The sequence below is a fragment of the Paenibacillus sp. CB74 genome (assembly GCF_055687625.1).
The window spans coordinates 1,267,515-1,498,200 of record NZ_CM146009.1; the positions used below are offsets into that span (position 1 = coordinate 1,267,515).

Sequence of the window (230,686 nt, forward strand, 5' to 3'; positions counted from 1 at the left end):
AAGGATACGAGTGGCATGGGAGGGGCGCAGGAAACGCTGTTGGAGCGTGAAACGAGTTCAACCTTGTTTAAGCGCATAGAACGACTTGCGATCAAAACGCTGTACACACTGGGACTGGATCATGGAGCCGTTCGAATGGAATCCTCAGGGAATGGTGGTTGTGCAGTCATTTCGATCGATCCGAGTCCGTGGAAAGGGGTGACGAACCTCGCGGCTACCTACAGAGAAAGCTGGAAGCAGCATCAGGAACTGCTGGATGAGGAGCAGCGTCGCAGACCTATTCCCATACTTGGCATGGACCCTGAGTTTCTTCTGGTACAGATGCCAGAATCCAAAATCGTCCCCGCCTCCAGATTTCTGGAACGTACCGGAATGGCAGGCTGTGATTCCGTGACAATGGGTGGGCGGCGCATCTACCCGGTTGCCGAATTACGGCCCGCTCCCAGCTCCGAACCAAGAGAGCTACTGGCTCATCTGATGAGGGCATTTGCAGCAGCTTCCCGCAGCATTAGCGATCACTCGCTCATCTGGCAGGCAGGGGGGATGCCACAGCGGGGGTTACCTCTTGGTGGTCATATTCATTTTAGCGGCGTGAACCTTACCGGGGAACTGCTCCGCACACTGGACAATTATCTGGCATTGCCACTGGCGTTTCTTCAGGACCCGCGTGGATCGGGAAGACGTCCACGTTATGGAGCGCTTGGTGATTTTCGCCTGAAATCCTACGGTGGGTTTGAGTATCGAACGTTACCCAGCTTTCTTGTGTCACCCCTTGTTGCAAAGGGCGTTGTGGCATTGGCAGGTTTAATCGCTAGCGGGTATACTCAATTACTGCGGCGTCCGTTGGAGAAAGCGGAGGTTCACACCGCTTTTTATGAAGGAAAGCGTGAAGTGATCAAGGAACACATTCCAGCTCTGGCAGATGATCTGAAGAGATTGGAGGGATATGCACGTTATGAACGGTATGCGTCTCCATTACTCCTTCAATTAAAATTGGGAAGAACCTGGGATGAGAGCCGGGATATCCGTAAACTCTGGAATATTCGGGCAGGTTCATGAAGAACGGACGTTTTTTTGATATAATAAGAAACAAGTCTTTTATAAGTAGTAATTACGGAAGATATGGAGCAGCAACCTTTGAAGGAAGTGGCGAATAGCCAAAACATAAGGCGGAGGCGCAAACACGGTGCCTGACCGTCTTATTGTCCTTCCAAGACGCGTTTCTTCCTGACATTATAGGAACGGGATGGAGGATATTCATCATGGCTCAGTATACGCCAATGATTCAACAATATTTGCAAGTGAAGGCCGAAGCACAAGATGCTTTTCTATTTTTTAGACTGGGTGACTTCTATGAAATGTTCTTCGAGGATGCGATTAATGCTGCTCGTGAACTTGAGATCACGCTGACTGCACGTAACGGAGGCACGGATGACAAAATTCCGATGTGCGGTGTACCTTATCATTCGGCTGACAATTACATACAGCGTCTGATTGAAAAAGGCTATAAAGTTGCGATATGTGAACAGATGGAAGATGCGAGTGTAACCAAAGGCATGGTACGACGTGAAATTGTTCGTGTGGTTACACCCGGAACGGTAATGGAAGGCAAAACACTAGGGGACAAATCCAACAACTACATGGTGTGTCTTACTGGTAATCAAAATACGCTCGCGCTCGCAGCCTGTGATCTGTCAACGGGTGAGTTGTATGTGACATCCGTACCCTATTCCAAAGAATGGCTTAAAGATGAAATCGGCATCTACGAACCATCGGAGCTGGTGGGGGATGCAGCGCTGCTTGAAACGGTAGAAGCCGAGGCATCTCCAATCGGTCGCCCTGTGGTCTACACGTCATGGACAAAGAATAAGGAAGATTTGGTCCGGCAGCAGTTTGGTGAGGCTGTGTGGGCAAGATTAGAACCTGAACGTCAAGCGTGCATTGCACGTCTTTTCTCCTATCTGAGTGAGACACAGAAACGCTCTCTGGGACAATTAACCCAAATCTCAACGTATGAGCCAGATCATTATATGATCTTGGACCCGTTTACCCGCCGGAACCTGGAATTGGTTGAAACCGTGCGTGAACGCTCCAAAAAAGGTTCATTACTCTGGTTGCTTGATCGGACCGAGACGTCCATGGGTGCAAGAATGCTGCGTCGCTGGGTCGATAAGCCATTATTGCAAAAAGGGAAGATTAATGAGCGTCTTGAAGCAGTGGATACGTTGTACAACCAGTTTATATTGCGTGAGGACCTGCGGGCAGAACTCAAAGATATCTATGATCTGGAGCGCTTGGTTGGCCGGATTGCGTTTGGTAATGCCAATGGTCGTGACCTGAATGCGCTCAAATCATCACTGGAGAAAATTCCAGGACTTCGTCAGCATTGCGCAGGATCATCTTCCGCAACACTTCAGCATATTGCCGAAACGATGGATGATTGCAATGATCTGCTTGAAGCGATCGGGCAAGCCATTGTGGACGAGCCGCCTGTATCCGTAAGGGATGGAGGCCTGATTCGTGAAGGGTACCATGAACGTCTGGATGAATTGCGTGAGGCTTCGGTTAACGGGAAACAGTGGATTGCGGAGCTTGAAGCGCGAGAACGCGAGGCGACAGGCATTCGATCGCTGAAGATTGGATATAACAAAGTGTTTGGTTATTATATCGAGATCACCAAGTCCAATCTGTCATCACTGCCGGAGGGACGTTATGAACGTAAACAGACACTTGCCAATGCAGAACGTTACATTACGCCGGAGTTGAAGGAAAAAGAGACGCTTATTCTCGAAGCTCAGGACAAAATGGTTGATATTGAGTATGGACTGTTCGCAGAACTGCGCGAGCGGCTGAACAAAGAGATTGCAAGATTGCAAAAGCTGGCTGAACAGGTAGCCGAAATTGATGTGTATCAATCTTTTGCGGTGATTAGTGCTGAGCGAAACTTTGTACGGCCTACATTGACCGACGGTTATGATCTGGTTGTGGAAGAAGGACGCCATCCGGTGGTCGAGGCGGTCATGCGAGATGGTGCATTTATTGCCAATCACACGGCAATGACCAAGGAAGAGGCCCGTATTCTGCTGATTACTGGACCGAATATGGCTGGTAAGAGCACATATATGCGACAAGTCGCTTTAATTTCCATTTTGGCGCAAGTGGGTTGTTTTGTGCCTGCGGGTCAAGCGGAGGTGCCGATCATGGATCGCATTTTCACACGAATTGGTGCAGCGGATGATCTCATTGGTGGACAAAGCACATTCATGGTGGAGATGGCTGACATTCAGGTCATGACGGATAAAGCAACACCACGCAGTCTGATTATAATCGATGAATTGGGACGGGGAACATCAACCAGTGAAGGCATGGCTATTGCTCAGTCTGTTATTGAATATGTACATGATATCATCGGCTGTAAAGCCCTCGTATCCACACATTTCCATGAGCTTGCTCATCTGGAGGAGAGTCTGGACAAGCTGGCAAACTACTCGATGGCGGTACAGGAGAGCGGTGACAAGGTTAATTTCCTGCGCAAACTGATTGCCGGAGCAGCCAGCAGCAGTTATGGTATCTATTGTGCACGCCTTGCAGGTCTGCCTGATAGCATTATTGAGCGGGCGAATGGACTGTTGCATGGATTCGAACATGCGGCTGCGCAAGTAGCGGTGGGTAGTGAATACATCGGAAACGAGAAGCAGGAAGCAGGCTTGAGATTAAAAGATGGAGAGCTCCAACACACGGATTCAGCGTCTATACTCCGGGAGCATGATACTGCGGAAAGTGCAGATTACACATTTCCTATTGAAGATTCAACCGGAGCTGGGAAGCAGAATACCAAGAAATCTAACAGCAAAGCACAGTCCAGAGCAAGCCATTCGGATGTGGTTCAACTGTCCATCTTTGGGGATGATGAGCCGAACGTGGCAACGAAAACGGATGTAGTTGTGGTGGAAGATAAGCCAGCACGAGAATTCATACGGACGATGAAAGATATCGATGTCATGAACATGACGCCTCTTCAGGCGATGCAGATATTAAATGATCTCAAATTGAAGGCACAGCAATTATCCTGAATATAAGGGAGGGGAAAACCTGTGGCGAAAATACATGTGCTAGATGAACATATTGCCAACCAGATTGCGGCTGGTGAGGTGGTCGAACGACCTGCTTCAGTCGTCAAGGAGTTGCTTGAAAACTCGGTGGATGCAGGCGCCACCAAGATTGAGGTGACTGTGGAAGAGGGCGGACTCCTCAGTATTCGTGTCAAAGACAATGGGTCAGGTATCGAGCCAGAGGATATGGAAACTGCCTTTTATCGTCATGCAACCAGCAAAATAGCCCATGGACGAGATCTGTTCCAGATCACAAGTCTTGGATTTCGCGGGGAAGCCCTGGCGAGTATTGCCGCAGTCTCCAAGGTAGAGGTGTTATCGGCAAGTAACAATGACGGGCGGGGGCGCCGCATTGTAATTGAAGGCGGGAACCTTGTCTCTCATGAAGATGCGACCTCGCCCCAAGGTACAGATTTTGCAGTGAAAGAACTTTTTTACAATACACCAGCCAGACTCAAATATATGAAAACGATCCAGACGGAACTCGGACATATATCTGATGTTCTATACCGAATGGCGATGTCACATCCAAACATTTCGTTCAGATTGCGCCATAATGAGAATGTTTTGCTACAGACGTTGGGCAACGGCGATCTGCTGCAAGTGGTAGCAGCGATCTATGGGACAAGTGCTGCCAAAGCGATGCTTCCTATTCAGGGAGAAAGTCTGGATTACCGGGTGAGCGGGCTGATCAGCCTGCCAGAATGGACACGAGCGAATCGTGGTGGTATGTCGACGATCGTTAATGGACGATTTGTTCGCAATTACGGTCTCAATCAGGCGATTCTCAAAGCCTACCATACCTTGCTGCCCATCAATCGCTTCCCGCTTGTCGTGGTGCAGTTGGAGATGCATCCCTCTCTTGTGGATGTGAACGTGCATCCGGCCAAGTTGGAGGTACGTTTTAGCAAGGAACCAGAACTCTATGAATTTGTGGAGACGACGTTGAGGGGAATCCTCCGGCAGGAAGTATTGATTCCGCAGGTCAAAAAGCAGCAGATTCGACGCGGAGATGATAGTTCCTTTATTCAGGAACAATTCCTCTTTCCGCGTGGTCCGCAGAAAGACCAGTCTGATGCAGAAGGGTATGGGCAACAAGGTCCACTTGGGAAACCTTCTAATGCATTGTTAAAGTTGACTACGGAAGATGATGATCTGGATTTGGATGCTCCGGCGGATCTGTCCGCTGTACAGCCGTTATCTGAACAGGGACAAACCGTGCCGCTGCCCGAAGCTCCACCTGAGGTTACACACCCCCCTGAGCAGTTAGAAAGTTGGAACGGGCATATTTTGCAGAAGGGGTCGAGTCATGATGGAGGGCAGACAAATGCTAACGTGCAGGAAGCTACTAAAGAGGTAAGTGCAAGTTCTTCCGAAGCTTCTCCAAAGTCTGACCTGTCTTCTCAAGATCGTGTAGCAGCAGAGAAACCGCTGACTGATGGCAAACCGACTACCTACCAGTCCGATTCCGTAACTTTGCCGGTTAGGGAAGCACGCTCACCCTTCAATCCGTCTTCGAGTGTGAGAACTGAACGGACGTGGAAAACTTCAGGTTTGCCTGATGCCACGAAACTTGCTGCGGCCATTAAATCGGATGCATCCATGCCGGCATTTCCGGAGCTGAGCCTCATTGGACAGCATCATGGTACGTATTTAATCGCGCAAAATGACCAAGGTTTATATTTGATTGACCAGCACGCCGCTCATGAACGTGTGAATTATGAATATTATTACGAGAAATTCGGCAACCCTGCTCAAGCCTCACAAGAGTTACTGCTGCCGATTACTTTGGAATTCACACCTTCGGAGACGGAAAAACTGAAAACAAGGCTGGCCTGGTTCGAGCAGGCCGGTGTATATTTGGAGCATTTTGGTGGACAGACGTTCCGTGTTCGTTCCCATCCGTTCTGGTTCCCCAAAGGGGATGAGAAAGACATTATCGAAGAGATGTCCGAATGGGTTCTAAGCGAACGCAGCATAGATGTGGCCAAGATGCGAGAAGCTGCATCCATCATGTGTTCCTGCAAAGCGTCCATCAAAGCCAATCAGAAGCTGACGGATCAGGAAGCAGAAGTACTGATTCAGCGTCTGGGTTCATGTCGTCAGCCCTACACCTGTCCACATGGGCGGCCGATTGTGGTTTCATTTTCAACGTATGATCTGGAAAAATTATTTAAACGAGTGATGTAGCTATTTAGGGGGACATTATGTATATTACAACCGGTGACAAGGAGATTACCTCTCAGGTGGAGCGTGCGCGTAAGCTTGCCGAAACGACAGGAGGTACCTACGTACCGCGCAATAGAACGTCTTTACCCAGACTGATTGAACATTATGGTATCAATGAAATATTAGTGGTACTCAATGGCAGAGCCCGTCTGTTTCGCAAAGATGCAACGGAGCTTGAGTTTCACCCCAGTATGGGATTTGTTCGCGCTAAACGTGTTCTAAGAGGCGAAGCTGATCCCATGCTGGAAGCTGGTGCGGTACTTGAAGGGGACACCATTGTTGATTGTACCGCTGGACTTGGTTCTGATGCGCTGGTATTTTCGGTTGCGGCTGGGTTGAGTGGACGGGTCATCGCCTGCGAAAGTTCTCAACCACTCTATACACTGTTGCTGGAGGGCATGTCGCATTATAAGAGCAATCAACCCTTGGTGGATGAGGCTTTTCGGCGGATAGATCTGCGGCATGTGGATCATCTTGATTTACTGCGTTCCATGCCAGATCGAAGCTGTGACACTGTATATTTTGACCCCATGTTCCGTGAACCGATGATGGATTCTAGTGCGATACAGCCCTTGCGAGATTATGCGAATGCTCATGCGCTGGATGAAGAGAGCATTATGGAAGCGAGACGGGTCGCCCGTAAAAGGGTAGTGATGAAAGAAAAGCGCGGCAGCGCGGAGTTTGACAGGCTCGGATTTGAAATACTTGATCGAGCGAATGCAAAAACCCTGTACGGAGTGATTAATGTTGAACGTGGAAGTTAAACCAAAACCCAAACTGCTTGTGCTGGTTGGACCAACAGCAGTAGGCAAAACAAGAATGAGCATCGAGCTTGCCCAAGCTTTCGATTGTGAGATTATCTCAGGGGATTCGATGCAGGTATATCGTGAAATGGATATCGGAACTGCTAAAATTACCTCTGAAGAAATGAAGGGTGTACCTCATCATCTCATTGATATTCATGAACCGGAGTACCCTTACTCCGTGGCCGAGTTCCAAGAGAGCTGCACCCGATTGATTTGTGAAATCCATGAACGTGGTAAAATGCCTTTTATTGTAGGTGGCACCGGTCTGTATGTGGAATCGGTATGTTACGGCTTCCAATTTTCCGATAGTGGTTCGGATGAAGCGTTCAGGGAGCAACAATTCAGCTATGCGGAGCAATATGGCGCACAGGCCCTTCATGATCGTCTAAGGAGAGTTGATCCGGTCAGTGCAGATCGTCTGCATCCGAATGACCAAAGGCGAATTGTGCGTGCGCTTGAGATTCATCACCTCACAGGCGAGAAGTGGTCTGATCAGCTGGCAGTACAGAAGAAAGAGTCGCCTTATGACCTTCTTATTGTTGGTTTGACAATGGATCGGCAGAAGTTATACGCCCGGGTAGAAGAGCGGATTGATCTGATGATCGAACAAGGTCTGGTAGATGAGGTGAAATCCTTGTTGGAACGGGGCGTGGCGAGAGGTCATATTTCCATGCAAGGGCTGGGATATAAGGAAATTGCAGCGTTCTTGCAAGGGGAAGTGAGTTGGGAAGCTGCGGTTGAGTGGTTAAAGAGGGATACGCGCCGGTTTGCCAAAAGACAGCTGTCCTGGTTCCGCCATATGAAGGATATTGAATGGGTAGACATGACGGATACCCAGGATTTTGAAGGGAAATACAAGCAAATAAGTGAATTGATTACACAAAAATTTGATTGATTTGAGCGATGATTAGTATTCTTCTGACAGGCATCGATTAGATCAAGATATGTAAACCTCTACCTTTTGGTCATCAGAAGGATAGAGGTTTTTATGTATCACTAGAATAGGTGTAAGAGATTAAAAATTCGCCAAACAATGAATAAATGAGCTTTAAAATGAAGAGTTTGTCCCTCTTTTGCAAAACTGGCAAGCGGTGTATAATGGATAAGTCTTCTATTTGTTTGCCTTGCCAAGAATGGGTGTAAAATAGCAGACAAGGGGTTTTTGTGGATTATATGAAACTGTTCATGATATAATAGCACGAAAGCTACTCAGCGATATTGAATATTACTTGAACACGAATTCAAATGAACCAATGGGGGTACGGCTAATGAACAAGTCCATCAACATCCAAGATACGTTCTTGAACCAACTGCGGAAAGAAAATATTCCTGCTACGGTCTATCTGACCAACGGCTTCCAAATCCGCGGGACGATCAAGGCATTTGACAATTTTACGATCGTCATCGACAGCGACGGACGCCAGCAAATGGTCTACAAGCATGCCATCTCCACGTTCACGCCGCAACGCAGCGTATCGCTGATGCAGCAAGATAATAGCGGCGAAGCTTAAAAAAATTACGAAACCTTTTCACCAACCATTTCGTCTACAAGTATAGGTATTGAAACAGAGCAACCTGAATAAAGGGTTGTTCTTTTCATTCCGGGCAAAATATGTTTAATATATGCTTGAGCCAACAGACGAATAGAAATTATGCAACTGAAAGGGAGTCAGGAGGTAACATGCCAAACGATCCGTTGTCGAGGTCTAATAATCGCAACAACAATAACAAGTCACCCAAAAAAGCGAAGCCAAAGACCTCTAAAAAGAAAAAAATTACGGGTAAACGCGTTGGATGGACACTGTTTTTCACAATGGCAATCGCCATATTCTGTGCACTAGGCGGATATTTATTTATTATGGTGAGTGGTGAAAATCTGCTCAAAGCCAACAAGGACAAAACTACAATTAATGAAACTTCAAAAGTATATGATCGCAATGGCCAATTAATGGGGGAGCTATCCATTCAGAAGCTGGAACCCGTCAAAGAAGATGATATTCCTGAGCTGGTGAAGCAAGCCTTTGTTGCAACAGAGGATAAGCGATTCTACGATCATCAGGGCGTGGACATCTGGTCCATTGGGCGTGCGGCGGTTAAGGATGTCATGGCTCGTTCCATGGTGGAAGGTGGTAGTACACTAACCCAGCAGCTTGCCAAGAACATGTTCTTGTCCCGTGACAAAACGTTCTTCCGTAAAGCAACGGAAGTATCCATTGCCATGGCATTGGAGCGCAAGTACACCAAAGACGAAATCCTGACGATGTATCTGAACCGGATTTTCTTCGGTCATCAGCGTTACGGGATTAAAGCGGCATCTGAATTTTATTTTGGAGTTACCGATCTCAAGAAGTTGAAGTTGTGGCAAATTGCTACATTGGCAGCCATGCCGAAAGGCCCTTCTGCCTATAACCCGGTAAGCAATCCAAACGACTCCAAAGCACGCCGTGGTGTGGTATTACAGCTGATGTATGAACAAGGCTACATTACCAAGGCGGAGATGGATGAAGCAAAAGAGATTAACTATAACTACAAGCGACCAGAGAAAGACATGAAGTATCAAGCCTTTATAGATTATGTGCTCCGTGAAGCTGAACGCGTAACAGGTAAAACGGAAGATGATCTGAATATTGGCGGATACAAAATCTATACAACCATGGATGCACAGGCTCAAACAGCCATGGAAACTGCCTTTACAGACGATAGTCTGTTCGAGGCAAGTAAAGACGATCAACAGGTTCAAGGTTCCATGGTCATCATGAACCACGAGAATGGCAGTCTCGTTGCCCTCCTGGGTGGACGTGATTATCAGACTAAAGGTTATAGCCGTGTAACGCAGAGTCGAAGACAGCCGGGTTCTGCTTTTAAACCAATTGTGTCTTATGCACCGGCGCTTGAAACAGGAAACTACAGTGCCAACTCGGCGCTGAGCAATGCGAAGCAATGTTTTGGTAACTACTGTCCCGGTAATTTGCATGGATATTCTTCGACGATCAGTATGACAGATGCCATTACGAAATCGGAAAATATTCCTGCGGTTTGGTTACTTGATAAAATCGGCGTTAACACAGGTATTAATTTTGCCAAGAGTGTAGGTATACAGCTGACAGATGAAGACAAAAACTTGGCAATTGCCCTCGGTGGTCTGAGTAAAGGGACAAATACACTGGAAATGGCGCAAGCCTATAGTGCATTTGCCAATCTCGGAGAATACCGTCAAGCCTATTCGATTAAGGAAATAAAGGATAGCGCAGGCAAAACCACGTATAAACACGATAACTCGGACACCACGCGTGTCATGAGCGAGCAAAATGCGTATCAGCTTACACAGATGCTGCAGAATGTTGTTAATGATGGTACGGGACGTTCGGCACGTCTGGATCGTCCGGTAGCGGGTAAAACAGGAACGGTTCAAAGTGGTATCTCTGGGAACAGTGCCAACCGTGATGTATGGTTCGTTGGATACACACCGGAATGGACTGCCGCAGTCTGGATGGGCTATGACAATCCGGATGCCAATCATATGCTTAAGAACAGCAGTAAGCTGTCAGCAGCTTTCTTTGCCAAAGTCATGGGGGATGCGTTAAAAGGCGTTCCAGTGAAGCAATTCAAAACACCGGCTGGAGGGCAGGCACCTCCGCCAGTAGAAGAACCAGAACAACCAGCCCTATCCGTTAGTGGTCTGAGTGGATCATACGATCCAAATGCTCAAACAGTCTCACTGAGTTGGACTGGAACAGGTGACACGAGCACTCCATATCGGGTGTATCGTAAAGAAACCTCCGAAGGCCAGTTTACGCATCTCATTGATTCAGTGGGATCGACCAGTGCACAAGATTTAAGTGCATTGCCTGGCCTGACCTATGAGTACTATGTGACAGCTTACGACTTGGCATCAGGACAGGAGACGGATCCTTCGAACACCATTTCCCTGATGATTGAAGCGCAGGAAATGCCACCAGAGGAACCTGATCCTGGTATAGACCCTGATACAGAAATAAATCCTGAGCAGCCAGGTACGGAGAATCAGGACAATGGTTCGCCGGATAATGGCAACTCGAACGGTAATAACGGAAATGGGAATGAAAATGGCAACAACGGAAATGGGAATGGTAATAACGGCAATAATGGAAACAATGGTAATAACAGCGGAGCCGGCCAAGGTAACGGTCAACCTGGTGGAGGAAACACGACCCCACCTGGTCAGGGGACAACAGAGCCAGGCGGTACAGGTGAAGGCTCTGATGATGGGGCCGTAACAACACCGGGCGAGGTTGTAACTCCAGACAGCGGAACGAGTGGTGACACTGGAGGAACAGACGAACCTGCAGATTCTCAAGCTGGAACTGGCGGCTAAACCAGTAAATAACTAAATAGCTGCATGAATTAAACTGCTTCCCGGAATTTCGGTGAAGCAGTTTTTTTGGTTATACGAACCTTCTTTAATAGAAGATCATTTAATGAATAGGTGGGACAAAGCTTGATTTTGAGTGTATACCTTAAATATGGTAAGCTGTAACTATTCGTAATACGTTGTGCAAGGTGGGCCAGAGCGCTGGAATTTATCATGCGGACGTTATTACATTGTTCACCAATAACATCAGAGCAGGTCACGGACCTGTAGTCGGCAAAGAGGGGTTCGTATGAAACGGAAATTCGGGGACCGCGCGAACTGGCGCCGGATTACGAACCGACAATTCACATGCCGGTTCGTTCAATCCAAAATTTTCACAGGTTATATTACGTTGTACACCATACAGGATTTGAAAGAACCTCTGTGGAAAACATATGGAGGCAGTACCTTCTGTATTGCAGATAAAGGGTATTCTTGGCTGCAATACTACCCGAAGGGAGAGCATTTCGTTGTTACAGCGATGTTTGATGATCAGGAGCGGATTGTGGAATGGTATATTGATACATGTCGCAGTCAGGGTATAACCGATCAGGGGGTACCTTGGTTTGATGACCTGTATCTGGATGTCGTTGTGCTGAAAGATGGAGAGGTCTTTTTGCTGGATGAAGATGAGCTTGAAGATGCATTGTCGCGGAAGCATATTACGACAGGTGATTATGACTTGGCTAACAAGACGGCAAAAGAATTGCTGCATGCCATTGATGCGCATGTATTCCCATACTTTCAGTTATCACTGAAGCATAGGCAGAGTTTGTTTGAGAACGGAGAGTTTCGAAAAAACATTCAGATCTAAGACATGTACCTAACCGTAGAATTCTTCATGATCCTTCTAATATTGGAGCGCCTGATAGAATACATTAATAATCAGGAGAGTTCAGCCCGATAAAATAGAGGTGATGGCGAATGAACGGACGGGTCATGGCTGCAGGAGAGCAACCAGGAGGCAGACCATCCAGACAAATTAATATTGTGTTGCGTAACCAGGAACCTCAGATGTTGGTCAAAGATGAGGCAGCGGCAGTACAGGCGGCCAAGAGCATAACCAAACATGCGCACTTCCAGGAGATACAGGGTGAATTGGAGCAATTGGTTGGACTTGAAAATATCAAAGACCTGGTATTTGAGATCTATGCTTTCTTACAGATTGCTCAGATGCGTACCGAAGCAGGCTTACTTAGTGGTGCGCACGTGTATCATATGATCTTCAAAGGTAATCCGGGGACTGGTAAAACAACCGTGGCGAGGATTGTTGCCAAACTTTTTCAGAAGATGGGTGTGTTGAGTAAAGGTCATCTTATTGAAGTTGAGCGTGCGGATCTGGTTGGAGAATATATTGGTCACACGGCGCAGAAAACAAGAGATCTGGTCAAGAAGGCACTCGGTGGGATATTGTTCATTGATGAAGCCTACAGTTTGGCCCGCGGCGGAGAGAAGGATTTTGGCAAGGAAGCCATTGATACGCTTGTTAAGTCCATGGAAGATAACAAAAATCAGTTTATACTGATTCTTGCAGGGTACTCGGAAGAGATTGATTTTTTTCTTCAAACGAATCCCGGATTGCCTTCCCGCTTCCCCATTCAAGTGGAATTTCCAGACTATAGCATTGATCAGTTGATTCAAATATCTGAGATTATGGCCAAAGAGCGTGATTATATTCTAATGCCTCAGACCATACTCAAACTTAAGCAGCATTTGCTTCAGGAAAAAAATGATTCGCTACATGCGTTCAGTAACGCCAGATACGTTCGTAATGCCATTGAGCGTTCGATCAGGCATCAGGCGGTTCGTTTGTTGGAACAATACTCGGAAGGCAGTCCAGGGAAACTGGAGCTGATGACAATCCGTACAGAGGATTTGAACTTTGAGCGAAAGTAAGCGATAATATAGTTTTTACACTAGCCGGCCGGGCCAACCGGTTCGGCTTAAGGCATGCCATGGCATATCTGTGGTAATGAATATCAACGAATTAGTAATTAGAGGGAGTGAACATATACATGACAAATGGCACGCATGATACAGATATGGTCAAAAAAGATCGCGCCGTCTTGGTGAGTCTTGTTACGGATGATGTAAAACGCACAGGTATCAATCCTGAGTACTCTTTAGAGGAATTGGTAAAGCTTGCCGAGACAGCTGGAGTGGAAGTGCTAAGTGTACTTTCTCAGAACAGGGAAAAACGGGATACCAAATGGTTCATTGGTAAAGGTAAGGTAGAAGAGCTTCGTGCAATTGCAGAGGAACTCGGAGCAACTACAGCTATTTTTGATCAGGAATTGTCAGGAGCACAGGTTCGCAATCTGGAAGAGACTCTGGATCTCAAAATTATTGATCGTACCCAGTTGATTTTGGACATTTTTGCACAGCGTGCCAACACGAGAGAAGGTATCATTCAAGTGGAGTTGGCTCAACATAGCTACTTGTTGCCACGTTTGTCGGGTCATGGCAAGAATCTGTCCAGACTCGGTGGAGGCATCGGAACAAGAGGGCCGGGGGAAAGCAAACTAGAGACAGACCGTCGTCACATCCGTGGCCGCATTGACGATCTGAAGCGTCATCTGGAAGAATTGACACGTCATCGCAAGTTGCACCGTGAACGCCGGAAGAAGACAGGTATTGTTCAAGTGGCCCTTGTTGGTTATACCAACGCTGGCAAATCAACCTTGCTCAAGCAGTTGACTGCGGCAGATGTGTATATTCAAGATCAGCTATTTGCTACTCTGGACCCAACTTCACGCACGATGGAACTTCCAAGTGGTAAAGAAATCGTACTTACCGACACCGTTGGATTTATTCAAAATCTCCCGCATGATCTGATTGCGGCTTTCCGGGCAACACTGGAAGAAGTGAATGAAGCAGATCTCATCCTGCATGTTGTGGATGCCTCATCAGCTATGCGTGAAGATCAGATGAGAACGGTTAACACGATTCTGCAAGAACTTGGTGCAGGGGATAAGCCGCAGTTAGTCCTGTATAACAAAAAAGATGCGTGCACACCAGAGCAGCTTGAGATGCTTCCACTGGATAAAGATCATATTAAAGTAAGCGCATTAGATTCAGAGGATCTGCTTAAAATCCGTGAATTGATTCAGAACGAACTGACAGGTGACACGAAACGCTTCCGTATTCCGGCAGAACGTGGGGATCTTACGTCGGTACTCTACAAAATTGGTGATGTAGTGGATACCAGCTTTGAAGAGAATGATGTTATTTATGAAGTGGAATTGCAAAAAGGTGAATATGAGAAATTTGGTTATATGCTCGAAAATTTTATTGAATCGTAATACTCATGACATATTGATGTGATAAGTTACACGATAATGACTATTCAACGTCAGATTCGTGCTATGAAGGGGAATGAAGTAAGATGGTAAGCTTTGATTCAGAAATATCTGAACTTCAGCAACAAGTGGAGCGTCAGATTGAAGGACAACTTCAACAGATTGATCGGATCACAGATCACAATCAATGGAAAGTGATTAACGCTTTCCAACAGCGAAAAGTAAGTGATTTTCATTTTGCAGGTTCAACAGGTTATGCGTATAACGACCGTGGGCGTGAAGTACTTGATGAAGTATATGCTGATGTGTTCGGCGCGGAAGCCGCGTTGGTACGTCCTCATTTTGCTTCAGGTACACATACGATTAGTACAGCTCTCTTTGGCGTATTGCGCCCAGGTGACGAATTATTGTACATCACGGGTAAGCCTTATGACACATTGCATAAAGTGATTGGCAAACCCGGTGATGGTACAGGTTCGTTACGCGATTTTGGTATCGGCTACCGTGAGACGGCTTTAACTGCTGAAGGTGGCGTGGACTGGGCAGCAGTTGAGAAAAGCATTACGCCGGCTACAAAAGTCATTGGGATTCAACGTTCACGTGGTTATGATTGGCGCTCATCCTTCTGTGTTGCTGAGATTGCCGAGATGGTTACACGTGTTAAAGAGCTTAAGGAGGATGTCATCGTATTCGTGGATAATTGTTACGGTGAATTCACGGAGGAACGTGAACCGACAGAAGTTGGAGTTGATCTGATGGCCGGATCACTTATTAAGAATCCTGGTGGAGGTATTGCGGAAACCGGTGGATACATATGTGGGAAGGAACAGTACGTACAGTTGGCAGCTTATCGCCTGACAGCCCCGGGAATTGGGGGAGAGGTTGGAGCAATGCTGGGAACAACACGTGGCATCTACCAAGGACTTTACATGGCACCGACAATCGTAGGACAAGCTATTAAAGGTAGTACGTTTGCTGCTGCGATGTTTGCTGAATCGGGATTTGTAACCAAGCCCGCTTGGAATGAAGCTCGTACAGATCTGATTCAGGCTGTTCAGTTCAGTTCTGCTGAGCATTTAATTGCCTTCGTGCAGGGGATTCAGCGTGCAGCAGCTGTAGATAGTCATGTGGTTCCTGAACCGTGGGATATGCCTGGTTATGAACATCCTGTCATTATGGCGGCAGGTACGTTCATTCAGGGCGGAAGTCTGGAATTATCAGCCGACGCGCCTATTCGGGAGCCGTATATTGGGTATATGCAGGGCGGATTAACGTACTCTCATGTCAAATATGGCGTTTTGATGGCATTACAGACCATGAAAGATCGTAAATTATTGTGAGTTTATCTAACACGTCATTGACACTTGGTAACAACTAAATGTACAATAGGGTGAAGAATAGATGACTGGAAGGTTGATGAACATGGGTGATGAAATTCGCAGAAATATGGCCTTATTCCCAATTGGTATTGTAATGAAACTTACGGATCTGTCTGCACGTCAGATTCGTTATTATGAGCAGCACAGCTTGATCGTTCCTGCGAGAACGTCAGGTAATCAGCGGTTATTCTCTTTTAATGACGTAGAGAGATTGCTAGAGATCAAGGCTTTGATTGAAAAAGGAGTTAACATCGCAGGGATCAAACAAGTGATGAATCCTGTTTCGAAAGAATCCGAGGAAGCTACAGTTATCACGCCAGATACAGAAGTTAAACGCAGAGAACTGTCCGATACGCAGTTGCATCGCTTGCTGAAGCAGCAGCTTGTGTCAGGTAAGAGACCTGGACAAGTATCTCTCATTCAGGGAGAGCTTTCCCGATTCTTTAATAAAAAGTAAGTTCGCATAACTTGGCGAGTGAGAGGAAATCATGCACTTATGGTGTAAGAATCCTTGACCCGTGGAACTTTCTAATGTACAAATATAACAGGCAAGCCAAATACGCAGATAAGAAAGGGAGAGGTTATAGTGAGCTATACAAAAGAAGACATTCTCCGCATTTCGAAAGAAGAAAACGTACGATTCATTCGATTGCAATTTACCGATTTGCTTGGAGCTATCAAAAACGTTGAGATTCCTGTGAGCCAGTTGACTAAGGCTCTGGATAACAAAATGATGTTCGATGGATCTTCCATTGAAGGTTATGTACGTATTGAAGAGTCCGACATGTACCTCTATCCAGATCTAGATTCTTGGCTTATTTTCCCATGGGTAGCAGAGAACCGTGTTGCACGCCTGATCTGTGACGTATACCTTCCAGATGGTAACCCGTTCCCAGGAGACCCACGTGGTATCTTGAAACGAAACCTGAAGGAAGCCCAAGATATGGGATTCACTTCCTTCAACGTCGGTCCTGAACCTGAGTTCTTCTTGTTCAAAACAGACGAAAAAGGAAACCCGACCAACGAGCTGAATGACCAAGGTGGATATTTCGACTTGGCACCTACGGATCTTGGTGAAAACTGTCGCCGGGACATCGTTATCACCCTTGAAGAAATGGGCTTTGAGATCGAAGCTTCCCACCATGAGGTAGCTCCAGGTCAGCATGAGATCGACTTCAAATATGCTGATGCGCTGAAAGCGGCTGACCAGATCCAAACGTTCAAACTCGTTGTTAAAACGATTGCACGTCAGCATGGTTTACATGCTACATTCATGCCTAAACCGCTGTTTGGTATGAACGGTTCCGGTATGCACTGCAACCAATCCTTGTTCAAAGGCAATGAGAACGCATTCGTTGACGAGTCGGACGAGCTTGGTTTAAGCAAAACTGCACGTCACTTCATGGCCGGAACTTTGAAGCATGCACGTGCGTTTGCAGCAATTACCAATCCAACTGTGAACTCATACAAACGTCTTGTACCAGGTTATGAAGCACCTTGTTACGTAGCATGGTCTGCGAGTAACCGTAGCCCAATGATCCGTATTCCAGCTTCCCGTGGTTTGAGCACACGTGTTGAGGTTCGTAACCCGGATCCGGCTGCTAACCCTTATCTGGCTTTGGCTGTACTGTTGAAAGCAGGCCTGGACGGAATCAAACGTGAGCTTTCCTTACCAGCTCCAATTGACCGTAACATCTACATCATGTCAGAAGAAGAGCGTGTGGAAGAAGGCATTCCAAGCTTGCCAGCTGACCTGAAAGAAGCACTGAATGAATTGATCCGCAGCGAAGTTATCTGTGATGCTCTCGGCGACCACGCCTTGGCTCACTTCTATGAGCTGAAAGAAATTGAGTGGGATATGTATAGAACACAAGTCCACCAATGGGAACGCGATCAATATATCACTTTGTACTAATAGCTCAATCCCTTGGCGCTCTAGCGCTGAGGGGTTTTTCTTTTTGTGGGTAAATCCCTAAATATTTAAAGAAAAATCAAAGTGCCCCCAAAATGCCCCCAAAATATTTTTCTACTCAAAAATTTCTTCAGTAACGAACCTCAAAATATTCCATTGAATTTTGTTTCCTGACCATGAGTAAAAAAACTTCGTTCAAACTTTGAAAATGATAAAATATGATGCATAGCTATTTCGAGAATTTGATTTAATAAAGCTCTTTTCAATCTGAATAAGCAATAATGACTCAATGAAACATCCTCTTAAGCTATAATTCAACAATTAAAAGAGCATTATCTCTGGAAAACATAAAATAAATTTATCGCTGTACTCATCCTTGTCTACAAAGTATAAAAAATGGCCCCCCCATTAATATAGCGGGGAGCCATTGAATATCTACTAAAATATTATTTAGCTGGTTTTTGTGAATTGAATTGTATAAGGCTCGTTATAGTTGTTGATACCGTTGTCCATAATTCTGAAGTAAACCTTCTCACCAGGTTTAGCATTCCAACTAATCGCCTCAGGGTATCCCCGTCCATTCCAGTTATCCATTTGAATGGACAGGATCGCACCGCTTGCATTCATTTTAATAACACCCATAACAATGTCGAAGTTAGCTGGTGGAGTGGCTATAACAGAATATGTGATTTCGGATGTACCGTTTGTGTTGTCGACTACATAAAAATCATTGTCGCTCATGCTATCTAAATACTGTGTTGCGCTAAATCCAGAAGACTGGTTTACACTTGAGTACATCACTTCTGCTGTCTCAAATGAATCAGCCCAACCAGTTTTAGCGAATGCAGAGCTGGAACCGAATGCTAATAGACAAGCAGTTGCCATAACAGAAATAGAGAATTTTCTTAATCTTTTCATATTCAAACCTCCCAAATATACTAGAACCAATAGAGTAAGATTCTGTTTTAAGTTGTTATTTGAAATTAAAGATATCGAGTAGAGTTCAAATAATTAGGTTGGCCAACCATGGTTAAATATACCATATAAGATTACTATTTGTAAATAATTAGTTGTAAAATGTTGGATTTATGGATATTCTTTTGAAATGCTAATTTTGACTAATTGATAGAAATGATTTATTTAGCATGCCTTTTATCGAACTAATAGGTTTGGGTGATAATAAGATAAATATACATATAAGACATTAAGATATGAAAAATGATTTCCTCCCGGTAGTCTTATGTAGGTTCGGGTACCTATCTAGTATTTGATTATAGAGGAGTAGTAGAAGCGTAGCGCACACTATCCATTAAGAACATGGAAAAGAGAAAATTTCGTGATACATTCGAGTAAAAGATTCAAAAATAGGCCGGCTTCTTTGTTTACTATGCAAACAAAACCAACACAAAACCACAAGTCATTGAATTAGAGAAATTACTTCTCCACGTCCGCAGAGTTATCGGCAATTAGGACATATGATCTCTATGTTGACATTGCGTCAGATCTACAAGGCTACATCCATCTCTTTAGATCTCAGTACATATAATCTTCTGGAGAAATAAAGATGAATTCTAATAATACCCAATAATTCGCTATAGTCAATGGACACTTACATTAAAAAAAGGGTAGCTTTCTTAATATCTTGAAAAGGCCTGCCAAATTTCAGAAATTTTCAAATTAATGTTTCAATATTATGTTGATAGTTTCATATAGAAGAGGTATACTTTAATTGAATTTCGAGCAATTTAATTTTAAATAATTAATTGGAGATGTTAATATGGATCAGGCAAAACAATTGGTGACAGAACAACGTACATTTTTTTATACAGGACAAACTAAAAATATCGAGTATCGGATTAATGCACTTCAACAGCTTAGAAAAGGAATCGAAAAGTATCAGCAACGGATTCAAGATGCACTTCGGGCGGATCTGAACAAATCCGAGGCCGAAGCTTACGGTTCCGAGATTCGCATTGTTCTGGGTGAATTGGATTTTGCATTAGAACATCTGGAGGAATGGGCTGCGCCAAAACAAGTCCCAACCAATTCAGCTATGCCGGATGGGGTGAGCACCATTTACCCTGAACCATACGGAGTGGCTCTTATTATCGCACCTTGGAACTATCCTTTCCAACTGGCGTTTGGTCCACTGATTGGAGCAATTGCAGCCGGTAACTGTGCAGTTATCAAGCCTTCTGAATTAACACCAGCCGTATCTCGTCTGACGTATGATCTTATTCAGGAGATCTTCCCTCAGGAGTATATTGCCGTTATGGAAGGGGAAGTCGAAGCCAGCACAGCATTGTTGAAAGAGAAGTTTGATTATATTTTCTTCACAGGCAGTACGGGTGTTGGTCGCATTGTTATGAAGGCAGCTGCGGAGCACCTGACTCCTGTAACTCTTGAATTAGGTGGTAAGAGTCCTGCTATTGTCCATAGTGACGCAGATCTGAAGCTGGTGGCTCAGCGTATTGTTCGTGGTAAGTTCCTGAATGCAGGGCAAACATGTGTTGCTCCGGATTACTTGCTTGTGCATGAACAAGTTCATGACGAATTAATTAATCTGATTGGCGCAGAGGTCAAAGATAAATTTGGGGATGATGTGTTACAGAATGCTGATTTCCCACATATTGTCAACGCGCGTAACTTTGATCGGTTGTCGAAATTTCTTACAGATGGCAAAACGCTGATAGGTGGACGGTCTGTGCGTGAGCAGTTGCTGATTGAGCCGACTGTACTTGGAGATGTGAACTGGGATTCACCTGTCATGCAAGAAGAGATCTTTGGTCCGATTCTTCCCGTATTTAGGTACAGCGACCTGAATCCCGTGCTGGATGAGATTGTTCGCCGGCCAAAACCATTGGCACTATATCTCTTCACACAGGATGAGCAACTACAGGATCAGGTGCTGAATCAAGTTTCCTTCGGTGGGGGATGTATTAATGACACGCTTTCTCATATGACTTCGCATTATCTTCCGTTTGGTGGTGTAGGAGAGAGTGGTATGGGCTCATATCACGGACAACAGAGCTTTGATGTGTTCTCGCATCACAAGAGTGTTCTGAAACGCAGCGAATAATTATCCGATAAAACAATATAAACATAAAAAGAGGTTGGCCTGTTCATCAGGGCAACCTCTTTTTGTATTTCAGTGTATTGCATCTAGTTTTGTTACTCAGGTTAGATATTAATGAATATCTCGGAAAAGGCCAATGACTTTACCCAGAATACTAACGTGTTTCAAACGTAAAGGCTCGAAAGTCGCATTCTCCGGTTGAAGGCGAATATGATCTTTCTCTTTATAGAACGTTTTCACTGTAGCTTCATCGTCTTCAGTCATTGCCACTACGATATCACCGTTATCAGCAGTTTGCTGTTGACGGACAATAACGTAATCTCCGTTAACGATTCCTGCTTCCACCATACTATCTCCGACTACCGAAAGCATAAACACTTTCTGTTCACCTACATAATGTGTAGGAAGAGGGAAGTAGTCTTCAATGTTCTCGGTTGCAGTAATTGGAACCCCGGCTGTAACCTTACCAACGACAGGAATACGTGCAACGCTATGAGCAAATTGATGAGAATGCTCAGATTCTTCCTGGCTCAAAAGCTCAATGGCTCTTGGCTTGGTAGGGTCGCGTCGGATCAAACCTTTTTTCTCCAGGCGATCCAAATGTCCATGTACTGTTGAGCTGGAAGCCAGTCCAACAGCTTCACCAATTTCCCGTACGGAAGGAGGATACCCCTTCAACCGGACTTCATTTCGTATAAATTCCAGAATTGCCTGCTGCCTGCTGGATATCTTCGACATACCGTATCAACCCCATTTTAGTAACGTTTGGGAAAATTATAACATAGAACCTCCGTTCGTACAAACATAAGTTCTAAATAAAATGGCATATAATCAGTGTTTTTTAACTTATAGAACCGAATTTATCCAAAAGTCAGAGCAGAATACTGCAAATGCTTCGCAGAAGGGTTTGAATTAAGATATTTCTCCTTCAAAAAACAAGCGAACAATTGTTCTAAAAATCTATTGAACAAAACAAGTGTTCGTGTTATATTGATTTCAACAGATAGGAACAAACGTTTGGAGGCGGGTATTTAATGAGATATTCAACTTATCAAAGTATTTATGAACCGATGAATTCGGAACTGGTGAAGTCTAACATAGGGAACTACAAGAAGGTTTTAGCGCGTTTCAAGATTTCTTCATGGATATTAAAGGTAGCCATCACTTCTTTGATTATATTTATTGGATGTAGCACTGTATTAACGGTATTTGCTGGCAATGAGAATGATGTTCTGCCTGGAGGAAAGATAGCCGTTTCACAAGGGGAAACATTATGGAGTATTTCTTTGGAACATAAACCGACTAATATGGATACACGTATATATATAGAAGCAATTAAGAAAGTGAATCAACTTCAAGCGACTTCGATCCAAGTGGGACAAGTACTAACTCTACCGCAATTCGCAGAATAAATGCACATCAATGAGAGTTAACGCGTGTCAGCTTGACAAGCAGCCTTTATCATGGCAAAGTTAATATGACTTTGTATTTTTGGAGGGGACAAGCTTGGATATAGATAGTCTGGTAGCACGTATTAACGAATTGGCTCGTAAGCAAAAGTCCACTGGATTGTCGGAGGAAGAACTTGCTGAACGTGCCGAGCTAAGAGAGATTTATTTGAGTAATATTCGCAGCAATTTCAGACAACAACTGGATACCATTGAGATTGTTGATGATGAGAATGACAAAGGCCACCAAGGCAAACTCAAACACTAACGAAACCTAATGATATCATTATGATATTTAGGTTTCTTCCTGTTATTCTGAGTATGCAATTTATAGGGGGAAATGTTGGTTTACAGTTATGTAAGCCGATACAAAGACACATAAGGGGGATTCTCATGTCGCGTTCGTTCGAGAGAACGGTTAAGAAAAATTCCAAGCAGTTAAATCAGCAACGCAAAAAAAGTGGTCAGCCAATCACAGGTACACCAGGTGAAGAAGTCTTTAAGGGACGTAGCCTTTTGTTCCCTATATTTTTGATCGGTCTCGCCTTTTTGTATCTGTTTATGAGCACGTTCCTTGTGCAAGCTCCGATGACAACCTGGGACTGGGTGACGATGCTGCTTTACGTATTTTTGGCAGTCATCTTCATGCTTCGTCGTCCATACATCAAGATCAGCAGTAATCGGATTATAACAACAAAGGGTAATCGTGAACGTTCAATCGGGGTTGAAGATATTGTCAAATTCAGAATTGAACCAGGCACAGTTGTTATCGAACATAAAAGTCGCGGGAAAAGATGGGTGTTCACCAAGTTATTGAACCGTTACGATACAGATGCGATTGCAGAACGTTTGCTGAAGTTTGCAAAAGCACACCAGATCACCGTGGAAACGATCGATAAGTAATTATTGCATAAAGGGGTAGATGATCGGAATGGCGTTAAAAGCGATTTTGTTCGACCTGGATGATACTTTATTGTGGGATGAGCGCAGTGTTCGAGAAGCATTTCGTGAGACTTGTCTAATTGCAGCACAAGAGACTGGGGTCAAACCGGAGGAACTTGAAGAAGCTGTTCGTAACGAGGCACGTGCACTGTATGAATCTTATGAGACCTTTCCTTTTACCAAAATGATTGGAATCAATCCGTTTGAAGGCCTTTGGGCCAACTTTACTGGTGGGGATCAAGCTGAGTTCCGTCAGTTGGAACAACTTGCTCCAGCTTACCGTAAAGAATCCTGGCGTCGTGGCTTGTTGAAGTTGGGTATAGATCGGGAAGATCTTGCTGAACAACTGGCCGCGCAGTTTGGAGTAGAACGTAGATCCAGACCTCATGTGTACGAAGAAACGATGGATACTTTGCGTCAATTACAAGGGAAATACAAACTTTTGCTGTTAACGAACGGTTGTCCTGCTTTGCAACAAGAGAAGTTGGATGGTGTACCTGAATTGACTCCTTTCTTTGATGAGATTGTTATCTCGGGTAACTTTGGAAAAGGAAAACCAGATCCGTCCATATTCGAGCATGCTTTGAGTAAACTGGGTGTTAAACCCGAAGAGAGCATGATGGTTGGGGACAAGTTGACGACGGATATTCGTGGTGCTCTATCAGCAGGCATCCAAGCCGTATGGATTAACCGTGAGCATAAGAACAACAATGAAACGTATGCGCCTGACCATGAAATTACGCATTTATCCGAATTAGATCAACTTATTGCTAAGTTCTGAGCAAATCAGCCATAACATCTTTCCTCAGCACTCTGAAACATTGGAAGCTTCAATGAACGATGATATCGTTCTTGAAGTTACCAATGTTTTTTTAATTTGAGTAAATTAACTAAGTTACCTTGTTAAATGAGATTTCCATTTATTTTGCTAAAAGTTATTGAAATTAGGGGGGAGCTGGATTAAAATATAACTAACATACTAGTATGACTAGTATTTAGATTATTCTGAGCAATTTCTTTTGACTTAATTCATTTGAATTCATTTGAATGGAAGCGAGGGTTGTTGCTAATTATTTTTTATTTGTTGTAAGCGCTTTATACACTTCGAAGACCTTCTTTCGATTTGGAGATCACACCAATTATTAAGTGCTAATACATGATGTGAAGCACCTTGGATTGAGTGATTTTACATAAAACATCAAAATGATATCGCTTCCATTGGACTGTACTCTATTTCGTGGTGGGGGTGAAATTGAAGGATTGGTTGTTTTCTACCAAAGAAGCGATGGGAATTGCTCGTGAAATAGTTTATATCTATCAAGTCCTGGATTGGAGTGAAAACACATGGAGTCGGAAACCGCTAAAACAACGTTAACCATGACATCTTTACGTAAAGAAAGCAGATTACGAACGGCAGCAACTTTGTTCCGCAAAGACTGGCAGTTGTATTCACTATTAATCCTTCCCATCATCTATCTCCTTATTTTTAAATATGGGCCGATGATCGGAAATGTGATTGCGTTCAGACGCTTTGTTCCGGGAGGAAGTATATTTGGAGAAACGTGGGTTGGGTTAAGATACTTCAAAATGTTCATTGAGGACCCTACCTTTTGGAGAGTATTTGGTAACACGCTGATGTTGGGCGGACTCGCGTTGCTCTTTACATTCCCGGTTCCAATCATTTTTGCCTTGATGCTTAACGAAGTGAAGAGTAAACGATTCAAAAAGTTTGTTCAAACCGCGTCCTATCTGCCTCATTTTCTGTCCATCGTTATCGTGGCGGGTATGATCCTGCAGCTGACAGCAGTGAATGGTTCCATTAATGGACTGGTAGCTTTCTTCACTGGAGACAATATTCCTTTTATGCAGCGGGCGGAGTGGTTCCGAACAATCTATATCACTTCTGAGGTATGGCAGGGTATGGGTTGGGGAGCGATTCTGTATCTGGCTGCACTGACAACCATAGATGATTCTTTGTATGAAGCTGCGCGTATCGATGGTGCCAATCGGTGGAAGCAAACGATTCATGTAACGATACCAGGGATTTTGCCAACGATTGTGACATTATTGATTTTGAACATGGGTAATTTCCTTGCTGTTGGATTCGAAAAAATCTTACTCTTGTACAATCCGCTAATCTACGAGACATCTGATGTCATCTCGACTTACCTGTATCGGGTCGGACTGGAATCCAGTAACTTCAGTTATGCTACCGCAATTGGCTTGTTCGAATCGCTGATCGGTCTGATTCTGGTGTTCTCCGTAAATGCGATCTCACGCAGACTGACACAAAGAAGCTTATGGTAAAGGAGGAGCATCATGCAGGAATCCAGATCTTACAAGGTATTTAAAGTATTCAATGTTATCTTTCTGCTGTTCGTAGTATTTATAACGCTCTATCCATTCTTAAATGTCGTGGCACAATCCTTCAGTAGTGAGTCCTATATTAATTCGGGCAAGGTTAGTCTGTTCCCAAGAGGATTCAATGTGGAGACGTATAAGACCATCTCGCGTGACAGCATGTTCTGGACGAATTATAAAAATACGATTATCTACACCGTGGTAGGTACGCTAATCTCCATGTTCATGACAACTATTTTCGCATATGCCCTGTCCAAAAAGAGATTAATGGGTCGCAAATTTCTGACCATGTTCGCCGTATTCACCATGTTCTTCAGTGGTGGATTGATTCCAAACTATGTGTTGATTAATTCCCTTGGGTTCAACAACACCATGTGGGCACTTGTTGTTCCTGGCGCAATTAGCATATACAACATGCTGATCATGAAATCATTTTTTGAAAATATGCCTGAAGAACTGGAGGAAGCTGCCTCGATTGACGGTTTGAACACTTACGGAATCTTGTTACGCATTATTTTGCCACTAAGTAAAGCAGTTATGGCAACCATGGTGCTGTTCTACGCAGTGGGCCATTGGAATTCCTGGTTCCCAGCCTTTCTGTATTTGGACAAAAAAGAACTGTTCCCGGTCACCATTTATCTGCGCAATATGATTGCAGGAGCGACAAGCGGGGCGTCTGCCGGTGCAACCTCAGCGGATAACCTGACACAGATTGCTGCCAATATTAAATCAGTAACGATGGTATTAACCATTTTGCCGATACTCACCATCTATCCATTTGTCCAAAGATACTTTGTAACCGGAATCATGTTAGGGTCTGTCAAACAGTAAAAAGCAGCAGCTAGAGTAATTCACATGATTAATTTTTAGATGTTGTTTAAAGTTTAAGGCAAAGTCAACCTAAACCAAATTCAGGGGGATAACCTAAATGAATCAAAAGCCACGTAAGTTTGTTGGTAAAATGGTGTTGGCAACAATGATGACCTTCGTTCTGGCAGCATGTAGCAGCGGTACTGGAGCTGGAGGTGACGTCACGGAAGTTCAAACCAAGGCAGCGATGGAAACGTACAATGTAGGGGATACATTCAAGGCGACCGAGCCATTTAATCTATCCATACTATACAGTGATCATCCTATTTATCCTTATAAAAAAAACTGGTTACTTTTCGATAAAATTACCGAACTGACGGGTGTTACGCTTGAGCCAACGATTGTTCCCATGAGTGACTACTCTCAGAAGAGATCCCTTCTAATTAGTTCAGGCGATGCACCGCTGATTATTCCCAAAACCTATCCTGGTGAAGAATCTGCATTTGTATCTTCCGGTGCGGTCTTGCCCATTAGTGATTACATTGATTTGATGCCGAACTTCAAGGATAAAGTGGAAAAATGGGGTTTGGAGGATGAACTGGAAGGACTTCGGCAAGAAGATGGAAAGTACTATGTGCTCCCGGGTCTGCATGAAGAAGTATGGCCGGATTATACATTACTGGTAAGAACGGATGTTTTTGAAGAAAATAACATCGCCATCCCGACGACATGGGACGAATTGTATGATGCAGCCAAAAAGCTGAAAGAAATCTACCCCGATTCCATTCCATTTTCGGATGGATTTAAATTCAATAGTACATTGAACATCGCTGCTACCGGTTTTGGTACCAAGGCTGGATGGGGTTTTGGTAATGGATTGACGTATAAAGAAGATCAGGATGAATTCGTATACACGGCTACAACACCAGAATACAAAGAGCTGTTGACCTACTTTAACAAGTTGGTATCTGAAGGATTGCTGGACAAAGAAAGTTTTACACAGGATGACGATCAGGCAATACAGAAATTTGTATCCGGCAAATCTTTTATGATTAACGGCAATTCCCAAACGCTGGTAATGCACCGAACTGATATGAACAAAACGCTGGGAGAGGGCAAATTCTCAGTTGAGAAGATTACAGTTCCTGGTGGACCAAAAGGCCAATTAATGTCAGGCTCCAGACTTGAAAACGGTGTCATGGTCTCTGGGAAAATTCAAAAAAGCGAAAATTTCAAAGCCATTATGCAATTTATTGATTGGTTATACTACAGTGATGAGGGTCAAGAGTTTGCCAAATGGGGTGTTGAAGGCGAAACATTTACCAAAGAGGGCGGAAAACGTAAATTGGTTGAAGACGTTAACTATAATGGTTTGAATCCAAAAGGAACGAAGGATCTGCGTATTGACTTTGGCTTCTCGGGTGGTGTATTTGCCTACGGAGGTACAACAGATCTGCTGCAATCGATGTTTAGTGAAGAAGAGTTGAAATTCCAGCAAGACATGAAGGATACCAAAGAAGTGATCCCGGCTGAACCACCGATTCCATACTCTTCTGAGGACCGTGAAAGGGTGACACTTCTGAGTACTCCACTGAAAGATTACTCAGACCAAAATACACTTAAATTTATCTTGGGTGAGCGAAACTTGTCTGAATTCGACACTTTTGTTAAAGAACTTGACAGTCAGGGTCTATCCAATTATCTGAAGCTGGCAAATGACACGTACAAAGCCTACAAAGAAAATAAGCAATAACATAGTTGATGTTGGCCAAATTACCGTTTCACACCGATATTTAAGTGGAACGGTAATTTGTGCTAATATGAATGAATACGGCTGAGAGAAAGAGGTCAAGGCATGTCAATTAATCAAAAAATTAGAGGCTCGACCCGGGCATATTCATATAATTTGTTAAAGGAACGAATTCTGCATCTGGAACTTAAGCCTGGTACTAAAATTTCAGAGAAAGAGATTGCAGATGAATTGCAAGTGAGCAGAACCCCCGTGCGAGAAGCATTCATGAAGCTTGCAGAAGAAGAACTGCTGGACATTATTCCCCAGAGTGGAACGATCGTCTCTCATATTAATCTAGAGCATGTGGAAGAAGGCAGGTTTACGAGGGAAAAGTTGGAGAAGGAAATCGTGACTTTGGCATGTGTTTCTTTTCCTGAAGAATTCCGATTTCGACTTGAAACCAACATTGCGATGCAGGAAGTTTGTATAGGAAAAAACAATTTCTATCGTCTTTTTGAGCTGGATGAAGAGTTTCATCAGATTTTGTTCCAGGGCACGGGTAAGCTAAGAACATGGAAAATGTTGCAACAACTGAATATTCCGTTTAATCGGTTGCGTTTGTTACGTCTAGCGGAGGACTCCAACCTGGAGGTCATTATCTCCCAACACAAAGATATATATCGACTTATCACAGAGCGTAAAACAGAACAGGCTGTTCAAGTAATGGAAGCTCATCTCAGACTGGTTGTGATTGAACAGGAATCGATAAAAGCGAAATACCCGCATTATTTTATATAATGCACGGATGATGTATAATACTCTCCATATGCATATGCGAAAACCCCTGTTCAATTGAACAGGGGTTTTGGTTAAGCAAGTTATAACACGAGAGTGTCAGGCGTTCTTGATAAATGTAGGATCAGGGTATGGATCTGCAATCCAGCCATCTTTTTCGATGAACAGACGTACAGCGATAATTTGTTTGTTCTCCATTAAGGTGAAGAAGTGCGGTGTATTCTCGGGTACAGAAATGACGTCTCCAGGAGACAGTTCTACATTAAAGTAACCTACATCATCTGTGGCTTTGATAACAAAGATTCCTTTACCAGCGACAATCGCACGGATCTCATCTTCAGCGTGGGTGTGGATCTCTTCGAACTTGGCCAGCTTTTCTTCGATATCTGGTGTTTGCTCGGACAGTGTGATCACATCCCAGATTTGGTACCCGCGACGTGCAGCCAAATCTCTGATCTCATAGTCGTAAGTTTCTAAAACCTCGGTTTTCTGTTCATCCGTTAATCCAAAGTTATTTTGCAGATCAGTGTTCAGTTTGGATGCGTCCCACTTCTCATATAATACTTCGTATTTGTTCAAGAAATTTCGAACATTTTCGTCACCAGTGATGCGTTCGTTCGTATTTCGGATAACAATTTCAGCCATGTTCTTTCCCTCTTTTCCACTTGGTTTAATTGAATTATATCGGATACCTCTGTTTTTGTCGATTCTCAAATTCCGTTCATAATTCGTGTAAACCCGCCATCTTTCGCGAGAAAACCCGATCTTTCACATTAAGTTAGTTTCTGTTAAACTAAGATTTAACGTTTTGCGGGGGTGAAGATATTGGATAAGATTAGTCTACACGATGCATTAAAACAACGAATATTAATCCTCGACGGTGCGATGGGGACCATGATTCAACAAGTTGATCTGACTGGCGAAGATTTTGGCGGCGAAGATCTGGATGGATGTAATGAAATGTTAGTGCTTACTCGTCCAGAGCTGATCCAGCGCATTCATGAAGAATATCTGGAGGCTGGCGCCGATTTAATTGAAACCAATACATTTGGTGCGACATCGGTCGTGCTTGCTGAATACGATATTCAGGATCGGGCACGCGAAATCAATCTGGAAGCAGCCAGAATTGCGAAAGCTGCGGTTGATCGTTTCTCTACACCGGAATCTCCACGTTATGTGGTGGGTGCGATGGGACCAACAACCAAAACACTGTCTGTAACCGGGGGAGTAACGTTCCAGGAACTTATCGACAGTTATTTGGAGCAAGCGCTTGCTTTAATAGAGGGAGGCGTTGATGCGCTACTGCTTGAAACCTCACAGGATACCCTCAATGTAAAAGCAGGCAGCATCGGAATTCAGCAGGCCTTCGAACAGAGCGGTGTTACACTGCCCCTGATGATCTCAGGAACGATCGAACCGATGGGAACGACCCTTGCGGGCCAGAACATCGAATCCTTTTATATATCCTTAGAACACCTTAACCCAATTTCGGTAGGACTAAACTGCGCTACGGGTCCGGAATTCATGCGTGATCACATTCGTTCGCTTTCCGGAATGGCATCGGTTGCGGTTAGTTGTTACCCGAACGCGGGTCTCCCGGATGAGAACGGTAATTACCATGAGTCACCAGACTCACTCGCTCAGAAGATAGGTGCATTTGCGGAACAGGGCTGGTTGAATATCGCTGGTGGATGTTGCGGGACAACCCCTGCACATATTCGGGCTATGCGTGATACGCTTGCCCAGTACCCCCCAAGAGAAATGAACGGAACACATCCACCGGCATTGTCTGGTATAGAACCAATCTATATCGAACAGGACAATCGTCCCTACATGGTCGGTGAACGTACGAATGTGCTGGGATCACGGAAATTCAAACGACTCATTGTCGAAGGAAAATATGAAGAAGCTTCGGAAATTGCTCGTGCTCAAGTGAAAAATGGAGCGCACATTGTCGATGTGTGTGTACAAGATCCAGACCGTGAAGAGTCAGAAGACATGGTGAAGTTCCTTGAATTGGTTGTGAAAAAAGTAAAGGTTCCTCTCATGATCGATACGACAGATGCTTCAGTCATTGATTTGGCTCTTCAGTACTCGCAAGGTAAAGCGATAATTAACTCCATTAACCTTGAGGATGGCGAAGAGAAATTTGAGCTGATCACGCCGTTGCTTCATAAATATGGTGGTGCGGTTGTTGTCGGAACGATTGATGAGCGGGGGCAGGCGATTAGTCGGGAAGACAAGCTCGACGTAGCCAAGCGTTCTTATGATCTGCTGGTGAACAAATATGGACTCAAACCAGAAGACCTTATTTTCGATACATTGGTGTTCCCGGTAGGTACGGGAGATGAACAGTACATCGGTTCAGCCAAAGAAACCATTGAAGGTATAAGAGTGATCAAAGAAGCGATGCCTGAATGTCATACGATACTTGGGATCAGTAACATTTCATTCGGACTGCCTGAGGCAGGCCGTGAAGTGCTGAACTCTGTATTTTTGTATGAATGTACCAAAGCAGGGCTCGATTATGCCATCGTGAACACAGAGAAACTGGAGCGTTATGCATCCATTCCTGAAGAAGAACGCAGGCTCTCGGAAGAGCTTTTATATAACACGAATGATGATACACTGGCGGCATTCGTAGCGGCATTCCGTAACAAGAAGGTGGAGAAGAAGGAAAAAATCTCGAACCTTTCATTAGAAGAGCGTCTCGCTTCATATGTTGTCGAAGGAAGCAAAGAAGGATTACTGCCAGATCTCGAACAGGCACTTGCCAAATACACAGCACTTCAAGTGATTAATGGTCCACTTATGCGGGGGATGGAGGAAGTAGGTCGTCTCTTTAACAACAATGAGTTGATTGTAGCCGAGGTGTTGCAGAGTGCGGAGGTTATGAAGGCTTCTGTAGCATATCTGGAGCAATTCATGGAGAAGAACGAGACTTCGGTTAAAGGCAAGATCATTCTGGCCACGGTTAAGGGTGATGTGCATGACATCGGGAAGAACCTGGTAGAGATCATCCTGTCCAATAACGGTTACCAGATCATTAATTTGGGTATAAAAGTACCACCAGAACGTATTATTGAGGCTTACCGAGAAGAGAAAGTCGATGCAATCGGTCTCTCGGGGTTATTGGTAAAATCAGCCCAGCAGATGATTCTTACCGCTCAGGATTTGCGAACAGCAGGGATTGATGTACCTATTATGGTTGGCGGAGCGGCGCTAACTCGTAAATTCACCAAAAACCGTATCCGACCTGAGTATGATGGAATGGTTGTATATGCCAAAGACGCGATGGATGGTCTGGATCTGGCGAACAAATTGATGAATCCCGTTACACGTGAAGCCATGCAATTGGAGATGGATGCGGAGAAAGAAGCGGATGCTTCAGGTGCTGTAGCTGTTCAGGCCCTTCCAGAGCTTACACGAGTGGAGCGTTCGGATATTGCTGTAGATCATCCGGTTCTTGTACCGCCGGATCTGGAGCGACATACGATGCGCAACTATCCGTTATCACATATTCTGCCATACGTGAACATGCAGATGCTGCTTGGACACCATTTAGGGTTGCGCGGTTCAGTTGAACAACTGCTTGCTTCAGGTGACAAAAAGGCTACCGACCTGAAAGCAGTGGTGGATGATATCATGCAAGAGGCTGTTCGTGACGGGATTATACAGGCGCATGCCATGTATCGTTTCTTCCCGGCTCAGTCCAGTGGTAACAGCATCATTATCTATGATCCAAAGGACACGAGCAATATTTTGCATACATTTACATTCCCACGTCAAAAAGTCGAGCCGTTCCTGTGCCTGTCCGACTTCCTGAAACCTGTTGAATCCGGTCAAATGGATTACGTTGGCTTTATGGTTGTTACTGCCGGACACGGTGTGCGTGAACTATCCACGGCGTGGAAAGATCAAGGGGATTATCTTCGCTCGCATGCTCTTCAATCCGTAGCGCTCGAAGTAGCAGAGGGATTAGCTGAGCGTGTGCATCATATGATGAGAGATATCTGGGGATTCCCAGATTCTGCACAGATGACGATGAAGCAACGACACGGTGCGCGTTATCAGGGGATCAGGGTATCCTTTGGATATCCGGCTTGTCCGGATTTGGAAGACCAAGGACCGTTGTTCAAGTTGTTACAGCCTGAGGATATCGGTGTGGAATTGACGGAAGGTTTCATGATGGAACCTGAAGCATCCGTATCAGCGATGGTATTCAGCCATCCGCAAGCCAAGTATTTTAACGTAGAAAAGGCATAAAATTAGTTGAGTGTCAGGCAAAGCCCTCCGCATTGTCGGAGGTTTTTTGCTGGCAACAGAAAGAGGTGCGATCCAGAATGGAACTATATTTCCTGGGAACTAATGCTGGTGTACCTACGCTTCAACGGAATGTAACTTCCATTGGGCTACGCATGTTGGATGAGCGCAGAGCTTTGTGGTTGTTTGACTGCGGGGAAGGAACGCAGCATCAGATTTTAAGTTCTCCGCTTAAACTAAGCAAATTGGAGAAAATATTCATTACTCACCTGCATGGTGATCATGTATTTGGACTTCCAGGACTGCTTTCGAGCAGAGCCTATCAAGGTGGCACTACACCTTTAACGGTATATGGTCCGCCAGGTACGGAACGAATGATCAGTACAACCATGGAGCTTAGCCAATCACGGGTCAACTACGATTTGAATATCGTGGAACATACGGGAGGCGTCCTGTTCGAGGATGACAGTTTTATCGTGGAAGCCGCTTTACTTGAGCATCGGATTGATAGCTACGGATACCGAATTACAGAAAAAGATCGTCCAGGAAGCCTCGACCCGGTCAAACTGGCGGAATACGGTTTGAAACCAGGCCCATTGTTCGGCCGTCTGAAACGTGGAGAAACCATTACGCTGGATAACGGTGATTCGCTTCGTCCAGAAGATGTATTGGGCGCGCCAAAACGCGGCATGGTAATCACCATATTGGGTGATACACGTCCATGTGACAATGTACAGCCTCTATCCGTAAATGCAGATGTGCTTGTCCATGAAGCTACATTTATGCATGATCTGGCCGATACAGCGCATGAGTACTATCATAGTACTTCAAAACAAGCGGCGGAAGCGGCTAGAGCAGCCAATGTAGGCCAATTGATCATGACTCACTTTAGCTCACGTTATAAGGATGAGGATCAACTGCAGCCACTTTTGGAAGAAGCACAGTCCGTATTTCCGAATACCAGACTTGCAAACGAACACCAGCTTATTCCTGTCGTGCATCGCAAGCAAGAATCTTAACCAGGATTGCGATCCATTGCACGGCTAAACACGTCATATAATGAACCGGGTAATTGCACGGGACTGAGGGAGAGGAACTCCCGCGGTCCCTTTTGCAATCTGGTCAGAAAGCGTGTAGGATGGGCAATATGAAGAGGGAAATGATTCAAATTATTTTCCGGGAAAGCGCAGGAAATGACAAGCTTGTACAGAAGACGCGCGAGTTAAACCGTCTGTGTTCGATTCGGTTCGACTTGTTACATGCACATGTCAGCAAGCCATTATTTTTTGCCTGAATACATAGGTTCGCGGTCAAGTTCAAGGTAAATGATTAAGGACATGAAACGTTAATGGAATAAAGAAAGGAAGTGCTGTGTGTGATTAAGGCCTATCTGATTGACTTGGATGGTACGCTCTATCATGGCAGACATCGTATCGAAGGAGCCGATCAGCTTATTCGAACACTGCAAGAGCTAGGCAAGCCGTATTTATTCGTAACCAATAATTCTTCTCGCACACCACAAGGTGTGGCAGATCATCTGAACGGGATGGGCATACCTGCCGATGCGTCTCAAGTATGTACTTCTGCTGTGGCAGCTGCTGAATACGTTGCTGAAGAGTCTCCGGGTGCAAAAGTGGCATGTATTGGTGAAGCAGGACTGCTGCAAGCCATAGAAGAAGCAGGACTTCAGTTGACAGAAGATGCACCTGATTACGTGATACAGGGGATTGATCGTGAATTTTCCTATTCTAAACTGACCAAGGCGCTAAGGTGGATTAATGCGGGATCAAAATTCATCATGACCAACCCGGATCTGCAGCTTCCTTCCGATGATGGACTGACGCCTGGTGCTGGAACGATTGGAGCAGCAATTGAAGCCGCAACCGGAGTTCGTCCTACAGTCATAGGCAAGCCATCCAGTGTTATAATGAAGTCAGCCATTAGCCGGCTGAACCTGGCATCTCATGAAGTGGCAGTGATCGGAGACAATATGCGAACCGATATCGCAGCTGGAGTCGCAGCAGGATGTGAGACGCTGCTGGTACTTACCGGTGTGACAACACGGGAAAATATGGATGGACACATTCAAGCAGCCAAGGCTCGACCTGATCATGTGTTTGAAGATTTGCATAAATTGATGGAGTGGCTGTCGCAAGGGACAGACCAAACTTCCAAAAAGGGGTAATGTACGATGCCGGAACTGCCGGAAATGGAAAATTACCGGACCTTGTTGTCCGAGAAAATACTTGATCTACCGATTACAGGTGTTGTAATTAACCGGGATAAAACGATAAATACGGAGCCTGATCTGTTCATCAATGAACTTACAGGCAATCGCATCATATTTGTTGAGCGCCGAGCGAAGCATTTGATTTTCCACCTGGCTAATGGCAAACGTCTGGTGCTGCACCTCATGTTGGGCGGTATGATTTTCTGGGGCACGGAAGAGGAACGCCCTGATCGTTCTACACAAGTGGAAATCCAGTTTGGAGATCACATTTTATTCTTTATTGGCCTGCGCTTGGGGTATTTACATCTACTTACTTCAAAAGAGACAGAAGCGGCAATGTCCGATCTTGGACCGGAACCTTTGGATCGACGGATGAACGTGGAACGTTTTGCTTCTCTGTTGAAAGGTCGTCGGGGGACACTCAAGACAACGTTGGTTAACCAGCATATCATTGCAGGGATTGGCAACTGTTATTCGGATGAAATTGCGTTCGCTGCAGGTCTGAGACCAAGCTCCAAAACGCAGAACATCGCGACTTCACCTGAGCTGACGGAGCGTTTGTTCCATTCGATGCAGTCCGTGTTGCGCGAAGCAGCATCTGAAGGTGGATATATGGAAATGCCACTGATGCAAGGGGATACGAAGACAGGAAGCTTTGACGAGCAGTGTCGGGTGTACGATCGGGAAGGCGAGACTTGTCCGCGCTGCGGGGGAACGATTGAACGAGTGGAAATTACGGGCAAGAAGGCATTCTTCTGTCCGAAATGCCAGCATGAAGCCTAACAACGGAATCGGGGCACATGTCAGCACGAGAGGTGGATTTCTACAGGCAGCCAAGAGAGCACATGCGATGGGAGCAACGGCGTTTCAGTATTTTCCGAAGAACCCGCGTAGTCTTGGTCTGAAAAGTCTGGATCTCAAGGATGCTGAGCAGTGCAGGGATTGGTGTGAACAGCATGGACTGGCTTCGATTGCCCATTCACCCTATCCTACGAATCCGGCGTTGGGCATGACCCGTGGAGAGGCGGGGTATCATGCTACAATAGCTTCTATTCGCAATGATCTTGAAATTTCGAACGCTTGCGGTTCCGTTGGGACGGTGGTCCATTTTGGACATATCAAAACAAATGATCCGCTGGAGGGTTATCAGAACCTCATTCATTGTCTGGATACCGCCTTGGAGAATTGGAATGGTCATTCGAAGGTGCTGCTTGAGAATCAGGCAGGTGATCATGGCCCCATGGGCACGACAATGGAAGAAATGATACAGATTCGCAAATTGTCTCGATATCCAGAGCATATTGCATTTTGTTTTGACACATGCCATGCTTTTGCTTCTGGTATGTGGTCGTCAGGCAACGAATCAGAGATGCTTGATCAAGGCAGGGTGCTCGGATACTGGGATGATGTTGCTGCTGTACATTTTAATGATTCCAAATATGCGTCTGGTTCGTGTAAGGATAGACATGCGAGGATCGGACAGGGATATATCGGAAATGAATCACTGAAAACATTGATCAATGCGCCTGAGTTCCAAAAGGCGGTTGTTGTGCTCGAGACAGAAACGGGCGAAGATGGAACGCACCGTGATGATATAGCGCTCATGCGTTCCTGGTTATAATGGGGAGAGGAGCGATTGTATGCATGTTTTTTTGGACGACTATCGGGCATGTCCAAAAGGATTTGTTCTGGCAACGAATGCAGAAGAGTGCCTGATGCTGCTAAGAGAAGGTGACGTGGACATTTTGTCTCTGGATTATGAGCTTGGGCCGGATTCGCCGAATGGCGGTGAGGTTGCGGCATCCATTGTACGAGAAGGTTTATTTCCACGCGAAATTTATTTGCATACGTCCAGTATGTTTGGCAAACGCCAGATGTACGAGATGTTATATAGCAATAAACCCGATACGGTTACCATTCATAATGGTCCTATGACGGGTGAGGTTATGCTGCGTGTTGCTGCGGGAGAAGAAAGTTCATGAAGCCAATTACATCCAAAATGTTAATGCGCGGCGTATGGGAAGGCATGCCACAGGCTGTGTTTATATACACCCCTTTATGTGGGACATGTGCGGCTGCACGGCGTATGTTAGAGGTTGTTGAGCACATGCTGCCAGAAGGTATTTTATCCGAAATGAACATCCATGACATTCCTGAACTTGTACAACAATTTCAAATTTCAAGCGTACCAGCCGTGATGCTGTTTGACGGCCAGCAAGATGTTCCAAAAATGGTTTATCGGATGAGCTCTGTGGAGCATTTACTCTCGGAGATTCGGAAGGCGGTGCTGAAATGAGTATAATCTCAATGGAACATGTCTCACTCAAACGAGAAGAGAATCAGATTCTGGATAACGTGCATCTACGCATTGAACAAAACGAACATTGGGTTATTCTGGGTCGGAATGGTTCTGGCAAAACAACGTTGCTGGAAATGATGAACGGATATATGTTTCCAAGCCAGGGACGCATTGAAGTACTCGGTAACCTGTATGGGCAATGTGACGTCAGGGAAGTGCGTAAGGAAATCGGTTATATCAGCCAAACGTTAATTGAGAAACTCACACCGAGAGATCCGGTATGGGAGGTTGTCGCTACAGGAGCTTATGCTTTTTTGCGTTTTTATCAGACCATTCCTGATGAAGTCAAAGCCAAGGCACTGAGTTTGCTAGATGACATGGGCTTTGCCAACCTCGCCAATAATTCGCTTGGAACGTTGTCTCAAGGGGAGCGCAAAAAAGTCATGCTTGCACGGTCATTAATGGCTGAGCCAAAAATACTGATTATGGACGAGCCTTGTGCCGGGCTGGACTTATATGAACGTGAGAAAATGCTGGCTGAGATTGATCGTTTGCGCCAGCGTAACATTACAGTGGTGTATGTAACACACCATGTTGAAGAGATCGTACCTTTATTTACGCACGTGGCCTTGATCGGCGATGGACGCATTGCGGCGGCTGGCCCCAAGCATGAAGTTTTGACACAAGATACAATTAAGCATACGTACGATGTTCCGGTCGATATCCAGTGGGATGACGGTCGTCCGTGGATACGCGTACGTTCTGGAGGGTAACACAATTTGAGTACACAATCGTCTTGGGAAGAAGGCAACTTCTCCCGTTTTATCTGCACAGCCAATCATGGCTTTGCCCCTTATGCACAGGAAGAATTACGCCGTACGTTTGGTGCGGTGAAGAGCACAGTACTCGTACCGGGAGAAATTTTGCTTGCGGGTCTGCCTGTAGCGGAGGAAGAAGTTGCAGGTAAACTGCTGGAAGATTATCCAACGTTCCTACGTCATATCCAGCCTGTTCAGTTTCAGGAGAATACAGAAGATTCGGAGCAGTCTATTGAGAAATTGATTGCATTTGTAATGAATCATAAGGAACTGACGGGTACCCCTGTCGTACTACAGGTACGGAAGACAGACGGGGCCTTTTGGCAAGAAAATGCAGCTTCATTGAAACAATTGCTAACAGAAAAACTGGATGAGCTAGGCTGTGAATGGGTTGTACGTGATGCTGAATATGTCATTTCCGTATTTGCTGCGAATGACATGTTGTATGCAGGCGTATCCAGACCTGAACAGAACCTGTCAGACTGGAACGGGGGCGCCGTACGTTTTCAAAAAGAAGATGGACAGATCTCGCGTGCCAAGTTCAAATTGCTTGAAGCCGAGCAAACGTTTGGCATTGACTTTACTTCATTTCGTAAAGCACTTGATATCGGTGCAGCGCCAGGTGGATGGACCTCGTTCCTGCTTGAACGCGGGCTTGAAGTTACTGCGGTAGATCCCGCGAAGATGGATGCGACGCTGTTGGCATCACCAAAACTGACTTTCTTAAAGAAAAATGCAGGCGATGTACGCTTTCGCGAAGGAGAATTTGATCTGCTCGTATGTGATATGAGTTGGAGTCCCAAGCTGATGAGCCGACTTGTATCAGACCTTCTATATAGTCTTCAACCTGGGGGAACAGCGATTGTTACCGTGAAGTTATTGCATAAAAAACCGCTCGCACTCATTAAGGATGTTATTGATACGTTTGAGCGTTCGCGAATGCAGATTCAACGTTCCAAGCAGTTGTTCCATAACCGGGAAGAGATTACACTCTATATGGTCAAATATTAAGAGATCTAGCCTTGATTAAAGCAGCTAAATGTATTATGAAATTGATTCGATTAAGCACATTAAATTTTGTGCTTTACAATCTATTCCGGCCTGTACTATAATGATACCAATATTAACCATAACAAACCTAAGGGAAAGCATCCCGAAGCGAACGAAACCGGATATCCGGTCTGTTCTTCTTCGGTGAAGTTTTCCCTTTTTTGTTGTGTATTGAAGGAGGAATTGGTATGAGACATCCGGCCAGGCTGGAACGCGGAAGCCTGCTGGGAGGTAGATATCGTATCGTATCCATTCTGGGAACAGGCGGAATGAGCCATGTATACGAGGCGGAGGATCTGAAGCTGCCGGGCAAGATATGGGCAATTAAAGAAAGCGTAACGGCTATGCCGTATGAAGGCAGCATGGAGACAGAGGCCGCTCTCCTGACATCACTCCGCCATCCAAGATTACCGCAAATTGTTGATTTTTTTGTCCCGGATGAAGATGGGTACACGTACTTGGTGATGGAATACATCGAAGGGTTAACGCTCAGTGAGTATTTCAAGCAGTGCCGCGGGAAAATTCCGATGGAGCAGTTAACGGAGCTAGTGCTTCAATTGCTGGATGTGTTGAGTTATCTGCATAGTCTGAATCCACCTGTCATCTATAGGGATCTGAAACCATCCAATATCATGATCACCCCGGAACATGAAGTAAGATTAATCGATTTTGGCATCGCCAGAAGTTACAAGCCGCAAAGTGCAGAAGATACCGTCAAGTTGGGAACAGCTGGTTTCGCCGCTCCAGAACAATATGGCTCGGGTCAGACCGATGCCCGTTCGGATCTATATGGACTCGGAGCTTTGCTGCTATATCTTATGACTGGTGGGGCGTATACGGAATGGATTCAAGGTGTAGAAAGCTCTATTCGGAGTGATGTTCCACGGACGTACATCCCTGTGGCGAGAAGACTGTTAAGGTATAATGCCGAGGAGCGATTCCAATCTGCGGATGAGGTGAGGAAGGAACTGCTCCGCATACCTGGTGGAATAACGCCTGGTGGAGATGCGACCATGACCCTGAATGGTGGAACAAGAGTTATTGCCTTAACTGGTGCTTCATCTGGTGTAGGGGTTACCCACACCGCTATAGCTATCAGTCATTATCTCGAAAGGCAAAACTTTAAAGTGGCTGTGATTGAAATGTCACCTCGCTCTCAATCCTTTGCAAGAATCCAACAAATCGCTCAAGCAGGTAAACCGGTGCCGGCAGGTAGACAATTTGCAGTGGATGGTGTGCATTATTGGAAACAATCCGGGCGAGCAGATATTTTGTCTTTGCTTGGGGGGAGTTATCAATTCATCGTGATGGACCTCGGTAGTGGTCAGGACCAGAACCGGCTGGAAGAATTTCTGCGTGCAGATCTGCCGATTGTTATAGGCTCAGGTGCGGAATGGAGACAGGCGGAAATTGGTGCCTTTGTTCGATCACATCATCGGTATCCACGAGAGAAATGGATATATTGTCTGCCCCTCGCAGCAACTGAAGCTGTTCAGCGCATTCGTAAAACGCTGGATACATCGAGTGTATATGGTCTGCCGTTACATATTGACCCTTTTGACAAGGACGCACAGATGGATAAAGTGTTTTCTCATATTTTAACGCATATGATGGGACAGCAACCCAAGAAACGTTCGTTCTTTTCAAGAAGGAAAGTTCATGATTAGACGAGATTACGAAAGGAGAGCCTCTTTTGTCTAAATTAAGAAAACAAAGCCGTAAACTGATCTATGCCGGGCTTATCGGAGCAGGCGCTGTAGGGTTGGTGTTCGGAGGATATGTTATTTATAATGTCAAAACGATGGGGGATGTCAGGTCAGCTGTAGAAGCCCGTTATTTATCGGCATATGAGGAAAAGGAAGCTGAATTAAAGCAACAATGGGATTCGGGAGCACAAGGATGGGTCACGGTTCGGGATATTGAAGCAGGTGAACCGATATTACCGGAGGATCTGAAGCTCATTGCTGTTCCAGATGCACAAGCTCCACGAAATCTCTGGTCCAGTACCAAGCAAATGGAAGGCCAAGTGGCCAAAATAGAGTTGAAAAAAGGAACAGCCATTACTACCGAGATGGTGTATGAGGATACACCGGCTCCGCCTGATTTAAGAAATCGAGAGCTGCAAGTTGTATTATTGCCATCCTCACTCGTTAAGGGAGATATTATTGATGTTCGTATTCAGTTCCCGACAGGGCAGGATTATGTTCTCTTATCGAAGAAAAAAGTGGAACGACTCAATTCAGCTACCTTATGGATTACGATGACGGAGGAAGAGATTCTGTCACTCTCCAGTGCAATTGTAGATGCTTATTTACATAAAGCTTCAATCTATGCCTTAACCTATGTAGAACCACAGTTTCAGACACCTGCAATCGCGACGTATCCTGCCAATTCAGAAGTATTAAAACTGCTGGAGAGTGATCCGAATATTGTTCGACGAGCGGAACAGGAGTTATCCAGACAGGTACGAAGTTCGCTTGAAAGTTCACTGGCCGCCTCCGTGACAGCCCCATCAAAAGGCGTTGAACAGGATGTGGCACAATCCTCAGTTACCTATAACAGTCGTCCATCAGCAAATAATTCGGCAACATCGGATGCAGTGATGTGGAATGATGGTTCAGGTAACGGAGCAGAAACTAATACTGGAAGTGTCAATGATCCCGTTGAAGTTTTACAGACAGAACAGCAGAGTTTGTTAACAGGCGGAGAGTAGAGACCGATAGCAATGTTCACGTGTTCAGTTGAATAAAATTCAGATAACAAGGTTTTTGAGAAATGGGAGGGAGTGATAACATCTATGCGATCATGGATCTTTGCGGGTTTGTGTGAGAAGAATGATTTGATGTTATATCTTTGCAAGATATTGGCTTCGACAGGTAACAAGGTCTTACTCGTAGATGGAACCTTACTACAAAAGTATGGGTACGGTGTAGGTGACAGTCAGCAGTCTTTGCGAATTACGGAATTTGAAGGATTTGATATCGCTTGTCATTTTGTTACATCAGCAGCTGTAGAGAATCATCTAGAAGTAAACGGAGAACGATTGGACAGTTATGACTATGTGTTATATGACATGGAGACCTCACATTTTGCTTCACGTAATCTCTGGCTAAGCGCTGATGTAAGAGTCTGGGTGAGTGATTATGAGCGTTATAATCTGGAACGTGGCAAGGGTTGGTTGAAGCGGTTGCTTGAAGAACAGTCATTGCCTGGTGAGCTGTTATTTCAACGGCTCTTAATTAACGGGGTTGATTGCAAACTTGAAGCTCGTTATCTGTGGGCATATCTGGAGGGCAGTCCATTTGTGTGGACAGGAGAATCCTTAGTGCTTCCGTGGGATGAGATAACAGCGGCGGTTAAGCTTGAGAATGAGCATCATCGCCGAGTTCATCTTGGACCTTTATCACGAAATTACAAAAAATCGTTGTGCCGTGTGGTCGAGCAGCTAACAGGTTGGGAAAGTGTTCGTAGTCGCCGTGCGATGAAAGAAGCAGAGAGGATGAGAGCATGAGCACGATTACCTTTTGGAGCCCTTTTGCAGGAACAGGCTGCACTTCAAGCACATTAATTAGTGCCTATGCGATGGCACTTCACTACAGGACAAGAGTGTTACTTGTTAACGCAGGCATTGCTGGAACTGGCACAGAAGCTGCTCTACCATCCAAAGATTCGGATTCAGCGGATTTTATGTTCTCCTTCGAAGAGGGGGGCTGGGATGCGATTGAACGGCTGCATTCGAGCGGAAGTCTGAATAAGCACAATCTCAGGGATTATACTAAGCCACTTTTGAAAGAAAGACTTGATTTCCTGACCGGGAGAATTGATGAGATGGAACGTTCCCCGCAGGAACATGGTGAGACTGTGAAAAAGCTGCTGAAAGTAGCTAACGAGTATTATGATCTGGTTCTTCTGGATGCGGATCATGCTGGTGTCGATTTGCAGCTCAAGCTGCAACAAGCGGACTATGTTGTCATTAATCTCGATCAAAATATGCGAAATCTGGAGTTGTTCTTTGAAGAGATTCTGCCAACACGAATGAACAATAAGAATATGCATGTTGTCATTAACAAATACGATTCTCACTCCCGTGCAACGCTTTCCAATATTCGGCGCCAGTTTAGATACAAAGGTACGATATCTGCGATACCGTACACAACTGGTTACCTGGATGCAATGAATCGGCGAGATGTCGCCAGGTACTTGCAGTTGGAAAGTTTGTCTGAGGATAAGGATATTCGTAAAGGGAGCTTTGCTGCAAGCATGAGCGAACTCGCTCGCCTGATTATGGACGGTGCAGGTATGCGCACAGTTCTGAAGAGGCTGGAAAGGGGAGCCTGAACCTCCAATGCTCTGGAATACCATATGGATAAGTTTAATTTTGATTCTGTGCCTGACTTATGTCTGGTTCAAGTATAGTGCGTTTCTTCGTGAAAAGAATGCTCGTGTTCCTGAACAGCAATCCTTCACGATTGACATGTTGATTGAGAAGGTGAAGAACTCGCTTCATGAGCTTAGTCATAGTCAGCTCGCGGATGCAGGTCTGCATGAAGAAGAATATCGTCGAAAAATCAATCAACGTGCAGAGATGAGAAAAGCGCTGAAGGGCTGTGTCTCAGGCAGTATCAGTGACAAAACGTATGTCAAAAATCTGATAGGGGATCTTCTGATCCGAAGCATAGGACTGAACAAATCAAATGTAGATGAAGTCATTTTGTTTGCAGAACCGGATTTATTGACGATCCAGGACCGATTCGAAATTGTGTTTTATCTGTACCGACAGCAATTCGGTGTGGATGCCCTCTCCCGAATGATTGATACCTACGATCTGGGAAGGCTGAGAACGGAGGAAGGAACGGAGGACGGAGGGAGTTATTATATTTCCGAGGAAGACATTCACTATGTTTTTGAGTGCGAATATCGAGAGCTTGGGTTCAGAGAAAAGACAGATATCATCGTGCAGCGTATCTACCAACACTACAAAGGGTTCTCCGTTGTTGATGAGATAAGGGACCAACGTATTGACGGCGTTAGTGGTGGTGTCAGCGGTATGTTGGATACTGCTCATAATATTGGATTTCAGAAACCGGCATCATGGAATGATCTGTTGGAGCAAGGACTGGAGGATGATACTCATGAAGAACCGCTTAGCGGCATGGAGAGTGTCTGGATTTTCTATAAAGGGAAATCCATTCATCTACCTTTTTTGTCCTTCGGCAGCATCCGTGAACTGAAAAGGGTATGCCAGAATATATATAAATACAATTATCCGGGACAGTTGTCAGAAGCAAGTGGATACAAAGTGAACGAGATGAAAGACGGTTCCCGTGTGGTTGTTGTCAGACCTCCTTTTGCAGAATCGTGGGCGTTCTTCGTCCGGAAGTTCGATATCCCAAATGCTTCACTTGAGCAATTGATTACGGGTAACAACGCAGATCTGCCAATTACATTGCTTCAATATTTGATGAAAGGAAGCCGGATCACAGCGGTAACCGGAGCACAGGGTTCTGGTAAAACGACATTACTTATGGCTATGGTCAAGCACATCTATGCATCGTACACCCTTCGGGTGCAGGAGATGGCGTTCGAACTTCAATTAAGACGGATCTATAGCCGACGTAATATTTTGAGTTTCCGAGAAACTGAGCACATTTCAGGTCAACAAGGGCTAGATTTGCAGAAAAAAACGGATGGTACCGTCAATATTCTTGGTGAGGTTGCGAGTGATGAAGTGGCCGCATGGATGATTCAAATGTCTCAGGTTGCCAGTCTGTTCACCCTGTTTACCCACCATGCCAAAACGTTTCGTGATCTGGTCTTCTCTCTTCGTAATTCCTTACTCAAGACTGGCATGTTTCAACATGAGCATATTGCTGAGGAGCAGGTTGTGAGTGTCATCAATTTCGATGTTCATATGAAGAAAGATGCTGAGGGACGAAGATATATCGAACGTATTACGGAATGTCTTCCTCGCGCGAATCAAGGTGACAGCGTGGAAGAGAGGGCAGGTTTTACATTTCGTAATGTAGTGGAGTACAGAGATGGAGAGTATGTAGCAACAGCTCCAATCTCCTCGGAATGCATGTTGGATATGCGAGAACAGATGACATTGCAGGATGCCGAGAAATTTGGACATTTTATGAAGCAACACTGGGGTGATCCGCATGACAATTAAATGGATTCTGCTCCTCGTATTAGGTATTTGTGCGGGCGGGTTGCTGATCACACTTCTGGTTTTAAATGTATTACGTCGCAGAGGAGGTGGTCCAACAAGTCCATCCGGGGTTATTCTAACTCCCGGAACGAAGGGTTTCAAGGGACTGGGGTCACTCTTGTTGCAGTTCTACCGCCTGGGAATGAAAGTCCCACTGTTATCCGCCTATATTCTACAAGTGCAGAAGCGTATTTCATTTCGGCATGTGGGAGATGAGCCTTCACTTCGGAGACTGACAATGACAGTGGTTCTCATTATTTTCGGAGGTTATGGCTGCATAAGTGTCATTCTGTTCCTTCTGCAGCCGGGTATCGCTTTTGTAATATTGTCCGTGCTCTGTGCTGTGGTGCTAAACAGCTTGGTGCTGGATATGTGCCTCAGTCGTATGGAGAAACGGTTGCTGGTTCAGATGCTGGATCTCTTTGCAGATGTAAGACATCGGTATCACCAGCATGGCATGGTTGAGGAAGCACTTTATGAAGCGGCTGAAGCCGGTACAGGAGAAGCAGCAGAACAGGTAAGACTGATCTATGAAGCTCTAACTTCTCCAGATCCGAATGAAGCACTTGAGCGTTACTATGAAGTGGCACCCAACCGTTTTCTCAAAGGCTTCGCCGGCGTTTCCTATATGGTCATGGAGTTCGGGGATAAGGACCGAGAACAAGGGTCTATCTATCTTAAGGGACTGGGGAACCTGACACAGGAGATTCATCTGGAGATTTTGCGGCGTGACAAATTGGATTACCTGCTTAAAGGACTTAATATCATCGCGCTTGCCCCGGTATTATTCACCGCTCCAATTGAACGCTGGGCCAGAGTCAGTTTTCCAACGATGGATGAGTTTTATCGCAGCAAGATTGGTTTTGTTACCAAAATATCAATTTATGTCATCATCATTCTTGCTTATTTGCTTCTGCAGAGGCTCCAGCAATACGATGAAACTCGTTACCGCTCAGGACATAAGCATTCATGGTTGGATCAGTTTCTATACAGGCAGACCTTCATCCGGAAATTGGCGATGTTGTTTGCGGCGAAACCTGGCAGTGTACAGTACAGCCAAACGATACGGCTTATGAGGGAGAGTAGCTCGGAGTTGAAATACGAATGGCTCGCCATTCGCCGAGTGATGTTATTCGCAGGTTGTTTGGTCCTTACACTGGGTTGCATCTTGCTGTTGCACCAGGTTGAACGTAACCACATCTTGCATGATCCAATCCGGGATGATCGAATGTTTGGTGCAATGGCTGAAGCGGATCTCAGGAAAGCCGAGGAAAAAACAGCATTGGATCAATCCGTGCTGGAAAGTGTAGAGATGAACCGAGGAGCTACATACGAAGAAGTCTCCAACGCGTTACAGCAGTTATCTCCCGTTCAGTTGGACCATGATACCCAGAGTGAGACCATCATGCGCATCATGCAGAAACTTGAGGTGTATAACAAGCAATATGTACGCTGGTGGGAAATGATTATAGCAATTCTCATCGGTGTAGCAGGGTATTACATGCCCATATGGCTCATGTTATTTCAGCGGAAAATGCGAAAGTTGGATATGCGGCATGAAATCTATCAATTTCAGACAGTGATATCCATTCTGCGTGAGATGGATCGGATGTCAGTCGAGGAGATATTGGAATGGCTTAATCGATTTGCCGTCATTTTCAAGCGTCCGCTGCAAAAGTGTTTGTTGCATTTTGAACATGGGCCAGAGCTTGCACTTGATCAATTAAAGGAAGAGGCGGGCTTGCCCGAATTCCAGCGACTGATTGATAAATTGCAGCTTGCCCTTGGCAAAATCTCAATACGTGAAGCCTTTGATGATCTTGAGAGCATGATGGCATTTTATTTTGAACAACGCAAGCAGGAGTACAGCAAAATGATTGATGTTAAAGCATCCTGGGGGAGAACCATCGGATTTGCTCCCATGTATGCCCTAATCTTTTTGTACCTGGTCATACCATTGGTCGGTATGAGCTTCCTGCAGATGAACATCTATTATGAACAAATTCAGAAACTGTAGCACAATTCTTCTGTGTGACAGTCTGAAATATATTAATAATTTATAACTTGGGAGGATTTATCATGAACAATGCATCAAGCGCTTTAAAGGTAGCAGCAGGGATATTTTTGACAATCGCTCTGATCACAATTGTAGTTCTGTTATTTATTTCGGCTCAGGAAGCAACCAAGACAGCGCAGAACAATTTTGCTGATATTCAAACCGAGCTGTCTCAGGCTGCATTCACGGTGTATGACGGAACAACGATCAGTGGCTCACAGGTAACTAATGCGCTGCGTAAATACGCGGACAAGGATCAGTTCGGTATTCAAGTCATTACAGGTAAAAATAAAGCGGGTCAATGGTATGGCAACCAATTGAACATTTCACAGGATCTTAATAACGCGGACTACGGCTCGGTTATTGCTCCTGACGATAAAGTAGGGATTATTAACCAGACGATGAGTGAAAAGGACAATCAATATGTCAATCCAAGTGGTAAATTCAAAGCCATTATTGTAAAAGACCGCTCCAACGTGGTAAGAGGGCTAATCTTCCAGCAATCCTGACAGGAGTTGGTTTAACATGTCCCAGAATACCCAGCATCTTATGTTGTTTTGTACGGCGGTTGTCCTGTTTGTGACAGCCTGCCTGTACGGGCAACAGAATGTTAAGATTTTATCAGCTTCATTGAACGACAGAGTACGAACAACAGCAGGCATGGAAGGTCGTCTGACAACAACATTGCATACCACCAAACCATCTCAGTATAGTGGTGCGGAAGTGTTACATACCGTGAGACAGATGACAGGCACAGGCATACCTGTAGAGGTAGACGGGACTTCATATGTGATTGATACACTAGTCAGCAAAACAGCGACTATTCCTGTCCAGCTCGATGCTACCTACAGACCAGAGTTGATACGAAATGAAACTGGAGAACTGCTCAAGATTGTTTTTTGGAAGGAGGCCAGTGTGAATTGATTAATGCCGCATCCAAGTTGCTTGCCGTATTGCTCGCAGTTCTTCTGCTCTATGTGTATCCAGCTGCTGAAACAGCCGATCGGCAGGATGATATAGCACGTATGACGGCTATACAGAATGTAACACGTTTTGTCGATGCTGTTCGCACGAAAGGGTATATTTCCCCTCGTATGTTGGCTGAGTTCGAGGAGCAACTGGCACAGACGGGCAATGTGTATGAGTTGTCAGTGGAACATTTACATAAGAAATATGTACCTCACTATACAGACCCGACGAACAATCAAAGTTTTACCGGGACTTATGAGGTAGTACAGGATGGATATTACTCAGCTCAGATTCGAGAAAGATTATTTCCGTCCGAAGGAGTGCTGCCTGCGGATGATCCTGGCCGAAGATATACGTTGACAACAGGGGATTTTTTCACCGTGACGCTCCAAAATACAAATCGTACGCCTTCGATGCTCATTCGTGAATGGCTCAGTGGTACGGCTCAGGCTTCAGCGGTATTTGTAACATACGGAGGTATGGTCCTCAATGAAGATTACTGAGCTATCTATTGTATTCGTGCTGATCTTCTTCCCGCTCTTCTGGATCATCTCACTTCATACCCAAGATGCCGAAGAGGCTAATTATCTTGGACAACGATACAGATCTGCACTTCAAACCGCAGTCATGGATGCAGGTGCAGTCATGCATCAGAACGAGAAACAAAATGATGAAGCAGGTTATGATTCAACCAAGTTTGTAAAAGCGGACAAGGAGCTTGCCCTGTTAACATTTACCCAGACAATGGCTCTGAATATGGGGATTCAGGATGATCCTGCAGCTATTCGAAACATGTTTAATTACATTCCTGCCGTGGTTATTTTGGATTACGATGGCTATTATATGTTGTCTACAGAAACAGAGTTGACAGGTATTCGTGAAGATTCTTTCAGACAAGTATGGAGCCCTAAGAAACCTTATACATATTCAGATTCATACGGTAACAGTATTAACTTTACACTGGACGATTACGTCTATGCCTACGACGCAAGCGCAGGGAGATGGGTGGAGGGCTTTCAAAAAGAACTGGCTTCAACCACACAGATTCCTTTACTTCAGGATAGCAGCGTATATGAACAAGTTCGACGAAGCCGGGTTGTGACTTCTGTGCAGGATGATCTGGCTGGTGTGATTAACCGTCATAATGAGTTTGCCAGAAAGAACGGTATTTCTTATACATTTACGATGCCCCTTATTGCACAGGAAGATTGGTACAACTCCATTAACGATACAGGGATTATGGCCTTTATCCAAGGTATAGGTGTGGGTGACCAGAAGATCAACAATTATGCGATTGGTGGAGGCAGACTTGTGAAGAAAACGGCCATCGTAGGTGGGATAGATCCTTTAACGGGTATCAAGTACTATTATCCCTCCACATGTGGTAATGGTTACCGTGCCGAAGAGGTGTTCACAGACGCAAGACAAGCAGCTGCACAAGGCTATTTTGAATATAACTGCTCTAATCGTTAGCTTGCGTACATGACAAAATCATGGAAGGAGTTCCTGAACTGTTTACATTACTTTCAGAAAAGACGAGACCTGTGCTAGAATAGGGGTTCGGAACCATAATAAAAGTAATGTCTAATAGATAGGAGCAACCTCATCTTATGAGTTTATTGTCAGTAGAGAACGTGAGTCACAATTTTGGAGATCGCACGTTATTTAAAAATGTATCGTTTCGTTTACTCGCCGGAGAGCGCGTAGGACTTGTTGGTGCCAATGGTGTAGGTAAATCTACATTAATGAACATCCTTACCGGTAAATTGCTTAAAGACAGTGGAAAAGTGGAATGGACACCTAAGGTCCGTTATGGATATCTGGATCAGCACACAAAGCTTACGCCAGGCAAAACGATTCGTGATGTGCTTAAGGATGCTTTCCTTCCGTTGCTTGAATTGGAAAAAGAAATGATGAATATTACGGACCAGATGGCAGATGCAGATCCAGATAAGCTGGAGCAGTTGCTGGAAGAGATGGGCGATATTCAGGAACAACTGGAGCAGGGCGACTTTTATCTGATTGACGTCAAAGTCGAAGAGATGGCCAATGGTCTTGGTTTGTCTGCAATTGGTCTTGATCGAGATGTTGCAGCTCTAAGTGGTGGACAGCGCACCAAGGTGCTTCTTGCCAAGCTTCTACTCGAAAAACCTACAGCTCTGTTACTGGATGAGCCAACCAACTATCTGGATGTAGAGCACATTGAATGGCTGTCACGTTACCTAAAGGACTACCCGCATGCGTTCCTCTTAATTTCCCATGACACGGAATTCATGAATGAAGTCGTGAATGTCATTTATCATTTGGAATTTGCCAAATTAACGAGATATGCAGCGAACTATAACAAGTTCCTGGAGATGGCTGATATGAATAAAGCCCAGCATATTGATGCGTACGAGAAGCAGCAAGAGTACATCAAGAAACAGGAAGATTTCATTCAGCGTAACAAGGCGCGGGCTTCAACTTCAGGTCGAGCGAAGAGCCGGGAGAAACAGCTGGATAAGATTGAACGTATTGATCGCCCAGATGAAGCGGCTAAACCAACGTTTAAATTCAAGGATGCCCGCGCGAGTAGCAAAACGGTCTTTGAGGGCATTGATTTTGAAATTGGATATACCTATCCTTTGCTGCCCAAAATGACGATGACGATTGAACGTGGTGAGAAAATTGCCATTGTAGGCTGTAATGGTGTGGGTAAATCGACACTGCTGAAAACCATCCTCGGGAAAATATCTCCACTGAGTGGAAAGACCTTTTTGGGAGATTATCTCGAAACGGCCTATTTTGAGCAGGAGGTTCGTGCTGGAAATATCACGCCGATCGAGGATGTCTGGAATGAGTTTTCACATTTGACTCAGAATGAGGTCCGGGGTCATCTCGCTCGCTGCGGATTAAAGAATGAGCACATTACTCGTCCGCTCAACATGCTGAGTGGTGGAGAACAAGCCAAGGTTCGTTTATGCAAACTCTTGATGCGCGAAAGCAACTGGATTTTATTTGATGAGCCGACAAACCATCTGGATGTCACAGCCAAAGCGGAGTTGCAGCGTGCCTTGCAAGAATTTAAGGGAACGGTGCTACTGGTATCTCATGAACCTGATTTTTACGAGGGTTGGGTCACCAAAACATGGAATGTCGAAGAATGGTCTGAGAAAAACTAGATGATTTGAGACCATGTTTAACAGATATGACGGTGACAAAAAAATCTGTCTATGGTAACATAGGCTACAACTTCATATGAACACTAGGGGGGCCGCACGATGCGGCTGAGATGGAAGAATGCGATTCCGGACCCTTTGCACCTGATCTGGATCATACCAGCGTAGGGAAGTGGCGAGCGCGTTTCAGTGAACGACGTGAGCAAACGGCAACTCGAAAAGATTTCAACCGTCTGCTTAGCGAATTGAAACATGCAGTTGCGTGTATAACGTTATGGCTATAGATCTATAGCTGTACTGCACGAAATGAACTGTATGCATCAGTCAGTGATCTGATCCTATAATTCATACGCAGCCACTCCCCTACGGGAGTGGCTTTTTTTGTGTTTTCATAGCATTCACGCCTGGAAGGAGAGGGAGGGTACCGCAATTTTTCATGAGCATGTTCACGAATCATTTGAATTGCATGTTGTATCTGCGGGTGCAGGAGATCGAGCATCTTTTGTAAAAGCAGCCAAGGACGTTTGGCCATGGGTGGACTATATTCACATACGAGAGAAACAACTTACATGGCAAGACAAGATCGGCTGGACTGAAAGTCTGCGTAATGTTAATATTCCATCTTGTCGCATCGTTATCAATGGTTCAGAACTGCCTTCACAGAATGATCTTTATGGCGGTGTTCATTGGGGGCAAGATGCGATACGTAAATACAACCCTGCTGTCATAAGCAAAATGCAGCGACTTCGTCTGGGTGTATCTGTTCATTCCATCGATGAGGCAAAAATCGCTGAAGAACAGGGAGCTGATTACCTTTTCTTTGGGCATGTCTTCGCGACCAACAGCAAGCCAGATCTAGAACCAAGAGGATTATATGCTCTTGATGAAGTATGCAGAGGTGTCTCCATTCCTGTCATCGCGATCGGAGGCATAGAGCCGGGAAATATTCAAGCGATTCGCGCTACAGGGGCACAGGGAGTTGCCGTGATCTCAAATGTATGGTCGAGCGATTCCCCGGATCGGGCAGCTGCATCACTAAGGCAGGCTATCGTTGCTACAGGAAGTCTAAGCCGGTGAAAGGAGATGAGAGGATGAATGAGATCGTAACGGGTCAGAACAGGAATCATTTCAGTCATCAACTGAACTCTGAAACGGAATCAAGAAGCAAAAGTGTAACTGATAATCCGGATAAGATTCATGCAGAAATCATTATTGTAGGCGGAGGTGTTGTTGGTTGTGCCATTGCGTATGAGCTTGCTTCCCGGGGACAGGATGTTTTGTTGCTGGAGCGTTCCGCAATTGCGGGAGGCACTTCTTGCGCAGCGGCTGGAATGCTGGCGCCAGATAGTGAGGATTTTGCTCATCCTTTGATGGCTAAGCTTGGCAGGCAGAGTAGACAGTTACTTATTGAGCAACAAGTGCTAATGGATACCCTTAGTGGGGTAGAGGTTGGGCTGCAACGCCATGGATTCTTGACCCCTTTTCGATCATACAGTGAATTAAACCGCTATAAGAACAATCGAAATTCCGGTTTGTCTGCTGATGAGGTGTGGTGGGATCGTTCGGTTGTGCAACAGGAGGCATCGTGGCTTAACAGAGATACATACGGAGCCTACTACAGACCATACGAGAGTGAAATCCTTCCTGTCCATCTAACTAGGGCATATGCGGAATCTGCTCAAGCCATGGGAGCTCGGTTTATAGAGGACATACAGGGTATACGTGTACAAGTAAACGAACACGGCGTGCAGGGGATCACCACATCGATCGGTGAGATAACGTGCAAACATGTCGTTATAGCGGCTGGATTACAGAGTGAAGCATTGATGAGACATGTGAATCTGAGCTTACCTGTGTGGTCGGTAAAAGGAGAAATAGCTGCCGTTCAGTTCTCAGATGAACATGCAGGGTACAGACCTGACAGAACGGTTTATGCAGAGGATGTCTATATTGTTCCCAAAGCCAATGGCGAAGTTTGGCTCGGGGCAACCAGTCTGCCGGGCAGAACGGATTTGAATGTTTCTGTACAGGGTGTTCAGAAGCTGCTAACAGCGGCTACCCACTGGGTACCCGGGATGAAAGAAGCGCAATTTAAGCGAGCGTGGGCAGGTGTAAGACCGGCAACGCCAGATGGGCTGCCTTATATAGGTGCATGCAAGAGTATACCTGGACTGTTCGCTGCCTTTGGGCATTACCGTAATGGTATTTTGCTAAGTGCGATAACAGGCAGGCTTATCGCGGAGTTAATCACTGGCAAAAGCTCAGAAGAACTCGGAATTGAAGCGCTGAATCCAGAGCGTTTGAACAGAAAGGGAGTGGTGCAGTGAATATCATTGTTAATGGACAACGGATGGAGATTGAAAACAGATTAAATCGTGTGGATAAACTGCTCCAATCGTTTGACCTGCAAGTCAAGACTGTAGTTGTTGAGCTGAACAGGCATATCTTAACGCGTGAGTATCACAAGTCAACGGCATTAAGAGAAGGCGATCGAATCGAGATTGTACATTTTGTAGGAGGCGGTTGATGATGTTGAACATTGGTAAATATACGTTTGAGTCCAGATTATTGCTCGGAACAGGCAGGTTTTCGGATTTTGAAGTGCAGAGTCAGGCTGTGGATGCTTCTGGAACGGAAGTTTTAACCTTTGCTGTTCGTCGTCTGAATCTGGAGCAACGTAACCAGAAGCATTTCCTGGATACATTGGATCTGGATCAATACACGCTTCTTCCGAATACGGCCGGGGCTTCCACTGCGGAAGAGGCAGTGCGGATCGCCGAGCTTGCGCGGGCTTCGGGACTTTGTGATATGATAAAAGTCGAAGTCATCGGAGATGGAAAGACATTGCTCCCAGATCCGATTGAAACGTACAAGGCTTGCGAAATTTTGCTTGAAAAGGGCTTCACCGTATTGCCTTATATTTCAGATGATGTCATTTTGGCCAAAAGGCTGCAATTGCTTGGCGTACATGCCGTAATGCCTGGAGCTTCTCCCATCGGAGCAGGTAGAGGCATCATTAATCCCTATAATCTTGAGATCATCATTGAGCAGGCCGTTGTGCCTGTGATTGTGGATGCAGGGTTGCGCTCTCCAAAAGATGCTGCTTATGCGATGGAACTTGGTGCAGATGGTGTATTGTTGAATACAGCGGTATCCGGATCAGGAAATCCGGTGAATATGGCTAAAGCGATGCGAATGGGTGTAGAGGCAGGTAGACTGGCATATGAGGCAGGCATGATTCCTGTGAAGCGTTATGCAGCGGCCAGTAGTCCGGTGGAAGGAATGGTTCATACATGATAGATCAACAACAATCAATTTCCTCCGAGCAGGCCGACCGGTATTCCAGACAGGAAAGGTATGCGCCACTTGGCAAGGAAGGTCAGGACAAATTAAAGGGCAGCAGAGTCTTAATTGTAGGCGCTGGCGCACTCGGAACAGGAATTGCCGAAACATTAGTACGTTCAGGCGTCGGGCACATAACGATCGTGGATCGTGATTATGTGGAGTGGAGTAATTTGCAGCGGCAACAATTATATGTAGAGCAGGACGCAATTGAACGGATGCCGAAAGCGATGGCTGCGGAAAAACGTTTATCTGCCATTAATTCCACGGTTCATGTGGAAGGAAAGGTATTGGATGTCAGAGTAGATGAACTGGAAGAACTCATTCAGCATGCAGACTTGATCATGGATGCAACGGATAATTTTGATACCCGACTACTCATGAATGATATGGCACAAAAGCATCGTATTCCCTGGATTTATGGTGGATGCGTGGGGAGTTACGGCATCACCTATACGTTTATGCCTGGAGAGACGCCATGTTTAAATTGTTTGCTGGGTGAAGTCCCCCTGGGTGGAGATACCTGTGATACGTCTGGCATCATTCCACAAGCGGTACAAATGGTAACGGCGAATCAGACAGCAGAAGCGATGAAGCTGCTTAGTGGCAATGAGAATGCATTGAGACGCAAGTTGTTGTCATTTGACGTGTGGAGGAACGAATACATATCCATCAATGTGGATGGTGCGAAAAAGCAAGACTGTCCTTCATGCGGTGCTTCGGCAACGTATCCATATCTTTCTGCGTCCAATCTGGAAAAAACCGATGTGTTGTGTGGAAGGGATACCGTTCAGATCCGCCCTGCACGGCGCATGAATTTGAATCTTCAACAAACGGCGGATCGCTTGAACAGACTTGAAGAAGGAAAAGTGGAATCCAATCCGTTTCTGGTTTCTTTTACAACAGGAGCTCATAGAATGGTCGTATTCCAGGATGGGCGTGTTCTCGTACACGGAACAAAAGATACAGCTGAAGCGCGTACTCTCGTTCATCGTTACTTTGGTTAAAGCAAGAAAGAAACAAAGTCTGTTCCCTTGAGGGAATGGACTTTTTCATTTTACGGCATGCTAACTGTACCAACCACTGCTACGAGCAGCGGGGATAGAGACAGGCCGGGTGAAAAACAATGAAAACAGCCATTTTGCTGATTGGAGCAGGAGAGCAGGCTAGCCTTATTTACGACGTTTTATGTGCTGAAGGGTATGAGGTGCAACGAATGGAGTGTTCTGAACTAAACCAATCCGTCAAGCCTTCGTTGCAGCATATTAACCTGATCATCCTGGTAGACCGGGAAGAGGAGCATGCACACCTTAACCAGGATCAGAAATCAGAGTTGAAACGTTGGATAGAGAGCGGACAGGTGATCCCTCTGCTGGTTATTACTTCAAATGCATCTCCTCAGGTCATCGTGGAATGGCTGGATTACGGAGCTAATGACGTGATGGAGGAGCCCATTCACTTGACCGTGATGCTAGCCAGAATACGAAATCTATTGCGTGTTTTTGCGAATGCAACGCAAGAGAGTGAAGAAGTGATTGTAGTTCATGATCTTAAAGTGAATTTACGTTCAAGGCGGGTAAATCGTGCGGGTGAGTACCTAACATTAACGCCAAAAGAGTACGAATTGCTGGAATTTCTGGCGTTGCATGTGAATGAAGCATGTACCCGGAGTGATATTTTAAGGGAAGTGTGGGGGTATGAGTATGCCATGGATACGAACGTTGTGGACGTGTACATCAAACATCTGAGGGTTAAGGTAGATAAGGGAAGAAGTGTGAAGCTGATTCATACTGTGCGTGGGATCGGCTATATGCTTCATGATAAAATTTAGAAATTTCAACCATTCCATGAATCTCCAGTTTAAAGTGTGGTGAAAAAAGGGTAAAAGAAAAGACCGGATCATATTATCCGGCCCTTACTGATTAAATATGAACTATAAACGGTTCTAAAGTACACGACGAGCTTTAATGTACGTTCTCTTCCAAGTACCGGAGTTCAGATCCGAGATCGTTACACCTGGAGATCCGTACGTATGCAGAATCTTTCCGTCCCCTGCATATACGCCTACATGGGTAATGTTAGAACCAGTAGAACGGCTACCGCTAGAGAAGAATACAAGATCCCCGACTTGAAGATTAGCTTTGGATACAGCTTTACCTTCTTTGGATTGTTGAACGGAAGTGCGTGGCAAGTCTACACCATACTTTTTGAAAATATATTTCATAAAGGAAGAGCAATCAAAAACTCTGGTTGTTGTTGTTGAAGCACCAAATTCATATGGAGTTCCAGTGAATTTTTTACCATAGTTAACAATTTGTTGACCTGTGGACACAGATGCAGTTGCTGCCTGTGCGACAGGGGCGTTAGTCATTAATACAGCTCCAAAACCTAGTGTAGCGCACAACCCGACGGTTACGGCCTTTTGGACAAAGATGTTTGTTTTCATATTAGTTAGTACCTCCAAAATTCGTTTTCGTTAAGTTGCTAGAGCGAGTATAACAGCTTTGTAACAGCCTAGAAATTGGATGGGCATGTGTAATCCCTTGCGCCACAATGGTTTGGGTATGTTTATTAAAATATAATTAAAAATGTCAAAAAATTAATCATTGACGAATAATAAATAAAGATGAAATAGAAAAGACCCTTGAATCTCAAGGGTCTTTGTTGTGTATGAATCTATTTTATGATCGAAATCACTGGTTACAAAAACGTAATAATTAAAATGCCATGCGGATACATTTAATCTTTGCTTTGAATGATTAGTAGTAGGCCGCTATCGATAGTGACGGTACCTGAAGCGCCTAGGAGTTGGTTGCTTATGCCAAGGGATTGGCCCATGCGAATAGTGGCTTGATTCAGCGGATACATGAAACCTTCCAGTGTTATTCCTGTAACTTCATGAGTTAAGGGGAGTAAAGAAACATATTTATAGTCACGGTGTTCAACTACAGCTTTGGAAGTTGTCAGAGTCATATAGTTATGCTTGTCCTGAATTACACATGAGATATGATGCTGCATTGCACGAACCATAATATGTACATTAGCGAGTGTATGATCCATCCGAGTACCTGTAGCGCCTAACATCAGAATGTGAGAAGGTTCGTGATCTAACGCTGTTTCAAAAGCCATTTCCGTATCGGTAAGATCTTTATGAACAGGGTCGCATGTAATGAACTTTGTGCTGTTGTTACTAACAATTATACGTTGCTCTTCGGAGATAGAGTCGAAATCACCAACTGCAATATGAGGCTGAACGCCGTGCTCAATTAAAAATAATGCGCCGCGATCAGCCGCAATGATCATGTCATCATCACGTATTTCCTGAAGTAATTCCGGAGATAGATTTCCGCCTGTAAATATAACAATCCGTTTCACCGTCATTTTATTTCATCCTTCCTAGTTCAAAGAAAAATAGTTCGTTGTTCAGATATGTTGTATGAAACTGTACAAATATATTCACCAAACCAGTATAATCCACAAAATGTGGTTGCACAATTTCAGTGCTCGCGGATACAATGGGTAGAGCGACATGGAGATGACTTGAAAAGTGAGGTTTGAACAGGTTGGACTTACACATTTTTGAAGTATTCAGTATTATAGGCACCATCGCATTTGCAATGTCCGGTGCTTTCGTGGCAATGGAAGAGGAGTATGACATTTTGGGTGTACTTGTGCTGGGACTTGTCACGGCATTCGGAGGCGGAATTATTCGGAATGTACTTATAGGTATACCTGTAACTACACTCTGGAGCCAGGGATCACTAATTATGTTGGCCTTAGTATCTGTAGCGATTGCGTTTATATTACCTCTTAAGTGGATTAGTCACTGGAAGCGAACAGAGGCGTTGTTTGATGCAATCGGACTTGCAGCATTTGCAATCCAAGGTGCACTGTACGCTGCAAACATGGGACATCCTATTAGCGCAGTTATTGTAGCGGCTGTAATGACAGGGATTGGCGGGGGCGTTATTCGTGATGTGCTTGCAGGGCGCAAGCCGCTTGTATTGCGAGATGAAATCTATGCTGTATGGGCAATGACAGCCGGTTTTGTCATAGGTATGGGCTGGTTAACAACGAATGCCGGATTATTGTTATGTTTCGCGGCTGTTGTGTTTTTCCGAATGTGTTCTGTACATTATAAATGGAAACTGCCACGCCGTTCGCTGGTGCCATCCGAGACGGGAAACATCGGTCCTCAGCCGGAAAGCATTGTAACACAGCCAACATCGTCGGTACTTCAAGGTACGTTAAGCAAGGGGGATTAATATGATTCACGTTTTATTTGTATGTCTGGGCAATATATGTAGATCACCTATGGCTGAAGCAGTTCTTCGCCACAAAGTCCTGGAGAATGGGCTTGAACAACAGATTCGTGTGGACTCAGCGGGTACGGGGAACTGGCACGTTGGTAAACCTCCGCATGAAGGGACTCGAAAATTGCTGGATTCATACCAGATTTCTTATGCCAACATGGCAGCGAGACAATTCGCCAGCGAAGACTTTGATCAATTTGATTATATTGTGTGTATGGATAATTCGAATGCAGATAATGTACGCAACGTTCCAGGCGGAGCTGAGGCGGAAATCATCAAGTTTATGGACATGCTTTCGGAGGAAAAACTCAGGGAAGTACCTGACCCGTACTACACTGGCAATTTTGAAGAGGTGTACGAGTTGGTTAACGCAGGCTGCGACGTTCTGTTGAGTAATATTAAAAAGGAACATTCCATAGCCTAGTAACTAAACGTGAACTGATATTTCACTTGTAATCGGACAAAGAAGCAGGAGTGGGCATTTAACCAGGCAGGGAATCCTGCTTCTTTTTTAGATTACAATTGTAAGCGGTATCATTATGGTGCAAAACAAAAGCGGCATTTCAGCCGCCTGTTGAAGTGATCCAATTTATTTTTATCTTTCCTGAAGAAAATATAACAATGCATCTGGCAATTCATTCTGCCAAAAACCCCATTGGTGGTTCCCGTCTTTCTCCTGATAGGAGACGAGAGCGCCACGTTTTTCCAGCAAATCACGCGTATCCCGGTTTAATTGAACGAAATTATATGTACCGGTGTCTGCCTTGAATGCAGTTTCCTGCAAACCAACGATCATCCAGATCGAGAGCCAGGACAGATCTTCGGCTGCAGCATAGATTTCTTGAGAAGCAGAATAGAAGGCACCAGACATGCTGATTACACGTGTGAACAGATCCGGATATAACAGAGCAAGATGAAGCGAAACACTGCCACCTAGTGAGTCTCCGGCAAGAATACGTTCCTGCGGAGAACGGCGCACAGGATATTTCTCTTCTATATAGGGAATAATCTCTTCAGCGAAGCAAGCGGTATATGCCTTGAACCGATCTCCGAATGGAGCATATTCCTGCGTTCTCACAGACACATCGACCTGAACACCTACAATAATGAAAGGTTCAGCTCCTTCGTCCAAAATAATTCGGTTAGCTGTTGTGGCAATTCGACCGAAATTGAAAAACTCTTCACCATCCTGACAATATACGACAGGGTAGCTAAGTAATTCGTTATAGCCCGGAGGAAGATAAATACGGAGCGTTCGCTTCTCTCCGAGATAGCGACTTTCAATCTCTTCCTTCACAATCGTGCGTTTCAAATAGCGGGAATCCGTCATAAAACGTCACCTTTCTCGGTTAATTTTTTGCATTCGACCGCGCAATACGGTAAGATTACCCTTGTGCGGGGTTAGGTCAAACACGCAATCATGTATTATGCTGTTATACCAATATTAAGCCCCTGTTATACATACAATCCGACAGGAAACATAAAAAAATTACGGATTTCTTTGACGTATGGAGTGAAACAGGTGTATAATAATATTATAACAGCGGAACTTGATATTCAAATTTTTTGTTGAGGTGAAGAAAAAAATGAGCAAGGTTCCTTATGAAGTGTATACAGAGGATGTAGAAGCTCTGTCCGTGCTGTCTCCTGACGGCGAAATTGTTAACAAAGACATGATGCCTACACTTTCCGATGATCAATTAAAAGAAATTATGTACCGCATGGTATTTACCCGTACTTGGGATGACCGTGCAGTAAACCTGGGCCGTCAAGGTCGTCTTGGTTTCTATGCTCCAGTATCTGGTCAAGAAGCTACAATGGTTGGTAGTGAATTTGCAATTGAAAAAGAAGACTTTGTATGTCCTGGCTATCGTGACATTCCGCAACTCGTATGGCATGGACTTCCTCTTTATCAAGCATTCTTGTACTCCCGTGGACACCAACATGGTGGACAAATTCCAGATGGCGTTAATGTATTGATGCCACAAATTATCATTGGTGCACAAATTCTGCATGCAATGGGTATCGCTATGGGTTACAAATTGAAGAAACAAAAACAAGTTGTTATCACGTACACAGGTGATGGCGGTTCTTCTGAAGGTGACTTCTATGAAGGTCTGAACTACGCTGGTGTATACAAACTGCCTGTGATTTTCTTCGTACAAAACAATGGTTATGCCATCACAACTCCTTTTGCTAAACAAACAGCAGCTCTGTCCATCGCTCACAAAGCGGTAGCAGCAGGGATCAAAGGTGTTAAAGTTGACGGTATGGACATCTTCGCTGTTATCAAAGCTGTTCAGGAAGCTGCTGAACGCGGACGTAACGGAGAAGGCGCAACATTGATCGAAGCAGTAACATACCGTTTCCGTCCTCACTCCCTTTCGGATGATGCTTCCAAGTATCGTACAAAAGAAGAAGAGGCTGAATGGTCTGCTAAAGATCCTATCGCACGTTTCGCTAAATATCTGGAGAAAAAAGGTCTTTGGACTGAAGAAGATACAGCACGTGTGAAAGAAGAAGCAAAAGCTAAAGTAAATGAAGAAATCAAAAAAGCGGAAAAAACCGAGAAAATGACGATTTCGGGCTTGATCGACAGCATGTTCGAACAAACGCCTAAGCACTTGGAAGAGCAAAAAGCTGATTTCCAATAAGTTTTTTCCGATAAAGCATAAACATCCGCGACTTTAATGTCCCGGTATACATGTACGAATTCAAATGTGAACTGTCAATGTTTAAGGAGGAAATGAAGCAAATGGCACAAATGAACATGAAAGAAGCAATCCGTGATGCGCTTCGCGTGGAGTTGAAACGTGATCCTAACGTTCTGCTTTTCGGTGAAGACGTAGGTAATGTAGGCGGCGTTTTCCGTGTAACGGAAGGTCTGCAAAAAGAGTTTGGCGAAGAGCGTGTATTTGATACACCACTGGCGGAATCCGCTATTGGTGGTTTGGCTGTAGGTCTGGGTGTGCAAGGCTTCCGTCCGGTTGCTGAGATCCAATTCGTTGGTTTTATCTTCGAAGCCCTTGACCAAATGGTAGTGCAAGCTGCTCGTATGCGTTTCCGCTCCGGTGGAAAATACAATTCTCCAATCGTATTCCGTACACCATTCGGTGGCGGTGTAAAAGCGGCAGAATTGCATACAGATTCCCTGGAAGGTCTGCTCACGCAAACACCAGGTATCAAAGTAGTTGTTCCTTCTAACCCATACGATGCAAAAGGTCTGATGATCGCTTCTATTCGCGATAATGACCCTGTATTCTTCATGGAGCACTTGAACCTGTACCATGCTTTCCGTGCAGAAGTTTCTGAAGAAGATTACGTTGTTGAATTGGGTAAAGCGAACGTTGTTCGTGAAGGTTCTGATGTAACGATCATCACTTACGGTATGATGGTTCATACTTCTGTGAAAGCAGCAGAGGAACTCGAAAAACAAGGTATCAACGTTGAAGTTATCGACCTTCGTACGGTTAGCCCGATCGACATCGATACCATTGTTGCTTCTATTAAGAAAACAAACCGTGCAATTGTTGTACAGGAAGCTCAAAAGAGCGCAGGTGTTGCAGCTGAAGTCATTGCCCAAATCAATGAAAAAGCAATCCTGCACTTGGAAGCACCGGTTCTGCGTGTAGCTGGTCCGGATACTGTATATCCTTTTGCACAAATCGAAGATACATGGCTGCCTAACCCGGCACGTATCGTTGCTGCGGTTAACAAAGTCGTGAATTTCTAATCTAATCATCTGACATGCCGCAAGGCGCAGTATGGTGATTCACACCGCAGCGCAGGCTGCACTGTAAACAGCCATTAGCCCCTTGAGTAACAGTTATTTGCATTAGCAGTAACAGTTGGTTCTTGGAGTTAAGGGTTGTTTTCAGGATTGAGCACATAATCAAGGAGGTTTTTCAGTTGGCTAAATTTGAATATAAATTCCCTGAACTAGGCGAAGGCCTTCACGAAGGCGAAATCATCAAGATGCACATCAAAGTCGGGGACAAAGTAACTGACGATGATATCATCATGGAAGTACAGAACGACAAAGCGGTAGTTGAAGTACCTTGTCCGGTTAACGGAACAGTGACTGAAGTATTCGCTAAAGACGGTCAAGTCTGCCACGTTGGTGAAGTTGTTGCCATCATTGATGCAGAAGGTGAAATTCCTGAGCAAGAAGACGCTCCTGCTGGCGATCAAGGCGAGCAAGAGAAAGATGCAGCTCAAGGCGGAGCTGATACTAGCGGTTCTTCTGCAGCAGCTTCCAGCTCGGATTCAGCTAAAGAAGGCGGAAACAACAGCGTTCCGGCAGTACCTGCCAAAGACGTTCTGGCAACGCCAAGCGTGCGCAAATTTGCTCGCGAACAAGGTGTAGACATCGCTCAGGTTAACGGTACTGGCAACAACGGTAAAGTAACCAAAGAAGATGTTGAATCCTTCAAAAACGGTGGCGGTTCTTCCGCAGCGGCATCTTCCGAAGCTCCGGCTCAAGAAGAGAAAAAATCCGCAGCACCAGCAGCGGCTGCAGGTGAACAATACCTTGAAGAAGAGCGCGTACCATTCAAAGGTATCCGTAAAGCGATCTCTAACGCAATGGTTAAATCGGCTTACACAGCACCTCACGTTACAATCATGGACGAAGTGGACGTAACTGAACTGGTTGCTTTCCGTACTCGTATGAAACCTATTGCAGAGAAAAAAGGAACAAAAGTTACTTATCTGCCATTCATCGTTAAAGCACTGGTTGCGGCTTCCCGCCAATTCCCTGCTCTGAACGCTATGATTGATGAAGAAGCTAACGAAATTGTCTACAAAAAATACTACAACATCGGTATCGCAACAGATACAGACAACGGCTTGATCGTTCCTGTTATCAAAGATGCTGATCGCAAATCCATCTGGATGATCGCTGATTCAATCCGTGATCTGGCAGCTCGTGGACGTGACGGCAAATTGAGCGCGAATGAAATGAGAGGAAGCACAATCTCCATCAGTAACATCGGTTCTGCTGGCGGTATGTTCTTCACTCCAATCATCAACTTCCCTGAAGTTGCTATTCTAGGAACAGGACGCATCAGCGAAAAAGCAGTGATCAAAAACGGCGAAGTAGTTGCAGCACCTGTAATGGCTCTTTCCCTGAGCTTTGACCACCGTATCATCGATGGCGCAACAGCACAAAACTTTATGAATTACATTAAACAGCTGCTCGCTAACCCTGAGCTGCTTGTTATGGAGGTGTAAGATATGGTAGTAGGCGACGCTTCTCTCAATATCGACACATTAGTAATTGGTGCGGGTCCTGGCGGCTATGTAGCTGCCATCCGCGCTGCTCAACTGGGCCAAAGCGTATTGATCGTAGACAAATCCGAACTGGGCGGTGTTTGTTTGAACCGTGGATGTATTCCATCCAAAGCCCTGATCTCTGCTGCACACCAATATGAGTCTGCACTTCACGGTGAAGCTTTTGGTATCTCTGCTGAGAACGTGAAAGTGGACTTCAGCAAAACTCAAGAATTCAAAAACGGCGTTGTTAAGAAAATGACTGGCGGCGTAGCTGGTTTGCTCAAAGGCAACAAAGTTGAAGTTTTCAACGGTGAGTGCATGTTCATCAATGAAAACGAAGCTCGTGTATTCAACGACCACGAGTCTCCGCGTTACAAATTTAAAAATGCAATTATCGCAACAGGTTCCCGTCCAATTGAACTGAAACCTTTCCCATTTGGCGGACGCATTCTGTCTTCAACAGAAGCTCTGAACTTGCCTGAAGTACCAAAAAGCATGATCGTTATCGGTGGCGGTTATATCGGTGCTGAGCTTGGTCAAATGTATTCCAAATTTGGTGCGAAAGTAACAATCATCGAAGGATTGGATACAGTACTGCCAGGTTTCGATAAAGACATGACTAGCCTCGTGGCTAAAAACATGAAGAAAACAGGCATCGAAATCGTAACGGGTGCAAAAGCTGAAAGTGCTGAGCAAACGGATAAAGATGTAACTGTTAAATATTCTGTAAATGGTGAGTCCAAAGAAGTAACTGCAGATTACCTGCTGGTAACTGTTGGACGTCGTCCAAACACAGATGGTGAGCTTGGTTTGGACCTGATCGGTGTAGACGTTGACGAGCGTGGATTCGTTAAAGTTGACCACCAAGGTCGTACTAGCATTCCTCATATCTTCGCTATCGGTGACATCGTATCTGGTTTGGCTCTGGCACACAAAGCTTCTTATGAAGGTAAAGTGGCTGCTGAAGCAATCGCAGGACAACCATCTGTAGTTGACTACAAATGTATGCCGGCTGTTGTGTTCACAGATCCAGAGTGTTCCAGCGTAGGTTACACGGAGAAAGAAGCTAAAGAGAAAGGTTACAAAGTTAAAGCAGGCAAATTCCCTTATGCGGGTAACGGTCGTGCTGTATCTTTGAACCACGCTGAAGGCTTCGTGAAAATCGTAGCTGACGAGGAAAGCGGCCTTGTATTGGGTTGCCAAATCGTAGGTCTGGAAGCTTCTAACTTGATTGCTGAGCTTGGATTGGCAATTGAAATGGGCGCTACTTTGGAAGATCTGGCTCTCACAATTCACGCTCACCCAACTTTGGGCGAAATCGTGATGGAAGCTGCGGAATTGGTTATGGGTCACCCGATCCACATCATCTCCCGTTAAGATCATCTAAGCTTCGGATCCGTCCGGCATTATACGTATATCAAGAGGTGAATAGCGCTAACGCGTTATTCACCTCTTTTTTGTGAGTGTAGAACCTTCCGTAGAGTTATATCATGTACTTTGTGTTGTAAAACATAGGTCCGATTGAATGTGTTTTCAACTCTTTTTCCATCGTGCACAGTGTGATAAACTGTTAAGATGATCAGACATGATGTAACTCAGACCAAACTGGAACTGAGTGGCAACATATATAGAGATGCGAGGGGAAATCAACTTGAAAAACTATCTCGATTTATTACAGGATATTCTGAACAATGGCGTTCATAAAGGAGATCGTACGGGAACAGGAACACAATCCGTATTCGGCAGACAACTCCGTTATGATCTCTCCGAAGGATTTCCGCTGGTAACAACCAAACGAATTCATCTCAAATCGGTTATTCATGAACTGTTGTGGTTTTTGAGTGGCGATACCAATATATCTTATCTGAAAGAAAATGGTGTGAAGATCTGGGACGACTGGGCGGACGAAAATGGAGATCTTGGACCGGTGTATGGTTCACAATGGCGTACTTGGGAAGCACCTAATGGGGAGAAGATCGATCAGATCTCTGCAGTCATTGATTCAATTAAAAATAATCCAGATTCACGACGTCATCTTGTCAGCGCATGGAATGTGGCAGAGATCAATAATATGAAGCTTCCACCTTGTCACTTTGCGTTTCAGTTTTACGTTGCAGAGGGTAAATTATCATGTATGCTAACGATGCGTTCAGTGGATACCTTCCTCGGGCTGCCTTTTAACATCGCGAGTTATGCGCTCTTAACTCATATGATCGCGCAGCAATGTGACCTTGAGGTGGGTGATTTCATCTGGTCTGGTGGGGATGTTCACATCTATTCCAACCATGTTGATCAGGTCAAAACTCAGCTGGAGCGTGAACCTTATGCGTTACCTAAGCTAGTAATCAAGCGTAAGCCCGATTCGATTTTTGATTATAAGTTTGAAGATTTCGAGTTTGAGAACTATCAGCATCATCCGGGCATTAAAGCTCCAATTGCAGTCTAATTATGTGTTCAATCTCGATAAGTGCGTGTTCAAAAAGTCTGGTTTTCAGTACCAAGAAGATGGAATGAAGCTAGAAATGGAGTAGCGGAGCGTAGGCAAACTACGTGAGCAACGGACATTTCGGTTGAATTTCAACTTCGACGCTGATGATGCCGCTAGGCATGATTCGTAATCAAAAGTGGATTTTTTGAACAACCTCTAGAAGAGACTTGGATTGAAGGAGTGTATTACCCTTGAGTATTGAATTGGTATGGGCAATGGGGGAGAACGGTGTGATCGGATTGAATAATACGATTCCATGGCGGTTACCCAAAGATATGGCCTTTTTCAAACAACGTACGTTAAACAAAACGATTATTATGGGACGTAACACGTGGGAATCTTTTGGCGGTAAGCCGCTTCCTCAGCGCCGTAATATCGTAGTGACAAGAGATCTGAACTACAAGGTGGACCAGGCTGAGATCGTACATACGATTGAAGAAGGGCTGAGCGTAACCAAAGGTGAGGAACTGTGCGTAATTGGAGGTTCCCAAGTGTATCGCGAGTTCTTGCCCTTTGCAGATCGTCTTGTGGTGACCAAAATTCATGAGAATTTTGAGGGAGATACGTTTTTCCCCGACGTGGATTGGTCTGAATGGGAACTGATTGACCAGATTGAAGGCGAACAGGATGAAAAAAATGTTCACGCATATACGTTTGAATTTTATGAGCGTAAACAGTAAATATGGCATATAAAAATCCTGACTTCGGTCGTGGTTGTATGATGGGAGGCGCTGATTGCGAAATATTCGTGAACAGCGTCTTTTCTTTATAAAAACATAGCCATTTGTTTAGAATGGAATCCATATTACATTAATATAACATGAATGATTGAAATGTATGTATATTATACATACGATTCAGCATTAAATAGTAAAAAAGTGTAAAAGATTTGGGGATTTAACGTTGTGAAGCCCTAAAAGAGGTCTGGAATTCGGAAATACGAACGATTCCTAGCAGAATATGTTGAATTTCATGACAAATTATCTAACATTTATATGACGTTTCGACTTATTAACTCTTTATCAAACACCAGATTTCGGAGTTCAAGACCACATTTAACGCCAAAATAAGGGTATTGACCATAGGTAGACTTCAAAGATATGATGTATAAAATACAAATAATTATGCGGATAATCCATTTAATATTCACCACAGTAAATGCTACTATAATTGAAATATCTTCGAGAAGATTTTGTGATACAATAGACAAAAACTCAAGTAATGAGTAATCCATTTCATATAGAACCATGCACATGAAGGGATTAAGACAAGAACGGATGGGGGAAAACGTAAGATGTCTACACCTACTGGATTTATGGAATACAAACGTCAACTGCCAGCGGATCGTGAGCCAGCGGAGCGGATCAAGGATTGGGAAGAGTTTCATAAACACATGGCTGAAGAAGAACTCAGAACACAAGGTGCACGATGCATGGATTGTGGTACCCCGTATTGCCATACAGGTATAGATATGACTGGCGGCACGTCAGGTTGCCCCGTGCATAACCTGATTCCGGAATGGAATAATCTTGTATATCGCGGACTGTGGAGAGAAGCACTTGAGCGCCTTCACAAAACCAATAATTTCCCGGAATTTACAGGTCGCATCTGTCCAGCTCCTTGTGAAGGATCTTGTACAGTTGGCTTAATCGGTCAGCCTGTAACCATCAAAACGATTGAAGAAGCAATTATTGAAAAAGGTTTCGAAGAAGGATGGGTCGTTCCGCAGCCTCCTGAAAAACGTACGGGTAAACGTGTAGCTGTGGTAGGTTCAGGTCCAGCGGGACTAGCTACTGCGGCTCAGTTGAATAAAGCAGGGCACTCGGTAACCGTATATGAGCGTTCGGACCGTGTCGGCGGATTGCTGATGTACGGTATCCCAACGATGAAATTGGATAAAAAGGTCGTTCAACGTCGTGTCGATCTGCTTGAAGCAGAAGGGATCCAATTCATTACAAACACCGAGATCGGTAAAGATATTGCAGCACAACAACTGGTGGATGAATATGACGCTGTTGTATTGTGCGGTGGTGCAACGAAGCCGCGTGAATTCAATATTGAAGGCAGCGACTTGAAAGGCGTTCATTACGCCATGGATTTCCTGAATGGCAGCATTAAGAGCTATCTCGACTCCAATCTGGAAGATGGTCAATATCTGTCCGCTAAGGACAAAGATATTATCGTCATTGGTGGCGGTGATACAGGATCTGACTGTGTAGCTACATCGCTGCGTCATGGTTGTCGTACGATCACTCAATTCGGTACGCATACCCAAGCACCTATGGAACGTGATCGCATTAACAACCCTTGGCCACAATTCCCGAACGTATACACACTTGATTATGCACAAGAGGAAGCCAAAGCATTGTTTGGTCAAGATCCGCGTGAATTCTCCATCATGACAACGAAATTTGTTGGAGACGATGAGGGGAACCTCAAAGAATTGCATACAGTACAGATCGAGCGTATTGTGGATGAAACTGGTCGCAAGATTTATCAGCCGATTCCTGGTACAGAGCGTGTATTCCCGGCTCAGATGGCCATGATTGCCATTGGTTTTGATGGGCCGGAACAAACGTTGGTAGAGCAACTGGGTCTTGCAACAGATCGTCGTACTAACGTTAAGGCACGTTACGGCAAATACAACACCAATGTAGATAAAGTATTCGCAGCAGGTGACATGCGTCGTGGCCAAAGCTTGGTTGTATGGGCAATTAATGAAGGCCGTGAGGCTGCTCGTGAAGTGGACAAATACTTGATGGGTGCTTCGGTTCTGGTGTAAAAAGTATAGAACGAGATATTAATGACAACCTTCGCGATCAGCGAGGGTTGTTTGCTGTTATTTTAACCAATTTGACTACATATTTCATATAAGTGTGAGCAATAGCATTGCTTTTTACGTGATAAAGATTTATTATTATATTATAATAATTATAAATAAGGATTGAATGAAACCACGAATCCGTACGATAAAAGTAAATTTCAATGAATATAAACCGGAGGTGCGACCTGCTATGGCAAGTAACCGGGACAAGTCCATTTCAGAACAGATATTTCACATTAAAAATCAATTGGTTGAAAAAGGATATAAGTTAACACAACAACGGGAAGTTACTGTACGTGTGTTGCTTGAACATGAAAAGGATCATTTTAGTGCAGAGGAAGTTTTCCTCTTGGTTAAAGAGCAGTTCCCTGAGATCGGATTGGCTACGGTATACCGAACTCTCGAACTGCTGAGTGATCTTCAAGTCGTTGAAAAGATTAACTTTGGCGATGGTGCTGCGCGCTTCGATCTGCGAAGTACAGATGGTTCTCATCATCACCATCACTTGATTTGTACCGAATGTGGGAAAGTAGAAGAGATCATGGAAGATGGTCTGCTTCGTTTGGAACAACAGATAGAGCGTCAGTATGGCTTTGCTGTCACGGATCATCGTCTGGATTTCCAAGGTGTATGCAAAGAGTGCAGACAAAAACATGTACTGAAAGAACAGGCTGCAGTTTAATTCATTCTGGGAGGGTGCTCCCGAATCCAAAATCTGATATAATATGTATCAGAAGCAAGGGGCTTCCGTCGGCGGAAGGCCCCTTTTTGCCGTCATGCGGACGGTGAAGGAGGAGAGATGGACGGATGAAGACACTGGTTATAGCGGAAAAACCCGACATGGGTCGAACCATTGCCGCCGTCATAGAACCAAAAGCCAAGAACAATCGCACCTATCTGGAGGGTGAGCATTACATCATCACATGGGCGATAGGGCATTTGCTTGGACTGGCTGAACCGGATGCCTATGATACGAAGTACAAGCGTTGGAATATAGCGGATCTGCCGATCATACCCGATCAGTTCAAGATTGTACCCAATCCGAGAACGAAAGATCAGCTCAAAATGATTGGAGAACTGGCGAAACGGGCTTCAGCGATCGTTAATGCTTGCGATGCAGGGAGAGAAGGGCAGTACATCTTCGCTCTTATACAACAGCAATTGAAGCTGCGTCAGCCTGTAAAGCGTTTATGGATATCGGATTTGACAGCAGAGAGCATTAGGCGTGGTTTTGATGGGCTGAAGGATGCCTCTGAATTTGAAAATTTGACCCATGCTGCTCGCGCCAGAAGTGAGGCCGATTGGCTGATTGGTATGAATGCCTCACGGGCATTTACAACCCGTCATAATGCATTGTTGTCTGTAGGCCGTGTGCAGACGCCGGTACTTGCGCTAATCTACGATCGGGAAATAGAGATTGAAGCGTTCCAGTCGCAGACCTTTTATGAAGTGGCCGCCTGGTTTCGGCAGGAAGGTGTCGAGTACCGGGGACTGCGTCAAGGAGATAAGTTGACAGATGCGGAGGCAGCAGAGGCCATTGCAGCGAGTGTGAAGGGCAATAAAGGGCAGATTACCAAATATGAAGCGAAGCAGACGAAGGAGTATCCGTATCGTTTGTATGACCTGACCCTTTTACAGCGTGAAGCCAATGCCAAATTCGGATATGGTGCCAAAAAAACACTGGATATCGCACAGGCCTTGTATGAAAAACACAAGGTAATTTCGTATCCGCGGACGAACTCCAACTATGTTACGGAACAGAATATTGAAGGTATGCATAAAACGCTAAACCTGCTTAAAAATGGTACCTATAGTGAGCTTGCGCAAGGGGCTAAACCAGAGCTTGTTCATAAGAATAATAAAGGGGTATGTAATCCGAGCAGGGTTGAAGATCACCATGCAATCTTACCTACTTTGAAGCGACCAGGTACCTTATCCAAGGATGAGCAGAACATCTATGATTTGATAGTAAGACGTTTCTTGTCTCACTTTTATCCTCCGGCGGAGTATAAGCAACATACCGTGCTCACCGAAGTGGAGAAACATCAGTTTAAGACATCTGTCAAAGAGCTGCTGTCCCTCGGATGGAAAGTGGTTCTCGGTTCCGGAGATCAGGAACAGGGTGGGGCAGGCAAGAAGAAGACCAAGAAAAACGGCAATGAAGAAGAGGAAGCTGAAGAGTGGACGGACAAGGCATTTAGCGTACAACCTGAATTGCCTGTTCAATGTACAAAGAGTGAGTTCAAAGAGAAGGCGACCCAGCCTCCCAAAAGTTATACCGAGGGAACATTGCTAAAAGCGATGGAAAGTGCAGGCAAACAGATCGAGAATGAAGAGCTGCGAGATGCGATGAAAGACAGTGGTTTGGGTACTCCGGCTACACGTGCTGCTACAATTGAGCGCCTCAAAAACGTAGGTTACATTACGATGCAGGGGAAAAAAATGCAGTTAACGCTCAAAGGCAGAACGGCTATCGAATTGATTCGCCGAGCAGGCGTAGATCTGTTAACCTCACCCGAGATGACAGGCCAATGGGAAAGAAGGTTATATCAGATTTCCAAAGGTGAGGCGGGGCAGGATAAGTTCATGGAGAACGTTAAGAAATTTACGTTGTCCATCATTGAGAAAGTGCGTGTGCAAGCTCCGGCGCCAGCAGATGCTTTTGGAGAAGGTTCGCGTGCAGGCAGGGGAAAAGGCAAGGGAGCCAGAACCCAGGCCGGCAACACGAGGACATCTGCCAAGCCGGCTAGTGGCGGTTCGGCTGTAAAAACGTCCCGTCAGACTTCGGCATCTTCATCGAGAGTCGGCAGTGCGAAAAGCACCACCAACAAGGCGCCATCTTCCACTGCGAGCCCAACCGGAGTGAGAGAGTTACTGGCACCTTGTCCTTCTCCCGGCTGTACAGGTCAGATTATAGAGGGCAAGAAGGGTTATGGATGCTCACGTTTCAAGGAAGGCTGTTCGTTTGTGGTATGGAAAGAGTATGCGGGCAAGAAAATCACCAGTACGATGTTAAAATCGCTGATTGAGAAGGGGAGTACCCAGGTCCTATCGTTCAAACGAAAAGACGGGAGTACCGTGAAGGCACGTATTATTTTGCAAGACGTGGTAACAGGCAAGTTATCTGGTGAGAAACAGGATGCTTGATGTTAGTCATGATAAAGTAAAAGGACCCTTATCCAAGGGTCCTTTTTTGTTGCTGCTGTTGTATATTTTCGTGTATGACTTTGGGTACCTCTTCCAGTGCAGTGATGGTATACATCGATGTTTCCGGATTGGGTTGAAGTTCTACGATGTTGTATTGCCATTCATTTGGTTGTTTGATATATATGCTGTGTATTCCGGCTTTTACCGCGGGCATAATATCTGTCCGCAGTGAGTTGCCAATCATCCATGTCGCACGACGATCAAACGGACCGTTAGACAGAATGCCTTCCAGTGCCTCTATGTTTTTGTGTTGTCGGATATAGATCCGATCATCAAAATACGCCGAGAGTTTCATCTGATCAATCTTACGCTGCTGAATCACAGTTTCGCCGCCCGTATATAAGTAGAGGGAATGTCCTGCGCCTTTGAGGTTCTCAAGCGTTTCAACCATATGAGGATAGGGTTCAACTTCCTGTTCGTACACGCTCATACCCAACTTGCTCAGATAAGATTCTTCTCTGGGAGAAGTTGATCTGGCAAACTTCCCAGAAAAGTAACGATAGGTATCAATCAGGGATTGCGGGAAATGGTGACTTGCAAAGCCAAGCTTGTCCACTCCGGTTACATCGATCTCCAGCTGTTTCTCACGGATCTCTTGCGTTGTCAAAGAATGTCCATCAAACCACTCCTGCATATTCTCAAAGAATTCTCCCAAAATCAGGTTGAAATATTTATTGCAGTATACGAGTGTATCATCAAGGTCAAACAAAATATGTTGTTTCATTAATTTCATGATCTAACTCACTCCTTGTAGCCAGCAACTCCACATTGGGTCAAATGAATTATATGCGAATGTAAGATTCCAGAAACACATTCAATTCAGATACGCCATCTGGGCGAATACTGTATTTCTCTTTACGGTTGCTTCCGAGCAGATGAGTTCGCAGCAGACCTGCGATGCGCAGCGCCATCACCTGATCTTTGACCGTATCTTCGTCTTTGCCCAATTCTTCACATATCTCAGCAAGAGACTTGGGTTCATCCGATACGTAACGAAGCAGGCGAAGTCTTTCGGGATCAGCCAGTGCATGGGTGAATCGTAAAAGGCATGTTGGCGGCTGATCTTCATTTTCTTCAGGTGCATCTACCGGATACTGCATAATCATCATTCCCTCATAGAAGCAGTACATATTAATAGGGCGATTGTGCACCGTTGGAAACAGGATAACTTCGTTCAGTCCAGGCATCGGTTCAACAAGAACGCCCGCTGTAGCATATTCAATAAGCAGTTCAGAGCCCATTTTATCAAGCAAAATGCGTTTTTCCTCGGCATCTTCTTCCAGCCATACACGCTGATCTTCGCTCATATTCTGGCAGTAGTGTTCATCCCATAGTCGCAATAATGGGACATAACTGTTCCGAATGCGTGTAGATTCTTCTATTGAAAGTGCGGGCAGAAGAGGAGACACACGTGCATATAGGTCTTCCGCTGTCATTCCGGCAAGCATGTCCAGGAAATCACGATTCTCTGATGTATCATTTTGATATGCTGCCCATGCAAACAAAACATCAAAATCATCAAAAGGCCAAGTGGCAGCAGGTGCGAGCGCAGCTCGTACATTGGAACTTAGTTTGCCTTCCACTTCCAGAATCCATTCAGGACCAATATCCAGATGCTGAATCCATTTTTTCGTGACATAAACCAGAAAGCTGTTAAGCATTTCATATATCGGTGAAACATCAATTTTCACATGATAAGCCATAATGTTGCAGAATCCTCCCGTCACATCTAAATGTACGCAGCGACTTAACTACTATTATGGCTTGTTTTGCAGGGCGTTGTCCACTATAATGTTCAAGTCCGGGGCAAAGCCCTGGTCCATGAATAGCAGTTTAAAACCATATGTATAACATACGAAAGTCGTCAGCGATGGCGATTTTTCTTTGTGTGCTTGCAGGAGGAATGAATTCGTGTCATCGATTACTCGTCCCAAACGATCACATTCGACAGCCAATTATCTGATTCTGATTACGGTTATTGTGGTGGCGGGCATAAGTCAGGGGCTTTTGCTTCCTGTGCTTTCGATTTTTTTGGAGCAAAAAGGGGTTTCACCAGGTTTAAACGGATTAAACGCTGCCGCCTTGTACGTTGGTTCATTTGCCATGACGTTAGTTGCGGAGCGACTACTGGGTGCATTGGGGTTCAAAAAGCTGATTGTAGGCGGCCTGTTATTGGTCATGGTTCCTTTGATCCTGTTTCCTTATTTACCGGATATTAAAATATGGTTCATTTTACGTCTGGTCGTTGGAATAGGAGATAGCGCACTACATTATGCGGCCCAGCTCTGGGTGCTGCTTGTTACTGCACCTGAAAAGCGTGGACGTTACATATCGTTATATGGCATGTCCTACGGTCTCGGATTCAGTATTGGTCCTCTCGGAATAAAGCTGCTTGGCTTCGGTGATGCTGTCCCTTTCTGGGTCTTGTTCATCTGTATTGCAGCAGTACTTATCCTAGTATTAATGAAGCTTCCGGATACGAAACCGGAAAAAGCAGAGCATGGCCAACTGCCGGAACGTCGCTTCCGTCGCAGTCTGGCATGGGCCTGGTATGCACTTTTACCAGCACTCTTATACGGATATATGGAGGCCGGTATGAATAGCAACTTCCCCGTGTACGGCCTTCGGATTGGATTCGATACCAATCAGATTTCATCGTTGCTTCCATTTATCGGTATTGGAGGTTTGTTCCTTCAATTGCCCCTCGGAATGTTGAGTGACCGATATGGGCGTAAGAAGATATTGATGTTTGCGGGCATCAGTGGGGGGATTGTATTCATGCTGGTTCCTGTTGCAGGTACGCACTTCTGGTGGACACTTGTATTGTTAACGATCGCAGGTGGTCTGGTCGGTTCCTTTTTCTCATTGGGCTTGGCCTATGCCGCAGACATTTTGCCTAAAGTGTTGCTGCCCGCAGCCAACGTGGTGGCATCCTTTCATTTCACAATTGGAAGCATTATCGGACCGAATCTGGGTGGTCAGATGATCAACTGGATCTCACCCGGAAGTATGTTCACACTGCTTGGAATCATGTACCTTCTTTTTGGTGTGGCAGGTATATTATTTCGTCGTAAACCTGAGTTCGAATCTGTGTTAAAATAGAAGCTGGTGTTCGCATGGAAATTGATGTCCATTTCCGAGTACACTAGTGGTAGGGAAAAACATGGACAAGAGGAGACATCGCGATGATCAGAGTAGAGAACTTGAGTAAATCCGTTGGCGTGGACCGCGTTCCCGTTCTGCGGGATATTCGATTTGATATGCAACAAGGTGAGATGATTGCTGTCGTTGGTTCAAGCGGCAGCGGTAAGAGCATGTTGCTTAAATGTTTGGCCATGATGGAAAAATGGGATTCTGGCCGATTCACGGTGGATGGTGCCGAGATCTTGAAAGAAGGCTGGTCTGGAAAACGGAAAATCAAACGGGAATGGGCATACTTGGAGCAGAATCCTGAGTTATTCCCCAGACGTACAGCTCTTAAAAATGTATTAATCGGGCGATCGGGTCAGACTCCCGTATGGAGAATGGTAACCGGTATGGTACGTTCCGATGATTATATGGGTGCTATGGATTATCTCGAAGGATTGGGATTACTCGATAAGGCACATCAAATCGCGGAAAAGCTTAGTGGTGGCGAGAAGCAGCGTGTTGCCATTGCAAGAGCACTTGCTCATGGTGCCAAAGTGGTTCTGGCCGACGAACCTGTGATTGGTCTTGACCCTCACACGGCAGATTCGGTGCTAGAAACGTTGCGCAAATTATGTGAAGAAGAACGTGCTACAGTCATTGCAGTACTGCCTATTGAGCTTGCTGAGAAACATGCCACGCGGATATGGGGATTGGCAGAAGGCAAGATTGCTTTTGATATTCGTGGACGGAGACTGACGCAGCAAGAAAAAAACCAGATTTAAACTATTGAAAAGAGTGATGAGATTGTTTAATTCACGGTGGGGACGCTTCATTGCAGCAGGAACTATGGCAATTATGCTTGGTTCTGTTCTGAGCGGATGCACAGTCATAAGTGACCCCAAGGGTTTGATGAGAAAACCAATGATGTCCACAGATAAGGAAAAACTATATAACGTGGTTCAGCTTAAATTACCACCAGAGAGCACCTTGATCCGTCCCAAGGATATGAATAACACCAGTATGATTCGGGTAGAAGACCTGAATGGGGATGGAACTCGAGAAGCGATTGTCTTTTATGAGACACCAAACGAGAATGTGCGAATCCATGGCATGATTTTGGAAGAGCAGGGAGGCGCATGGGTTAAAAAGCTTACATTTGATGTGCCGGGAAATGAGCTGCAATCCTTTAAAGTATTGGATATTACGAATGATGGGAATCCGGATATTATTCTTGGTGTTAGTTTACAGGAGCAGAAAGCTTTGACTGCCTACTCTTATAAAGGCGGGGCGCTGGAGCAGGTTCTGGGCGGAGTACCATATAACCAGTATATTATTGATGATGCGCAGGGAAACACGCTGGATTTGAGTGGGGACGGCAAGAGCGATTTTGTTATCATTTCGCTCAACAACAGCGGCTTTGCAACCACTGCTTTATATCAGTATGAAGATGGCAGCTTCAAGGAAGTTGATCGGGTGCAGACCGACTATACAGTTAAAGAAGTTTATAGTGCTCTTGGTGGAGAGATCTCCAAAGGACAAATGGGGATTGTACTGGATATTGAGTTGGATGATCGGAGTTCCTTCTCGCAAATCATGTATGTTAAGGATAACAAGTTAATTAATGCTTTTAAATCACCGGATCAAACGTATAGAGATGACAAAATTTTAAGCGGTGATGTCGATAATGATGGTATTATTGAGTTTGGACTTAAAGAGACTCCAAAAGGTTGGGAGCATTACGTTTTTGATTCCAGGTTGTGGTTCTATACCTATTACCAATGGGATGGCAAAGAAGGCAAGAAATTTGTCTCGTTCCAATTCCGGGATGATGCTGATTTATTTCATCTAAATCTCAAGCCAGAGTGGTACGGTAAGATCACTATAGACACCAAATCGGAAAAGGAAAAATATATTCGATTTAAAATGATTGATACGGATGAAACCGTGGCAGAGATCAAATATTTCACCCTTTCCAAGTGGGAACAGGAGAAGGGTAAAAGCTGGAAGGAAATTACGCGTACCAAAGATCGGGTTATTGCTTCACGAGTAGCACAATCAGAGGCGGGTAAAGATGCACTGAGCAATATTTCTCAGCTGAATAGAAAGGGAGAACTTAATGAGTAAAGTACTTATTCTTGAGGATGAAGAATCCATCCGCAGTTTTATAGTGATTAATTTAAAGAGAAACGGATTCGAAGTGCTTGAAGCGGGTGATGGTCATGAAGCGCTTCGCATACTGCAAACAGTACCGGATATTGATCTGGCTCTGCTCGATGTCATGGTACCAGGTATTGATGGATTCGAGGTGTGTCGACGGATCCGTGAAACGAATGAACGTCTGGGCATCATCTTTTTGACCGCGAAAGTTCAGGAACAGGATAAAGTGTACGCACTCTCCGTTGGTGCAGATGATCACGTAAGCAAGCCTTTCAGCCCAACAGAGTTGATTGCACGTATTCAGTCGTTATTACGCCGTGTGAACGTGCATCGGGAAACTGCGGCGAAGGTTACGTTCCAGTCCGGACCATTTTCGCTGGACCTCATTTCGAAGCAATTTAAGAAACAGAATGAAGCCATTGAGCTGACTCCAACGGAGTTTTCCCTGATTCAGTTTTTCCTGGAAAAAGAGAATACACCGCTCAGCCGCGATGTATTGTTAGATCATGTATGGGGAAAAGAGTACATGGGTGATCCCAAAATTGTGGATGTTAACATTCGTCGTTTGCGTCAAAAAATTGAGAACAATCCTTCCGAGCCCGAATACCTGCAGACTGTATGGGGTCACGGGTACAAATGGAAGGGCCGGGAGCAATGATTAAAAAAGGCATTACACGGCAGATCGTACTACATTATTTCTTTGTAGTTTTTCTTGCTCTGCTGTTGGTCGAATTCGTATTTATGTTGGCAGTGCAAAGGTATTATTATGAAAGTATCTACAATACGATTAGTACCCACATTTCCAATTCAAAGGACTTTTTCGAGCCGATCGCACGTGAGAATAACACGGAAGATGGCAATAATCTGTCCAGATTAATTGTAAATTTGGCACTTTCCAATACTGAGTTGGAAATTTTGGATCTGAACGGGCGTGTATTGGCAAGTTCAACTGCTTTTGAATCCGACCGTGCGGTGCTGCAAACCAGTGATATTATGCAGGCTTTGAACGGGGATATGGGGCGCTGGATTGGAAGACAACCAGGTACTGGAGAATCTGTCATGGCCGTTTCACACAAGTTTGATCTTGGCGGCGAAAATACTTATGTTATTCGATACCTTACATCGCTTGAAAATGTGAACTCCAAACTACTGAATATGGGAATGCTTGCAATTGCGGTCGGTATTGGCGTGCTTGCTATAGTTTTGATCATTAGTATTGGGATGGCGAATTCCATTGTACGTCCAATCAACAACATCACCGCAGTCTCTGCCCAAATGGCCAGAGGACGGCTGGATGTCAGGGTAAAGGGGAATTACAAGCACGAACTGGGCGAATTGGCATCAACACTTAATTTCATGGCACATGAGATTGTGCGCAGCAATCAGATCAAGGATGATTTTATCTCGTCGATCTCCCATGAATTAAGAACACCGCTGACCAGTATCAAGGGCTGGAGCGAGACACTGGACTCAGGCGGTTATGATCCGGAAGAAACCCGTATCGGCATGGGTATCATTTCCAAAGAAACCGAACGATTGATTGGACTGGTCGAAGAGATGCTGGATTTCTCCAAATTGCAGCAGAATCAGATGAAGCTGGTTAAAGGAACGGTCAACATACGTGAAATTGTGCAGGAAACGATGTTGAATGTCTGGGCCAAAGCGGAACAAAAACAGGTTCATCTGAAGCTGGAAACAGACGAGACTCGAGCTTATAATGTCCATGGAGACGGGAATCGACTGAAACAAGTCTTTTTAAACATTGTAGATAATGCGATCAAATTTTCACATGAGAATTCCTGGATTTTCTTGTCCGTCAAAGAGGAGAATGGTCAGATTATTGCAGCGGTTCAAGACACCGGTATCGGAATTAGTGAAGAACACCTGATTAAAGTACGGGATCGCTTCTTCCAGGTCAATCATCAAAATGGGGGAACGGGACTGGGACTTGCGATTACGCAAGAACTGGTTGAACTGCATGAGGGAACAATTACGATGCAGAGTGAACTTGGATCGGGTACAATCGTTACGGTGACGTTACCGGCTGTGGCTGATGAGACGGGTACAGAAGAATCTGTAACGCAGTCTGGTGATCATGCATTGCCTGAAGAACGAACAGCAAGTGATGTAAAATTGGATCAGGAAAAGTCTTAAGCTTGAATCCATTTGCGATCACCGACCAGGTCTGCTTCACAATATTCATATCAATATCAAAAAGGCGAGCCATCCAAGGCTCGCCTTTTTTGTATAACGTTTATTTCATTATGAAGAAAGTTCACCAGCGCGCAAGCGCCCACTTTTTTCATATACTTCTTTCAACATACGAACGGGTTGCGTACGGACAGCCGGTTTGGCAGAGACGACCTCGTTAGGTCCAACGACAACAATTTCATCCGCTGTACCCTTCACAATTGCACCGTCTTTGATAATTGCACCTTCACCGATGATGGCGCGTTCGATGTGAACCCCACGGCCTATACGTGCGTTAGGCATAACGACACTGTCTTTAACCTCAGAGCCTTTACCTACTTCAGCGCCGCAGAAGATAACGGAACGTTCTGCACGACCTTCGATGGCACAAGAGTCATGAATCATGGAAGCTAACTGTTCGATCTTCGCATTTCTGGCTTTGTAAGCACTTGGCTTGGAACGCCAGCCGCGAGTAAACATCGGCCAGTTTTCTTTTTGCAGACTCCAGTTCTCATCGTTGTAGAGCAGGTCCATATGGGCATCCCACAGACTCTTAACTGTACCGACATCTTTCCAATACCCATTAAAGTTATAGACAAAAAGGGGATTGTTTTCGTTCAACATCTGTGGAATAACATCTTTACCGAAGTCATGGCTGGACTCAGGGTTAGCAGCATCTTCCAATAGATGGCGCTTCAAGTACTCCCATTTGAACATGTAAATGCCCATTGAAGCCAGATTACTTTTTGGTTCAGCCGGCTTCTCGGCAAATTCTGTTACACGCAGATCAGCATCGGCAGCCATAATGCCAAAGCGATGTGCTTCGTCCCAAGGAACTTCCATAACTGAAATCGTTGCTGCGGCATTATTGGCCTGATGAGCCTCCAACATATCACGATAATTCATATGATAAATATGGTCACCCGACAAAATTAGAACATTTTCGGGGTTTTGTTGATCAATATAGTCAATATTTTTATAAATAGCATCCGCCGTTCCCAAGTATTCGTCATTTCCTGTATGATAAGATGGAAGTAAGGAAATTCCCGCCTCATTTGAGTTGCCATGTCCCCATGGTTCTCCTCCACCAATATGATCATGTAACGATTCCGCTTGGTACTGCGTCAATACTCCTACAGTATCGATCCCTGAGTTTACGCAGTTACTGAGAGGAAAATCGATGATCCGGTAGTGCCCGCCAAACGGTACAGCGGGTTTTGCGATACTTGAGGTTAAAGGGGCTAATCGCTTCCCTTCTCCTCCCGCCAACAGCATAGCGATGCAATCTTTATTAAACATAATCGTTTCCCTCCCAAAATATTGTGCATTGTAGTACATCATTAACGCAAAGTAGAGCAATTGAAACTATTGTTGCTGTAAAAATTCAGAAAAAATACAACATTTTCTAAAGCACCGCATTTTTCTTTTCAACTTGGCTAGAATGGGGTAATGGTAACTGTTATATCTATTTTCTTGAGAAGAAGGTGATCTCTTGGCCATTCAACCGTTAGCACATCCGGATATTTTGCCGGAGCATATTTATTTATTTCATGAAGGAAACCTTCATCACAGTTATCGAATGTTGGGCGCGCAGCCTGAGACTTGCGATGGCCTTCAAGGGTATCGCTTTACCGTATGGGCACCAAATGCCGCAGAAGTAGGACTGGCTCTGGACCGCAATGAATGGAAAGGCGAAAAGGAACCTTTATATAAGATACCCGAATCAGGATTTTGGAGTCGTTTTTTTCCGGAAATCAGTGAAGGAACTTTATACAAGTTCCGAATACTAACGGAAGATGGCACAGAATTGCTCAAAGCGGACCCATACGCGTTTCAAGCAGAGGTTCGACCTCAGACAGCTTCTGTCACCAGTTCAATCGAAGGGTATAAATGGAATGATGGAGCCTGGAGACGCAAACAACGTACCATGTATAACAAACCTCTACATATTTACGAAATGCATATGGGAACCTGGAGGCGAAAAGAAGACGGAAGCCTCTATAATTATCGCGAGATGGCTGATTTACTTGTTCCTTACTTATTAGAAATGAAATATACACATGTTGAAATGATGCCCCTCAGTGAACATCCATACGACCTTTCGTGGGGATACCAAAACACAGGATTTTACGCGCCAACCAGTCGTTATGGGCATCCGAAAGATCTGATGTACCTGGTGGATACATTACATCAGGCTGGGATTGGCGTATTGCTGGATTGGGTTCCTGCACATTTTGCCAAAGACGCTCATGGGCTGCGTATGTTTGATGGTACGCCTTTGTATGAGTATGCAGATCCGATGTTAGCGGAGAAGCCGGGTTGGGGTACACTCAGCTTTGACTACTCGAAACCTGAAATTCGTTCATTTCTGATCTCCAATGCATTATATTGGATGGAGATGTATCATTTTGACGGACTCCGTGTTGATGCAGTTACGAGTATGCTTCGGCTTGATTTTGAGAAGCAGCCAGGACAATATCGTACCAATGATGAAGGTGGTCTTGAAAACAAAGAGGCTGTAGCTTTCTTACAGCAGCTAAATGAGACGGTGTTTAAGTATTTCCCTTATGCATTGATGATGGCTGAAGAATCAAGTGCATGGCCAATGGTGACTTTACCAGTACATGAAGGTGGTCTGGGCTTTAACTACAAATGGAACATGGGCTGGATGAATGACACGCTTGATTACATGGAATCTGATTTTCATGAACGTCCTTCCAAACATCATTTGCTGACTTTCCCGGTCGTATACTCCTTTGCTGAAAATTATGTGCTTCCTCTGTCTCATGACGAGGTTGTTCATGGCAAAAAGTCGCTCCTCGACAAGATGCCAGGAACCTATGAGCAGAAATTTGCTGGCATGCGTGCTTTTCTGGGCTATTTTATGACTTTCCCAGGGAAAAAGCTGTTGTTTATGGGTGGAGAATTTGGCCAGTTCATCGAATGGAAAGATGAGGATCAACTGGACTGGTTCTTGCTGGATTATGACAGTCACCGCAATTTACATCAGTTTGAGCGTGAGCTGTCTAACCTGTACTTGAGCGAAAAAGCTTTGTGGGAGCTTGATCATTCCTTGGACGGTTATGAATGGATCACTCCGGATGATCAGGACCAGAGTGTCATTTCATATGTACGCAAAGGAAAAAAACCTGCGGATACACTCCTTGTGCTCATAAACTTTCAGCCGGTCAAGCGGGAGCGTTACCGGATTGGTGTCATGCGTCCCGGTATGTATACCGAAGTTCTGAACAGTGACCATTCCGTCTACGGCGGTTCAGGCATTACTAATGATATGCAACTGCCTACCGAAAAGATTCCTTTTCATGGGCATCCGCATAGTCTTGAATTAGTTTTGCCTCCGCTGAGCATTGTGATTCTAAAAAAGAACACGCGTCGGAAAACGGATGAATCGCCTGCGAGTATTACTTCCGTCAGTTCAACAACGAAAAATAAGAAAGAAAACAACACGCTAAAGCCGAAGAGGAGGACAAAGGCATGAATATTCTATTTGCTGCTGCTGAAGTACATCCATTTATCAAAACAGGTGGCCTTGCTGACGTAATCGGTGCTCTCCCTTTCGCATTAAAGAAGAACGGGGCAGACGTGCGGGTGATTATGCCTAAATACAAAGGGATTCCTGATGAATATAAAGAGGCATTGCAACCAGTCATCACAACTGATGTGCCTCTTGGTTGGCGCAGACCTTATTGTGGAATAGAAATGCTGGTTTATGATGGAATTCCAGTTTATTTTGTGGATAATGAGTATTATTTTGGTCGTGATGGAGTGTACGGGTATATGGATGACGGCGAGCGTTTCGCCTTCTTCAACCGTGCAGTTCTCGAAGTGTTGCCACAGATTGAGTTCAAACCTGACGTGCTGCACAGTCATGACTGGCATGCAGGAATGATTCCTTTGGTACTTGAAGCCCATTACAGACATGATTCATTCTACAGTGATATTCGTACGGTATTCACCATACATAACTTGTTGTACCAAGGGGTATTCCCGCATGAGTTATTCAGTGAAATCCTTGAGTTGGACGATCGATATTTCACCGTAGATGGAGCCGAATATTATGGTAATGTCAATTTCCTGAAAGCAGGAATTGTGTATGCTGACCATGTGACAACTGTGAGCCCAACATATGCTCAGGAGGTGCAAACCTCTTATTATGGATACGGATTGGACGGACTGCTAAGCTCACTTGGAGATCGTTTCAGCGGGATTGTGAACGGGATTGATACCAAGAGCTACAACCCGGCAACGGACACCAAAATTCCAGTGAAATACAGAACGAGTCTGGCCAAGAAAACGGAGAACAAAATTGAGCTGCAAAAGGAACTTGGACTTCCAGTTCGTCCCGATGTACCTCTCATGGTGATGGTGACAAGGCTCGTGGACTCAAAGGGGCTTGATCTGGTCTGCCGTATCCTGGATGAATTGTTGTACTATGACGACATTCAATTCGCTGTACTGGGAACAGGAGAGCCAACGTATGAACACTGGTTCCGTGAAGCCGCTAATCGTTATCCGCTCAAAATGTCTGCCCAGATCACGTTTAACGATGGGTTATCCCGCCGCTTCTATGCAGGGAGTGATATCTTCCTGATGCCATCGAGGTTCGAACCATGTGGTATTAGTCAGTTACTGGCTCTGCGGTATGGGAGTGTGCCTCTGGTAAGGGAAACAGGGGGGCTGAATGATACTGTGCAGGCATACAATGAGTATACTGGAGAAGGGAATGGATTCTCATTCACTAGCTTTAATGCACATGACATGATGAATACCATTCGACGTGCCGAGGAAATCTACAAACAGCCAGAACATTGGAAGAAGATTGTGAAAAATGCAATGAGCGGGGAATACAGCTGGAACGTCTCAGCTGAAGAATATATGGACATATATCGCCGGATCACACATGAGCCTGTAAACTGATGTAATCCTGAATGAGTCGCAGCATATCATGCTGTGGCTTTTTTTAAACTAATAAACAAAAACACTTCCAAAGTTCAGAATGAAAGTCAACATCTGAGACAGTGGAAGTGTTTTCTCTTTTTTTATATGACTGTTTGAATATAAACTTCAATAGTGTTGGATGTTTGTCTGATCAAGCTGTCTATACAAAATGCGGTACCCATACGGGTCAAGTTTAATATTCATCATTCCATCGGTTGGAAATACAGGCTCTTCGGTTAATGCATCCTTCCAGTCTTTCGTTTCCATGGGATGAGAAAGCGTTCGATCTTGAGGTGTATTATTCATCCATACGGTAAAGTGAAGGTTGTCATCCACACGCTCGTACACAATACAGGGATCATGGTGATCCGCCTTAAGGAAACGGAAGCGTCCTTTACGCAGGGCTTCATTGCTTTTACGTAAATCAATCATCAGACGATAGAAATCATACAGTTCTCTGTCTTGCTTGGCGGGGTCCCATTCCATACATTTTCGACAATCTGGATCAGCATCACCACTAATTCCCACCTCATCGCCGTAGAAAATACAGGGTGTACCGATATAGGTGAAAAGAAATACAACCGACAACTTTAAACGGCGTTTGTCTTCTCCTAACCGGGTCAGCAGTCGTGGGGTATCATGGCTGCACAGCATATTGAAGATGACTTCGTTGGTTTGTTGTGGATAGCGCATAATCAGTGAACCCATCTCATTGGCAAAGTTATAACCATCCATTGAACCACAGAAGAACTGAAGCACTTTGTCGGCAAATGGGTAATTCATGACGGAATCGAATTGATCACCCATAAGCCAGGTCAACGAGTCGCTCCATACTTCACCAACAATATAGGCTTCCGGATTCGCTGCCTTAACAACCTTGCGAAAATCACGCCAGAAATGGTTGTCCACTTCATTGGCTACATCCAGACGCCAGCCATCCAGCTTGATTTCCTTAATCCAGTACTCTGCTACATCAAGTAGATATGCTTTAACCTCTGGGTTGGCTGTATTGAACTTGGGCATGTTGCCATAGAAACCAAATGTATCGTAGGTAGGGATACCGTCTTTGATCTGAATCGGATATTCATTGATGTGGAACCAGCCGGCATACTTTGAGTTTTTTCCATTCTGGAGAACGTCTTGAAAAGGAGGGAAGTCTTCACTGCAATGGTTAAACACAGCGTCAAGCATCACTCGGATACCCAGACGATGGCATTCTTCTGTCAATTGTTTGAGCAGGGCATTGTCACCAAAATGAGGGTCGACTTTTTTATAGTCTATTGTGTCGTATTTGTGATAGGAATTGGCTTGGAATAGCGGGGTAAAGTAAATGGCGTTCACGCCAAGTTCGGTCAAGTCATGCAAATGATCCAGCACACCTTGCAGATCTCCACCAAAAAAATTGTCCAACTCCGGTTTGCCACCCCATTCATGCGTTTCTGGAGGATTCAGCTTGGGATCACCATTAGCAAACCGTTCAGTCATGATCTGATAAAAGACGGCTTCTTTGGCCCATTCAGGTACCTTAAACACATCGATTTCATGTATATACGAAAACTCATAATATCCTCCGGTTGGATAGGGGAGCTCATAATGAATTCCGTTATCGGCAAGAAAAACATCTTCCGAACCGGCGGTTATTCGAAATATATAGGTGAGACGTTTGAATTGTGGCTTGACGGCAGCCTCCCAATAATCAAACATGCTATCCGCAGCAGCCTTCTCCAGTTGTATTTCCTTATACGTTCCGTTCCAATTGTACTTATCTCCGGTCAGTGCAGTCACGTATTGCACATCATTTCGTTTGGTTCGTACACGCAGATGTATGGTTGACGAATTATAGGCATAAGCCCACTTGTCACGAGGAACATGATACATGGCTTCTAGCAGCATGACAGCACCTCCTCAATATAGGATAAGTTATGAAAACCGGTCTTTTTGAACACGTACTTATATCAATAAATAACCAAGTTAGCCAGCAAATGAACCACATTTACTGTAATAAAATGAATTATTTTCATCGTTTTCAAAGGTTTCTTTCACAGCATCTCCAGCTTCTTGCTGAATATACGTACAGCTAATTAAGAAAAAGGCACCCTGAAACAGCTTGGAATTCAAGTCTGTTTAGGGTGCCTATATCACATGTTGATTAGATTCTTAGCGAATAGCTTGCTCGAATTCCGTTCGGATGGTTTGAAGCAGTTCTGGCTGACTGAGTACGTCGTAGGCTGTTGTAGCAAGTGCTTTTGCTCCCAGAATCATGCCATCCAGCGCGCGGTCCTGAAGTGCAAGATCACGGAAGGCAATGGAGTGCAGGGTATGAACTTCATCCACTACACGGATGTAGGGGTGGATTGCGGGACATTTCAGGGAAACGTTACCGATGTCCATGGAGCCATGATCGTTACCACTCACAATCTCTTCTTGCGGGATACCGAGTTCCATCAGATTTTGACTAAATGCCGCTGAGAATGCCTCATTGGTGACCATCTCGTCATAGGACGTTTCATAGTTGGATGTCACGAGCTTGCAACCTGTCTGCAGCGCAGAACCTTCAGCGATCTGAATCACACGTTCAGTGAGGATATTCAGTTCTTTACGGGTTGCAGCACGCACATAAAATTGTGCAGAAGCGTAGTCAGGAATGATGTTTGCTGCCTGACCTCCGTTATTGATCACACCGTGAATCCGAACGGTACTTTTCACTTGTTGCCGGAATGCATTGATTCCGTTGAACGTTTGAATGACGGCATCCAGAGCATTAATGCCTTCATGCGGACTTGCGGCAGCATGTGAAGATCGACCATGAAATTCAAATTGAACAGCATCAATCGCCAGCGAGCTGCCTGACTTTTCGTAGGCATAGTATGGATGCGCCATAAGGGCAACATCGCAGTCATCGAACAAGCCTGCTTCCGCCATCGGAACTTTGGCACCACGAGTCTCTTCAGCAGGTGTGCCAAACACTTTAATTGTTCCACCTACTTCATCCAGAATGGCCTTAAGCCCAACAGCAGCTCCAAGACTCATCATGCAGATCAGATGGTGACCACAAGCGTGACCGATCTCCGGCAGCGCGTCATATTCGCACAATAATGCAATGGTAGGGCCGGGTTTGGCGGCGGAATACGTTCCGATAAAGGCTGTCTCCAGTCCAAGAATGGGAGCCTCTACTGTGAAACCATGATAGAGAAGTTCTTCTTTCAAACGGGCAGAAGCGAGATACTCTTCATTTCCCAGTTCGGGATTCGCACCGATATATGATGAAATGGCTTTAAAACGGGAAGCATATTGATCAATAACCGTAAGAATTTGTGATTTTTTAGATGTCATTGGTAAACTCCTTATACGTAATGAAAATAATTCATTGATTATATCATGTTTGCTTTATTTTTTCAGAAACAAGTCAAGATTTGTAATTTCAAAATGCATTGCATAATCATGCATTGTACTTTATAATGACTCAGTCATCAACATGAGAAGCATACAATGTACTGTAAGGGGAGAAAAAGGTTGAAATTGATAAGTCGTTACACCATGATGCTGTTGACCTTTGTTATTCTGCTGACGACTGCCGTTCCTTTGGCATTGGCAAGTGGAACTACAGATAATTCAAGCAGTAAAAAGCTGGTGCTCGGTACAAGTGCCGATTTTGCACCATATGAATTCCATAAAGTGATTAATGGTAAAGATGAAATCGTTGGTTTTGATATTGAGATCGCCAAAGAGATTGCCAAAGATCTTGGCGCTGAGCTTGTGATTGAGGATATGGGCTTCGACGGTCTTCTGCCTTCATTGCAGAGCGGGCGTGTTGATCTGGTGATTTCAGGTATGACGCCGACGGATGAGCGGAAGAAAAGTATCGATTTTTCCGACACCTACTATAAATCAAAACAAGTGATCATGGTTCGCAATGTGGATAAAGACAAATATCCAACCATGACCGAACTTGAAAATGCGAAGATTGGCGTTCAGAAAGGCTCCATTCAGGAAACGATCGGACAGAGTATTCCAGGAGCGAAGCTTACTGCGCTTGATAAAATCTCGGATATCGTGCTTCAACTGCAAACCAAACGTATTGACGCGGCAATCGTAGAAGATACCGTGGCTGCAGGTTATCTGGACGATATCATTGGACTTGCTGCTGCTGTTCCGGACGAAGAGCAAGCAGAAGCGGCAATCGGGATTCGTAAAGGCAATACCGAGCTGCTAGCAGCCGTAAATGGAACACTGGAGCGATTGAAAAGCGAAGATAAAATCAATCAGATGGTGACGGACGCCAGCCTCTTGATGGCGGACAAAGCAAACAAATCACAAAATATTTTCCAAGTATTCTGGCAGTACAAAAGTTTCTATGCTACAGGTATAGGCTACACACTTCTGTTGTCTGCACTTGGGGTTATCTTCGGGGTAATTATTGGATTGATCATCTGTTTGTTCCGTTTGCATGACGCTGCAATTTTGCGGTGGATCGGTACTGCTTACGTTGAAGTGATCCGTGGTACACCAATGCTGGTACAATTAATGATCATTTACTATGGTTTTTCCCTAAGCTTTGGCATTAACTTCACTGCACTTCAGGCAGGTATCATTACACTTTCAATTAATAGTGGTGCTTATCTGGCAGAGATTTTCCGTGCAGGTATTCAAGGTGTGGATCGGGGTCAGTTGGAAGCAGCTCGTTCCCTGGGAATGGGTAGAGGGGCAGCAATGCGTTATATTATTTTACCGCAAGCCTTCAAAGCTGTATTACCGGCGATCGGTAATGAATTCATAACCATCATCAAAGAATCCTCCATTATCTCCGTTATCGGTATGGTGGACATTATGTATCAGGCAAGTGTGGTCAAAAACATTACGTACCAAGGCTTGAGTCCATTTTTGATTGCAGCAGCCATCTACTTTGTAATGACGTTCATTTTGTCCAAGCTGCTGGGACGACTGGAAAGGAAGTTGAGTGCAAGTGATAGACGTTAGACAATTACACAAATCTTATGGAAATAACGATGTGCTTAAGGGCATTAACGTGACGATTGGCAAAGGTGAGGTTGTCGTGGTCATCGGTCCTTCCGGTTCGGGGAAAAGTACATTCTTGCGTTGTCTGAACCTGCTGGAACAACCTACCTCGGGAGAGATTGATTTTGAAGGCGTGTCAATCACAGACCCCAAGCACAACATTAACGCAACTCGTGAGAAAATGGGAATGGTGTTTCAGCATTTCAACCTGTTCCCACACAAAACGGTAGAACAAAACATCACAATCGCTCCGATCAAAGTAAAGAAACAATCCACGCTGGAAGCGGAAAAAATTGCTGCTGATCTGCTTAACACCGTGGGCTTGTACGATAAAAAAGATGTATTCCCGAATCAGCTGTCCGGTGGACAGAAGCAGCGGATCGCCATTGCCAGAGCATTGGCCATGCAGCCGCATGTCATGCTGTTTGACGAGCCTACATCGGCACTGGACCCCGAGATGGTCGGCGAAGTTCTGGATGTCATGAAACGTCTTGCAGAAGGCGGGATGACGATGGTCATCGTCACGCATGAGATGGGGTTTGCACGTGAAGTTGGAGACCGTATCCTGTTCATGGATGGCGGGGTTATTGTGGAAGAGGGAACACCTGATGAGGTGTTTGGAGCACCGAAAAATTCACGTACACGTGACTTCCTTGCGAAAGTACTCTAAATGAATTGATTAAATAGCGTTACTGACTTCGAGTCGGTAACGCTATTTTTTTGTTGAAAATAATTACATATGGGATTCGAAAAGTAACTATTCTGTTACCAAATGTATAGCGGATATCTGGCCCAAACACTTTTAGATTATTCAATATTCTTACACGTGCTTATACATGTTGAATCCATTTGGTAAGAATTACTACAAGTTCAGGTTACAAAATTGTGATATATTGAACTCTGCCGAAACTTCCGGACAGGGAGTGCGGGGGATGTAACGATGCAGATAGTGCAGGGGGAAGATCTACAGCACACTGCTTGGGGTGAATTAGGGGTACATATCGTTTCAAATGTAATGATGGACCTATAGGGTGGGCTCCTCATCCGAATCCGACAACTAACTTCGCAGGCACAATGAGGGAGGAAGACCATGATTAACAAGAAACGTATAGCCAAAACAGCAGTAGCATTAATGACAACAGCAATGCTCATACAAGCCGTTCCGGCTCACGCCGATTCAGTTCATGTGGCCAAAGAGGGGGATACCTTCTACACCTTATCGAAACAATACGGAGTATCAATGAACACGTTAGTTAAAGCAAACAATGACATTTCGCCTTACAACATTTATGGTGGTTTGAAAATTACGATTCCCGGTAAGGCAAACAATGTAGCTGCCGCGGCGACGGAGAGCAAGACCCAAGCCAAAACGGTTACGACAGCAAGCTTGGACGTTAACACAGATAACAAAGTGGTTCAAGCGTGGGGTAAAACATTTGATTACAGTAAAACTGTGAACGTGAAAGCAACAGCGTACTCTGCAGATCCGTCTGAAAATGGAGGATGGGGTGCCGTCGATTATTTCGGAAATGACCTTGAACTGGGTACGATTGCAGTAGATCCTAGTGTCATTCCTCTTGGAACCAAAGTACTGGTAACGGGTCACAGCCATCCAGGCTTGCCAAAACAGGCTTTTGTGGCTACAGCACGTGATGTGGGCGGTGCAATCAAGGGTCACCGGATTGATATCTTTATCCCTGGTAGCAAACAGTCGGTAAGCACATTTGGTTTTCAGGATATTGAGTTGTACATTCTGAAGTAGAGCGTAAATTTCATTTAAACTGAATTCAAACAGGGTGTCTGCCAGTCGCTAACTTGCGATTGAACAGCACCCTTTTAATATTTCCATGATTACCTAACACGGTTATTCTATTCTTTCGCCTTCGGTAATCCCAGCATTTCGTCCAAGGTGACCAGTTCATATCCCCGGTTACGCAGTTCCTCAATAATTTCAGGCAAAGCCTCAATCGTGCCATTCAGATTCGATCCAACACCGCCTCCTGCATGTTGTAGAACGATGGAGCCAGGTTTTACAGCAGACAGGATGTTATCTTTCACCTTTTCCTTGGAAAGACCTTTCCAGTCCAGAGAGTCAACGTTCCAGTTCACAATACTATAATGTTGTCTGGCAGCCCATTGCAGCTGTTCTTCATTAATGTCTCCATACGGAGGTCGAATCATCTTGGGCGTATATCCCGCCAAATGGCGAATGATATCCCCGGTATGTAAAATTTGTTTGCGGAAGGCATTCATCGACAGCTTACTGAACTCCGGATGATTGTAGCTGTGATTGCCAACGATGTGCCCTTCCTTAACAATCCTTTTTACCAAATCGGGGTGCTTCTCAGCACGACTACCAACGATGAAAAACGTAGCTCTGACTTTATACTTTTTCAACAGATCCAACACCTGCGGAGTAAACCGTGGATCGGGCACATCATCAAATGTCAACGCAACCTGTTTGGTTGAAGGACCATTAGTTTTGAACGTATCGGCATATTTCTGACGTAACTGTCCCAATGTTAATTGTTCTTCTTCCACGGAATCAGTATTGGATACCGATTCACTTGGCGGGTCTGAAGCATCCCGTGATGAAGCTGGTGGTGCTTGATATCCTCCGAGAAAAACAACGATAACCATCAGCATAATGAGGCGTACGCGCATAATAACAGCCTCCTTTTCCAAAATGACGTTCTCTATGGTATGCCCGTGGACTTGAGAAAATATGCGCAGTGTGAGAAGTTTCATTGCTGATTTAACTCATGACAGCCATAATTCCTCCATATATAACATATAGAAAAGGAGCGGTGGAATAGCCATGAGTACATATGATTTGAAATCGATACGTTTACAGGTGATTGAAGCAGGAGAGGATAAGGTTTTTCTCGTTACGGGAGGAAAAGCTCATATTGGCGCTGTAGCCACGTTCTATGTGGAAGATGAGCGGGTCAGCGGCACGACAGTCCATATTCCGGGACATAAGGAACAAGAACTGTGTGAGCGGCTTGCCCGAAAGGCTGCCCAACAATTAAAAATGACCGTTACGGTAATTATGGGTATCCATTTTGATTCCATTACACGGATGCAGATCGATGAAATCGTGCAGACTGCAGAGAGGCTAATGGAGGATCATCTGAGCAAGGATAAACGATCTTCCTAATATAAAGAGCAATCGCATGTTTTAATTTTATTTGCTAAAATTGAAACGAGTTGTAGATTGTTACGTATGTATGTTTATATACGATGTAATATCGACTAGGAGGAATAACATAATGTCCATTTTCAAACGTTTACGTGATCTAACCATGTCTAACATCAACGCTATTATTGACAAGGCAGAAGACCCAATCAAGATGACGGACCAATATATCCGTGACATGCAAGAGGATCTGGAAGATGCGGAGAAAGCAGTAGCGCAACAGATCGCCATTGAGAAGAAATTCAAGCAGCTATTCGAAGAGCAGGAAGCTCTAGTGAAAAAACGTGAAGAGCAGGCGCATACGGCGGCACGTGCTCAAAACTTGGATCTGGCCCGCAGGGCTTTGGAAGAGAAAAAAGCAGCCGAAGAGAAGATGACTGAGTACAAAACCAGTTATGATCAAAACAAGGCTTCAGCAGATAACCTGCGTGGCAAGCTGGACGAGATGCGTAAGCAACTGACTCAAATGAAGAACAAACGGGAAACACTGGTAGCGCGCTATAATGCAGCAAAAGCCCAAACGGAAATTAACAAAGCGTTGAATGGGTTTGGCTCCGATACTGCAAGTGCGGGTATGAAACGCATGGAAGAAAAAATGATGCAGATGGAAGCACAGGCAGAAGCAAGCAACGAGATGTCTTCCAAAGGCAAATCGCTTGATGAAGAGTTCGAGAAGTGGGGTAAAGATCAGGCTGTTGAAGATGAACTCGCAGCATTGATGAAACAGTACGATAACAAGAATTAATACCTTGGTTGTCAGCAGGGTTAACCAGCGGAGGAGAAGAATGTTTCTCCTTCGCTTTTAAATGCGGTTCATGTTGAGATGTGGGGGCTGTGTAAATGGATTTGAACATTTTGGCGATGCTGGTCTGGACGGTATCTGGTTCGGTTTTGCTGTTTGTCTTGATGTATGTCGATTCACTGTTCACGAAATATAAGGATTTTGCTGAAGTTAAGGCTGGCAACATGGCGGTTACCACTCGTATGGTGATGAAATTATTTGCACAAGGTTATGTACTTGCTACGTCCATTTCTACGGCTGGTCATCTTGGAGAAGCGTTGTTGGTGTCCGTGGTATCCTTTATCATCTTATTGATTCTGGAGAGTGTCGTTCACTTTATGATTCGCAGATGGGCCAATCTCGATCTGGATACAGGAATTCAGCAAGGTAAGACAGGATACGGGTTGTTCTCTGGCGCTTTACATATCGTGGGCGCACTGATCATTGCAGCTTGTTTATAAGATAAGGAACAGGAGTAATTCTCATGAGTGTATGGAAACGAATTAAAGGAATACTAACGAAACCTGAACCACCGCAGGCAGAGAAAACCATGCTTCAGCTTGCACCTGGTGATATCTGTGAGGTTTCTCTCGTCACTTATGAAGTCGTTGGTCGGGTACAAAATCGCGCTCGAAATGCAGTTGTGCTCACGCTGCAGGATGGTACCGCATTTCGATATTTGCATATCGAAGAACGGGAACTCACACGTTACGCCCTATATACACCCATTGATGGCAGGCTTGATGCACCTGATGAAGTACCTACATTGTTGGATCTGGATGGACGCGCATATCATCTGGAGGAAGAGTATGGAGGAATGGTGTCAACAGCAGGCAGAACACCGTATGGCCAGGCTGGGGAACAATTGGTATGGCAGTATCAGTCCGATGATAATATGCTTCTTCGCGTGGAGTGGCAAGACAGAAGATTTACACTGTATGAGGGTGAGTCCATTCTTCCTGCGGATATCAAAGTGATTCGTTCGAGCTAGGAGAGGTTCCAATGAAAAAACGCTTGGCACATGGATTAAAATTAATGCTGGTCCTCAGCCTTGTGATGTCTCTGTTGTCCGCGTGCGGAGCACCTTCTGTTCAGGACACATACCCGCTTGAATCGGTTAACGGCAGTGGTAACTCAACGTCTTATGTGTACCGGGCTTCGGACCGCACCGTTCCGGAAGTGGCTCAGGAATTGTCTGACCAAAGGCAACCGGATCAGATCTCGGCAGAGAACACAGAGCGTATGTTCCTCGTGTATCAGGACGAGTATTATCACCTGCAACAAGACCCGAACAAGCCCGAGGATACCTTGGTTGAGGTGGACTCCAAAGAATATGTTCGACAGAACTACGATTCATCTTTTCTACAAGGCTACCTGACCGCTACATTAATTGGTAATCTTTTTGATTCGTTTGGCGGGCGAGGTTATGGCAACTATCGGGGATATACCAATAAAGATACGTATAAACCGAGTGCAGGATCTTACCGTGCGCCGACAAGCAATGACAAGAAGCTTGCACCACCTATTACTGTCGATCGGAAAGGTACGATTACAAGGCGCGGAAGTGATAAAGATTCAAGTGTGGGATCTGGCGGAGGATTATTCAACCGCAACAAGGATCAGAGCAAGGGAACCATTGATCGCAACAAAAGCAGTGGTGGTCTGGGCGGGTTGTTTGATTCACCCAAAAAATCCTACAAAAAACCGAAAACTAGAGTGGGCGGCGGCCGCATTATGAGGCGTAGATAATAATCTAATCCTAAGCGTGGTAACCAACCCTCAAATAGTCCAATTCATAAGAACAGTGAAAAGGTAAGGCGGATTTATCTCTGCCGGCACATTTACCTTGGAGCTGTTCTTTTTGGTTTACGATTTGCGAACATGGTTGGATTTACGTACACGGGGAATGGTTGAAGCAGGTTGTTTGCGAATCCAGCGGATAAATGGAACCATTCGTTCATCTTGTCTCAAGGACTGCAGATCCGTAAGACCAAGCGTTACAATATCACGATTGGTATATAGCGAATGGATCTGTTTGTGACAAGGGATGCACAAGTTGGCCGTAGGAAGAAAGGTTCCTCCCATTTCTTTGGGTGTCAGATGATGAACGGTCGTGTCCACAGGTTCTCTTCCGCACAATTCACATTGGTCATCCATGATGATTACCTCCTTTTGTAAATTATATTATGGGCAGACAAGAGTCCTTTCATGTTAAATATAAGGTCGACGAATGTTACATCTATATGATAATAAGATTTTGTCGCAGGATTCAATTAAGTGATGTGCTTGTTATCTTACAGTATTCGGGCTACACTTTCTTAAAAGATGATATGTCTCTAGGAGGTAAGAATACTTTTGAAACTGAACTCACATTCACATGATATGACAACTGCCAAGTTCAACCGTACAGCTGTGCAGGTCCCGGATGCTCAAGCCAAAGTAGCAGCACACGTAAATTCAGGCTCTATAGAGAAAGTTCACCTTGAGTCTGCTCATGGACGTACTCTTGCAGAGAGCATTCAGGCACCTCATCCGTATCCATTCTTCCGGAGATCAGGCATGGATGGATTCGCAATTATAAGTACAGATACCATAGAAGCATCGAGTGATCATCAAGTTTGGTTTCGTGTAATTGATGAAATTCCTTGCGGCTACACCTCGGACCAGACCATTGTGTCAGGTACGACCGCTCGCATTATGACGGGTGCACAGGTTCCGGAAGGTGCAGATGCGGTAGTTATGATGGAGATGACGGAGAGCAAGATTGAGAACGGGGAACAGTGGATTGCATTGAAACGGCACATATTGTCGGGTGCTAACATCACACCAATCGGTCTGGAAGTCCAAGAGGGACAGCAACTGCTGGAAGCAGGAACAATCATCAGAGCAGGAGAACAGTCCGTGTTAGCTACTTTTGGCATAGCAGAAGTTCCCGTCTTCCAACGTCCAAAGGTGGCTATATTCGCAACAGGTACGGAGTTGCTTGATGTGGATGAGCCATTACAACCAGGTCGGATTCGCAACAGTAACAGTTACATGCTGCGCTCTCTGGTCGTTGAAGCCGGTGGAGAGCCTGTGATGTATGGTTCAATTGCGGACGATGTGAATACGGCAAGAGCCAAACTGGAAGAAGCCATTCAAGATAATGATATCGTAGTAACCACAGGTGGTGTATCTGTCGGGGACTATGATATTATGGGCGAACTTGTGCTGGAAGAACATGTGGAGATGTTGTTTAACAAAGTGACGATGCGACCTGGAAGTGTAACCACAGCTGCTGTATATAAAGATAAATTACTTTTTGCACTTTCGGGTAACCCGGGGGCTTGCTTTGTGGGTTTTGGTCTCTTTGTTCGCCCAACCATTCGTTCCATGCAGGCGGATGCTCATCCTTATTTGGAAGAATGGACTGCAATTTTGGAAGAAGAATATACGAAAGTGAACAATTTTACACGGTTCGTACGTGGACGTACAGAGATCCGCAACGGAATGGTGTACGCGATACCGGCTGCTTCCCGTGTAGATGAGTCCAGTGTGATGATCACCATTAAGGACAGTGATTGCCTGATTGTTGTTCCACCTGAGAAAAAAGGTATTCCTGCGGGTGAGCAGGTACGTATTCTCAAACTGCCCACAGGTCATGTGAGGTAATTGATCGATGACGACAATGAGTAATACACAACCACATATTATACAGATTGTCGGATACAAAAATACGGGCAAGACAACCCTGGTAGCCGCATTGATCGGGCACTTTTCTTCCATGGGACTTAAGGTAGCGGCGATTAAGCATGATGGACACGATCATTTTGAGATGGATCAACAAGGAACGGATTCATATCAATTTGGGGAGGCAGGGGCCGCGGCTGTGGTTGTCATGTCAGAGAAACGTACTGCAATTATGGAAAGAAAAGCAACCAGGTTGGAGGATATGTTAAGTCATCTGTCCGGGTATGATTGGATTGTGATCGAAGGATTCAAGGATACTTCTTATCCCAAATTCGTGATGGTTCGAGAAGACAAGCATCTGACCTTGGTTGATCAGCTTGAAGGGGTAGTGGGTATAATCTCATGGTTATCTTCAGAGAAGTTTATGGAGCTGAGCATCGTAAGCAGAGATATGACTTGGTACTCCGTTCATGAAACGCAGGAGATAGCCCAATCGTTGTTAGAGAGGGTCAAGAGCGAATGAGTAGTTACGTGGGTAAGGCAGGAGAAATGTTATAACGTAATATTTATTATGTAAACTAAAATTGTTTAGAAGATCACTTTGGAACAAGATACATCTATATTAGCAAAAGAATTCATCAAAAAAGCAGCAGGCCTTTCTCGGATCCTCATCCTTGAAGCGCTTTGCTGCTTTATGTTGTTTAAGATGTTACATCCCATCGTCCGTACGACGTTCGATGGCTTCGGACATCGTTTTGTCAGTAAGGTGAGCATAGATCTCGGTTGTTTCCGTAGAAGCATGTCCAAGCTGCTCCTTGGTTTTGTAGATATCATTTTGCAAATAATAGTCGGTTGCGAATGAGTGTCGCAATTTGTGCACGGTCAAGTAGGGTTTGCCAAAACGTTTGGCATATTTCATGATCATGGCCTGAATCGCTCTTTTGGTCATTCGGCTTCCTTCTGAATCTCCGTTACGCAAAGCAATGAACAGACCTTTCTCCCGCTTGGGCGTACGGTAACGTGATTGCCGCAAGTTCATATAGTTCGCGAGTTCGTCCTTGGCCTGTTCCCTGAAATAAACGGGTGTTTTGTACGTCTCATCATTATTACCTTTACGATATACATACAGGAGTTTGTTATTCAGATCGAGGTCATCGACGTTCAGGTTCACAACTTCCGATACCCGTAAACCTGAATTGAGAATCAGGCTGGCGATGCAGGCATCCCGTTCTTTGTTGAGCTCATGGGAATATAATGCCTGCTTGTTCTTCTCCATATCGACAGCATAACCTTCAAGGATATATCCGATAAATTCCAGCAGTTCCTCTTCCTCCAGAATTTTACCTTTGAGTTTGGCAGCGGTGTCTTTGGGTTTATGGGTTCGTTTGATCTCGATTTTGGCCATAATGTTCCGCTTCAGCAAAGGGTAGAAGTCTTCATCCTCCGCAATCTGGCTCAGGTAATGAAAAAGAGAGCGAAGGGAAGAGAGTTTGCGAGAGACGGTGATTCTAGAATTGGTTCCTTCCCGTTTGGTTGTGAGAAATAACCGATAGGCGGTAACCGAATCCATGCGCAGGACTTCCAGTTCATTCAACGTTACATCTTTATTAGAGCTTGCCTCGGACAGCCCTTCTGCTCGCAACCAACCGAAGAAAGCTTCATAATCTCTCAGATATTCGAGCAGGGTAGAGGGGGACAGGTCAGGTAGCTTGTAGTCCATGAATTGCTGAACGAACCAAGGCATGGAAGGTAGTTTATCATCCAGCTTGCGTCGATCAATCTCTTTTTGCACGTTGGTCAAGTTCGACACCTCCATGTGAAAAAACATATAAATTAATATTCAATCTAATCGTATTCTATTCTCTAGTGTACCATAATTTACATGCTCACAGCTTGTTCACCAAAGTAGCGTAAGTATGGGATGCTTCCTTGCCCTTCGGCGCGTAAACCTTTAAAGTAATCAGTATACGTAGAGCAGAGGAGGTGAACCGGATGAATATGAAAATAGAGCTGGTTCCCCGTGAACGCAGTCAGGTGATTCGGCATTTAATGCAATTTTATCTCTATGATTTTACCAAATATCTGAATATTGATGTGGACAGTAACGGCATTTTTCCTGAATATCCCGGTCTAGAGGCATTCTGGACAGAAGAAGACCGCAAATTTCCTTTTTTGATTACAAGTGATGGGGCACCTGCAGGGTTTGCTCTGGTGGAGAAATTGGAACCTGGAAGCAAGGATAATGACTACTATTTGACTGAGTTTTTTGTGATGCAAAAATATCGGCGCAGTGGCGTGGGCACTCGGGCAGCCTATGAGTTGTTTAAACGTTTTCCAGGAAGGTGGAAAGTGACTCAGGTTCGTAACAATGTCATTGCACAGGCGTTTTGGCGAAAAATTATAGGAGATTATACGGGAGGCCGTTTTCGAGAGAAATTCCATCCGGAACTGGGTAATCCAAGCCAGTATTTTGTAACCTGATCCCAATTGGGATTTACTTACATATAAAGCATTCTGCTTAAATGAAGAATTTAATGAAGGAGTGAGTGACATGAACGTACCCACATTCCATCTCGATGGACAGACAGCACTGGTGACAGGTGCAGGGAGAGGGATCGGAAAAGCAATTGCGATTGGACTTGCCCAGTCAGGCAGTGACGTTGTACTTGTATCCCGAACAATGAAAGAAATTGAGGAGACAGCCGCTTACATTTATGAACAGACAGGGCGTAAAGCGCTTGCTCTAACTGCAGACGTGACTTCAAGAGAACAAATGGAAGAGACGTTTCAAGAGGCGATCTCGGAGATGGGGAGTCTTGACATTCTGGTGAATAACGCAGGTATGAACATACGGACACCAGCACTTGAAGTTACGGACGAGCAGTGGGAAACCATCATGCAGACAAACTTAAAATCCGCTTTTTTTGCTTCGCAATTGGCGGGTCAGCATATGAAGGAGCGCGAGGGTGGGAAGATCATCAATATCTCTTCGGTAGGCGGCCACACAGCTCTACGAACAGGTGTCGTATATGGTGCGACCAAAGCTGCATTGATTCATATGACCAAAGTTCTCGCATTGGAATGGGGGAAATATGGCATCCGTGTCAATTCAGTGGGACCATGGTATTTCCGAACACCGCTGACCGAAAAACTGCTGGATGATCCCCAGTATTTGCAGGAAATTGTGAGCCGCACACCGCTACAGCGAGTGGGTGAACTGGAGGAAGTGGTAGGACCGGTTGTGTTCCTAGCATCAGATGCAGCGGGATATATCACAGGTCAGACGTTATTGGTTGACGGTGGCATGTCCATCTACGGATTTTAGATGAGTTAAGTTGGTAAAAGTCCAAAAAAGTGGGTGGCATCTCCAACACATGGGTAATAACATAAGGGATGTTAAGCTATATTTCTATTTATCTGGTACCCAATTCATTGAACTTGGAGGAAGATAACCATGGAAACGCGTAATTACGGAAACACAGGTATGCAAGTAAGCACACTAGGATTCGGTGGGTCGGAGATCCGGAATTCATCCAGAGGCGATGTTGAAAAATTGCTGAATAGTGCCTTGGATGCGGGATTAAATGTGATTGATACGGCTGAATGTTATGGTGACAGCGAGGAATTAATCGGTGAGGTCCTGTCACATCGGCGTGATGACTACTATTTGTTCACCAAATGTGGACATGCTGCCGGGATTGATGGTCCGGATTGGGATGCTAAAGTACTGACGCAGACAATTGATCGTAGTCTGAAGCGGTTGAAAACGGACTATGTGGATGTTATCCATTTGCATAGCTGTTCTGAAGAAGTTCTTCGACAAGGAGCAGTAATTGAAGTACTGCAACGTGCCAAGGAAGCAGGAAAGACCCGATTTATTGGATATAGTGGGGATACAACAGATGCGCTGTATGCGATTCAGACCGGAGTATTTGATAGCCTGGAGACTTCATTAAATATAGCAGATCAGGAAGCGATTGAACTGACATTGCCCGAGGCGAGAAAGAGAAATATGGGGGTAATCGCCAAAAGGCCCATAGCTAATGTGGCCTGGACGTTTGAAACGCTCTCCGAAGAAGCATATCCTTATGTATATTGGAAGCGTTTAAGCGAGCTTAAATATGGTTTTCTGGGTGAAGATGCCCGGGCAGCGGTAGAAACTGCACTGCGTTTTACACTAAGTACGGAAGGCGTAGATACAGCGATTGTAGGAACAGCCAAGCCCAATCGCTGGCAGCAAAATGCTGACCTTGTGGCCAAAGGGCCACTACCACAGGAATTATATGATGAGATAAGAGCACGATGGAAAGAAATCGCCCGAGCAGATTGGACTGGCCGGACTTAATAAAATGCATATATTTTAGGGAGTCGCCATTTTGGCGGCTTTTTTTATACCCTACATAAAATATTTTCAACATATGAAAAATTCACAATAGATTCGGAACAGAGGCTGCGAAAACTTCAGGCAATCATGTTTAGATAAATCTAACAGGTGAAAAAGGATAAAAGAAAAGAGATCAGTCCAAGAACGGGATGGGAACCTTTGGTTTGATAAACGACTAAATTTTTCAAAAAAGCTGGAGTTGTTGAGATCAAACGAAAAATATCAAGTCTGCGTTCGATACGAATGAAACAACAAATTCATTATAATATTTCAACATATGAAAAATTCACAATAAAAAGATCGTTTTTTCACCTTAGTTACCATATCACATAAAGTTTCGTTAACGCTCCAACATGTTTAAAAGGAGAACCGCTCCAAGCGTTAGAAGTCAATGATTATTTTTAAGTGAATATACAAGGTGCGATGAAAGACAGGAATAATCTTATCTTACTCTAATAACGACCTCTTTAAAGGCCGATATAAATATGAGTAGATTAATCTAGATAAGACAGGGGAGTGAACATTAATGTTAAAAAAGAAGTGGCTAATAATGCCATTGATTGTTGTGCCATTGTTTTTTGCCCAATCCTCATATGCAGCAAATACATTTATTGATTTGCAGGGCAAAAAATATGAATGGGCTGCTGAATCTATTGATTTGATGGCCAAAAAAGGCGTTATTAGCGGTTATAAGGATGGAAGTTTCAAGCCAGGAAAGACGATAACCAAAGCAGAGTTTGTACATATGTTTCATAAGCTTTTCCCAGAAATTAATTATTCAGATGGAAAATCTTCAGAGTTTGTAGATGCACGTAAACATTGGGCAAACAAAGATTTTGCAGCTATAATTAATGGGGATTACGTGTGGAGTTTTTTTGAAAGTTTAGATGGGCAATACCCAGACTATAAATTTTCTATTAAACCTGATAAACCTTTAACTCGCTGGGACATTATGATGATCTCTTCTATTAGAACTAATTTCACTGATCAGACCCTTCACCCTGAAATTGAAGATGTAGTTTCTGCAGCTTCAAACTATAAGGATATTAAAGTACGTCCTGCAAGTTACTATGATAATTTCTCGGTTAACTATCCGGTGATTTACATTGATCAGGATGAAGGAGAATACTATTATGATGGTGATTCTCAAGATTTTAAGGCAGAAGCGTTTTACACAATGACTAATATGGACATTATTACTGCGAATAACGGATACCTTCGTCCGAAAGATTTTGTGACACGTGCTGAAGCAGCAACCATTTTACATCGCTTGTACGAAGCAACACAAAAATAAGGATTGATGCGGGTTTGATTAGATATACCCAATGGAAAACCTCTCACAATATTTACACGTGGAAGGTTTTTCTTTTTTTGAGTTGATAAATAACAAGTTTTTCATTTAACGTAGACAACAAATAATTACAAGTCAATACATCTTTAAATACATATTAAATATTATGTAAACTAATAATGAATCTTTTGGCAATACGGACATAAAACCTCCATGACCTGTAAATCGTAAGGGGAACAGGTTGAAGGAGGAGCTTCATGAAAAGTCAGCAACACCGTAAAAACGACGAAGAAAAACTAAGTTGGGTAAGCCTGTCTTTATTTGGCGCGGGTTGCACACTGGGAACGGGATTTTTTCTAGGAACCAGTCTCGCGATTCATTGGGCTGGCATATCCGTGCTTATATTGTTGGTGCTGGCGGCGGCAGGGACTTACTTTGTATTTGGTGCGCTGGCACAGATGACCGCAGATGACCCAAAGGAAGGTGCTTTTCGAACCTATGCGGGCGAAGCATTCGGACGTTGGGCTGGTTTTGGTAGTGGATGGATGTATTGGTTTTCTGAAATGCTCATCATGGGCAGCTCATTGACTGCACTTGGGCTATTCTCTCAATTCTGGTTTCCCAAGATTCCGCTGTGGGCATTTGTTGCGATCTATGCCGCTATAGGTCTGTTCATTGCAGCACTGGGAGCGAAGGGATTAACCAAAACGGAGAATATCCTTGCTGTAATTAAAATTGCTGCAACGGTTGCATTTATAGCTATAGCAGGAGCAGCTTGTCTGGGGTGGTTACCTGTAAAAGTGACGCCCGAACAATTAAAGAATGAATGGTTCCCTCATGGAGGTAAAGGGGTATGGACTGGTTTCATCTATGCATTCTTTGCTTTTGCCGGGATCGAGGTCATGGGCTTGATGGCAGCCAACCTGAAAGAACCAAAAGATGCAGTGAAATCAGGCCGAGTAATGCTATTATCGGTGAGTACACTCTATGTGATTGCCATTGCATTGATCCTATTTATTGTGCCTTCTGCTCAATTGACCCCGGATGAAAGTCCTCTGGTCAAAGCCATGTCAACCATTGGGTTAACCGTAGTGGTTCACATTCTCAACGGAATTCTGATTATTGCCGGATTCTCGACAATGGTGGCTTCGCTATATGCCATTACGTCCATGTTGGTGAAACTCGCAGAAGATGGAGATGCACCTAAGCTGTTCACGAAGACCTGGGGGAAAAAGGACATGCCACTTCAGGCATTGTGTTGCACAGCGGCCGGATTGCTTTTGTCTACGTTGATGGCATTATGGATGCCCAAGAGTCTTTTTGAATATGTGACGACAGCAGGTAGTCTGGTCTTGATGTATACATGGCTACTTATCTGCATCACATACATTAAGAAATTGAAGCCTGTGAAATGGAATCGCATCAAAGTATGGATTGCCATGGTATTCATTGTGGCTGCTGTGGCCGGAACAGCGATGGAAAAAGCCAGCAGAACGGGTCTGCTGGCAAGTGTGGGACTTGTCGTATTTCTTGGGATCATCACATATATTGTTCACAAAGTACGTGGCTCCAAATCGGCACAATCTTCACCATCCAGACCTTAGGATTATTTCGTGAACTTACCTAAAGCTTGCTTCATCCGCATGAAAGGACATTTGGAAGGTGTCTGCTCATCATCAGGCAAGAAATACTGTTTCCATTCCAGATTATCCTGCTGACCATACCACATCAGTGAAGGGTGAGCAGGTACAGCATCATACGCAGCGAGACGTTTGCGAATCAAAGTTTTCATTTTACGGCCTAGTGGCGTGTTGTCGTTAATGGATTCGAATACCCATCGTGGTTGAAAGGCAAACATGAGATAAGGAAAGTGCCGACTAGCTCGGAGTTCATGTGCTGGAGTCGCACAGAAACAAAAATATGGCTCTCCGCCAAAGCAAAACTCCCATGATGAATCATGAGGATCAGTTGAAATATGTTCAGGCCACGGCTCGGTATCGTGTGAACTTACCCGATTAAGCATTTGCCAGAATAACGTCTGATATTGCTCTACCGTTGTATGCTCTTTCAGATCATTTGGCGTATCACAGATCACAACCATCGAAGCGTATTGACCGGTATCTCTGGAAATAGGACCATACTGTCTGAGCAGATCGGCCATATCTACAGCAGCCTGTTCTGAACGAGGGTCACACGTAAAGCCGTATCTCAAATGTCCTGACAGAAATCCCATTCGTCCAGGTACACACGGATACGTGTTATTTTCATCGGCGATCATCTTGGCAAATTGCGAATAAGCGTCCTGCTGCCAAGATGGAAGACGCTCATATAAATTATTTATTTCGTCGGCACTATACAGCTCCGCCATGAATACCCAACTCCATTCCACATGATACCGTTACAGTATTAATGTGAGGGAAGTTGGGTGACTGTCCAGCCTGATTTTATTGTCAGAAAAAAATGGAACGCACGGCTTCGTACCCGAAATATAAACCAAATCCGATCAGGCAGATTCCCGAAATGATGGAGATCCAGCGCAATACATTCTCACTACTATGTTTGTGGAATCGGCTGGCCATGCCAGCCATAATGACATCCCACACCAGGATACCAATGAATATGCCTGAACTGTAGAGCAGCAAATGGGCCGTGTCGGTATGCTTCACAGTCGTCGCAAGAATGGAGCCGTAGATCCCGAGCCAAAACAAAATATTAAGTGGATTGGACAGGGCCATCAAAAAGCCGGATATAAAAGATTTCTGAACAGTGGCCTCCGCAGTAGATGTACCTTGAATCCCCTGTTTCAGCTTCGAGAGCGTTTCCACTCCCGTGTAAATCAGAATAAAACTGCCAAATGACCAGAGAAAAGAGCGCATGAACGGCGTGTCCAGAAAATGGGCAACCCCAAAGTAAATCAGCAGCATATACACCAGATCCGCAAACATGGCACCGAGCCCCAAAATCCATGCATGCATGAATCCATGTCGGGCTCCACGGTCGAGTTGGGCGGCGTTAATCGGACCGATTGGAGCGGACAATGATATTCCCAGAATAATATAACTGAACAGTACAGACATAAACACGTTCACTCCTTAACGGGTTCGATGAATTGTACCAGTCGTCACAGAACATGGGTACAAGTCATCGTATTCCCGCAAGGAGTGAATTAGAACAAGCTGCTTTTTATCGTATTGCGTCAAGGCCTAGTTATTCTGTTAAAGTTCCACATCCAATTGGATTGGGGTGCAGTTGTAGCCGTTGCAAGAGCTTTCTTCACAAGGACAAGCGGAGAGCCCAATCGTGAGATCCATTAATGCCTCCATCTCGATATAATCCCCCGCACGAGAATCGGGAGCTACAACATCAATCTTGCCTTCACTGTCTACAACGGACTTCATAAACAAATTAAAGGGATAGTGTTGATCCGGTGGTAAGATCCCAAAAGGTTCCAGTGCCGTGTTCAGATTGTGGTAACAACTGGCGTGGTCCTTTTTATCGTATAACACCTCATACATCTCTGGACGACAAGCGGAGTTGAAGAAATCATGTACCCCAACGGTGTCACGAACAATCTTAAGTATTGGTTGATATTGATTGGAATACACATACTGTCCCGGTTTAATTCGGTAAGTACGCAATACGTCCATGGTCACACCGGGGTCCAAGCGATGGTTGGCATCTGTAGCATCGTACGCCACAAAATCAATAACTTGTTGTCCCTCAAGATCCGTTATGCGTAGTAAGGAACCTTTGCTTACTTTCAGAGCATATCCCGTTTTGGCAGGGATACGATAAGACTGTTTATGGCGCTGATTCGTATTCATCCGTCACATTCCTCCGCTACTTTTTGTTTTCAGTATGCGGAGCAGATGAAGTTTTCATGCTGGAAAAAGTGGATTACCTTTCATCCCGATCCAGAGATCCGACTGTTCAAGCTGTGCAGCCAGATGTAATAACCAATCTTCACGTCCCTTGGTTGCCATCACTTGAACACCCATGGGCAAACCCTCAGGTGTGAGATGCAGAGGTACACTTATCGCAGGCTGGCCGGTCAGATTCGCAAGCTGGGTGAAAGGTGTATACGTAAGACTGGGCTCGAACATTTCATAGATGAGTTGTTGTTGCTGAGTCTTGTCCAACTCACTAATCCGCATCAAGTTACGGATCTGTTCGTCATGAGGTGTTAATTCTCCAATCTTAGGCGCAGAAAAAGCATTAACAGGTGTGACGTAGAAGTCATAACGCTCAAACAAGATAGACATCTGAGCTGCGGCTACATCCCATTCAGCTAAACTATGTACAAATTCTGCTGCGGACACCTTTTTGCCAGCTTCAGCCAGAACCCAGGATTCAATCTCCATATCATCGGAGGTCAGAGCCCGGCCCATGGAGCGTTCCATGGAAGAGATCATCGCGGCCATCTCTCCACTGTTCATCATGTAATAGTTCTCCATTAATCTGACGCCGTTGACTGGACTCAGCTTTTCTTCAACATGATGACCTTGGCCTTCCAACCAGCGAACGAGCTTGAATACAGACTCCTTGGCTTCTGGACTGACAGGTGTACCTACAGGCGAATCCGTTGTGTATGCAATTTTCAGTTTGCGTTGATGTGGATAGCTCATATCTGCCAAGTAACTGCCTGGAAAGAGTGGCGCATGAAACGCAGCTTCAGGCTGTATGATTTGTAAAGTATCCAGCAATGCAGCACTGTCCCGAACCGAGCGAGAGAGGGCAAAATCAATCGATGCGCCTTGCCATTGACGACCAACTCCCGGTCCTACAGGAGTGCGCCCGCGGGTTGGCTTCAATCCAAACAATCCGCTAAAGGAAGCTGGGATACGAATCGAACCGCCTCCGTCACTGGCTCCAGCCAGGGGAACAATACCCGAAGCTACAGCGGCAGCGGCACCACCGCTTGATCCACCTGGCGAGTGGTTGATATTCCAGGGATTGCGACTTGGACCATGGAGGCGGGGCTCTGTAATATTTTTCAAGCCAAACTCGGGCGTGTTCGTATGTCCTATGATGATAAAACCCGCATCACGGAGTCGAGTGACAAAATTGGAATTGCGTAATGCCCGATGCTCGCTGAACAGACGGGAGCCTGAAGTCAGAAGTTCACCTTCCAAGGATTGCGAGATATCTTTCAGGAGCAGGGGCACACCGCTAAAAGGTTGTTCTCCAGGGCGAACCAAGCTTGCTTCCTCCCGTGCGCGAGTTTCGTATGTACGAATAACCGCATTGAGTTGCGGATTCACTTCTTCAAGGCGTGCAAACGCCGCTTCCAGCAATTCAACCGGGGATACTTCCCGGGATCGGATCAGTTCAGCCAAACCTACGGCGTCGTAGGAGGTATATGAGAATGAAGACATGATGATCGTTCCTCTCTGAATATAATTCATCTGTTTATTCCATATGTCATCGTACCACCGGATTGGACAAAAGACAAAACATAGAAGAGACGTAGTGCAATGATTTGCATATTCAATATGTGGTTGAAGGGAAAAGAGGGGAGGAGTTTCGATATAAGTTGCGATATCGAAATAAAACAGGGGGTTAGTAGCTCGTCTTACTCATTGAAAAAATGATTTAGTCATATCAATGGAATGGAAATGAAAAAGCCATTGCTCATCTAATCCGATGTACAATGGCTTTCTTTTAAAATTTGATAATTATTGATCTATATGTGATGCGGATATTACCTTACTCTGTTCGCAGCTTTGGTGCGGCATCGGCCACAGTGGATGATCTTTCTTGCTGTTTGGAAATGGCAAAGAGGGCAACCCAGATCAAGATGAAACCAAGCAACTGCTCCCATGTAATCAGTGTACGGAAAGCGATCCAGTTCACCAACACACCTGCCATCGGGAAGCTAAGCTCTGCGAGTGTTGCAACAGAAGCTTTGGTTGACGACAGACCTTTGTAATACAGCAGAAGACTTAGCAAACCTGGTAACAATGCCTGACCAAGAATATTGAGGATAACAGCAGTCTGTTCACCCGTTCCGGATGGAAACGTCCATGCCGCACCTTCGTTCCACGTCATAAAAATCAGGAGTGGGAGGGCAACGACAAAGCGAAGGGAGGTGACGGTTTCGTAACGCGCCTGTCCCAGCATCAATCGTCCCATAACGGTTGAACCTCCCCATAAGGCAGCAGCCCCAAGGGATAACAAGCTTCCAGCATGAATCCAGTTGTCCCAGTTACCTAATGGCAATGTGAAGCCGAATGTGAGCAGATACGTTCCTGCTAATGCGATGAAGAACAATCCACCGAAGCGACGTGGTAACGTCTCTTTCAATAACAGCTTAGCCAGCACGATAGCGAAGAGTGGTTGCATTTTTTGCAATAAAAGAACCGTGTTCGGATCATTATGCGTAAGTGCCATGGTGAACAACACCGTTGCGAGAGCTGAACCTCCCCATGAGATAAAGATCACAGCAATCCAGTGGCGAGCACGCAGGTTTTTCAGATCAGCCCGAAATTTCCACAGCACAGGAATGGCGATCAGACTGACGATGATATGTTCCACCAGTACAATCTGCGTGGATGTCATCGTATTTAGCAAAATAATGCGGAAGAGTGGGTCGACACCCCATAAAGCGGCGCCGAGAACTACAAGCCAGAATCCGGTATTACTTCGTTCCTTGCGGTAAACAGGTGATGCTGCTGATGTCTTTTCCATATTCAGGACTCCTTCGTCAGAACACGGAATCTTCAGTTGGCAAAATCGACAAAAGCCCCCGTTTCGGTATATACCAAATAAACGGGGGCTCATCCAAGGACATGCGTCAGGAAAGAAGCCTTCCCGTGAACGGCATGTCAATGTGTTGATCTTCTCTCATCCGGACTGTACCGTCGGCCTTGGATTCACACCAAGTCAGTCGCTAAATGTCCTTTGTTAAGAACAAATAGCGAGTCGCGGGCTGGTTCCGAAGAACATCACCGCCGGTTGGGAATTGCACCCTACCCCGAAGATCCTATTCAATTATATAGTGTGTTGAACAAGCTGTAACATTATTAAGTTCATCTTATTCCTGTAAGCGCTAGCAGTTCAAGCATTTTTTTTAGAAAACGATTTTCCAGCTTCCTTGCTGTCTGCGAAGCAGCACAATCTGTCCTGCGTGATAGGCATCGTGAAGTATCCAGCGGGCAAGTTCGTGTGCCCATTTCTCTTCAGAGTCCATATAAGCAGCTTCAAGGTCTGATTCTTCAAGTGCAGCCAATTGATCTCGCAACTGTTGGGCTAATCGAGTTGTACTCTTCATCAGTGTATTCCATCCGGCTGTGTCCGTTGCATCCCCAGGATTGCCAAACGTGTATTCATTGGAGTCTACCGCTGGAAGGGTAGGTTCTTTACCTTGCATGCGACATAATAAGCGATGATTGTAATAATACATATGGTTAACCAACTGCCAGATGCTTAATCCACCTGAGGGTGGAATCCAGGCTGCTTGCTCTGCTGTAAGACCTTCCAAAGACTTCGACAAAGGTACAATCCAATTGCATTGATCCCATGTATCATCCTTTTGAATCAGTAACACATCTAATGCTGTTGTTTTCGTCATTGCCGTTCCTCCTTGAGTATTATTGTGATGTATGACGTAACTAGCTAAAACTGATTAATGAGGTTACACTTAATATAACACATCAAAGACAGAGTGTAACCACCTTTATTGAATTAAGATGGTTACACTAAACGGAGGTAGACATGGACAGACTTTGGACTGATTTTGTAAACAGCGATTATCACGATTGGCGTGGGGGAGATCGATCGGAGGACAGGCTCGGGAAGGCGAACTGGCAGCAAGAATTTCTGGATCGATGGCAACTTCAGGCTTCTATCCCTGCTTCTCCAGAAGATGAGTTATTGATGAGAGACTTCAGGAATGAATTGATGGCTCTTGGAGCCCGCTTGTCTTCTGGAGCATCATTAACGGATGAAGAACAACAATGGCTGAATGATGTTATGGAAGCAGGGTATGTAAAAAGAACATTGACTACAATTGATCAGGGACTGAAACTCCAACTAATAGCTGTAGAAGCTCATTGGCAACAGGTTATGGCTGAGGTAGCTGCTGACTTTGCAACAACGTTGGTGGAGGGAGAAGGGGGCAGAATTCGGATCTGTGATAATTCGGATTGCCGCTGGATGTTCTATGATGATACCCGAAGCAGAACTCAGAAGTACTGTGATGATAAGATGTGCGGCAACCTGATGAAGGTCAGAAGATTTCGAGCCAAACGCAAAACCCAAAATTGAAAAATATTAACAACCGCTATATAATGTATATATACTAGCGAAATAATAGTCAGAAGCAGTACGGGTTCGTATGCAGGATGTAATCGTCTTTCAAACCAAAATAGATGGGAGATGTGTCTTGTGAAGACTAGTTATCTGTTGAAAAATGGCTGCGTGTTGTCGATGGATGCACGGATTGGACAGTATAAAAGGGCGGACGTTCTAATTCAGGATTCATTAATCATGGCGATTCAACCCGACCTAGATATTCCGGATGTGGAGGTCATCGATGCTTCATCCATGATTATTATGCCTGGGCTGGTGGATACACATCGGCATATGTGGGAATCACTGGTCAAAACAGCGGGAACCAATTGGTCATTGCCTGTTTATTTGCAGAATCTCTATTATGGTGCGATGGGAAGCAAGCTCCGCCCACAGGATAGTTATATTGCTAACCTGCTCGGTTCCTTGGAAGCGCTTAATGCAGGTGTTACGACAGTGTTGGATTGGAGCATGCCGTATTCCTCAGACCATACGGATGAACTGATTCGTGGTCTTCAGGATGCGGGGATTCGGGCAGTATTTGCTCACGGAGTACCTGGTGAGACGAACTACTGGAACCGGGATAGTCAACTGACATATTCAAACGATGTGCGAAGAGTCAAAGAACGTTATTTTTCATCACGGGATCAATTGCTTACTTATGGGCTTGCTATTCGTGGTCCAGAGTTCAGTCATTGGGATACAACGGTAAAAGAGATCGAACTGGCCCAAGAACTGGATGCCATCTGTTCCATGCACGCCGGATTTGGCAGCTGGGGATCGCTAGATCGCTCGATTAGTCACATGTATGAAGCGGGGTTGTTAAGTCCTCGAGTAAATATTGTTCATGGTAACACCATGGGTATGGATGAATATAAAATGTTGGCGGATAGCGGTGCTTCCCTGTCGGTCACACCTGAGGTTGAAATGATGATGGGTCATGGATACCCGGCCACCGGCTATTTTCTTGAACATGGGGGAACCCCTACACTTGGTGTAGATGTTGTCACGTCCACAGGCGGAGATATGTTCTCACAGATGAAGTTTGCACTTCAGGCAGAACGATCCAGAGCCAACGAACAACTTCTGCAGCAGGGTGAGATGCCTGGTGAATTGAACTTGCAGTCCAGCCAAGTACTGCGATTTGCAACTTCGGCTGGTGCACAAGCATTGGGATTAGAGCAGAAGGTCGGTACGTTAACCCCAGGAAAGGAAGCAGATCTGATCATGATTCGTACTACGGATCTGAATCTGTTCCCCGTCCATGATCCAATCGGCGCTGTCGTTCAGTTCGCCAATCCTTCCAATGTGGATACGGTCTTTGTAGCAGGTAAACTCGTGAAGCGAGAGGATAAGCTGCTCCATGTTGATTTGGACGCCATTCGTCATACCGCGATGCAGAGCCAAGAATATTTGTTATCCCAGTACCGGATGTCAGACGCGGAGAGAATTGCTTTTTCCTGATTCGCTTTTTCATAAAAGCCAAGAAATAGTTACTTCGTATTTTCATATACACCTCTAGCTGTATAAAGAGGAAAGGAAGAGCCATATCATGCGATGTGGCTCTTTTACATGCTTGCATATCGTCGAATTAGACAGGATAACGGAGGAAGGGACAGCGGAAAAAGACGAAAAAAGCTCTCATTCTCTTAGCTTCATATAACAGAGGGTTATAGATTATTTACTTAGAAAATAAGGCTCATAAAAACTGCGCATAATATAAATTATACGCAGTTTTGTTTTAAATCGATTTTCATATTCAATCCCGTGCAACAGTTCATGATAATTTTCGCGAAAAAAGAACAAAATAAGAGATCCTTAAAAATAAATTTAACCAAGCAACGCGATAACGTGTAGAATTACATAGGTTTTTATAGGTGATCGATAAGATAGAACAAATGACTTTTTCATAGAACAGATGGGAAACCATTTAATCTCTGCTGCATCCATAGCACATTCAAGATTCATGACGAGAGGAACATGACTATGCGTGAGAACGAACATCGATCTTCATTATTTCGTAAAAAACCAATTGCCTCGGAGGGAGATAACAGCAGTGCATTAAAACGGGCGCTTGGCCCCTTGGACTTAACCACACTTGGGGTGGGTGCAATTATTGGTACCGGGATTTTTGTGCTGACAGGTGTAGCTGCCGCAACGTATGCTGGCCCGGGTCTTGTACTGTCCTTCTTGCTGGCAGGTATCATATGTGCCTTCGCTGCATTGTGTTACTCGGAGTTTGCCTCAAGCATACCGGCATCGGGTAGTGCGTACACGTATAGTTATACGGCTTTTGGTGAAGTGATTGCCTGGATTCTGGGATGGGATCTGATATTGGAGTATGGATTCGCGAGTGCGGCGGTAGCCAGCGGATGGTCGGGATATTTCCAAACGTTATTGTCCGGATTTGGATTGGAGTTACCACATGCACTGACGAGTGCGTTCAGCCCGGAGAAGGGAACTTATTTTGATATCACGGCTGCGGTCATTACGTTAATTATTACCTTCCTGCTAACCCGAGGGGTGAAGGAGGCGGCTCGTGCGAATGGCATCATGGTTGCGATTAAAATTATCGTGGTGTTGATCTTTATTGGTGTGGGTGTCTTCTATGTAGAGCCAACCAACTGGCAGCCATTCTTGCCCTTTGGTATCTCAGGCGTAACTGCGGGAGCAGCAACCGTATTCTTTGCTTATATCGGATTTGATGCGGTCTCCACAGCTGCAGAAGAGGTTAAGCGGCCACAACGGGATTTGCCGATTGGAATTATTGCGTCACTGGCGATCTGTACCGTTCTCTACATCGTTGTATCATTGATTCTCACAGGGATCGTGCCGTATAACATGTTGAATGTAAGTGATCCAGTGGCGTTTGCATTTGAATTTGTTCAACTGAAGGGATTGTCCTGGATTGTATCACTTGGAGCGATTGCGGGCATTACGACGGTATTGCTGGTCATGATGTATGGCCAGACACGACTGCTCTATTCCATGTCTCGTGATGGACTGCTGTCTCCCGTTTTCTCCAAAGTTAGTGGCAAGAGTCAGACACCAGCTGTTGGGACATGGGTTGCGGGCATTATCGTGGCTCTGTTCTCCGGGTTCATCTCGCTGGGACACTTGGCAGAACTTACGAACATCGGAACGTTGTTTGCTTTTGCAGTGGTAAGTCTGGGTATTATCGTGTTGCGTAAAAATAACCCGAATCTCAAACGAGGCTTCCGCGTTCCACTTGTGCCGCTGATTCCGATTCTGAGTGCCTTGGGCTGTGTATACTTGATGACACGCCTTGCGGCTCTGACATGGATTACGTTTTTTGCGTGGTTGATCATCGGGTTGATTATCTACTTTGCGTATGGACGCCATTATAGTCATCTGAATCCGGCACGCCGAATCTCCAGTGCTATGAGAGCGAAGGATAAGTAAAGTAAAGTCGAGAACAGATTAAATCGAGAAATATCTTCTAGTTTCCTCATTTTGTATCGCTTAGGCGAAACGGGATGGGGATTTTTTATATAGAAGGACAAAGGGAGATAACAGCCGGAGAAGGTTGGTATTTCCTTCATATATGGGTAAGTATTAAGGGGCATGATTAACATAATTAGGGAGCCGGGGTTGCGGCTAAGCCAAATATGAAATATATTTGGGGTTGTGACATGCCATCAGACAGAAGAGAGGGGATGTATCATGAACACACCATTACATACGAATTCAGAGCATCAAAATGCAGCGTTTGGATTTGCCTTGGCTGACTCAACCGTACTGGCGGAGGCTCAGTTGCTTGTTTCAGATTCAGAGGCTTCACAAACCTTACAGTTGGATATAGATCCACAGCGCCTTTTGAGGGATGGACGTAAAGTATCTGTCATTGCACAACCGTTGGAATCACCCGTCAATCGACAAGACGCCCATATCATCTATGGTCAGGAGCTGGCATACGTACAATATGCAGTTAACCTGAAACCAGATAGCACGATCTCGATTGCTTCAATTGAAGGTGTTGAACAGCCTGTTCATCTGGGTTGGTCAGCATTTACAGAAGGGGAATACGAACTTCGAATCTCCCTGCATATGAAAACACCCCGTATTGCTGAAGGCACGCTCGAACCTGAGCAGATTGCCATGGTTAAGTACGCGCAGGTGATTACCGTATATATATCGCTTTTCCCGGCAGAAGCAGCGTCGTTGAATTCACCATCTCAAGCTGTATGGAGCAGAAACCATCATGTATTTGACTCCTACGGTAGAGCAGGATTTATTCTTGCTGACCTGCCTCGGCTCGCTAAGCGTGTAGAAGAACTGATTGGACCGGGTAACCATAATCTGATTGAACAATTTGCGGAAGGGGATCTGTCAGATACTTTATTGGAAGAAGGTCTGATGGCGATGGCTTGGGGCGTGACTCCCTGGTGTTATTCACTCTATTCTGCACCAGACAAGCAGTCCGCTCGAATGATAGCTGTAGACAAGCTGGGTGATGAACCTGAACGGCAAGGGATCTACTGTATGGACCCGTCCATTCAGCAATTAAGTATCGTGCCGGCGAATGAACTGGCTTACTGGCCTGCATGTGTTCAGAACGATTGGCCTGTTATCGATGTGGCAGGTGAAGGTGAGACTTTGCATATGGATCTGTATACTCAGATCTGTGAATCCGTGAATGGGCTGCATGAGAATCCATTGCCATCGTTTGTACTTACGCGCAGTCAAGGCAAACCCGAAGTGATCCTTCCGCTGATTGACATTGTTATTGTGGAAGAAACATAGGGTTTGTGTTCAGCAGAGCCAATTTTAACCGAATCGAGGTGACGTAGACAGATGATGACTGAGGAGATCCAGGAGAAATATGCGGACGAGCTAGAAGCTTTTCACATATGGATGAAGGACGCCGGTTATACAGGCCATACGGTAAAATCATACACGGGTGACGTGGTGGAATTCCTGGTCTCCATTCAAGGAAAGTCACTGGAGCAGGTCAAAAAGCTGCATGTGTTGTCTTTTCTGTCCCGTGCGCGGGAGCGTGGGGTTAGTGATGCCACGAGAAATCGCAAACATGCGGCGGTGAACTGCTTTTACAAGTCCCTCATTGAACTCGAATTGTTAACGAATAATCCGGCTTTTGGGATCAAAAAATCCAAAACTGAGAAAAACCGTGCGCCCGTTTTCCTGGATGAAAGTGGGCTGACACGTTTTCTGGAGTCGGTAGAAGGCAAGTATCGCACACGCAATCTGGCTGTTTTTCTGCTGATGGGGTATATGGGATTACGGGTTGGAGAAGTGCATGCTTTGGATTGCAAAGACTATAATGCGGAGCGGCGTACATTGGATGTATTTGGTAAAGGTCGTAAATGGCGCTCGCTACCTGTACCGGAGACCGTGGCAAACGTCTTGTCTCAAGCTATGGCAGAGCGTTTGGAACCTTGGCGACCGAAAGAGGAAGCATTGTTTGTCTCGCAAAAAGGAAAGAGACTGTCGATTCGCAGCATTCAGCTCATATCTACGGAAACCTTTGAACGCTTCCAGCAGGAATCACCAGCCAATCAGCGTCAAAACTACTCCAGTCATAAGCTGCGTCACTCCTTCGCGACCATGATGTTACGGCGCGGAGCCGACTTGCGAACGGTGCAGGAGCTGCTCGGTCACGCATCGATTCAAACGACAACTGTCTATACACATGTCACCAGTAGGGAGAAAGAAGAGGCTATGGCTCTGCTTGACGTTAAACTTCCGACATATTAAGAAATAAATAACGCTTATTTAATCTGAAGAGAAGTCTGTCCTATGGACAGGCTTTTATTTGTTTTCATGTGGAGAGGAGAATAAATAACATAATATATATTATGTTAACTTATGATTTAAATAATCATAATTATAATCACATTCACAATCATAGTTATAATCAAAATCAAACCAAAGGGGACCATCTGAAGCTTCTCTCTGGAAGACTCCAATGGTCCCTTTGGGTATGACAGATATGTTAAATCACAACGGTTAACGTGCTTGATCGTTCACGACATGAATGATAAGCAGTCGGATTATTCCAAGCCAGCGATCTGTTCTTTTAATTTGTTAGCAGAAGCCTGGAAAGCCACTTTTTCGGTTTCATTCAACGGAAGAGGAAGGATCTCACGCACACCGTTGCGATCAACAACACATGGAACGCCCAGATATACATCCGATACGCCATTGTAATCTTCAAGCAACGTGGACACGTTCAGAACGGAGCCTTCGTTGCCGAGAATTGCAGCTACAATGCGGTCCAGAGCAAGGGCGATTGCATAGGAAGTGGCCCCTTTGGCATTAATAATCTCATACGCTGCATTTTTGGTACGGTCGAAGATATCCTGCTGTGTTTCTTCATCCAATTCCAGATCTGTTCCTGCAACGTTAGCCAGGCTCCATACCGGTACTTCGGAATCACCATGCTCACCAATAATGTGGGCGTGAATACTACGTGGGTCGATCCCTTTATTCTTACCAATGAGGTAACGGAAACGTGCGCTATCGAGCAATGTGCCTGAACCGATGACACGGGAAGCAGGCCATCCGCTTTGTTTCCAAGAAGTATAGGACAAAATATCTACAGGATTCGTTGCAATTAACAAAATACCATGAGAATTCACTTCAGTAATACGCTCAATAATTTCTTTGAAAATGCTTGCATTTTTCTTCAGCAGATCAATCCGGGTTTCGCCTGGTTTCTGGGAGGCACCTGCTGTAATAATAATGATATCTGCATCTTTGCAGTCGGAATAATCGCCAGCCCATACTTTCACGCCTCCCGTAAACGGAAGACCGTGGTTCATATCCAGCATTTCACCGGTTGCCTTATCATGATTCACATCCACAAATACCAACTCGGACGAACGCTGTCTCAACATTAGCGTGTATCCCGTTGTTGTTCCCACCGCACCCATGCCTACAATCACGACACGACTTGGTTTCAATGCTGCACTATTTGTCATGTTCATATCCACTCCTTTTGGGTTATACTCCCATCCATATTAAGGGATTACAGAATAGAAAGCGAGTGTTGTCTATAAAATAGTTCACATTACATGTCTTTTTACCAATTATTCCGTCGAAAAACAATTTAGGATGAAATTAATGATAATAAATGTGCAACACCTAGCCCAGAGCTTCAGTTAAAAAGAGGGAGTAGGGCAGCCCTAGAGGGGGCAATGAGCCTTTTACGCAAGGTTTGTGGTAGAATAGGAGCAGTGGATTCTGATGAATCGTAAATATAACGCCATAGGACAGGCATGCGCGCCTGTATATTGGATGAGAGAGGTGGAACCCACTTGCGTTTGCAATGGATCAAAATCGCGCAGACAGCATTGCTGTCTATAGGTATAGCAGCCTTACTAGCTGCATGCACCGACTCAGATCAACCTCCGGAAGCAGAACCTCCGCAGCAGCAGGAGGATTCCGGGAATACAGGGCAGACATTAACTGTCGTTCCCCCTGTCAACAGTACAGAATCTGCGGATATGGCCAAGTATCAAATACAGACCCGTTTGACCGATTTCCAGTTGCTTAATGACAATGGAGGGTTGGCATGGGGGGTGACGCGTAATGCGCTGCGTCTGTACTATACACAGGATCAAGGAAAGACCTGGACCAATATTTCACCTTCGGAAAATGTACAGTTTCCGGCTAACCCTCAATATGGACAAAGCATTTATTTTGTAGATCGTACGCACGGTTGGATTGTTCGCGAAGGCATGGGTGGAACAGACACCATGGTGCTTCGTACCAACAATGGAGGGGTAAGTTGGAGTCTGTCATCGCTGTCCAAGACGGATAAAGTGACTGCGATCTCCTTTGTATCTCCTGAAAAAGGATGGATTCTCACCACGGTGGATACCGCTATTGGTAAGCAGGACAAGAAACTGTACTTTACCGAAGATGGTGGAATCACTTGGAACCGGATGTCTTCCAGTGATGAAGATGGCAAACAGGAAGCAGAAGAGATTTCTCAACGTGGATACACAACAGGTATGACCTTCTCCGATCCGAAGCATGGTTTCCTAACGGCGATTGAGTTCGGCACACCGAAGTTGTATGTAACATCAGACGGTGGTGAGAACTGGGATAAAGGGCCATCTTTCTTTGATCGGAATAAATTCAACGGGTGTGGTAATTTTAGTGTCAGTTCACCCCAATTTTTTGGACGTGAAGCACAGTCAGCCTGGATGTCAATGTCCTGTTCTCAAGGGGAGAGCACGACATTTAATGGTTTTTTCACTTCAGATGGTGGAAAGAGCTGGAAGTTATCCAATTTTACTTTGAATAAACAAACGGGTCCGAATCGTAACCTTTCACCGGTATTTCTGAACGCTGTAGAAGGTTGGGCGATGCAAAAGGGCATAACCTACCACACCAAGGATGCGGGCAAAACATGGAGCGCTCTTCCTGCGAGCAGTGTACTGGAGAAAATTCTTGAAGACTATCCGGAGATCGTGAAGATTCAGATGATTACCTCCAAACTTGGCTGGATATTGGTTGAGAATACAGATGCCAAAAGATCGTTGTTATTGCAAACGATGGACGGCGGTGTACATTGGAAAGTGCTTTAAAAGTAGAGTGTTATCGATGTGATTAAATATAGGGAAAGTGAGGAGCCGAAAGGTTCCTTTTCTTTTTTTGTTTAGTTTGTGAAATAAATCACAAATAAAGCTGTTAGAAGGTGATATATTTAACTCAACAAGAGAAGGAGTGATGAAGATGAGAACCAACGGTCAGACTCAATTCACGCAGGCGGATGATTTAACCAGATATATGCTTCAATTATGCTACACATGTGATGATGCCAATCGTTGTACGACAGAAGAAGCAGTGAAGGCTTGCATGGCAGAACACGCAAAGGCAGACCAGCCCGAACCAGCCGAAGGTGGAGAAGTAACTCGCGGGTTTATGGATATGATGTACGCTTAGTCATCAAAACTGATCAAAAAAAAGCTGATATATCAACGTTTTGCCCCCTGCTGGGGGCTTTCTTTTTTTGAAAACAACTGAAAAAATCACATTTCCACAGCGCACTCATATCACTTCACAGTACTATGCTCGAAGGGAAAAATTAGTTTACGTACTTTCCATAATCCGGTATGGCAATACGGTCAAATTCATTAACCAGTTTTCTCAGACTTGTTGTTAGTAATTCACCAGACATCGGTAGTCCATGGCCAGTTACAGCAACCAATGGCTTTAAACTCTCAAGTTTAACAACAGATTGCTTTGCAGCTTCCCAATCTGTTGTTAAATAGCGAGGGGGTCCACTTATCTCCAATTCCTGATTTAATACTTTATACATATACTCTTGTTTTACAGTAGCAAAGGCGTCACCTGCGATTAATGCTCCGTCACTTTCCCTAAACAACGAAACATGACCGGGAGAATGTCCTGGGGTATGAATCCACCTAAATCCTGGCATATGGGGTACAGTTCCGTTCGGAGGTAACGTTTGTACATGACTTCCAAGGTTTATTGGTTCGTTAGGAAAAGCTGGGGACATCTTTGCTACCAAACCACCTTCAACCGTAGGGTCTGGTTCCGGGTAGCTTTTAACCCCTGTGAGGAAGGGGATCTCCAATGGATGTGCATAAACCGGAACTCCCCAGTGTTCTACGAGTTCGATCACCCCTCCGACATGATCAAAGTGTCCATGGGTCAAAATTACTGCTTTGGGCCGGCTGTTTGCACCGAAACGTTCCTCAATGACAGAAATTATTTCATTTGCTGACTTTGGCATTCCGGCATCTACTAAAACGAAATCGTCAGATTTCGGGTTACCTACTAAACAGATATTTACAATTTGAATCGTGTAGCAAAATAAATCAGGTCGTATTTCAGTCCCCACACCACTTCCCACTGAAGTTACAGGAATAAACTTGTAATCTGTACCGTAATTCAATTCTTCTTTCATTAGCTCATCCTCCTTATCGATGTTAAATTGACTTGCTGTAGTATACCCAGAAGTTTAGAATTATCCGATTTCGTACCCTTCCGCAGGCGGATTAGCAAACAATTAATGGACAAAACTAGCGCATCTTACATGCATGTCGCTGTGTAAAAAAATGAATCCATTATACCATCGGTATTTTTTAACTTATGAATATGTATCTCATGAACATGGAACTATACTTCTGGTGGTCATTAAAATTTGAAGGAGCTGTTTTGATGGGAATATTAAGTGGTAATCCAAAAAATGAACCTATGCATTACGGTGAAATCTTCAGCGTATGGCAATGTTCAACGGTTGCGAAGGGGGCACTTTCCTTTTACCAAGCATTTTCTAATCATGCAGGAGATAAAGATTTGAAAAAAATATTGGAGGCACTAATTGATCAAGCTAAACTTGAGATCAAGGAGTGTGATACTCTACTCATTGATAACGGAATTGCTACAACACCAGTTTTACCAGAAAGACCTCCAGTAAAACTGGAAGACATTCCTGTTGGTGCAAGGATTACAGATCCTGAGATAGCAGCAAGTATTGCTTCTGATACTTCAATGGGATTGGTTGCTTGTAGTCAAGTTATGGGCCAATCCATTAGAGAAGATATCGGAGCCTTATTTGCGAAATATCACGTTACTAAAACCGCGTTAGGCCTTCGTATTCTCCAAATGAGTAAAGAAAAAGGATGGCTTATTCCTCCGCCTCTTCAAGTGAAAAGACCGGAAGCTGTGGAAGTTTAAAAATGAAAAAGGATCCCTGCTGACATTAAAAGTTAGCAGGGATTTTTATATTTTAAAATAAATTATGTTGCTGGATTGATATGTAACCATATATTATTCCATAGGACACCTCTCTCTAACTGCTCGATGCTTTCTTTCCGCTGCCCAAAGCAGGGAGGATGCGTAATATGATTCAATATATAAATGATACTTTTTATAACTAAAACTCAGATGGGAAGTAATAAATCAACTTGTATAACTACAAACTTATGTCAGCGAAAAGATAGTAAGATGGGTCTGATATAACGCTTAGCTATATTCACGGAGAACGCTCCTGAGGTTCTTTTTGATTTGGAGTGAAATGTATGCGCTTTTAAATGTACTTCGCAAATATTGCAGCATGGGTTATTATAGAAATAATTAAGGTGATTTTCTCAAAATGTGGAATTGATTTAAGCCACTACTATCGGACCGTAAATTATCAACCTATGTGAATACGTTGGCCAAAGCTGGATTCGCTATTGAGCATTTGATTGAGGAATTTGATGATGAATTAATGCAACTACAAAATAAAGGCATGAAAACTATATTAGATAATAGGGGGGAGCGAATGAAGATTAATCAAAAATATTCCTATGTTAATAAAGCAATCACTTCTGTTCTTGTACTTGTATTCATCATAATGACATGTCCGGGATCTGTGCGCGCTGAGGTAGAGCAGGTGGAGACAACACCCTCCAGAATTGCGTTATCTTCACTAGAGGAAACGATTGATTCATATGTGGCCACGAATCAAAAGAAAACCGCTGCCGTATCGGTTGTAGCTATCAAGAACGGTGAGACGATTGTGAATAAGGCCTATGGTTACGCAGATTTTGAGCAAAAGAGACAGGCAGACACCTCTACTGTATTTGAATGGGGTTCAACCTCTAAACTGTTGGTCTGGACGAGTGTTATGCAACTTGTAGAGCAGGGGAAGCTTGATTTGGATACCGATATTCAGGAATATTTACCAGAAGGGTTTCTTAAGAAGCTTGAATACGATGCTCCCATCACCCTAAGGAACCTAATGCATCATAACGCAGGGTGGGAGGATAGATTGATCGATTTATGGTATTCATCCGAGAGTGATATTGTGGAGTTAGGTGAAGCTTTACAAAAATTTGAGCCAAGGCAGATTGATAAACCTGGGAGTGTCGTTGCTTATTCAAACTATGGTACGGCTATGGCTGCTTACATCGTTGAAGTGCAAAGCGGACAACTATTTTATAAATATGTAAATGAACATATATTTAAACCGCTGAATATGAAAGAAACTTCGATGCACCCGTCACAGCATGATAATCTAAACGTCTTGAAAAAGAGAAATGAGATTCAAGGGTACACTACGAGTCTGAAACTCATCCCTAAGAACAGAGCATACATAAGCTTATACCCTGCGGGGGCCGCCATTGGCACAGCAGAGGATGCAGCTAAATTTCTCGCAGCTTTAATGCCGGTGGATCATAGCAATTTATTATTCACGAATAAGGAAACGTTAGACGAGATGCTGTCACCAAGTCTATATTATGATGGAACTTCTAATCCTCGAATTGCACATGGCTTCTTTGAAGTGGAGTACTGGGTGCCTGCACTTGAACACGCTGGAAGTACGGCGGGATTTACAAGTAAATTTGTTATTGACCCGGAGTCTAAATTTGGGTTAGTGGTCATGACAAACCAGTCAAATGAAATGGCTTATAGCGTTGGTCTTGTTCAAAAAGTGTTTGGAAGTAGCTTCAGTACAAATTCGGTTACATCTGAGAGTGGAGGATATTATCTGCCTGCGCGACGGGTCGTTTCTGGTTTTACGAAGGCATATTCGATGTTAAGTCTGCAGAAGTATACAACATTTGACCTTAGTAACTTTGCAAATGTTGTTGAGCGTAACGGGACTATTGAGAAGGTCTCCATTCCTTATAATGACTTTTTGCCCGTATCCAACTTGACGATAAACTTGATCAAAGCATCTTTTATTGCGCTTGCAGTAGCCATCCTGCTCAGTTTGAGAGCGATAATTGGCTATTTTATTCGGTTATCCAAATACAAATTAAAAAACTGGGAAAGACCCGGTACAGGCTTTGATAAGTATCATATTGCTATTAATATTGCCAGTTTAGCATTGATTTTAAATACGACCCTATTGTTCATGCGAGCCTTAGGCTTTGCCCCCTATTCTTCATTACGCGTACATCTCATCTTAAACCTGGTTTATGTGATTCTAGCAGCAGCGTACCTTGTCTTGATGTTCTACAAACTCCTGAAGAGAAGTTACAGCAAAAAGCAAAAAGCAAAAGGCGGTATACATCATGTCTGGCATATCTGCTTTCCTATTTGCTACTTTTATTATGGGATGGGATTTGTACTTTTAGAGCGATATGCAACGTGCACTCAATCAGAAAGGGTACGAAATAACAGAAAGGACGAAACCATGAATATTCAGGATCTCCCCATTGAAATAAAAGAACATATAGGGAAAGTTCAGAAAATCACTTTTCCTAAGCAAGGTCATACTTCTACTGTGGCTATTCTACATACGTTCGACCAGAAGTACATCATCAAGAAGACAGAAAACGATCTCTATAATGAATGGTTATCCGATGAATATCAGGTGCTTCAATCCCTTTATCGCACGGGGCTCCCTGTTCCAAAGGTATATTCGTTTCATATGGAGGAGACATCGAGATGGCTTCTGATGGATTATATTGACGGAATAAGTTTAAGAGAATTTCTCTCTACAATGCCTGACCTTGAAAGTAAAGAAAAAGCGATTTTTAACTTTGGGCTTTGTTTAAAGAAAATACATGAATGTTCTTGTCCTGTTGAATTATTGAGCAATGACAGTCCTTGGTTAGATACAATGCTTAGCAAAGCAGAGTATAATCTAACTCATTTTGCGGTAGACGGCTCAGCAGAACGACTTCAACGGTTGAAAGAAGCACGGCCAAGACCAATAGATAATACTTTTATTCATGGAGATTTTACTATAGATAATGTGCTAGTTAATGATTGCAATATTGTTGGAGTTATTGACTGGGCAGGAGCGGCATATGGCGATCCAAGATATGATGTAGCATTAGCCATTAGACCGAAACCTAATGCGTTTGATAATGAAAGAGATAAAGAAATATTTTATAACGGTTATGGAAAGTTAAGAATAACGGATGAAGAATACAATTATTTTGAAGACGGGATATATAACTTCTTTTAGTTTGGTTTTATATTATTATATTCCAACGTATATCAATCTCTATAGAAGGAGTAAAACAAATGAGCCCTCCAAAACATATCGTATCTGCCGCTGCAATCGTGATCAACGACAAAAATGAACTATTACTTATTAGAGGCCCACGAAGAGGATGGGAAATGCCGGGTGGTCAAGTGGAGGAAGGAGAATCTCTTAGTCAAGCTGCAATTAGAGAGACGAAAGAAGAATCTGGCATCGACATTGAAATTATCAAATTCTGCGGCATCTTTCAGAATATCGAAAATTCAATATGTAACACATTATTTTTAGCCAAACCAATAGGTGGGGAATTAACGACATCATTGGAGAGTTTAGACTCTGGTTTCTTTCCAATGGAAGAAGCCATTTTAAAAGTCGAATGGAAAAACTTCAGAGAAAGAATAGAGTTTTGTTTAAACCCTGAGATGCAACCTTTTTGCATTGAGTTCAGTGATAAGAGTAATATTTAAAAGTTGTCCCAGAAGTGTGGTACATATTAAAGTGTATCCTCTATTATTACCTTTGATTGCAGATTCATCATAGATGTGGGTCTAGGAATGAAGCCGAATATGACCCTAGTTAAAAAAGGTAGGGAGGCCAAAGTTTGAGTTCGGGAAAGAAATATAAACGGCTGGGCACTGTTCGTAATCTCGTTCATGAAATACTTCTTAAGGAAAGTGTTAACAAAGAAGGTAGGTTGATTTATCTTAATGGGGTTTCTAATTTTGCTTCCATGCTTGCTATGAAAAGAGTACAGGATTCGGAAATTACTGCGATTGCAGGGTTACTTCATGGTTTTTATTTCAACAAAACAGGAATCGAAGACTTTCCTGGTCCTAATAGTGCAGATGCTGTTAGACCGATATTACGTAGTGCTGAGATCTTTACGACAGATGAACTGTCTATTATTCTTAAATCAATCTTTTATCAGGAAGATACACATCTAGTTCATGGTCCGTATGAAGAAATTATTAAAGATGCCATACTGTTTCAGATGTACTTCCAGAATCCAGGTAGAAGCTTATCAAAGATAGAGATAAGTAGATTAGAGAATGTATTTAATGAATTTGGGATATCGAAGGAAAAAATAAAAGCAGACGTTAATTTTAATGTGCAAAATGTTAACATATATACTGAAGATCGGCGTTCCAAGTTAGCTGATTTAGCAGAAACGCTGGCAAGGCAAAATATTATTGGTACTCCAAGGGATCAACGATATCAGGAAATTTGCAGATATTGGCCGGATTCCGATATCTATAAAGTACTTGAAGCCAACTGGTGTGCCGCATTTGTATATCATTGTTGTATGAAAGTTGGAATGAAACTCCCTATTCGATATCCTAATCGAATGTATCGATTAGCTGGAGTGGGTGCTTGGCTGGATTGGGCTCAGCTAGCTGAAACAGGATTCTTTTATCGGGATATGCAAGAAGGGTTTGAACCAGAGCGTGGTGATATAGTCATTTATGAGAAGCTTTTAACCGATAATTCTCACGATCACATTGGAATTGTTTTGGCCTGTGACGGTAATCAATTATTGGTTGCAGAGGGGAACACAGACAATAAAAACTACTCTAGCGTTTTGGACAGAGAAAGAGGATATTGTATTCTCGGATATATCCGTGTAAGTGACAGCTATCAATTTAATTTTCAAGGAGAGTATAGACCAACTTAGCTGATATACATGGGTGTGCTAGTTTATGTATCTTGAGGTTATGATTTTTATCAAAAACATAGGAAGATTAATATCAGAAAGGAAGTTCAATCAATGAAACGAGTCGATGTAGTATATACACTACTAACCAATCCATCCAAGACTAAAGTGCTTGCAGTAAGGAATGTAGGGCGTTCAAGCTGGTCACTGCCTGGCGGAGCTGTTGAAGCTGGTGAATCATGGGAACAAGCAGCAATCCGGGAAGCCCAAGAAGAAACGGGACTTGATGTTAGCGTGCACGGTATTGTAGCAATCAACGAGTGTAAATTTGAAGAAATACAGGAACATGCGATTTTTATAACATTCAGAGCAGAAATTGTCGGAGGGGGAGAAGGGATATCAAGACCAGATGAAATCTCTGAGATGGCATGGTTGGATATTACACAGGCAGATGAGCTCATGCCGTACTACAAGAGCGGCTTTAAAAGCTTACTTAATGGCCATGAGATTACATATTTCAACGAAGGTAACAAGTGATGTTCTGGGTGTAGTGTATAAAGGAGGCTAACAGATGAACAAGAACAGTGTTTATGAAACAAACAGCTTCTATTGGGATACGAGAGGGAATGACTATTTGAGAGCAATCGTGCTTCCGCATTATGGAGCATTCATATCAGAAGAAAAACACCAACTATTTGGGGATGTCTCAGGATTAAAAATGTTAGAGGTGGGCTGTGGAGATGGCCAATCCTTGCAGTATCATGGGGATCACAATGCTGGTGAACTGTGGGGTATGGATATATCAGAGAAACAGATAGAAAAGACACAACAACACTTGAGGACACACGGTATTTCGGCAACATTGATATGTTCACCCATGGAAGAGGAATGTGGAATTCCTACGAATTATTTTGACGCTGTGTATTCAATTTATGCCATCGGTTGGACCACTGATCTTCAAGGTACTTTCAGCAGAATCGCTTCTTATTTAAAGAAAGATGGCATTTTTATTTTCAGTTGGTCTCATCCAATTCATAGATGTGTCGTTGAAGAAAACGATAGATTTGTCTTCAATAAGCCATATTCTGATGAATCGTGGTATGCGGTATCTCCTGACTTTGTTCAGGGTGAACTAACTTTAGCGGATCGTCAAATATCAACCTATATCAATGCGTTGGCAAAAGCGGGATTTGTCATTGAACACATGATCGAGGAATCCGATGAGGATATCATGCAATTACATGATAATAGCGATAATCTCCTTAAAAGAGCGAAGGTGTTACCTGTAACTTTTGTGATCAAAGCGAGGAAACGATAATTAAATGAAATGAATCGGAGAGTGGACTATGTTTAAATATCAAATGGATACAGCTACCTATGTATCGCTTTTGGCAATGAAAGATGCACCCCAATTATATGATTTGATTGATCGTAACAGGGATCATATAGGAGCATGGTTGAAGTTCCCCAATATGACATTAACAGAAGATGATTCAAGATCCTTCATCAAGAGAACACGTATACGATATGCTGAAGATGATGGTTATTGGCTAGGAATCTGGTGTGAAGACGAGCTTGCTGGTTCTATTGGCTACTTATACATTGATCAAGAAAACAAGAAAACTGAAATAGGATATTGGCTAGGTAAGGAATATGAAGGTAGAGGACTTATTACAAAATCGATTAAAATGCTAATTGATTACGCTTTTAATGAACTTGAATTAAATAAGGTTGAAATTGGCGTAGCGACAGATAATTTCAAAAGCCGCGCAATTCCTGAAAAATTAGGCTTTCAACATGAGGGTGAATTAAGAGATTACGAATATATTAACGGTGTTTATCTAAACAGAATTATCTATGGCTTGAAAGCAGATCAATGGAGAACGTAATTAATTAAAATGTATGTGTTTAAAGGAGCTAGTTATGAGAAAATTACCTTTATTTATAGTGACAGGCGCAAGTGGAACAGGAAAAACAACGATCTCATCTCTTGTTCGCAAGCTGCTTCCCGAATTTGACGTCTTTAATATGGATATCATCAATAATGTGGATTGGCAGATTGCCAAAGAGAATTGGTTGAGGATTGCGTATAGCATATCCCTAAGTGGACGAGGAACCGTTTTATGCGGAACGATGGTGCCGGAAAACATTGCATCGTCCGACTACATCGATCGATTCGATCAGATTCTATATATGAATTTGCATTGTGACGACGTTACTCGCGAGACGCGTTTAAGAGCTCGTGGGTGGGATGAGAACTCGATCGAAGATCACAAGAATTTTGCAAATTGGCTACTCCAGAATTCGGAAACTGCATTTGACCCACCCATGCAAAAAATCGAAACGGCAGAACTTACAGCAGAGGAAGTAGCTGAACAGATCAAAGAATGGGTTCTAAAAAACTGGTGCGAGGAATGAACACCTAAAATAACCTTATAGTTAGATTGAGTGGGAGGAACAGATGTTACCTTTTCAAGTAAATGAATCTATTGTATTAAAGCTGATCGAATCTCAAGATCGAGATGTGTTGTATGCATTAATAGATGAGAATAGAAAGCACTTGAGAACGTGGTTACTCTGGGTTGATAAACGGCAATCGCCCCAAGATTTAGATTCTATAATAGAGTTATGGACACGTAATTATGAAGAGCGAAACGGTTTTGATTCCGGAATATGGTTTAATGGACAATTGGTCGGGATGATAGGGTTGCACTATATTGATTGGAACAATAGAGCAACGAGCATTGGATATTTTTTAGCTGAGTCAGCACAAGGTAAAGGAATTATTACCAAATCGATAGAACAATTGCTTCAATATCTCTTCAACGAGTTGAAGTTAAATCGTGGAATCATTCAATGTGCAGAAAACAATTTTAAAAGCAGAGCCATACCTGAGAAAATCGGATTTACTAATGAGGGTATATCGCGAGAAGCTCAATGGGTTTACGATCATTATGAGAATATATTGACTTATAGTCTGTTATCTGGTGAATGGGATACTTAAACGGTAGAGTATATCGTCTGCTAAGCGAAGGAGGGCACGGATTGTTTCTCAATGTATTACTTTGGTTGATCATCCTCTGGGTGATATCTATCTATTTCAGTTTTCCCAAGAAAGATCGCATGAACAGCGTCAACGTGCCAAGTACATATTACATTCAATCTTCCAATCAACTGGATATGCAAAAGAATAATGAATGTGCTGCATTTTCCAGTGCGTTCGTCTTGAGACATTTCGGTTTGGAGTCCAACGGAAATAAGCTTTATGAATCCTATCCTCGCAAATTACTGGATGGAACCGTATATCCGAAAGCGGTTGTTGTTTTTTTCAGAAAGCTAGGATACCAGGCAATGTACTTACGTGGTAATGTGAATACGTTGAAGCAACAGATCAGCCAAGGGGTGCCTGTTATTTTATTTATTAAAGTCCATGCCAAACAACGTTACTTGCATTTTGTTCCCGTTGTTGGTTATGATGAAACGCATTTTTACTTGGCAGAATCGTTAGATCACAAGGTTAATTGTGATGAAGAGTATTACAACCGAAAAATCAGCATCAATGAACTCAACACGGTATGGAGGTCATGGTTGCCCTTTTGTCAGAACTCATATATCGTCGTACATCCGAAGAAGACTTAAGAAGGCCCACTCGAGGGAAAGGAATTTACTTTGAACGAACGAATTGGCATTATTCGAAAAATCTGCAGGGTTAAAACATGAAACTCATGCCCAATTGGCATGAGTTTTTCTGTGAACAAATCTACTCACGTAAACAAGTTCGCTTTAATCGCTGGTTATGAAATATAGATAAAACGTATAGGCAATTGCTACGGAATTTATAGTTTTTCTTGTAAATCAGGCTTAGCTTTTTAATTAATTGGTTGTTCGTCCACGCATCTATTTATCTACATACGTACGTTAAACTATGTCCATAGGGAGGTGTCCACACGGTGAGTCATTCAGAAGTGAAGAAACGAATGAAGAGAAAAAAGGCAACATTATATCCGTGTAAACTTAAAAGAAAAGAACGCCGATTGAAAGTGGTTAAGAAGTTCGTTCACGTAAAATGTCCGCCTCCAGAAGTGAATATATCTACCCCTACTGTCGTTGGTCCAACAGGACCGCAAGGGATACAAGGCGTGCAGGGTGTACAGGGTATTCCAGGTAAACAAGGGGTAGAAGGGCCACCTGGAGCTCAAGGACCAGCGGGAGGGCCGCCTGGACCACAAGGACCTCAGGGACAGCCTGGTCCTGCTGGAGCCGTAGGCTCTCAAGGTCCGGTCGGACCTGCTGGCCCCATGGGAGCCCAGGGCATTCCGGGAGAAGCAGGGGCTGTAGGGCCACAGGGTCCGCAAGGTAATCCTGGGCCTGCCGGTGCAATTGGAGCTCAAGGTTTTCCTGGTCCCCCTGGAGCTGTTGGGCCGACGGGTGCGACAGGAGCAACGGGCCCGGCAGGCACAGCCGGTGCAGCAGGAGTGGCAGGCCCTGCTGGAGCAGTAGGCCCGGCAGGACCAGCCGGTGCAACAGGAGCAACAGGCCCTGCTGGAGCTGCAGGCACAGCTGGTGCAACAGGAGCGGTAGGCCCTGCTGGAGCAGTGGGCGCGACAGGAGTAGCTGGTCCCGCTGGGGCAACAGGATCTACAGGAGCGACCGGAGCAGCCGGAAGCGTGCTGGGATTCGCTGACTTTTTCGCACTGATGCCACCTGATAATGCTGCAACGGTTGCTCCCGGTACGGATGTAAGCTTTCCTCAGGATGGGCCAACAAGTGGAACAACTATCGCCCGCACGGGGCCTAGTTCATTCAATCTGGCAGCCATTGGTACGTATCAGATTTTGTTCCAAGTGAGCATCAATGAAGCGGGTCAATTAATCTTGACCCTCAATGGGGCAGATTTGGCCCCTACAGTAGTTGGGCGAGCTACGGGTACTTCTCAGATTGTGGGTATGGCCTTGGTACAGACAACCGTGATTAATTCTATTCTGACCGTTCGAAACCCGGCTGGTAATTCTACTGCGTTAACAATTACGCCACTTGCGGGCGGAACAAGACCTGTATCGGCACATCTTGTGATCACACAATTAGCATGAGTCCGTTATCAGCCCTGGCTAAGTGTACTTTGCTTTATTAAATAGGCATCCCCAATGTAACATTGGTGTGCTTGAACGGAGATCTCAGTGCTTTACTCAGGCTGTTATCTCCGTTGGGGCTGATGTTGTACATATTAATTAGATTTGAAGACCAAAAAATAATATTAGCCCTGTTTCGGTAGCAGGTAGCGGACAAGAGTTCTTCAATGAAGCATACCTATTCATTCACTCCTTCTTTGATTTAATTGTTCAAATATTTAATCGGGTTAACAAGTTCCGTGTCCGTCCGCATATACATTACAGGAGACGGGTCAAGACTCCGGCTGTCCTAAGTTGTATGAACGGAGGGAGAGACATGGGCATTGAATCATCCTGGATGTTTGATTTGTTTGGAACCGTCTTTCCGGTTGTATTTGTTCTGATTATAGGTATAGTCCTTCTGTCGATGGGAAAAGAGGTATGGAGGTGGGGACGCAACAACTCGGAGCCGCTGTTGACCGTGCCTTCACGAATCACCAGCAGACGGATGAAGTTGAGCCAGACGCAATCTGAACCAGGCAGTACAGCACGAACGTTATACTACGTCACCTTTGAAGTGGAGAGTGGAGATCGACTCGAATTCAAAGTTAATGGCGAAGAGTATGGTTTGTGTGCTGAGGGAGACGAAGGACGGCTCTCGTTCAAAGGAACGCGTTATGTAGGCTTCGACCGATATAATCGTGTGTATTCCGAACGCCTACGGGGTTAAACTAAGCAGCTTGCGCCAGGATGGCGTGAGCTTTTTTTGATTTTTTGCTGGACAAGCGTTTCTTAATGGCTTTAACGTGTATTTATATAAGAAGAGGCATACTGAGATTATGATCAAAGGATCATTACCATAGAGGAGGCAATGAACATGTCATTTACAGATCAGGTTGTTGTTGTAACCGGTGCGGCACAGGGAATTGGACGGAGTGTGGCTGAGGCTTACGCGGTCGCCGGTGCCAAAGTTGTACTTGCTGACTACCAGGAAGCGGAGGGTGCGGCAGCTGCGGCTTCCATTCGTAATGAAGGTGGAGAAGCCATTTTTGTCCAATGTGATGTTCGGAGTGAGCGGGACATTACGAACCTTTTTCGCACAACCGTGGAAGAGTTCAATCAAATTGATGTGTTGGTGAATAATGCAGGACTCGCCAAATGGAAGTCCCCCTATGAGCTAACGCTGGAAGAATGGGACGATGTACTCAATACGAATGTGAGAAGTTGCTTTTTGGCAAGTCGGGAAGCAGCCAAACATATGAAAAGCAATGAGCACGGGGGTGCCATTATCAACATGGCTTCTACACGTGCACTGATGTCTGAGCCGGATACCGAAGCTTATGCCGCATCCAAAGGAGCGATAGTAGCTCTCACGCATGCGCTGGCGGTCTCACTGGGTAAAGACCAAATTCGGGTCAATTGTATCAGTCCGGGATGGATTGAGACGGGTGACGTGGAGAAATTGAAGAAGGAGGATCATGAACAGCATCCATCCGGTCGAGTGGGTGTTCCTTCGGATATCTCCCGTGCTTGTCTATATTTATCTGATCCAAGCAATACCTTTGTCACAGGGACCAACCTCGTTATTGATGGAGGCATGACCCGAAAAATGATATATGAGGACTAGAACCGGGATCGATCAGGGCGAGCCCGCCACTATACCAACTTAAGAGTAATAAGCCCAAGTTAAGCACTTGGGCTTATTTGTTTTTGATAACTCGGTTGCTATAATAAATGTGATTTTACAACCGTAGAGGAATGGAGGGAGTATATGTTCGGGAAACAATCCCGGAAGGTATTTTGGCTGTTACTGCTGATCGGAGGGATGATAATGATAGGGAATGAGTCACCTGCTGAAGCTGACGGCGCGGATATACGGGCGGCCTGGGTATGGCAGGCACAGTCTGTTAGCAACGGAGATGAGCTGTTGGCCAATGCAGCTAGACATAAGATAAACAGGCTATACGTAAATGTAGACATGACGCTGTCCAAGGAGGTATACCAGACGTTTATAGCCAAAGCCAGCCGTGCAGGTATCGCGGTTGAAGCGCTAGGAGGCGATCCATCCTGGGCAGTCAGTGGCCGTGAAGGCCCCATGCTCAGATTAGCGTCCTGGGTAAGTGACTACAATCAGGCTGCTGAGCCCAACGAGCAATTTGATGCCATACATCTGGATATCAAGCCCTATGTGTTATCAGCTTGGCAAGAAGATGCCAAGCCACTGGTACAATCCTGGGTGGCCAATATGAATCTGTTATTTGAGCAAGTGAGACAGAATGGCGCGGTTGCCGTGAATATGGACCTGCCATTTTGGCTGGATTCCTATACTATCACAGGGAATAGAGTTTCGGAGGATGCAGATAACGAACCATTGTCACGTTGGTTCATCGAACAAGTGGATCATGTCACTTTACTCGCTTACCGTGATAACGCACAAGGAAACAACGGTATCATACGTTTAATTGAACAGGAAATGAACTGGGCCGACGCCAGCAATGTGAGTGTCACGGTTGGGTTGAACACCAAACCAATGCCTGGCGAGGAATTCACGACTTTTGCCGGTAAAGGTGCAGCGCAGCTGGAAAGCGTTATTGAAGAAGTTGCCTCCGCATTCAGTGAACATACTTCATACGCCGGTTCTGCTGTACATGACATCGTATACTGGGGACAACTGGAGCCGTCAGAACTGCCATTACCGGAGATTCCAGCCAATCAGCCCGAGATTCGGGGGACGTATATCTGGGAGGCCTCTCAGGTGACGAATGACGGGGGAGAGCACATACTAGAGTTTGCCAGAGCGCAAAATATTAACTGGTTGTATGTTCGTTTAGATCTGGATCAACCGTATTCGAGTTACCGCAGTTTTGTAAAACGGGCCAATGCACAGGGCATTGAAATCCATGCCATGGGCGGACATCCGATCTGGGGCAAAAAGGAAAACCGTCCACGCATTCAGCGCCTGATTGATTATGTGAAAAACTATAATGCGGAATCCGAGCCGGATGAACGATTTGAAGGTATCCATCTGGATATTGAACCTTACACTTTGCCGGAATGGGAGAATAATCGGGACACCCTGTTGACCGAATGGGCAGCCAACATTACATTTTTCCAGGAAGAAACGAAGAAGGACAGTGATCTCGAAACAAGTGCAGACCTTGCTGTATGGCTGGATACCTTCCCGTTGCCGGGAAAAGACATGTCTGTGACAGAGTTTATGATTGATACACTTGATCATGTGTCGATGATGGCATTCCGTAATCAGGCAGAAGGGTCCAATGGCATTGCTGCTGTTGTGAGTCAGGAGATGGAGATTGCAGATCGTCTGGGCAAAAGGTTAATGATTTCGGTAGAAATGAAGCAGAACCATGAAGGTCAGCATATTTCTTTTTATGAGAAAGGGGCGGCGGAAATGGAACTTCAGCTCGCCAAGCTTCCGGATCTGCTGGCTGAGCATCAGGCTTACCAAGGCAACATTGTACATGCCTATGATTATTGGATTGAAGCCAAGCCTTAAACCGGCGAGTATTATAAGAAACGAATTGCTTCGGGACTTCACCTTGGGTGGGGTTCCGGGCTTTTTTTTATGGAAAAAAGATGGAATCGTGTCACCGAATGGGCTCCTGCACAATACGATGTACGGTGATGAACAGCTGAAACAAAGGAGGAAACAGACTATGGCTGTTATTAAAGCCAACTCAGAGGACGTCAAGCTGCTGGCTAGGCTGCTGAGGGCGGAGGCTGAAGGTGACGGCGAACAAGGCATGCTGCTTGTAGGTAATGTAGGTGTGAACCGGGTGCTGGTGGATTGTCTGGACTTCAAAGATATTCGTGACATCAACCGCATGGTATTTCAGAACCCCGGAGGCTTCGAGTCAACACAGAAGGGTTACTTTTACCAACGGGCGAGACAATCCGAGATTCGTCTGGCACAACGTGTAATTAATGGAGAACGGTTTTGGCCAGCCAGCAATTCATTGTGGTTTTTCCGACCTGTGGGCGACTGTCCGGATACGTGGTATAACCAGCAAAATACAGGACGTTTCAAAGCACATTGTTTCTTCAGTCCGACAGGCGACGACTGTCCGGAAGTCTATTAAATTTGGGGAGGAATCACTATGATTAATCAACCGTATCAACCTACGACTCAAACTATGGGTCAGCAAGCGAATTCCGTATTGGGCCAGCAAGCGAATTCTGTGTTGGGTCAACAAGCCAACTCTCAGGTTCAAGGTACATCTTACAAAATTGGTAACGGCATGCCTAGCATGTCACCAACGCCAGGAATGGTATCCCCTAGCTCAACTAGTGTACCGCCACTCGTATCCAGCGGAAGTCCAATGACTCCCTCGGGTGCTGTGGTTACGACAACGGCTCCTCAATTTGAGCAATCGTACATTGAAAATATTCTGCGTCTGAATCTCGGGAAGTACGGCACGTTCTACATGACATATGAAGGCAACAAAGAATGGAATGCTCGCATATTCCAAGGTATTATTGAGGCAGCGGGCCGTGACCATATTATTATCAGCGACCCGAAGACTGGAAGACGGATCATGCTGTTGATGGTCAATTTCGACTATGCTACATTTGATGAGCCATTGTTGTATCAATATCCGGGCGTGGTAGGCAATTACCCACAAGCTCCGAGCAGATTCTAATTGGTGGTTCTTCGTTTCAATTGATTGGATATGTCTAACACATCCTGATTTATTATGCTGTCCCGAATGTGGAGATGATCCGCGGACGGGACGGCTTTTTACATAAGCATTTAAGCGAAATCGTTACAAAAATAATTGAGTCAGACGTAACCTTTTGATAAAAAGATGGCACTTATATATGAACAGAACAAGCAACATGCCTATATGAAGGGAGTCCATAGCATTGAAGTCATGGATTGAAGGAGCAATGAAGGGCGAACCCGAAGCTTATGCGCAACTGATGGCGCAATATCGCGGAATGGCTCTTACTGTAGCCCATCACCGGCTGGGGGAAGCATTCTGGGCAGAAGATGTTGTGCAGGAGGCCTTTACGGAGGCCTTTGGCAGTCTGTCCAAACTGGAGGACCCAGAGGCCTTCCCGGGGTGGTTCAAGGTAATCGTAGAGAGGCAGTGTTATCGCTGGCTACGACGCAAGCAGCATACCATGATTCCCGTTCAGGAGTTGGAGCATGTTTTCCATGAAGAGGAGGATCAGGCGCATAATCCGGAAAAACAAGCGGTGCAAAACGAAATGAATCGTACGCTGCGTGATTCTATTGCAATACTTCCATCATCGATGCGGATAGCTGTTGAACTGTTTTATTTGGAAGGATACTCGCTCAAGGAAATATCGGATTTCCTCGGGGTCAACGTACCTGCATTAAAGAAAAGACTGTTCGATGCCCGATCCAAACTCAAGCGCTCTATGCCTGTGAGAGATCTCGCCTCGATGTTCAATGATTTATATGAAGGAGGAAAAGGATTGTTACACATTATGAATGGGGACCACGCTGCCAATCGTTTAAAAGAGAGTGGAATCGAGGGGGATATCCTCGTATGGAGAGAATTATATACGTTTGGACCGGTAGTCCAAGATATGGGAGACGCAGAAGAGCGGAAGAATCGGGCATCCGTATTGGAACGGCAATTGGGCATTCCACAGACGGAATACTTGCAGATTGAGGAACTTGAACGCAAGTTGCATTCGTTTCAACAATATAAGGAGATTGTCTTATGGTTTGAATACGATCTCTATGACCAGACGATGTTATCTTACCTGTTACATTATTTCAACGGACAAGCGCTCCAGAATACGAAGCTGAACCTGCTCTGTATTGACTCGTATCCAGAGATTGAGCACTTTAGGGGATTGGGTCAGCTTACTTCCTCGCAGATCGAACGGTTGTCCGGGAGTTGGCATCTGATTGAGAAAAAGGAGCTACAAGCAGGTGCACAGTTCTGGGAAGCCTATACGTCAACGGATATACGGAATCATCTGGATTATTTACAGGCAGATACTTCTGCGCTACCCTTCGCAAAAGCTGCCTTTAAGGCGCATTTGTCCCGTGTACCGTCGGTATCCAATGGTCTTGGAGTCATTGAACAGACGACCCTGGAGACCGTTAGAGCGGGAGTAGATCGTCCATATCCTTTGTTTCGCGAGGTAGGGGACAAGCTGCATATTCTTGGGATGGGTGATCTTGAATACTGGGCACATCTGAGGCGGATGACAGAAGGCCCTCATGCTCTGCTTCATATGATTGGAGCAACAACTTTCCCTAATTTCAAGCAACATGATGAAACATTCCGTGAAGGAGTCCTGTCGCTAACGGAACTCGGAATTCAGGTTTTGAATGGAGAAGTCGATTGGGCACTGCTGAAACAGGATGAATTCTGGATCGGTGGATTGCATAATGCAAGTGGGAAACAGCCCAGCTGGCGCTGGAATCCTGCCTCTGAGACTGTAGTGGAGATTGAGTCTACATCGTAATTAGTGGATAGAATCTGGGGAAAGAACAGTATTGTAAAAGAGAGTATCCAGCCATGCGGAAGCATGAGCGAGGGTGCTCTCTTTGGTTTGGTTAGATGATTGTATGTGAAATGTTAAAAAAAACAGCGTAATCATTACTTTTGTTAAAGAAAAAAGGCGATTGTGCCATTTCGTTGTCATAGGACACGGATTGACTGTGTAGTGTAGAATTATATAATAAAAGAAGCATATCTTTGTTATTCGACAGAACAAGGTGGAGGTGGAAGCATTGGGAAGTTGAAATTGCATATGAACGGCAGAATGGCTAATATCCTACATTTTCGAAGGAGGTGGACCTATTTGCCGAAGAATGACGGCGAATAGGATGAAAATTTGAGTGACCCCTTACCGAGTATTTTAAATTTAGTATTAATTGGTTTACTTGTATTGATGAATGGTTTCTTTGTGTCGGCGGAATTCGCGATGGTGAAAGTTCGTGGAAGCCGGATTGAGACTTTGGTGGAAACAGGCAACAAAAATGCAATATATGCTTCCAATATCATACGTAATATGGATGCATATCTATCAGCTTGCCAATTAGGTATAACGCTCGCTTCACTGGGACTTGGATGGTTGGGAGAACCCGCAATTGCACACTTGTTAGAGCCCATGTTTACCGCATTTGGACTAGGACCCGTCTACGTTCATGGAATCTCTATTGCCATTGCATTTGTAATTATTACAATCCTGCATATTGTACTGGGGGAACTAGCTCCCAAGACGATGGCGATTCGAAAGTCTGAAACGATCACGCTGTGGTCTGCAGCCTTGCTAACGTTCTTCTACAAGTTAATGTATCCATTCATATGGGCACTGAACGGTATGGCTAATGGCTTGTTGAGACTTTTCCGAATGGCACCCGCTTCCGAGATGGACGACGCGCATAGTGAAGATGAATTACGTATTCTCATGAAAGAAAGCAATAAGAGCGGTTTAATTGATAATACTGAATTAGCACTTGTTGATAATATATTTGATTTTACGGATACAACCGCCCGTGAAATTATGATTCCGCGGACGGAAATGATCTGTCTGAATGCCAATCAGTCCATGCTGGAAAATCTGGAGATTGCCAGTGAGAGTATGCGAACAAGGTATCCGGTATATAACGGAGACAAGGATCATATTATCGGCTTTATTCACATTAAGGATCTGATGCGATCCCAACTTACGGATACCATCTCCGTGATCCGGCCTATCCTGGCTGTGCCAGATACCACCCTGATCAGTGATCTGCTTAAGCGTATGCAGCGTAGCAAAACGCAGATTGCGATTCTGATTGATGAATACGGGGGAACCTCCGGGCTTGTCACACTTGAAGATATCATGGAAGAGATCGTAGGCGAGATTCAGGATGAATTCGACCAGGAGCGTCCTGCCATTGAGCAAGTGGATGAGATGGAATACTCCATTGATGGCATGATGCTGATTGAAGAAGTCAGTGAACGATTCGGACTGGAGATGGACCGTGCCGATTACGATACCATCGGAGGTTGGCTATACTCCAGAGTGGATGCCATTCCACCTGAGGTCGGTCAATCGGTTGAGTATGGAGGTTATGTATTTGTCATTCAAGAGACAGAGCATAAGCGGATTTCCCGAGTGAATGTGATTAAGCTGGAACTGTTGGTTGAAGAAGAAGGCGCTTAGCCAGATCGAAATTCGAACAAATGAAGCTGTATGGTGACGAATGGTCATCGTACGGCTTCTTTGCATGCTCATGATTCCTGGGGTGTGAACAACAATACTTACATTACTGAATACATACGGGATGGAATAATTTAGGTTTCACCATATTTGAAAATGTATAAAAAAACAAAAGACGCTGCCGACATAGAATCGGAGCGTCTAATTTTTTTGAAACCTGTCACCTGATTCGTCCGTTTATACCCTTACACAAAATGAAGTATAGAAGCGGAGGATGGATCAATATGCGGAAGATGAATAATAAGAGTGCAGTATCTATACTAAAAATAACCCTTGTTGCCTTGTTCATGGTGCCAACACTTCTGGTTATTCCTACGTCTGAACCAGCCGTTGCAAGCCCGATTATGAAGGTGTCCTCTGGTGCACTTACAGCTCCACCGCCGCCAGAACCATCCATCCATTCGCTCGCTAACACTCGCGAACGGGGACATATCTATCAAGCGGTCGGTGCAGTCATCCCTGGTGGAGGACTGTCGGCCATCGTGAATACCAAGACTACGACCTATACAGCAATGAAGACACTTTCCGTAGATTATCGGCTTGAGCGTTGGACAGGAACAGCATGGGTGACTTTCAAAGCTGGTTCCAACAATGAAATGAATACAAACTTACTCAATGCCTCATCGGATTGGACCGTTATGCCAGGATATTATTATCGCGTTACCAGTATTCATACAGCGTATGATGGAAGTACTACGGATACAAGCAAACATGTCTCTGGCACCGTGTTGTTTTGATATTATCGGCGGGTACTGCCAGGAAACTTCTGCTCTTGAAAATCGTTGGCAATCGCAGTCATTTCTTCTTCTGAAAGGGTGCCAAACAGACTCATATTGTTCGAGCCCATCATCCACTGAAAGGAGTTATAGGGTGGGCCGATATACATTAGTGCTTCCGTACCGTCTGCCAGCTTAACGGTGCTCATATCACGAAGCATGGCCCCTTCAATTTTCTCCCCAGGCATGACATAAACATAATCAAACTGGATAATCTCATCTTCTATGCTCTTGCCTTCACTGGTATATTGAACTCTCATTTGGGTGGACTCATAATAATCGTCTGGATTCACAGGGTTTTCTGTATCAAGCACAAGTTCGAATTTGACCTTATTGAATCGCTCCGGAATGGCCTTGGATAACAGAAAGTCACCCATGAACCCTTCACGTGCAATCTCTTCCGTAACAAGCACTGGACGAAGCACGTGGCGAGATAACTCATACGAAGGTGTATTAAGAGCCTCTTCTTCTTGTACTCTAAGAATATCTTCCAATGATGTTTCCGGTGGTGGAGGCGTTTTGGCGGTTGACGGATCAGCCCCCAGATGAGTCGTGCGATCTTCGATGATAATGGATTTCATGCCGTTGCCCCAATCCTTGATGGATTGCACGAATGGGGATACCGCTTGTGTACCGGACGGCAGGCTGAAAATAACCGCCCCAATGGTCACCGATGCAGCTACGACAACTGAAAGTCGTAAGGTACGTATTCTTTTTTTACGTAAACCGATTCTGTTAATTTCCCGTTGTACCTTCTGCCAGGATTGCTTCATGGATTCGGTATGGGAGGCGGAAGGGGCAGAGACAGCTTGATGGAAAGCCTCATCAAAAGCCATTTCAAACGCAGCGTCGAAATATTCGTCTTCTAGCTCGGAATCGAATTGCTCCACATGCTTATCGGACTTGCCTTTGCTCAATGCTTCCACCCCATTCCTTATGTAATTTCTTCTTGATACTGCCGCGGGCTCTGAACAAGCGTTGCTTCACAATCTCTTCGGAGGTATCCAGCAGTTCGGCCATCTCTCGGTAGGAGAGACCTTTTTTCCACCGTAACTCCACTAGTACACGGTATTCCGGTTTGAGCTGTCCGAGATAATATTCAATGGACTCTTCCATCATCTGCGTTTCTACCATACTTTCCACGGAAGCTGCTGTCTGATTCATCGTCTCCATATCTATAAAAACACTATCCGTATCCAATTGGTTACGGTTATTTTTATTTTTTCTCAGATAATTAATAGCGGTGTTCCGTGTGACGACCTTGAGCCAGGCTTTCAGTTTGACCTCGTCTTCGAAAATGGGTTTGTTTTTAATAATTTTGATAAAAGCTTCCTGAATAATATCTTCTGCTGCAGCACGCTCCTTGATGATATAAACGATAAGACCATGTACCATATTATAATATTCATAATACACTTCTTCCTGAAGTGCAGAGCCTAAATTATGGAAATCTGAGGCGAGTAGTAACTGGAGCCGATTGGCCATGATGTTCTCCTTTCTGGTGAACAATCCACAAACATTGGTATCATTACATTTTACAACATAATATGGAAACGATACAATGGGAGGTTGGTCCGAGAAAAACCAGAAGAAGAGAGCATGTGCAGCCTCCGGACAGTTTGCTGAAAATTAATAAAAAGGCTGTCTTGCAACCATGACCACATGGTTGCAAGACAGCCTTATGCCCGAAAAGTGAGAATATTTCTTCCGAGCACTTTTCCGTAATCAGTTAAAATGCCCAGTCTCCCTTAAGGAAGATGGCTTCACGTTCACCGTTTGCCGTAATACCGTAGATGTCCGTCTCGGGCGAGCCCATCATGAAGTCCACATGGGTGATACTGCTGTTCATGCCACGGGCTGCAAGCTCTTCAGGAGACATCGTTTTGCCACCTTCGATATTGAATGCATAGGAACTGCCAATCGCAAGGTGGCAGGACGCATTCTCATCATACAATGTCGTGTAATACAGGATGCCACTCTCAGAGATCGGTGAATGAAAGGGAACCAAAGCGACTTCGCCGAGGTAATGAGAGCCTTCATCCATCGAAATGAGTCTTTCCAGTGTGTCCTGACCTTCTTCAGCATGAAAATCAACGATGCGTCCGTTCTCGAATGTGAGTGAAAAACGATCAATGATACTGCCACCGTAGCTGAGTGGTTTGGTGCTGGACACCGTACCATTAACGCCATGCTTGGATGGAGCGGTGAATACTTCCTCTGTCGGGATATTGGCAACAAAAGGGATGCCTTGCTCATTTACGCTACCCGCCTGCGCCCAAATATGGCCTTCTGGAAGCTCGACTGTAAGATCCGTCCCGGGGGAGAGGAAATGAAGTGCTTGATACTTTTTGTTATTGAGTGCCACAGCCTTGGTTTCCAGTCGTTCAATATGCTCTTCCCAGGCCGCTACAGGGTCCTCCAGGTCGGCTCTCACCGCAGCAAAAATGGCTTCCCACAGCTGGTTAACCTGCTCCGTTGCCGGGAGATCCGGGAATACTTTGGCTGCCCAAGCGGGAGAAGGACAAGCCACACCCGTCCAGCTCATTTTATCCGCCTGTTGATACTGTCGGTACTTGGCCATCGCCTGACCAAATGTACGCTGATGGGCCGAGATCCGCGCAGGATCAATACCTTTCATCAGATCCGGGCTGGATGACAATACGGTCAGGAAGGCTGCATTATTGGCCGCCAGTTCTTCAAGCTCCGCTGCATGCCACTTCGGCGGCTCTTGGAAGGATTCCTCTGGGGCCATCTCAAACCGCAATCGATTCACCGTTTCATCACCGTATTTTACAATAACCTGCTTGGCACCGGCCTCGTATCCCTTACGCACAAGCAAGCGTACGAATTCAGCGGTATCAATCATCGCACTAATGACAAATACTTGCCCGGGCTGCACGTTGGCACCTACTCTTACAGCCAGTTCAGCGTAACGATCCAGTTTTTGTTCAAAACTTAACATATGAGTTCCCTCCAATTGTTGAATTAGTGACCTGTTGACGCAGGAAAAGAGAGGAGTGATCTCCTCTCTCCTAATACATCAAAGCGATTAAACAGCCCAGTTTCCTTGCAGGAAGATCGGCTCTTCCGCACCTTCGGAGGTTACACCGTGGATGTTCATTTCTCCAGATCCAATCATGAAGTCCACATGAGTGAGACTGGAGTTCATGCCACGTTCAATCAACTCTTCTTTGGACATCGTTTTACCACCTTCCAGACAGAAGGCATAGGCATTACCGATCGCCAAATGATTGGACGCATTCTCATCAAACAACGTATTGTAGAACAGAATATTCGTATCCGAAATCGGTGACTGATGAGGAACAAGAGCAACTTCACCCAGATAGTGTGCGCCTTCATCCATCTCGATAAGGTTTTTCAGTGCATCCAGTCCCTGCTCAGCGGTATAATCTACAATTCGACCATTCTCAAATGTCAGGGAGAATCCGTCAATCAGATTACCGCCGTAGCTCAGTGGTTTCGTGCTGCGAACGGTACCGTTAACACCGGTTTTCAGGGGAGCTGTGAATACTTCTTCGGTAGGCATATTGGCAATAAAGACATGTCCTTGCTCATTCACACTTCCACCGGATACCCAGATATGACCTTCTGGAAGTTCAATGGTCAAGTCTGTGCCTGGCGCTGTATAGTGAAGCTTCTTGTATTTTTTGTTGTTCAGCAGGTCAGCGCGGGAATCGAGATTTTGCAAATGGGTTTTCCATTCGGCAACAGCATCCTGTTCACCGATCCGTACGGTTTTGAAAATAACATCCCACAAGTGGTCCACTTGCTGTGCTTCCGGCAGGTCCGGGAATACTTTAGCTGCCCATTCCGGAGAAGGAACGGCTACAATAGACCAGCTGAATTTGTCAGCCATCTGATATGAACGATATTTTTCGAGCGCTTTACCGCGCACTTTTTGACTCGTAATAATGCGTTCCTGAGCTACACCGTTCAGCAGATCCGGGTTCTCAGCGATGACGTGCAGTACAGCTGCTCCTTCTTCAACGAGTTCAGTCATTTCAGCTGCAAACCATTTCGGTTCAATGGAGAAGGCTTCATCAGGTGCAAGATCGTAATGTAGACGCGTAACCGTTTCGTCGCTCCAGTTTACTTTAACCAATTTGGCACCTTTACCGTAAGCAGCTTTGACAATCAGTCGTACAAAATGTGCTGCCGAGATTGGTGCATTAACCACAAGCGTCTGCCCAGGATGGATATTGACACCGACTTGTACAGCCAGTTCAGCATATTGCTGCAGATTTGTTTCGAAAGTATTCATGCTATTTTTTCCTCCAATGTGATAATAATATCGTAGCTTGTTGGCTATTATAGATGTTGGTCAAACACGTATTATAGTCCTCATTACAACTATGTAAGGACTCAAATGGTTCCTTCATGGAATAAGGTATACGCTGCTACGTTATATATTGTACAATTAACCAATAATAATTACCAAACTAGGTTTACCAGAAATGTTGGAGACCGACTGTAGATGAAAGATTAAAGGAGAGAATGATTGTGAATATTGAAATTATCCGTGCTGAAATGCGCCGTGAAGATGAAAAAAGTTTCGTAGGGAATACCGTTTTCCGTACAGAAGGTGAAAAGTCAGTATATGAGATTACCTTCATGAGCAAGAACGGAAAAGATTGGGACTACAGTTTGCATTTCACGGAGCAATCCGGTGATGAAGAAGAGTTATTGCGTATGGACGAGTTACTGGAGAATGATGATGATCTGTACAATCAATTGCTCGATGCTGCTTTGGAGGCATATCCGGCTTAACTGGCCGAGATGTTCTTGTTCTATTGTGTCGTGTCGATGACTATACTAGACGGTGTATGCCCGAAACAGGGTGTATACCGTCTATTTTATTGGAAATGTTGAATAGATGATCCAGAAAAGGGAAGTCTACGAGATGAATGGAACCAGAGAAATAATCCGCCAAATGGGAGGTAACCGTGAATGGCATCTGACAATCTGATTACAGAAGGGTTGACGGGACTTGAAGAAGTCGCGCCCGATATTCTCAGTTTACGTACACTATTCGTTAATGTCGTGTTCATCGGAGAGCCAGGAAGCAGGAACTGGGTCCTCGTGGACACCGGAATGGCGAGGTTCACAGATCATATTGTTCAGATTGCAACAGAACGATTTCAAGGTCCGCCGTCTGCGATCATTTTGACACACGGTCACTTCGACCATGTAGGAACCGTTATTGAACTGGAACAATTCTGGGGTGTGCCCGTGTATGCTCATCCGCTTGAAATCCCGTATTTAACGGGATTGAAAGATTACCCACCAGCGGACCCTTCTGTAGGTGGAGGTTTAATGTCCAGGTTGTCATTCGCGTATCCCAATGAGGCAATCAATCTGGATGATCGGATATTCAGTCTACCCAAAGATCACACTGTTCCAGGCTTAGCAGGATGGGAGTGGGTGCACACGCCAGGTCATACACCTGGACATGTGTCACTGTTTCGTGAAGCGGATCGTCTGTTAATTGCGGGAGACGCAATCATTACAGTGAAGCAGGAATCGCTGTGGAGTGTGTTGCTTCAGGACAAACAGTTGCATGGCCCGCCTTCCTATTTTACAACCGATTGGCAGGCTGCTCATCAATCGGTCCAGCATATAAGGCATCTGGAGCCGAAACTTGCGATTACCGGGCATGGGCATGCCTTGAGCGGAGATATGCTGAGAGAATCCCTGAAGAGGCTTGATATGGACTTTGAAGAAAGCACTGTGCCGGATCACGGCAAATATGTGGATTAATTCAACGAACATATGAAAGTATGCAGAGACAGCCGCAGGGGATTGCAGCTGTCTTTTTCCTGTCTTTTTTGTTTTTCTATCATGAATTTGTTCTCTTTCATAGATTGGTATTTTGTGCTCGGGCATGATATAGTCGAGCCGTATAATATAACCTTAGTATGCAGGAGGTACATATAACGATGACACAACAAAATGCAGCATTTGAAGAACAATTTGGAGGGATACCGGCCATTTGGCTTCGTTTTAATCAGTTTGAAGCGGCTGTTATTCCAAGCGTGGGTGCCAACCTCGTTGCTTTCCGTGATACAGAAAAGGGTTTCCGTTACTTAAGAGAGCCGAATCAGGATCAGATGGATGAGTTTATGGCTGCACCAGCGGTCTATGGAATTCCGATTCTATCTCCGCCGAATCGTTATGAGGATGGACGTTTCCCTTGGAATGGTCAAGTCTATCAGTTGCCTGTGAACGAACCGGCTACAGGTAACCATTTACATGGATTTTTGCATGATGCCGAGTGGAAGGTTGAGGGGTACGGTTCTGACCAGTTGGAGAGCTATGTACTGCTTAGCCAGGACGTGAAAGAAGGACATACATTCCATCAGTACCTGCCGTTTACGTTCACAGTGACGCTTCGTTACTCTTTGAGCAGCCTAGGACTTCAGCAGCAATTGATCGTCCGTAACACCGGAAAGGAAATCATGCCTAATTTGTTTGCATTCCACACGGCAATTGCAGTACCATTTGCACCGGACAGTCAATCCTCGGATTACACGGCCAAAGTTACGATTGGACAACGACGTGAATTGAATGAGCGTTCTCTGCCAACAGGACAATTTCAACCGCTTACACCTGAGGAAGAACAATTGAAGAAAGACGGAGTTAGTCCGTTCTTTGCTGCCATGGATAATCATTATACTGCAGAACCGCAGAATGGTCGTAACTATATGGAACTTACGGATCACCGTACTGGAGACAAACTGGTCTATGATGTGGGTACTTCCTACAAGCACTGGATGATCTGGAATAATAACATGGGTGGCGAATTCTTCTGTCCTGAACCACAGATGAACCTGGTTAACGCTCCTAATGTTGAAGGCATCCCTGCAGAAGAAATCGGATTGATCGGTCTGGCACCAGGCGAACTATTCGAACAAAGCAGCCGACTGTATCCAATTGCGGCACAAAATAATTGATATTCGTTTTGCGCTACGCTTACAATTTTGTCGAAAAGGTGAAAACCTGCTCGTAAATCATGTATAATATGACGAGATACACACGCTTTGTAGAGACCCAAACCATCTTTTTGGAGGAGGACAAGCAAGTGGAATACCGCATTGAGAGAGATACGTTAGGCGAAATGAAAGTACCAGCCGACAGGCTGTGGGGAGCTCAGACGCAGCGCAGCAAGGAGAATTTCCCGATTGGCAGCGAACATATGCCGATGGAAGTTATCCGTGCCCTTGCCATTTTGAAAAAAAGTGCTGCGGCCAGTAACCATAAATTAGGTAAATTATCTGCCGCTAAGTCCGATGCCATCGCTTATGCAGCAGACGAGATTATTGCAGGTCGTATCGATGACCATTTCCCACTGGTCGTGTGGCAGACTGGTAGCGGAACGCAATCCAATATGAACGTGAACGAAGTGATTGCCAATCTGGGGAACCAACTGCTGGAGCAAAAGGGAAAAGAAGAGCGTCTGCATCCAAATGATGACGTGAACATGTCCCAGAGCTCCAACGATACATTCCCAACGGCTCTGCATGTCGCAGGTGTTCTGGCTGTTGAGGATCAACTCTTGCCGGCCATTGCGGTATTAAAAGCGACTTTTGCAGACAAGTCGGAGGCATTCAAGGATATTATCAAGATTGGACGTACTCACCTTCAGGACGCAACACCAATTACGCTTGGCCAGGAGATCAGTGGTTGGGAAGCCATGCTGGGCAAGAGTGAGCGTATGATCCGTGAAAGTGTACAGTACCTGAAGGAGCTTGCGATCGGCGGTACAGCTGTCGGAACGGGCATCAATGCTCATCCGGACTTTGGGGACTTCACTGCCAAGGAGATTGGTAAACATACGGGGAAAGATTTTGTATCTGCACCAAACAAATTCCACGCCCTTACAAGTCATGATGAAGTTGTATATGCGCACGGTGCCGTTAAAGCGCTTGCAGCTGATTTGATGAAAATTGCCAATGATGTTCGCTGGTTGGCCAGTGGCCCCCGCAGTGGATTGGGCGAGATCCGTATTCCTGAGAATGAGCCAGGCAGTTCCATTATGCCGGGTAAAGTCAACCCAACTCAAAGCGAGGCCATCACTATGGTGGTTACGCAGGTCATGGGTAATGATGCAGCGATTGGTTTCGCGGCAAGTCAGGGTAATTTTGAACTGAATGTATTCAAACCGGTTATCATCTATAACTTCTTGCAATCCGTGCAACTGCTGGCGGACTCCATTATTGCGTTTAATGACAAGTGTGCCGTAGGCATTGAGCCTAACCTGGATCAGATTGAACATAATCTGAACAATTCGCTCATGCTGGTTACAGCGCTCAACCCGCATATTGGATATGAGAATGCAGCCAAAATTGCGAAGCTTGCGCATAAAGAAGGCTTGTCTTTGAAACAGGCGACGTTACAAACAGGCCTGCTTACCGAAGAGCAATTTGATCAATATGTCGATCCAGCCAAAATGATCGCTCCAAAGGCCTAAAATCAGACCAAATGAACAATATAGATCAATGAAGAGGGCGACCTGCACAAGCAGGTCGTTTTTCTTATGCTTATCGATGAACTTAAAGCTTGTCAGACTATACGTATCCATATAAACTACATATGCACCAGTTTTCATTTAATAGAATGGGATTCGTATATATTTGGAGGTTTCCGCGTTGTCAAAAACGAGAAGATTTACGATACGCTCCAAAATTTTATTGGGCTATCTTGTGGTTGTGCTTTTGTTTGGAGCTGTTCTGCTAGTGCTTACGGCCCAAATTAATGTACTACAGAAGGAAAATGATTTTATCTCTCATCATGATCTGGAAGTACATAATCTGACCAACGCGATTGAAAAAAATGTCTTGAACATGGAGACAGGACAGCGTGGATTCATGATTACAGGCAATGAGAGTTACTTGGAACCTTATTCTCAAGGTCTATCCCAGTGGAGTTCCAACTATGATCAGTTGAATGCTCTCATTAGTGACAATCCTTCGCAGCAGCAGAGTCTGCAAAGCATCAAAACTCATATTACGCGCTGGATTGAGATTGCTGGGGAGCCGTTGGTAAAGTTGAAAAAGCAAGAGGATCAAGCCAAAGTTGTTGCATTCTTTCAAACTGATCCGGGTAAAACTGAAATGGATCTACTACGCTCCCAACTTACTACCTTCCGTAACACAGAGATCGCATTGACTGAGGCAAGGGTAACCGATCTGGCCACACGGAGCTCCACATTGTTGACCATTATGTATACGCTGTGGGGGATTATTGCAGCATTATCGATTGCAGCGGCTCTTGTGATATCCGGAAATATCGTCAAAACGTTGCGAGATGTTATGCAGACCATCAGTGATATCTCCAAAGGTGGGAACCTGAAGCAGCGAATTCAGGTGCGGACACATGATGAAGTGGGGGACCTGGGCCACGAAACCAACAAATTACTGGATGAAGTACAGGAACAGAATCGGGTCAAGGACCAGATTACAGGCATTGCGACACTCTTGCAGAATCCGACCAATCTGGAGGGATTGTCCCGCTTGTTCCTGAGCGAGCTTGGCATGTTGTTTGAAGTTCCCTACAGCGTCTTGTATTACTGGAAAGACAATCGACTGCTGCGTGTGGCTGCATATGCTGCGGATGGAGAGAAAGAACGTTCGCTCGGTAAAGTGTCGCTTGCCCCCGGTGAGGGGCTGGTGGGTCAAAGTGCCGTGGAGAAGCGAGTCTTGCGCATGAATGATCTGCCCCAGAACTATATTCGAATCTCTTCGGGTCTCGGATATACATCTGCCACCTCTCTTACCGTAGTACCGGTCCTCTTCGAAGGCAGAACGATTGCGGTCATCGAGCTTGCTTCAATGAAGCCATTGCAAGAGAATGATATGAAGCTGATGCAAGAACTGACGGACATTTTTGGTGTTTCTTTACACTCGACCGTCACTCGCATGGAATTACAGCAATTATATGATGAGTCACAAGTTCTCAATGAAGAGTTACAGGCACAATCGGAGAAACTTCAGTCTCAGACCGAAGAAATGCTGTCTCAGACAGAGGAACTGCAAATGCAGACCGAAGAGCTTCATATGCTTAATGAACGTCTGGAAATACAGAAGAGCGCTGCTGAGACATCAGCCAATGAACTTGCAGTTGTGGCAGATCAGTTACGAACAAGCTCGGGGTACAAATCCGAATTCCTGGCGAACATGTCCCATGAATTAAGGACACCGCTTAACAGCATGTTGATCCTGTCCGAAATATTGTCTGAGAATAAAAACCAACACTTGAATAGTGAAGAGCAGAACTATGCTTCGGTCATTCACAAGTCAGGCAAGGACCTTTTGAATCTGATCAATGATATTCTTGATCTATCCAAGGTAGAGGCCGGGCAGATGGAAGTGGATTTTGATGATGTCTATCTGAGCAGCCTGCCTGAAGTCATGAATCAGTATTTCCTGAAAACAGCGGAGCAGAAAAAAATAGATTTCCGAATTCAGCTCCAGAGTCCTTTACCGGAAACCATCGTGACTGACGAGATGAGAATGCATCAGATTCTCCGAAATCTGCTCTCAAACGCATTCAAGTTCACCAGTGAGGGTGAAGTTGCCTTAACCATCTCCAGAATGAGTCTGGCTCATCCTGAAGTGAAAGACCAAGAGACCGAAGTGATTGCTTTCTCCGTCAGTGATACAGGGATTGGCATTGCGGAAAACAAACTTTTGCAGATCTTTGATGCATTCAAACAGGCGGATGGAGCTACGGCACGTAAATATGGCGGGACAGGACTTGGTCTGTCGATCTCTCAATCGCTTGCAACTTTGCTGGGGGGTTCAATCTCGGCAACAAGTCGTGAAGGACATGGCAGTGTGTTCACGTTGTTCCTGCCACTGCGAAGAGATGAACCGGAGACCATGAATGCATCGCGGTTGTTCCTGAATGAGGTGGCAAGCACTACACCTGAGATTAATAAGCTCCCTTCAATGACTTCCGAACCATCTGATGTTTTATTGACACCTCTGGAGGAATCTTTGCTCAGCGGTCGTCAAGTGCTTGTTGTTGATGATGATATTCGAAATGTATATGCGCTAGCTAACGCTCTTGAGCAGTACGGCATGAATGTCATTTCAGCTCAGAATGGCTATGAATGTCTGGAATTGTTGGAGCGTGGAGGCGTCAAGCCTGATATTATTATGATGGACATTATGATGCCGGAACTGGATGGTTATGAGACGACTCGCCAGATCCGTGAACGGCTTGGCATGACTCAGCTTCCGATTATTGCACTCACAGCCAAGGCCATGAAAGAGGATCGGGAGAAATGTATTGCAGCAGGTGCTTCAGACTATCTCAGCAAACCGCTGAATGTCAAAGATGTATTATCCCGTATGAAATTATGGATGAATCACGAAACCATGGAAATCTGATCGTAGTTGAACTAAAAGTTATTTACACTGACACTACGATGACAGAACAACCCTCCAATCGCTGTTATCCCCAGATTTTTTCGATTCCCTTTTTTAAAGGGGAAAATCCAGGGATAAAGGCGAACGCTTCGCTTTTTCAGGTTTTTTCTGCCCTCTCCGTTATCGTGTAAATGGATTACTTCAACTTATGTGGATCATAATAATTTTAATAAAACCTATGCCGATTACAGCAAAGTGCGCTGTAATTAGGTCATAGGTTTTATTTTTTTGTCGTGTAAGCTTTATTGAATGAATTGATGTTATAATACTTAACAACAAACAAAGTTAAATGGATGAATATAGATGTAATTAGTAATGTAATCCAGAGTTAATTCTGTGGAAACGAAAATAACATGATTTTGTGTTATATATATGGGAGGTAGTGTCCATGCAACTTACGGTTAAAGAGGCTTTACAGGTATACCCGTTGTCCGAGGCCAAACTGGTTGCGGGTGGAGAAGGGACTTCACGGATGATGAAATCCGTTAATGTCATGGACGCTCCTGATATCGCGGATTGGATCAAATCCGGAGAAATGTTGTTCACCACCGCTTTTATTATGAAAGACAGTGAAACAGACGCACTACGTTTGATGCGGCGCTTGAATGAACGTGGCTGCGCAGGACTCGGCATCAAGCTGGGACGCTTCTGGCAGTCCATTCCCCAAGGCATTGTCGAGGAAGCGGATCGACTTCGGTTACCATTGCTGGAGCTTCCTTTTCAATTCACCTTCTCGGACCAGATGAATGCCTTGTTCAAGGCTGAGCATGAACGCAGTAACCGATTGCTGCATGAGGTTGTGCAGAAGCAAAAGAAATTAATGCAGTTTGCTCTGCAACAACAGCCACACCGGAATGTGTTTGCCGAACTTGCTACGGTGTTGAACTATCCGCTTGCCGTCATTGGTTCACGTGGGCATGTGCTCTATGGCAGTGAAGGCATTGCAGGGGATGCTGTAACCCAGGGCTGGCCATGGAAATCCGTCATGCACCGAGTGAAATGGAATCAGGGAAGTTGTCATCGCGTACCGATCAAGCAAAATGATGAAGAATACGGATCGTTGCTGGTGTTTACCGATTCAGCCTTATCGCTTCGGGCAGAGGAGGAGCTGTTCCAACAGGCTGCTGATGTACTGGCATTTTATATGGATATGACTTATCGTGAGCATATTAATCCAACCGTTCAAGATGAGATGCGTACACTACTTTCACAGTATCTGGATAACAAAATGACCATTCAGGAATTGACCACCTTGAGTGAAAACAAAGGTGTACATCTGTTCCAGGGAACGTATCAGTGCGTACTGATTACGCTTGAGCCGACTCTCTTCGCCGAGGGAAAGCTGCTTAAACAGATTCATCGTGAATTACAATACAATCCGCTGATGCAATTCACGGCCTCACAGCATTTTCAGATCGAGGATGGCATTCTGTCCATCTACACCTGTCCAACAGGGAGAGACTATGGAGAGGAACTGTCAGGTTTTCTGTTGAACCGGTTCGGTGATGTGCTGGCAGCACAAGAAGCAAAAGGGGCACCGGCTCCACGTTTCTGGATCAGCAAAATGAAACACGAACCCAAATCGCTCCGTGAAGCGTATCAGGAATGTCTGGATACCCGACAACTGGCTCGTCGATTCGGCATGAAAGACCGTGCGTTGCAATTTGAAATGCTCGAATTTGCCTATGTGTTCCAACATGTACCGGATAACATCATGGAGAATTACTGCAATAAAGTACTTGAACCGTTACTTGCCAGAGACGGTGATCCCAATCAGGTATTAATGAATACATTGGAGTCCTTTATTGAGAATGATGGACTGATCAATGAAGCTGCCAAGCAGCTGTTTGTGCATCGCAACACGGTCACCTATCGTATGGAGAAAGTCGGCAGCTTGCTGCAAATGGACTTTAAGAAGACGAATGATCTGCTGAAATTAAAGCTGGTATTCACCTTCCGCAAGTTTGTGCGGGACAAAGCAGCTGCAAGACCGCATAATGTGCAACTCTAACCGCGCATTGTGCAAGATGACAATGCTACTGGGTCTTAGACCCATGAACCGCATTCCCTTGATGGAGTGCGGTTTTTTCATGTTTAAGGACAATAAAAGCTGAACTTCCCGTGCACAGCAAACAAATCGAAACTCTGATGTTATGTTATATTACAAAATTGCGTAAATATTGTTGTCGCGACATTGAACGACACTTAGAATGAAGAACAATAATCCATAACAGACCGGAGGTTCTAACATGAGCGACTTAATTAAACTTGTTAACAACTGGTCTATCACGCAGTTCGTGCATACGTTTGGCGGCTTATTTGAAGAATCACCATGGGTGGCTGAGCGTTCCGGGCTTTTACGACCGTTTGATTCATTTGAACAGATGATGAAAGTGATGAAGAACGTAGTTCAGGCATCGGATGACCAGGTGAAGTTGCAATTGCTTCGAAATCACCCGGATCTTGGAGCGCGAATCAGCATGAGCAGCAATTCCGTTCAGGAACAAGCTGGTGCAGGCCTTGATTCACTCTCACAAGAGCAATACAACGAACTTCAACAATTAAACAAAGCATATACAAGCCAATTCGGCTTTCCATTCATACTGGCTGTAAAAGGCCATACCGCAAGCTCCATCCTCGAATCCATGAGGCAACGTCATCGCCGAGGCAGGGAAGAAGAATTCGAGACTGCCTTGAGGGAAGTATTCAAGATTGCGGGCATTCGCTTGGAGCAGTGGCTCGCACAGATCGGTCATGAACATGAGTTTGTGAGCAAGCCAGCCGCAGTGCAGCAGCGGACCATGTATTACGGCAAAGGAGATGTGTGGATGTACCGTTCCTACGCCAAACCGTTGACGGGCATACAGTCCATTCCGGAATCGCCGTTCATGGGACGCAGCAATATTCTGTTTGGATTAAACATTAAGGTCGCTGTGCAGGGTGATGAATTCTTGCCTTCTTTTGCAGAAGGGGATAATTCGCTGGTGGTCGCAACTGATTCAATGAAAAATTTCATTCTGAAACATGCAGCGGATTATACAGGGGCAACGGTGGAAGGATTTCTTGCGCTGGTAAGCCGTCGTTTCCTGGAGACGTATCCGCAGATGAGCAAGGTTCAGATGACAGCGGACCAGATTCCTTTTGAAGATATACCCATTGGACTAGAAGGAAGTTATCGACCGAGTACGCTCGTATTTCGTTATTCACAGAATGATCGTGCGACAGCTGCCGTGGAAGCAGAACGAACAGGAGACTCGATCGAATTAAGCAACCATTTCAGTGGTGTAGCCGATCTGAGACTGATCAAGGTCAAAGGCAGTGAATTTGCCGGATTTATGCAGGATGAATATACCACTCTTCCAGAGACATGGGATCGACCGTTATTTATTTTCCTGAACATCAATTGGCGTTATGAAGATCCGAAAGATGGCATGGATGATCAGCGTGGACGGTATGTAGCGGCGGAACAGGTCAGAGATTTGGCTGCTGCGGTGTTTCATGAGTGTCGATCCGCTTCCATTCAACATCTGATCTACCAGATTGGACGAAGGTTGTTAAGTCGATTTGAGCAACTGAGTGAGGTTTCATTTGAATCCAACAATCGGACTTGGGAGACAGTGCTGGAGGAAGTGAAAGAGGGAGAAGGCAAAGTATTTACCGAACCGAGACCACCTTATGGATTCCAGGGTTTCTCGATGACAAGGGATGATCTGGGAACAGGCGGCCGTGACGCCGGGAAAGAAGGTGACGTCTAATGTCGATGTCTGATGGCCGAATTACAACACATGTGCTGGATACCTCCAAAGGTGTGCCTGCTGCGGGTGTTCGGATCGAACTGTATACCCTGAAGAGGGATGGAGAACAAGAAAACAAGACAAAAGTAGCTGAGTCGGTGACCAATGCGGATGGGCGTTTGGATGCACCGCTGCTGGATGGAGGCAAGTTGGAGCCAGCGATATATGAGCTTCAATTCCATGTCGAGAGTTATTACGCACATCATTCATTGGAGGAGCTGGGGCAGGCATTATGGACGATTGTTCCGATACGGTTTGCCGTATCTGATGCCTCAAGCCATTACCATATTCCATTATTGATTGCTCCAGGAGGTTACAGTACATACCGGGGAAGCTGAACATGCACATATCCGGTTCTGATTCAGGGGGAGGGTCATCCACATGACAACATTTGATACCATCATCCGGGGGGCCCGGGTGGTGCTGAGAGATCGGGTAGAGCAACTGGATATTGGCATTACGGGTGAGAAAATTACGGAACTATCCACGCGGCTGACCGCTGGTGAAGCGACTTGCATCATAGAAGCTGAGGGTCTGACAGTGATGCCAGGTGTCGTGGACATTCATGTACACTTCAATGAACCCGGACTCGCCAGTTGGGAGGGGTTCCGGTCTGGCTCGGCAGCCCTTGCCGCAGGGGGAATCACGACTTATGTCGATATGCCGCTTAACGGCGTACCACCAACCACAAGGCCGGAAGCATGGGACATGAAAATGAAAGCAGCTACAAACCAATCGTATGTTGATTATGCTTTCTGGGGAGGTTTGGTTCCCGGCAACCGGGATGAACTTGCTCCACTGGCACGGCTGGGGGCTGCGGGATTCAAGGCATTTATGTCCGAGCCGGGTGGAGATGGGGAAGACATCTTTGCCAGAGCTGATGACCATACGCTGCTGGACGGGATGAAAGAACTTGCAACATTAAACCGTGTGCTGGCACTTCATGCAGAGGACGAAGGCATCGTTGCCGAACTTGCTACGAGAAGCATCGCAGAGGGAAAGACGGAACCGATGGATTATATCCGGTCTCGTCCTGTGGAAGCTGAAGTCGTCGCGGTTGCCCGAGCGTTGAAATACGGCGAACAGACCGGGTGTGCGCTGCATTTTGTGCATATCAGCACCCGGGAAGCGCTGGATCTGATTGCAGCAGCCAAACGGCGTGGGCAAGACGTAACTTCGGAGACATGCCCTCATTATCTGACGCTGACCGAGAAGGATGTGGTTCGATTGGGTGCTGTAGCAAAATGCGCTCCACCTCTTCGCAGCTCTTCCGAACAGGAGCAGTTATGGGATGCACTGACTTCAGGATTGATTGATGTTATCGCCTCAGACCATTCTCCTTGCCCACCATCCATGAAACAATCGGATAACTTTTTTGAAATCTGGGGCGGCATATCCGGGGCACAAAGCACACTGCTAATCATGCTGGAGGAAGGACATCTTCAGCGAAATATCGACCTTCCGTTGCTCGGAAGAGTGCTCTCTCTGCAGCCTGCCAGAAGGCTTGGTCTGGAGAATAAAGGGGAGATTGCAATTGGCATGGATGCAGATCTGGTTCTGATTGACTGGGGTAAGAGCACGACCCTGAACACGGAAGATCTGCTCTACACGCATAAACAAAGCCCTTATGTGGGACGTACCTTTAAGTGTCAGATTGCAGACGTATTTTGTCGTGGGCAGCGCGTCTACAACTCGGAATCCGGGTTATCTCCTGTTCCTATCGGGCAACGCATTGCGGCTTATTCTTCTAGTCCCATCGAAGCGGGAACGGAGGAGACGCCATGACGGAGTCTGGAGTATACCGGTCATCCGGTACCAATAACGCACCGCTTCCTTTGCCAAATGTGGAACAGGTGGAGCTGCAAGCCATGCTTGACTGGCTGTCGACATATGGTGCGGATGCACAGGGCGGCGTCACACGGCTGTTGTATGACTCGGCTTGGTGTGAAGCACAAGGTGCCCTTGCTGCCAAAATGCAGGAAAAAGGGCTGTCTCCCGAGTTCGACCAGTCCGGTAATCTGTATGGCACACTGGAGGGCGAGGGTAAGGGATCAGCGACTGGTACTGAAGAATTACCAATCGTGACCGGATCACATATCGATACCGTGGTGTATGGTGGAAAGTATGATGGTGCCTACGGTGTGGTGGCGGGTGTCCTTGCTTTGGAGTATTTGCAGAAGCATTTCGGAGCACCGAAGCGCACACTTCAAGTGGTATCCCTATGTGAGGAAGAGGGGAGTCGATTCCCTTTTGCATATTGGGGCTCACGCAGTATAACAGGAACAACGTCTCTGCAAGATGTAGAGCATTTGAAGGATCAAGACGGCGTCACCTTTGCACAAGCGATCCGCGATGCGGGCTTTGGACCCGATAGTGCATATAGACCGGCCGCAAAAAAATATGGTGCCTTTATTGAGCTTCATATTGAGCAAGGTCAGGTTCTGGAACGTCTTGGACATTCGATTGGCGTTGTATCCGATATTGTAGGTCAGAAGCGGTTCAGTATCACCGTCAGCGGAGAAGCGAATCACGCGGGAACGACACCGATGTCCTGGCGCAAGGATGCATTAGCCGGAGCAGCTGAGATGATTACTGCAGTAAGGGATATTGCATTGCAAGCAGGAGAACCGCTGGTAGCCACGGTTGGGCGAATCACAGCCGATCCGGGTGTGGGGAATGTGGTTGCAGCACGAGCAGTGTTTTCACTGGATATCCGCCATATCCGGCAGGAGAGCATTGATCGCTGCTGGCAGGATATGCTCCAGGTTTTTAGTAAGATCGCAGCCGAGCAGCAGCTCGGACTGGACTGGGAAGAACATCTGTCGGTGACGCCCATTCCTATGAATGCAGAGATGATCTCAGACATCCAAGATACCTGTGAGCAGGAGCAGTTGTCCTATTGGCTAATGCCAAGCGGAGCGGGACATGATTCGCAGATTTTTCAGCCGGCTTGTCCGACAGCCATGATTTTTGTGCCGAGTCAGGACGGTATCAGTCATAATCCACTTGAATATACAGCTGAAGCAGACCTGATGCACGGTTTTCGGGTTCTGGTTCGGCTACTCTATAAATACGGTTACGGGAGTTGAATGCAGATGTCCAGCTATAAAGAGTTATCTCCGTCCTTGCGGACCATTATGACCCCGGGACCGGTTGAAGTTGATCCACGTGTACTCAGAGCATTATCCTTCCCGATCCTGGGGCAGTTTGACCCGGAGTTCACATCCTTGATGAACGAGACGATGGCGATGCTGCGTGAGTTATATATGACAGATAACGAGTGGTGTTATCCGGTCGATGGCACATCCCGTTCAGGCATTGAAGCGGTGTTGGTCAGTCTGATCCAGCCTGGTGACAAAGTTCTGGTTCCGATCTATGGACGATTCGGACATCTGCTGGTTGAAATCTCGGAACGCTGTGGTGCAGAGGTCGTCTTTTTTGAAACGGAATGGGGAACGGTATTTGATCCGGAAGAGGTGATCAAGGCGATCCATGCCCATAAACCGAGTCTGGTTGCGATGGTTCATGGTGAGACTTCCACCGGACAGATGCAGCCCCTTGCCGACATTGGCAAAGCTTGTCGCGACCTTGATATTTTACTCGTCGTCGATGCTGTAGCAACCATTGGCGGGACACCGGTGGAGACGGATGCCTGGTATCTGGATGCGGTGATGGGCGGAACGCAGAAATGCCTGTCCGTTCCTTCAGGGATGGCACCTCTCACGTACAACAGTCGTGTGGAACAGAAGCTGATGAGCCGCAAAACTGTTGAACGTGGACTCCGAGACGCAACCAGTGCGCGGGCAGAAGGCCGCACCATTGCTAGTAATTATTTTGACCTGAGCCAGCTGCAGGATTACTGGAGTACGGCCCGGCTGAATCACCATACAGAAGCCACCTCCATGCTCTACGGTCTTCACGAAGGATTACGTATTCTGCTGCAAGAAGGGTTGGAAGCCAGGTTCCAGAGACATCTGATGAATGAACGTGCGTTGGTCGCCGGAATTCAGGGAATGGGACTACAACTGTACGGGGATATGTCCAGTAAACTTCCGGTGGTTACCTGTATTACGATCCCGGAAGGAATTGATGGTGAGTCGGTGCGCAGCATGTTGCTGAACGACTTCAGCATTGAAATTGCCAGTTCATTCGGACCGTTGAAAGGGCAAATCTGGCGGATCGGTACCATGGGATTCAGCTGCCAACGCAAAAACGTACTTCATGTGCTCGGAGCGCTGGAAGCTGTTCTATTGCGTCATCGACACGTATTACCTGCCGGTGAAGCAGTGCAGGCTGCTTTGGATGTGTATGCAGGGAAGGAGGGTGCCATATGTTAAACCAGATGCCAATCTCCAGAGAAGTCATGGTTACCACTCCTCATTATCTGGCGAGTGCAGTGGGAAGCTCCATCCTCCAGCAGGGCGGGAATGCTTATGATGCTGCTGTTGCGGTCAGTGCAGCACTGGGCGTGGTATATCCGCATATGACCGGACTTGGCGGGGATGCCTTCTTCCTGATTCATGATGGAGCCAGCGGTGAGATTACCGCCTATAACGGAAGTGGCCGCTCAGCCGCAGGCATTCATGCGGATACGTTCAAAGCGATGGGTATGAGTGCGATCCCTCAGCGGGGTGTGCTCAGTGCCATCACGGTTCCGGGAATGGTCGATGCCTGGTGGGAAGTCTGGTCCCGGTACGGTAAGTTAAGCTGGGGGCAACTGCTTGAACCTGCTGCGCAGTATGCGGAAAAAGGATGTCCTGTATCCCGGAATCTCCGCCTGTGGATGGAAAGGGATGAAGATTTCATTATGGGGCATACACCGCTGCGAGCGGTATTTGCCCCTAGGGGTACACTTTTGCAGGAAGGTGAGCTGCTGATCCAGCCTGAACTTGCTGCCTCGATTCGTCTGATTCAGACGGAAGGGCGAGATGCTTTTTATACAGGAGAACTCGCGGATCGTCTGACTTCGGCTATTCGTGAGGATGGGGGCATGCTTGCAGCAGCGGACTTTGCGGGTCATCAGGGAGAATGGGTGAAGCCCGTCAGTACGGGGTATCGTGGGTATGAGGTTCATCAGATGCCGCCCAATTCGCAGGGTTTCTCCATGCTAATGATGTTAAATATGCTCGAGCATATTGATCTGTCCTCGGTTGCACGTACCTCACCGGAATTCTATCATCTGATGGCGGAAGTGGTAAAAAAGGCGTTTCGTGATCGTGACCAATATCTGACGGACCCGGATTTCAGGGACATCCCGCTGGAACATCTGTTATCCAAGGATTACGGAGACCAATTGTGGAATGAGATTCAGTCTGCTCCACCTGTGGCACAGCCGTTTTTGTCCAAAACAATAGGTCAGGACACGGCGTATGCAGCTGTTGTTGATAACGAAGGCAATGCCGTTTCCTTCATTCAAAGCTTATATTTTGACTTTGGTGCAGCCTATGTCCCAGGGGATACGGGTGTTATCATGCAGAACCGGGGGTCGTTTTTCTCCTTGGACCCGAGGGATGCTAACGTTCTGGAACCCAACAAACGCTCATTCCACACGCTCATGCCGGGCCTTGTTACACGAGATGGCAAACCCTATATGCTCGTGGGTACACAGGGGGGAGAAGGCCAGCCGCAGACCCAATTATCGGTGCTTACCGGAGTGCTTGATTACGGGCTGAACATTCAGGAAGCAATCAGCTTGCCGCGTTGGGTGTACGGACGTACATGGGGCGAAGACGGCGATACGATGCGTGTGGAGAACAGATATCATGATGACGTATGTGCAACCCTTGCCCAGTGGGGACATAACGTTGAAGCGAGAGCACCTTGGGACGGTATTATGGGACAGTCGCAAGGCATTGTCATTCGTGAGGACGGCATGATTAGCGGCGCGGCAGACCCTAGAGGTGATGGTATAGCTATTGGATGGTAACAGACAGCGATCGGAAGGTTAATTTGTCATCGGAGTGCAAGTGTAAGTATGTATGAGTTGAACGATATAGACAGATACAGATAGGGGAGATTGGCATGGGAACGATCCTGCTGAAAGGCGCACAGCTTGTGACGATGAATGCAGAGGAAGAAGTGTTCATTGGAGATCTGTTGATCGAGGATAACAAAATCAAGGAGATTGCAACGCACATCGATGTTCAGGCTGATCAGGTCATTGATGCTCGCGGGAAAGTGTTACTGCCTGGCTTCATCCAGACGCATATTCATCTGTGTCAAACCTTGTTCCGTGGACGTGCGGACGATCTGGAACTGATGGATTGGCTCCGTCAACGGATCTGGCCGCTGGAAGCAGCGCATGATGAGGAGTCCGTGTATTATTCAGCAATGCTCGGACTTGGCGAATTGATCTCCAGCGGAACCACGACCATTCTGGATATGGAGACGGTACATCACACGGACTCGGCGTTTCAGGCGATGGCACAGAGCGGCATCCGGGTCATCTCCGGCAAGGTGATGATGGATCATGGAGACGAAGTTCCGGAACCTCTGCGTGAGAATACAGCAACTTCGCTGCAACAGAGTGTGGATCTGCTGGAGAAATGGAACGGATTTGGCGGAGGTCGCATTCAATATGCGTTCTGTCCACGCTTTGTTGTATCGTGTACCGAAGAATTGCTGGTAGAGGTCCGCGACCTGTCCAATAAATATCATGTCAAAGTCCACACCCATGCCTCCGAGAATCGCGGAGAGATTGAACTGGTAGAGCATGAACGTGGAATGCGTAATATCGTATACCTCGATCATATTGGTCTGGCGACCCCAAGATTGGTGCTGGCCCACTGTGTATGGCTGAGCGAGGAAGAGAAAGAGATCATCCGCAAGCGCGGAGTCAAAGTCACTCACTGTCCTGGATCGAATATGAAGCTTTCCTCTGGAGTAGCGGATATTCCGGATCTGCTGAATCGTCAGATCGCAGTTGGGATCGGGGCCGATGGTGCCGCGTGCAACAACAATCTGGATATGTTTCAGGAGATGCGCCTCACAGCGCTGATGCAGAAGATTCCTCATGGCCCTACAGTGATGGATGCCCGGACTGTATTGCGCATGGCTACCATGGGTGGTGCAGAGGTGCTCGGCTTGTCGAAGGAAATCGGCAGTCTGGAAGTGGGCAAAAAGGCAGATATGCTGCTGCTGGATCTCGATGATTTCCACACGTACCCTTCCTATGAGACGGATGTCTATTCACGCGTGGTCTATTCCGCAACACGCAGTTGTGTGGACACCGTAATTATCGATGGCAGCATTGTGCTCAAGAATCGCAAGATTCAGACAATTGATCGTGGTATTGTGCTGCGTGAGTCGGATAAAAGCATTGCGAGATTGATGAAGCGCATCTGATCGAAGGAAACGTATGCAATTCAGAAAGGATGGAGACCGATATGGAAATGCATGATCTGTGTACAATCGCAGCCCGTGAAATGCGCTGTGTGCTCGCAACAGCGATTAAGGTAGAGGGTCATGCTTACCGTAAGCAGGGAGTCTCTATGCTGTTGACCGAGGAAGGCCAAATGCATGGCAGTATCAGTCCGGGATGCCTGGAGAGTGATCTTCAGGCCCGGGTGAACCATGTGCTCGATACCAAGCAGATGGAGTTCGTGGAGTACGACATGCGTCCCGAGGATGATCTGTCCTGGGGGGAGACCATTGGCTGCGGCGGGCTCGTTGTTGTGCTGCTTGAACCTGTATGTGGTGAACTCCGATCTACGTTGCAGAAGATGCATGAGTGTTTGCAATCCGGCGCTGCAACAACGTTAATCCGAACATTTCATGATGATTACACAAGGGTTCAATATGGCTGGAAACGAGTTGAGCCTACGGAAAAGGGGCATCCAGTCTTGCGTCCTTCGCTCGTCCCTCCTCATGATCGCGTGACGAACAATAATCTAACTTCATTGCAGGTTGATGTACAACACAGCAGTGGGAATATCAAGCATGAACATGCCGCATTAACACAATATTCTCGCGATATACCTCGCCTAACGCTTGTGCCTGAAATGGTACCGGCTACGTCAAATGGATCTCACTCTTCCCCTCCGTCCGGTGATTCACAACATATCTCTGAGGCTGATATACCGACTAACGATGCGATTTCAACGAATCCCTGGGATCTCCCGCAGCAACTTACTTCGCAGTACACACCTAAACCTCGCCTGATTATCATCGGAGCCGGAAATGATGTTATTCCTGTTGCCAGACTCGCCCGGTCCGCAGGGTTCCGTGTAGTGGTAGCCGATTGGCGAGAGTCCTTATGCACCTCGGAACGGTTCCCTGGAACCGAACTCGTATTGGGTTTCCCATGTGAGATCATGCCTCTTTTAAACGTAAATAAAGGGGATTATTTGATTTTGATGAGTCACAATTTCCCCCGCGAACGTGAACTGTTAGAGATGTTAGTGGACTGTGAGTACGCGTATCTTGGCATTATGGGTTCCAAAACACGAACAGCCCGTCTGCTGGATGGTTTACCAGCGTTGAAAAATGTACATTCTCCCGTTGGTTTGAGCATCGGAGCAGACGGTCCCGAACAGATCGCCATCAGCATTGCAGCGGAATTGATCGCATGTAAACATAAGGTTTCTGCCTTGAGTACTGAGGTAGGGCAGAAGGGAAGCGTTGCACATGCGAATGACGGGCATCGTTCTGGCAGCAGGTAGGAGTTCTCGCCTTGGTCGGGATAAACTCTCGGTTGTCATGCCAGACGGGAGGTCACTGGCTGCATGGTCACTGGAAGCTGCGCTGGATTCAGATCTGGATCAGGTGATCTGTGTGGTCAAACCGGAAGATTCATTGGCTTGGTTGCCTGTAAAATGGATTGATTCTGCCACGTATGCGTATCATCCCACAGCGCGACTTCGAATTGTAGCCTGTGCTGACTATGCTTGCGGTATGGCCAACTCTCTTCATTCTGGCGTATTGTCGGCCATGGAGTACCAACCGGAGGGCATTCTCATGTTACTGGGTGATCAGCCTTTAGTAAAAGCGCAGGATATTAATCGGGTGACTACCGCACTGGCTACCCACAAGCTGAGTGACTATGTCGCAGCTACCGACGGTAAGGGAGGCAAGCCGCCCGTTGCTTTTCGCTCCCATATGTTCGGTCCTCTGTTGTCTCTGCATGGAGATGAGGGGGCACGCAAGATTATGCGCAGCGCTAACTATTCAGGTGTGCATGTGCCACTGTCTGAGACGAGTTTCTGGGATGCGGATACAGAACCGGAATTGGAACGCATTTTGAATCATGTATATGAATCGGGGCAGGAGACCATATAACAGGAGAAGATTAATGACCATGTATAAATTTATAACATAATGAGGTCAGCCAGGCAGTCTGGTTGGCCTGTTTGTCTTCTTTTTACGTGTGGTGAAAGAAACTTCATGTTAGCTTTCGATAGATGATAATGCATCAAGCACAAATAGAACGCAGGTTTTATACATTTATCCAAAACGATGTGAAGGTAATTGACGTTGCTGCTTAACTCTCATATGATTTGAAGAATTATCTGGATCAGACGGTTGAATGTCCTGCCCATGGAAGAGAGAGAAAGGGGATGCGGCGATGGTGACACCGGCATACGGTTCTGGAGCATTGCCATCCGTATGGCAGCCTGAGAACTTGCAAGAACTGCAAACGTTGAGAACTAGATTCAAGGGAATATGTTGTTTCACAGCAGGTGGAACATTACTGCGAACCCAGTGGGAGGGCGGCTTGGTTCCGGCGCCTGAACACATGATTAGCCTGGCTCGTATTCCTGAAATGAGCGGTATATCGAATCGTGAAGATGAGATCGTCATTGGCGCAATGACCCGTTTAAAGGAATGTGCTTCACAGGCGTTGCTGCATCAACTGCCGATCCTGCAAGAAGCGGTAAATGCAATTGCAGCTCCTTCCATTCGAAATGTGGCAACCATTGGCGGGAATATTGTGTCTGGAGTCGGGGATACCCTGACTGCTTTGCTCGTATATGATGCGAAGTTGCATTGGTTAACGGACAACGGAATTGAAATTCGAAGTGTGTCTTCGTGGCTTCAGGGTGGACCGGATGGCAGCCGTAATCCAGGGGACGTATTAATCTCGATTCATATCCCGATGAGACCGTCCTCTCTGCTTGATGTGGACAGTGGAAACAAGCCTGCTGCACGAGAGGTTTCCTTTTACCGCAAGCTGGGTCGACGGGAGACGTTCAGTGCATCGCTGGTGACGGTTGCGTTATACGGTGAGATTGATTCGGATCATCGCTGGACCAAGATTGCGATTGCGGCTGGTGGAGGCTCAGGCATGGCGATGCGACTTCTGGAGTCGGAACAACAGCTTCTTGGTAGCGAAGCTTCTGTCATGCAAGCGGCGACTCTCGCAACTGCTGTGGCTGATGAATTTACGACTTATGGCGATGCATTTGCAACGGAACATTATCGTCAACAGACCGCAGGCAACCTGCTTGGTGCAGGGCTATGGGAGGCACTTCACAAATAGATCAATGGGATCAAGCAAAGGGGGAGAGGGATTATGCTGCTGAATCGGAAACAGAGCGGGAAACGCTGGCACCTGCGGCCAGATGGGGCACCCAAGGTAACAGGTCAGCTTCAATATCTGACGGATATGACGCTGCCTGACATGATTCATGGCAGAGTATTGCGAAGCGAATATCCTTATGCTCGCATATTGTCTATAGATACTTCGGAAGCTGAGGCGTTGGAAGGTGTCTATGCGGTTCTGACCTCTAAAGATGTGCCTGGTCTGAATCGTTTTGGCATAGCAACCCCGGATCAGCCCGTGTTCTGCGAGGATATTGTCCGTTATGTTGGGGATGCCATTGCAGCGGTTGCTGCGGATTCCCCGGAACGTGCGGCACTTGCACTGGATGCGATTCGTGTAGAGTATGAGGAGCTCACGCCGCTGAATAGCACAGATGCTGCGTTGGCTCCAGACGCACCAGAGCTGCATGAGCATGGTCCAGGTAATGTGCTGTATCGGACGGAGATCAAACGTGGAGACGCCGAGCAAGCCTTTGCCACATGTGATCATATCGTGACAGAGACCTATTATACGCCACGCCAGATGCATGCGTACATGGAGACAGAAGGTGGCTTGTTTGTCCCGGATGAAGAGGGAAGGCTGAATGTATACGCGGCAACGCAACATGGCTATAAAGACCGGATGCAGCTTGCACGCATTATTGGCTGTCCTGAAGAAGATATTCGCGTGGTGTCTTCACCGATTGGTGGTTCATTTGGCGGAAAAGATGAACTTAACGTACAGCCTTATGGTGCACTGCTGGCCTTGAGATGCGGATGTCCTGTGAAAATGCATAATTCACGTAAAGAATCCGTGCGTGCAGGGCTAAAACGGCACCCCATGAAGATTGAAATGCAGACCGGTATGAGTCGAGAAGGTATCATACAAGCGCATCGTGTCCGTATTACAGCAGATACGGGAGCGTATGCCACACTGGGTGCACCCGTGCTGAACTTCTGTACCGAACATTGCCTTGGACCATACGCCATTCCGAATGTGGATGTGGAAGGTGTGTCTGTGTATACGAATAATGGATTGTCGGGTGAGTTTCGCGGATTTGGCGGGAACCAGGCGATTTTTGCCATGGAAGGCCAGATGGATCGGCTTGCAAAAATCATGAACATGGACCCTTGGGAGTTCCGCAGACGCAATATGAGGGAAAAGAATGATCCCGGACCGCTGAATCAACGTATTCTGGTTACGGATGGTCTGTCCCAAGTATGGGAGGCATTGGATCGCTCCGAACTGTGGCAAAAACATCAGCATCCCCCGGCAGATCCTTCTCTGCCGCCCTGGATCAAACGCGGTGTTGGAGCAGCGATTGCCATGCATGGTGCAGGGCTCGGTTATGGCATTCCAGACCCTGCGGGCGGCCGCTTGTCCCTGAATAACGAAGGCAAGATTGAGGTGGCATTCAGCTACGAGGAATTCGGTCAGGGACTCGTTGCAACGCTGGAAATTATGTTATGTGATCTATTCCAGTGCAATACATCCGATCTCAGTATCATTATTGGAGATACGGATCGTGTGCCGCACAGTGGCTCAAGTACGGCTTCACGTTCAACAACGATGGCCTGGATGGCCCTTCAACGTTTGCAGACTCCTTTTCGTTCCCGTGCTCTCGCTGTTGCGTCTGAGTTGTCGGGCATTCCGGCGGATGAACTGGTAACAGGACCTGGGGGGATATGGCGCAAAGGTCAGCTTCCTGCCGAAAGTTCAGAAGTAGAAACAGATGTGCAAGGGACAGGAAAGAGCGAGAAGAAAGTAGCATTGGCGCTGGAAGGCATAATTCAAACGTCTGAAGAAGCAGAAAAACTAGAGAAGGCTGAAAGAATTGAAGTGGCTGAGATCGTTGCTGGAGGGAATGAAAGTGATCAAATTGCTGAAAGTTATTTAGGTGCATCTCAATACCTGGCGAAAGAGGGAGTTTCATCAGGCTTCGTGATCTCGTATGCTGAACTCGCGACGCAGGGCGAAGCCGATGAATGGATTTTCGATACAAAGTTCGATTACCCAACTACGCCGGACAATGTGGTAGGCGGGCATTATTTGTATACGTATGCGGCGGTTGCGGCAGAGGTGGAAGTCAATACGTTGACTGGAGAAACCAAGCTGCTCGATACACGCCATGTCGTAGCGGCAGGTCCAGTTATCAACCCTATGGGCTATATTGGACAGATTGAAGGCGGCAGTGTCATGGCGCTGGGATTCACGTTGACCGAGGATGCGGTCATGCAGGACAGCCGTTATGTAACCACGAACCTTGACACGTATATGATCCCAACCATTCAGGATATTCATACCCAACTGGAGGTTGAAGCGATTGAAGACTTACCCGAAGGTGATGCGTTTGGACCGAGGGGGATCGGTGAGATTGGTTCCGTAGCGCTTGCGCCAGCCATTACTGCCGCAATACATCAGGCGACAGGTGTATGGGTTAACCGTCTTCCTGTACCGAGGGAACAACTGGTCAGACCTTTAAATGTACCTTTGCAGGAAGGAGTGAGCCCATCATGAATAAGCCACTTGAGAATCACTGGACAGCCATTGTGAATGGTGAACATAAACATCTAGAGATTGCGCAAACGACCCGACTTGTCGATGTGCTTCGGACTCATTTGCAACTGACGGGTACCAAAGTATCTTGCGAAGTTGGTCGCTGCGGCTCATGTATGGTTCTGATGGATGGAGAGCCTGTGAATTCCTGTCTTGTCATGGCTTATCAATGTGAAGGCAGTGACATTGTGACCATTGAAGGTCTGCATGGCGAGGAGAAAGGCACCCTGCATCCGATTCAACAAGCTTTTGTGGAGGAAGGAGGCTTCCAGTGCGGCTACTGTACTCCGGGCATGGTGATCTCAACCAAGGCATTACTGGATGCACATCCAGAGCCATCTCAAGAACAGATTGAGTCGGGGTTGTGCGGGAATCTGTGTCGTTGTACCGGCTATGGTGGCATTATTCGGGCGGTACGCAAGGCAGGGGAACGCTGTGCGATAAAGGAAACGTCTGCCGAAGAAACCGTTAGTTGAGTTGATGCGTAGGACGTATGCGTAGGCATAAAAACAAAAACAAGGAGAATTGAAAAATCATTCTTTGAAAGAGCATTCGATCCAGGAATGCTTTTTTACTTTTGTTTTATTTTTTTGGTTTTCTGCCAAGTACAATCATATAATGGGAGATGAGGTTTACGCCCGATTCTGGTTAGATAATGAACCGTTTTCGATTGTCATCAATATTGGTGAAATAATAGGAATATGGCATTCAAAGTACTGGTACAAAGGAATTTCAAATGTTTGCTTTAACCATATATTTACAAATATTGATGGGCGTGATATGTTTAAAATGAAAGCGCCATCATGAATGGGTTCATTGACATTTCATTATTATATTTTACATGGGAAGGAAGATGGAATGGATGAAAAATTTGCTCAAAAAGGCAACCGCAATGATGCTGGCATTGGCCTTGCTGCTTGGATTAATGACAGCGCCCGTTCATGCAGACACCCCACTGTTCACCATCGAAAGCGAAGATGCACAGCTCACCCCGGATCTTCAAGTGGTCACTTCGATCTATGGACAACCCAAGCCCGGATTCTCAGGGGCTGGCTTTGTCTGGATGCAGAACTCTGGCACATTAACCTTCACCGTTACTGTCCCGGAAACCGGCATGTACGCAATCTCCACACGATATATGCAGGAGCTCAGTGCGGATGGAAGGTCTCAAAATCTAATCGTAAATGGTGTTACAAAAGGTGCGTACATGCTGCCGTACACGACTACATGGTCAGACTTCGATTTTGGCTTTCACAAGCTGAACCAGGGTAGCAATACGATTGAGCTGAAGGCTGGCTGGGGCTTCGCGTATTTTGATACTTTTACCGTGGATTATGCGGATCTGGACCCCCTGAATGTACAGCCTATTCTAAGTGATCCTGAGGCCACACCGGAAACGCAGATTTTGATGAACTATTTAACGGAGGTATATGGTAACCATATTATTTCTGGACAGCAAGAAATCTACGGAGGAGGGAATGACGGAGATTCAGAACTTGAATTCGAATGGATTCATGATCTGACCGGAAAGTATCCGGCTATTCGCGGCTTTGATCTGATGAATTACAATCCGCTGTATGGTTGGGAGGACGGTACAACCGATCGCATGATTGATTGGGTGAATAATCGTGAAGGTATTGCAACAGCTTCCTGGCATATCAATGTACCCCGCAATTTCAATACGTATGAACTAGGGGACTTTGTTGATTGGAAAGAAGCAACGTATAAGCCAACCGAAACGAATTTTAATACAGCGAATGCGGTCATTCCTGGTACTAAAGAGTATCAATACGTGATGATGACCATTGAGGATCTGGCAGAACAACTGCTGATTTTGCAGGACAACAACGTGCCGGTTTTGTTCCGTCCGTATCATGAAGCGGAGGGCAACGGCGGACTGAACGGGGAAGGCGCATGGTTCTGGTGGGCTTCAGCAGGCGCAGACGTGTACAAAGAGCTGTGGGATATGCTCTATACCGAACTTACGGAGACGTATGGCTTGCACAATCTGATCTGGACGTACAACAGCTATGTATATAGTACTTCTCCGGCCTGGTATCCGGGTGATGATCAGGTGGATCTCGTCGGATACGACAAATACAATACGATCTACAACCGTGATGACGGTTTGTCGGGCGTGCCCAATGAGGATGCGATTACCTCGATTTTCTATAAGCTTGTTGAGTTGACAGGTGGTACGAAAATGGTAGCGATGACGGAGAATGACACGATTCCAAGCGTGAAAAATCTGACAGAGGAGAAATCAGGATGGCTGTACTTCTGTCCTTGGTATGGCGAGCATCTGATGAGTTCTGCATTTAATTACCCGGCAACACTGAAAACGCTTTATCAAAGTGATTATGTCATTACGTTGGATGAGCTGCCGAATTTAAAGGTTAACAGTCCTAACCCCAGCGCATCCATTACACCTGCAAACGTCGAATTTGACAAATATGCACCCAATCAAGCCGACAAAGCCGTAACGGTGAATGCAAATGGTAATACGCTGACCGCTCTTCGGGCCGGCAACCATGTGTTGACCGTAAATACGGACTATACCCTGAGCGGAAGTACGCTGCTGCTGAAAAAAGCTTATCTGGCGACACTACCCGTTGGCGAGCATTCGATTGTTCTGGATTTTATTCAAGGCCAGGACCCTGTGTTAAAAGTCAAAATCGTGGATTCAACACCGAGTACCGATGCTGTGATTTCACCTGTGAATGCAACATTCGATAAAGCGACGAATTACGCGCAAGATATGAATGTGTCTCTCACCTTGAATGGCCGTCAGCTTACAAGCATCACGAAGGGGAATGTGACGCTTGTAGCGGGTCAGGATTATACGGCATCCGGCGCTGCTGTTGTGTTGAACAAATCCTATCTTGCCACGCTGCCGCTGGGCCAAAACGTATTGACCTTTCACTTCAATGGAGGAAATAACGCTGTATTAACAGTGAACGTAGTAGACAGTACAGTTACTGTGCCTGCCGGAGATATGACAATTCAAGCGTTTAACGGCAATACAAGTGCATCCACCAACGGAATATCACCCAAATTCAAATTGATCAACTCTGGTGATTCGACCATTCCGTTGAGTGAGGTCAAACTTCGGTATTACTATACGATTGACGGGGAAGAAGCTCAGACGTTCTGGTCGGATTGGGCCAGTATGGGCAGTGCGAATGTAACCAGCCAATTCGTTAAACTGGAGACGCCAGTTGCCGGGGCAGATTATTATCTTGAAGTGGGCTTTACAAGTGCAGCGGGAACATTGAATGCAGGGCAGAGCGCAGAGGTTCAAGCTCGCTTCTCCAAAAACAATTGGACGAATTACACCCAGACTAATGATTACTCGTTCAAGGCATCTGGCAGTCAGTTTGCAAACCATGATAAGGTTACAGGGTATGTGAATGGTCAGCTGGTATGGGGAATTGAGCCGTAAGGAAGAGAGAACATTGAGGGGCTGGATCAGGGGGTTAACCTCTGATCCAGCCTTTTATGATGTAGACGGTGTACATTCGTTAGACGGAATGTTCTTTTTCGCGCTCAGTACGTGATGATATATCCAAGTCTGTTAATAGGCGATCTATGATCTTATTCGTATGGCCCATGATGAACTGAAGAAGCAGACCTGCGCAACATACAGTTAATAATGTACCAAGCCCGATCGGTCCGCCAAAAAGGAATGCCAGCATCAAAAATACAAAGTAAATCAATGTTCTCGATACAAATAAGGGCGTTCGCGTGATTTCGTGCAGAATTAAGGTTAAGCGGTCAATTGGAATGGGTGCGAAATTGGTCTGTAAATAGATGGCCGTGCCGATACTTATGATCACTAATCCAATGACAAAAGTCATTAGTTTGCTGTACCAAACTTCGGGCGTGATTAAAGATTCAGATACATATAGCCATAGATCAATCCCCACACCAGTAATGAATGCGGTGACGAGCCCCAGAAACTCGGGTTTTTGCTGCTTCAAAAGCGAATTGCATCCAATTAATAAGAGTGCAATGATGACCTCCCAGCTTCCTACACTTAGCCCTACATGTTGGGAAAGCCCCACCAGAAGTGCATCAAACGGTGAGGTGCCCAGTTCAGATTGGATGGTAAGGGAAATGCCAAGCGTCAAGATGAGAATACCTGCGACAAAAATGACATATTTCAATTCATTCAACCTCTTTTTGAGATTTTTTTGTTGCAAATACAACAAAAATAAGATAAATTCAATGTAATCCTTTTTTATTGCATTTGCAACAAATGATTCATGATTAACTTGTTAAAGGAATGTGAACCTAAATGACGATTCGTATAGACATATGTACCATTGAACATGTATGTGAACTGCAGGAGATTAGTTATGAGACGTTTAATGAAACGTTTGAAGCGCAAAATTCATCCGAAAATATAAATGCTTATCTGGAAAAGGCGTTTAATCGGGAACAATTAGAAACGGAACTGTCCATGGCGGATTCGCAATTTCTTTTTATTTATATCAACCATGAACTTGCAGGGTATATGAAAGTAAATATCAATGATGCGCAATCTGAGAAGATGGGCGTTGAATCCCTTGAGATTGAGCGGGTATATATCAGAAAAGAGTTCCAAAAGCATGGCCTTGGTAAAGTATTGCTCCATAAAGCCATAGAGATGGCAACAGAACATCACAAAACGAGTATCTGGTTAGGGGTGTGGGAGAAAAACGAAAATGCCATCGCCTTTTATGAAAAGATGGGGTTTGTACAGACTGGAGCTCATGCTTTTTACATGGGAGATGATGAACAAATTGATTTGATAATGACCAAAACGATACTGTAACTGGTTCATTGAGGGGAAAGCTTGGGAGAAAAAATGCTAATTAAGCAGAATTCTTTCGGGCTTTTTTATGTTTTGCCAGAACCGTTGAATAATAAAATGTAGAAATGGACGAGAAACATTTCATAATAAATATTATGTAAACTTATTATTTTCGATGACCATTATAAGCTGCATCTATGGCATTAGTAAAAGTTAAAGTCCTGATTAATACATAATTGGCAGTATTGTTTAGCTCAATATCCCTCAAGGGAGCAGGCTGGTCTCAAGGTATGTTATTACAATGTATTAGTTTATTTCTGCGTTTGGACAGCCAGTTGAAAATCGTTTTCGTTTGTCGTCTAATAGATCGTGTTACGTTCTTAATAATCACTATATTAGTTGTACATACACTATGTTAAAAGAACTTCTTGCGCATGAAAAGGGCGTGCTAATTCATCATGTTAAACTATTTGGTTTTAGACGCGGAAAATGGAAAATAAAATTAATATTTTAAGTGAAAATCAGGCGAATAAGGCTCTTGAAACGAGCCAAAAAAAGGACTGAAATCAATCAAAATATTAATTGGATAAATAAGGGATAAATCGTTCGAAAGGCGCTGCTGCGCCGATTACAGATCAATTTCATATAGATTTGCGATGGATTTAGTGGCGCTTTCACGATATGCTTTTGGAAATTGGAAAGGAAGTGGGAAAAATGGAACGCGAACTGGCGTTGGAAATTGTCAGAGTAACAGAATTGGCTGCGTTAGCTTCAGCACCCTGGATGGGACGAGGTGACAAGAACAGTGCAGATGAAGCGGCTACTTTGGCCATGCGCGCCATGTTCGATTCCGTGTCTATTCGCGGCACGGTGGTAATCGGTGAAGGAGAAATGGATGAAGCACCCATGTTGTACATCGGCGAGGAAGTGGGCAACGCTGAGGGGCCTGAGGTTGACGTGGCTGTAGACCCGCTCGAAGGTACAGAAATCGTGGCCAAAGGACTAAACAACGCTCTATCGGTTATTGCAGTGGCGGGAAAAGGTAACCTGCTCCACGCACCGGACATGTATATGGAGAAATTGGCGGTAGGACCTGCACTTGTAGGCAAGGTCAGCATTGAAGATCCGGTTGAAGTCACACTGGAGAAAGCCGCTACCGCATTGAACAAAAACATCTCGGATCTAACGGTGATGATTCTGGATCGTGTGCGCCATGAGAGCACAATTAAAACCCTGCGCAAGGTAGGCGTGCGGATCAAGTTCCTCAGTGACGGTGATGTGGCGGGTGCAATGGCACCAGCCTTCCCGGAGGCAGGCATTGATCTGTATGTCGGTTCTGGAGGAGCGCCAGAAGGAGTGCTGGCAGCCGCAGCGTTATCTTGCCTTGGGGGCGAGATTCAAGGTCGCCTGATGCCTGCCAACGCCGACGAATTCCAGCGCTGCCTGCAGATGGGGATTGATAATCCATACAAAGTGTTAACGATGCAGGATATGATCGGTACGGAGGACGTCATTTTTGCCGCAACGGGAGTGACGCCAGGTGAGATTCTGGGAGGGGTACGGTATCTTGCAGATGATCGCGCCGAGACGGATTCGATTGTCATGCGTGCCAAAACCAAAACCATTCGTTTTATTCGTTCCCAACACTTCTTACCTAACAAAGAAGTGCTGCACAAGGTAAGACAGCTCCAATCCACGCCAGAACCATCGGACCGCATTCCGAATCTTGTGAAAACGATGGAGCAGGCTGAGTTTAGTCAATCCTCCGTTGATCATGGCGTTACAACCACGTTGTGAGCTGGACTCTCCATAATTGAACAAATAGGATCAACTGAAATCGTTGTATTGAGTGTTGATAAGTAACTTGAACCCCTAAGATTACAGGTGCTTGAATCATTGAAAGTACCATCTCTGGTAAGATAATAATGAGGGCTTGGATTAATCCACAGCCCTCATTATTTTTTGTGTTAAAAGCATTGACAACGGTTACATGGCATGAGAAAATGTACGCGCGTACATAAATATCGATTTTTAACCATTGTATGATGAGTTATATAAGTTGAACTAATCATTTACACGATAACGGAGAGGACAGAAAAAAACTGGAAAAGCGAAGCGTTCGCCTTTATCCCCGGATTTTCCCTTTATAAAAGGGAATCAAAAAAATCTGGGGATAACAGCGATTGGAAGGTTATTCTGTCATCGTAGTGTCAGTGTAAATAATCGTTAGTTCAACTTATATAAAAGGGGGTGAAATCCATGGCATCTCGTAAAGAAGTGGCTGATCTTGCGGGTGTTTCCGAGGCAACGGTCTCCCGGGTGCTTAATGGGGTAGGTCCTATTAAAGAAGAGACACGCCGCAAGGTTCTTGAAGCTTCCGAACAGTTAGGCTATGTGCCCAGCGCTCTTGCTCGCAGTTTTGCCAGAAGTAAAAGCGGGAACCTTGGCGTGGTATTACCTTATGTTCCGAAGGCGCATCTGTTCTCGGCGTATTTTTTCTCGGAAATGCTGAGTGGGATTGGAAGCAAAGCCAGAGACCATGGCATGGATCTGCTGGTTATGTTCCGGACCCCCGGTGAAGTGATGAATTATACGGATCTGTTCCGGCGTCAGAAAGTGGACGCTTGCATTATCCTTGGTGCCAGAGATGAACATGAAGAACTGGCAGCCATGCAGCAGCTTCACCAGGAAGGACACCCATTCTGTGTCATGAATCAGCATTTTGAGGGCCAATCATTCACGGAAGTGGATGCGGATCATGTGGAAGGAAGCAGGCTTGCCATACGTCATCTTACGGATCAGGGGTATCGTCAAATCGCTTTTCTCAATGGTCCGGACAGCTATTCAAACAGCCAGGAGCGAATGGAAGGTGTCCGTCTTGGCCTGCAAGAAGCAGGTATGGAGCTGGACCCAAGTCTGTTGCTTGAGGGGAATTATAGCAGACGAAGTGGCATTGAGGCGGCAGCGATTGTAGCAGATCGCCTACATGAGATTGATGCTGTATTTGCGGCCAATGACCGGATGGCCATTGGGGTCATGCATGGTTTGCGTGAGCGGGGAATAGGGCCTGCGGATTTTCCGGCATTTGTGGGTTATGACGACTCCGATGCCGCCGAGATGGCGGTTCCGCCGCTGAGCAGCGTCAGGGTTCCATTTTTTGAGATGGGTGAACTTGCAGCATCGAAGCTTTTGCATAGCTCTGTTGGTGACACACATAATGCGAATAACTCTGTTGTAGCGGTAACCGAATCAGCGAGAGCGTTGTTGCCTACCGAACTGATCATCCGTGCTTCTTCTATCCGTCAATAGTTTATTGGTACACATATTGAAAGACTTTTTAATATTCCAAAGGAGGAAATGACCATGTCAAATCGTCTTCGTGTCGGAATGGTTGGATACAAATTTATGGGGAAGGCCCACAGTAATGCCTATCGCAGTCTGCCGATGTTTTTCCCGTCTGCTCCGCTGCAGCCTGAGATGTCTGTGATCTGTGGACGTAACGAGCAGGGAGTGCAGGAGGCAGCGAATCAGTTCGGCTGGTCCGAAAGTGTAACGGATTGGCGCGAACTGGTGAAGCGGGATGATATCGATCTGATTGATATTAACGCGCCAAGTGATGCCCATAAGGAAATTGCGTTGGAAGCAGCCCGTCAGGGCAAGCACCTTTTTTGTGAGAAACCACTGGCTCTGTCCCTCGCGGATTCGCGTGAGATGCTTCAGGCCGCAGAGGATGCTGGAGTCGCACATATGGTCGGGTTCAACTATCGTTTCTCACCAGCGGTACAATTAGCGAAAGATCTGGTGGAGAGCGGACGACTGGGTAAAATCTATCATTTCCGTGCGTTTTTCCTTCAGGACTGGATCATGGATCCTTCGTTCCCGCTGGTATGGCGTTTGCAAAAAGAAGTGGCAGGCTCCGGTTCCCATGGGGATCTGGGTGCACACTTAATCGATCTGGCTCGTTTCCTCGTTGGTGAATTCCAGGAAGTTATCGGTATGAGCGAAACATTCATCAAAGAACGACCGCTCGCAGCCGAGATGACAGGACTGAGCGCTAAGGGCAGTTCGAATGCGGATGCACCGAAAGGAGAAGTGACCGTTGACGACGCGACGCTGTTCCTGGCACGATTCGCAGGAGGTGCATTGGGCAGCTTTGAAGCAACACGCTTTGCAGCGGGACATCGCAGTACGAACTCGTTTGAGATTAATGGCAGTCTCGGCAGTGTACGCTTTGATTTTGAACGGATGAATGAACTGGAAGTGTATTTTACCAAGGATGAAGAGGACGTACAGGGATTCCGCCGTGTACTGGCAACTGATCCTGCACACAAATATGCCGAAGCCTGGTGGCCTGCCGGACATACGATTGGATTCGAGCACACGTTCACACATGAGATGCTGGAGCTGGTGACAGCGATCTCTGAAGGACGACAACCATCACCGAGTTTCCACGATGGGGTCGCTTGTCAGGCTGTACTGGAAGCGGTGGAACGTTCGGTGACGGAGCGGCGCTGGGTGACGCTTGAAGAAATGTAAGCAAAGATGGACAGCGAGACAGTGACGTCAGGAATAGAGTAGAACACAACTAATATATCCGAAAGCGAGTGATAAAACGATGAGTAAAGCACTGATTGTATGGGGCGGCTGGGATGGTCATGAACCGGAGCAGGTAGCAGCGATTTTTGAACGTATTTTGAAGGAAGAGCAGTTCGAGGTTGAAGTCTCAAATACGTTGGAGTCTTATGCAGATGCAGAGAAGCTGATGGGTCTGGATTTGATCGTGCCATTGTGGACGATGGGGCAGATTGAGCAGGAACTGGTCAATAACGTATCAGCGGCTGTTCAGAGCGGTGTGGGCTTGGCTGGTCTTCATGGCGGGATGTGTGATGCCTTCCGAAATAACGTGGACTGGCAGTTTATGACGGGTGGACAATGGGTTGCCCATCCAGGTAACGATGGTGTGGAATACATGGTGAACATGAAACGTGGCTCCAGCCCGTTATTGGATCATATTGAAGATTTTCAGGTGAAAAGTGAACAGTATTACCTGCACGTTGACCCGGCCGTGGAAGTGTTAGCCACAACTCGTTTTCCAGTGGTAAGTGGTCCGCATGCAGCGAATGGACCGGTAGATATGCCTGTTGTCTGGACGAAACGATGGGGAGCAGGACGGGTATTTTACAACTCACTGGGACACCATGCAGACATTGTAGACATGAAACCTGTGACTGAAATGATGCGCAGTGGTTTCAAATGGACAGCAGCAGGCAAAGAGCTTGCCAAGAGTCGAGTAAGTACAGCAACCGAAGTGTATACAGGTATGGCGGACAACCAGAACTAATGAGATCGTAGTCTGATTGCAAACGTAACTTCAGTGTCAACAATTCATCCTCAATGGATAAACCATTTCTGATCCACGGCGAAGGGAGCCCCAGGCATGAAAACAATGAAAGTAGGCATTATTGGCTGCGGTAAAATCAGCGGTATATATATGGAAAACTGTCACCGGTTCGAGGTGCTGGAACTTGTTGCTGTTGCGGATATTGATCGGAAACGTGCAGAGGAGCAGGCTGCAGCCTATAACGTGCCAAACGTATACAGCGTGGATGAAATCTTGGCTGATCCCGAGATTGAGCTGATCATCAACCTGACGATACCTTCCGTTCATGCGGATGTATGCTTGCGGGCACTCGAATCAGGCAAACATGTCTATGTGGAGAAACCGCTCGCAGTTACCCGTGAGGAAGGTCAGGCTGTGCTCGAAACAGCGAAGCGTAAAGGACTGCTCGTAGGCTGCGCACCAGAGACGTTCTTTGGATCAGGCATCCAGACTTCACTTCAATTGGTGGAGGAAGGAGTGATCGGCAAGCCAGTGGCGGCGACCGCATTTATGATGAGCCGTGGTCATGAGCACTGGCACCCAGATCCGGAGTTTTATTACGCGTCAGGCGGTGGGCCAATGTTCGACATGGGTCCGTACTACCTCACGGCATTGGTTCAACTGATGGGGCCGATCAAGTCCATTGCGGGCATGACAGGTAAAGCCATGGAAGAGCGCACGATTACGAGTGAGAAAAAGAGAGGCCAAGTGGTTCCCGTCGAAATTCCAACTCACGTCACGGGTCTGTTGCAGTTTGAGCAGGGTGCCATTGGCACGCTGATTACGAGCTTTGACGTATTTGGCGGAAGTGCACTGCCACCGATTGAGATATATGGCACGCACGGTACTTTGCAGGTACCTGATCCCAACACCTTCGGCGGTCCTGTTCGTTACCGCTTGCTGGGTGAACAGGAATGGACGGAAGTTCCGCTTCTACCAGGGTATCAGGAAAATACTCGCGGCATTGGTGTGGCAGATATGGCCTATGCAGCTCATAGCGGACGTGCACATCGGGCGAGTGGGGAACTGGCATACCATGTTCTTGAGGCCATGTGGGCATTCCACGATTCATCCGACGAACAGACTTTCTACCAGATGAAAAGCTCGTGTCAGCGCCCGGTTGCATTGCCAGCGGATCTGCCATTGTATACATTGGATAAGTAAGATAGCCATTATTGTTTATGTCATAACGAATAGCCCCTTTTCCTGCAAATCAGGAAAGGGGCTATTTTTTATTAAATCCAAGAAATCTGGGGATAACTGCGATCGGAAGGTTGTTCTGTCATCGGAGTGTCCAGTGTAAATATTCTTTGGTAAAACTTATATAGTCATTTACGGCTCGAATCCAGCCTGACTGATCCAGATTTCATCCTCGGCAAAATAGTCTTTCATCCGCTCAACGACGATCTGATACGCATCTGGATGATACCAGTCCGCCATCCCCACTTGCTGGTAGAGCGACTCCATGCCGAGTCGCCGGGTGCGCTTGCCTTCACTGCCATCGCCCATGAAATAATCGTCAATGCATACACGCTGAACGAGAGGTCTCAAGATGGCTGCAAAATCCTCACTGCTGGGTAATACGGGAGCAATCGCAACCTGTGTGGGTATTCCGGCATCCCGCAACTGTTCCAATGCACGTAATCGGCCTGCAATCGGTGGAGCAGAAGGACTGAAATGTTTGCGCATATCGTCCAAATCCGTCTCGACAGTCATACTGACCCGAACCCGGTCTCCTAACTGTAGTAAGAGATCTATATCTCGGGTAACGAGGGGACTGCGGGTTTGGACCAATACAAAATCGGGCGGATACTGTACCATCGTTTCAAGCAATGAACGCGTGATACACTCCTTGTACTCAGCGGGTTGATACGGGTCTGTACTGGATGACATGAACAGCGTGACTTTGCCTTTCGCCAGGGCACGCTGCAATTCTTTGGCGAACACTCGGGAGGCCTCCTGTTTCACATCAACCCAGCTCCCCCAATCCTCTTTGCGAAATAGAGAGACTGGCATCTGTCTGACATAACAATAGGAACAACCGAAGGCACAGCCTGTGTAAGGATTCAACGTATGTGTATATCCATTAAGGAAACCTGTTCCTTTGTTCAGTAACGTTTTGGGTACTTTGTAAGAAAGGTTGGTTTTCATGAGTTGTCATACCTTTCGCGGTAATGTGCAGGTGTAAGACCTGTGTGTTTGCGAAATACAGTAATGAAATAAGCCGAGTTAGGTATACCGACCTGGCGTCCAATATCCGTGACGGTTAGTCTGGTATGTTCAAGCAACTTCCGGGCTTCGGTCACTCGTTTATCCTGAATATATTGAACCGGTGTGCGGCCTGTAATCCGCTTGAATACACGATGCAGATGATAAGGGCTGCCGTGACTCACGGTGGCAAGGACATCCAGGGTTAGCGGTTCGGCGTAATGATGTTCAATGTAATCGGTGATCCCATATATCCACTCCTGATCAGGTACCCGCTCCCCTGTAGGTTTGCAACGTTTGCAGGGCCTGAACTTTCGTGCCAACGCTTCTTCAACACGTTGAAATATCAGCACATTTTCAGCTTTGGGTGCTCTGGACTTACAGGAAGGGCGGCAGAAAATGCCTGTTGTCTGCACACCGTAAAAGAACGTTCCATCATAAGAATTATCGTTGTGGATGATGGCACGCCAGTATTTTTCATCTATCGATTTGGGCAGTATGCGATCTTGATCCGGACTTTCCATGGTGATCACCTCATCTCTAATTATACCCCTGATTCCAAGGGATTGACGAAGTTTCAGCTTAAAAAGCAAGATATCAATACCGGGATACCGTACCTTTCTTCAATCTGAATGAAATATGAGCTACAATATACAAGATGGTATAAAAGGTTATATAGGTTCAACTAAACTTTCTACACGAGAACGGAGAGGACGGAAATAACGTGAAGAAGCGAAGCGTTCGCCTTTATCCCCGGATTTTCCCTTTGAAGAAGGGAATTAAAAAAAATCTGGGGATAACAGCGATCGGAAGGTTATTCTGTCATCGGAGTGGTAAGTGTAGATACTTTAGTTGGATTCATATAGAACTCAAATGAAATTTATAGATGAAAGAGGTAGGTAGGCATGGTTCGTTTTGGCGTAGTGGGTACCAACTGGATTACAGAAAGGCTTCTTGAAGCCGCAGCACAGGTTGAGGGATTCAAATTAACTGCCGTGTATTCAAGAACTGAAGAAAAGGCTAATGCATTTGCAGATAAATATAATGTTGAGCATCGCTTCACCGATCTGGAAGAGTTGGCGGCAAGTGATGTGATCGATGCAGTCTACATTGCAACACCGAATACGGTTCATGCAGAGCAGGCTGAACTTTTTCTGAGAAATGGCAAACATGTATTGTGCGAGAAACCTCTGGCTGCAAATAGCGCCGAAGTTCGGAGTATGATCGATACAGCACAAGAACATCAGGTTCTGCTTATGGAAGCGATGAAATCTACTCTTGTTCCCCAGTTCAAAATGGTGCAGGAAAACCTGCATAAAATCGGTCCTGTCCGCAAATACGTAGCAGGATACTCTCAGTATTCTTCGCGTTACGACAAGTACAAAGAAGGGATTGTCCTGAACGCGTTCAAGCCTGAACTCGCCAATGGTGCGTTAATGGATCTCGGTGTATATTGTCTCTATCCGTTGATTACATTGTTTGGTGCACCTAACCGTGTCCAGTCTCAAGCGATGATGCTGGAATCTGGCGTGGATGGACAAGGGAGTGTGCTTCTGGATTATAATGGGATGGATGCGGTCGTTACCTATTCCAAAATCTCCAACTCTCATGTACCAAGCGAAATCATGGGGGAACTGGGCAGCATCATCATTGACAAGATTGGTTCACCAGAACATGCAGAGATACGATACAATGACGGTACGGTGGAGCAACTCACAGTCGAACAAAACCATCCGGCGATGTATTATGAAGTGGAGGAGTTCGTGAATCTGGTTCAGGAAGGCCAGATGGAGTCCAGTATGAACACGTATGAACGCTCTTATGTTACGATGCAGGTCATGGATCAGATTCGGAAGCAGATTGGGCTTGTGTTCCCTAACGATTGATTCCAAAACAGGAAAGGTAGCTGAGACGAGATGAGCAGAGATGAGCAGAGCAACATTAGAGATGATCAGAAGAACAGCAGAGAAGATAACCGTGCCAATGATTCTGGTGGTTTGGAATTGTCACAGATTGTCTTTATAGGAAGAACCTTCGAGGAATATATGAAAATGTTCAACTTAACAGTAGAGGAGATTACTGGCAAGTCGATTCTGGATTGTCCCGGCGGAGCATGTTCGTTCAGCAGTCAGGCGCGCAAGTTGGGTGCAGACCCCATAGCGGTAGATATTGCCTACGAATACGGGATCGACGAGCTTGAAGTAAAGGGATATCAGGATATTGAGCATACGATGAAACAGATGGAACCCGTGCAAAACATATATGTGTGGGATCAATTTGGATCAATCCAGGGGTTAAAGCAAGAGCGAACTCGTGCCATCACAGATTGCATCGCAGATATGAGAATGTTCCCTGACCGTTATGTGGCGTCTGTGCTCCCGGATCTTCCTTTTGCCGATGAACAATTCGATCTGACGTTATCCGCTCATTTCCTGTTTACGTATGCGGATCGATTGCATGTTGATTTTCATGTTGCAACCGTAATGGAGCTGCTGCGTGTGAGCAAACGAGAGGTTCGCATTTTCCCAACAGTGGATCTGTCTGGCGAACGTTACAAGCACATGGATGAATTAAAATTAATACTCGAACAGCGTGGATACGCCGTTTCCGAAGAACCAACGTCATATGAGTTTCAACGGAATGCTCACACCATGCTTCACATTGTTAAATAGAATTGAACAAGATAGGAGGTTTTTCGGATGAATAAAGTCCTTATACTTGGGGGTACACGCTTTTTTGGAAAACGTCTCGTGGATCACTTACTGTGGGAAGGGAAGTCGCAGATCACAGTCGCCACTCGTGGTAAAACGGATGTCGACTTCGGACCCGAAGTGAACCGGATCAAGATGGATCGTGAAGACCCGGAATCTCTGGCAGAGGTTGCGCAGACAGACATGTGGGATGTCGTGTACGACAATATCTGTTATACACCAGATGCGGCAAAATCGGCATGCGAGGCATTCGCTGGGCGAACCAAAAGATACGTTTTGACATCCACACTCTCGGTGTACGGTGATCCCAGACCTGGATTTAAGGAAACGGATTTTGACCCGTATACATATCCATTACAGTATGGGAGTGCGGAGGATTTTTCGTACGGAGAAGGTAAACGGCTTGCAGAGGCTGTCTTTTTTCAGGAAGCGGATTTCCCGGTCGTAGCGATGCGTATTCCAATTGTACTCGGGATTGATGATTATACGAGAAGACTTCATTTTCATATTGAACATGTGCAAAAAGGAAAACCGATTGGCATGCCAAATCCGGATGCAGAGATTGGATTTATCAATTCCACCGAAGCGGCAAGATTCCTTGCTTGGCTTGGACATTCGTCCATTACCGGGCCGGTGAATGCAGCCTCCAAGGGTGCGATTACGTTGTCAGCCATGATACATCTGATCGAGACGGTCACGGGCATGCAGTCCCAGATCCTCACAGAAACGGTGAAAGAGGATATGTCACCCTTTGGAATTGAGCAATCATGGACGATGGTGACGACCAAGGCAGAACAAGCTGGATATACGTTCGAACCTCTGATGGACTGGTTCCCAGGACTCGTTCGTGAGGTCGCTCTCGCATTACAGTCAGAGCGGTAGAAATATCGCATTGGATAGAACTGAAATACCACGGAATGAACATAAAGAGGGTGCAACCAGAGCGTAATCTCTGGTGCACCCTCTTTATGTTGTACTTTTTTTCAGAATTTGAACGTGACTCAATCCAGATAGGAGGGAGAAATCACGTACACGATAACGATAACAGCAATGGGTAGGTTGTTCTGTCAGTGTGGCTCTCGTGGAGCAGAGGCAGAAGCCCTTATGCGAATTTCTGACGGTAAAATGATGGTTTGGGGCTCGGAAGGGGCTTTTCCCTCAATCCTGTCAATCAGCATTTGTACCCCCTGAAACCCAAAGTCATATGCCGGCTGTGCCGCTACGGTCAGAAATGGATCAAAGGCAGAAGCCAGATCCAGATCGTCGAAGCACACGACAGATATGTCTTCTGGTACACGTAGTCCACGTTTGCGCAAAAGTCGGATGACCCCAATCGCCAGCATGTTGTTGGCTGCAAAAATAGCGGTTGGTTGCTCCGGTTGTGAGAGTAGTCGATCCAGTCCCTCTTCATCGGTGAAATTCCGGTACCCGGTTCGAAGTACAAGCTCAGGATCGAGATCTGCTCCAGCCTCACGCAAACCCTCCAGATAACCTTCTTCCCGCAGTCTGGCGGTAGAAACCTCGGAAGAACCATTGACCAGTGCAATGCGCTGGTGTCCCAATTGCACCAAATAACGGATCAGCTCAATTGCACCTTCCCGGCTATCACCGGCAATGATATCCGATGTAATGCCAGGTACGGTGCGGTCCAGAAAGACAAACGGAATGTGACGTTCCTGTAACTGTTTCAGATGAGGCAGAGACCGATCTCCCGCCGGGGCAAAGAGTACACCATCGACGCGAGTTGACAGAATCGCATCCACGTAGTCCTTTTCCTTATTGTAATCTTCATCACTGTTGCCAAATAAAAGACGGTACCCTCGAAGATGGGCTGCATCTTCAGCACCACGGGCGAGAGTTGTATAAAAAGGGTTGGTAATATCCGTAATAAGCAGCGAGAGCATCTGGGTTCGCTGAAGCACAAGGCTGCGCGCATTCGAGTTCGGGATGTAGCCAAGTTCGTCGATCACCTGTTGCACACGTTCACGTGTAGCGGAACTTATGCGGCCTGTATGGTTAATGACCTTGGAGACCGTCATGGCGGAGACGTTGGCTTTTTTGGCAATATCGTAAATGGTAATCATAAGAAATCTAACCTTTCCGCAACATAGTCTTACCATTCTATAGGATAATGCCAATTGACAGCAAGATAGGCTCATGCTATGTTAGGGTTACCGATAACCCTAAGGGTTCTGAACGTCACTACTACATAACCATTTTGTTAAATTCGCTCATGCACGTTCCATTTTCTAGAATAGAGGAACTACATATATAGCTGATTAATGAAATGGTTTATTGTATTTTTTCAAACTTGTAAACGCATTCAATATTCGAGAAAGCTCTTGATAATCTGTATATGCAGTTCTTGTGTGCCACCCGGGTATCGGTTGTAATACCGTCACTATCTCATGCCATTCAATACACATGGATCAGACAAAAGATTTCTCAATTCAACCCAAATTCTATGAAACGAATTGAAGGAGGACACTTTAGTATGACACATCAGGATTATCGTTATAAGCAGGCTTTCCCCAAGATTGGTATTCGTCCAACGATTGATGGAAGACGCAAAGGGGTCCGTGAGTCACTGGAAGAGCAGACGATGCGGATGGCGACATCCGTTGCCGAGCTACTTGCAGCCGAACTGCGTTACCCGGACGGTTCCGCGGTGGAATGTGTTGTCGCTGAGACTTGTATTGGCGGTGTGGCCGAGGCGGCCGCAGCATCTGAACTGTTCAGTCGTTCCAATGTGGGCGTAACGATCACCGTGACACCATGCTGGTGTTATGGTACGGAAACCATGGATATGTCGCCATCCATCCCTACTGCCATCTGGGGTTTTAACGGGACTGAACGTCCGGGTGCAGTATATCTGGCAGCGGTACTCTCTGCCCACGCACAGAAGGGGATTCCGGCCTTTGGGATCTATGGAGAGGATGTGCAAGACGGCGGGGATACAACGATTCCTGATGATGTGCGTGAGAAATTGCTCCGGTTCAGCCGTGCGGGTCTTGCAGCCGCTACCTTGAAAGGGCAAGCGTATCTGTCCATTGGATCGGTATCCATGGGAATTGCAGGTTCGATTGTGAACGATTCATTTTTCCAGGAGTATTTGGGTATGCGCAATGAATACGTGGATATGAGCGAACTTACTCGCCGTATCGAAGAAGAAATCTACGACCCCGAGGAGTATAAGCTCGCGCTGGCATGGGTGAAGGAGAATTGTAGCGAAGGTCCGGATAACAACGCTGCCCATCTGCAAACGGATCGTAAACGCAAAGAGTACGAATGGGAAACGGTTGTGAAAATGACCCAAATCGTGCGTGACTTGATGGCGGGCAACCCGAGATTGGCAGAGCTTGGGTTTACAGAGGAATCGATGGGCCACCACGCGATTGTATCCGGCTTCCAGGGACAACGGCAGTGGACGGATCATTCTCCGAACGGAGATTTTCTGGAGTCGATATTAAACTCTTCCTTTGACTGGAATGGCAAGCGCGCGCCCTATCTGGTTGCAACAGAGAATGATAGCTTGAATGGCGTATCGATGTTGTTCGGTTCGTTGCTCACACATACGGCTCAGATCTTCGCTGATGTGCGTACGTATTGGAGTCCGGATTCGGTACAGCGTGTGACGGGGCATCAGTTGGAAGGAAACGCGAAGGATGGCATTCTGCATCTGATTAACTCCGGTTCCGCAGCTTTGGATGGCACAGGACAACAGTCTAGAGACGGGAAGCCTGTCCTTAAGCCTTTCTGGGAAATTTCAGATGAGGAAGTTCAGGACTGTCTGAAAGCAACATCGTGGAGACCGGCATCCGTTGAATATTTCCGCGGAGGCGGCTATTCTGCGGATTTCCTGACCAAAGGTGGTATGCCCGTAACGATGACACGTCTCAATCTTGTCAAAGGACTGGGACCAGTGCTGCAGATCGCTCAGGGTTACACGGTCGATCTGCCTGAAGCGGTGCATGATACGCTGGATCAACGGACAGATCCAACCTGGCCATCCACCTGGTTTGCACCTGTTCTAACCGGGGCAGGAGCGTTTACTTCCGTATACGAGGTCATGAATCAGTGGGGTGCGAACCATGGCTCCATCTCGTATGGACACATCGGTGCTGATCTGATTACGCTCGCTTCCATGCTTCGCATTCCGGTAAATATGCATAATGTACCAGAATCGGAGATTTTCCGGCCACGTGCATGGGGATTATTCGGCACAAGTGAACCCGAGAGTGCAGACTACCGTGCTTGCAGTGTGTTTGGCCCGTTATATCGCTAAAATAAAGTTCCATTCCTGTCAAACGCCATGTTCCTTGTGAAATGAAGGTACCATGGCGTTCTCTTGAAAGCTGTGTTCAGAACTTGAATACGGCTCATCGCGTAGCGTTAAGGAGGCTTGGTAGATTGGGCGATCAAGCAACACATGTGCTTGCTGCCGATTACGGCGCTGGTAGTGGACGTGTAGTCCGGGGTTCTTTTGATGGAAGCAAACTCTCGTTACATGAAGTGCATCGATTCAACAACGAACCCGTGCAGCTGGGGGGCGGATTGTATTGGGATTTCCTGCGACTTTTTCATGAATTAAAACAAGGCATTGTGAAAGGGACGCAAGGTATCTCTCCATCGGTCCGTTCAATAGCAGTGGATACATGGGGGGTGGACTATGGATTGGTGGATGGTGCGGGAAGATTGTGCTCGAACCCACGTCACTATAGGGAAGCACGCAATGCACAGTGGATGGAAGAAGTTCTGCACATGGTGAAAGAAGAAGAACTGTATGCCATGTCCGGTGTCCTGCCGCAGCAGATCAACACCGTATTTCAACTGCTAGGGAGTGTACGAGAGCAGGCCGAAGGTTTGCGTCCGGATGTGCGGATGTTATTCATGCCTGATTTATTTCACTATTATCTATCCGGTCAGCAGGCTTGTGAATATACGATTGCAAGTACCAGCGGGCTGTTGCATGCAGGTGAGGCGCGATGGAATAAGCACCTGTTCGGGCGTCTCGGTCTACCGGAAACATTATTTCCAAAACTCGTTCAGCCGGGTACCATACTGGGCAATTTAACACCTGAGTTGTGCGCCGAATTACGGACTGGACCGATGCAGGTGGTCTCTGTGGGCTCACATGATACCGCATCTGCCTTGGCAGCCATCCCTGCGATGGATTCGAATTTCGCTTTTATCAGCTGTGGAACCTGGTCTCTTATGGGTGTGGAGCGTGATACACCTGTATTGGATGACCGAAGCCGTGCATTGGGATTCACCAATGAAGGCACCGTAAGTGGTAAAGTACGTACCTTGAAAAATCGTTCAGGTCTGTGGCTGCTACAGGAATGCAAACGGCAATGGGAACGGGAGAATCAACGTTTCACACATGAAGAACTGGTTCAGCTGGCTGCCTTGGCAACGCCGCATCAAAGTTACGTATCGCCGGGAGATAGCGTATATTTGGCGCCAGGGAATATGGCTGAGCGAATACGACAACAATGCAGCGCCAGCGGACAGACTGTACCCGAAACGACTGGAGCGGTTGTACGCTGCATTCTGGAAAGTCTTGCTCTGGAATTCAGACAGACGCTGGATGAACTGCAGTTGATTACAGGTACAAGACCTGGTGTCATTCATATGGTTGGTGGCGGTGTGCACAATCGACTATTGTGTCAGTTTACAGCCAATGCAGCCGGTGTGCCGGTGGTGGCAGGCCCCGCAGAGGCGACTTCAGCCGGGAATTGCATGCTGCAATTCCTTGCTCATGGAGAAGTGAGTAGCTTGGCCGATGTTCGGGAGGTCATGGCTGCTTCCTTTTCCCCCGAAACCTATGAACCTGAGGATACAGAGGTGTGGCAAGAAGTTTATGAAAACTACCAAAGTCTGAATCACATTAAAAGGTAATGAACAGATTCAAAGTAATGAGCATGGACGCAAAATGCTAAAAAAGAAAAGTTTGAGGAGTGGTGAGGAACATGTCTGAACAGCAAATAAGGGAAGAGTTGACGAAATATGCCCGCAGAGCAGTTGCTCAAGGGTTGGTGGTAGGACCCGGCGGCAATCTGAGTGCCCGCTCTGGGGGAACGATGCTGTTGTCTCCGAGTGGTTACGCGCTTGAAGATCTGGAGCCTGAAGAATGGATTGCAATTGATATCGAGACAGGGGAGACTCGTGCCGGAGAAACACGCCCTTCCTCTGAAGTCTTAATGCATCTGTACAGCTATCGTGTGAATCCGGATATTCAAGCCATTGTACATACACATCCGGCATATACAATCGCACTCAGTCTCGTTTTCAATGAATTGCCACACTTGTTTCCGGATCAGTCCGCATTGGTGGGTGATATCGGATTCGTGCCTTACGTTCTGCCAACGACCAAACTTCTCGCGGATGCAGTCTCAGCAAAGGTCGAAGAACATACGGCACTCATTCTAGTCAATCACGGATTGGTCACAACGGGTAAAAACCTCCGTGAAGCCTATTACCGCACCCAGGTCGTGGAAGAAAGTGCGAAGGTGTATATGATCGCCAAGGCAGCGGGGGAACCCAAAGTGCTTACTGCCGAAGAATACAAGGAAATTCAATCCCTTGAGAGTGAAGCATACCGTGTGCAGTTGCTGCAACAACTCAAGTCCTGAGACCTTATTTGTTCCTTCGTGAGTGTGTTCATGATTCAAAATATTACTTCCATGAGGGCAGTTTGCATCCTCCAGCTAAACGTTGGACTAAAGGATGTAAAATGCTCTTTTTTATTGTTGAATTAGAAAGCATCGAAGGTTGGATTCGTGGCTATCAGCACAAATCCGAACAATGCGTTGTAGTTGGTTTTCTACTGCCTTGGTTCAGGCGTAAGCGGAACAGAACGCGGACTGTTATGCAGCTATCTGAATGGATAGGCACAGGCTACATAAAGCAACTTTTTCCGACAGCTATTGCATATGCTGAAATACCGAGTATAATACTTGGTAAATAGACGAAAAGGGGATGCAATAAACGATGAAAACACATGCTGAATTGAACTCACTTCTTGTTGACGATTATCTGGATCTCCTGAACATTGCGAAACAGCTAGGTGATGACGAATGGAAAGATGCCATTCTGCAAGCATTGAAGGAAGAAGTCGATGCGAATCATCATCTGGATTCAACAGAGGTAAGACAGGATCTATGGAACCAATTTGAAGGCATTAATGAACAGATGCATGAGCTGTTAATGCAACTGAAGCATGCGGACAATCCGGAAGAGAAAGAGCAGATTATCGAGATGATATGGGGATTGAAAGTGGACCGTCATGCGATTACACGTAAACTTGAAACGATGAGCCGTGCCAGCGCTGGACGTCAATAAGCTCCAGGTTGATTATACATTGAAAACCCGCGTGTTTCCTGGGAATATCCCTAGGTCGCACGCGGGTTTTGTTTTTGGTTTAGTTTTGTTTAATACACTTTAAGTGAGTGTTCAAAAAGTTCGGTTTTCAGTACCGAGAAGATGGGATGAAACTACCTCTCTAAAACTGTTTTGCGAAAGTGCGCGCCTGTTCAATGGCTTGTTGCTTGATCTCATCTGCACGATCTTTATATTGATTATGTCCCTCTACAAAGATGCCATCAAGCTTCGGCACACCGAGGAATGACATGATAATGCTTAGATAACGATGACCGGATTCCATCTGAGCCGCTGGGCCTTCGGAATAAATGCCACCGCGTGCTTGAATATGCAGCGCTTTTTTGTCAGACAACAGTCCAACAGGACCTTGTTCTGTATACCGGAATGTTTTGCCGGCCACACAGATAGAGTCCACATATGCCTTCAGAATGGGAGGAAATGAGAAGTTCCACATCGGTGTTACAAAAACATATTTATCTGCTGAGGCAAATTGATCCGACAGTTCATTCAAACGGCTTACTTTCGCCTGCTCTTCCGAAGTCAGGTCACTGCCCGATTGCAGTTTGCCCCAGCCACTGAAGACATCCGCATCGATATGCGGAATATCCGAGCGGTACAGATCGAGGTGAACAACCTCATCGGAAGGGTGACTTTCACGATACGCATCAATAAATGCTTTGCCCGTAGCCATGCTGAAGGAGGTTTCATGATCATGAGGATGGGCAGTAATATACAATAAGGTAGACATGCAGTTCTTCCTCTCTGTGCGATTAATGGTCGAACCAATCTTGGCAATAATGAAGCGACCGCAGTAGTATGCATCGTTTTCCTCGTTTTATACGTCAGAAAGGAATTGAATGGATGGAGCCGATACTGAATTGAATGCTATATAGTAACCAGATACTAAATCCATGTATAATATACAGGACGAGTATTTGTGTTCCAACGATAATAGGGATGAGTGAGATGAGCGCACATGGGAATGGACCTGGAGAAGCAACGATTAAGCATTGAAGCAGCGAAATTGTATTATCAGTCCGATTACAGCCAGCAGGATATTGCTGCAAGATTGGGCGTGTCGCGTCCAACCGTATCAAGGTTACTTCAGTATGCGAAAGATCGGGGATACGTCCGGATTGAAATAATGGACCCGCTGGAGGATATCGATATCATTGCCGGAGAACTCAAGTCGAAATATGATCTGGATACGGCACTTGTGTGTTTTGCCCCGTTGAAGAGTGATGAGGAAATACAGAAGCATATCAGCAAACGAGCAGCAGACTACCTTCAGGAGACGGTTCAGGATGCGGATATTATCGGGGTGACTTGGGGAACAACCATGCATGCCGTAGCACGTCAGCTCCGTCCCAAGCAGGTTAAAGGTGTCGAAGTTGTACAATTGAAGGGGGGAGTAAGCCACTCCCATGTCAATACGTATGCCGCTGAGATTGTACATTTATTCGCTGAAGCTTTCCACACGGTACCAAGGTATTTGCCACTGCCCGTTATTTTCGACAACATTGAAGTGAAGAACATGGTGGAGGCCGATCGGCATATCGGCAGAATTGTAGAACTTGGCAGACAGGCCAACATCGCTTTGTTCACGGTGGGTACTGTGAAAGAAGATGCATTACTGTTCAGGCTCGGTTACTTCAATGAAGAAGAGCAACAATTATTAATGAACTCTGGTGCAGGTGACATTTGTTCACGCTTTTTCGATGCGGAAGGTCAGTTGATCAGTGAAGAGATTAACAGTAGAACCGTCGGTATTGACTTGGCTGAATTGAGAAATAAGGAAAAATCAATCCTGGTCGCCGGGGGCCAACGCAAAATTGAAGCCATTCACGCCGCGCTTAAAGGTCATTATGCGAATATTTTGGTTACGGATCAGTACACAGCCCAGGCATTACTGCGGTTCTAATTTCAAATGGATATGGATGACAACATCTGCCACGTAAAAAGGGCGGATGTTTTGCTTTGTTAGGCAGAAAATATAATGAGGCAAGAACGGTAAGTCAAGGTGTGAACAAAAGTTCAAGTTGATTTTTACATATGTTCATGTTAGTGTAAGGGTATAGAAAAATAGTTCAGATAAGGGAGAGATTCAATTGACTACACCACAATTAGCTAAAATGATCGACCATACGTTGCTTCGTGCGGACGCAACGCAAAGTGAAATGGCCAAGTTAACCGAAGAAGCGAAGCAATATCAATTTGCTTCTGTATGTGTTAACCCAGGTTGGGTTGCTTATGCTGCTGAGCAGTTGCAGGGTACTGGCGTAGACATCTGCACCGTTATTGGTTTCCCTCTGGGAGCATCCACAACGGAAACAAAAGCTTTCGAAACCAAGGATGCGATTGCTAAAGGTGCAACTGAAGTCGATATGGTCATCAACATCAGTGCTTTGAAAGATGGCAAGGATGATTATGTTGAACAAGATATTCGTGCTGTCGTTGAAGCGGCTGCGGGTAAAGCTTTGGTGAAAGTTATTATTGAAACTTGTCTGTTGACGGATGATGAGAAAGTACGTGCTTGTCAGGCAGCTGTACGAGCTGGAGCTGATTTTGTTAAAACCTCTACAGGTTTCTCTACAGGTGGAGCAACGCCAGAAGATATCGCTTTGATGCGTCGTACTGTAGGTCCTGATGTTGGCGTTAAAGCTTCCGGTGGTGTACGTAGCCTGGAAGATATGCAGAAAATGATTGAAGCGGGTGCGACTCGGATCGGTGCAAGCTCTGGCGTGAAGATTATGCAGGGCGGTCAATCTACATCTTCTTATTAAGCAAAAAGTTGAACAAGCACAAGCTTATCCAACAAAAGTAATGTTATGTTCTCTGTACTTGAGCGTTCGTCTCAGGTACAGGGAATACAATTTACACTTATATTTTAATTAACGGAACTTATTGTAAGCGCTTCATAAGTTTTCTGAAAGATTACTGTTAAAAATGCTTTAAGCACCCTTTGAGCTGAATTTCACATCCGGCTTAACTACCTTCAAAGGAGAGATCAAATGAAATTTCTAATTGCCCTTCTTGGTTTACTCGTTGTTTTTGGACTGGCTTATATCGCAAGCAACGGTAAAAAGAAGATTCGATATCGGCCGCTGGTCGTTATGATTGTTCTACAGATTATTCTGGCGTATGCCTTGCTGAATACAGGGGTCGGGACATGGCTGATTGGTGGATTTGCGACCATATTTGAAAGTTTGCTGGCCTATGCGAATGAAGGAATTTCATTTGTATTCGGTGGTTTAACTGGTGTTCCGGATGCTAATGGCGGATTCCCGTTCTTCCTGAACGTGTTGATGCCGATTGTTGTCATCTCTGCACTGATTGGCATATTGCAGTATATCCGAATCTTACCTTTTGTTATAAAATATATTGGTCTGGTATTAAGCAAAATCAACGGAATGGGCAAACTGGAATCATATAACGCGGTTGCTTCGGCTGTATTGGGGCAATCTGAAGTGTTCATTTCTGTGAAAAAACAAATTGGGTTGTTGCCAAAACATCGGCTGTACACCTTGTGTGCTTCGGCGATGTCCACGGTCTCGATGTCGATTGTCGGTGCCTATATGTCCATGATTGATCCGAAATATGTGGTTACGGCACTCGTGCTCAACCTGTTTGGCGGTTTTATCATTGCTTCCATTGTGAATCCGTATGAGGTTACAGAGGAAGAAGATATATTGGAAGTACAGGAAGAAGAGAAACAGTCCTTCTTCGAAATGCTGGGTGAGTACATCCTGGATGGATTCAAAGTCGCCATCATCGTAGCTGCGATGTTAATCGGTTTTGTTGCCTTAATTGCACTTGTTAACGGAATGTTTAGTGCAATACTCGGTATTTCCTTCCAGGAGCTGCTAGGTTATGTGTTTGCACCATTTGCCTTTATTATGGGTGTTCCATGGAAGGAAGCTGTTCAAGCGGGAAGTATTATGGCTACCAAAATGGTATCCAATGAATTCGTTGCCATGCTTGATCTGACGAAGCAGACAACGTTGTCTGCCAGAACAACAGGGATCGTATCCGTCTTCCTCGTTTCGTTCGCTAACTTCTCCTCCATCGGAATCATTGCTGGTGCGGTGAAGGGACTTCATGAAAAACAAGGTAATGTGGTGGCCCGCTTCGGTCTGAAACTGCTTTACGGTGCATCGCTTGTCAGTGTATTGTCAGCGATCATCGCCGGACTGTTCTTGTAAACCGGATTATTGGAAGGAGTGCTTAGATTATGTCAACTTTTAAAAGAGTACATCTGATTGTTATGGATTCTGTAGGGATCGGCGAGGCGCCGGATGCAGCAGAATTCGATGATTTTGATGTAGATACCTTTGGTCACATTGCACGTGAACGCGGAGGTCTGAACATGCCTCACATGGCCAGTCTCGGACTGTCCAACATCAAAGAAATTGAGGGTGTGCCTGTAGCAGATGCACCTAAAGCGTATTACACCAAGATGCAGGAAGCCTCCAGAGGCAAAGACACCATGACAGGTCATTGGGAGCTGATGGGTCTTTACATTGATACACCTTTCCGTGTGTTCGAGAATGGTTTTCCCGATGAGTTGATTCAGCGCATTGAAGAGAAAACGGGCCGGAAGGTCATCGGTAACAAACCGGCTAGTGGCACGGAAATTCTCGATGAACTGGGTGCAGAGCATGTTGAAACTGGTGCGCTCATCGTTTACACATCCGCGGATTCCGTACTGCAAATTGCAGCACATGAGGATGTTGTTCCATTGAAAGAACTGTATGAGATCTGTGAGTTCTGCCGTGAAATAACACTTGAAGATCCGTACATGCTCGGCCGCATTATCGCACGTCCATTTGTCGGTGAAGCGGGTAACTGGAAACGTACTGCGAATCGTCATGACTACGCACTCAAACCTTTTGGTCGTACGGTTATGAATGAATTGCAAGATAGCGGATTTGATGTGATTGCTTTGGGTAAAATTGCAGATATTTATGATGGCGAAGGTGTAACCAAGGCTGTTCGTACCGTTTCTAACATGGATGGCATGGACAAGTTGTCTGAAACGATGGATGAAGAGTTTACTGGACTCAGCTTCCTGAACCTGGTTGACTTTGATGCCCTATATGGTCACCGTCGTGATCCACAAGGGTATGCTCAGGCGCTTGAAGACTATGATGCAAGACTGCCAGAGATTTTTGCCAAAATGACCAACGATGACCTACTGCTGATTACAGCTGATCATGGTAACGATCCAACTTACCGTGGTACAGATCATACACGTGAATATGTTCCGCTGCTTGCCTATTCTCCGCGCTTCAGCGAGGGCAAACAGCTTGATCTGCGCAACACTTTTGCTGACCTTGGTGCAACCGTAGCTGAGAACTTTGGCGTGAAAATGCCGGAACACGGCACAAGCTTCCTGAAGGATCTGAAATAGGTTTTTGCTGAAAACTGGATAGGGGATGTTGGAGTAGTTGAGGCTGCTCCGGTTCCTGCCATCATAATAGACTAAATATATAACTGGAGGAGATTCATTCATGAGTACACATATTGGAGCAAAACCCGGAGATATTGCAGAAACAATCCTATTGCCAGGAGACCCTTTGCGCGCGAAGTATATTGCAGATACGTACCTCGAAGATGTTGTATGTTACAACGAGGTTCGTGGAATGCTCGGTTACACAGGTACATATCAAGGACACCGGATTTCGGTACAAGGTTCAGGGATGGGCATTCCGTCTTTTGCAATCTATGCTAACGAGTTAATCAGTGAATATGGCGTGAAAAACCTGATTCGTGTAGGGACTTGCGGCGGTATGCAGGAGCATGTACGTGTACGTGACGTCATCCTTGCACAAGCAGCATGTACGGATTCCAGCATGAACAAACATGTATTTGGTGGATATGACTTCTCGCCAATCGCTACGTTCTCTCTGCTGAAAGAAGCATATGACCGTGCAACAGCTAAAGGCATGAAGATTCATGTCGGTAACGTGTTCAGCTCCGATTCATTCTACCGTGATGACCGTTCCGTCACTGAGAAATTGATGAAGCACGGCGTACTCGGCGTAGAGATGGAAACAACAGCACTGTACACCATCGCTGCTAAGTTCGGTGTTAACGCACTGACCATCCTGACAGTAAGTGACCACTTGCTGACAGGCGAAGAAACATCTGCCGAAGAGCGTCAAAAAACGTTTAACGACATGATGGTAGTGGCTCTGGACACAGCAATCACACTGTAATTGTTGTATTTTATATTCATCATCATTTGATTTTAATTTTAATCGATACTTTTGTTTCAAGCACGGAGTGAAGGACCCGGAATCGATTCTGAAGAAGCGTTAGCGCTCGAAGGGACGATCCGGAGCCGGAACGAACTAACATCAAAATGTTGTATAAGATTACAACGGATGTTCTTGTATTTTATATTCATAATCATTTGATTTAATCGAAACTTTTGTTTTAAGCACGGAGTGAAGGACCCGGAATCGATTCTGAAGAAGCGAAGCGTTCGCCTTTGTCTCCGAGTTTTCCCATTGCCAAATGGATCAAAAAACTTGGAGACAACAGCGATCGAAAGAACGATCCGGAGCCGGAACGGTCAACGGTCTAATAACAAAGTGTTCTATACAATCAATACACACAAGGAGAGATCATCATGAGAATGGTAGACATTATTGCCAAGAAACGCGACGGTAAAGAACTGACAACAGCTGAGATTGATTTTGTTGTTCAAGGATACACACAAGGAGAGATTCCGGACTATCAAGTCAGCGCATGGGCGATGGCGGTATTCTTCAAAGATATGACAGACAAGGAACGCGCGGATTTGACTATGTCGATGGTGAATTCCGGTGAAACGATTGACCTGTCTGCTATCGAAGGAATCAAAGTAGACAAGCACTCCACAGGAGGAGTGGGTGATACAACAACATTGGTACTCGCTCCGCTCGTTGCTGCGCTTGATGTCCCTGTTGCTAAAATGTCCGGACGTGGACTTGGTCACACGGGTGGTACAACAGACAAGCTGGAATCCGTTGCTGGTTTCCACGTAGAGCTTGAAAAAGAAGAGTTCATTCGACTCGTGAACGAGCATAAGGTTGCTGTTATTGGACAAAGTGGTAACCTCACGCCAGCTGACAAGAAGCTCTATGCTCTGCGTGATGTAACAGCTACCGTTAACTCCATCCCACTGATCGCCAGCTCCATCATGAGCAAGAAAATTGCAGCAGGTGCAGATGCAATCGTACTGGATGTTAAAACGGGTGCTGGTGCATTTATGAAAACAACGGAAGATGCTAAAGAATTGGCACATGCCATGGTTAGCATTGGTAACAATGTTGGACGTAAAACGATGGCGGTTATCTCCGACATGTCCCAACCACTGGGTCTGGCGATCGGTAACGCGCTTGAAGTAAAAGAAGCTATCCTTACCCTGCAAGGTAAAGGCCCGAAAGATCTGGAAGAATTGTGTCTGGCACTTGGACGTCAGATGGTATTCCTTGCTGGTAAGGCAGATTCCTTGGAGCATGCTGAGGAGAAATTGAAAGAAGTGATCCAGAACGGTAAAGCACTGGAGAAATTCAAAGATTTCCTGGCAAACCAAGGCGGAGACGCTTCGGTTGTGGATCATCCAGATCGTTTGCCACAAGCACAGTACCTGATTGAAGTACCAGCAGACAAAGACGGATATGTTGCCGGAATCGTCGCTGACGAAATCGGAACTGCTGCAATGCTGCTCGGCGCGGGCCGTGCAACAAAAGAGTCTGAAATCGATCTCGCGGTTGGTCTGATGCTGAACAAAAAAGTCGGTGACCCAGTTAAAGCTGGTGAGTCCCTCGTAACGATCCATGCCAATCGTGAAGATGTAGCAGATGTCATTGCGAAGATTAAAGAAAACATTACGATTGCGGATCATGCCGACGCACCTGTATTGGTTCATGATATCGTAACAGAATAATACAATCAGAGCAGATGAGATCTAATCTAATATCTGACTGAACACGAAAGCCCCAGACTATGAAATCCATAGTTTTGGGGCTTTTTTGTCGTTGAAGAGCCCGCTGTTAATGATAGCGATTATCGGCTCTTAATTTGTTCATACGCCATTACGGAATCGGCACTTGTATAAATGTAAGGCGTGGACGGCTCGGATACAGGTGTCACCTTTGTTGCACGAATCTCAATGGTATCTTTGCCATCTACTTGTGCAGAGCCGATGGTGCCATCGATTTGCACCCAGCTGTCAGTAGGGAGATTATTTGCTTCTGGAATGTGAACCATGACGCCGAAGGGAGCAGCATCAGCAGGACAGCACATGACGAGAAATCGTCCGAGTGCAAAATGTGATTCATTATCCATGCTTTTGTCCCGATAAACAAACCCGGATAACGAGATATCTTTGCCTGCAAATTGTCGCTGGAACATATCGATCGTACCAAGCGTTTCGGAGAAAATTTCAGGATAGACTCGAATGACTTGTTCGGCATACAACTTCTCTGCCAGTTCTGCGAATTCACGACTGTACTCATCCGGCGGTACAAATTGCACGGTAGTGGCCGTTGTAGATGTAACAGCAGTTTGTTGCTGTTTTTGTTGTGCAAGATCCTGTACATTTAAATTTACTGTTTCAGGTAAAGGCTCTTTACGACGAATCTCCGGAGGAGCATAGGTGAGAGACATGCCTTTTTGACTGGCCATAGAGCTGCCTAGAGCCCGATCAGGTAACAGAAATCCCAGCAACAAGGGAATAGCAATCAGACCATAGACCAACGAGCTGCGTAGCAAACCGGAAGGCGGTGGATGTTCACAGTCGCAATGAACCTCGTTTCTGCCGAATAATCCATGCCAAGCCATGATAACAGCAATAAATAAAAAGGGAACAGGGCAGCATAACAGCAGTTTTTGCATCGTTGGTGCCAAATAATAATGAAGAGAATCACTCGAATTCAAGTGAATAATGTATACTGCTAACCCGCCGATCCATCCTGCACGGATCAGGTTATGCCATTGGATGAAGTGTGATCTTGGAACAGGAGATTTGGTCATCGTATAAACAGTGTGGTTCATATCATCACCTCATTTCTATATCATAGTTAGGATGAAAGTTCATGGGGTTAACCATTCAGGTCATGAAGTATGTTGCTCAACGTTTATACCAGCAGGTTAATCAACCAAGAGCCGACAAAGACGAGTGTGATAATCGCCAGACTTAGACCGATAACAAACCGGGTACGGAAGGTCGAGAGCAGCATAAGCGTGCTTTTGAAATCCAGCATCGGACCTAACACAAGGAAGGATACCAGTGGCCCCAGTGCAAACGTATGGGAGAACGCAGAAGCCACAAAAGCATCCGAAGTGGAGCAGAGAGACAGTACATAAGCAAAGGCCATCATGAACACATAGGAGGCGACAGGACCATTGCCAAGTGAGATCAGATCACTGCGGCTAATGAATGTCTGGATGCAGGCTGTAATCAGGGCACCGATCACCAGATATTTGCTCATATCGACAAATTCATCTCCGGCATGAATGAAGAAGCTGCGCCAGTTTTTCACATGGTTGTGTTCATGAGCATTTGCATGAGCATGAGGTTGAGCCATTTTAAATCCAGGATGCGTCTTGACCTCTGTCACTGCAACTTTTGGCAATCGAAGGGGATTTCGACGAACGAACACATATACCAATCCACCTATGGAAGCTGCCACGGCAAAGGCCAGTCCCATGCGGGCAATGGTAATCTCAGGATGGGAGGGAAAGGCGAGCAAGGTTGCGGTAAATACGATGGGATTCACTACAGGCCCACTCAAGATGAACGTAACTGCGATATAGGCAGGCATGCCTTTGTGCATCAACCTTCTTACGACCGGGATCATGCCACATTCACAGATAGGAAAAATAATACCAAGCAGCCCCGCAACCAGCACACCGCCGATCGGGTTCTTAGGCGTAAGTCTGCGGACCATTTCTTCTGATACGAACCACTGCATGAGCGAAGACAATAGCACACCCATGAGCAGAAACGGTGCGGCTTCAAGGAAAATACCTATGAATACGGTTTTCATATTTTGCAAAGCTTCACTGTTCCATGCTTCCTTCAGATCTGGAGCCATCGTGATCAACACGGGAACAAGAAATGCACAAGGGATAAGGAAGGACAGGAGCTTCAGATTGGCTGCCATTTTCATGAAACAGACCTCCACAACTAGGACTTTGCTAAAATATATGCTTGTACGTGCAGCAACATACATCATTCCTGTGTTCTAATCAACATTTTTACGATTAATCAAGATTCTTTATCATAGTAGAGTTGACAATCTAAAGAAAACTGAGGTATAGTTCGGATTGATCATACTTAATAGTAATAATTACGATTAATGCTACAACTTAAACAGAGTGGAGGAAGCAGAAATGTCAGATCAACAGGTTCAACATCGGGTTCCAGTAACCGTACTTAGTGGATATTTGGGTGCAGGCAAAACGACACTGCTTAATCATGTGCTTCATAATCGCGAGGGAATGCGGGTTGCTGTCATCGTGAATGATCTTAGTGAGGTTAACATCGATGCAGGCTTAATACGAGATGGTGGAGGATTATCACGTATTGATGAAAAGCTGGTAGAGATGTCGAATGGTTGCATCTGCTGCACGTTGCGGGAGGATCTGCTGAAAGAAGTTGAGCGGCTGGCGCTGGATGGTTCTTTTGACTACATATTGATTGAATCCACGGGTATTGGAGAGCCGGTGCCTGTTGCACAGACGTTTACGTATATTGATGAGGAACTCGGCATTGATTTGACGAAATTCACTCGTCTGGACACGATGGTTACGGTTGTTGATGCTGCCCAGTTCTGGCGTGATTTTTATTCCAAAGAAACATTGAAGGACCGCGGACAGGAAGCCGGCGAGGACGATGTTCGAGGAATTGTTCATCTGTTGACGGACCAAGTGGAATTCTGTGATGTGCTGATTTTGAATAAATGTGATCTGGTGTCGGAGGAAGAACTGACGAAGCTTGAGAAGGCACTACACGCCATGCAACCGGAAGCCAGGCTGATTCGCACCACACATGGGCAGATTGATCCGAGAGAAATATTGAATACAGGACGTTTTGATTTTGAAAAAGCAAGCCAGTCCGCGGGTTGGATCCGCGAATTAATGAAAGAAGAGCATACACCCGAGACCGAAGAATATGGAATACATTCGTTTGTCTATCATCGTAAACGTCCATTCCACCCGGAACGCTTGCTGCGTTGGATTGCCAAATATCCAGATAGCATCGTGCGATCCAAGGGTCTGATGTGGTTGGCGACAAGGAACCATATGGCGATTTCGTTCAGTCATGCAGGGACATCGAAGCAGCTTGCGCCAGCAGGAATATGGGTAGGTGCGATGAGTGAGGAGGAAAGGCAACTTCACTTTGGCGATACATTACCAAACATACCGGATTGGGATGATGAGTGGGGTGACCGGGTGACGAAATTAGTATTTATCGGCATTGATATGGATCGGGCAGAGATTGAACGTACTTTGGATGAGACTCTTCTTACGGAGGAGGAGATGCAATTGAACTGGCGTGAATTGAAAGATCCTTTTCCGGCGTGGAGTTGAAGTGAAAAGAAAAGATCTTCAAGTGGAATAGTGCCCCTGAAGATCAATGATGATATTGTATTGAAGGTTTTAGCTAAAGTACAAATCGCCAAGATAAAAATCACCGTTGCCGCTTTTTTGCGGACTAAACACAAAGGTAAGGTACACTCCATAGGAACCCGTCCATCCTTGTGGATAATAAATGGCTTTGTAACTGTGTCTTGTTTTGGTTTTATCATCCATTGCAATCACTTTAAAATCAGCTGATTTCACATTAATCAACTGATCTGCATATTTAGTCAGCGTTTTTTTATCATTTGCTGCAATGATACCTTTGACTGTAGTCTTAAATTTATCTTTCTGGGATTGCTTACCCAGATCAAAAATGTCGATCTCGGGATTTTCAATAACTTTAGCATCTATGTATTTATCAAATTCACTAGTGCTTCCTGTTTTAAGTGCTTTACCATACATTTTGATCAGTGTTAAAGATTCTTTTTGCAATTTGACGATCATCTGAGCGTCAGTTCCAGTCATCTTGATTGAGCCTGAAGTGCTTGAGTTACTTGAACTACTTGGTTTACTTGAATCTTCAGAACCTTTGGTACCTGTACTGCTGTTATTACTACTCGAACTGCTTGACTTACCGCTACCTGAATTAGTGATACTTACAACTTTGTTGCTAACATTCAGAGATACGTTGGCTCCCAGCGCTTCTGCTGTGGTACTTACAGGCAGGTAAACATCACCGTCATATACCAGTGCATTCAGTTTGTCTCCGGCTTCATTCTTGGGTGTCCAAGAGAAACCGTTTACTTTAAAGCTAATGTTGCTGTCGAGTGCTGCTTCAATATCTTGAATTCCGTTTGAAGCTGCTACACCGAGGGCACCGAAAGCCAAACTGCATGCTACCAATGACCCAATAAAAGTTGATTTTTTGATCTTCATCTAGTTCCTCCGTAGGTAAAGTATAATGATACCAAAGCAGTATATCATATGTAATTATAATGTGCATACAAAATTTTACTTTCGCAGATATGGAGTTGACAAAAGAAAAGGCATAGGCTAATATCATTAAATAGTAATTATTACGATTAAATAAGAGGAGGAAACAACCATGAGAGTCATTGTAACCTTAGCCTGCACCGAGTGCGGCGATCGCAACTACACAACAACCAAAAATAAGCGTAACCATCCGGAGAGACTTGAGATGAAAAAGTATTCCCCACGTTTGAAGAAAATGACGATCCACCGGGAAACCAGATAAATTTTTTTGATATTTTTTAATCGTAAAATTTACGAAAAGAGGGAGCGGCATGATCCTATCTTCCATGCGTGATGTTGTATTTGGATATGGCAAAGAGCCAGTCATTGATCAACTGTCGCTGGATATCCATGTGGGAGAGTTCATAGGCATTACAGGTCCCAATGGTTCTGCCAAAACGACCCTGTTAAAGCTGCTGCTGGGGCTGCTCAAACCCTGGAGCGGCACGATACATATGAATCCACAGTTGAAACGTGGGAACAACTCCAATATCGGCTATGTGCCCCAGCAGGTGGCATCGTTTAATAGTGGATTTCCCAGCACCGTAATTGAACTGGTTCGGTCAGGGTGTTACACCAAGCTGGGACTATTCCGCAGATTCACAGTAGAGCAGGATGCCATCGTTGAACGCAGTTTGCGTGAAGTTGGCATGTGGGAGTATCGGAATACACGAGTTGGTGAACTGTCCGGTGGACAGAAGCAGAGGATCTGTATCGCGAGAGCGATGGCTGGGCAACCGCAGGTTCTGGTACTGGATGAGCCTACAACAGGAATGGACCGCCACAGTCGTGAAGGATTCTACAATCTGATGCGCCACTATGCTGATGAACATGGGATCACCATTATTATGGTTACTCACGGGTTGGAAGAAATGGGAGATCGATTGGACCGAACGATAACTCTGGAGCGGCAAGAAAGTGAGGAATGGCAGTGTTTGAGTACGAATTCATGCAACGTGCCTTCTGGGCAGGGGGACTGATTGGAGTCATCGCTCCAATTCTCGGAGTCTATCTGATGCTCAGGCGGCAGGTACTAATGGCAGACACGTTATCCCACGTCTCACTCGCAGGGGTTGCGCTCGGTTCAGTCATGAATCTTAACCCGGTCATCTGTGGATTCGCTGTCGCATTGATCGGTGCATTATTGGTTGAACAACTGCGGCGAAGTTACCGAACCTACAGCGAGGTACCTGTAGCGATCATCATGACTTCGGGGCTGGCCCTTGCTGTGGTGTTAATGAGTCTCCAAACTAATCTGTCGAAGGCATTCAGCTCATACTTATTCGGATCAATTGTCGCAGTTAGCGATATACAGTTGTGGATGATGGCAGGTGTATGTGTGTTTGGTTTACTTTTTTTCATTCTGTTACGCAGACCTTTGTACAGCTTTACCTTTGATGAAGAGACAGCTTCCATTGGGGGTGTTCAGGTGAAAGGATTATCGTTTGCCTTTGCCATTCTGACAGGAATGACTGTAGCTTCAGCCATGCCCATTGTCGGTGTGTTGTTGGTATCAGCTCTCATAGTTCTGCCCGCTGCCTTGGCACTGAGAGTGTCTCGAAGTTTTACAGCAGCGATTATTGTCGCGGTAATTACAGGATTAATCGGTATTTTTAGCGGACTCACAACATCTTACCATCTAAATACACCTCCAGGAGGGACAATTGCTCTTATCCTGCTGGTCTTTCTATTGACTGGAATATCAGCGCAAAAGCTGATTGCACGATACAATCGCAAGCGTCACCGCAGAGAAACAAAATCACAGCACGTCATTCGGGTCAACCATTCAAGGGGGAAAACATCACCATGAAATTCAGTAAAAAAGCTACGCTCGGATTATTGTTTAGTCTTACACTTATTGTTGCAGGATGCGGACAACAATCCGCTTCGAATACAAATGCAAGTTCTGCAGGTACCGGTAATACGGCCCCCACAGAGAGTGAAGCTGCCAAACTAAACGTACAGGTCAGCTTCTACCCGATGTACGAGTTCACCAAAAATGTGGCAGGGGATCTGGCAGAGGTGCATACGCTCGTTCCAGCAGGGATGGAGCCTCATGATTGGGAGCCCACTCCACAGGACATTGCCAGCATTGAAAAAGCGGATGTACTTGTATACAACGGTGCGGGTATGGAAACATGGATGGATCAGGTCACTGGAAGTTTGAGCAATGCTTCGCTCATTCAGGTGGAGGCAAGTAAAGGCATCAACCTGCTTGAAGGTGGAGAACATGATCACCATCATGGAGATTCTGAGGCAACAGAACACGATCATGACCATGACCATGCGAATGGAGCGACTACAGATGAACACGACCACGATCATGCGGTTGAAGTGACTACGGAAGAACACGACCATGATCATGACGCTGAGGCGGAAGAAGGACATGATCACGATCACGGTGGACTGGATCCCCACGTATGGCTGTCACCTGCACTGGCTGTCAAAGAAGTACGTAATATTGAAGCGGGATTGGCACAGGCTGCCCCGGAACATGCTGAACAGTTCAAGAAGAATGCAGATGCCTACGTTGCTCAGCTGGAGTCACTGGATCAAGACTTCAAGTCGGCTGTGGCGGATAGCAAACGCAAGGATTTCATCACACAACACGCTGCATTTGCCTACCTTGCACAGGAATATGGATTGCAACAGGTGCCCATCGCAGGATTGTCTCCGGAACAAGAACCTTCGGCAGCGCAGATGGCATCCGTCATTGACTTTGCAAAAGAGCATCAGGTGAAGACGATTTTCTTCGAAACACTAGTGTCCTCCAAAGTGTCTGAGACGATTGCAAGTGAAGTGGGAGCCAAGACGGCAGTACTGAACCCGATTGAGGGACTCACCGAGAAAGAGATCGCGGCGGGAATGGACTACATTAGTGTGATGAGACAGAATCTGGAGGCTCTGAAGCTGGCATTGAACGAATAATAAAAGATCAGTTTGATGCCTTTCACTGAAAAAGGTACAATAATACAACATGCTGAGGAATGGGATTGCCATTCCTTTGCCTTTTTGCGAAGCAGAGAGCACAGGGATGTGCTCTCTCTTTGTTGATGAGGTGACCGGATCAAGGAGAACAGGAGGACGCATTGGATGAATTTAAATGAAGAACATGAAGTGCTGCTAAGTGAACAGCCTGCCCATCTGTGGAGACGGCGCAAGCTGGAGCTGATGCACTGGACGGAACGCGACAAACATACGGTTTCTGCGAAGAAAACGGAGATGTGGAACGGTGTTGAAGTTGATGCCGAGATCGTGAACGCATTGTCCATACTTCAGGAGAAGGGGATAGTAACGGAATTTTCATGTGCAGGGGTGAGTCCGCTCGATGAACCTGTTGATCATTCCCTCTATGCTTATGTTACTCTGGTACAAAGTGAAGTTGCCGATCAATTCGTGCACTACGCGCTCCATCGGATGCGGAATCGATTGCTCGTTACACTAGAGGCCGAAAAAGGCCGCTATGATCTATCTTCTTTTTTCATTGGACACAATCGGAGCTTCTGCTGGTGGATGGAGCACTGTGCTTTACAGTTCGGAAGCCCAAACGAATCGAGTGAAAAAAGCGTAGTATAAAGGATAGGCTTGTTTATTTGAAGGTAAAGGAGGTATGACACGATTGAATAAGTGGGTCAAAACGATACTTTTTCTATTAGGCTCCGTCTTTCTCACACGATTCATCCCATTCTCGTCCCTGTTCCGCAACCTAGATACGATGATTCACGAATTCGGCCATGCACTAATGACGTTAATATTGTCGGGTAAAGTGCTGCGGATTGAATTGTACGCTGATCATAGCGGTGTAACGTATTCATCCATGCTGACGCCAGGCAGATCTATATTGGTTTCTCTCGCAGGATATATCAGTGCATCCTTGTTCGCCTGGCTGTTGTTTTACTTATACCGCAAAGGCTTGCATATGTGGGGACTCGGGATTATGACGGCTGTCGCTCTGGTGTCGCTCCTGTTATATGTAAGAGGAGAGTTCGGCATGTTATGGCTGACCGGGTTCATCGTACTTAACGTTGTCATTATGATTTTCGGTGCCAAGATTGTGAAGTACTATTATCTACTACTGGCGTTTCTTACACTGGAAGAGTCTGTCGTTAGTGCCGTATACGTTGGACTGATGTCCTGGACTCAACCTTCTCGGGCAGGCGATGCGGCGAATCTCGCTCAGCAGACATTCCTTCCGGCGCTATTCTGGGGAACACTGTTTGCTTTGTTTGCACTGTGGTGCGCCAAAGGTGCGCTGACACTCTTTTTCCGCAAAGAAAGTACTTCGCGATCATCACGTTCTCGGGGATTACGAAGAGCGTAACGAATATGAAGATATACCAAGCAAAGAAGGCACCTCCTTTCTGTCTGAAGGGAGAGTGCCTTTTGCTGTTGGATTTACATCGGATATAGATTACACGGAATTTAATCTCCGAGATTTTCCCATAGCACATAAAAGTAATAAATCTCTTCCATAATCGCCTTATCATCCTCTGCCGCAACGCCGCCCTTGATCCGCGCAAGGGTGCCCAGAATATCATATATGGTTTCACGTTCCACACTGAACTGAATGCGGTTGACAATTTTATCCCAGGCCTTCATGGCGTAATTAACTTGAGACTTGGCTTCAGTCCATTTTTTACCCTCAACCTGTTTCTCTAATGTTTGTATAGATTCAAGCAAGCGATCATCGGTGCCAAATGGCTTTTTAAGAAAGGCTCCGCTAGCCATAATTGCAACGAACACAAGAATGAGGAAGATCGGAAGCACATATAACAGCCAGAAACGCGTTTTCATTCAACCGCCTCCTTGATGTAAAGAGTTTAGAAAGGCCCCTCATAATCGCCCATATCGATTTTATCGGTGATCTTGTCCTTGAACAGATCAACATACAATTTGTCATTGGGCAATATCGCGGCAAAAGCAATATCCTGTATCGTGATCTTTTGCTTTTTCAGCTGCTCGCTGAGCCAATTGATATCCTTGTTTCGTTCCTCCAGATTCTGCTTAATCAGAAGGCCGTCAATGATGATTTCTGTCATCAGCTTGCTCTTGGGCGGGTGCATATGCATGTCTTTTGCGGTTACAGGCTGATTCTCAGGTTTCAAAACGACGGAGAGGCTTCCATCCGGTTCAAGAATGGCATAGTCTAGCGTCGTGATATCAAATACATCTTTTTGCCTAAGCATCATGGTCAACTCGTCAAATTTAACTCGCATTTTGCTCAGGTTCTGTTCGAGAATTTTACCGTTCTGGATGATCAATGTGGGGTCAGAGTCCATTAGTTTGGAGATGGTACGATTCTTCAGTGTAATATACTGAAAGATGATCGTAATGATTGTGAAAATGGTCAAGGCCACAAAATGAATCCACGCTTTGGAGGAAAGATCCGTTGCAAACGTTCCCGCAATGGAACCAATTGTGATGCCGTTGATGTAATCAAAATACGTTAAGTTACCCATTTGCTGTTTGCCCAGCACCCTTGTGTAGATGATGAGGGTCAGGAAGGCAATAATAGACCTTACTGCAACAACCCATGTTTCTTCCATCATATATGTATCACCTTCCTTTACTTCACTTCTCCAATTCTCTATGACAAGCATTTCCTAGGCTGGGTGATCTTATGCTTGAACGCAAAAAACCGACACATGGATAAGTATTCCAAGTATCGGTTTCAACAATGAACTATATGAGTTGAACTGAATCATTTACATGTAACGAAGATAAAAGAAAAAACTATGAAAAGGAAGCATTCGCTTTTATCGTTATACACCCGAGTACGCCATAAATCCACCATCTACCGGAATGACTGTGCCAGTGACAAAGCCGGACTGTCTTTCATCCGCAAGCCACATCAATGTGCCAAGCAGGTCTTCCGGTTTGCCAAAGCGACGCATGGGTGTATGTGCAATAATTTTACTGGAACGCTCCGTAGGTGAGCCGTCAGGTTGCAGTAATAGATTACGGTTCTGCTCGGTCAGGAAAAACCCGGGTGCGATAGCATTGACACGAATACCGGATTCGGCCAGATGAACGGCAAGCCACTGCGTGAAGTTATTAATTGCGGCCTTCGCAGCACTATACGCTGGAACTTTCGTCATGGGTGATGGGGCGCTCATGGAAGAAATGTTAATGACAGTGGCAGGAACATCGCGCTCTATCATATGTTTTGCAAAGATCTGAGTGGGGATGAGAGAACCGACAAAATTCAGATCCATCACCTGACGAAATCCCTCTACAGATACATCGAAAAACGTAGTGACATCACTCTGCGCCAGATCTTCCAATCTGAAAATTTCATTCGTGGTGTTGGCACTGGCGTTATTGCCACCGGCGCCATTAATAAGAATATCACAGGGTCCAAGTTGCTCCAGCACAACATCTGCCGCCGCTTGTACGCTCTCTGCCTGGGTTACGTCACAGGCAACAGCAATCGCTCTGCCACCCGCAGCTTCAATTGCAGCTACAACTTCTTGTCCCTTGGACACGGTACGGTTCAGAATGGCTACGCTTGCACCATGTCGAGCGAGTTCTTCCGCCATGGAGCGGCATAATACCCCAGCACCTCCGGTGATTACAACTGTTCTGCCTTCGAGACGAGTTGAGCGTTCATATTGGTGTTCACTCATGCTTTTGCCCTCCTTTGCAGGGAATCCCAGACGCCCCAGAGATACATGATTCCCAAAGCCCGGTCATAGAGTCCATAGCCAGGTCGGCACTGTTCTCCCCAGAGATGACGACCGTGGTCGGGTCTTGCATAACCTTCATAACCGATATCGTGATAAGCCTCAACAACCCCCGCAATATCAACACTGCCATCCTGACTGCGATGTGAAGTTTCGATAAAGTCGCCGTTTTCGTAGATTTTGACATTACGAATGTGGGCAAATGGAATCCGATCCTTGAACTCGTGTATCATGCCGATAATGTCATTATCCGCATTTGCTCCCAAAGAGCCACTGCATAGTGTCACGCTGTTGTAAGGGCTATCATAAAGATTCAAATATTTCCGAACATTCTCCTGACTTATAATAATCTTCGGCAATCCAAAGATTGGCCAAGGCGGGTCATCCGGATGGATGGCCATTCGAATCCCCAGCCGCTCGGCTGTAGGCATAATCTCTTGCAGGAAATAACGTGCGTGCTCCCACATATGATCCTCGGTTACATCCTTGTAGGCTTCGAACAGACCTGTTAAATACTGCAATCGTTCCGGTTCCCAACCTGGCATGGTGAGTGCGGAGTTTTCCGTAATGCGTCGAACGAGTTCTAGAGGTTCTATATCTGCGAGTTTACTGTGCTCATAGAAGAGGGCAGTTGAACCATCCTCCATTTCCTTGTGCATATCCGTGCGAAGCCAGTCGAAGATCGGCATGAAGTTGTAACAGATGACCTTCACACCCACCTGAGCCAGTTTCTCCATCGTTTTAATATAGTTCGCAATGTATTTATCCCTTGATGGCAGACCCAACTTGATATCTTCGTGGATGTTCACACTCTCAACGACATCCAGATGTAACCCGGCCTTATCCGCTGCCGTTTTGACAGCGAGTATCTTGTCCATTGGCCATTCCTCGCCAGCAGGAACATCGTGCAGTGCCCACACAATACCTTCAACACCCGGAATCTGCCGGATATGATCCAGCGTTACCGTATCATTGCCTTCGCCGAACCAGCGAAAAACCATTCTCATCACGTTCACCTCATCATGAATAGTAGTAAGAAAAATGCAGTCATTGAAAATAGGAAGGATATGTATCCTGCAGGACAGCCAAATCGGTAACAGTTAAATGCAAGTGTTCCTGCATCAGTCGCTCTGCTGTGTCGGCATCATGCTGTTGAATGGCCTTGACCATCGACAGGTGTTGTTCAATTAAATGATCCCACTGATGATCCGAGGACAGGCGTAACATGCGACTTCGATTCAAATGTACATTCATCTGCTGGATAACAGTCCAGATGTTGCTTTTATTGCATCCTGCAAAAAGAGTGCTATGGAATTCCTCATCCAATTGAAACATTCGTTCATCATCCGGTTTGATCCTGCATTCCTGCTGCCACGCAAGGTTCTGTTCAAGAGCTACCATTTGTTCGTTTGGAAAGTTCTCGCAGGCGAGCCTGATTACGGCTCGTTCGAGCTGCTCACGCATGAACCGTGCTTCCTCAACGAGATCGACCTGAATCAGAGAGACGTATGTACCACGCTGTGGGTACACTTCCAGCAGACCTTCCTGAGCAAGTCTTACAAAACTCTCTCGAACAGGTGTCCGGCTTACCTGAAACTCCAGTGAAATTTCCTTCTCAGAAATAGCTGTTCCTGGAGGCATTTTCAGACTTAAAATGAGTTGTTTCAGCGTGAAGTAAACGACATCTCGCGTTGAGTAAGATTGCTTATTCATGAAAGACATGCTGCTCGCAACAGATAACAAACCGGCTTTGGATGATAACTTCGGGGTATATTCCACAACTTCAACTCCTTCATTGACATACTACCATACTTGTATGGTAGTATGGAAGCGCTTTATCGGCATTATATTAAATTTAGTTGATGATTCACTTGCAGTTCAAGGAAATGCAGAGTACAATTCAGTTTATTAGGTTCGAATGTTTAAACCAACAGACGCAAATAACGGAGAAATTACACGTTGGAATATAGATAAAGAAATATAAAGAAATCGTATAGAGGTGAAACCATGGGACAAAAAGCAATCAGCGTTTTTCAAACCTGTATCCCGTTATTTCAGGTGTTAAGTGACAATCACCGTCAAGCCATTTTGCTGACACTCACCGAGAAGGGCAGAATGACCGTGAATGAAATTACTGAGCAATCCAGTCTATCCCGGCCAGCCATATCTCATCATCTCAAGCTTTTGTTAGAGAAGGGACTCATATCCGTGGAACAGAAGGGCACACAGCGATATTATTCGGCTTCATTGAATGCATCGGTGGAACTGCTGAAGGAACTGGTAGCTGCTTTGGAAGAAGAGTGCCTGTAGAGGAATAGTGCTTTAACATGCTTTTGCATGTACCTAGTAGGTTCGTAAGTTTAAACGCTTAATCAAAACTAAACAGAGGAGTATGTATATATGACAACGACTATGCAGGAAGTAACCAGTCAGGAAGTTGAACTGATTTTGGAGCAGCAACGACAATTCTTTCATTCCGGGGCCACACGATCAGCAGAAGCTCGAATTGCCCGTCTGACCCAACTCAAGCAGGCGATTCAAAAGTATGAGACCAGACTGACAGAAGCTCTATATCAGGATTTGGGCAAAAGCGAGTTCGAATCCTACACGACCGAGATTGGATTTATGATGGACAGCATCACACACACCATTCGTAAAGTGAAAAAATGGGTGAAACCCGTTAAAGTGAAAACGCAAATGGCACTCTTGGGGTCCAAAAGTGTTATTATACCTGAACCCTATGGGTCTGTTCTGATCATTGGACCATTCAATTATCCATTTCAACTCTTAATCGAACCATTGGTAGGGGCGATTGCAGCAGGTAACACAGCCGTGCTCAAAGCCTCAGAGAATACACCGGCAGTGTCCGCGGTTGTACGTGAAATGATTGCGAGTGTGTTCGAACCGGCATACGTACAAGTGCTTGAAGGTGCCAAAGACACAACGACAGCGCTGATTAATGCGCCATTTGACTATATTTTTTTTACAGGCAGTGTACCTGTAGGCAAGATTGTGATGGAGGCAGCTGCCAAAAACCTCGTTCCCGTTACGTTAGAACTGGGAGGCAAGAGTCCGGTCATCGTTGATGAACAGGCGGATATCAAAGTAGCTGCGCAGCGCATTATATGGGGCAAACTGCTCAATACAGGACAGACCTGTATCGCACCCGATTATTTGCTCGTGCATGAGCGCGTGAAGGAACCGTTAATTACGGAGATGAAAGCAGCGATCGTGTCCTTCTTTGGATCGGATATCCAGCACAACAAGGACTATGGACGAATCGTGAACAAGGGTCATTTTAAACGTCTGACGACGTTGATTGAACGGGATCAGGATAAAGTGATATATGGTGGCGCATCGGATGAGGAAGACCGTTTCATTGAACCTACATTAATTGATGCTGAATCTTGGGATGCAGCTACGATGGAAGATGAGATTTTTGGACCGATTCTGCCGATCATTAGCTATGTTAAGCTCGATGAAGCCATTGTGGAAATCGTAAAGCGGCCGAAACCACTCGCATTGTATTTGTTTACTTCGGACACTCGGATTCAGGACAAGGTGCTGCGTGAAGTTTCTTTTGGAGGCGGCTGCATTAACGATACCATCACACATGTTGCTAATCCGCGTTTGCCATTTGGCGGTGTTGGTCATTCCGGTGTTGGTTCATATCATGGAAAGTACAGCTTCGAAACGTTCTCCCATCTCAAAAGTGTACTGAAAAAAAGCACCAAACTGAATCTGCCGATTCTGTATCCCCCGTATGATAACAAGCTGAAGCTGATTAAGCGTTTGTTGAAATAAATAAGAAAGACAAAAAGCCTGCTACTGGACCTTATTCCAGAGCAGGCTTTTCCTGTCGGTAACGGGATGGTGACATGCCGGACCAGCGCTTGAATTGACGACTGAAATGGGCAATATCCTTGTAACCAAGCATGACGGCAATATTTTGAACGGATAGCTTCGGATTGCCCAGAAGTAGCTTCGCTTCATGCAAAACCAACTGGGACAATACAGCACGAGGAGACTGACCAAATACCTGCTTGAACACGCGATTACAGTGAGAAGAACTGATACCCAGCTCGGCTGAAATATCATCAATGCCATAGTGACCACTCGATTCGTGTCCCTGTTTGAATTGCTGACTCATCAGGCCCTGCAGTCGATTGCGAATCTGGTGGGCGAGTTCGATTTTTTCATGTCCGTCGGTAAACCATTGTGCTGCCTCTTGCGAGACCGCCTCCCACAGATGACCAAATAATTCGAATACCGCAGATTGCAACTGCATACGCTGCACCATCGTATTTGCAGTTTCATCATCCGCAGATGACATCAATTTGTGTAAAACCGGCTCAATCTGCTGTGTAACCGGACTATCCGCGCTGAATCGTATTTGCTTGATGCGTGCCAACAACGATAGGAACAACTGATCATCAATATCAAAGTGCATACAAAAATACGTGAATCCCTTGCCGTTATGGCTCTGACTGGAATGAATGCTTCCCGGTGGAATCAGGAGCAGTTCGCCAGCCTTTTGAATATATAGGGTACCGTTCACCATCATCCTTTGCTCGCCTTCGGTAACATAATTCAGTTCATATTGAGGGTGCTCATGCGCCGGATAATCCCAGTCCGTACCAACTCTTCGTAAATGAATGGCGAACAGATTGACCGTTGTTTGCACATCTGGATAAAAAACTTCATGGACACTTTCTCCCAAAGCAGGAGGCAAGAACGTTGACGACATGGAAGATCCCCCTTTTATAGAGATTGTTCAAAAAAGCGCTTTTGATTACGTACGTATTTCAAATGGAATGCTTTTGTGTAACCGCTTTAATCCATTATAGTCTATCAGCTTGATTTGGGTAAATATCAGATTGATTTGATCATGGTCTGAGGTGGAACCACGTGTTAGGATGGGGCTAATGAAAACGTATGCAAACTATTTTGAGAGGGGTTATGATTCGTGAGCACATCGAAATCCATCTTTTATAACGCACATCACGCACCGATTGGTGCTTATGCGAGTTTCACACTGGGATATAAAGGAGCCAAAGGCGGGCTGGGTCTTGAGCTCGGCAAACCGGCAGACCAGAATGTATATATTGGATTACAATCTCGCGATGGAGAGAATTATCAGGCGCTTCCTTTTTATGAAGCTTCCGAGGATGAGAGCAGCCGTTATGATGTAGAGAAGTTGGAAAATGGGGACACGGCTCTGACCACAGCGTCCAAAGTTCCGCAACCTCTGATTGCGGCTTTTCGTGATGAAGAGATTACCCGTGAATTCACCTCAGGTACAGATACATGGACTGCAGGAGATCTGACATTTCGCATCTACTCGCCTGTACGTCCAGTACCTGATCCAACGAGTGGAGATCGTGAAGCCTTAATGGATGCACTCGTACCTGCCGTATTGGTCGAGATGACGATTGACAATACGCAAGGTCAACAAGCACGTAAAGCCTATTTTGGCTATCAGGGCAATGATCCGTACTCTGCAATGCGTCTAATTGGGGGACCTGAGGGCGGCTCCATCACAGGTGTGGGACAAGGTCGACTTACAGCGATTATGTCGGCAGATGACGGACTGTGGCCAGCACGCGGATTCACGCTGGAGAAGCTCTTGCAGGAGAAACATCGGGATAATCTGGCATTTGGACTTGGCTCAACCGCTGCACTACTGATGGAGGTGCCGGCTGGAGAGAAACGTACGTATCAATTCGCCGTATGTTTCTATCGCGGGGGCATTGTGACAACTGGAATGGACACAACGTATTGGTATACGCGCTACTTCTCCGATATTCAGGCAACAGGAGCGTATGCACTCCAACGATTCAGTGAGTTGACCGCATCCTGTGGAGAGGTTGAACAGCGCCTTGGAACGGCTGCTTTGACCGAAGATCAATCATTCATGCTTGCTCATTCCATTCACAGTTATTATGCCAGTACTCAATTGCTGGATGCCGATGGCGAGCCACTCTGGGTGGTGAACGAAGGGGAGTATCGGATGATGAACACACTTGATCTGACGGCCGATCAGTTGTACTTCGAGCTTGCCTTGAATCCATGGACGGTGCGTAATGAGCTGGAGTGGTTTGTCAAACGATACAGTTATACCGATCAGGTTCGTTTCCCGGGGGAAGAAAAGTTACATCCGGGCGGAATTACCTTTACCCATGATATGGGTGTTGCCAACGTGTTCTCACGCCCTGGACACTCGGCATATGAACTGGTTGGCATTGACGACTGCTTTTCACAGATGAGCCACGAGGAACTGGTGAACTGGCTCTGCTGCGCGACCGTATACATTGAACAGACACAGGATCAAGCATTTGTGAAAAACATGCTGCCTGTTATCCAAAATTGCTTCGAAAGTATGCTTAATCGTGACCATCCTATCGCGGAGCAGCGTAACGGTCTGATGGGCCTAGATAGCAGCCGTACCCAAGGTGGAGCGGAAATTACAACTTATGACAGCCTGGATGTGTCACTGGGTCAGTCGCGCAATAATATCTATCTGGCGGGTAAATGTTGGGCGGTCTATGTTGCATTGGAGAAGCTGTTCGCAACGGAGAAGTTGGCGGATCTGTCACATCAAGCGGGGCTTCAGGCGGATCGCTGCGCAGCCAGTATTGCTGCACAGTTGACGGATGGCGGCTACATTCCAGCTGTTATTGCAGAAAATAATGATTCCCGAATCATTCCGGCGATTGAAGGTCTGGTATTCCCTTACTTTACAGGCTGTGAAGCAGCATTGGATATCAATGGTCGTTTTGGACCTTATCTGAAAGCACTCCAAACTCATCTGAAGACGGTTCTTGTACCAGGAACATGCCTGTTCGAAGATGGAGGCTGGAAACTGTCCTCAACAAGCAATAACTCGTGGCTGAGCAAAATCTATCTGTCCCAGTTCATCGCTAGAGAGCTGCTGGATGTGGAATGGAATGAGACAGGCAAGGCAGCAGACGCGGCTCATGTCAACTGGCTGTTGCATCCGGAGGAATCGTACTGGTGCTGGAGTGACCAGATCCTGTCTGGCGTAGCGGTTGGCAGCAAGTACTATCCGCGTGGTGTGACGTCGATTCTATGGCTACTCGAAGGAAAAGGGAATCACCTTGCACACATCTATGCTACCAAGGAGGCGGTACAATGAACCAATCTATCGTTCAATCTGCTTTGTCAGGTCCACAGTATGATGCATGGCTGGGGTATCACTCCGAATTGCCAAAAGTGAATGGAATTGCCCGTAAGAAGGCTCCTGCGTGGAGTAAGCTGATACTGGCGGAAGAGAAGCATGGAGTAATCACAACAGCGCTGACCGAACTTTCACGGGGACTGGAGAAGCTGTATGGCGTGAAACCGACAGTCAGTCAGCTGTCTGATGCTCAGCAAAGTGAGCGGCACAATCACGATTCCGATCCCGCCATACGAATCGGTACTTGGACAGGGAGCGATTCGGTGGCTGCGTCGTTCAGTGAGACAGAGCGTTCTGCTGTTCAAGGAGAAGGGTACATCATTCGTGAAAGCGAGGGTGTGCTGGTCATTGGTTCAGAGACTCCTCAAGGATTATTGTATGGTGCATTCCATCTGCTTCGGGAACTGACAATGGATCAAGGAAGTGCAAGTGAGGCGGATGGCGCTGTGAGTAAATGGAGCTTCATTACAGAGCAGCCTACCAATGCGCTACGGATGATCAATCAGTGGGATAACGTGGACGGCAGCATTGAACGTGGATACGCAGGAGACTCCATTTTCTATGATAACGGGGAATTCACACTGGACTTGGACCGCATCAGGGACTACGCACGTTTACTCGCTTCGACAGGCATCAATGCCATAGCGATCAATAATGTCAATGTACACCGCCGTGAGAGCTTGTTTTTGACGGAACGTTATCTTAGCGATGTGGCGAAGGTTGCTGCTGAATTCAGAGCGTATGGTATTCGATTGTTCCTGAGCGCCAACTACGCGAGTCCAATCGAGATTGGTGGGTTACGTACAGCAGATCCGCTGGATGCACAGGTACGGGAGTGGTGGAACATTCAAACGGCCAAGGTGTACGCAGCAATTCCGGATTTTGGCGGTTACCTGATCAAGGCAGACTCCGAGAATCGGCCGGGACCGTTCACGTATAACCGTGATCATGCTGATGGTGCAAACATGCTGGCTGAAGCCCTTCGGCCATTCGGTGGATTGGTGATCTGGCGTTGCTTCGTCTATAACTGCAAGCAGGACTGGCGGGATCGTTCCACTGACCGTGCACGTGCAGCATATGACCACTTTACGCCGTTGGACGGGCGTTTTGCCGAAAATGTCATTTTGCAGATCAAAAACGGGCCGATGGACTTTCAGGTGAGGGAGGCGGTATCCCCACTGTTCGGAGCCATGGAACATACGAATCAGGTGATTGAATTCCAGATTACACAGGAGTATACCGGGCAACAGCGTCATCTCTGTTATCTGGTTCCCCAGTGGAAAGAAGTATTGGACTTTGACACCTACGCCAAAGGCAAAGGTTCAGAGATCAAGAGAATCGCGGATGGTTCTCTGTATAAACGACCTCACAGTGGCTTCGCGGCAGTCTCCAACATTGGTGCTGATGCCTGTTGGACAGGACACCCACTCGCGCAGGCGAATCTGTATGGATACGGGAGACTTGCGTGGAATCCGGAGCTGTCGGCAGAAGAGATTGCCGATGAGTGGGTGAGACTCACATTTGGACATGAAGACGAAGTCGTGCGGAAGGTTACGGATATGCTTTTGACATCACTAGATATCTATGAGAATTATACGGCGCCTCTCGGTGTGGGTTGGATGGTTAATCCCGAACATCATTATGGACCGAATGTAGATGGATACGAGTATTCCAAATGGGGGACGTATCACTTTGCCGATTGTCATGGCATTGGTGTAGATCGAACCGTGAAGAGCGGTACAGGATACACCTCACAGTATCATCCTGAGAATGCGGATCGCTATGAGTCCTTGGACACCTGTCCGGATGAGTTGATCTTATTTTTCCATCACGTGCCATACACCCATGTTCTGCATTCGGGCAAGACGGTCATTCAGCATATTTATGATACCCACTTTGAAGGTGTAGCGCAGGCGGAGGCGTTAGCCGAGAGATGGAGACAGCTGGAGGGCAAAATCGACCCGGACATTTTCAGCAAAGTTGCTTCATTACAGGATAATCAGGCCGAACATGCCAAGGAATGGCGGGACATGATCAATACGTATTTCTATCGCAAGAGCGGTATTGCGGATGAACAAGGTCGAACAATCTATTGATTGGTGATGTAAAGAGGGAAGATACCTTGTTTTCTTTGATGTACAATAGACAGCATGGACATACCTGAGGAGGAGATGCGTATGGGACAACATCAACTGCCCGAGAACATGAAGGCCGCAGTCATGACAAAGCCAGGACATATTATTATTGAGGAACAACCCGTTCCCCAACCAGCAGCGGATGAGGTGTTAATCCAGGTGATGGCTGTCGGGGTGTGTGGCTCGGATGTGCATTATTTCGAACATGGGCGCATAGGCAGATTTGTCGTGGAAAAACCGATCATTCTGGGTCATGAGTGTGCGGGGATCATTGCTGCTGTGGGCTCGAACGTATCACGTTTGAAAACAGGGGATCGGGTTGCTATTGAGCCTGGGGTGACTTGCGGACGTTGCACGGCATGCAAGGAAGGTCGCTATAACCTGTGTCCGGATGTACAATTTCTGGCGACCCCTCCCGTGGATGGCGCATTTGTACAATACATGGTGATGCGTGAAGATATGGTATTCCCGATTCCAGATCATCTGTCTTATGAAGAAGCCGCAATGAACGAGCCATTCTCCGTTGGGATTCACGCTGCACGCCGGAGCAAATTGGCTCCGGGTACAACCCTGGCGATTATGGGCATGGGTCCAGTTGGACTCATGGCCGTGGCTGCTGCCAAATCTTTCGGTGTAGAGAAGATCATTGTAACGGATCTGGAAGAAGTTAGGCTGGAAGCGGCACGCCGCATGGGTGCCACTCATGCCATTAATGTGCGGAATGAAGATGCGCTGGCTGTGATTCGCGATTTAACAGGTGGTGTGGGTGTCGATACCGCATGGGAAACAGCGGGCAATCCAAAGGCGCTACAATCTGCTCTGTATTCCCTTCGACGTGGAGGTAAACTTGCGATTGTGGGTCTGCCTGCACAGGATGAGATTGCACTCAATGTTCCATTTATTGCGGACAATGAAGTTGATATCTATGGCATATTCCGTTATGCCAACACGTATCCGGCAGGGATCGAGTTCCTGAGCTCCGGCCAGCATGACGTAATGTCCCTGATTACAGATCGTTATTCACTCGAAGAGACACAGCAGGCGATGGAACGTGCATTACACAATAAGAGCGGTAGTCTGAAGGTCATGGTATATCCGAACGGCAGATAGGCACAACTTGAGAGAGTCCGGCAGTTCAGGACTCTTTTTTTGTTTTTTTCACAAAATTAAGGGATAGACAAGCTCCCATAACATGGTATAATTCATGAAGATTTTAATATATAAAAGGATACACACCATCATGGTGAATAAGTACCTTGAATAAGTACCTAGCGAAAGGAAATGAAAGTTGTGAGAGTACATGAATTTATGATTCACGCTGATTTTCATCGGGATGATCTGATGTCGGTATCTTCTCAAGCGTCACGTTTTTCCTCGGATATTATTTTGTCGTATATGGAGTCTGAGCATGAGCATCGTGTAGATGTCAAAAGCCTGCTTGGAATGGCGTTACTACCCATTCGATATGGTAGTGTTGTCAGATTACAGACAAGGGGCAGGGATGAACTGGAGGCTTTGGAGTACATGCTGAATGTACTGGAGAAAGGGACGGCGTAACACCTGATTAGGTGCAAAATCACAGATATCATATTTTTTTTGGCTATTCCTCAAATCCTGCTGGTACTTTGTCCAAAAAAAGAGTATAATAAAATTTAGTTTGATTCTAAAGAAGTACCCATATTAAAGGAGTGTAAATAGATTATGCCAAAAGTTGACATCCATCCAAAGACACAAATCGTAATTTTTTACGATGCAAGTGCTGATTACAAATTCCTGAGTTCTTCCACGAAGTCCTCTAACGAAACTATGGAGTGGGAAGATGGTAACTCTTACCCGGTAATCCGTGTGGACACTAGCTCCGCATCCCACCCGTTCTTCACTGGTAAACAAAGAAACGTGGATATCGGTGGTCGTGTTGATAAATTTAACCGTAAATACAACATCAACAAATAAGTTTGTCCATACATTACAAGAAAACCTTGGGATTCGTCCTGAGGTTTTTTTGTGTATTAATAAAAATTAATTCAACCAATTATTGCGCTTACAACACATTCGGATGTACACTAGAAAACAGAGCAAGAACATATGAAGGAGGAAATAGAGATGAGCAGCATCACACATATGGTAACGTTTACACTATACGCAGGTAAAGATACACCGGAGGCAGAAGCCTTTTTGAAGGAAAGTTCGGATGCACTGGCAGCCATTCCTGGGGTAGAGCAATTTCGGGTTCTGAGACAGGTAAGTGAGAAGAATGAGTTTGACTACAGCTTTTCGATGGTCTTTGCGGATCAGGCTGCGTATGATGCATACAACAATCACCCGGTTCACCGTCAGTATGTAGAAGAGCGTTGGGAAAAGGAAGTCAGTCGCTTCCAGGAAATTGATCTGATCCAGCATAATCATTAATATTCTCTACATATAGGGAAGCAAGCTGACTTACCATATACAGCATTGTACAATGCTGTATTCTTCTCTTCATAATGCGTGATTGTAGAGATAATACAATACTTCCCGAAACCGTTTTCGTTAAAATAAATTAAAGGAGGTTTTTGCTGTTATGCAATTGGATCTCACAGGAAAAACGGCTCTTGTTACAGGCGCAACCGGACAACTGGGGAGAGTCATCGCACGCACGTTGGCCAACTGTGGCGCCAATCTGGCTTTACATTACATTAATAATGATACCAAAGCTCGGGAGCTCCAGGGTGAGATTGAAGCACTTGGTCGTAAGGCTGTAATTGTACAGGGAGATATTACGAAGCAGGATACGGCATTTCGGATTCGTGATGAAATTCAGCCTGTCCTCGGCGGAGTGGATATCGTCGTTGCCAATGCGGTCATTCAATATGAATGGACAACGGTGTTGGAACAGTCTCCTGAAGATTATTTGAGTCAGTTCGAGTCCTGTGTTATGCAGAGTGTGTATCTTGCCAAAGCTTTCATTCCACATATGCAAAACGTCAAAGCAGGTCGCTTTATTGGCATTAATACCGAATGTGCGATGCAAAACTTCGCTCACCAATCGGCCTACACCGCTGGTAAGCGTGGAATGGATGGCGTATATCGCGTGCTAGCCAAGGAGGTTGGCGAGTATCAGATTACCGTAAACCAGGTTGCACCTGGATGGACAATCAGTGAACGTGATCGCTCCAGTGAGCCTGGACACGATGAAGCATACACGCGTACCGTGCCACTGAAGCGCAGGGGTGAAGATCAGGAAATTGCCAATGCAGTTGCTTTTCTCGCTTCGGATCTGTCCTCATTTATCACAGGTGCCTATATCCCGGTAAGTGGTGGAAATGTGATGCCTGCCATCTAAATACGAATAAGAGTTCAACCTTAATGAGGGTGTCCCATAAGTCATGAATATGGCGGGGGCATCCTCTTTGCTTTGTTTTTTTTGTAATGAACCTGACACACGTTATTCGCCCCCATTTGCCGAGATCTGAGATCTAACGAATCACAGAGACGTTATTTCGTCGATTCACTTGATTTTTTAGGTGTAGAAGCCCGTTTATGACTATATAGCGTTGCTGGGGTTCGTTAAATCTTGCAACTGATGATAATCTTCCTTTTAAGGTGCGGTAGGTTCGTTAGCGTTCGTTAGTCATTGGAGAGAAGCGGTATTCTTTTTGAAAAGCCTAATTTTTTGGAATTTTGCTAACAATGAAACAACCGTTATAAGGTGCTTAATTATTCATATATCCAGATATACATATGATTTGGTTCGGTTTTCAGCAGATTGGGGTATAAGAATAGGTATATTACCTGAGTGGAAACATAATCAAAATGAGCTATCAAAGGAGACCCATCACTTATGAAAAAAACAGTCGCGGACGTTCTGGTTGAATCCTTATTGAACGCTGGCATCAAACGAATATATGGCATTGTTGGAGACTCTTTGAATGCGGTGCTTGACTCCATCCGTCGTTCAGGCAAGATCGAGTGGATTCATGTGCGGCATGAGGAAGTGGCTGCTTTTGCTGCCGGGGCAGACGCTGAGGTCAGTGGAAGTATCGCCGTCTGCGCAGGTAGCAGCGGTCCTGGTAACATGCATCTGATTAACGGTCTGTACGATTGTCATCGCAATCGTGTGCCTGTACTCGCCATCGCTGCACATATCCCAAGTGACGAGATTGGTAGCGAATATTTCCAGGCGACTCATCCGGAGTATCTGTTCCAGGAATGCAGTGATTATTGTGAAGTAATTACAACAGCAAAACAGATGCCACGTTCTCTTACGATGGCGATCCAGACAGCAGTCGCACGTTCAGGTGTATCTGTCGTTGTATTGCCGGGGGATGTAGCTGGACTTGAGGCGGCGGACCTGCCTGTGCCAGAGCATGTATATCACGCGACCCATCCTGTGGTTCATCCTTCTGAGCCTGAACTCGTGAAATTGGCGGAATATCTGAATCAAGGCAAAAAAATTACATTGTTGTGCGGTGCAGGCTGCGCGGGCGCTCGGGAACCCCTGATGCAGCTCTGTGATCGGTTGAAATCCCCCATGGTTATTGCGTTAAGAGGCAAGGAATATTTGGAGTATGACAACCCCTATTCCGTCGGCCTTACCGGCCTGATCGGGTATTCATCCGGTTATCATGCCATGATGGACTGTGATGTATTATTGATGCTGGGAACGGATTTCCCATATCGTCAATTCTATCCCGAAGATGCAAAAGTACTTCAGGTCGACATACAATCTTCCCATCTCGGTCGTCGTACGAAGCTGGATTACGGCGTGTGTGGGGATGTAAAATCGACCATTGAAACCTTGCTTCCATATCTAACAGAAGAACACAGTGACAAACATTTGCGTAAAAGTGTGGATCGTTATGTGAAAGTACGTAAAGAACTGGACGAGCTGGCCGTTGGAAAACCGGGCAAAAAGCCCATCCATCCGCAGTACCTGACCAAGGTCATTAGTGATGCCGCCGCAGAAAATGCCATCTTCACATGTGATGTCGGTACACCGACAGTATGGGCGGCCCGTTATATTGAGATGAGCCGCAACCGCAGACTGCTCGGTTCATTCAGTCACGGTACGATGGCGAATGCCTTGCCACAAGCGATTGGTGCCCAGGTTGCTGATCCCGGCAGACAAGTCATCTCGTTGTCGGGTGATGGTGGTATTACGATGCTGATGGGTGATCTGTTGACATTGAAACAGCATAATCTGCCGATCAAGGTTGTGGTGTTTAATAATGGAGCACTTGGTTTTGTTGAGCTGGAGATGAAGGCTGCCGGATTCCTGGAGTCGGGAACAGAGCTTGTCAATCCGAACTTTGCGATGGTTGCCCAGGCGATGGGTATGGAAGGCATTCGCGTTGAAGATCCGGGTGCACTGGAAGGGGCTGTACAGCGTGCGCTTCAGCATGATGGTCCTGTACTGATTGATGTGGTGGTGAACCGTCAGGAATTGTCCTTACCACCGAAGATTGAGTTCAAACAGGCGGAAGGATTCACCTTATGGATGATGAAAGCCGTGCTGAACGGACGCGGTGACGAGATCATTGAATTGGCAAAAACCAATTTGCTGAGATAGGCGCTACGTTAAAGTGGATATGCACGTTTGAAGGTGTGGAACCACTAATTTTAATAGGGTTATTTATGTAATAAAGAGAGCATGCAACAAGACATTCTAGTTGCGTGCTCCTTCCATGAAATGATGAAAATGTGACATGTCATATAGTATGGATACATATTATATAATTTGTTTTTATGTCGAAAGTCTATTAGAATAGGTAAAGTCAGGAAGGTTTTATGCCATTTTTGACCTACATATTGCATCATTGCATGTACGTACGTTTCATATCGTATTCATCGATCCAATCACAAGATGACACACACACATGGAGGAGATCAACATGAGTCACGCAGGAAAAGTAGCCATTATCACTGGAGCAGGAAGTGGATTGGGCCAAGCAGCAGCGCTAAAGCTGGCTGAGAAGGGCGCATCCATTGTCGTTGTGGATCTTGTCGAAGAGACAGGTCGTGAAACGGTTAAGCAGATTGAGAAGCTGGGAAGTAAAGCTATTTTTGTACAAGCAGATGTGAGTAAAGCACCTGAAGTTGAGAATTATGTAAAAAAAGCAGTCGAAGAGTTCGGACGAATCGACATGTTCTTTAATAATGCAGGTATTGCGGGTCCTGGGATCAAGTTGATTGAACATACGATCGAGCAGTTTGACCAAATTATTGATATTAACCTGAGAAGTGTGTTCTACGGGTTGAAGTATGTGATTACGGAAATGCTCAAGACAGGTGGGGGTTCCATTCTGAATACAGCCTCCACAGCCGGTATTGTTGGTGTACCCGCGGTTGCACCTTACGCAGCAACCAAACATGGCGTGGTCGGCTTGACCCGCACAGCTGCAATTGAATATGGCAAGGACAATATTCGTGTGAACGCGATTGCGCCAGGCACGATTGAGACACCGATGGTTGTTCAGTTTGGTAAAGATAATCCTGAAGTGTTCAAAGCAACGGTGGACAGCATTCCATCTGGACGCCTTGGCAGACCGGAAGAGATTGCGAACCTAGTTTCCTTCCTTCTGGGAGATGAAGCGCCGTATATCAATGGTGCAGTATATCCGATTGATGGTGCAGTTACAGCCCAATAAGCGTTAAGCTTATTGGCAATAAAATAGTTGTTAAGATGGTCAAAGAGAGGTCACTGTATGTGTACAGTGCCTCTCTTTTTGATTCCTCTTTTATACTACGAATGGTATTGCGAATTCATATTAGGCAACGTTGTGTGATGCATCAGTTTGTGTACTTTTATTAGATGATGAACGATACGAGCCAATAACAATGATGATGGCCACAACGACCCCGACAGCCCCAATCCAGGTAATGGATGACAATGATACACTGCTGACCGCGATGCCACCAATACCTGCTCCAGCGGCCATGGCTAATTGCATGACCGAACTATTCAGACTAAGCATAATACCTGAGGATTCGGGAGCCATCGTCACGAGGTTATATTGCTGAGTTGGACCCGAAGACCATGCGGCAAATGACCACAAAATCAGAACAAGCAAGACAGTGAGATGAGAGCTTGCCGTTATATTCAGCAGGACCAGACTCACGATATGCAGTGTCATGCCTGTGATTAACGTCCGTTTGACACCCCATCTGTCAGCACTGAATCCTCCTACTTTTGAACCAATCAGACTAGCTATACCGAATGCGAGTAAAGCTGAACTGAGCAGTGCTTCGCTCATTCCTGCAACGGTTACGAGATAAGGTGAGATATACGTGTAAGCAATGGAATAACCACCTAACCAGAAAAATGTCACGAGCAGTGCTAAACCAATTCGTGGCTGTTTGAGCAACGATAGTTGTTTCTTCAGTGGAACAGATGCTTCCGCTTTTGAAGGCGGAATGGTGGCCGCAATAACCAGCATGGCGAGAATGCCGAGAACGGTTATGCCTGCGAAAACAAGCTTCCAATCCCATGATGAAGCTACAAGCCTTCCTAGCGGAACGCCAACAATCAATGAAGCGGTAAAGCCAGTGATTACTGTGGCAATTGCACTAGCTTGTTTGCCCTCGGCAGCTATTTGGGAAGCGACTGTTAACGCCGTGACAACAACGACGCCTGCACCCAGAGCCATCAAGACACGTGCTGCGACGAACAGACCATAGCCCGGCAACAGATAAGCAAGTACATTCGCTAGAACGAACAGACCAAGGAAGTACAGCAACAGCCTGCGACGATCCCAGCGCGAAGTCAGTGCAATAATGACAGGTGTACCAAGCGCATATACGAGCGAAAAAATCGTAATGAGTTGCCCGGCAGCGATCAAAGAGATATTCATGGTATCTGCAATGCGATCCAAAATGCCGGCAATGACATATTCGGACGTTCCTACAAGGAAACTGACCAAGGCAAGAACATAGATTTTGAGCGTAGAAGACATGGATACATAACCTCTTTCTGTTCATGATTATTATAATTCTAGAAATATAGAAATAATGACGAGAGAACAAGGCATGAATCTGTGAATGCAAATCATATGTGAAATGTAACCCATCTGCGAATGGTGATGTAACAACTGAGATCCTGAAGATTGGCATAAGCATAAACTTATGTGACCTCATTCTACAATGATAATTGTTCAATGTTTCGGTATTTCTAATTATATAGAAATATAACTTAAATTTTTTATTTATTTAGAAGATAGGGAACATACTTCTGTGCGGTCTCCGTGTTCAGGCTGTAGTAGATATACGTACCTTTCTTCTGTGAGGTGAGCAAGCCGCAATCGGACAGCTGTTTCAGGTGATGAGACAGAGTTGATAGGGCAACGGTAACAAGGCGGCTCTCCAGATCGGCAGGACACAGGTTACTTTCGCCCGATAGAATCTGAATGATTTTATAGCGTGTATGTTCACCAAGTGCTTTATGAATTTTGACCACTTGTTCAAGTTCATTCGGGTTTGGTTGCATCATCATCCGTCCTTTCGTCTTTATTTCTTATTTCTAGTAATATAGAAATACAGTATCATATGCCCTTTGAAAAGTAAACTCTCGGACGAAGATTCTTCCCCCGAGAGTGATGTGAGTTGTATATAGTTGCATATTACCGTTCCAGGGAATCAACATAGTCTTTGGCTTCCTTCAACGAAAGACCTCTGGCCTCGCGCAGTCGTTTGATCGCCATAATTTTTTTCCCTTGTTGTATAAGTGCAAGCAGCTCCAA

General features: G+C 45.6%; 207 protein-coding genes and 3 riboswitches (2 of these 210 only partly in view). Of the genes, 164 read left to right on the forward strand and 43 right to left on the reverse strand.

All coding sequences use genetic code 11. From position 1 onward, the window contains the following. The 13 genes from ACX9NY_RS05840 to glnA all read left to right on the forward strand — a co-directional run. Nucleotides 1-1,059: the 3' portion of a putative amidoligase domain-containing protein gene (locus tag ACX9NY_RS05840; RefSeq protein ID WP_472477536.1), read on the forward strand. Its footprint begins 192 nt before the window's first position; the window shows 1,059 of its 1,251 coding nt (coding positions 193-1,251); its start codon lies beyond the left edge, outside the window; its stop codon occupies nt 1,057-1,059. 203 nt (nt 1,060-1,262) lie between these two features. Then, the gene (mutS, locus tag ACX9NY_RS05845) at nt 1,263-4,073 is read left to right on the forward strand and encodes a DNA mismatch repair protein MutS (RefSeq protein ID WP_472477538.1); all 2,811 of its coding nucleotides are present in this window, start codon (nt 1,263-1,265) and stop codon (nt 4,071-4,073) included. Nucleotides 4,074-4,094: 21 nt separating this feature from the next. Continuing rightward, on the forward strand, nt 4,095-6,302 hold the full coding sequence (gene mutL / locus ACX9NY_RS05850) for a DNA mismatch repair endonuclease MutL (protein WP_472477540.1): 2,208 nt from the start codon (nt 4,095-4,097) through the stop codon (nt 6,300-6,302). A 17-nt stretch (nt 6,303-6,319) separates the two neighbouring features. Beyond that, a complete protein-coding gene (locus ACX9NY_RS05855) occupies nt 6,320-7,105 on the forward strand; it encodes a class I SAM-dependent methyltransferase (RefSeq protein ID WP_472477542.1) in 786 nt (261 codons plus the stop codon). Continuing rightward, nucleotides 7,086-8,042 (forward strand): tRNA (adenosine(37)-N6)-dimethylallyltransferase MiaA, encoded by a 957-nt coding sequence (gene miaA, locus ACX9NY_RS05860; RefSeq protein ID WP_472477544.1) that lies wholly within the window; start codon nt 7,086-7,088, stop codon nt 8,040-8,042. Before ACX9NY_RS05855 ends, miaA begins: the two co-directional genes overlap by 20 nt. A gap of 373 nt (nt 8,043-8,415) precedes the next feature. Further along, nucleotides 8,416-8,658 (forward strand): RNA chaperone Hfq, encoded by a 243-nt coding sequence (hfq, locus tag ACX9NY_RS05865; RefSeq protein WP_017687918.1) that lies wholly within the window; start codon nt 8,416-8,418, stop codon nt 8,656-8,658. A gap of 170 nt (nt 8,659-8,828) precedes the next feature. After that, complete coding sequence (locus tag ACX9NY_RS05870) at nt 8,829-11,501, forward strand: PBP1A family penicillin-binding protein (RefSeq protein WP_472477546.1); 2,673 nt, start codon at nt 8,829-8,831, stop codon at nt 11,499-11,501. 286 nt (nt 11,502-11,787) lie between these two features. Further along, a complete protein-coding gene (locus tag ACX9NY_RS05875; protein WP_062835000.1) occupies nt 11,788-12,351 on the forward strand; it encodes a ribonuclease FAU-1 family protein in 564 nt (187 codons plus the stop codon). Nucleotides 12,352-12,461: 110 nt separating this feature from the next. Then, the gene (locus tag ACX9NY_RS05880) at nt 12,462-13,433 is read left to right on the forward strand and encodes an AAA family ATPase (protein ID WP_062834999.1); all 972 of its coding nucleotides are present in this window, start codon (nt 12,462-12,464) and stop codon (nt 13,431-13,433) included. 119 nt (nt 13,434-13,552) lie between these two features. After that, entirely contained in the window at nt 13,553-14,839 is a 1,287-nt protein-coding gene (gene hflX, locus ACX9NY_RS05885) for a GTPase HflX (RefSeq protein ID WP_339234679.1), read from the forward strand. 83 nt (nt 14,840-14,922) lie between these two features. After that, entirely contained in the window at nt 14,923-16,176 is a 1,254-nt protein-coding gene (locus ACX9NY_RS05890; protein ID WP_472477549.1) for a methionine gamma-lyase family protein, read from the forward strand. 82 nt (nt 16,177-16,258) lie between these two features. Then, nucleotides 16,259-16,672, forward strand: a complete 414-nt coding sequence (locus ACX9NY_RS05895) for a MerR family transcriptional regulator (protein ID WP_056689944.1) — start codon at nt 16,259-16,261, stop codon at nt 16,670-16,672. Nucleotides 16,673-16,801: 129 nt separating this feature from the next. Then, on the forward strand, nt 16,802-18,130 hold the full coding sequence (gene glnA / locus ACX9NY_RS05900; RefSeq protein WP_091029299.1) for a type I glutamate--ammonia ligase: 1,329 nt from the start codon (nt 16,802-16,804) through the stop codon (nt 18,128-18,130). 447 nt (nt 18,131-18,577) lie between these two features. Here the strand turns inward: glnA and ACX9NY_RS05905 are convergent, their stop codons facing one another. Beyond that, nucleotides 18,578-19,045: a hypothetical protein gene (locus ACX9NY_RS05905; RefSeq protein WP_339255872.1), complete on the reverse strand. Its 468-nt coding sequence runs from the start codon at nt 19,043-19,045 to the stop codon at nt 18,578-18,580. Nucleotides 19,046-19,904: 859 nt separating this feature from the next. On the opposite strand from ACX9NY_RS05905, the gene ACX9NY_RS05910 reads away from it, so the two are divergent. Further along, a complete protein-coding gene (locus ACX9NY_RS05910) occupies nt 19,905-21,206 on the forward strand; it encodes an aldehyde dehydrogenase (RefSeq protein ID WP_472477552.1) in 1,302 nt (433 codons plus the stop codon). Nucleotides 21,207-21,314: 108 nt separating this feature from the next. On the opposite strand, the gene lexA is transcribed toward ACX9NY_RS05910, so the two are convergent. Next, the gene (gene lexA, locus ACX9NY_RS05915) at nt 21,315-21,941 is read right to left on the reverse strand and encodes a transcriptional repressor LexA (protein WP_017688034.1); all 627 of its coding nucleotides are present in this window, start codon (nt 21,939-21,941) and stop codon (nt 21,315-21,317) included. A 296-nt stretch (nt 21,942-22,237) separates the two neighbouring features. Between lexA and ACX9NY_RS05920 the strand changes: the two genes are divergently transcribed. The 8 genes from ACX9NY_RS05920 (at nt 22,238) to ACX9NY_RS05955 (ending at nt 29,294) form a co-directional block, all read left to right on the forward strand. Beyond that, entirely contained in the window at nt 22,238-22,615 is a 378-nt protein-coding gene (locus tag ACX9NY_RS05920) for a LysM peptidoglycan-binding domain-containing protein (RefSeq protein WP_339234545.1), read from the forward strand. Between the two features lie 94 nt (nt 22,616-22,709). Then, on the forward strand, nt 22,710-22,919 hold the full coding sequence (locus ACX9NY_RS05925; protein WP_017688036.1) for a DUF896 domain-containing protein: 210 nt from the start codon (nt 22,710-22,712) through the stop codon (nt 22,917-22,919). Between the two features lie 125 nt (nt 22,920-23,044). Continuing rightward, complete coding sequence (locus tag ACX9NY_RS05930) at nt 23,045-23,554, forward strand: hypothetical protein (protein ID WP_339234540.1); 510 nt, start codon at nt 23,045-23,047, stop codon at nt 23,552-23,554. A gap of 28 nt (nt 23,555-23,582) precedes the next feature. Further along, nucleotides 23,583-24,374, forward strand: coding sequence for an HAD family hydrolase (locus ACX9NY_RS05935; protein ID WP_472477555.1), 792 nt, complete (start codon nt 23,583-23,585; stop codon nt 24,372-24,374). Nucleotides 24,375-24,970: 596 nt separating this feature from the next. Beyond that, nucleotides 24,971-25,900, forward strand: coding sequence for an ABC transporter permease (locus tag ACX9NY_RS05940; RefSeq protein ID WP_371129062.1), 930 nt, complete (start codon nt 24,971-24,973; stop codon nt 25,898-25,900). Between the two features lie 12 nt (nt 25,901-25,912). Then, on the forward strand, nt 25,913-26,785 hold the full coding sequence (locus ACX9NY_RS05945) for a carbohydrate ABC transporter permease (protein ID WP_036613592.1): 873 nt from the start codon (nt 25,913-25,915) through the stop codon (nt 26,783-26,785). Between the two features lie 97 nt (nt 26,786-26,882). Further along, nucleotides 26,883-28,517: an ABC transporter substrate-binding protein gene (locus ACX9NY_RS05950; RefSeq protein WP_472477557.1), complete on the forward strand. Its 1,635-nt coding sequence runs from the start codon at nt 26,883-26,885 to the stop codon at nt 28,515-28,517. A gap of 102 nt (nt 28,518-28,619) precedes the next feature. After that, nucleotides 28,620-29,294 (forward strand): GntR family transcriptional regulator, encoded by a 675-nt coding sequence (locus ACX9NY_RS05955; RefSeq protein WP_472477559.1) that lies wholly within the window; start codon nt 28,620-28,622, stop codon nt 29,292-29,294. Nucleotides 29,295-29,390: 96 nt separating this feature from the next. On the opposite strand, the gene ACX9NY_RS05960 is transcribed toward ACX9NY_RS05955, so the two are convergent. Continuing rightward, complete coding sequence (locus ACX9NY_RS05960; RefSeq protein WP_036613600.1) at nt 29,391-29,936, reverse strand: cupin domain-containing protein; 546 nt, start codon at nt 29,934-29,936, stop codon at nt 29,391-29,393. A gap of 180 nt (nt 29,937-30,116) precedes the next feature. On the opposite strand from ACX9NY_RS05960, the gene metH reads away from it, so the two are divergent. The 27 genes from metH (at nt 30,117) to ACX9NY_RS06095 (ending at nt 57,518) form a co-directional block, all read left to right on the forward strand. Continuing rightward, the gene (metH, locus tag ACX9NY_RS05965) at nt 30,117-33,557 is read left to right on the forward strand and encodes a methionine synthase (protein ID WP_342570311.1); all 3,441 of its coding nucleotides are present in this window, start codon (nt 30,117-30,119) and stop codon (nt 33,555-33,557) included. Nucleotides 33,558-33,634: 77 nt separating this feature from the next. Continuing rightward, the gene (rnz, locus tag ACX9NY_RS05970) at nt 33,635-34,573 is read left to right on the forward strand and encodes a ribonuclease Z (protein WP_339255860.1); all 939 of its coding nucleotides are present in this window, start codon (nt 33,635-33,637) and stop codon (nt 34,571-34,573) included. Between the two features lie 128 nt (nt 34,574-34,701). Then, the gene (locus tag ACX9NY_RS05975) at nt 34,702-34,848 is read left to right on the forward strand and encodes a hypothetical protein (RefSeq protein ID WP_442031933.1); all 147 of its coding nucleotides are present in this window, start codon (nt 34,702-34,704) and stop codon (nt 34,846-34,848) included. A gap of 81 nt (nt 34,849-34,929) precedes the next feature. Beyond that, on the forward strand, nt 34,930-35,739 hold the full coding sequence (locus ACX9NY_RS05980) for a TIGR01457 family HAD-type hydrolase (RefSeq protein WP_472477562.1): 810 nt from the start codon (nt 34,930-34,932) through the stop codon (nt 35,737-35,739). A gap of 6 nt (nt 35,740-35,745) precedes the next feature. Continuing rightward, on the forward strand, nt 35,746-36,567 hold the full coding sequence (locus ACX9NY_RS05985; RefSeq protein WP_339234519.1) for an Fpg/Nei family DNA glycosylase: 822 nt from the start codon (nt 35,746-35,748) through the stop codon (nt 36,565-36,567). Then, nucleotides 36,557-37,405, forward strand: coding sequence for a deoxyribonuclease IV (locus ACX9NY_RS05990; RefSeq protein ID WP_472479217.1), 849 nt, complete (start codon nt 36,557-36,559; stop codon nt 37,403-37,405). Before ACX9NY_RS05985 ends, ACX9NY_RS05990 begins: the two co-directional genes overlap by 11 nt. A 19-nt stretch (nt 37,406-37,424) precedes the next feature. Then, nucleotides 37,425-37,766: a cyclic-phosphate processing receiver domain-containing protein gene (locus ACX9NY_RS05995; protein WP_339234516.1), complete on the forward strand. Its 342-nt coding sequence runs from the start codon at nt 37,425-37,427 to the stop codon at nt 37,764-37,766. Continuing rightward, nucleotides 37,763-38,080, forward strand: coding sequence for a thioredoxin family protein (locus tag ACX9NY_RS06000; RefSeq protein WP_062834898.1), 318 nt, complete (start codon nt 37,763-37,765; stop codon nt 38,078-38,080). Before ACX9NY_RS05995 ends, ACX9NY_RS06000 begins: the two co-directional genes overlap by 4 nt. Nucleotides 38,081-38,082: 2 nt before the next feature. Next, nucleotides 38,083-38,856: an ABC transporter ATP-binding protein gene (locus ACX9NY_RS06005; RefSeq protein WP_472479219.1), complete on the forward strand. Its 774-nt coding sequence runs from the start codon at nt 38,083-38,085 to the stop codon at nt 38,854-38,856. A gap of 6 nt (nt 38,857-38,862) precedes the next feature. Continuing rightward, nucleotides 38,863-39,912: an SAM-dependent methyltransferase gene (locus ACX9NY_RS06010; RefSeq protein ID WP_339234513.1), complete on the forward strand. Its 1,050-nt coding sequence runs from the start codon at nt 38,863-38,865 to the stop codon at nt 39,910-39,912. A 227-nt stretch (nt 39,913-40,139) separates the two neighbouring features. Then, complete coding sequence (locus ACX9NY_RS06015; RefSeq protein ID WP_342570301.1) at nt 40,140-41,618, forward strand: serine/threonine protein kinase; 1,479 nt, start codon at nt 40,140-40,142, stop codon at nt 41,616-41,618. Between the two features lie 26 nt (nt 41,619-41,644). After that, the gene (locus tag ACX9NY_RS06020; protein WP_472477565.1) at nt 41,645-42,664 is read left to right on the forward strand and encodes an SAF domain-containing protein; all 1,020 of its coding nucleotides are present in this window, start codon (nt 41,645-41,647) and stop codon (nt 42,662-42,664) included. Nucleotides 42,665-42,748: 84 nt separating this feature from the next. After that, a complete protein-coding gene (locus tag ACX9NY_RS06025; RefSeq protein ID WP_472477567.1) occupies nt 42,749-43,462 on the forward strand; it encodes a hypothetical protein in 714 nt (237 codons plus the stop codon). After that, nucleotides 43,459-44,289 (forward strand): hypothetical protein, encoded by an 831-nt coding sequence (locus ACX9NY_RS06030; protein WP_472477569.1) that lies wholly within the window; start codon nt 43,459-43,461, stop codon nt 44,287-44,289. The genes ACX9NY_RS06025 and ACX9NY_RS06030 overlap by 4 nt, the downstream gene beginning before the upstream one ends. Before the next feature lie 7 nt (nt 44,290-44,296). Continuing rightward, nucleotides 44,297-46,123 carry a pilus assembly protein CpaF gene (locus tag ACX9NY_RS06035; RefSeq protein WP_472477571.1) on the forward strand — a complete coding sequence of 609 codons (1,827 nt, stop codon included), beginning with the start codon at nt 44,297-44,299 and terminating at the stop codon, nt 46,121-46,123. After that, nucleotides 46,113-48,179 carry a hypothetical protein gene (locus ACX9NY_RS06040; protein ID WP_339234502.1) on the forward strand — a complete coding sequence of 689 codons (2,067 nt, stop codon included), beginning with the start codon at nt 46,113-46,115 and terminating at the stop codon, nt 48,177-48,179. Before ACX9NY_RS06035 ends, ACX9NY_RS06040 begins: the two co-directional genes overlap by 11 nt. 62 nt (nt 48,180-48,241) lie before the next feature. Then, the gene (locus ACX9NY_RS06045) at nt 48,242-48,727 is read left to right on the forward strand and encodes a hypothetical protein (RefSeq protein ID WP_062834890.1); all 486 of its coding nucleotides are present in this window, start codon (nt 48,242-48,244) and stop codon (nt 48,725-48,727) included. Between the two features lie 16 nt (nt 48,728-48,743). Beyond that, nucleotides 48,744-49,142, forward strand: coding sequence for a hypothetical protein (locus ACX9NY_RS06050; protein ID WP_472477573.1), 399 nt, complete (start codon nt 48,744-48,746; stop codon nt 49,140-49,142). After that, entirely contained in the window at nt 49,139-49,690 is a 552-nt protein-coding gene (locus ACX9NY_RS06055) for a hypothetical protein (protein ID WP_472477575.1), read from the forward strand. The genes ACX9NY_RS06050 and ACX9NY_RS06055 overlap by 4 nt, the downstream gene beginning before the upstream one ends. Further along, nucleotides 49,677-50,660, forward strand: a complete 984-nt coding sequence (locus ACX9NY_RS06060) for a hypothetical protein (protein ID WP_472477577.1) — start codon at nt 49,677-49,679, stop codon at nt 50,658-50,660. Before ACX9NY_RS06055 ends, ACX9NY_RS06060 begins: the two co-directional genes overlap by 14 nt. A gap of 137 nt (nt 50,661-50,797) precedes the next feature. Then, the gene (locus tag ACX9NY_RS06065; protein WP_062834886.1) at nt 50,798-52,348 is read left to right on the forward strand and encodes an ABC-F family ATP-binding cassette domain-containing protein; all 1,551 of its coding nucleotides are present in this window, start codon (nt 50,798-50,800) and stop codon (nt 52,346-52,348) included. Between the two features lie 75 nt (nt 52,349-52,423). After that, a riboswitch (TPP riboswitch) is annotated at nt 52,424-52,533 on the forward strand. A gap of 193 nt (nt 52,534-52,726) precedes the next feature. Further along, complete coding sequence (locus tag ACX9NY_RS06070) at nt 52,727-53,422, forward strand: thiamine phosphate synthase (RefSeq protein ID WP_472477579.1); 696 nt, start codon at nt 52,727-52,729, stop codon at nt 53,420-53,422. 14 nt (nt 53,423-53,436) lie between these two features. Beyond that, nucleotides 53,437-54,672, forward strand: a complete 1,236-nt coding sequence (gene thiO / locus ACX9NY_RS06075; RefSeq protein WP_472477581.1) for a glycine oxidase ThiO — start codon at nt 53,437-53,439, stop codon at nt 54,670-54,672. Then, on the forward strand, nt 54,669-54,872 hold the full coding sequence (gene thiS, locus ACX9NY_RS06080; protein ID WP_472477583.1) for a sulfur carrier protein ThiS: 204 nt from the start codon (nt 54,669-54,671) through the stop codon (nt 54,870-54,872). The genes thiO and thiS overlap by 4 nt, the downstream gene beginning before the upstream one ends. Nucleotides 54,873-54,874: 2 nt before the next feature. Next, the gene (locus ACX9NY_RS06085) at nt 54,875-55,642 is read left to right on the forward strand and encodes a thiazole synthase (protein ID WP_472479221.1); all 768 of its coding nucleotides are present in this window, start codon (nt 54,875-54,877) and stop codon (nt 55,640-55,642) included. Further along, nucleotides 55,639-56,694, forward strand: a complete 1,056-nt coding sequence (locus ACX9NY_RS06090) for a ThiF family adenylyltransferase (protein WP_472477585.1) — start codon at nt 55,639-55,641, stop codon at nt 56,692-56,694. The genes ACX9NY_RS06085 and ACX9NY_RS06090 overlap by 4 nt, the downstream gene beginning before the upstream one ends. Before the next feature lie 119 nt (nt 56,695-56,813). Then, nucleotides 56,814-57,518, forward strand: coding sequence for a winged helix-turn-helix domain-containing protein (locus tag ACX9NY_RS06095; RefSeq protein WP_472477587.1), 705 nt, complete (start codon nt 56,814-56,816; stop codon nt 57,516-57,518). Between the two features lie 114 nt (nt 57,519-57,632). Here ACX9NY_RS06095 and ACX9NY_RS06100 read toward each other — a convergent pair whose 3' ends face one another. Together ACX9NY_RS06100 and ACX9NY_RS06105 are read right to left on the reverse strand one after the other, a co-directional pair. Next, nucleotides 57,633-58,133 carry a C40 family peptidase gene (locus ACX9NY_RS06100; RefSeq protein WP_342570284.1) on the reverse strand — a complete coding sequence of 167 codons (501 nt, stop codon included), beginning with the start codon at nt 58,131-58,133 and terminating at the stop codon, nt 57,633-57,635. A gap of 293 nt (nt 58,134-58,426) precedes the next feature. Further along, on the reverse strand, nt 58,427-59,068 hold the full coding sequence (locus ACX9NY_RS06105) for a thiamine diphosphokinase (protein WP_339234479.1): 642 nt from the start codon (nt 59,066-59,068) through the stop codon (nt 58,427-58,429). 182 nt (nt 59,069-59,250) lie between these two features. On the opposite strand from ACX9NY_RS06105, the gene ACX9NY_RS06110 reads away from it, so the two are divergent. Next, nucleotides 59,251-59,952, forward strand: coding sequence for a trimeric intracellular cation channel family protein (locus ACX9NY_RS06110; RefSeq protein ID WP_339255833.1), 702 nt, complete (start codon nt 59,251-59,253; stop codon nt 59,950-59,952). Nucleotide 59,953: 1 nt separating this feature from the next. Beyond that, a complete protein-coding gene (locus ACX9NY_RS06115; protein WP_472477590.1) occupies nt 59,954-60,424 on the forward strand; it encodes a low molecular weight protein-tyrosine-phosphatase in 471 nt (156 codons plus the stop codon). A gap of 171 nt (nt 60,425-60,595) precedes the next feature. Here ACX9NY_RS06115 and ACX9NY_RS06120 read toward each other — a convergent pair whose 3' ends face one another. Continuing rightward, nucleotides 60,596-61,330 carry an alpha/beta hydrolase gene (locus ACX9NY_RS06120; RefSeq protein WP_253437164.1) on the reverse strand — a complete coding sequence of 245 codons (735 nt, stop codon included), beginning with the start codon at nt 61,328-61,330 and terminating at the stop codon, nt 60,596-60,598. A gap of 256 nt (nt 61,331-61,586) precedes the next feature. On the opposite strand from ACX9NY_RS06120, the gene pdhA reads away from it, so the two are divergent. From pdhA to ACX9NY_RS06165, 9 genes are all read left to right on the forward strand, one after another. Beyond that, nucleotides 61,587-62,654, forward strand: coding sequence for a pyruvate dehydrogenase (acetyl-transferring) E1 component subunit alpha (pdhA, locus tag ACX9NY_RS06125; RefSeq protein WP_017688072.1), 1,068 nt, complete (start codon nt 61,587-61,589; stop codon nt 62,652-62,654). Nucleotides 62,655-62,755: 101 nt separating this feature from the next. Then, nucleotides 62,756-63,733, forward strand: a complete 978-nt coding sequence (locus ACX9NY_RS06130) for an alpha-ketoacid dehydrogenase subunit beta (protein ID WP_472477592.1) — start codon at nt 62,756-62,758, stop codon at nt 63,731-63,733. 176 nt (nt 63,734-63,909) lie between these two features. Beyond that, the gene (locus ACX9NY_RS06135) at nt 63,910-65,232 is read left to right on the forward strand and encodes a dihydrolipoamide acetyltransferase family protein (RefSeq protein ID WP_339234468.1); all 1,323 of its coding nucleotides are present in this window, start codon (nt 63,910-63,912) and stop codon (nt 65,230-65,232) included. Between the two features lie 3 nt (nt 65,233-65,235). After that, nucleotides 65,236-66,651: a dihydrolipoyl dehydrogenase gene (lpdA, locus tag ACX9NY_RS06140; RefSeq protein ID WP_024630356.1), complete on the forward strand. Its 1,416-nt coding sequence runs from the start codon at nt 65,236-65,238 to the stop codon at nt 66,649-66,651. A gap of 274 nt (nt 66,652-66,925) precedes the next feature. Further along, nucleotides 66,926-67,720 (forward strand): thymidylate synthase, encoded by a 795-nt coding sequence (thyA, locus tag ACX9NY_RS06145; RefSeq protein ID WP_076328531.1) that lies wholly within the window; start codon nt 66,926-66,928, stop codon nt 67,718-67,720. Nucleotides 67,721-67,953: 233 nt separating this feature from the next. Continuing rightward, nucleotides 67,954-68,442 carry a dihydrofolate reductase gene (locus ACX9NY_RS06150; protein WP_339234462.1) on the forward strand — a complete coding sequence of 163 codons (489 nt, stop codon included), beginning with the start codon at nt 67,954-67,956 and terminating at the stop codon, nt 68,440-68,442. 614 nt (nt 68,443-69,056) lie between these two features. Beyond that, on the forward strand, nt 69,057-70,544 hold the full coding sequence (locus tag ACX9NY_RS06155; protein WP_472477595.1) for a glutamate synthase subunit beta: 1,488 nt from the start codon (nt 69,057-69,059) through the stop codon (nt 70,542-70,544). A gap of 232 nt (nt 70,545-70,776) precedes the next feature. Then, nucleotides 70,777-71,268 (forward strand): ferric iron uptake transcriptional regulator, encoded by a 492-nt coding sequence (gene fur / locus ACX9NY_RS06160; RefSeq protein WP_339255825.1) that lies wholly within the window; start codon nt 70,777-70,779, stop codon nt 71,266-71,268. Between the two features lie 125 nt (nt 71,269-71,393). Then, the gene (locus tag ACX9NY_RS06165) at nt 71,394-73,733 is read left to right on the forward strand and encodes a type IA DNA topoisomerase (RefSeq protein WP_472477597.1); all 2,340 of its coding nucleotides are present in this window, start codon (nt 71,394-71,396) and stop codon (nt 73,731-73,733) included. A 28-nt stretch (nt 73,734-73,761) separates the two neighbouring features. Here ACX9NY_RS06165 and ACX9NY_RS06170 read toward each other — a convergent pair whose 3' ends face one another. Both ACX9NY_RS06170 and ACX9NY_RS06175 read right to left on the reverse strand, forming a co-directional pair. Beyond that, on the reverse strand, nt 73,762-74,526 hold the full coding sequence (locus ACX9NY_RS06170) for an HAD family hydrolase (RefSeq protein WP_339234454.1): 765 nt from the start codon (nt 74,524-74,526) through the stop codon (nt 73,762-73,764). Between the two features lie 49 nt (nt 74,527-74,575). Next, nucleotides 74,576-75,496, reverse strand: a complete 921-nt coding sequence (locus ACX9NY_RS06175) for an ArsR/SmtB family transcription factor (protein ID WP_472477600.1) — start codon at nt 75,494-75,496, stop codon at nt 74,576-74,578. A 208-nt stretch (nt 75,497-75,704) separates the two neighbouring features. On the opposite strand from ACX9NY_RS06175, the gene ACX9NY_RS06180 reads away from it, so the two are divergent. The 5 genes from ACX9NY_RS06180 (at nt 75,705) to ACX9NY_RS06200 (ending at nt 81,233) form a co-directional block, all read left to right on the forward strand. Then, nucleotides 75,705-76,895, forward strand: a complete 1,191-nt coding sequence (locus ACX9NY_RS06180; protein ID WP_339234451.1) for an MFS transporter — start codon at nt 75,705-75,707, stop codon at nt 76,893-76,895. Nucleotides 76,896-76,978: 83 nt separating this feature from the next. Further along, entirely contained in the window at nt 76,979-77,704 is a 726-nt protein-coding gene (locus tag ACX9NY_RS06185) for a phosphonate ABC transporter ATP-binding protein (protein ID WP_036613671.1), read from the forward strand. Between the two features lie 139 nt (nt 77,705-77,843). Next, nucleotides 77,844-79,046, forward strand: coding sequence for a hypothetical protein (locus tag ACX9NY_RS06190; RefSeq protein WP_339234445.1), 1,203 nt, complete (start codon nt 77,844-77,846; stop codon nt 79,044-79,046). Continuing rightward, nucleotides 79,039-79,737: a response regulator transcription factor gene (locus ACX9NY_RS06195; RefSeq protein WP_017688086.1), complete on the forward strand. Its 699-nt coding sequence runs from the start codon at nt 79,039-79,041 to the stop codon at nt 79,735-79,737. The genes ACX9NY_RS06190 and ACX9NY_RS06195 overlap by 8 nt, the downstream gene beginning before the upstream one ends. Further along, nucleotides 79,734-81,233 carry a sensor histidine kinase gene (locus ACX9NY_RS06200; protein ID WP_342570268.1) on the forward strand — a complete coding sequence of 500 codons (1,500 nt, stop codon included), beginning with the start codon at nt 79,734-79,736 and terminating at the stop codon, nt 81,231-81,233. Before ACX9NY_RS06195 ends, ACX9NY_RS06200 begins: the two co-directional genes overlap by 4 nt. A 108-nt stretch (nt 81,234-81,341) precedes the next feature. Here the strand turns inward: ACX9NY_RS06200 and ACX9NY_RS06205 are convergent, their stop codons facing one another. Further along, nucleotides 81,342-82,568 (reverse strand): glucose-1-phosphate adenylyltransferase, encoded by a 1,227-nt coding sequence (locus tag ACX9NY_RS06205; RefSeq protein ID WP_339234441.1) that lies wholly within the window; start codon nt 82,566-82,568, stop codon nt 81,342-81,344. Between the two features lie 193 nt (nt 82,569-82,761). On the opposite strand from ACX9NY_RS06205, the gene glgB reads away from it, so the two are divergent. Beyond that, nucleotides 82,762-84,768 (forward strand): 1,4-alpha-glucan branching protein GlgB, encoded by a 2,007-nt coding sequence (gene glgB / locus ACX9NY_RS06210; RefSeq protein ID WP_339234439.1) that lies wholly within the window; start codon nt 82,762-82,764, stop codon nt 84,766-84,768. Beyond that, nucleotides 84,765-86,207 (forward strand): glycogen synthase GlgA, encoded by a 1,443-nt coding sequence (gene glgA, locus ACX9NY_RS06215; protein ID WP_339234437.1) that lies wholly within the window; start codon nt 84,765-84,767, stop codon nt 86,205-86,207. Before glgB ends, glgA begins: the two co-directional genes overlap by 4 nt. A 147-nt stretch (nt 86,208-86,354) precedes the next feature. On the opposite strand, the gene ACX9NY_RS06220 is transcribed toward glgA, so the two are convergent. Together ACX9NY_RS06220 and ACX9NY_RS06225 are read right to left on the reverse strand one after the other, a co-directional pair. Next, nucleotides 86,355-88,121, reverse strand: coding sequence for an alpha-glycosidase (locus tag ACX9NY_RS06220; RefSeq protein WP_339255819.1), 1,767 nt, complete (start codon nt 88,119-88,121; stop codon nt 86,355-86,357). Nucleotides 88,122-88,385: 264 nt separating this feature from the next. Continuing rightward, the gene (locus tag ACX9NY_RS06225) at nt 88,386-89,561 is read right to left on the reverse strand and encodes a M20 family metallopeptidase (protein WP_339234434.1); all 1,176 of its coding nucleotides are present in this window, start codon (nt 89,559-89,561) and stop codon (nt 88,386-88,388) included. Nucleotides 89,562-89,741: 180 nt separating this feature from the next. Between ACX9NY_RS06225 and ACX9NY_RS06230 the strand changes: the two genes are divergently transcribed. The 3 genes from ACX9NY_RS06230 to ACX9NY_RS06240 all read left to right on the forward strand — a co-directional run bounded on the left by ACX9NY_RS06230 (nt 89,742) and on the right by ACX9NY_RS06240 (nt 93,006). Then, nucleotides 89,742-91,205, forward strand: coding sequence for an ABC transporter substrate-binding protein/permease (locus ACX9NY_RS06230; protein ID WP_472477605.1), 1,464 nt, complete (start codon nt 89,742-89,744; stop codon nt 91,203-91,205). Further along, nucleotides 91,192-91,914, forward strand: a complete 723-nt coding sequence (locus ACX9NY_RS06235) for an amino acid ABC transporter ATP-binding protein (protein ID WP_339234430.1) — start codon at nt 91,192-91,194, stop codon at nt 91,912-91,914. The genes ACX9NY_RS06230 and ACX9NY_RS06235 overlap by 14 nt, the downstream gene beginning before the upstream one ends. A 221-nt stretch (nt 91,915-92,135) precedes the next feature. Beyond that, nucleotides 92,136-92,332, forward strand: a riboswitch (cyclic di-AMP (ydaO/yuaA leader). 2 nt (nt 92,333-92,334) lie between these two features. Further along, nucleotides 92,335-93,006, forward strand: a complete 672-nt coding sequence (locus ACX9NY_RS06240; RefSeq protein WP_339234429.1) for a 3D domain-containing protein — start codon at nt 92,335-92,337, stop codon at nt 93,004-93,006. Between the two features lie 107 nt (nt 93,007-93,113). On the opposite strand, the gene ACX9NY_RS06245 is transcribed toward ACX9NY_RS06240, so the two are convergent. Then, nucleotides 93,114-93,908: a polysaccharide deacetylase family protein gene (locus tag ACX9NY_RS06245; protein ID WP_339234428.1), complete on the reverse strand. Its 795-nt coding sequence runs from the start codon at nt 93,906-93,908 to the stop codon at nt 93,114-93,116. A 154-nt stretch (nt 93,909-94,062) separates the two neighbouring features. On the opposite strand from ACX9NY_RS06245, the gene lpdD reads away from it, so the two are divergent. The 5 genes from lpdD to ACX9NY_RS06270 all read left to right on the forward strand — a co-directional run bounded on the left by lpdD (nt 94,063) and on the right by ACX9NY_RS06270 (nt 96,973). Further along, on the forward strand, nt 94,063-94,404 hold the full coding sequence (gene lpdD / locus ACX9NY_RS06250; RefSeq protein ID WP_339234425.1) for a prenylated flavin chaperone LpdD: 342 nt from the start codon (nt 94,063-94,065) through the stop codon (nt 94,402-94,404). A gap of 112 nt (nt 94,405-94,516) precedes the next feature. Continuing rightward, a complete protein-coding gene (locus tag ACX9NY_RS06255; RefSeq protein ID WP_472477608.1) occupies nt 94,517-95,188 on the forward strand; it encodes a PspA/IM30 family protein in 672 nt (223 codons plus the stop codon). Between the two features lie 95 nt (nt 95,189-95,283). After that, nucleotides 95,284-95,685 (forward strand): DUF350 domain-containing protein, encoded by a 402-nt coding sequence (locus ACX9NY_RS06260; RefSeq protein ID WP_017688100.1) that lies wholly within the window; start codon nt 95,284-95,286, stop codon nt 95,683-95,685. Between the two features lie 23 nt (nt 95,686-95,708). Then, nucleotides 95,709-96,215, forward strand: coding sequence for a DUF4178 domain-containing protein (locus tag ACX9NY_RS06265; protein ID WP_076317633.1), 507 nt, complete (start codon nt 95,709-95,711; stop codon nt 96,213-96,215). Between the two features lie 11 nt (nt 96,216-96,226). After that, nucleotides 96,227-96,973 carry a DUF4247 domain-containing protein gene (locus tag ACX9NY_RS06270; protein WP_253437105.1) on the forward strand — a complete coding sequence of 249 codons (747 nt, stop codon included), beginning with the start codon at nt 96,227-96,229 and terminating at the stop codon, nt 96,971-96,973. Nucleotides 96,974-97,090: 117 nt separating this feature from the next. Here ACX9NY_RS06270 and ACX9NY_RS06275 read toward each other — a convergent pair whose 3' ends face one another. Next, nucleotides 97,091-97,381, reverse strand: coding sequence for an HNH endonuclease (locus ACX9NY_RS06275; protein WP_339234420.1), 291 nt, complete (start codon nt 97,379-97,381; stop codon nt 97,091-97,093). A 225-nt stretch (nt 97,382-97,606) separates the two neighbouring features. On the opposite strand from ACX9NY_RS06275, the gene ACX9NY_RS06280 reads away from it, so the two are divergent. After that, a complete protein-coding gene (locus ACX9NY_RS06280; protein WP_472479223.1) occupies nt 97,607-98,875 on the forward strand; it encodes a molybdopterin molybdotransferase MoeA in 1,269 nt (422 codons plus the stop codon). A 7-nt stretch (nt 98,876-98,882) separates the two neighbouring features. Beyond that, complete coding sequence (mobB, locus tag ACX9NY_RS06285) at nt 98,883-99,416, forward strand: molybdopterin-guanine dinucleotide biosynthesis protein B (protein WP_472477611.1); 534 nt, start codon at nt 98,883-98,885, stop codon at nt 99,414-99,416. 186 nt (nt 99,417-99,602) lie between these two features. Here the strand turns inward: mobB and xerS are convergent, their stop codons facing one another. Continuing rightward, the gene (gene xerS, locus ACX9NY_RS06290) at nt 99,603-100,694 is read right to left on the reverse strand and encodes a tyrosine recombinase XerS (RefSeq protein ID WP_472477613.1); all 1,092 of its coding nucleotides are present in this window, start codon (nt 100,692-100,694) and stop codon (nt 99,603-99,605) included. Nucleotides 100,695-100,885: 191 nt separating this feature from the next. Between xerS and ACX9NY_RS06295 the strand changes: the two genes are divergently transcribed. The 5 genes from ACX9NY_RS06295 to ACX9NY_RS06315 all read left to right on the forward strand — a co-directional run bounded on the left by ACX9NY_RS06295 (nt 100,886) and on the right by ACX9NY_RS06315 (nt 106,172). Continuing rightward, nucleotides 100,886-101,374: a GNAT family N-acetyltransferase gene (locus ACX9NY_RS06295; protein ID WP_017688107.1), complete on the forward strand. Its 489-nt coding sequence runs from the start codon at nt 100,886-100,888 to the stop codon at nt 101,372-101,374. 70 nt (nt 101,375-101,444) lie between these two features. After that, nucleotides 101,445-102,218 carry an SDR family NAD(P)-dependent oxidoreductase gene (locus ACX9NY_RS06300; protein WP_253437089.1) on the forward strand — a complete coding sequence of 258 codons (774 nt, stop codon included), beginning with the start codon at nt 101,445-101,447 and terminating at the stop codon, nt 102,216-102,218. A 129-nt stretch (nt 102,219-102,347) separates the two neighbouring features. After that, nucleotides 102,348-103,238: an aldo/keto reductase gene (locus ACX9NY_RS06305; protein ID WP_472477615.1), complete on the forward strand. Its 891-nt coding sequence runs from the start codon at nt 102,348-102,350 to the stop codon at nt 103,236-103,238. Between the two features lie 565 nt (nt 103,239-103,803). Next, complete coding sequence (locus tag ACX9NY_RS06310; protein WP_472477617.1) at nt 103,804-104,571, forward strand: S-layer homology domain-containing protein; 768 nt, start codon at nt 103,804-103,806, stop codon at nt 104,569-104,571. Nucleotides 104,572-104,825: 254 nt separating this feature from the next. Further along, nucleotides 104,826-106,172 (forward strand): amino acid permease, encoded by a 1,347-nt coding sequence (locus ACX9NY_RS06315; RefSeq protein WP_342570257.1) that lies wholly within the window; start codon nt 104,826-104,828, stop codon nt 106,170-106,172. Nucleotides 106,173-106,174: 2 nt separating this feature from the next. Here ACX9NY_RS06315 and ACX9NY_RS06320 read toward each other — a convergent pair whose 3' ends face one another. The 6 genes from ACX9NY_RS06320 to ACX9NY_RS06345 all read right to left on the reverse strand — a co-directional run bounded on the left by ACX9NY_RS06320 (nt 106,175) and on the right by ACX9NY_RS06345 (nt 112,138). Next, entirely contained in the window at nt 106,175-106,936 is a 762-nt protein-coding gene (locus ACX9NY_RS06320; protein ID WP_339255806.1) for a YqcI/YcgG family protein, read from the reverse strand. A gap of 82 nt (nt 106,937-107,018) precedes the next feature. Then, nucleotides 107,019-107,645 carry a LysE family transporter gene (locus tag ACX9NY_RS06325; RefSeq protein ID WP_339255804.1) on the reverse strand — a complete coding sequence of 209 codons (627 nt, stop codon included), beginning with the start codon at nt 107,643-107,645 and terminating at the stop codon, nt 107,019-107,021. Between the two features lie 138 nt (nt 107,646-107,783). Continuing rightward, complete coding sequence (locus tag ACX9NY_RS06330; RefSeq protein ID WP_339255802.1) at nt 107,784-108,392, reverse strand: urea carboxylase-associated family protein; 609 nt, start codon at nt 108,390-108,392, stop codon at nt 107,784-107,786. A gap of 54 nt (nt 108,393-108,446) precedes the next feature. Continuing rightward, entirely contained in the window at nt 108,447-109,943 is a 1,497-nt protein-coding gene (locus ACX9NY_RS06335) for an amidase (protein ID WP_472477620.1), read from the reverse strand. 331 nt (nt 109,944-110,274) lie between these two features. After that, nucleotides 110,275-111,255: a DMT family transporter gene (locus ACX9NY_RS06340; RefSeq protein WP_339307844.1), complete on the reverse strand. Its 981-nt coding sequence runs from the start codon at nt 111,253-111,255 to the stop codon at nt 110,275-110,277. A 144-nt stretch (nt 111,256-111,399) separates the two neighbouring features. Then, a riboswitch (FMN riboswitch) is annotated at nt 111,400-111,553 on the reverse strand. An 84-nt stretch (nt 111,554-111,637) separates the two neighbouring features. Further along, the gene (locus ACX9NY_RS06345; RefSeq protein WP_472477622.1) at nt 111,638-112,138 is read right to left on the reverse strand and encodes a DinB family protein; all 501 of its coding nucleotides are present in this window, start codon (nt 112,136-112,138) and stop codon (nt 111,638-111,640) included. Between the two features lie 143 nt (nt 112,139-112,281). On the opposite strand from ACX9NY_RS06345, the gene ACX9NY_RS06350 reads away from it, so the two are divergent. The 5 genes from ACX9NY_RS06350 (at nt 112,282) to ACX9NY_RS06370 (ending at nt 118,593) form a co-directional block, all read left to right on the forward strand. Continuing rightward, on the forward strand, nt 112,282-112,833 hold the full coding sequence (locus ACX9NY_RS06350) for a CGNR zinc finger domain-containing protein (RefSeq protein WP_472477624.1): 552 nt from the start codon (nt 112,282-112,284) through the stop codon (nt 112,831-112,833). A 111-nt stretch (nt 112,834-112,944) separates the two neighbouring features. Further along, nucleotides 112,945-114,321, forward strand: a complete 1,377-nt coding sequence (locus ACX9NY_RS06355) for an amidohydrolase family protein (protein WP_472477626.1) — start codon at nt 112,945-112,947, stop codon at nt 114,319-114,321. A 522-nt stretch (nt 114,322-114,843) separates the two neighbouring features. Next, nucleotides 114,844-116,280 (forward strand): amino acid permease, encoded by a 1,437-nt coding sequence (locus ACX9NY_RS06360; protein ID WP_339234386.1) that lies wholly within the window; start codon nt 114,844-114,846, stop codon nt 116,278-116,280. Between the two features lie 261 nt (nt 116,281-116,541). Continuing rightward, the gene (locus tag ACX9NY_RS06365; RefSeq protein ID WP_472477628.1) at nt 116,542-117,621 is read left to right on the forward strand and encodes a hypothetical protein; all 1,080 of its coding nucleotides are present in this window, start codon (nt 116,542-116,544) and stop codon (nt 117,619-117,621) included. A 51-nt stretch (nt 117,622-117,672) separates the two neighbouring features. Continuing rightward, nucleotides 117,673-118,593 carry a tyrosine-type recombinase/integrase gene (locus ACX9NY_RS06370; RefSeq protein WP_339234382.1) on the forward strand — a complete coding sequence of 307 codons (921 nt, stop codon included), beginning with the start codon at nt 117,673-117,675 and terminating at the stop codon, nt 118,591-118,593. 296 nt (nt 118,594-118,889) lie between these two features. Here ACX9NY_RS06370 and ACX9NY_RS06375 read toward each other — a convergent pair whose 3' ends face one another. After that, entirely contained in the window at nt 118,890-119,819 is a 930-nt protein-coding gene (locus ACX9NY_RS06375) for an L-lactate dehydrogenase (protein WP_253437053.1), read from the reverse strand. Between the two features lie 336 nt (nt 119,820-120,155). On the opposite strand from ACX9NY_RS06375, the gene ACX9NY_RS06380 reads away from it, so the two are divergent. Both ACX9NY_RS06380 and ACX9NY_RS06385 read left to right on the forward strand, forming a co-directional pair. After that, nucleotides 120,156-121,433, forward strand: coding sequence for a WD40/YVTN/BNR-like repeat-containing protein (locus ACX9NY_RS06380; protein ID WP_472477631.1), 1,278 nt, complete (start codon nt 120,156-120,158; stop codon nt 121,431-121,433). Nucleotides 121,434-121,581: 148 nt separating this feature from the next. After that, a complete protein-coding gene (locus tag ACX9NY_RS06385) occupies nt 121,582-121,791 on the forward strand; it encodes a hypothetical protein (RefSeq protein ID WP_339234377.1) in 210 nt (69 codons plus the stop codon). Between the two features lie 142 nt (nt 121,792-121,933). Here the strand turns inward: ACX9NY_RS06385 and ACX9NY_RS06390 are convergent, their stop codons facing one another. Continuing rightward, nucleotides 121,934-122,779, reverse strand: coding sequence for an MBL fold metallo-hydrolase (locus ACX9NY_RS06390; RefSeq protein WP_339255787.1), 846 nt, complete (start codon nt 122,777-122,779; stop codon nt 121,934-121,936). Nucleotides 122,780-123,033: 254 nt separating this feature from the next. On the opposite strand from ACX9NY_RS06390, the gene ACX9NY_RS06395 reads away from it, so the two are divergent. The 19 genes from ACX9NY_RS06395 (at nt 123,034) to ACX9NY_RS06485 (ending at nt 142,512) form a co-directional block, all read left to right on the forward strand. Further along, nucleotides 123,034-123,552, forward strand: coding sequence for a DUF3231 family protein (locus ACX9NY_RS06395; RefSeq protein WP_342570247.1), 519 nt, complete (start codon nt 123,034-123,036; stop codon nt 123,550-123,552). Nucleotides 123,553-124,030: 478 nt separating this feature from the next. Further along, nucleotides 124,031-126,781 carry a serine hydrolase gene (locus ACX9NY_RS06400; RefSeq protein WP_472477634.1) on the forward strand — a complete coding sequence of 917 codons (2,751 nt, stop codon included), beginning with the start codon at nt 124,031-124,033 and terminating at the stop codon, nt 126,779-126,781. A gap of 59 nt (nt 126,782-126,840) precedes the next feature. Next, nucleotides 126,841-127,266, forward strand: a complete 426-nt coding sequence (locus tag ACX9NY_RS06405) for an NUDIX hydrolase (RefSeq protein ID WP_472477636.1) — start codon at nt 126,841-126,843, stop codon at nt 127,264-127,266. Nucleotides 127,267-127,400: 134 nt separating this feature from the next. After that, a complete protein-coding gene (locus ACX9NY_RS06410) occupies nt 127,401-128,471 on the forward strand; it encodes a CHAP domain-containing protein (protein WP_472477638.1) in 1,071 nt (356 codons plus the stop codon). A 93-nt stretch (nt 128,472-128,564) separates the two neighbouring features. Further along, nucleotides 128,565-128,987 (forward strand): NUDIX hydrolase, encoded by a 423-nt coding sequence (locus ACX9NY_RS06415; RefSeq protein ID WP_472477640.1) that lies wholly within the window; start codon nt 128,565-128,567, stop codon nt 128,985-128,987. 34 nt (nt 128,988-129,021) lie between these two features. Further along, nucleotides 129,022-129,768, forward strand: a complete 747-nt coding sequence (locus tag ACX9NY_RS06420) for a class I SAM-dependent methyltransferase (RefSeq protein ID WP_472477642.1) — start codon at nt 129,022-129,024, stop codon at nt 129,766-129,768. A gap of 28 nt (nt 129,769-129,796) precedes the next feature. Then, entirely contained in the window at nt 129,797-130,339 is a 543-nt protein-coding gene (locus ACX9NY_RS06425; RefSeq protein WP_472477644.1) for a GNAT family N-acetyltransferase, read from the forward strand. A 34-nt stretch (nt 130,340-130,373) separates the two neighbouring features. Next, nucleotides 130,374-130,868 carry an AAA family ATPase gene (locus ACX9NY_RS06430; RefSeq protein ID WP_472477646.1) on the forward strand — a complete coding sequence of 165 codons (495 nt, stop codon included), beginning with the start codon at nt 130,374-130,376 and terminating at the stop codon, nt 130,866-130,868. Between the two features lie 43 nt (nt 130,869-130,911). Then, nucleotides 130,912-131,454 carry a GNAT family N-acetyltransferase gene (locus ACX9NY_RS06435; protein ID WP_472477648.1) on the forward strand — a complete coding sequence of 181 codons (543 nt, stop codon included), beginning with the start codon at nt 130,912-130,914 and terminating at the stop codon, nt 131,452-131,454. A gap of 41 nt (nt 131,455-131,495) precedes the next feature. Further along, nucleotides 131,496-132,089, forward strand: coding sequence for a C39 family peptidase (locus ACX9NY_RS06440; RefSeq protein WP_472477650.1), 594 nt, complete (start codon nt 131,496-131,498; stop codon nt 132,087-132,089). Nucleotides 132,090-132,400: 311 nt separating this feature from the next. After that, nucleotides 132,401-133,540, forward strand: coding sequence for a collagen-like protein (locus ACX9NY_RS06445; RefSeq protein WP_339255771.1), 1,140 nt, complete (start codon nt 132,401-132,403; stop codon nt 133,538-133,540). A gap of 355 nt (nt 133,541-133,895) precedes the next feature. Next, a complete protein-coding gene (locus ACX9NY_RS06450; RefSeq protein ID WP_472477653.1) occupies nt 133,896-134,288 on the forward strand; it encodes a DUF2500 domain-containing protein in 393 nt (130 codons plus the stop codon). Between the two features lie 147 nt (nt 134,289-134,435). Beyond that, complete coding sequence (locus ACX9NY_RS06455) at nt 134,436-135,185, forward strand: glucose 1-dehydrogenase (RefSeq protein WP_342570239.1); 750 nt, start codon at nt 134,436-134,438, stop codon at nt 135,183-135,185. A 204-nt stretch (nt 135,186-135,389) separates the two neighbouring features. Further along, nucleotides 135,390-137,075 carry a hypothetical protein gene (locus ACX9NY_RS06460; RefSeq protein ID WP_472477655.1) on the forward strand — a complete coding sequence of 562 codons (1,686 nt, stop codon included), beginning with the start codon at nt 135,390-135,392 and terminating at the stop codon, nt 137,073-137,075. A gap of 160 nt (nt 137,076-137,235) precedes the next feature. Further along, on the forward strand, nt 137,236-137,658 hold the full coding sequence (locus tag ACX9NY_RS06465) for a cell wall hydrolase (RefSeq protein ID WP_278294688.1): 423 nt from the start codon (nt 137,236-137,238) through the stop codon (nt 137,656-137,658). Between the two features lie 99 nt (nt 137,659-137,757). Continuing rightward, nucleotides 137,758-138,219 (forward strand): spore coat protein GerQ, encoded by a 462-nt coding sequence (gene gerQ / locus ACX9NY_RS06470; RefSeq protein WP_445252831.1) that lies wholly within the window; start codon nt 137,758-137,760, stop codon nt 138,217-138,219. Between the two features lie 223 nt (nt 138,220-138,442). Continuing rightward, nucleotides 138,443-140,029, forward strand: a complete 1,587-nt coding sequence (locus ACX9NY_RS06475; protein WP_472477657.1) for a sigma-70 family RNA polymerase sigma factor — start codon at nt 138,443-138,445, stop codon at nt 140,027-140,029. A 372-nt stretch (nt 140,030-140,401) separates the two neighbouring features. After that, entirely contained in the window at nt 140,402-141,718 is a 1,317-nt protein-coding gene (locus ACX9NY_RS06480) for a hemolysin family protein (protein WP_339234336.1), read from the forward strand. A 281-nt stretch (nt 141,719-141,999) separates the two neighbouring features. Continuing rightward, nucleotides 142,000-142,512 carry a hypothetical protein gene (locus ACX9NY_RS06485; RefSeq protein WP_339234334.1) on the forward strand — a complete coding sequence of 171 codons (513 nt, stop codon included), beginning with the start codon at nt 142,000-142,002 and terminating at the stop codon, nt 142,510-142,512. Nucleotides 142,513-142,514: 2 nt separating this feature from the next. Here ACX9NY_RS06485 and ACX9NY_RS06490 read toward each other — a convergent pair whose 3' ends face one another. From ACX9NY_RS06490 to ACX9NY_RS06505, 4 genes are all read right to left on the reverse strand, one after another. Further along, entirely contained in the window at nt 142,515-143,468 is a 954-nt protein-coding gene (locus ACX9NY_RS06490) for a hypothetical protein (protein WP_472477659.1), read from the reverse strand. Next, nucleotides 143,446-144,036: an RNA polymerase sigma factor gene (locus ACX9NY_RS06495; RefSeq protein WP_339234332.1), complete on the reverse strand. Its 591-nt coding sequence runs from the start codon at nt 144,034-144,036 to the stop codon at nt 143,446-143,448. The genes ACX9NY_RS06490 and ACX9NY_RS06495 overlap by 23 nt, the downstream gene beginning before the upstream one ends. 244 nt (nt 144,037-144,280) lie before the next feature. After that, nucleotides 144,281-145,513 carry an aminopeptidase gene (locus tag ACX9NY_RS06500; protein ID WP_472477663.1) on the reverse strand — a complete coding sequence of 411 codons (1,233 nt, stop codon included), beginning with the start codon at nt 145,511-145,513 and terminating at the stop codon, nt 144,281-144,283. Nucleotides 145,514-145,600: 87 nt separating this feature from the next. Continuing rightward, a complete protein-coding gene (locus ACX9NY_RS06505) occupies nt 145,601-146,833 on the reverse strand; it encodes an aminopeptidase (RefSeq protein ID WP_472477665.1) in 1,233 nt (410 codons plus the stop codon). Nucleotides 146,834-147,072: 239 nt separating this feature from the next. On the opposite strand from ACX9NY_RS06505, the gene ACX9NY_RS06510 reads away from it, so the two are divergent. From ACX9NY_RS06510 to ACX9NY_RS06600, 19 genes are all read left to right on the forward strand, one after another. Next, nucleotides 147,073-147,339: a hypothetical protein gene (locus tag ACX9NY_RS06510; protein WP_278294696.1), complete on the forward strand. Its 267-nt coding sequence runs from the start codon at nt 147,073-147,075 to the stop codon at nt 147,337-147,339. 180 nt (nt 147,340-147,519) lie between these two features. Next, nucleotides 147,520-148,329, forward strand: coding sequence for an MBL fold metallo-hydrolase (locus tag ACX9NY_RS06515; protein WP_339234325.1), 810 nt, complete (start codon nt 147,520-147,522; stop codon nt 148,327-148,329). 179 nt (nt 148,330-148,508) lie between these two features. After that, nucleotides 148,509-149,522, forward strand: coding sequence for an aldose epimerase family protein (locus ACX9NY_RS06520; protein WP_472477668.1), 1,014 nt, complete (start codon nt 148,509-148,511; stop codon nt 149,520-149,522). A gap of 128 nt (nt 149,523-149,650) precedes the next feature. Next, on the forward strand, nt 149,651-151,039 hold the full coding sequence (gene fumC / locus ACX9NY_RS06525) for a class II fumarate hydratase (protein WP_074095411.1): 1,389 nt from the start codon (nt 149,651-149,653) through the stop codon (nt 151,037-151,039). 178 nt (nt 151,040-151,217) lie between these two features. Further along, nucleotides 151,218-153,962, forward strand: coding sequence for a CHASE3 domain-containing protein (locus ACX9NY_RS06530; RefSeq protein ID WP_472477670.1), 2,745 nt, complete (start codon nt 151,218-151,220; stop codon nt 153,960-153,962). A 427-nt stretch (nt 153,963-154,389) separates the two neighbouring features. Then, nucleotides 154,390-156,012, forward strand: coding sequence for a PucR family transcriptional regulator (locus tag ACX9NY_RS06535; protein WP_091019529.1), 1,623 nt, complete (start codon nt 154,390-154,392; stop codon nt 156,010-156,012). Nucleotides 156,013-156,250: 238 nt separating this feature from the next. Further along, nucleotides 156,251-157,756, forward strand: coding sequence for a factor-independent urate hydroxylase (gene pucL / locus ACX9NY_RS06540; RefSeq protein ID WP_472477672.1), 1,506 nt, complete (start codon nt 156,251-156,253; stop codon nt 157,754-157,756). After that, on the forward strand, nt 157,756-158,133 hold the full coding sequence (gene uraH / locus ACX9NY_RS06545; RefSeq protein ID WP_472477674.1) for a hydroxyisourate hydrolase: 378 nt from the start codon (nt 157,756-157,758) through the stop codon (nt 158,131-158,133). Before pucL ends, uraH begins: the two co-directional genes overlap by 1 nt. A 43-nt stretch (nt 158,134-158,176) precedes the next feature. Next, entirely contained in the window at nt 158,177-159,580 is a 1,404-nt protein-coding gene (allB, locus tag ACX9NY_RS06550; protein WP_342570230.1) for an allantoinase AllB, read from the forward strand. Further along, nucleotides 159,577-160,884: a M20 family metallo-hydrolase gene (locus ACX9NY_RS06555; protein WP_339234312.1), complete on the forward strand. Its 1,308-nt coding sequence runs from the start codon at nt 159,577-159,579 to the stop codon at nt 160,882-160,884. Before allB ends, ACX9NY_RS06555 begins: the two co-directional genes overlap by 4 nt. A 6-nt stretch (nt 160,885-160,890) precedes the next feature. After that, nucleotides 160,891-162,132 carry a pyridoxal-phosphate-dependent aminotransferase family protein gene (locus ACX9NY_RS06560; protein WP_472477677.1) on the forward strand — a complete coding sequence of 414 codons (1,242 nt, stop codon included), beginning with the start codon at nt 160,891-160,893 and terminating at the stop codon, nt 162,130-162,132. Next, nucleotides 162,126-163,721 (forward strand): gamma-glutamyltransferase, encoded by a 1,596-nt coding sequence (ggt, locus tag ACX9NY_RS06565; RefSeq protein WP_472477679.1) that lies wholly within the window; start codon nt 162,126-162,128, stop codon nt 163,719-163,721. The genes ACX9NY_RS06560 and ggt overlap by 7 nt, the downstream gene beginning before the upstream one ends. A 95-nt stretch (nt 163,722-163,816) precedes the next feature. Beyond that, nucleotides 163,817-165,139, forward strand: coding sequence for a 5'-deoxyadenosine deaminase (locus tag ACX9NY_RS06570; protein WP_210108409.1), 1,323 nt, complete (start codon nt 163,817-163,819; stop codon nt 165,137-165,139). Nucleotides 165,140-165,180: 41 nt separating this feature from the next. Continuing rightward, nucleotides 165,181-166,455, forward strand: coding sequence for an XdhC family protein (locus ACX9NY_RS06575; protein ID WP_472477681.1), 1,275 nt, complete (start codon nt 165,181-165,183; stop codon nt 166,453-166,455). Then, nucleotides 166,421-167,071 (forward strand): nucleotidyltransferase family protein, encoded by a 651-nt coding sequence (locus tag ACX9NY_RS06580; protein ID WP_472477683.1) that lies wholly within the window; start codon nt 166,421-166,423, stop codon nt 167,069-167,071. The genes ACX9NY_RS06575 and ACX9NY_RS06580 overlap by 35 nt, the downstream gene beginning before the upstream one ends. Before the next feature lie 286 nt (nt 167,072-167,357). Next, nucleotides 167,358-168,272 (forward strand): FAD binding domain-containing protein, encoded by a 915-nt coding sequence (locus ACX9NY_RS06585; protein WP_472477685.1) that lies wholly within the window; start codon nt 167,358-167,360, stop codon nt 168,270-168,272. Between the two features lie 33 nt (nt 168,273-168,305). Then, nucleotides 168,306-170,831 (forward strand): molybdopterin cofactor-binding domain-containing protein, encoded by a 2,526-nt coding sequence (locus tag ACX9NY_RS06590; protein ID WP_472477687.1) that lies wholly within the window; start codon nt 168,306-168,308, stop codon nt 170,829-170,831. Beyond that, on the forward strand, nt 170,828-171,346 hold the full coding sequence (locus ACX9NY_RS06595; protein WP_339255723.1) for a (2Fe-2S)-binding protein: 519 nt from the start codon (nt 170,828-170,830) through the stop codon (nt 171,344-171,346). Before ACX9NY_RS06590 ends, ACX9NY_RS06595 begins: the two co-directional genes overlap by 4 nt. Before the next feature lie 386 nt (nt 171,347-171,732). After that, complete coding sequence (locus ACX9NY_RS06600) at nt 171,733-174,312, forward strand: X2-like carbohydrate binding domain-containing protein (protein ID WP_472477689.1); 2,580 nt, start codon at nt 171,733-171,735, stop codon at nt 174,310-174,312. Nucleotides 174,313-174,391: 79 nt separating this feature from the next. Here ACX9NY_RS06600 and ACX9NY_RS06605 read toward each other — a convergent pair whose 3' ends face one another. Further along, nucleotides 174,392-175,036, reverse strand: a complete 645-nt coding sequence (locus ACX9NY_RS06605) for a YczE/YyaS/YitT family protein (RefSeq protein ID WP_472477691.1) — start codon at nt 175,034-175,036, stop codon at nt 174,392-174,394. Between the two features lie 131 nt (nt 175,037-175,167). On the opposite strand from ACX9NY_RS06605, the gene paiA reads away from it, so the two are divergent. From paiA to ACX9NY_RS06635, 6 genes are all read left to right on the forward strand, one after another. Next, nucleotides 175,168-175,686 carry a spermidine/spermine N(1)-acetyltransferase gene (paiA, locus tag ACX9NY_RS06610; RefSeq protein ID WP_339255718.1) on the forward strand — a complete coding sequence of 173 codons (519 nt, stop codon included), beginning with the start codon at nt 175,168-175,170 and terminating at the stop codon, nt 175,684-175,686. Between the two features lie 693 nt (nt 175,687-176,379). Then, complete coding sequence (gene glpX / locus ACX9NY_RS06615) at nt 176,380-177,462, forward strand: class II fructose-bisphosphatase (RefSeq protein WP_339255716.1); 1,083 nt, start codon at nt 176,380-176,382, stop codon at nt 177,460-177,462. Nucleotides 177,463-177,924: 462 nt separating this feature from the next. After that, complete coding sequence (locus ACX9NY_RS06620; protein ID WP_472477694.1) at nt 177,925-178,974, forward strand: LacI family DNA-binding transcriptional regulator; 1,050 nt, start codon at nt 177,925-177,927, stop codon at nt 178,972-178,974. Nucleotides 178,975-179,028: 54 nt separating this feature from the next. Further along, nucleotides 179,029-180,201 (forward strand): Gfo/Idh/MocA family protein, encoded by a 1,173-nt coding sequence (locus ACX9NY_RS06625; RefSeq protein ID WP_036613779.1) that lies wholly within the window; start codon nt 179,029-179,031, stop codon nt 180,199-180,201. Between the two features lie 79 nt (nt 180,202-180,280). Then, nucleotides 180,281-181,006 (forward strand): ThuA domain-containing protein, encoded by a 726-nt coding sequence (locus tag ACX9NY_RS06630; protein ID WP_472477696.1) that lies wholly within the window; start codon nt 180,281-180,283, stop codon nt 181,004-181,006. A 96-nt stretch (nt 181,007-181,102) separates the two neighbouring features. After that, a complete protein-coding gene (locus tag ACX9NY_RS06635) occupies nt 181,103-182,209 on the forward strand; it encodes a Gfo/Idh/MocA family protein (protein WP_472477698.1) in 1,107 nt (368 codons plus the stop codon). Nucleotides 182,210-182,377: 168 nt separating this feature from the next. On the opposite strand, the gene ACX9NY_RS06640 is transcribed toward ACX9NY_RS06635, so the two are convergent. Together ACX9NY_RS06640 and ACX9NY_RS06645 are read right to left on the reverse strand one after the other, a co-directional pair. Continuing rightward, complete coding sequence (locus tag ACX9NY_RS06640) at nt 182,378-183,196, reverse strand: SPL family radical SAM protein (RefSeq protein WP_339234271.1); 819 nt, start codon at nt 183,194-183,196, stop codon at nt 182,378-182,380. Then, nucleotides 183,193-183,777: a bifunctional transcriptional activator/DNA repair enzyme AdaA gene (locus tag ACX9NY_RS06645; protein ID WP_339255707.1), complete on the reverse strand. Its 585-nt coding sequence runs from the start codon at nt 183,775-183,777 to the stop codon at nt 183,193-183,195. Before ACX9NY_RS06645 ends, ACX9NY_RS06640 begins: the two co-directional genes overlap by 4 nt. Before the next feature lie 381 nt (nt 183,778-184,158). On the opposite strand from ACX9NY_RS06645, the gene ACX9NY_RS06650 reads away from it, so the two are divergent. Genes ACX9NY_RS06650 through ACX9NY_RS06660 form a run of 3 tightly spaced genes read left to right on the forward strand, consistent with a single transcriptional unit; the run spans nt 184,159 to nt 186,846 of the window. Further along, nucleotides 184,159-185,139, forward strand: coding sequence for a Gfo/Idh/MocA family protein (locus ACX9NY_RS06650; RefSeq protein WP_472477701.1), 981 nt, complete (start codon nt 184,159-184,161; stop codon nt 185,137-185,139). Nucleotides 185,140-185,169: 30 nt separating this feature from the next. After that, on the forward strand, nt 185,170-185,925 hold the full coding sequence (locus ACX9NY_RS06655; protein WP_472477703.1) for an SAM-dependent methyltransferase: 756 nt from the start codon (nt 185,170-185,172) through the stop codon (nt 185,923-185,925). Between the two features lie 27 nt (nt 185,926-185,952). Continuing rightward, nucleotides 185,953-186,846 (forward strand): NAD-dependent epimerase/dehydratase family protein, encoded by an 894-nt coding sequence (locus ACX9NY_RS06660; RefSeq protein ID WP_472477705.1) that lies wholly within the window; start codon nt 185,953-185,955, stop codon nt 186,844-186,846. 185 nt (nt 186,847-187,031) lie between these two features. Here the strand turns inward: ACX9NY_RS06660 and ACX9NY_RS06665 are convergent, their stop codons facing one another. Continuing rightward, nucleotides 187,032-188,048, reverse strand: coding sequence for a LacI family DNA-binding transcriptional regulator (locus ACX9NY_RS06665; protein WP_472477707.1), 1,017 nt, complete (start codon nt 188,046-188,048; stop codon nt 187,032-187,034). Nucleotides 188,049-188,458: 410 nt separating this feature from the next. On the opposite strand from ACX9NY_RS06665, the gene ACX9NY_RS06670 reads away from it, so the two are divergent. From ACX9NY_RS06670 to ACX9NY_RS06685, 4 genes are all read left to right on the forward strand, one after another. After that, nucleotides 188,459-190,249, forward strand: a complete 1,791-nt coding sequence (locus tag ACX9NY_RS06670; protein ID WP_342570208.1) for an L-fucose isomerase — start codon at nt 188,459-188,461, stop codon at nt 190,247-190,249. Nucleotides 190,250-190,374: 125 nt separating this feature from the next. After that, nucleotides 190,375-191,865 (forward strand): rhamnulokinase, encoded by a 1,491-nt coding sequence (locus ACX9NY_RS06675; RefSeq protein ID WP_472477709.1) that lies wholly within the window; start codon nt 190,375-190,377, stop codon nt 191,863-191,865. A gap of 71 nt (nt 191,866-191,936) precedes the next feature. Further along, nucleotides 191,937-192,599, forward strand: a complete 663-nt coding sequence (locus ACX9NY_RS06680; protein ID WP_472477711.1) for a class II aldolase/adducin family protein — start codon at nt 191,937-191,939, stop codon at nt 192,597-192,599. 358 nt (nt 192,600-192,957) lie between these two features. Further along, a complete protein-coding gene (locus ACX9NY_RS06685) occupies nt 192,958-193,308 on the forward strand; it encodes a hypothetical protein (protein ID WP_339255693.1) in 351 nt (116 codons plus the stop codon). Nucleotides 193,309-193,468: 160 nt separating this feature from the next. Here ACX9NY_RS06685 and ACX9NY_RS06690 read toward each other — a convergent pair whose 3' ends face one another. After that, nucleotides 193,469-194,095: an FMN-dependent NADH-azoreductase gene (locus ACX9NY_RS06690; protein WP_472477713.1), complete on the reverse strand. Its 627-nt coding sequence runs from the start codon at nt 194,093-194,095 to the stop codon at nt 193,469-193,471. A gap of 234 nt (nt 194,096-194,329) precedes the next feature. On the opposite strand from ACX9NY_RS06690, the gene ACX9NY_RS06695 reads away from it, so the two are divergent. The 6 genes from ACX9NY_RS06695 to ACX9NY_RS06720 all read left to right on the forward strand — a co-directional run bounded on the left by ACX9NY_RS06695 (nt 194,330) and on the right by ACX9NY_RS06720 (nt 201,283). Continuing rightward, entirely contained in the window at nt 194,330-195,268 is a 939-nt protein-coding gene (locus ACX9NY_RS06695) for a sugar-binding transcriptional regulator (protein ID WP_062836066.1), read from the forward strand. A gap of 211 nt (nt 195,269-195,479) precedes the next feature. Beyond that, a complete protein-coding gene (gene deoC / locus ACX9NY_RS06700; RefSeq protein ID WP_339243108.1) occupies nt 195,480-196,130 on the forward strand; it encodes a deoxyribose-phosphate aldolase in 651 nt (216 codons plus the stop codon). Between the two features lie 228 nt (nt 196,131-196,358). Further along, nucleotides 196,359-197,549, forward strand: a complete 1,191-nt coding sequence (locus tag ACX9NY_RS06705; protein WP_472477715.1) for a NupC/NupG family nucleoside CNT transporter — start codon at nt 196,359-196,361, stop codon at nt 197,547-197,549. Nucleotides 197,550-197,578: 29 nt separating this feature from the next. Further along, nucleotides 197,579-198,757, forward strand: a complete 1,179-nt coding sequence (deoB, locus tag ACX9NY_RS06710) for a phosphopentomutase (RefSeq protein ID WP_472477717.1) — start codon at nt 197,579-197,581, stop codon at nt 198,755-198,757. Between the two features lie 100 nt (nt 198,758-198,857). Then, nucleotides 198,858-199,565, forward strand: coding sequence for a purine-nucleoside phosphorylase (gene deoD, locus ACX9NY_RS06715; RefSeq protein WP_017688193.1), 708 nt, complete (start codon nt 198,858-198,860; stop codon nt 199,563-199,565). A 416-nt stretch (nt 199,566-199,981) separates the two neighbouring features. After that, nucleotides 199,982-201,283 carry a pyrimidine-nucleoside phosphorylase gene (locus ACX9NY_RS06720; RefSeq protein WP_472477719.1) on the forward strand — a complete coding sequence of 434 codons (1,302 nt, stop codon included), beginning with the start codon at nt 199,982-199,984 and terminating at the stop codon, nt 201,281-201,283. Between the two features lie 119 nt (nt 201,284-201,402). On the opposite strand, the gene ACX9NY_RS06725 is transcribed toward ACX9NY_RS06720, so the two are convergent. Beyond that, on the reverse strand, nt 201,403-202,392 hold the full coding sequence (locus ACX9NY_RS06725) for a TIGR03943 family putative permease subunit (RefSeq protein ID WP_472477721.1): 990 nt from the start codon (nt 202,390-202,392) through the stop codon (nt 201,403-201,405). Nucleotides 202,393-202,475: 83 nt separating this feature from the next. Next, a complete protein-coding gene (locus tag ACX9NY_RS06730) occupies nt 202,476-203,510 on the reverse strand; it encodes a permease (protein WP_339234239.1) in 1,035 nt (344 codons plus the stop codon). A gap of 223 nt (nt 203,511-203,733) precedes the next feature. On the opposite strand from ACX9NY_RS06730, the gene ACX9NY_RS06735 reads away from it, so the two are divergent. Next, nucleotides 203,734-204,933 carry a GTP-binding protein gene (locus tag ACX9NY_RS06735; RefSeq protein ID WP_472477723.1) on the forward strand — a complete coding sequence of 400 codons (1,200 nt, stop codon included), beginning with the start codon at nt 203,734-203,736 and terminating at the stop codon, nt 204,931-204,933. Nucleotides 204,934-205,002: 69 nt separating this feature from the next. Here ACX9NY_RS06735 and ACX9NY_RS06740 read toward each other — a convergent pair whose 3' ends face one another. Then, complete coding sequence (locus ACX9NY_RS06740; protein WP_472477725.1) at nt 205,003-205,860, reverse strand: stalk domain-containing protein; 858 nt, start codon at nt 205,858-205,860, stop codon at nt 205,003-205,005. Between the two features lie 169 nt (nt 205,861-206,029). On the opposite strand from ACX9NY_RS06740, the gene rpmG reads away from it, so the two are divergent. The 6 genes from rpmG to ACX9NY_RS06770 all read left to right on the forward strand — a co-directional run bounded on the left by rpmG (nt 206,030) and on the right by ACX9NY_RS06770 (nt 210,277). After that, a complete protein-coding gene (gene rpmG / locus ACX9NY_RS06745; RefSeq protein WP_036613813.1) occupies nt 206,030-206,179 on the forward strand; it encodes a 50S ribosomal protein L33 in 150 nt (49 codons plus the stop codon). A gap of 49 nt (nt 206,180-206,228) precedes the next feature. Next, nucleotides 206,229-206,936: a metal ABC transporter ATP-binding protein gene (locus tag ACX9NY_RS06750; protein ID WP_339234234.1), complete on the forward strand. Its 708-nt coding sequence runs from the start codon at nt 206,229-206,231 to the stop codon at nt 206,934-206,936. Beyond that, nucleotides 206,882-207,766 carry a metal ABC transporter permease gene (locus ACX9NY_RS06755; protein WP_472477728.1) on the forward strand — a complete coding sequence of 295 codons (885 nt, stop codon included), beginning with the start codon at nt 206,882-206,884 and terminating at the stop codon, nt 207,764-207,766. The genes ACX9NY_RS06750 and ACX9NY_RS06755 overlap by 55 nt, the downstream gene beginning before the upstream one ends. Further along, on the forward strand, nt 207,763-208,884 hold the full coding sequence (locus tag ACX9NY_RS06760; RefSeq protein WP_472477730.1) for a metal ABC transporter substrate-binding protein: 1,122 nt from the start codon (nt 207,763-207,765) through the stop codon (nt 208,882-208,884). Before ACX9NY_RS06755 ends, ACX9NY_RS06760 begins: the two co-directional genes overlap by 4 nt. Nucleotides 208,885-209,049: 165 nt before the next feature. Next, nucleotides 209,050-209,532 (forward strand): hypothetical protein, encoded by a 483-nt coding sequence (locus tag ACX9NY_RS06765; RefSeq protein ID WP_472477732.1) that lies wholly within the window; start codon nt 209,050-209,052, stop codon nt 209,530-209,532. Between the two features lie 43 nt (nt 209,533-209,575). Continuing rightward, entirely contained in the window at nt 209,576-210,277 is a 702-nt protein-coding gene (locus ACX9NY_RS06770) for a M50 family metallopeptidase (RefSeq protein ID WP_339234226.1), read from the forward strand. Nucleotides 210,278-210,378: 101 nt separating this feature from the next. On the opposite strand, the gene ACX9NY_RS06775 is transcribed toward ACX9NY_RS06770, so the two are convergent. The 5 genes from ACX9NY_RS06775 to ACX9NY_RS06795 all read right to left on the reverse strand — a co-directional run bounded on the left by ACX9NY_RS06775 (nt 210,379) and on the right by ACX9NY_RS06795 (nt 214,361). After that, nucleotides 210,379-210,750 (reverse strand): DUF4363 family protein, encoded by a 372-nt coding sequence (locus ACX9NY_RS06775; protein ID WP_472477734.1) that lies wholly within the window; start codon nt 210,748-210,750, stop codon nt 210,379-210,381. 26 nt (nt 210,751-210,776) lie between these two features. Next, the gene (locus ACX9NY_RS06780) at nt 210,777-211,505 is read right to left on the reverse strand and encodes a DUF421 domain-containing protein (RefSeq protein WP_339234224.1); all 729 of its coding nucleotides are present in this window, start codon (nt 211,503-211,505) and stop codon (nt 210,777-210,779) included. Nucleotides 211,506-211,718: 213 nt separating this feature from the next. Next, entirely contained in the window at nt 211,719-212,582 is an 864-nt protein-coding gene (locus ACX9NY_RS06785) for an SDR family oxidoreductase (protein ID WP_472477736.1), read from the reverse strand. After that, nucleotides 212,579-213,646 (reverse strand): mannonate dehydratase, encoded by a 1,068-nt coding sequence (gene uxuA, locus ACX9NY_RS06790; protein ID WP_339234221.1) that lies wholly within the window; start codon nt 213,644-213,646, stop codon nt 212,579-212,581. Before uxuA ends, ACX9NY_RS06785 begins: the two co-directional genes overlap by 4 nt. A 40-nt stretch (nt 213,647-213,686) precedes the next feature. Further along, nucleotides 213,687-214,361: a GntR family transcriptional regulator gene (locus tag ACX9NY_RS06795; protein ID WP_472479226.1), complete on the reverse strand. Its 675-nt coding sequence runs from the start codon at nt 214,359-214,361 to the stop codon at nt 213,687-213,689. A 285-nt stretch (nt 214,362-214,646) separates the two neighbouring features. Between ACX9NY_RS06795 and ACX9NY_RS06800 the strand changes: the two genes are divergently transcribed. Continuing rightward, the gene (locus ACX9NY_RS06800; protein ID WP_076331658.1) at nt 214,647-214,949 is read left to right on the forward strand and encodes an ArsR/SmtB family transcription factor; all 303 of its coding nucleotides are present in this window, start codon (nt 214,647-214,649) and stop codon (nt 214,947-214,949) included. A 90-nt stretch (nt 214,950-215,039) separates the two neighbouring features. Next, complete coding sequence (locus ACX9NY_RS06805; RefSeq protein ID WP_472477738.1) at nt 215,040-216,443, forward strand: aldehyde dehydrogenase; 1,404 nt, start codon at nt 215,040-215,042, stop codon at nt 216,441-216,443. Nucleotides 216,444-216,474: 31 nt separating this feature from the next. Here ACX9NY_RS06805 and ACX9NY_RS06810 read toward each other — a convergent pair whose 3' ends face one another. Further along, the gene (locus ACX9NY_RS06810; RefSeq protein ID WP_472477740.1) at nt 216,475-217,386 is read right to left on the reverse strand and encodes a helix-turn-helix domain-containing protein; all 912 of its coding nucleotides are present in this window, start codon (nt 217,384-217,386) and stop codon (nt 216,475-216,477) included. Between the two features lie 219 nt (nt 217,387-217,605). On the opposite strand from ACX9NY_RS06810, the gene ACX9NY_RS06815 reads away from it, so the two are divergent. The 9 genes from ACX9NY_RS06815 to ACX9NY_RS06855 all read left to right on the forward strand — a co-directional run bounded on the left by ACX9NY_RS06815 (nt 217,606) and on the right by ACX9NY_RS06855 (nt 228,598). Next, nucleotides 217,606-219,795, forward strand: coding sequence for a glycoside hydrolase family 52 protein (locus ACX9NY_RS06815; RefSeq protein WP_472477742.1), 2,190 nt, complete (start codon nt 217,606-217,608; stop codon nt 219,793-219,795). Beyond that, a complete protein-coding gene (locus ACX9NY_RS06820) occupies nt 219,792-221,933 on the forward strand; it encodes an alpha-glucuronidase family glycosyl hydrolase (RefSeq protein ID WP_472477744.1) in 2,142 nt (713 codons plus the stop codon). Before ACX9NY_RS06815 ends, ACX9NY_RS06820 begins: the two co-directional genes overlap by 4 nt. A gap of 75 nt (nt 221,934-222,008) precedes the next feature. Further along, nucleotides 222,009-223,082, forward strand: a complete 1,074-nt coding sequence (locus tag ACX9NY_RS06825; RefSeq protein ID WP_472477746.1) for an NAD(P)-dependent alcohol dehydrogenase — start codon at nt 222,009-222,011, stop codon at nt 223,080-223,082. A gap of 180 nt (nt 223,083-223,262) precedes the next feature. Further along, nucleotides 223,263-223,529, forward strand: coding sequence for an HPr family phosphocarrier protein (locus ACX9NY_RS06830; RefSeq protein ID WP_026081056.1), 267 nt, complete (start codon nt 223,263-223,265; stop codon nt 223,527-223,529). A gap of 144 nt (nt 223,530-223,673) precedes the next feature. Beyond that, nucleotides 223,674-223,925, forward strand: a complete 252-nt coding sequence (locus ACX9NY_RS06835; RefSeq protein ID WP_278294759.1) for a type B 50S ribosomal protein L31 — start codon at nt 223,674-223,676, stop codon at nt 223,923-223,925. A gap of 150 nt (nt 223,926-224,075) precedes the next feature. Then, on the forward strand, nt 224,076-224,381 hold the full coding sequence (locus ACX9NY_RS06840) for a Dabb family protein (protein ID WP_339234203.1): 306 nt from the start codon (nt 224,076-224,078) through the stop codon (nt 224,379-224,381). Between the two features lie 151 nt (nt 224,382-224,532). Continuing rightward, nucleotides 224,533-225,294 carry an SDR family NAD(P)-dependent oxidoreductase gene (locus ACX9NY_RS06845; RefSeq protein ID WP_339234201.1) on the forward strand — a complete coding sequence of 254 codons (762 nt, stop codon included), beginning with the start codon at nt 224,533-224,535 and terminating at the stop codon, nt 225,292-225,294. A 498-nt stretch (nt 225,295-225,792) separates the two neighbouring features. Then, nucleotides 225,793-227,520 carry a ubiquinone-dependent pyruvate dehydrogenase gene (gene poxB / locus ACX9NY_RS06850; RefSeq protein ID WP_472477749.1) on the forward strand — a complete coding sequence of 576 codons (1,728 nt, stop codon included), beginning with the start codon at nt 225,793-225,795 and terminating at the stop codon, nt 227,518-227,520. A 322-nt stretch (nt 227,521-227,842) separates the two neighbouring features. Next, the gene (locus ACX9NY_RS06855) at nt 227,843-228,598 is read left to right on the forward strand and encodes an SDR family NAD(P)-dependent oxidoreductase (protein WP_278294762.1); all 756 of its coding nucleotides are present in this window, start codon (nt 227,843-227,845) and stop codon (nt 228,596-228,598) included. A gap of 120 nt (nt 228,599-228,718) precedes the next feature. Here the strand turns inward: ACX9NY_RS06855 and ACX9NY_RS06860 are convergent, their stop codons facing one another. The 3 genes from ACX9NY_RS06860 to ACX9NY_RS06870 all read right to left on the reverse strand — a co-directional run. Beyond that, on the reverse strand, nt 228,719-229,903 hold the full coding sequence (locus ACX9NY_RS06860; RefSeq protein WP_472477751.1) for an MFS transporter: 1,185 nt from the start codon (nt 229,901-229,903) through the stop codon (nt 228,719-228,721). 245 nt (nt 229,904-230,148) lie between these two features. After that, on the reverse strand, nt 230,149-230,436 hold the full coding sequence (locus tag ACX9NY_RS06865) for an ArsR/SmtB family transcription factor (RefSeq protein WP_278294764.1): 288 nt from the start codon (nt 230,434-230,436) through the stop codon (nt 230,149-230,151). Between the two features lie 130 nt (nt 230,437-230,566). After that, nucleotides 230,567-230,686, reverse strand: the 3' portion of a protein-coding gene (locus ACX9NY_RS06870; RefSeq protein ID WP_472477753.1) for a ribosomal protein L7/L12. 228 nt of this gene lie beyond the right edge of the window; the window shows 120 of its 348 coding nt (coding positions 229-348); the start codon falls outside the window, past its right edge; its stop codon occupies nt 230,567-230,569.

What these genes read in the sequence shown, in the direction of transcription:
- mutS (WP_472477538.1), top strand. Translation starts at nt 1,263, where the DNA reads ATGGCTCAGTATACGCCAATGATTCAACAATATTTGCAAGTGAAGGCC.
- ACX9NY_RS05855 (WP_472477542.1), top strand. Translation starts at nt 6,320, where the DNA reads ATGTATATTACAACCGGTGACAAGGAGATTACCTCTCAGGTGGAGCGT.
- miaA (WP_472477544.1), top strand. Translation starts at nt 7,086, where the DNA reads ATGTTGAACGTGGAAGTTAAACCAAAACCCAAACTGCTTGTGCTGGTT.
- hfq (WP_017687918.1), top strand. Translation starts at nt 8,416, where the DNA reads ATGAACAAGTCCATCAACATCCAAGATACGTTCTTGAACCAACTGCGG.
- ACX9NY_RS05870 (WP_472477546.1), top strand. Translation starts at nt 8,829, where the DNA reads ATGCCAAACGATCCGTTGTCGAGGTCTAATAATCGCAACAACAATAAC.
- ACX9NY_RS05875 (WP_062835000.1), top strand. Translation starts at nt 11,788, where the DNA reads ATGAAACGGAAATTCGGGGACCGCGCGAACTGGCGCCGGATTACGAAC.
- ACX9NY_RS05880 (WP_062834999.1), top strand. Translation starts at nt 12,462, where the DNA reads ATGAACGGACGGGTCATGGCTGCAGGAGAGCAACCAGGAGGCAGACCA.
- hflX (WP_339234679.1), top strand. Translation starts at nt 13,553, where the DNA reads ATGACAAATGGCACGCATGATACAGATATGGTCAAAAAAGATCGCGCC.
- ACX9NY_RS05890 (WP_472477549.1), top strand. Translation starts at nt 14,923, where the DNA reads ATGGTAAGCTTTGATTCAGAAATATCTGAACTTCAGCAACAAGTGGAG.
- ACX9NY_RS05895 (WP_056689944.1), top strand. Translation starts at nt 16,259, where the DNA reads ATGGGTGATGAAATTCGCAGAAATATGGCCTTATTCCCAATTGGTATT.
- ACX9NY_RS05905 (WP_339255872.1), bottom strand. Translation starts at nt 19,045, where the DNA reads ATGAAAAGATTAAGAAAATTCTCTATTTCTGTTATGGCAACTGCTTGT.
- ACX9NY_RS05910 (WP_472477552.1), top strand. Translation starts at nt 19,905, where the DNA reads ATGGATCAGGCAAAACAATTGGTGACAGAACAACGTACATTTTTTTAT.
- lexA (WP_017688034.1), bottom strand. Translation starts at nt 21,941, where the DNA reads ATGTCGAAGATATCCAGCAGGCAGCAGGCAATTCTGGAATTTATACGA.
- ACX9NY_RS05920 (WP_339234545.1), top strand. Translation starts at nt 22,238, where the DNA reads ATGAGATATTCAACTTATCAAAGTATTTATGAACCGATGAATTCGGAA.
- ACX9NY_RS05930 (WP_339234540.1), top strand. Translation starts at nt 23,045, where the DNA reads ATGTCGCGTTCGTTCGAGAGAACGGTTAAGAAAAATTCCAAGCAGTTA.
- ACX9NY_RS05935 (WP_472477555.1), top strand. Translation starts at nt 23,583, where the DNA reads ATGGCGTTAAAAGCGATTTTGTTCGACCTGGATGATACTTTATTGTGG.
- ACX9NY_RS05940 (WP_371129062.1), top strand. Translation starts at nt 24,971, where the DNA reads ATGACATCTTTACGTAAAGAAAGCAGATTACGAACGGCAGCAACTTTG.
- ACX9NY_RS05945 (WP_036613592.1), top strand. Translation starts at nt 25,913, where the DNA reads ATGCAGGAATCCAGATCTTACAAGGTATTTAAAGTATTCAATGTTATC.
- ACX9NY_RS05950 (WP_472477557.1), top strand. Translation starts at nt 26,883, where the DNA reads ATGAATCAAAAGCCACGTAAGTTTGTTGGTAAAATGGTGTTGGCAACA.
- ACX9NY_RS05955 (WP_472477559.1), top strand. Translation starts at nt 28,620, where the DNA reads ATGTCAATTAATCAAAAAATTAGAGGCTCGACCCGGGCATATTCATAT.
- ACX9NY_RS05960 (WP_036613600.1), bottom strand. Translation starts at nt 29,936, where the DNA reads ATGGCTGAAATTGTTATCCGAAATACGAACGAACGCATCACTGGTGAC.
- rnz (WP_339255860.1), top strand. Translation starts at nt 33,635, where the DNA reads ATGGAACTATATTTCCTGGGAACTAATGCTGGTGTACCTACGCTTCAA.
- ACX9NY_RS05975 (WP_442031933.1), top strand. Translation starts at nt 34,702, where the DNA reads ATGAAGAGGGAAATGATTCAAATTATTTTCCGGGAAAGCGCAGGAAAT.
- ACX9NY_RS05985 (WP_339234519.1), top strand. Translation starts at nt 35,746, where the DNA reads ATGCCGGAACTGCCGGAAATGGAAAATTACCGGACCTTGTTGTCCGAG.
- ACX9NY_RS05990 (WP_472479217.1), top strand. Translation starts at nt 36,557, where the DNA reads ATGAAGCCTAACAACGGAATCGGGGCACATGTCAGCACGAGAGGTGGA.
- ACX9NY_RS05995 (WP_339234516.1), top strand. Translation starts at nt 37,425, where the DNA reads ATGCATGTTTTTTTGGACGACTATCGGGCATGTCCAAAAGGATTTGTT.
- ACX9NY_RS06000 (WP_062834898.1), top strand. Translation starts at nt 37,763, where the DNA reads ATGAAGCCAATTACATCCAAAATGTTAATGCGCGGCGTATGGGAAGGC.
- ACX9NY_RS06015 (WP_342570301.1), top strand. Translation starts at nt 40,140, where the DNA reads ATGAGACATCCGGCCAGGCTGGAACGCGGAAGCCTGCTGGGAGGTAGA.
- ACX9NY_RS06025 (WP_472477567.1), top strand. Translation starts at nt 42,749, where the DNA reads ATGCGATCATGGATCTTTGCGGGTTTGTGTGAGAAGAATGATTTGATG.
- ACX9NY_RS06030 (WP_472477569.1), top strand. Translation starts at nt 43,459, where the DNA reads ATGAGCACGATTACCTTTTGGAGCCCTTTTGCAGGAACAGGCTGCACT.
- ACX9NY_RS06035 (WP_472477571.1), top strand. Translation starts at nt 44,297, where the DNA reads ATGCTCTGGAATACCATATGGATAAGTTTAATTTTGATTCTGTGCCTG.
- ACX9NY_RS06040 (WP_339234502.1), top strand. Translation starts at nt 46,113, where the DNA reads ATGACAATTAAATGGATTCTGCTCCTCGTATTAGGTATTTGTGCGGGC.
- ACX9NY_RS06045 (WP_062834890.1), top strand. Translation starts at nt 48,242, where the DNA reads ATGAACAATGCATCAAGCGCTTTAAAGGTAGCAGCAGGGATATTTTTG.
- ACX9NY_RS06050 (WP_472477573.1), top strand. Translation starts at nt 48,744, where the DNA reads ATGTCCCAGAATACCCAGCATCTTATGTTGTTTTGTACGGCGGTTGTC.
- ACX9NY_RS06060 (WP_472477577.1), top strand. Translation starts at nt 49,677, where the DNA reads ATGAAGATTACTGAGCTATCTATTGTATTCGTGCTGATCTTCTTCCCG.
- ACX9NY_RS06065 (WP_062834886.1), top strand. Translation starts at nt 50,798, where the DNA reads ATGAGTTTATTGTCAGTAGAGAACGTGAGTCACAATTTTGGAGATCGC.
- thiO (WP_472477581.1), top strand. Translation starts at nt 53,437, where the DNA reads ATGAATGAGATCGTAACGGGTCAGAACAGGAATCATTTCAGTCATCAA.
- ACX9NY_RS06085 (WP_472479221.1), top strand. Translation starts at nt 54,875, where the DNA reads ATGTTGAACATTGGTAAATATACGTTTGAGTCCAGATTATTGCTCGGA.
- ACX9NY_RS06090 (WP_472477585.1), top strand. Translation starts at nt 55,639, where the DNA reads ATGATAGATCAACAACAATCAATTTCCTCCGAGCAGGCCGACCGGTAT.
- ACX9NY_RS06095 (WP_472477587.1), top strand. Translation starts at nt 56,814, where the DNA reads ATGAAAACAGCCATTTTGCTGATTGGAGCAGGAGAGCAGGCTAGCCTT.
- ACX9NY_RS06100 (WP_342570284.1), bottom strand. Translation starts at nt 58,133, where the DNA reads ATGAAAACAAACATCTTTGTCCAAAAGGCCGTAACCGTCGGGTTGTGC.
- ACX9NY_RS06105 (WP_339234479.1), bottom strand. Translation starts at nt 59,068, where the DNA reads ATGACGGTGAAACGGATTGTTATATTTACAGGCGGAAATCTATCTCCG.
- ACX9NY_RS06115 (WP_472477590.1), top strand. Translation starts at nt 59,954, where the DNA reads ATGATTCACGTTTTATTTGTATGTCTGGGCAATATATGTAGATCACCT.
- ACX9NY_RS06120 (WP_253437164.1), bottom strand. Translation starts at nt 61,330, where the DNA reads ATGACGGATTCCCGCTATTTGAAACGCACGATTGTGAAGGAAGAGATT.
- pdhA (WP_017688072.1), top strand. Translation starts at nt 61,587, where the DNA reads ATGAGCAAGGTTCCTTATGAAGTGTATACAGAGGATGTAGAAGCTCTG.
- ACX9NY_RS06130 (WP_472477592.1), top strand. Translation starts at nt 62,756, where the DNA reads ATGGCACAAATGAACATGAAAGAAGCAATCCGTGATGCGCTTCGCGTG.
- lpdA (WP_024630356.1), top strand. Translation starts at nt 65,236, where the DNA reads ATGGTAGTAGGCGACGCTTCTCTCAATATCGACACATTAGTAATTGGT.
- ACX9NY_RS06155 (WP_472477595.1), top strand. Translation starts at nt 69,057, where the DNA reads ATGTCTACACCTACTGGATTTATGGAATACAAACGTCAACTGCCAGCG.
- fur (WP_339255825.1), top strand. Translation starts at nt 70,777, where the DNA reads ATGGCAAGTAACCGGGACAAGTCCATTTCAGAACAGATATTTCACATT.
- ACX9NY_RS06165 (WP_472477597.1), top strand. Translation starts at nt 71,394, where the DNA reads ATGAAGACACTGGTTATAGCGGAAAAACCCGACATGGGTCGAACCATT.
- ACX9NY_RS06170 (WP_339234454.1), bottom strand. Translation starts at nt 74,526, where the DNA reads ATGAAATTAATGAAACAACATATTTTGTTTGACCTTGATGATACACTC.
- ACX9NY_RS06175 (WP_472477600.1), bottom strand. Translation starts at nt 75,496, where the DNA reads ATGGCTTATCATGTGAAAATTGATGTTTCACCGATATATGAAATGCTT.
- ACX9NY_RS06185 (WP_036613671.1), top strand. Translation starts at nt 76,979, where the DNA reads ATGATCAGAGTAGAGAACTTGAGTAAATCCGTTGGCGTGGACCGCGTT.
- ACX9NY_RS06190 (WP_339234445.1), top strand. Translation starts at nt 77,844, where the DNA reads ATGATGTCCACAGATAAGGAAAAACTATATAACGTGGTTCAGCTTAAA.
- ACX9NY_RS06195 (WP_017688086.1), top strand. Translation starts at nt 79,039, where the DNA reads ATGAGTAAAGTACTTATTCTTGAGGATGAAGAATCCATCCGCAGTTTT.
- ACX9NY_RS06200 (WP_342570268.1), top strand. Translation starts at nt 79,734, where the DNA reads ATGATTAAAAAAGGCATTACACGGCAGATCGTACTACATTATTTCTTT.
- ACX9NY_RS06205 (WP_339234441.1), bottom strand. Translation starts at nt 82,568, where the DNA reads ATGTTTAATAAAGATTGCATCGCTATGCTGTTGGCGGGAGGAGAAGGG.
- glgA (WP_339234437.1), top strand. Translation starts at nt 84,765, where the DNA reads ATGAATATTCTATTTGCTGCTGCTGAAGTACATCCATTTATCAAAACA.
- ACX9NY_RS06220 (WP_339255819.1), bottom strand. Translation starts at nt 88,121, where the DNA reads ATGCTGCTAGAAGCCATGTATCATGTTCCTCGTGACAAGTGGGCTTAT.
- ACX9NY_RS06225 (WP_339234434.1), bottom strand. Translation starts at nt 89,561, where the DNA reads ATGACATCTAAAAAATCACAAATTCTTACGGTTATTGATCAATATGCT.
- ACX9NY_RS06240 (WP_339234429.1), top strand. Translation starts at nt 92,335, where the DNA reads ATGATTAACAAGAAACGTATAGCCAAAACAGCAGTAGCATTAATGACA.
- ACX9NY_RS06245 (WP_339234428.1), bottom strand. Translation starts at nt 93,908, where the DNA reads ATGCGCGTACGCCTCATTATGCTGATGGTTATCGTTGTTTTTCTCGGA.
- lpdD (WP_339234425.1), top strand. Translation starts at nt 94,063, where the DNA reads ATGAGTACATATGATTTGAAATCGATACGTTTACAGGTGATTGAAGCA.
- ACX9NY_RS06255 (WP_472477608.1), top strand. Translation starts at nt 94,517, where the DNA reads ATGTCCATTTTCAAACGTTTACGTGATCTAACCATGTCTAACATCAAC.
- ACX9NY_RS06260 (WP_017688100.1), top strand. Translation starts at nt 95,284, where the DNA reads ATGGATTTGAACATTTTGGCGATGCTGGTCTGGACGGTATCTGGTTCG.
- ACX9NY_RS06265 (WP_076317633.1), top strand. Translation starts at nt 95,709, where the DNA reads ATGAGTGTATGGAAACGAATTAAAGGAATACTAACGAAACCTGAACCA.
- ACX9NY_RS06270 (WP_253437105.1), top strand. Translation starts at nt 96,227, where the DNA reads ATGAAAAAACGCTTGGCACATGGATTAAAATTAATGCTGGTCCTCAGC.
- ACX9NY_RS06275 (WP_339234420.1), bottom strand. Translation starts at nt 97,381, where the DNA reads ATGGATGACCAATGTGAATTGTGCGGAAGAGAACCTGTGGACACGACC.
- ACX9NY_RS06280 (WP_472479223.1), top strand. Translation starts at nt 97,607, where the DNA reads ATGACAACTGCCAAGTTCAACCGTACAGCTGTGCAGGTCCCGGATGCT.
- mobB (WP_472477611.1), top strand. Translation starts at nt 98,883, where the DNA reads ATGACGACAATGAGTAATACACAACCACATATTATACAGATTGTCGGA.
- ACX9NY_RS06295 (WP_017688107.1), top strand. Translation starts at nt 100,886, where the DNA reads ATGAATATGAAAATAGAGCTGGTTCCCCGTGAACGCAGTCAGGTGATT.
- ACX9NY_RS06300 (WP_253437089.1), top strand. Translation starts at nt 101,445, where the DNA reads ATGAACGTACCCACATTCCATCTCGATGGACAGACAGCACTGGTGACA.
- ACX9NY_RS06305 (WP_472477615.1), top strand. Translation starts at nt 102,348, where the DNA reads ATGGAAACGCGTAATTACGGAAACACAGGTATGCAAGTAAGCACACTA.
- ACX9NY_RS06310 (WP_472477617.1), top strand. Translation starts at nt 103,804, where the DNA reads ATGTTAAAAAAGAAGTGGCTAATAATGCCATTGATTGTTGTGCCATTG.
- ACX9NY_RS06315 (WP_342570257.1), top strand. Translation starts at nt 104,826, where the DNA reads ATGAAAAGTCAGCAACACCGTAAAAACGACGAAGAAAAACTAAGTTGG.
- ACX9NY_RS06320 (WP_339255806.1), bottom strand. Translation starts at nt 106,936, where the DNA reads ATGGCGGAGCTGTATAGTGCCGACGAAATAAATAATTTATATGAGCGT.
- ACX9NY_RS06325 (WP_339255804.1), bottom strand. Translation starts at nt 107,645, where the DNA reads ATGTCTGTACTGTTCAGTTATATTATTCTGGGAATATCATTGTCCGCT.
- ACX9NY_RS06330 (WP_339255802.1), bottom strand. Translation starts at nt 108,392, where the DNA reads ATGAATACGAATCAGCGCCATAAACAGTCTTATCGTATCCCTGCCAAA.
- ACX9NY_RS06335 (WP_472477620.1), bottom strand. Translation starts at nt 109,943, where the DNA reads ATGTCTTCATTCTCATATACCTCCTACGACGCCGTAGGTTTGGCTGAA.
- ACX9NY_RS06340 (WP_339307844.1), bottom strand. Translation starts at nt 111,255, where the DNA reads ATGGAAAAGACATCAGCAGCATCACCTGTTTACCGCAAGGAACGAAGT.
- ACX9NY_RS06345 (WP_472477622.1), bottom strand. Translation starts at nt 112,138, where the DNA reads ATGACGAAAACAACAGCATTAGATGTGTTACTGATTCAAAAGGATGAT.
- ACX9NY_RS06350 (WP_472477624.1), top strand. Translation starts at nt 112,282, where the DNA reads ATGGACAGACTTTGGACTGATTTTGTAAACAGCGATTATCACGATTGG.
- ACX9NY_RS06355 (WP_472477626.1), top strand. Translation starts at nt 112,945, where the DNA reads ATGTGTCTTGTGAAGACTAGTTATCTGTTGAAAAATGGCTGCGTGTTG.
- ACX9NY_RS06360 (WP_339234386.1), top strand. Translation starts at nt 114,844, where the DNA reads ATGCGTGAGAACGAACATCGATCTTCATTATTTCGTAAAAAACCAATT.
- ACX9NY_RS06365 (WP_472477628.1), top strand. Translation starts at nt 116,542, where the DNA reads ATGAACACACCATTACATACGAATTCAGAGCATCAAAATGCAGCGTTT.
- ACX9NY_RS06370 (WP_339234382.1), top strand. Translation starts at nt 117,673, where the DNA reads ATGATGACTGAGGAGATCCAGGAGAAATATGCGGACGAGCTAGAAGCT.
- ACX9NY_RS06375 (WP_253437053.1), bottom strand. Translation starts at nt 119,819, where the DNA reads ATGACAAATAGTGCAGCATTGAAACCAAGTCGTGTCGTGATTGTAGGC.
- ACX9NY_RS06385 (WP_339234377.1), top strand. Translation starts at nt 121,582, where the DNA reads ATGAGAACCAACGGTCAGACTCAATTCACGCAGGCGGATGATTTAACC.
- ACX9NY_RS06390 (WP_339255787.1), bottom strand. Translation starts at nt 122,779, where the DNA reads ATGAAAGAAGAATTGAATTACGGTACAGATTACAAGTTTATTCCTGTA.
- ACX9NY_RS06395 (WP_342570247.1), top strand. Translation starts at nt 123,034, where the DNA reads ATGGGAATATTAAGTGGTAATCCAAAAAATGAACCTATGCATTACGGT.
- ACX9NY_RS06405 (WP_472477636.1), top strand. Translation starts at nt 126,841, where the DNA reads ATGAGCCCTCCAAAACATATCGTATCTGCCGCTGCAATCGTGATCAAC.
- ACX9NY_RS06415 (WP_472477640.1), top strand. Translation starts at nt 128,565, where the DNA reads ATGAAACGAGTCGATGTAGTATATACACTACTAACCAATCCATCCAAG.
- ACX9NY_RS06420 (WP_472477642.1), top strand. Translation starts at nt 129,022, where the DNA reads ATGAACAAGAACAGTGTTTATGAAACAAACAGCTTCTATTGGGATACG.
- ACX9NY_RS06425 (WP_472477644.1), top strand. Translation starts at nt 129,797, where the DNA reads ATGTTTAAATATCAAATGGATACAGCTACCTATGTATCGCTTTTGGCA.
- ACX9NY_RS06430 (WP_472477646.1), top strand. Translation starts at nt 130,374, where the DNA reads ATGAGAAAATTACCTTTATTTATAGTGACAGGCGCAAGTGGAACAGGA.
- ACX9NY_RS06435 (WP_472477648.1), top strand. Translation starts at nt 130,912, where the DNA reads ATGTTACCTTTTCAAGTAAATGAATCTATTGTATTAAAGCTGATCGAA.
- ACX9NY_RS06450 (WP_472477653.1), top strand. Translation starts at nt 133,896, where the DNA reads ATGGGCATTGAATCATCCTGGATGTTTGATTTGTTTGGAACCGTCTTT.
- ACX9NY_RS06455 (WP_342570239.1), top strand. Translation starts at nt 134,436, where the DNA reads ATGTCATTTACAGATCAGGTTGTTGTTGTAACCGGTGCGGCACAGGGA.
- ACX9NY_RS06460 (WP_472477655.1), top strand. Translation starts at nt 135,390, where the DNA reads ATGATAGGGAATGAGTCACCTGCTGAAGCTGACGGCGCGGATATACGG.
- ACX9NY_RS06465 (WP_278294688.1), top strand. Translation starts at nt 137,236, where the DNA reads ATGGCTGTTATTAAAGCCAACTCAGAGGACGTCAAGCTGCTGGCTAGG.
- ACX9NY_RS06485 (WP_339234334.1), top strand. Translation starts at nt 142,000, where the DNA reads ATGCGGAAGATGAATAATAAGAGTGCAGTATCTATACTAAAAATAACC.
- ACX9NY_RS06495 (WP_339234332.1), bottom strand. Translation starts at nt 144,036, where the DNA reads ATGGCCAATCGGCTCCAGTTACTACTCGCCTCAGATTTCCATAATTTA.
- ACX9NY_RS06500 (WP_472477663.1), bottom strand. Translation starts at nt 145,513, where the DNA reads ATGTTAAGTTTTGAACAAAAACTGGATCGTTACGCTGAACTGGCTGTA.
- ACX9NY_RS06505 (WP_472477665.1), bottom strand. Translation starts at nt 146,833, where the DNA reads ATGAATACTTTCGAAACAAATCTGCAGCAATATGCTGAACTGGCTGTA.
- ACX9NY_RS06515 (WP_339234325.1), top strand. Translation starts at nt 147,520, where the DNA reads ATGGCATCTGACAATCTGATTACAGAAGGGTTGACGGGACTTGAAGAA.
- ACX9NY_RS06520 (WP_472477668.1), top strand. Translation starts at nt 148,509, where the DNA reads ATGACACAACAAAATGCAGCATTTGAAGAACAATTTGGAGGGATACCG.
- ACX9NY_RS06535 (WP_091019529.1), top strand. Translation starts at nt 154,390, where the DNA reads ATGCAACTTACGGTTAAAGAGGCTTTACAGGTATACCCGTTGTCCGAG.
- pucL (WP_472477672.1), top strand. Translation starts at nt 156,251, where the DNA reads ATGAGCGACTTAATTAAACTTGTTAACAACTGGTCTATCACGCAGTTC.
- uraH (WP_472477674.1), top strand. Translation starts at nt 157,756, where the DNA reads ATGTCGATGTCTGATGGCCGAATTACAACACATGTGCTGGATACCTCC.
- allB (WP_342570230.1), top strand. Translation starts at nt 158,177, where the DNA reads ATGACAACATTTGATACCATCATCCGGGGGGCCCGGGTGGTGCTGAGA.
- ACX9NY_RS06555 (WP_339234312.1), top strand. Translation starts at nt 159,577, where the DNA reads ATGACGGAGTCTGGAGTATACCGGTCATCCGGTACCAATAACGCACCG.
- ACX9NY_RS06560 (WP_472477677.1), top strand. Translation starts at nt 160,891, where the DNA reads ATGTCCAGCTATAAAGAGTTATCTCCGTCCTTGCGGACCATTATGACC.
- ggt (WP_472477679.1), top strand. Translation starts at nt 162,126, where the DNA reads ATGTTAAACCAGATGCCAATCTCCAGAGAAGTCATGGTTACCACTCCT.
- ACX9NY_RS06570 (WP_210108409.1), top strand. Translation starts at nt 163,817, where the DNA reads ATGGGAACGATCCTGCTGAAAGGCGCACAGCTTGTGACGATGAATGCA.
- ACX9NY_RS06575 (WP_472477681.1), top strand. Translation starts at nt 165,181, where the DNA reads ATGGAAATGCATGATCTGTGTACAATCGCAGCCCGTGAAATGCGCTGT.
- ACX9NY_RS06580 (WP_472477683.1), top strand. Translation starts at nt 166,421, where the DNA reads ATGCGAATGACGGGCATCGTTCTGGCAGCAGGTAGGAGTTCTCGCCTT.
- ACX9NY_RS06585 (WP_472477685.1), top strand. Translation starts at nt 167,358, where the DNA reads ATGGTGACACCGGCATACGGTTCTGGAGCATTGCCATCCGTATGGCAG.
- ACX9NY_RS06590 (WP_472477687.1), top strand. Translation starts at nt 168,306, where the DNA reads ATGCTGCTGAATCGGAAACAGAGCGGGAAACGCTGGCACCTGCGGCCA.
- ACX9NY_RS06595 (WP_339255723.1), top strand. Translation starts at nt 170,828, where the DNA reads ATGAATAAGCCACTTGAGAATCACTGGACAGCCATTGTGAATGGTGAA.
- ACX9NY_RS06600 (WP_472477689.1), top strand. Translation starts at nt 171,733, where the DNA reads ATGAAAAATTTGCTCAAAAAGGCAACCGCAATGATGCTGGCATTGGCC.
- paiA (WP_339255718.1), top strand. Translation starts at nt 175,168, where the DNA reads ATGACGATTCGTATAGACATATGTACCATTGAACATGTATGTGAACTG.
- glpX (WP_339255716.1), top strand. Translation starts at nt 176,380, where the DNA reads ATGGAACGCGAACTGGCGTTGGAAATTGTCAGAGTAACAGAATTGGCT.
- ACX9NY_RS06620 (WP_472477694.1), top strand. Translation starts at nt 177,925, where the DNA reads ATGGCATCTCGTAAAGAAGTGGCTGATCTTGCGGGTGTTTCCGAGGCA.
- ACX9NY_RS06625 (WP_036613779.1), top strand. Translation starts at nt 179,029, where the DNA reads ATGTCAAATCGTCTTCGTGTCGGAATGGTTGGATACAAATTTATGGGG.
- ACX9NY_RS06630 (WP_472477696.1), top strand. Translation starts at nt 180,281, where the DNA reads ATGAGTAAAGCACTGATTGTATGGGGCGGCTGGGATGGTCATGAACCG.
- ACX9NY_RS06635 (WP_472477698.1), top strand. Translation starts at nt 181,103, where the DNA reads ATGAAAACAATGAAAGTAGGCATTATTGGCTGCGGTAAAATCAGCGGT.
- ACX9NY_RS06640 (WP_339234271.1), bottom strand. Translation starts at nt 183,196, where the DNA reads ATGAAAACCAACCTTTCTTACAAAGTACCCAAAACGTTACTGAACAAA.
- ACX9NY_RS06645 (WP_339255707.1), bottom strand. Translation starts at nt 183,777, where the DNA reads ATGGAAAGTCCGGATCAAGATCGCATACTGCCCAAATCGATAGATGAA.
- ACX9NY_RS06650 (WP_472477701.1), top strand. Translation starts at nt 184,159, where the DNA reads ATGGTTCGTTTTGGCGTAGTGGGTACCAACTGGATTACAGAAAGGCTT.
- ACX9NY_RS06655 (WP_472477703.1), top strand. Translation starts at nt 185,170, where the DNA reads ATGAGCAGAGATGAGCAGAGCAACATTAGAGATGATCAGAAGAACAGC.
- ACX9NY_RS06660 (WP_472477705.1), top strand. Translation starts at nt 185,953, where the DNA reads ATGAATAAAGTCCTTATACTTGGGGGTACACGCTTTTTTGGAAAACGT.
- ACX9NY_RS06665 (WP_472477707.1), bottom strand. Translation starts at nt 188,048, where the DNA reads ATGATTACCATTTACGATATTGCCAAAAAAGCCAACGTCTCCGCCATG.
- ACX9NY_RS06670 (WP_342570208.1), top strand. Translation starts at nt 188,459, where the DNA reads ATGACACATCAGGATTATCGTTATAAGCAGGCTTTCCCCAAGATTGGT.
- ACX9NY_RS06680 (WP_472477711.1), top strand. Translation starts at nt 191,937, where the DNA reads ATGTCTGAACAGCAAATAAGGGAAGAGTTGACGAAATATGCCCGCAGA.
- ACX9NY_RS06685 (WP_339255693.1), top strand. Translation starts at nt 192,958, where the DNA reads ATGAAAACACATGCTGAATTGAACTCACTTCTTGTTGACGATTATCTG.
- ACX9NY_RS06690 (WP_472477713.1), bottom strand. Translation starts at nt 194,095, where the DNA reads ATGTCTACCTTATTGTATATTACTGCCCATCCTCATGATCATGAAACC.
- ACX9NY_RS06695 (WP_062836066.1), top strand. Translation starts at nt 194,330, where the DNA reads ATGGACCTGGAGAAGCAACGATTAAGCATTGAAGCAGCGAAATTGTAT.
- deoC (WP_339243108.1), top strand. Translation starts at nt 195,480, where the DNA reads ATGATCGACCATACGTTGCTTCGTGCGGACGCAACGCAAAGTGAAATG.
- ACX9NY_RS06705 (WP_472477715.1), top strand. Translation starts at nt 196,359, where the DNA reads ATGAAATTTCTAATTGCCCTTCTTGGTTTACTCGTTGTTTTTGGACTG.
- deoB (WP_472477717.1), top strand. Translation starts at nt 197,579, where the DNA reads ATGTCAACTTTTAAAAGAGTACATCTGATTGTTATGGATTCTGTAGGG.
- deoD (WP_017688193.1), top strand. Translation starts at nt 198,858, where the DNA reads ATGAGTACACATATTGGAGCAAAACCCGGAGATATTGCAGAAACAATC.
- ACX9NY_RS06720 (WP_472477719.1), top strand. Translation starts at nt 199,982, where the DNA reads ATGAGAATGGTAGACATTATTGCCAAGAAACGCGACGGTAAAGAACTG.
- ACX9NY_RS06725 (WP_472477721.1), bottom strand. Translation starts at nt 202,392, where the DNA reads ATGAACCACACTGTTTATACGATGACCAAATCTCCTGTTCCAAGATCA.
- ACX9NY_RS06730 (WP_339234239.1), bottom strand. Translation starts at nt 203,510, where the DNA reads ATGAAAATGGCAGCCAATCTGAAGCTCCTGTCCTTCCTTATCCCTTGT.
- ACX9NY_RS06735 (WP_472477723.1), top strand. Translation starts at nt 203,734, where the DNA reads ATGTCAGATCAACAGGTTCAACATCGGGTTCCAGTAACCGTACTTAGT.
- ACX9NY_RS06740 (WP_472477725.1), bottom strand. Translation starts at nt 205,860, where the DNA reads ATGAAGATCAAAAAATCAACTTTTATTGGGTCATTGGTAGCATGCAGT.
- rpmG (WP_036613813.1), top strand. Translation starts at nt 206,030, where the DNA reads ATGAGAGTCATTGTAACCTTAGCCTGCACCGAGTGCGGCGATCGCAAC.
- ACX9NY_RS06750 (WP_339234234.1), top strand. Translation starts at nt 206,229, where the DNA reads ATGATCCTATCTTCCATGCGTGATGTTGTATTTGGATATGGCAAAGAG.
- ACX9NY_RS06755 (WP_472477728.1), top strand. Translation starts at nt 206,882, where the DNA reads ATGGCAGTGTTTGAGTACGAATTCATGCAACGTGCCTTCTGGGCAGGG.
- ACX9NY_RS06760 (WP_472477730.1), top strand. Translation starts at nt 207,763, where the DNA reads ATGAAATTCAGTAAAAAAGCTACGCTCGGATTATTGTTTAGTCTTACA.
- ACX9NY_RS06765 (WP_472477732.1), top strand. Translation starts at nt 209,050, where the DNA reads ATGAATTTAAATGAAGAACATGAAGTGCTGCTAAGTGAACAGCCTGCC.
- ACX9NY_RS06775 (WP_472477734.1), bottom strand. Translation starts at nt 210,750, where the DNA reads ATGAAAACGCGTTTCTGGCTGTTATATGTGCTTCCGATCTTCCTCATT.
- ACX9NY_RS06780 (WP_339234224.1), bottom strand. Translation starts at nt 211,505, where the DNA reads ATGATGGAAGAAACATGGGTTGTTGCAGTAAGGTCTATTATTGCCTTC.
- ACX9NY_RS06785 (WP_472477736.1), bottom strand. Translation starts at nt 212,582, where the DNA reads ATGAGTGAACACCAATATGAACGCTCAACTCGTCTCGAAGGCAGAACA.
- uxuA (WP_339234221.1), bottom strand. Translation starts at nt 213,646, where the DNA reads ATGAGAATGGTTTTTCGCTGGTTCGGCGAAGGCAATGATACGGTAACG.
- ACX9NY_RS06795 (WP_472479226.1), bottom strand. Translation starts at nt 214,361, where the DNA reads ATGTCTTTCATGAATAAGCAATCTTACTCAACGCGAGATGTCGTTTAC.
- ACX9NY_RS06800 (WP_076331658.1), top strand. Translation starts at nt 214,647, where the DNA reads ATGGGACAAAAAGCAATCAGCGTTTTTCAAACCTGTATCCCGTTATTT.
- ACX9NY_RS06805 (WP_472477738.1), top strand. Translation starts at nt 215,040, where the DNA reads ATGACAACGACTATGCAGGAAGTAACCAGTCAGGAAGTTGAACTGATT.
- ACX9NY_RS06810 (WP_472477740.1), bottom strand. Translation starts at nt 217,386, where the DNA reads ATGTCGTCAACGTTCTTGCCTCCTGCTTTGGGAGAAAGTGTCCATGAA.
- ACX9NY_RS06820 (WP_472477744.1), top strand. Translation starts at nt 219,792, where the DNA reads ATGAACCAATCTATCGTTCAATCTGCTTTGTCAGGTCCACAGTATGAT.
- ACX9NY_RS06825 (WP_472477746.1), top strand. Translation starts at nt 222,009, where the DNA reads ATGCGTATGGGACAACATCAACTGCCCGAGAACATGAAGGCCGCAGTC.
- ACX9NY_RS06835 (WP_278294759.1), top strand. Translation starts at nt 223,674, where the DNA reads ATGCCAAAAGTTGACATCCATCCAAAGACACAAATCGTAATTTTTTAC.
- ACX9NY_RS06840 (WP_339234203.1), top strand. Translation starts at nt 224,076, where the DNA reads ATGAGCAGCATCACACATATGGTAACGTTTACACTATACGCAGGTAAA.
- ACX9NY_RS06845 (WP_339234201.1), top strand. Translation starts at nt 224,533, where the DNA reads ATGCAATTGGATCTCACAGGAAAAACGGCTCTTGTTACAGGCGCAACC.
- poxB (WP_472477749.1), top strand. Translation starts at nt 225,793, where the DNA reads ATGAAAAAAACAGTCGCGGACGTTCTGGTTGAATCCTTATTGAACGCT.
- ACX9NY_RS06855 (WP_278294762.1), top strand. Translation starts at nt 227,843, where the DNA reads ATGAGTCACGCAGGAAAAGTAGCCATTATCACTGGAGCAGGAAGTGGA.
- ACX9NY_RS06860 (WP_472477751.1), bottom strand. Translation starts at nt 229,903, where the DNA reads ATGTCTTCTACGCTCAAAATCTATGTTCTTGCCTTGGTCAGTTTCCTT.
- ACX9NY_RS06865 (WP_278294764.1), bottom strand. Translation starts at nt 230,436, where the DNA reads ATGATGCAACCAAACCCGAATGAACTTGAACAAGTGGTCAAAATTCAT.